General features: G+C 37.0%; 159 protein-coding genes and 1 riboswitch. Of the genes, 92 read left to right on the top strand and 67 right to left on the bottom strand.

What is annotated here, in order from left to right:
- Window positions 1–205 (bottom strand): hypothetical protein (locus tag QM491_RS13735; RefSeq protein WP_283328055.1); only part of this gene is annotated, 205 nt, incomplete at its 3' end.
- Between the two features lie 259 nt (window positions 206–464).
- On the opposite strand from QM491_RS13735, the gene QM491_RS13730 reads away from it, so the two are divergent.
- The 7 genes from QM491_RS13730 to QM491_RS13700 all read left to right on the top strand — a co-directional run bounded on the left by QM491_RS13730 (window position 465) and on the right by QM491_RS13700 (window position 8,752).
- Entirely contained in the window at window positions 465–1,247 is a 783-nt protein-coding gene (locus tag QM491_RS13730; RefSeq protein WP_283328054.1) for a hypothetical protein, read from the top strand.
- 129 nt (window positions 1,248–1,376) lie between these two features.
- Complete coding sequence (locus tag QM491_RS13725) at window positions 1,377–3,254, top strand: mucoidy inhibitor MuiA family protein (RefSeq protein ID WP_283328053.1); 1,878 nt, start codon at window positions 1,377–1,379, stop codon at window positions 3,252–3,254.
- Between the two features lie 90 nt (window positions 3,255–3,344).
- Window positions 3,345–5,228: an ABC-F family ATP-binding cassette domain-containing protein gene (locus QM491_RS13720; protein WP_283328052.1), complete on the top strand. Its 1,884-nt coding sequence runs from the start codon at window positions 3,345–3,347 to the stop codon at window positions 5,226–5,228.
- A 127-nt stretch (window positions 5,229–5,355) separates the two neighbouring features.
- A complete protein-coding gene (locus tag QM491_RS13715) occupies window positions 5,356–7,008 on the top strand; it encodes an amidohydrolase (protein ID WP_283328051.1) in 1,653 nt (550 codons plus the stop codon).
- A 171-nt stretch (window positions 7,009–7,179) separates the two neighbouring features.
- Window positions 7,180–7,800 (top strand): DedA family protein, encoded by a 621-nt coding sequence (locus QM491_RS13710; protein ID WP_283328050.1) that lies wholly within the window; start codon window positions 7,180–7,182, stop codon window positions 7,798–7,800.
- Between the two features lie 89 nt (window positions 7,801–7,889).
- Window positions 7,890–8,354, top strand: coding sequence for an NADH-quinone oxidoreductase subunit A (locus tag QM491_RS13705; RefSeq protein ID WP_283328049.1), 465 nt, complete (start codon window positions 7,890–7,892; stop codon window positions 8,352–8,354).
- A 44-nt stretch (window positions 8,355–8,398) separates the two neighbouring features.
- A complete protein-coding gene (locus tag QM491_RS13700) occupies window positions 8,399–8,752 on the top strand; it encodes a hypothetical protein (protein WP_283328048.1) in 354 nt (117 codons plus the stop codon).
- A gap of 13 nt (window positions 8,753–8,765) precedes the next feature.
- Here the strand turns inward: QM491_RS13700 and QM491_RS13695 are convergent, their stop codons facing one another.
- Window positions 8,766–9,803 carry a PorP/SprF family type IX secretion system membrane protein gene (locus QM491_RS13695; RefSeq protein ID WP_283328047.1) on the bottom strand — a complete coding sequence of 346 codons (1,038 nt, stop codon included), beginning with the start codon at window positions 9,801–9,803 and terminating at the stop codon, window positions 8,766–8,768.
- Window positions 9,804–10,167: 364 nt separating this feature from the next.
- Between QM491_RS13695 and bshC the strand changes: the two genes are divergently transcribed.
- Window positions 10,168–11,712 carry a bacillithiol biosynthesis cysteine-adding enzyme BshC gene (gene bshC, locus QM491_RS13690; protein WP_283328046.1) on the top strand — a complete coding sequence of 515 codons (1,545 nt, stop codon included), beginning with the start codon at window positions 10,168–10,170 and terminating at the stop codon, window positions 11,710–11,712.
- Between the two features lie 124 nt (window positions 11,713–11,836).
- On the opposite strand, the gene QM491_RS13685 is transcribed toward bshC, so the two are convergent.
- Together QM491_RS13685 and QM491_RS13680 are read right to left on the bottom strand one after the other, a co-directional pair.
- Window positions 11,837–12,307: an Lrp/AsnC family transcriptional regulator gene (locus QM491_RS13685; protein ID WP_095161194.1), complete on the bottom strand. Its 471-nt coding sequence runs from the start codon at window positions 12,305–12,307 to the stop codon at window positions 11,837–11,839.
- A gap of 299 nt (window positions 12,308–12,606) precedes the next feature.
- Complete coding sequence (locus QM491_RS13680) at window positions 12,607–12,891, bottom strand: TIGR03643 family protein (RefSeq protein WP_283328045.1); 285 nt, start codon at window positions 12,889–12,891, stop codon at window positions 12,607–12,609.
- A gap of 28 nt (window positions 12,892–12,919) precedes the next feature.
- On the opposite strand from QM491_RS13680, the gene QM491_RS13675 reads away from it, so the two are divergent.
- Complete coding sequence (locus QM491_RS13675; RefSeq protein ID WP_283328044.1) at window positions 12,920–13,222, top strand: hypothetical protein; 303 nt, start codon at window positions 12,920–12,922, stop codon at window positions 13,220–13,222.
- 112 nt (window positions 13,223–13,334) lie between these two features.
- On the top strand, window positions 13,335–15,020 hold the full coding sequence (locus QM491_RS13670) for a glutamine--tRNA ligase/YqeY domain fusion protein (RefSeq protein ID WP_283328043.1): 1,686 nt from the start codon (window positions 13,335–13,337) through the stop codon (window positions 15,018–15,020).
- An 85-nt stretch (window positions 15,021–15,105) separates the two neighbouring features.
- Here QM491_RS13670 and QM491_RS13665 read toward each other — a convergent pair whose 3' ends face one another.
- The 4 genes from QM491_RS13665 to rpmG all read right to left on the bottom strand — a co-directional run bounded on the left by QM491_RS13665 (window position 15,106) and on the right by rpmG (window position 17,154).
- Window positions 15,106–15,573, bottom strand: coding sequence for a hypothetical protein (locus QM491_RS13665; protein ID WP_283328042.1), 468 nt, complete (start codon window positions 15,571–15,573; stop codon window positions 15,106–15,108).
- Window positions 15,574–15,647: 74 nt separating this feature from the next.
- Window positions 15,648–16,625 (bottom strand): signal recognition particle-docking protein FtsY, encoded by a 978-nt coding sequence (ftsY, locus tag QM491_RS13660; protein WP_095161198.1) that lies wholly within the window; start codon window positions 16,623–16,625, stop codon window positions 15,648–15,650.
- Between the two features lie 150 nt (window positions 16,626–16,775).
- Window positions 16,776–16,925 carry a DUF4295 family protein gene (locus tag QM491_RS13655; protein ID WP_283328041.1) on the bottom strand — a complete coding sequence of 50 codons (150 nt, stop codon included), beginning with the start codon at window positions 16,923–16,925 and terminating at the stop codon, window positions 16,776–16,778.
- Window positions 16,926–16,971: 46 nt separating this feature from the next.
- Window positions 16,972–17,154, bottom strand: a complete 183-nt coding sequence (gene rpmG, locus QM491_RS13650) for a 50S ribosomal protein L33 (protein ID WP_095161200.1) — start codon at window positions 17,152–17,154, stop codon at window positions 16,972–16,974.
- A 274-nt stretch (window positions 17,155–17,428) separates the two neighbouring features.
- On the opposite strand from rpmG, the gene QM491_RS13645 reads away from it, so the two are divergent.
- The 3 genes from QM491_RS13645 (at window position 17,429) to QM491_RS13635 (ending at window position 19,970) form a co-directional block, all read left to right on the top strand.
- Entirely contained in the window at window positions 17,429–18,643 is a 1,215-nt protein-coding gene (locus QM491_RS13645) for an NADH-quinone oxidoreductase subunit D (protein WP_283328040.1), read from the top strand.
- 80 nt (window positions 18,644–18,723) lie between these two features.
- Window positions 18,724–19,251: an acyl-CoA thioesterase gene (locus QM491_RS13640; RefSeq protein WP_283328039.1), complete on the top strand. Its 528-nt coding sequence runs from the start codon at window positions 18,724–18,726 to the stop codon at window positions 19,249–19,251.
- A 197-nt stretch (window positions 19,252–19,448) separates the two neighbouring features.
- Window positions 19,449–19,970 (top strand): hypothetical protein, encoded by a 522-nt coding sequence (locus QM491_RS13635; RefSeq protein ID WP_283328038.1) that lies wholly within the window; start codon window positions 19,449–19,451, stop codon window positions 19,968–19,970.
- On the opposite strand, the gene QM491_RS13630 is transcribed toward QM491_RS13635, so the two are convergent.
- Both QM491_RS13630 and QM491_RS13625 read right to left on the bottom strand, forming a co-directional pair.
- Window positions 19,962–20,468 carry a hypothetical protein gene (locus QM491_RS13630; RefSeq protein ID WP_283328037.1) on the bottom strand — a complete coding sequence of 169 codons (507 nt, stop codon included), beginning with the start codon at window positions 20,466–20,468 and terminating at the stop codon, window positions 19,962–19,964. The genes QM491_RS13635 and QM491_RS13630 overlap by 9 nt on opposite strands.
- A 35-nt stretch (window positions 20,469–20,503) precedes the next feature.
- On the bottom strand, window positions 20,504–22,423 hold the full coding sequence (locus QM491_RS13625; RefSeq protein WP_283328036.1) for a RecQ family ATP-dependent DNA helicase: 1,920 nt from the start codon (window positions 22,421–22,423) through the stop codon (window positions 20,504–20,506).
- Between the two features lie 265 nt (window positions 22,424–22,688).
- Here QM491_RS13625 and dacB point away from each other — a divergent pair, with 265 nt between their 5' ends.
- Both dacB and QM491_RS13615 read left to right on the top strand, forming a co-directional pair.
- Window positions 22,689–23,993, top strand: a complete 1,305-nt coding sequence (dacB, locus tag QM491_RS13620) for a D-alanyl-D-alanine carboxypeptidase/D-alanyl-D-alanine endopeptidase (RefSeq protein ID WP_283328035.1) — start codon at window positions 22,689–22,691, stop codon at window positions 23,991–23,993.
- Between the two features lie 82 nt (window positions 23,994–24,075).
- The gene (locus QM491_RS13615) at window positions 24,076–24,873 is read left to right on the top strand and encodes an alpha/beta hydrolase (protein WP_283328034.1); all 798 of its coding nucleotides are present in this window, start codon (window positions 24,076–24,078) and stop codon (window positions 24,871–24,873) included.
- 225 nt (window positions 24,874–25,098) lie between these two features.
- Here QM491_RS13615 and fabG read toward each other — a convergent pair whose 3' ends face one another.
- The 3 genes from fabG to QM491_RS13600 all read right to left on the bottom strand — a co-directional run bounded on the left by fabG (window position 25,099) and on the right by QM491_RS13600 (window position 27,257).
- Window positions 25,099–25,836: a 3-oxoacyl-ACP reductase FabG gene (gene fabG, locus QM491_RS13610; RefSeq protein ID WP_283328033.1), complete on the bottom strand. Its 738-nt coding sequence runs from the start codon at window positions 25,834–25,836 to the stop codon at window positions 25,099–25,101.
- A gap of 210 nt (window positions 25,837–26,046) precedes the next feature.
- Window positions 26,047–26,655: a porin family protein gene (locus QM491_RS13605; protein WP_283328032.1), complete on the bottom strand. Its 609-nt coding sequence runs from the start codon at window positions 26,653–26,655 to the stop codon at window positions 26,047–26,049.
- Window positions 26,656–26,897: 242 nt separating this feature from the next.
- Entirely contained in the window at window positions 26,898–27,257 is a 360-nt protein-coding gene (locus tag QM491_RS13600; RefSeq protein WP_283328031.1) for a DUF6249 domain-containing protein, read from the bottom strand.
- Window positions 27,258–27,596: 339 nt separating this feature from the next.
- Between QM491_RS13600 and QM491_RS13595 the strand changes: the two genes are divergently transcribed.
- Window positions 27,597–28,154: a Riean_0653 family protein gene (locus tag QM491_RS13595; RefSeq protein ID WP_283328030.1), complete on the top strand. Its 558-nt coding sequence runs from the start codon at window positions 27,597–27,599 to the stop codon at window positions 28,152–28,154.
- Here QM491_RS13595 and QM491_RS13590 read toward each other — a convergent pair.
- Complete coding sequence (locus tag QM491_RS13590; protein ID WP_283328029.1) at window positions 28,151–29,035, bottom strand: DUF4349 domain-containing protein; 885 nt, start codon at window positions 29,033–29,035, stop codon at window positions 28,151–28,153. The genes QM491_RS13595 and QM491_RS13590 overlap by 4 nt on opposite strands.
- 408 nt (window positions 29,036–29,443) lie before the next feature.
- Here QM491_RS13590 and QM491_RS13585 point away from each other — a divergent pair, with 408 nt between their 5' ends.
- Window positions 29,444–29,956: a gamma carbonic anhydrase family protein gene (locus QM491_RS13585; RefSeq protein ID WP_283328028.1), complete on the top strand. Its 513-nt coding sequence runs from the start codon at window positions 29,444–29,446 to the stop codon at window positions 29,954–29,956.
- A 79-nt stretch (window positions 29,957–30,035) separates the two neighbouring features.
- Window positions 30,036–30,431: an HIT family protein gene (locus tag QM491_RS13580; protein WP_283328027.1), complete on the top strand. Its 396-nt coding sequence runs from the start codon at window positions 30,036–30,038 to the stop codon at window positions 30,429–30,431.
- A 230-nt stretch (window positions 30,432–30,661) separates the two neighbouring features.
- Here QM491_RS13580 and QM491_RS13575 read toward each other — a convergent pair whose 3' ends face one another.
- Complete coding sequence (locus QM491_RS13575; RefSeq protein WP_283328026.1) at window positions 30,662–31,687, bottom strand: NAD(P)H-dependent glycerol-3-phosphate dehydrogenase; 1,026 nt, start codon at window positions 31,685–31,687, stop codon at window positions 30,662–30,664.
- Window positions 31,688–31,818: 131 nt separating this feature from the next.
- Here QM491_RS13575 and QM491_RS13570 point away from each other — a divergent pair, with 131 nt between their 5' ends.
- Window positions 31,819–34,173 (top strand): S9 family peptidase, encoded by a 2,355-nt coding sequence (locus tag QM491_RS13570; RefSeq protein ID WP_283328025.1) that lies wholly within the window; start codon window positions 31,819–31,821, stop codon window positions 34,171–34,173.
- A 66-nt stretch (window positions 34,174–34,239) separates the two neighbouring features.
- Entirely contained in the window at window positions 34,240–34,935 is a 696-nt protein-coding gene (locus QM491_RS13565; RefSeq protein WP_283328024.1) for a DNA alkylation repair protein, read from the top strand.
- 211 nt (window positions 34,936–35,146) lie between these two features.
- Here the strand turns inward: QM491_RS13565 and QM491_RS13560 are convergent, their stop codons facing one another.
- From QM491_RS13560 to QM491_RS13550, 3 genes are all read right to left on the bottom strand, one after another.
- Window positions 35,147–36,340, bottom strand: a complete 1,194-nt coding sequence (locus tag QM491_RS13560) for a porin (RefSeq protein WP_283328023.1) — start codon at window positions 36,338–36,340, stop codon at window positions 35,147–35,149.
- A 281-nt stretch (window positions 36,341–36,621) separates the two neighbouring features.
- Window positions 36,622–37,455, bottom strand: coding sequence for a DUF2490 domain-containing protein (locus QM491_RS13555; protein WP_283328022.1), 834 nt, complete (start codon window positions 37,453–37,455; stop codon window positions 36,622–36,624).
- 103 nt (window positions 37,456–37,558) lie between these two features.
- The gene (locus QM491_RS13550; RefSeq protein ID WP_283328021.1) at window positions 37,559–39,010 is read right to left on the bottom strand and encodes an inorganic phosphate transporter; all 1,452 of its coding nucleotides are present in this window, start codon (window positions 39,008–39,010) and stop codon (window positions 37,559–37,561) included.
- Window positions 39,011–39,308: 298 nt separating this feature from the next.
- On the opposite strand from QM491_RS13550, the gene QM491_RS13545 reads away from it, so the two are divergent.
- The 3 genes from QM491_RS13545 to hemB all read left to right on the top strand — a co-directional run bounded on the left by QM491_RS13545 (window position 39,309) and on the right by hemB (window position 43,887).
- The gene (locus QM491_RS13545) at window positions 39,309–41,735 is read left to right on the top strand and encodes a TonB-dependent receptor (RefSeq protein WP_283328020.1); all 2,427 of its coding nucleotides are present in this window, start codon (window positions 39,309–39,311) and stop codon (window positions 41,733–41,735) included.
- An 11-nt stretch (window positions 41,736–41,746) separates the two neighbouring features.
- Window positions 41,747–42,700 (top strand): DUF4249 family protein, encoded by a 954-nt coding sequence (locus tag QM491_RS13540; RefSeq protein ID WP_283328019.1) that lies wholly within the window; start codon window positions 41,747–41,749, stop codon window positions 42,698–42,700.
- A gap of 218 nt (window positions 42,701–42,918) precedes the next feature.
- Entirely contained in the window at window positions 42,919–43,887 is a 969-nt protein-coding gene (hemB, locus tag QM491_RS13535) for a porphobilinogen synthase (protein WP_095161222.1), read from the top strand.
- A 360-nt stretch (window positions 43,888–44,247) separates the two neighbouring features.
- Here the strand turns inward: hemB and QM491_RS13530 are convergent, their stop codons facing one another.
- Complete coding sequence (locus tag QM491_RS13530; RefSeq protein WP_283328018.1) at window positions 44,248–44,751, bottom strand: GNAT family N-acetyltransferase; 504 nt, start codon at window positions 44,749–44,751, stop codon at window positions 44,248–44,250.
- Between the two features lie 96 nt (window positions 44,752–44,847).
- Here QM491_RS13530 and QM491_RS13525 point away from each other — a divergent pair, with 96 nt between their 5' ends.
- Window positions 44,848–45,738 carry a LysR substrate-binding domain-containing protein gene (locus QM491_RS13525; protein ID WP_283328017.1) on the top strand — a complete coding sequence of 297 codons (891 nt, stop codon included), beginning with the start codon at window positions 44,848–44,850 and terminating at the stop codon, window positions 45,736–45,738.
- Window positions 45,739–45,806: 68 nt separating this feature from the next.
- Here QM491_RS13525 and QM491_RS13520 read toward each other — a convergent pair whose 3' ends face one another.
- On the bottom strand, window positions 45,807–46,127 hold the full coding sequence (locus QM491_RS13520; protein ID WP_283328016.1) for a hypothetical protein: 321 nt from the start codon (window positions 46,125–46,127) through the stop codon (window positions 45,807–45,809).
- A gap of 213 nt (window positions 46,128–46,340) precedes the next feature.
- On the opposite strand from QM491_RS13520, the gene QM491_RS13515 reads away from it, so the two are divergent.
- Window positions 46,341–46,808, top strand: coding sequence for an Lrp/AsnC family transcriptional regulator (locus tag QM491_RS13515; RefSeq protein ID WP_283328015.1), 468 nt, complete (start codon window positions 46,341–46,343; stop codon window positions 46,806–46,808).
- 74 nt (window positions 46,809–46,882) lie between these two features.
- Here the strand turns inward: QM491_RS13515 and QM491_RS13510 are convergent, their stop codons facing one another.
- Together QM491_RS13510 and QM491_RS13505 are read right to left on the bottom strand one after the other, a co-directional pair.
- Entirely contained in the window at window positions 46,883–47,833 is a 951-nt protein-coding gene (locus tag QM491_RS13510; protein WP_283328014.1) for an MlaD family protein, read from the bottom strand.
- Window positions 47,834–47,960: 127 nt separating this feature from the next.
- Complete coding sequence (locus tag QM491_RS13505) at window positions 47,961–48,776, bottom strand: N-acetylmuramoyl-L-alanine amidase family protein (RefSeq protein WP_283328013.1); 816 nt, start codon at window positions 48,774–48,776, stop codon at window positions 47,961–47,963.
- A 140-nt stretch (window positions 48,777–48,916) separates the two neighbouring features.
- Between QM491_RS13505 and QM491_RS13500 the strand changes: the two genes are divergently transcribed.
- The gene (locus tag QM491_RS13500) at window positions 48,917–51,793 is read left to right on the top strand and encodes a putative LPS assembly protein LptD (RefSeq protein WP_283328012.1); all 2,877 of its coding nucleotides are present in this window, start codon (window positions 48,917–48,919) and stop codon (window positions 51,791–51,793) included.
- A gap of 43 nt (window positions 51,794–51,836) precedes the next feature.
- On the top strand, window positions 51,837–52,694 hold the full coding sequence (locus QM491_RS13495) for an AraC family transcriptional regulator (RefSeq protein WP_283328011.1): 858 nt from the start codon (window positions 51,837–51,839) through the stop codon (window positions 52,692–52,694).
- A gap of 10 nt (window positions 52,695–52,704) precedes the next feature.
- Here the strand turns inward: QM491_RS13495 and QM491_RS13490 are convergent, their stop codons facing one another.
- Complete coding sequence (locus QM491_RS13490; protein ID WP_283328010.1) at window positions 52,705–54,483, bottom strand: ABC transporter ATP-binding protein; 1,779 nt, start codon at window positions 54,481–54,483, stop codon at window positions 52,705–52,707.
- 536 nt (window positions 54,484–55,019) lie between these two features.
- Between QM491_RS13490 and QM491_RS13485 the strand changes: the two genes are divergently transcribed.
- Both QM491_RS13485 and QM491_RS13480 read left to right on the top strand, forming a co-directional pair.
- A complete protein-coding gene (locus QM491_RS13485; protein ID WP_283328009.1) occupies window positions 55,020–56,159 on the top strand; it encodes a 2-isopropylmalate synthase in 1,140 nt (379 codons plus the stop codon).
- 229 nt (window positions 56,160–56,388) lie between these two features.
- Window positions 56,389–58,329, top strand: coding sequence for a PEP/pyruvate-binding domain-containing protein (locus tag QM491_RS13480; protein WP_283328008.1), 1,941 nt, complete (start codon window positions 56,389–56,391; stop codon window positions 58,327–58,329).
- Window positions 58,330–58,404: 75 nt separating this feature from the next.
- Here the strand turns inward: QM491_RS13480 and aspS are convergent, their stop codons facing one another.
- Window positions 58,405–60,168 carry an aspartate--tRNA ligase gene (aspS, locus tag QM491_RS13475; RefSeq protein WP_283328007.1) on the bottom strand — a complete coding sequence of 588 codons (1,764 nt, stop codon included), beginning with the start codon at window positions 60,166–60,168 and terminating at the stop codon, window positions 58,405–58,407.
- A 367-nt stretch (window positions 60,169–60,535) separates the two neighbouring features.
- Here aspS and crtD point away from each other — a divergent pair, with 367 nt between their 5' ends.
- Together crtD and QM491_RS13465 are read left to right on the top strand one after the other, a co-directional pair.
- Window positions 60,536–62,008: a 1-hydroxycarotenoid 3,4-desaturase CrtD gene (gene crtD / locus QM491_RS13470; protein ID WP_283328006.1), complete on the top strand. Its 1,473-nt coding sequence runs from the start codon at window positions 60,536–60,538 to the stop codon at window positions 62,006–62,008.
- A gap of 95 nt (window positions 62,009–62,103) precedes the next feature.
- Entirely contained in the window at window positions 62,104–62,577 is a 474-nt protein-coding gene (locus QM491_RS13465) for a DUF4293 domain-containing protein (protein ID WP_283328005.1), read from the top strand.
- 311 nt (window positions 62,578–62,888) lie between these two features.
- On the opposite strand, the gene QM491_RS13460 is transcribed toward QM491_RS13465, so the two are convergent.
- Window positions 62,889–63,857, bottom strand: a complete 969-nt coding sequence (locus QM491_RS13460; RefSeq protein WP_283328004.1) for a KpsF/GutQ family sugar-phosphate isomerase — start codon at window positions 63,855–63,857, stop codon at window positions 62,889–62,891.
- A gap of 127 nt (window positions 63,858–63,984) precedes the next feature.
- On the opposite strand from QM491_RS13460, the gene QM491_RS13455 reads away from it, so the two are divergent.
- From QM491_RS13455 to QM491_RS13435, 5 genes are all read left to right on the top strand, one after another.
- Complete coding sequence (locus QM491_RS13455; protein ID WP_283328003.1) at window positions 63,985–66,339, top strand: RecQ family ATP-dependent DNA helicase; 2,355 nt, start codon at window positions 63,985–63,987, stop codon at window positions 66,337–66,339.
- 294 nt (window positions 66,340–66,633) lie between these two features.
- Window positions 66,634–67,917, top strand: a complete 1,284-nt coding sequence (purD, locus tag QM491_RS13450; RefSeq protein ID WP_283328002.1) for a phosphoribosylamine--glycine ligase — start codon at window positions 66,634–66,636, stop codon at window positions 67,915–67,917.
- A gap of 231 nt (window positions 67,918–68,148) precedes the next feature.
- Window positions 68,149–69,699 (top strand): regulatory iron-sulfur-containing complex subunit RicT, encoded by a 1,551-nt coding sequence (gene ricT / locus QM491_RS13445; protein WP_310589566.1) that lies wholly within the window; start codon window positions 68,149–68,151, stop codon window positions 69,697–69,699.
- A 123-nt stretch (window positions 69,700–69,822) separates the two neighbouring features.
- Window positions 69,823–70,317: a gliding motility lipoprotein GldH gene (locus tag QM491_RS13440; RefSeq protein WP_510186160.1), complete on the top strand. Its 495-nt coding sequence runs from the start codon at window positions 69,823–69,825 to the stop codon at window positions 70,315–70,317.
- A 128-nt stretch (window positions 70,318–70,445) separates the two neighbouring features.
- Window positions 70,446–71,078, top strand: a complete 633-nt coding sequence (locus QM491_RS13435; protein ID WP_283328000.1) for an LON peptidase substrate-binding domain-containing protein — start codon at window positions 70,446–70,448, stop codon at window positions 71,076–71,078.
- Between the two features lie 343 nt (window positions 71,079–71,421).
- Here QM491_RS13435 and msrA read toward each other — a convergent pair whose 3' ends face one another.
- On the bottom strand, window positions 71,422–72,084 hold the full coding sequence (gene msrA / locus QM491_RS13430) for a peptide-methionine (S)-S-oxide reductase MsrA (protein WP_283327999.1): 663 nt from the start codon (window positions 72,082–72,084) through the stop codon (window positions 71,422–71,424).
- 153 nt (window positions 72,085–72,237) lie between these two features.
- Between msrA and QM491_RS13425 the strand changes: the two genes are divergently transcribed.
- The 9 genes from QM491_RS13425 (at window position 72,238) to QM491_RS13385 (ending at window position 83,101) form a co-directional block, all read left to right on the top strand.
- Window positions 72,238–72,966, top strand: a complete 729-nt coding sequence (locus tag QM491_RS13425) for a phosphatase PAP2-related protein (protein WP_283327998.1) — start codon at window positions 72,238–72,240, stop codon at window positions 72,964–72,966.
- A gap of 45 nt (window positions 72,967–73,011) precedes the next feature.
- Window positions 73,012–74,247 (top strand): spore maturation protein, encoded by a 1,236-nt coding sequence (locus QM491_RS13420; RefSeq protein ID WP_283327997.1) that lies wholly within the window; start codon window positions 73,012–73,014, stop codon window positions 74,245–74,247.
- A gap of 325 nt (window positions 74,248–74,572) precedes the next feature.
- Window positions 74,573–75,838, top strand: coding sequence for a nucleotide sugar dehydrogenase (locus QM491_RS13415; RefSeq protein WP_374761258.1), 1,266 nt, complete (start codon window positions 74,573–74,575; stop codon window positions 75,836–75,838).
- A gap of 312 nt (window positions 75,839–76,150) precedes the next feature.
- Window positions 76,151–77,425, top strand: a complete 1,275-nt coding sequence (locus QM491_RS13410) for an oligosaccharide flippase family protein (RefSeq protein ID WP_283327995.1) — start codon at window positions 76,151–76,153, stop codon at window positions 77,423–77,425.
- Between the two features lie 36 nt (window positions 77,426–77,461).
- A complete protein-coding gene (locus QM491_RS13405; RefSeq protein ID WP_283327994.1) occupies window positions 77,462–78,634 on the top strand; it encodes an O-antigen polymerase in 1,173 nt (390 codons plus the stop codon).
- An 82-nt stretch (window positions 78,635–78,716) separates the two neighbouring features.
- Complete coding sequence (locus tag QM491_RS13400) at window positions 78,717–79,631, top strand: glycosyltransferase family 2 protein (protein WP_283327993.1); 915 nt, start codon at window positions 78,717–78,719, stop codon at window positions 79,629–79,631.
- A 40-nt stretch (window positions 79,632–79,671) separates the two neighbouring features.
- The gene (locus QM491_RS13395) at window positions 79,672–80,850 is read left to right on the top strand and encodes a glycosyltransferase (protein ID WP_283327992.1); all 1,179 of its coding nucleotides are present in this window, start codon (window positions 79,672–79,674) and stop codon (window positions 80,848–80,850) included.
- Between the two features lie 311 nt (window positions 80,851–81,161).
- Complete coding sequence (locus QM491_RS13390; protein ID WP_283327991.1) at window positions 81,162–82,562, top strand: bZIP transcription factor; 1,401 nt, start codon at window positions 81,162–81,164, stop codon at window positions 82,560–82,562.
- A 47-nt stretch (window positions 82,563–82,609) separates the two neighbouring features.
- Complete coding sequence (locus tag QM491_RS13385; RefSeq protein ID WP_283327990.1) at window positions 82,610–83,101, top strand: T9SS type A sorting domain-containing protein; 492 nt, start codon at window positions 82,610–82,612, stop codon at window positions 83,099–83,101.
- A 120-nt stretch (window positions 83,102–83,221) separates the two neighbouring features.
- Here the strand turns inward: QM491_RS13385 and QM491_RS13380 are convergent, their stop codons facing one another.
- The 3 genes from QM491_RS13380 to QM491_RS13370 all read right to left on the bottom strand — a co-directional run bounded on the left by QM491_RS13380 (window position 83,222) and on the right by QM491_RS13370 (window position 87,016).
- Window positions 83,222–84,604, bottom strand: a complete 1,383-nt coding sequence (locus QM491_RS13380) for an efflux RND transporter periplasmic adaptor subunit (protein ID WP_283327989.1) — start codon at window positions 84,602–84,604, stop codon at window positions 83,222–83,224.
- Window positions 84,605–84,698: 94 nt separating this feature from the next.
- Window positions 84,699–86,162 (bottom strand): TolC family protein, encoded by a 1,464-nt coding sequence (locus tag QM491_RS13375; protein WP_283327988.1) that lies wholly within the window; start codon window positions 86,160–86,162, stop codon window positions 84,699–84,701.
- 161 nt (window positions 86,163–86,323) lie between these two features.
- Window positions 86,324–87,016 carry a M15 family metallopeptidase gene (locus QM491_RS13370; protein ID WP_283327987.1) on the bottom strand — a complete coding sequence of 231 codons (693 nt, stop codon included), beginning with the start codon at window positions 87,014–87,016 and terminating at the stop codon, window positions 86,324–86,326.
- Between the two features lie 333 nt (window positions 87,017–87,349).
- On the opposite strand from QM491_RS13370, the gene QM491_RS13365 reads away from it, so the two are divergent.
- Both QM491_RS13365 and QM491_RS13360 read left to right on the top strand, forming a co-directional pair.
- The gene (locus QM491_RS13365) at window positions 87,350–89,113 is read left to right on the top strand and encodes an ABC transporter ATP-binding protein (RefSeq protein WP_283327986.1); all 1,764 of its coding nucleotides are present in this window, start codon (window positions 87,350–87,352) and stop codon (window positions 89,111–89,113) included.
- A 51-nt stretch (window positions 89,114–89,164) separates the two neighbouring features.
- Window positions 89,165–90,100 (top strand): hypothetical protein, encoded by a 936-nt coding sequence (locus QM491_RS13360; protein WP_283327985.1) that lies wholly within the window; start codon window positions 89,165–89,167, stop codon window positions 90,098–90,100.
- Window positions 90,101–90,367: 267 nt separating this feature from the next.
- On the opposite strand, the gene QM491_RS13355 is transcribed toward QM491_RS13360, so the two are convergent.
- The 10 genes from QM491_RS13355 to QM491_RS13310 form a co-directional block, all read right to left on the bottom strand.
- Window positions 90,368–91,030: a DUF3267 domain-containing protein gene (locus QM491_RS13355; protein WP_283327984.1), complete on the bottom strand. Its 663-nt coding sequence runs from the start codon at window positions 91,028–91,030 to the stop codon at window positions 90,368–90,370.
- A 49-nt stretch (window positions 91,031–91,079) separates the two neighbouring features.
- Complete coding sequence (gene ilvA / locus QM491_RS13350) at window positions 91,080–92,342, bottom strand: threonine ammonia-lyase (RefSeq protein ID WP_283327983.1); 1,263 nt, start codon at window positions 92,340–92,342, stop codon at window positions 91,080–91,082.
- Between the two features lie 513 nt (window positions 92,343–92,855).
- Window positions 92,856–93,899, bottom strand: coding sequence for a ketol-acid reductoisomerase (ilvC, locus tag QM491_RS13345; RefSeq protein ID WP_166549901.1), 1,044 nt, complete (start codon window positions 93,897–93,899; stop codon window positions 92,856–92,858).
- A 123-nt stretch (window positions 93,900–94,022) separates the two neighbouring features.
- Window positions 94,023–94,556 carry an acetolactate synthase small subunit gene (ilvN, locus tag QM491_RS13340; protein WP_095161261.1) on the bottom strand — a complete coding sequence of 178 codons (534 nt, stop codon included), beginning with the start codon at window positions 94,554–94,556 and terminating at the stop codon, window positions 94,023–94,025.
- A gap of 31 nt (window positions 94,557–94,587) precedes the next feature.
- Window positions 94,588–95,610: an acyltransferase family protein gene (locus QM491_RS13335; RefSeq protein WP_283327982.1), complete on the bottom strand. Its 1,023-nt coding sequence runs from the start codon at window positions 95,608–95,610 to the stop codon at window positions 94,588–94,590.
- A 113-nt stretch (window positions 95,611–95,723) separates the two neighbouring features.
- The gene (gene ilvB / locus QM491_RS13330; protein ID WP_374761257.1) at window positions 95,724–97,469 is read right to left on the bottom strand and encodes a biosynthetic-type acetolactate synthase large subunit; all 1,746 of its coding nucleotides are present in this window, start codon (window positions 97,467–97,469) and stop codon (window positions 95,724–95,726) included.
- A 68-nt stretch (window positions 97,470–97,537) separates the two neighbouring features.
- On the bottom strand, window positions 97,538–98,776 hold the full coding sequence (locus QM491_RS13325) for a hypothetical protein (protein WP_283327981.1): 1,239 nt from the start codon (window positions 98,774–98,776) through the stop codon (window positions 97,538–97,540).
- Between the two features lie 161 nt (window positions 98,777–98,937).
- On the bottom strand, window positions 98,938–100,248 hold the full coding sequence (locus QM491_RS13320; protein WP_283327980.1) for a hypothetical protein: 1,311 nt from the start codon (window positions 100,246–100,248) through the stop codon (window positions 98,938–98,940).
- A 221-nt stretch (window positions 100,249–100,469) separates the two neighbouring features.
- Entirely contained in the window at window positions 100,470–102,146 is a 1,677-nt protein-coding gene (gene ilvD / locus QM491_RS13315) for a dihydroxy-acid dehydratase (RefSeq protein ID WP_283327979.1), read from the bottom strand.
- A 512-nt stretch (window positions 102,147–102,658) separates the two neighbouring features.
- Window positions 102,659–104,185, bottom strand: coding sequence for a serine hydrolase (locus QM491_RS13310; protein WP_283327978.1), 1,527 nt, complete (start codon window positions 104,183–104,185; stop codon window positions 102,659–102,661).
- Between the two features lie 362 nt (window positions 104,186–104,547).
- Here QM491_RS13310 and QM491_RS13305 point away from each other — a divergent pair, with 362 nt between their 5' ends.
- The 5 genes from QM491_RS13305 (at window position 104,548) to QM491_RS13285 (ending at window position 110,244) form a co-directional block, all read left to right on the top strand.
- Window positions 104,548–105,078, top strand: a complete 531-nt coding sequence (locus QM491_RS13305; RefSeq protein ID WP_166549896.1) for a gluconate 2-dehydrogenase subunit 3 family protein — start codon at window positions 104,548–104,550, stop codon at window positions 105,076–105,078.
- 43 nt (window positions 105,079–105,121) lie between these two features.
- Window positions 105,122–106,843, top strand: a complete 1,722-nt coding sequence (locus QM491_RS13300) for a GMC oxidoreductase (RefSeq protein WP_283327977.1) — start codon at window positions 105,122–105,124, stop codon at window positions 106,841–106,843.
- Between the two features lie 418 nt (window positions 106,844–107,261).
- Entirely contained in the window at window positions 107,262–107,867 is a 606-nt protein-coding gene (locus tag QM491_RS13295; protein WP_283327976.1) for a gluconate 2-dehydrogenase subunit 3 family protein, read from the top strand.
- Window positions 107,868–108,038: 171 nt separating this feature from the next.
- Window positions 108,039–109,754, top strand: coding sequence for a GMC oxidoreductase (locus tag QM491_RS13290; RefSeq protein WP_283327975.1), 1,716 nt, complete (start codon window positions 108,039–108,041; stop codon window positions 109,752–109,754).
- A gap of 130 nt (window positions 109,755–109,884) precedes the next feature.
- A complete protein-coding gene (locus QM491_RS13285) occupies window positions 109,885–110,244 on the top strand; it encodes a cupin domain-containing protein (protein WP_166549892.1) in 360 nt (119 codons plus the stop codon).
- A 271-nt stretch (window positions 110,245–110,515) separates the two neighbouring features.
- Here QM491_RS13285 and QM491_RS13280 read toward each other — a convergent pair whose 3' ends face one another.
- The 4 genes from QM491_RS13280 to QM491_RS13265 all read right to left on the bottom strand — a co-directional run bounded on the left by QM491_RS13280 (window position 110,516) and on the right by QM491_RS13265 (window position 113,470).
- Entirely contained in the window at window positions 110,516–111,415 is a 900-nt protein-coding gene (locus tag QM491_RS13280) for a hydroxypyruvate isomerase family protein (protein ID WP_283327974.1), read from the bottom strand.
- Between the two features lie 187 nt (window positions 111,416–111,602).
- A complete protein-coding gene (locus QM491_RS13275; protein ID WP_283327973.1) occupies window positions 111,603–111,965 on the bottom strand; it encodes a TM2 domain-containing protein in 363 nt (120 codons plus the stop codon).
- Window positions 111,962–112,291: a DUF2752 domain-containing protein gene (locus QM491_RS13270; RefSeq protein WP_283327972.1), complete on the bottom strand. Its 330-nt coding sequence runs from the start codon at window positions 112,289–112,291 to the stop codon at window positions 111,962–111,964. Before QM491_RS13270 ends, QM491_RS13275 begins: the two co-directional genes overlap by 4 nt.
- A gap of 96 nt (window positions 112,292–112,387) precedes the next feature.
- The gene (locus QM491_RS13265; RefSeq protein ID WP_283327971.1) at window positions 112,388–113,470 is read right to left on the bottom strand and encodes a mechanosensitive ion channel family protein; all 1,083 of its coding nucleotides are present in this window, start codon (window positions 113,468–113,470) and stop codon (window positions 112,388–112,390) included.
- Between the two features lie 206 nt (window positions 113,471–113,676).
- Between QM491_RS13265 and QM491_RS13260 the strand changes: the two genes are divergently transcribed.
- The 3 genes from QM491_RS13260 to lptC all read left to right on the top strand — a co-directional run bounded on the left by QM491_RS13260 (window position 113,677) and on the right by lptC (window position 116,338).
- Window positions 113,677–114,429, top strand: a complete 753-nt coding sequence (locus QM491_RS13260) for a type III pantothenate kinase (protein WP_283327970.1) — start codon at window positions 113,677–113,679, stop codon at window positions 114,427–114,429.
- A 19-nt stretch (window positions 114,430–114,448) separates the two neighbouring features.
- Entirely contained in the window at window positions 114,449–115,720 is a 1,272-nt protein-coding gene (gene bamG / locus QM491_RS13255; RefSeq protein WP_283327969.1) for a BamG family beta-barrel-assembly machinery protein, read from the top strand.
- A 66-nt stretch (window positions 115,721–115,786) separates the two neighbouring features.
- A complete protein-coding gene (lptC, locus tag QM491_RS13250) occupies window positions 115,787–116,338 on the top strand; it encodes an LPS export ABC transporter periplasmic protein LptC (RefSeq protein WP_283327968.1) in 552 nt (183 codons plus the stop codon).
- A gap of 52 nt (window positions 116,339–116,390) precedes the next feature.
- Here the strand turns inward: lptC and QM491_RS13245 are convergent, their stop codons facing one another.
- The 6 genes from QM491_RS13245 to QM491_RS13220 all read right to left on the bottom strand — a co-directional run bounded on the left by QM491_RS13245 (window position 116,391) and on the right by QM491_RS13220 (window position 122,372).
- Window positions 116,391–117,776: a DUF4932 domain-containing protein gene (locus tag QM491_RS13245; protein WP_283327967.1), complete on the bottom strand. Its 1,386-nt coding sequence runs from the start codon at window positions 117,774–117,776 to the stop codon at window positions 116,391–116,393.
- A 195-nt stretch (window positions 117,777–117,971) separates the two neighbouring features.
- Complete coding sequence (locus QM491_RS13240) at window positions 117,972–118,385, bottom strand: c-type cytochrome (RefSeq protein WP_283327966.1); 414 nt, start codon at window positions 118,383–118,385, stop codon at window positions 117,972–117,974.
- 168 nt (window positions 118,386–118,553) lie between these two features.
- Window positions 118,554–119,213, bottom strand: a complete 660-nt coding sequence (locus QM491_RS13235) for an SCO family protein (RefSeq protein ID WP_283327965.1) — start codon at window positions 119,211–119,213, stop codon at window positions 118,554–118,556.
- Window positions 119,213–119,611 carry a hypothetical protein gene (locus QM491_RS13230; protein WP_283327964.1) on the bottom strand — a complete coding sequence of 133 codons (399 nt, stop codon included), beginning with the start codon at window positions 119,609–119,611 and terminating at the stop codon, window positions 119,213–119,215. Before QM491_RS13230 ends, QM491_RS13235 begins: the two co-directional genes overlap by 1 nt.
- 114 nt (window positions 119,612–119,725) lie before the next feature.
- A complete protein-coding gene (gene recN / locus QM491_RS13225; protein ID WP_283327963.1) occupies window positions 119,726–121,390 on the bottom strand; it encodes a DNA repair protein RecN in 1,665 nt (554 codons plus the stop codon).
- Between the two features lie 175 nt (window positions 121,391–121,565).
- A complete protein-coding gene (locus tag QM491_RS13220; RefSeq protein ID WP_283327962.1) occupies window positions 121,566–122,372 on the bottom strand; it encodes a crotonase/enoyl-CoA hydratase family protein in 807 nt (268 codons plus the stop codon).
- A gap of 248 nt (window positions 122,373–122,620) precedes the next feature.
- On the opposite strand from QM491_RS13220, the gene sucD reads away from it, so the two are divergent.
- The 8 genes from sucD (at window position 122,621) to porN (ending at window position 132,156) form a co-directional block, all read left to right on the top strand.
- Window positions 122,621–123,499 (top strand): succinate--CoA ligase subunit alpha, encoded by an 879-nt coding sequence (sucD, locus tag QM491_RS13215; RefSeq protein ID WP_283327961.1) that lies wholly within the window; start codon window positions 122,621–122,623, stop codon window positions 123,497–123,499.
- 141 nt (window positions 123,500–123,640) lie between these two features.
- Window positions 123,641–124,804, top strand: a complete 1,164-nt coding sequence (locus QM491_RS13210; protein WP_283327960.1) for a DUF4271 domain-containing protein — start codon at window positions 123,641–123,643, stop codon at window positions 124,802–124,804.
- Window positions 124,805–124,850: 46 nt separating this feature from the next.
- Window positions 124,851–125,636, top strand: a complete 786-nt coding sequence (locus tag QM491_RS13205) for a uroporphyrinogen-III synthase (protein WP_283327959.1) — start codon at window positions 124,851–124,853, stop codon at window positions 125,634–125,636.
- 321 nt (window positions 125,637–125,957) lie between these two features.
- The gene (locus QM491_RS13200; RefSeq protein WP_283327958.1) at window positions 125,958–126,932 is read left to right on the top strand and encodes a PorP/SprF family type IX secretion system membrane protein; all 975 of its coding nucleotides are present in this window, start codon (window positions 125,958–125,960) and stop codon (window positions 126,930–126,932) included.
- 329 nt (window positions 126,933–127,261) lie between these two features.
- A complete protein-coding gene (gene porK / locus QM491_RS13195; protein ID WP_283327957.1) occupies window positions 127,262–128,410 on the top strand; it encodes a T9SS ring complex lipoprotein PorK/GldK in 1,149 nt (382 codons plus the stop codon).
- Window positions 128,411–128,629: 219 nt separating this feature from the next.
- The gene (gene porL / locus QM491_RS13190; RefSeq protein WP_283327956.1) at window positions 128,630–129,427 is read left to right on the top strand and encodes a type IX secretion system motor protein PorL/GldL; all 798 of its coding nucleotides are present in this window, start codon (window positions 128,630–128,632) and stop codon (window positions 129,425–129,427) included.
- A 93-nt stretch (window positions 129,428–129,520) separates the two neighbouring features.
- Window positions 129,521–131,107: a type IX secretion system motor protein PorM/GldM gene (gene porM / locus QM491_RS13185; RefSeq protein ID WP_283327955.1), complete on the top strand. Its 1,587-nt coding sequence runs from the start codon at window positions 129,521–129,523 to the stop codon at window positions 131,105–131,107.
- A gap of 137 nt (window positions 131,108–131,244) precedes the next feature.
- Window positions 131,245–132,156 carry a type IX secretion system ring subunit PorN/GldN gene (gene porN / locus QM491_RS13180; protein ID WP_283327954.1) on the top strand — a complete coding sequence of 304 codons (912 nt, stop codon included), beginning with the start codon at window positions 131,245–131,247 and terminating at the stop codon, window positions 132,154–132,156.
- A 61-nt stretch (window positions 132,157–132,217) separates the two neighbouring features.
- Here the strand turns inward: porN and uvrC are convergent, their stop codons facing one another.
- The gene (gene uvrC, locus QM491_RS13175) at window positions 132,218–134,029 is read right to left on the bottom strand and encodes an excinuclease ABC subunit UvrC (RefSeq protein ID WP_283327953.1); all 1,812 of its coding nucleotides are present in this window, start codon (window positions 134,027–134,029) and stop codon (window positions 132,218–132,220) included.
- Between the two features lie 281 nt (window positions 134,030–134,310).
- Here uvrC and xylA point away from each other — a divergent pair, with 281 nt between their 5' ends.
- Window positions 134,311–135,642 carry a xylose isomerase gene (xylA, locus tag QM491_RS13170; RefSeq protein ID WP_283327952.1) on the top strand — a complete coding sequence of 444 codons (1,332 nt, stop codon included), beginning with the start codon at window positions 134,311–134,313 and terminating at the stop codon, window positions 135,640–135,642.
- 258 nt (window positions 135,643–135,900) lie between these two features.
- Window positions 135,901–137,061, top strand: coding sequence for a hypothetical protein (locus tag QM491_RS13165; RefSeq protein WP_283327951.1), 1,161 nt, complete (start codon window positions 135,901–135,903; stop codon window positions 137,059–137,061).
- A gap of 48 nt (window positions 137,062–137,109) precedes the next feature.
- Here the strand turns inward: QM491_RS13165 and QM491_RS13160 are convergent, their stop codons facing one another.
- Window positions 137,110–138,126 carry a GntR family transcriptional regulator gene (locus QM491_RS13160; RefSeq protein ID WP_283327950.1) on the bottom strand — a complete coding sequence of 339 codons (1,017 nt, stop codon included), beginning with the start codon at window positions 138,124–138,126 and terminating at the stop codon, window positions 137,110–137,112.
- Window positions 138,127–138,571: 445 nt separating this feature from the next.
- Between QM491_RS13160 and QM491_RS13155 the strand changes: the two genes are divergently transcribed.
- The 3 genes from QM491_RS13155 to QM491_RS13145 all read left to right on the top strand — a co-directional run bounded on the left by QM491_RS13155 (window position 138,572) and on the right by QM491_RS13145 (window position 147,268).
- Complete coding sequence (locus tag QM491_RS13155; RefSeq protein WP_283327949.1) at window positions 138,572–141,832, top strand: SusC/RagA family TonB-linked outer membrane protein; 3,261 nt, start codon at window positions 138,572–138,574, stop codon at window positions 141,830–141,832.
- A 60-nt stretch (window positions 141,833–141,892) separates the two neighbouring features.
- The gene (locus QM491_RS13150) at window positions 141,893–143,635 is read left to right on the top strand and encodes a RagB/SusD family nutrient uptake outer membrane protein (protein WP_283327948.1); all 1,743 of its coding nucleotides are present in this window, start codon (window positions 141,893–141,895) and stop codon (window positions 143,633–143,635) included.
- An 84-nt stretch (window positions 143,636–143,719) separates the two neighbouring features.
- On the top strand, window positions 143,720–147,268 hold the full coding sequence (locus QM491_RS13145) for a CRTAC1 family protein (protein WP_283327947.1): 3,549 nt from the start codon (window positions 143,720–143,722) through the stop codon (window positions 147,266–147,268).
- Between the two features lie 37 nt (window positions 147,269–147,305).
- Here the strand turns inward: QM491_RS13145 and QM491_RS13140 are convergent, their stop codons facing one another.
- Both QM491_RS13140 and QM491_RS13135 read right to left on the bottom strand, forming a co-directional pair.
- Window positions 147,306–149,633 carry a penicillin-binding protein 1A gene (locus QM491_RS13140; RefSeq protein ID WP_283327946.1) on the bottom strand — a complete coding sequence of 776 codons (2,328 nt, stop codon included), beginning with the start codon at window positions 149,631–149,633 and terminating at the stop codon, window positions 147,306–147,308.
- Between the two features lie 258 nt (window positions 149,634–149,891).
- Window positions 149,892–150,545 (bottom strand): phosphatase PAP2 family protein, encoded by a 654-nt coding sequence (locus QM491_RS13135; protein WP_283327945.1) that lies wholly within the window; start codon window positions 150,543–150,545, stop codon window positions 149,892–149,894.
- A 301-nt stretch (window positions 150,546–150,846) separates the two neighbouring features.
- On the opposite strand from QM491_RS13135, the gene QM491_RS13130 reads away from it, so the two are divergent.
- The 7 genes from QM491_RS13130 (at window position 150,847) to accC (ending at window position 156,862) form a co-directional block, all read left to right on the top strand.
- Window positions 150,847–151,491: a YceD family protein gene (locus tag QM491_RS13130; RefSeq protein WP_283327944.1), complete on the top strand. Its 645-nt coding sequence runs from the start codon at window positions 150,847–150,849 to the stop codon at window positions 151,489–151,491.
- Between the two features lie 64 nt (window positions 151,492–151,555).
- Window positions 151,556–151,750 (top strand): 50S ribosomal protein L32, encoded by a 195-nt coding sequence (rpmF, locus tag QM491_RS13125; protein WP_095161299.1) that lies wholly within the window; start codon window positions 151,556–151,558, stop codon window positions 151,748–151,750.
- 164 nt (window positions 151,751–151,914) lie between these two features.
- Complete coding sequence (gene plsX, locus QM491_RS13120) at window positions 151,915–152,856, top strand: phosphate acyltransferase PlsX (RefSeq protein ID WP_283327943.1); 942 nt, start codon at window positions 151,915–151,917, stop codon at window positions 152,854–152,856.
- Window positions 152,857–152,940: 84 nt separating this feature from the next.
- Window positions 152,941–153,930, top strand: coding sequence for a beta-ketoacyl-ACP synthase III (locus QM491_RS13115; RefSeq protein ID WP_283327942.1), 990 nt, complete (start codon window positions 152,941–152,943; stop codon window positions 153,928–153,930).
- Window positions 153,931–154,124: 194 nt separating this feature from the next.
- The gene (gene efp / locus QM491_RS13110) at window positions 154,125–154,688 is read left to right on the top strand and encodes an elongation factor P (RefSeq protein ID WP_283327941.1); all 564 of its coding nucleotides are present in this window, start codon (window positions 154,125–154,127) and stop codon (window positions 154,686–154,688) included.
- Window positions 154,689–154,911: 223 nt separating this feature from the next.
- On the top strand, window positions 154,912–155,379 hold the full coding sequence (gene accB, locus QM491_RS13105) for an acetyl-CoA carboxylase biotin carboxyl carrier protein (RefSeq protein WP_283327940.1): 468 nt from the start codon (window positions 154,912–154,914) through the stop codon (window positions 155,377–155,379).
- 139 nt (window positions 155,380–155,518) lie between these two features.
- Window positions 155,519–156,862 (top strand): acetyl-CoA carboxylase biotin carboxylase subunit, encoded by a 1,344-nt coding sequence (gene accC, locus QM491_RS13100; protein WP_166549956.1) that lies wholly within the window; start codon window positions 155,519–155,521, stop codon window positions 156,860–156,862.
- 56 nt (window positions 156,863–156,918) lie between these two features.
- Here accC and QM491_RS13095 read toward each other — a convergent pair whose 3' ends face one another.
- The 3 genes from QM491_RS13095 to QM491_RS13085 form a co-directional block, all read right to left on the bottom strand.
- On the bottom strand, window positions 156,919–157,638 hold the full coding sequence (locus QM491_RS13095; protein WP_283327939.1) for a LytR/AlgR family response regulator transcription factor: 720 nt from the start codon (window positions 157,636–157,638) through the stop codon (window positions 156,919–156,921).
- A 351-nt stretch (window positions 157,639–157,989) separates the two neighbouring features.
- Window positions 157,990–158,391, bottom strand: coding sequence for a VOC family protein (locus QM491_RS13090; protein ID WP_283327938.1), 402 nt, complete (start codon window positions 158,389–158,391; stop codon window positions 157,990–157,992).
- Window positions 158,392–158,561: 170 nt separating this feature from the next.
- Complete coding sequence (locus QM491_RS13085; protein WP_283327937.1) at window positions 158,562–159,281, bottom strand: GIN domain-containing protein; 720 nt, start codon at window positions 159,279–159,281, stop codon at window positions 158,562–158,564.
- A 218-nt stretch (window positions 159,282–159,499) separates the two neighbouring features.
- Here QM491_RS13085 and QM491_RS13080 point away from each other — a divergent pair, with 218 nt between their 5' ends.
- Entirely contained in the window at window positions 159,500–159,937 is a 438-nt protein-coding gene (locus tag QM491_RS13080) for an NUDIX domain-containing protein (protein ID WP_283327936.1), read from the top strand.
- 88 nt (window positions 159,938–160,025) lie between these two features.
- Here QM491_RS13080 and QM491_RS13075 read toward each other — a convergent pair whose 3' ends face one another.
- The gene (locus tag QM491_RS13075) at window positions 160,026–160,814 is read right to left on the bottom strand and encodes an SDR family oxidoreductase (protein ID WP_283327935.1); all 789 of its coding nucleotides are present in this window, start codon (window positions 160,812–160,814) and stop codon (window positions 160,026–160,028) included.
- Between the two features lie 240 nt (window positions 160,815–161,054).
- Between QM491_RS13075 and QM491_RS13070 the strand changes: the two genes are divergently transcribed.
- The 7 genes from QM491_RS13070 to QM491_RS13040 all read left to right on the top strand — a co-directional run bounded on the left by QM491_RS13070 (window position 161,055) and on the right by QM491_RS13040 (window position 169,909).
- On the top strand, window positions 161,055–161,771 hold the full coding sequence (locus tag QM491_RS13070; protein WP_283327934.1) for a methyltransferase domain-containing protein: 717 nt from the start codon (window positions 161,055–161,057) through the stop codon (window positions 161,769–161,771).
- Window positions 161,772–161,827: 56 nt separating this feature from the next.
- Window positions 161,828–163,240, top strand: coding sequence for a DASH family cryptochrome (locus QM491_RS13065; RefSeq protein WP_283327933.1), 1,413 nt, complete (start codon window positions 161,828–161,830; stop codon window positions 163,238–163,240).
- A gap of 312 nt (window positions 163,241–163,552) precedes the next feature.
- Complete coding sequence (locus QM491_RS13060) at window positions 163,553–164,140, top strand: LemA family protein (RefSeq protein WP_283327932.1); 588 nt, start codon at window positions 163,553–163,555, stop codon at window positions 164,138–164,140.
- Window positions 164,141–164,232: 92 nt separating this feature from the next.
- Window positions 164,233–164,658: a TPM domain-containing protein gene (locus QM491_RS13055; protein WP_283327931.1), complete on the top strand. Its 426-nt coding sequence runs from the start codon at window positions 164,233–164,235 to the stop codon at window positions 164,656–164,658.
- 29 nt (window positions 164,659–164,687) lie between these two features.
- Window positions 164,688–165,464, top strand: a complete 777-nt coding sequence (locus QM491_RS13050; protein ID WP_283327930.1) for a TPM domain-containing protein — start codon at window positions 164,688–164,690, stop codon at window positions 165,462–165,464.
- A 376-nt stretch (window positions 165,465–165,840) separates the two neighbouring features.
- Window positions 165,841–166,422, top strand: a complete 582-nt coding sequence (gene lpcA, locus QM491_RS13045; protein WP_166549973.1) for a D-sedoheptulose 7-phosphate isomerase — start codon at window positions 165,841–165,843, stop codon at window positions 166,420–166,422.
- A 448-nt stretch (window positions 166,423–166,870) separates the two neighbouring features.
- On the top strand, window positions 166,871–169,909 hold the full coding sequence (locus tag QM491_RS13040) for an AsmA family protein (protein ID WP_283327929.1): 3,039 nt from the start codon (window positions 166,871–166,873) through the stop codon (window positions 169,907–169,909).
- 49 nt (window positions 169,910–169,958) lie between these two features.
- Here QM491_RS13040 and QM491_RS13035 read toward each other — a convergent pair whose 3' ends face one another.
- From QM491_RS13035 to QM491_RS13005, 7 genes are all read right to left on the bottom strand, one after another.
- Window positions 169,959–171,035: a CHC2 zinc finger domain-containing protein gene (locus tag QM491_RS13035; protein WP_283327928.1), complete on the bottom strand. Its 1,077-nt coding sequence runs from the start codon at window positions 171,033–171,035 to the stop codon at window positions 169,959–169,961.
- Between the two features lie 135 nt (window positions 171,036–171,170).
- Window positions 171,171–171,707 carry an ATP synthase F1 subunit delta gene (gene atpH / locus QM491_RS13030; RefSeq protein WP_283327927.1) on the bottom strand — a complete coding sequence of 179 codons (537 nt, stop codon included), beginning with the start codon at window positions 171,705–171,707 and terminating at the stop codon, window positions 171,171–171,173.
- 45 nt (window positions 171,708–171,752) lie between these two features.
- Complete coding sequence (gene atpF, locus QM491_RS13025; RefSeq protein ID WP_095161319.1) at window positions 171,753–172,247, bottom strand: F0F1 ATP synthase subunit B; 495 nt, start codon at window positions 172,245–172,247, stop codon at window positions 171,753–171,755.
- Between the two features lie 230 nt (window positions 172,248–172,477).
- Entirely contained in the window at window positions 172,478–172,723 is a 246-nt protein-coding gene (gene atpE, locus QM491_RS13020; RefSeq protein ID WP_095161318.1) for an ATP synthase F0 subunit C, read from the bottom strand.
- A 368-nt stretch (window positions 172,724–173,091) separates the two neighbouring features.
- On the bottom strand, window positions 173,092–174,186 hold the full coding sequence (gene atpB, locus QM491_RS13015) for a F0F1 ATP synthase subunit A (RefSeq protein ID WP_283327926.1): 1,095 nt from the start codon (window positions 174,184–174,186) through the stop codon (window positions 173,092–173,094).
- Between the two features lie 107 nt (window positions 174,187–174,293).
- Window positions 174,294–174,656, bottom strand: coding sequence for a hypothetical protein (locus QM491_RS13010; RefSeq protein WP_283327925.1), 363 nt, complete (start codon window positions 174,654–174,656; stop codon window positions 174,294–174,296).
- Between the two features lie 200 nt (window positions 174,657–174,856).
- On the bottom strand, window positions 174,857–177,316 hold the full coding sequence (locus QM491_RS13005; RefSeq protein ID WP_283327924.1) for a TonB-dependent receptor plug domain-containing protein: 2,460 nt from the start codon (window positions 177,314–177,316) through the stop codon (window positions 174,857–174,859).
- A gap of 304 nt (window positions 177,317–177,620) precedes the next feature.
- Window positions 177,621–177,738, top strand: a riboswitch (SAM riboswitch).
- Window positions 177,739–177,852: 114 nt separating this feature from the next.
- Between QM491_RS13005 and QM491_RS13000 the strand changes: the two genes are divergently transcribed.
- Window positions 177,853–178,095, top strand: coding sequence for a hypothetical protein (locus QM491_RS13000; protein WP_283327923.1), 243 nt, complete (start codon window positions 177,853–177,855; stop codon window positions 178,093–178,095).
- Between the two features lie 128 nt (window positions 178,096–178,223).
- Window positions 178,224–179,318: a homoserine O-acetyltransferase family protein gene (locus QM491_RS12995; RefSeq protein WP_283328056.1), complete on the top strand. Its 1,095-nt coding sequence runs from the start codon at window positions 178,224–178,226 to the stop codon at window positions 179,316–179,318.
- 115 nt (window positions 179,319–179,433) lie between these two features.
- Here the strand turns inward: QM491_RS12995 and QM491_RS12990 are convergent, their stop codons facing one another.
- Both QM491_RS12990 and porW read right to left on the bottom strand, forming a co-directional pair.
- Complete coding sequence (locus tag QM491_RS12990; protein ID WP_283327922.1) at window positions 179,434–181,071, bottom strand: ArnT family glycosyltransferase; 1,638 nt, start codon at window positions 181,069–181,071, stop codon at window positions 179,434–179,436.
- Between the two features lie 117 nt (window positions 181,072–181,188).
- On the bottom strand, window positions 181,189–183,327 hold the full coding sequence (gene porW, locus QM491_RS12985) for a type IX secretion system periplasmic lipoprotein PorW/SprE (protein WP_283327921.1): 2,139 nt from the start codon (window positions 183,325–183,327) through the stop codon (window positions 181,189–181,191).
- Window positions 183,328–183,640: 313 nt separating this feature from the next.
- Between porW and QM491_RS12980 the strand changes: the two genes are divergently transcribed.
- From QM491_RS12980 to QM491_RS12960, 5 genes are all read left to right on the top strand, one after another.
- On the top strand, window positions 183,641–183,850 hold the full coding sequence (locus QM491_RS12980) for an AtpZ/AtpI family protein (RefSeq protein ID WP_095161649.1): 210 nt from the start codon (window positions 183,641–183,643) through the stop codon (window positions 183,848–183,850).
- Window positions 183,851–184,114: 264 nt separating this feature from the next.
- The gene (mrdA, locus tag QM491_RS12975; RefSeq protein WP_283327920.1) at window positions 184,115–186,154 is read left to right on the top strand and encodes a penicillin-binding protein 2; all 2,040 of its coding nucleotides are present in this window, start codon (window positions 184,115–184,117) and stop codon (window positions 186,152–186,154) included.
- 107 nt (window positions 186,155–186,261) lie between these two features.
- The gene (gene rodA, locus QM491_RS12970; protein ID WP_283327919.1) at window positions 186,262–187,551 is read left to right on the top strand and encodes a rod shape-determining protein RodA; all 1,290 of its coding nucleotides are present in this window, start codon (window positions 186,262–186,264) and stop codon (window positions 187,549–187,551) included.
- Between the two features lie 116 nt (window positions 187,552–187,667).
- Window positions 187,668–188,897 carry an MFS transporter gene (locus QM491_RS12965; RefSeq protein ID WP_283327918.1) on the top strand — a complete coding sequence of 410 codons (1,230 nt, stop codon included), beginning with the start codon at window positions 187,668–187,670 and terminating at the stop codon, window positions 188,895–188,897.
- A gap of 351 nt (window positions 188,898–189,248) precedes the next feature.
- The gene (locus tag QM491_RS12960; protein ID WP_283327917.1) at window positions 189,249–190,271 is read left to right on the top strand and encodes a hypothetical protein; all 1,023 of its coding nucleotides are present in this window, start codon (window positions 189,249–189,251) and stop codon (window positions 190,269–190,271) included.
- Window positions 190,272–190,557: 286 nt separating this feature from the next.
- On the opposite strand, the gene QM491_RS12955 is transcribed toward QM491_RS12960, so the two are convergent.
- A complete protein-coding gene (locus QM491_RS12955) occupies window positions 190,558–190,932 on the bottom strand; it encodes a DUF423 domain-containing protein (RefSeq protein ID WP_283327916.1) in 375 nt (124 codons plus the stop codon).
- Between the two features lie 757 nt (window positions 190,933–191,689).
- On the opposite strand from QM491_RS12955, the gene QM491_RS12950 reads away from it, so the two are divergent.
- Both QM491_RS12950 and QM491_RS12945 read left to right on the top strand, forming a co-directional pair.
- Window positions 191,690–192,787 carry a Nif3-like dinuclear metal center hexameric protein gene (locus QM491_RS12950; RefSeq protein ID WP_283327915.1) on the top strand — a complete coding sequence of 366 codons (1,098 nt, stop codon included), beginning with the start codon at window positions 191,690–191,692 and terminating at the stop codon, window positions 192,785–192,787.
- Between the two features lie 85 nt (window positions 192,788–192,872).
- A complete protein-coding gene (locus QM491_RS12945) occupies window positions 192,873–193,631 on the top strand; it encodes a zinc ribbon domain-containing protein (RefSeq protein WP_283327914.1) in 759 nt (252 codons plus the stop codon).
- The last annotated feature ends 182 nt before the right edge of the window (window positions 193,632–193,813 follow it).

The following is a 193,813-nucleotide window of genomic DNA, read 5'->3' as shown; positions in this document are numbered from 1 at the left end:
ACAGAGTAGTTAAGCCCAGTACCGTTGATGATACTGCAATCAAATGCGGGAAAGTAAAAAAGCTCCAAAATATTACAAAGTAGATAAGCCACTCCAAAAGAGTGGCTTTTTGCGTTTTACAAGGCTCAGTATCGTTGAGAATAATGCAAAATAAGAGCATCAAGCCGTGCGCCACAACTACATACGGGAATGTGAAAAGCTCCAAAATATTACAAACAACCCCCAAAGCCACCTCGATAGAGTGGCTTTGGGGGTTTACAAGACTCAGTACTGTTGTTGTGATGGCAAACTATGCGTAGTTACTAACTGTGGAAAAGTAAAAGCTTTAACATATTATCTCTATGCCATTTTTCTAGTTTGAGATTTAAGGAATGTAAAGTTTTTCTTTACACTTTATTTATTATAAAATATTATCTATACTTTTACTCAAAATAAATCATGTAAGTATTTTCTACCCTTAAAATATGAGAACAGCTCTTTTCTCATTGTTGCTACTATTATCTGTAGCTTCACAAATATCGTTAGCTCAAAAACGATATACTCCTCGATATAGCTATTTAGATGGCTATTCTTTAACAGCAACTGCTGGTATTCCATATATTGTTGGAGAACTTCATGGTATTCAAGATTTCCCTACCATTTATAATTTATCATTAGAAAAAGGTTTTTCTCCTAAATTATCTGGACGATTAACTGTAATGTCTGGAACAGCACAGAGTCAAAATAGTGCAGAATATCATGCCTATGCTCGAAATAATTATTGGGGAGTGTCAATAGCGCCTGTGATAAATTTAACAGCCCTATTCGCTCGAGAGCAAGAACGTCAGTTCAAATGCTATATATCGCTAGGTATAGGATTATTGCGATTTCATACTGATGTGTACAATGGGAGTCAAGAATTGAGAACTACCTCAAATAGTACCAGCCGTCATACACCTCTATTTCAACAATATGGTGCTGGGTCTGGAACTTCTGGCATATATTACACAAGAGAAGTTTTTGTCCCGTTAACCTTTTCATGTGATTACAAATTACTTCCTAGATTTTATTTGAATGCTTCATTAGGCATAAATTGGATTAGTACAGATAAATTTGATGGAACAACTCCATATAATTTAACAGACCCTTATTTTGTGGAAGGACCGAATTCATATAGCAATACGGCAAATGATGGCTGGGTAAGTCTAAGTGTTGGGATAAAATATAAATTTATTGCGCAACGATTTATCCATCAAAGAGGAATTTAGGAATTAATATTTTATTTGATAAATGGATTCTAGAATTGCCTTTGAAGATTTAATGATTATTTTTATACCTACACTGCAAATAAGTAAAACCTCAATTATACCTAAATTCTAACAATCATCACATCATCTATGATTAAGATACTTTTTATATTTCTACATGGACTATGGTTTACACCAATCTTGGCCAATCAGTCAGCCCCTTCTAGGATTGAGGCTGTTACTGTATATCCCGATGGAGCTCAAGTTATCAGAAAATCTAAAATGGATTTACCAATAGGAAAAACTGAAATAGTTTTTACAGGGCTTGGTGCAACTTTAGATGTCAAAAGCTTGCAAATAAGCGTAGATACAAGAGTGAAAATTCTGGAAATAAATCACCGATTAAATGACTCAAAAAAAGAAAAACAAGAGGAAATAAAAAAGCATGAAGATCAAAAAACAGCTATTGATGCGAAAATCAAAAATTTCAAAGCAATACTAACAGTTTATAAAAGAGAGGAAGATTTACTTGTAAAGAATCAAACCATTGGTACATCCTCAACTACTAAAGTGGAAGAATTGAAGCTTTTAGTCGATTTCCAACGACAACGTATGACTGAAGTCCTAAATAAACAATTGGAAATAGAAAGGAGCATAGAAGCTTTAGAAAGTGAAAAAAAGAGACATAATCAGGAGCTTACCGATTTGACTGAAAAACAAACAACTAATTCATCAGAAGTAGTGGCAGTAGTAGAGACTAAGGAAGCTTTATCTGACATGGTTTTCAATATCTCATATTATGTCAAAGAAGCAGGCTGGATTCCAACTTATGATGTGCGTGTCGAAAATGTACTAAAGCCTTTAAGATTAGCTTACAAAGCTTATGTGTACCAATATTCGGGGGAAGATTGGAAAGCTGTGAAGTTACGGTTTTCAACGGCTAATCCTAAGAAGAATGCTACACCTCCTGAATTGCAAAAATGGTTTTGGGGAGAAGCTAATGACTATTCGTCATATTATAATTCTGTAGAGAGTAATTCAGAAGATTTGACTGAAGTAAAAGGTTCAGTGAAAGACTTCGCAACTCAAAATGGCCTACCAGCAGTATCTATCTTGTTAGCTGGTACAAACTTTGGAACAGCTACAGATGCTAACGGAAACTATCGCTTGGCGATTCCCTTGAATTTACAAAAGAAAGGTATAGAGTTAATATATTCTTATATTGGTTATAAAACTCAACGTCAAAGAGTTTATGGTAATAAACTAGATGTTAGATTACAAGCAGAGTATAATGAATTAAATGAAGTAGTGGTGGCTGGCTATGGTAGGCAACAAAAGCAAACTATCACAGGTGGTATAGCAACAGTTGAAAGAAAAAGTAAAGATGCTCCAGTACTAACTAATATAGAAGAAAGTGAAGCTCCTACGAGCTTGAGTTTTGATGTTATTTCGCCAACAACCATTCCTTCGGATGCAGAAACTCATACCATCGACTTGAAAGAAGAAGATATTCCTGCTTTTTATGAATATAAAGTTATCCCTAAGATAGATACAGACGTTTTTTTACAAGCGAAAGTACAAGATTGGGAAAAATATAACTTGGTAGCTGGTGAGGTCAATCTTTATTTAGAGGGCACCTATGTGGGCAAAAGTGAGCTGGTATTAAAACAAAATGATTCACTTGTTTTTGCTTTAGGAAGAGATAAAAATGTAATTGCTACTCGTAAAAAACAAAAGGAATTACAGAAAAAACAATTTTTAAGTAATAGTAAAGTCGATTATGTAAGCTATGAAATTGAGTTGAAAAATACGAAAAAGTATTCTATCAATATTTTAGTAGAAGATCAATTCCCTGTAACGCGGTTGAAAGAAATAGAAATATATGATAAGCTCGCTCCTGAGGCAGGAGTTGACAATGATTCAGGAAAAATTACTTGGCGATTAAACCTCGCTGCCATGCAACAAAAGAAATTGACCTTTCAATATACTGTCAAATCCCCCAAGGGTATCACAAGTTCAACCGAATAGTTTTAGGGCCGTATCTCAACGATACGGCTTTTTTTACGTAATTTTGCACCAAATTTTGCTAAACTAGGCTTAAGCCTATTGCTCAACATAATGAATTATCTATCAGCAGAAAATATTTCTAAAAACTTTAATGAGCGTTGGCTTTTTAAAGGTATCAACTTCGGTATCCTCAAAGGCGATAAAGTAGCCCTTGTAGGCCAAAATGGCTCAGGAAAGACTACCTTGATGAATGTCTTGGCAGGGGTTATTCCTGCCGATGAAGGTACCATTAGTATTCGTAAAGGGATTACTGTGGGTTATCTTTCACAAAATCCTGTATTTAATGAATCTTTATCGGTTATGGACTCCCTTTTTGACGGAGACTCACCGACTGTACAAGCAATCAAGGCTTATGAGAATGCCATGCTACATCACAATGATGATGAGCTAACAAGAGCACTTGAGTTGATGGAAAAATACCAAGCATGGGACTATGAAAGTCGTGTAGAACAGGTTTTGGGAAAATTGGGAATTCACGACCTAGATAAGCCTATTACGTCATTGTCGGGTGGTCAACGTAAGCGTGTAGCTATGGCCAAAATTTTGATTGAGGAGCCAGATTTAATCATTATGGATGAACCGACCAACCACCTTGACTTAGAAACAATCGAGTGGTTGGAGCAAACTCTTTCTTCCCAAAATGTAACCTTGCTACTGGTAACCCACGACCGTTATTTCTTGGATAGAGTTTGTAATAATATTGTCGAGCTAGATAATGGCAAAACTTATCCTTACAAAGGGAACTATGGGTATTTCTTAGAGAAAAAAGCGGAACGTGAAGCCATGGAAGCGGCAAGTATCGATAAAGCTAAAAATTTGCTTCGTACCGAGCTTGAGTGGATGCGTCGCCAACCTAAAGCACGTGGTACGAAAGCACAATACCGTGTCGATGCTTTTTACGATTTGAAAGATAAAGCATCGCAGACTAAGGACGATTCTAAAGTACAGTTAAATGTAAAAATGGCTCGTCAAGGAAGTAAGATTTTAGAAATTGATGATTTGTCAAAAAGTTTTGGCGAACAAAAAATCGTTGCTAATTTTTCTTATGTCTTCAAGAAAAAAGATAGAATTGGTATCATTGGAAAAAACGGAGCTGGGAAATCGACATTTTTGAATATGATTACCCAAAATTTGAAGCCTGATTCTGGAAATATTACTACTGGCGAAACGGTTGTTTATGGTTACTATCAGCAAGGTGATTTAGAATATAGAGATGGGCAAAGAGTTATTGATATTGTAACCGAAATCGCCGAATATGTTACCTTAGGAAATGGACAGAGTATTACAGCAAGTCAATTTTTGACGCACTTTAAGTTTGAACCTAAAGTACAATATACGCTTGTTGAGAAGCTATCTGGGGGCGAAAAACGCCGTTTGGCTTTGATGCGAGTATTGATTAAAAATCCTAACTTCTTGATTCTAGATGAACCTACCAATGACTTGGATATTCAGACTTTGAATATTTTGGAGGACTTCTTAATGGAGTTTGGAGGGTGTTTATTATTGGTATCTCACGACCGTTACTTTATGGACAAATTGGTAGAACACCTTTTTGTATTTGAAGGAGAAGGACAAATTCGTGATTTCCCTGGTAACTATACCGATTATCGTGAATGGAAAGATGAGTTAGATAAACAAGAAGCTCAGACTAAATCGTCACCCAAGAAAGCAGAAGAACCAATTGCTCCAGTTGCTCAAGAAGCTTCTGTTGCTACTTCTGCCAAAAAGAAACTTTCTTACAAAGAACAAAAAGAGTATGATTCTTTGGAAGAAGAAATGACTAAACTAGGAAAACGAAAAACAGAGTTAACCGAAAAGCTCAATGCTGGAGGCTCATACGAAGAATTGGCTGCTTGGGCTAATGAAATAGAACAAATTACAGACCAACTTGATGAAAAAGAACTTCGTTGGCTAGAGTTATCAGAAATGATGTAGTCTTCATAATTCTTTCATTATAAAAGCATTACTATATATTCCAGTGCCACAATTTGTATTGTGGCACTTTTTTTTGTTTAACTTTATCTAAAATTATTCAAAGTCAGCAAACCTTTACTACCATTATATGAAAAAGACATTACTCACATTTACTTTTATACTATTAAACATATTGATTTTGCAGGCTCAAAAAACCTGCTTTTATAATGGAAAAGTTTATACTGTTGATGCCAAAAACTCAGTTGCAGAAGCGGTAGTTGTCGAAAATGGCAAAATACTATTTGTAGGTTCTAGTCCCGAGGCTCGTGCCGTATGGTCAGATAGCCGCACTAAGATGGTGGATTTGAAAGGAAAGCTGATGCTTCCTGGGCTTATCGATAATCACACTCATTTTGCCGATGGAGGCATGTATCTGTTGGGAGTAGATTTGAGAGGAGCCAAAACCATCGCTGAATTTAAAAGTATTTTGAAAAAGTATGTGGATAACCATCGTGGAGAGTGGATAACTTCTGGCAATTGGGATCATGAATCTTGGGAAGTAAAAGAATTACCTACCAAAGAAATGATAGATGAGTTTTCGCAGGATACCCCCATTTTTGTTGATCGCTTTGATGGGCACATGGGCTTGGCCAATTCAAAAGCCTTGGCCTTAGCGGGTATTACCAAGGATACTCCCTCTCCTGATGGAGGAGAAATAGTTAAAGATCCCAAGACTGGCGAACCGACAGGTGTGCTAAAAGACGCCGCTATGCCTTTGATTTATAAAATTATTCCAGCGGCAAATGCAGCGCAAAAAATAAAATTTGTAGAAAGAGCACTCCAAGAAGCACGAGAAAACGGTATTACTTCTGTTCATGATATTACTTTTCAACCAGATTTGATTGCCTATCAAGACTTGGAAAAAGCAGGTAAACTCACATGTCGTTTTTATACAAGATTGCCAATTAGTACTTATCAAAACTTGGTAAATACTGGTATTCAAGCAGGATTTGGTTCTGATAAAATTAAATTAGGCTCGCTCAAGGCGTATGCGGATGGTTCTTTAGGTTCTAGTACAGCTTTGATGTTTAAGCCCTATACACAAAACCCCAATACCAAAGGTTTGGCTTCAGACATTATCATTAATGGGAGCTTGACTAAATGGGCTGTAGACGCCGATAAAAACCATTTGCAGCTTTCTATTCATGCTATTGGGGATTCTGCTAATTATTTAATGTTAAAGCTTTTTGAAAAAATTACACAGGAAAATCCTAAATGGGATCGTCGTTTCCGTATAGAGCACGCACAGCATGTGAGATTTGAAGATATTCAAGCCTTTGCCAAATTGGGTGTTATTGCTTCTGTACAGCCTTATCACTGTATCGACGATGGCGTTTGGGCTGCTAAGCGTATCGGAGACCGAGTGAATTATACGCATCCATACAAGTCATTTTTAGAAGCTGGTGTAAAACTCTGTATGGGCTCAGATTGGTCAGTGGCGCCGCTCAATGCTATTTTGGGGATATATGCCGCTGTAACCCGCCAAACAGTAGATGGAGCCAATCCGATGGGTTGGATACCGAAACAGAAAATATCTGTGCAAGAGGCTATCAAAGCCTATACTATCAATAATGCGTATGCGGCTTTTGAGGAAAATGTAAAAGGAAGTATAGAAGTCGGTAAACTAGCTGATATGGTGGTACTTTCAGAGGATATTTTAACAATTCAACCTGAAAAAATAAAAAATGTACAGGTATTAATGACTATTTTTGATGGGAAAATTGTTTTCGAAAGAAAGTAAACCTCGAACATAAAAACTAGGGCATGGATTGAATATTTCCTAATGAAGTTTTAATCCATACACAACGAAAAATTGTAAAAATAAGTCTAATTTGTCGAGGCTATTGAACTAGCTAATCAATAGCAGAAACTGGATTTTAAGTGTTGTGTAGGCTTGTTGTAAGAATTATCCATGGATATAACTCAAATAATTAAATATCTCTCCGATTCAAAAGAGATTATTAATGCAGGACTCTTTGCTATTACTTTTGTAGTATATGCTGAAAATGGCCTATTTTTCGCTTTTTTTCTACCAGGCGATTACCTTCTATTTTTGACAGGTATTTTTGTAGGAAGCAAACTTTTGCTTTATCCTATTACAACTGTGATTTTATACTTGTTTTTGGCGGCAGTAATAGGCTCGCTAACGGGTTTTTTGTTTGGTAGATATTTTGGGACTACCTTAGAACATCGACCTGACACTTGGTACTTTAAAAGAAAACACTTGGATGCCACAAAGGATTTCTTTGAAAAATACGGCAGCCAAGCCTTAATTATCAGTAGATTCTTACCATATATCCGTACCTTTGCACCGATTTTGGCAGGTATTAGTAAGATGAATTATCCCAAGTATCTTTTCCTTAATATCGTTGGCGGAGCCGTTTGGGTAGTCTCGTTAGTAGGAGGGGGTTATTGGTTTGGTATCGAGTTTCCTTGGATTATCAATTATGTACATTATGTCATTTTGTTTTTCTTGGTAATCACAACTTTTACTGTTGTCAAAGGTTATTTTAATATAAGGAATAAGTCATAAAAAAGCATTGAGCCTTAGGCTTTCGGCATACCACAGATACTGTTTGTTAGTCCTAATGTGTTTCAATTGCTTTTCTAATTTGTTATAAGATGCTTAGTGAATTTGGCTATATTTTATTGTTTATTATCACTGCGATAGTGTTTACAGCAGTGATTCTTTTTGTGGCAAAACTATTAAGACCCAATCGTCCGAATGTTGAAAAGCTGACTACTTACGAGTCTGGAGAAGAACCTGATGGTAATGCCAACGTCCGTTTTAACATTCGTTTTTATGTGATTGCGTTGTTGTTTGTGCTATTTGATTTAGAATTAGTTTTCTTATTTCCGTGGGCAACGGTTTTTGGAAACGAAACGCTAAACAATTCTACAGATGGGCTGTGGGGGTGGTTTGCCATAGTCGAAATGTTTATTTTTGTAGGAATTTTAATATTAGGCTTGGCTTATGCGTGGATAAAAGGGCATTTGGATTGGGTACGCCCAGAGGTGCAAGAACCGCAATTTAAGTCGCCTGTGCCCATTAGTAAATATGAGGCAATCAATAAGAAATATTCTTAATATAAAATTTGAGTATTCACCTAATATGCTCAATCCAATTTACCATGTCTTCTCCTAAAACGGCTATTAGTTTTCATTTAAGACAAGGATATATATTGTTAATAGTGCCTTATCTGCAAGTGTCAGGTATGGCACTTTTTCCTTTTATATTGGTTCAAAAAGGCAATCCTTCCAAGATATTGGTCAATCACGAAAGAATTCATCTGCGCCAACAAGTCGAATTAGGAATTGTATTTTTTTACCTATGGTATCTGATTAATTATGGTGTGAATCGATTGAAGGGAATGACCCATAATCAGGCATATCATCAAATAATATTTGAAAGAGAAGCCTATCGAGAAGATGAGAATTTAGGATATTTGACAAAAAGAAAATGGCTTGCCTTTTTACAATATTAAGCAAGCCATCTTGTTACCATAAATTTTGAGGACAAAGGATTTTATGCCTATTATTTAGCATAACCCCAATCACAATCTCATGTGAGCCTCTAGAGCGTTGATTGATGTCAGATAAAGTAAAGTCATACGAATAACCAATATTCAAAAGAGAACTAATATTAAAGCCTACCAAACCTACAAAAGCATCTTTGTTGCGATAAGATGCACCAATCCAAAAACGATTGTCATACATAGCTTTTAGGTTTACGTCATAAGTCACAGGAGCTAAATTAACTTTTTTGACCAATACCGAAGGCATCACCGTCCAATAGTCAGTAGCATCGAATCTATAACCAGCCGAAAGAAAATAGTGAGGAAAAACGCTACCTACCCAAGAATAAGTAGAAGAGTTATCGCCAGTAGGTTTGAGGTTATAGTTTTCAAAAAGTAGTTGATTGGCAGATATCCCGATATAGTAATTCATCGAATAATACCACGCCCCTACGTTGATAGTGGGTTGAATTGCCGTAATTTTGCCACCTCCCATAATTGCAGGATCGGGATTTACTTTTACCTGTAAATTAGAAAAATCTAAAGTATATTGTGTCACCCCACCTGATGCTCCAATCGCTAATTTTGAATGCCCTGTTACAGGAATATGATAGGCATAACTTCCCAAAAGACTTATTTGTGAGCTAGGACCCATATTGTCAGATATTAGCGAAATACCTACGCCCTGATGCCCTGGCACACGTGGCTTACCACTATATTGGCGTGAGGGTGTAATAGGACGACGAATGGTTTTGCTGATGTAGGGTGTTGGACCAGTACTGGTACGGTCGGGCTTATCTAGCGCAAAATGTGCTGTTAGATAGTATGTTGTGGGTGCACCCTCAAAATTTGTCCACTGATTGCGATAGCCGACCTTTATATCGGTATAATCTTCAATACCTACCACTGCGGGGTTGATCAGATAGGTATTCATCATATATTGACTGTATTGAGGGTTTTGTTGGGCACTTAGGTTATAGCAAAATAAACTTGCTATCAAGAAAAGTATAAATTTTTGCATGACGAGGATTGCGTATGTATTAGCGTAAGGAAAAACAAGCAAATTTTGTGCCTATTCCTTTTTGAAGGACATTGGCTATGTTGCGGGCAATCGGCTTGAAGAGGGCGGTTTTTCAACAAGTGTTATACAAATATACTCAATATATATAGATCAGTAAGGACTGAAATAATTCATTTCAAGGTTTTTAATATGTTATTGGTCGATAATTTGGTGGTGTTCAGAAAAACATCAAACTTTAAAAGAACGAACTCCACAAACCTTGCGTTAGTATGAAGTTAGGTTTTGTTTTCTATCCAAGACAATACTCCATTCAATCAACCATTAGAAGATATTTATAGAAAAGCCCGATGGGGCATCGCTCATTATGCAAGTACATAGACTACCTTTAAGACAAACCAATCAATTTTCAGCGCTCTTTCTTGATTATATGGACCAAGCTTCTGCTTTGGCCGAGTATTCTGGTAACTTTCCTAATTTGGAGGGTTTTGCGAAGCAAATAGAACAAAAATCTTTTTCTGACGAAAACAGAAAAGTACTTGTAGAGGTATTAAAACAACAATACCAAAACCTAACAATTCAGCCAGATTTAGATATTCTTGCACAACCTAATACCTTTACCGTTACAACTGGACATCAGCTGAATATCTTTACAGGGCCTCTTTATGTGGTTTATAAGATGATTACGGTTATCAATTTGGCTAAATCATTGAAGAAAGCATATCCTGACTACAACTTTGTGCCTGTATATTGGATGGCTACTGAAGACCATGATTTTGCGGAAATCAACCATTTTTCGTTGTTTGGGAAAAAATACGAATGGAATACCGAACAAAAAGGAGCGGTAGGAAGAATGAATCCTAAAGAGCTTGAAGCACTAATCAATGAGTTTACTGACTGTCCAGAGGTATTTAAAAGCGCTTATCTTGAAAAAGAAACCTTAAGCGATGCTGTACGATGTTATATTCAAGAGCTATTTGGTGCAGAAGGATTGATTTGTATAGATGCAGATGACCGCCAGTTAAAGACTTTGTTCTCCCCAATTATCAAAGATGATTTATTGAATCATTCGGCTTTTGCTAAAGTACAGGCAACCTCTCATACGCTCGAAAGTTTAGGATATAAAACCCAAATTGCCCCTCGCGAAATCAACTTCTTCTATTTGTCTAACGGCGTTCGTGAGCGTATCGTAAAAGAAGAGGGTATTTATAAAGTATTGAATACAGAGCTTCAGTTTTCTGAAGAAGAAATACTTGCTTTACTCGAATCTCAACCAGAACATTTTAGTCCAAACGTAGTGTTGCGCCCTGTATATGAAGAGGTTATTTTACCAAATCTAGCCTATATCGGTGGCCCATCCGAAGTACCTTATTGGCTACAATTGAAAGGTGCTTTTGATTATTATGGTGTAACATTTCCTATCTTGATGCCACGCAATTTTGCTCTGGTTGTTAATAAGGCATCGACCAAAAAAATAGAAAAATTAGATTTATCTATCGATGAATTATTTCAAGATGAAATAACGTTACGTAAAAACTTTGTTGAAAAGCATTCGGAAAACTCTTTGAGTTTAGCAGAAGAAGGAAAGACATTTTCAGTGATTTTTGAAGAAATACTCGCCAAAGCTATCAAAATCGACAAAACTTTGGAAGGAGCTGTTAAAGGTGAGCAACAAAAGCTCTTGAATAGCCTTGACCATTTAGAAAAACGCTTGAAAAAAGCCGAAGAGCGTAATCATGAAACAGAAGTAAATCAGTTGTTGGGGCTCAAACACAAACTATTTCCTAATGGTAGTTCGCAAGAACGTGTCGAAAATCTCCTGAATTTTTCGCTTAACAATTCTGAATTTATCTCAACATTGCTCAATACCTTCGATGCACTCGATTTTAGCTATTACACGATAGTAGAGTAAGTATAAATACTGAATTGAGAGTGCTGAATGCCTACGGCTTTATACCTAAAGCGTGTAATAACAAAAAGCGCGAGCCTTTCTCGAAGGGTTCGCGCTTTTTGTATGACTGTTATGAAGAAGTTTTTCAAGGTATAGGCAACACCTTACTTTCTTTGAAAGTAGAAAGAATTACCATCGTTTGGGTGCCAGCAACTTCTTCTATTTCATTGATTTTTTCAAGCATCAACTTTTGGTATGAAGAAATATCTTTAGCAATAATTTTCAATAAAAAGTCACCCGATCCTGTTACGTGATGGCATTCGATAACCTCTGGAATATCATTGATCTGATGTACGAATGATTCAGTAACTTGTTTTTTGTGCCCTGTCAATGAAACTGTAACAAAAGTTGTAACTCCCAAGCCAACTTTATCTCTATTTAATTGAGCATGATAACTTTGAATAATGCCAGATGTTTCTAATTTTTTTACACGTTCGAGGGTAGGCGCTGGCGAAAGACCAATTTCTTTTGAAAGTTGGGCGTTAGTAATTTTGGCGTTCTGTTGAAGAATTTCCAGAACCTTATGGTCTATCTGGTCTAGTTTAATTGCACTCATCTTATTAGGAGTTTAGTATGGATAAATTTTGAATTTTTACTAGATTGCTCGACAGTACAATCTAAGCCGTTCAAAATCTTTTACTTCTGATTTGAGTCTGTTTCTCAGTAAGGAGAAGAAATAGAAAGCAAAGTTACAGACTTTCTGGTAAATTTCTAAGAAATTTTACAGAAAAGGAATTTTGTAAAATAAAATTTCTATTAAACGGTATAATCTTATTGAAAAACCTATAATATTTTGCTCAAACGAAATGAGTGTATTTGATATAGAAGCAGTTAAACGCAATTTTGTCCATAAAATTACTTTCTTTTCGAAATTTTGTTCATCGATATACTCCTTTGTAAATCACATTTAAAGCGCCCCTTTAAAATTGTACTTTTGACACGATGTTTGGTGGCTCGACCTTGTACACGCTCTCTCCACATTTTCCAAGAGGAACGTTTCATTTCTTTTCGCATTAACTCTATTACCTCTTGTTCTTTTAGTCCAAATTGCTCTAAAATGGCATCAAAAGGCGTACGATCTTCCCATGCCATCTCAATTATACGGTCTATGTCTTGTTCGCTTAATATGATTTTTTTCATGAAATTGATAATGTTAAAAAACACTTAAATGACTTGCAGAAACGCGTTGGCGTTTGAGCATATCATTCATAACTTCTCACAGGCAGAATTGTTGGCAGGAATTCATCACTCGACAGGATTATTCGAGGAATGTGATTTTTGTTTCTCCCATTTCATAAAAATGTGTAAATTCGTATTTAATACAAATTTATTCAACGGGGTATTTGTCCTTTTCAAAATGATTTGTTACAGATTTATAAAGCAAACTCAGCATGGAAGTGTAAGTAAAAAGAAAGCTTACAGAGACAAAGATTGGCAGGTTGAGGATTTCTTCAAAATTGTATATTTCTAATCTTGCCTATCGCATGATGCTTGCATCTATATCCATCAACTAAAATTACACGGTATTCTTACTAAAAATAGGTAGTCCTTTGGGGCTATCAACGTTTTGATTATTTGGTATTATGACAGAAGAAAAAGAAAAATCACAAGAGCGAATTCCCGCTAATTTTCTCGAACAAATCGTTGAGGAAGATATTACATCAGGAAAAAATGGTGGTCGTGTACACACTCGTTTCCCTCCCGAGCCTAACGGTTATTTGCACATTGGTCATGCCAAATCTATTTGCTTGAACTTTGGTTTGGCCGACAAGTTTGGTGGAAAAACAAACCTTCGCTTTGATGATACCAACCCTGTAACAGAAGATACAGAGTATGTAGAGTCTATCAAGGCTGATGTGCGTTGGTTAGGTTTTGATTGGGAAAATGAGCTATATGCTTCTGACTATTTCGACCAGTTATATGAGCTTGCAGTACAGCTAATCAAAAAAGGATTGGCGTATGTAGACGACCAAACATCTGAACAGATTGCTGCTCAAAAAGGAAATCCTAACCTTCCTGGTGAAGAAAGTCCTTATCGCTATCGTTCGGTTGAGGAAAACCTCGACTTATTTGAGCGTATGAAAAACGGTGAATTTGAAGACGGTGCCAAAGTGCTTCGTGCCAAAGTTGATATGGCGCATCCTAATATGCACATGCGTGACCCGTTGATGTACCGTATCAAAAAAGCAAAACACCACCGTACTGGCGACAAATGGTGTATTTATCCAATGTATGACTTTGCTCACGGGCAATCAGATTCGATTGAGAAAATTACTCACTCGATTTGTACTTTGGAGTTTGATGTGCACCGCCCGTTGTATGATTGGTTTATCGAAAAATTAGATACTTTCCCTTCTCATCAATACGAGTTTGCTCGCTTGAATCTTACTCATACAGTAATGAGTAAAAGACGTTTGTTGCAATTAGTGAAAGAAAAAACGGTTTCTGGCTGGGACGATCCACGTATGCCAACTCTTTCGGGTTTGCGTCGTCGTGGATATACGCCTGCTTCGATTCGTAATTTCTGTGATAAAATTGGGGTAGCCAAACGCGATAATCTCATTGATGTTGGAGTATTAGAGTTCTGTGTTCGTGAGGACTTGAACAAAGTAGCAACACGTGTAATGGCAGTGCTTGACCCAATCAAGTTAGTGATTACCAATTATGCAGAAGGACAAGTTGAAATGCTTCAGGTTGAAAATAACCCAGAAGATACCAACAGTGGTCATCGTGATGTACCATTTTGTCGTGAAGTATATATCGAACGTGAAGACTTCATGGAAGTTCCTCCAAAGAAATTCTTCCGTTTGGGACCTGGCCTAATGGTTCGCTTGAAAGGTGCATACATTGTAAAATGTGAAGATTTTGTAAAAGATGAATTCGGAAATATTACCGAAATACACTGTACTTATATTCCAGAAAGTCGCTCGGGTTCAGATACCTCTGGTATTCATGTAAAAGGAACAATTCACTGGGTGTCTGCACAGCATGCGGTACCAGCAGAGGTACGTATTTACGACCGTTTGTTGATATTGGAAGATGCTTCACAAGTAGGGGATGACTTCAAGAAATTCATTAATCCAGATTCATTAACTATCTTGGATCATGTATTAGTGGAGCCAAGCCTAAAAGAAGCTGAGTTAGGAAAGAACTATCAATTTATCCGTAAAGGGTATTATTGTTTAGACAAAGATTCTACTGAAGATAAATTAGTTTTCAATAGAACCGTTGGTTTGAAAGATGCTTGGGCAAAAGAAAAGAATAAATAATTTTAATTTTGCCAAAGAATAAATTGACAAAAAAGTGTGGATAAGTGATGTTAATAACTCACTTATCCACACTTTTTTGTTGCTATTAATAGGCTGCCTGATAGTTAATCACAAAATTGATTGGCTCGTTTTTCTCTTTTTTTACCTCAAAAGGAAAAATGTTTTCTTCGCCATCAAAGATATTTGCCCACAGACCTTTTCCCTCTTCACGTACCATGATTGAATACTTTCCTTCTGGTAATTCTAGACAAAAATCTCCATTTTTATCTGTTAACGTGCTGATAATCAGTTTGTTTTTGATATTTGAGTAAAAGCCATTGACCTGTGTTACTTGTCTGAGATTGGTAAGCTCATAAACCAATACCTCTCGTTGAATACCTTTTGGAATACGAGGAGGGCGGTCGGGCGACGGCATTTGATTGCCAGATACCCAAGTGACTTTTCCACATACCTTGTTCTGATTGTGGATAACTTTTGAGGGTGATATGGATTTATGCGTACAAGCCATTGTTGACAACATTGCAAAGAGTCCGAGGAAGAGGGTTTTTATCATAGCTATAAAAGAAAACATCCTAAACAATGTCTGTGCATTATTTAGGATGTAAACGTATCGATAATGAAGATATTTTATGCTTTACGCTTGAAAAGTGAGTTCACAAATTCCTTTTTGTTGAAAACCTGTAAGTCTTCAATTTTCTCTCCCACACCAATATACTTCACTGGAATTTTGAACTGATCTGAGATACCAATCACCACGCCACCTTTGGCTGTGCCATCCAATTTGGTAATAGCTAGTGCTGTTACATCGGTAGCTTTAGTAAATTCTTGTGCTTGGATAAAAGCATTTTGTCCAGTCGAACCATCCAATACCAAAAGTACTTCATGAGGAGCTTCTGGTAAGAACTTCTGAACAACACGCTTGATTTTTGCCAATTCATTCATCAAGTTTACTTTGTTGTGTAAGCGACCTGCTGTATCAATAATCACAACATCGGCTTGCTGTTCAACGGCTTGTTTTACAGCGTCGAATGCTACCGAAGCTGGATCGGTATTCATACCGTGGTCGATTACTGGAATACCTACACGCTGTCCCCAAAGCTTGAGTTGGTCAACCGCAGCGGCACGGAAGGTATCGCCTGCACCTAAAATAACCTTGTTGCCAGCTTTATGGAATTGTGAGGCTAATTTACCAATAGTCGTTGTTTTACCTACGCCATTGACACCTACCACCATGATTACATAAGGCTTAATGTCAGATTTTTTGAAGGCATCAGTAATATCTTCAGATTTATTTTGAGCTAATAGCTCGGCGATTTCCTCACGAAGAATTTCGTCAAGTTCGCTTGTGCTTACGAATTTATCACGAGCAACACGCTCCTCGATACGACGAATGATTTTAACAGTAGTTTCAACGCCGACGTCCGAAGAGATTAAGATTTCTTCTAATTCATCTAATACTTCATCATCGACTTTTGACTTACCGACGATAGCACGACTCAATTTCGAAAAAAGTCCTTCTTTGGTTTTTTCGAGTCCTTTGTCGAGTGATTCTTTCTCTTCAGTATTGAGTGTTTCTTTCTTTTTAAAAAAATCGAATAAACCCATTTGTTGTTATTTTTTTGGTTACTCGTTAAAAGCCTGAAATTATCTACAAGAAGAGATATAGAAGACTTTTGAAAACGTAAGACAAAAGTAAAACAAAAAAAGTCCCGATAAAGGGACTTTTCCTAAAAATCTTAATAAAAGAGCTGAATATTAAGCTTTAAGAATAGCTTGAACATCTTCTTGAAGAACGATTTCTTCTTTGAAAGAATAAGCTCCAGTAGCGGTTTTAACAGCTTTGATAACTTTAGCGTATTTTACACCACCTTCTTTTTTAAGGGTTGCAACTACCTTCTTTGCCATGTTATTATGATAAGTTAACAGTTATCTGTGAGGATAACCGAGTGAATTACTTGATTTCTTTGTGAACAGTTACTTTTTTCAAGAAAGAGTTGTATTTTTTCAACTCAATACGAGCAGTAGTGTTTTTACGGTTTTTAGTAGTGATGTAACGAGACATCCCTGGAACGCCTGAAGCTTTTTGCTCAGTACATTCTAAAATCACTTGGATTCTATTGCCTTTCTTAGCCATTGTGTTATGCTTTATGAATTTTCTGTATCTTACAAATATTTTTTATTCGTTTGATTATCAGAAAATTACAACTTGCTGATAAGTCCGAACGAATATATATTTCCCAAATAGGACTGCAAAGGTAGTAAATGTTTGAGTTTTAGACAAATATGTTTTTGAAAAAACTTATGCTTTGAAGGCGTTTTTCAAAAAATAAGATAAAAATTGACGTTTGGGGACTAAATTTGCCCCTTCGCTGTTCTCAATCTAAGATAAAATTCACGAATTTTACGGCATGAAGCAAATTCAATACCAATACGACCCTGAGCATTTTAGACACTCAGACCCCAATAAGTATAATTCCTCGAAACTCAAATCGGAAGAAATGATTTTGTCGTTGGGGCCTCAACACCCTTCGACTCACGGTGTTTTGCGTTTGGAGGTAATCTCTGATGGCGAGCTGATTGTCGATGTGGTACCGCATTTGGGGTATTTACACCGCTGTTTTGAGAAACATGCCGAGTCTTTGGCGTTTGGACAAACAATTCCATATATCGACCGCTTGGATTATTTGGCAGCGATGAACTCTGAGCATGCCTATGTAATGGGGGTCGAGAAAATGCTTGATTTGGAGGGCAAACTTCCAAAACGTATTGAATATATCCGTGTATTAGTGGCCGAACTCAACCGTTTGGCATCGCATTTTGTTGCCATAGGTACGTATGGCTTGGATATTGGGGCATATACTTCGTTTTTGTGGCTCATGCGTGACCGTGAACATATTCAGCGTTTGCTCGAATGGCTTTGTGGTGCTCGTATGCTTTACAACTATATCTGGATTGGAGGTTTGTTTTATGACTTGCCTGTGGGCTTCGAAGAGCGTTGCCTGGAGTTTATCAACTACCTCAAACCCAAAATGGTTGAGATTCGTGAGTTGATAATTGAAAACAAAATCTTTGTACAACGTACTGCCAATATTGGCGTTTTGCCTTTGGATTTGGCTATTAACTATGGTTGCACTGGACCAGTGCTTCGAGGTTCAGGATTAAAATTTGACCTCCGTCGTGTCGATGGCTATTCTGTATATCCAGAACTTGATTTTGAAATTCCAGTAGGAAAAGGAGAAATGGGAACTGTGGGAGATTGTTGGGATAGAAATTTTGTCAGAGTTCTAGAATGTGATGAATCAATCAAAATTATAGAGCAATGCTTAGTGCAGCTAATGGGCGACCATAAGCGTACTCGTGATTTTAATCCGCAAGCTATGCTACCGAAAAAAGTGCGCCCACAAGCGATGGATTTATACTTTAGAGCTGAGAATCCTAAAGGAGAACTAGGCTTTTTCTTCAGAACAGATGGGCGTTCGGATGTACCTTTGCGTGTAAAAGCAAGAGCGTGTTCGTTTCATAATTTATCGGTAGTACCTGAAATAAGTCGTGGTGCAATGTTAGCCGATTTGGTGGCTATCGTAGGCTCTGTAGACTTAGTAATGGGTGAGGTAGATAGATAGATTTTAGAGGTGAAGAGCATAAAGTTTTGAAATTCTCAACAAATATTTAATATCTCTGTCAAGACAGAGAGCAGACGGCAATGTTTAAATTAGACCCAAATAAAGAATATCCTAAAAAGTTACATTCGAAATCATTAATCCGTTTTCAGGATTGTGACCCTCTCAAGCATTTGAACAATGCTAAATACTTTGATTATTTTTTCAATGCTCGCGAAGATCATGTAGCAGAGGTTTATAACTTTGATTATAACGACTATTTCGAAAATAATCATACATCTTGGGTCGTTTATAATCATCAGATTGGCTATGTGTCGTCGGCAAGAGTTAGCGAATGGGTAACGATTATTTCATCAACAATTTATTATAACGAGGACACTCTAGTAACAGAATATGTGATGACAGACGAGCATTTGCAGGTATTAAAGGCTGTTTTGTGGACAACTTCCAAGTACATAGATGTACATACTGGAAAGAAAACGCCACATCCGCCTGAGGTAATGGAGTTTTTTGAAAAAGTATGCCTTGATGGAATTAATTTTGAGCATACTTCATTCAATGCACGTATCAAAATCATTAAGCAGGAGTTGAAAGAAGGGTGGTTTGTCTAGATAAGGAGTAATACTGCATTGCAAATGTAAAAAAATGAGTCTAAGACCAAGTCGTGAAACTAGGAATGTTAACCAAGAGCTGAAAGAAGGAAAATTTATTTAATAGAATTCATTAATTGAGCTTTTTCGGAAATTAAAAACGCAGTAACTATATCAATCAAAATAAGTCCTTTTGCTAAAAACGCTTAATTTGGATTATGAAAAAAATCTCTTTCTTATTCATTCTATTGTTGACTTTTGTAGCGAAAGGTCTCGCACAAGATCGTTTGAAAACGCTTACAGAAGAGCGTCAGGTTTTGTATAGTAAATACAAAGAATCTGAAAGCCAATCTTCGGGTATATTTGGCAATCGTACCAAAGATGATATGCAAAGTTCAATTGAGGCTTTGAAGGAGATTATGGCAAAGGATAACGAGATTTTGGACGAGCTGAATAATCTTAGCGAAAAATCAAAATCTGATTTTACAGAGCAATACAATGATTTGATTCAGCAGAATAATGAGCTTCGTGAAAAAAATCGAGAGCTTACCGAATTATCAGAACGCCATAAAGGATGGTCAAAAGAAAACCACACCATTCTGGAGTCTATAGAAGAAGAAAAGACCTTTACGTTGTCAATCTCGGCGGTTGTTGCCTTTTTGTTGATTGTTTATGTGATTAAGTTTTATACACTAAAATCAAAATACAACGAATTGAAGAAACAACAACGCTTAGAATAGTTTTTTCCACCCATAGCGAATCGCTAATAGCACAACAATAAATCCGACTACGATATAGTGAAATGGAATGTAGGTAATGGCATAAATTCGTAGTCGGTCTATAAACCACAAAATTCCTATCAGAGCGGTGAGTATAGTCATAAAGCCCGATAATCTACCTAATTCAGGAACAGCTTCGAAAGGGATTTTCCACTTGATTAGCATCAGCGTGATAGCCATCGAAACAATCGGCAAAATCTGAATAATCAAATTCATTTGCCAAATACTTTGTCGCTCAAATAAGAATAAATACACATCTAAAGTCAAGGCAAATATCCCTGGAATACCAATCATATAAGCCAATACCATATAGCTATAACGAGTCAGAACTGAAGGGCCGTTGACTGGATTAGTTTGCCATAATCCTATCAAAAATGTAATAGCAGGCACAAGTAGTAAATAATACAAAAGCAAATAAGGATTTTGACTGATACTGTCAAATAGTTGTTGTAACGTCATGGATTTGTTGGTAAGAGGAAAAGAAAAATGAAAAACTATACTGATAAATTTCCTTCCGAATCTACACTAATTTGTTGATTCTCTATCATTTCTCGCACAATTGCTTTGAAAAAATCTGCGCTGTTAGGCTGCATGATTTTGAGTAATAATTCAGGCGACATACTGCCGTTGCTCAACAAAGCTTTTACCTTTTCTTGTGTTTGAAACTTGTATTGTAACTCTTGCTGGTAAGTACCTTCTTCTCGTTTTTTCTTGATACAAACATCACAAACACCGCAAGTGGCGTCGGTATGTTCGTCGAAGTATTCCAAAAGCAGTTGCGTTCTACAGCGTTTTTGGTGCTCGATATAATGTTTTACGGCTAAGGCTTTTTGTACATCATACTCACGTCGTTGTTCAATATCCTGAACTTGCAAAGGCAATTGTTGTGCATCATATCGACCTGTCAAAAATGTGAGTTGAGGTTTATCCTTATGTTTGTCGTACTGAATAATTTCAAACTTTTCAAGATTAGATAAAAGCAATTCAACTTCAGCTTGTGGAGCCGAAAACACCTTTGAAATAGTAGCCTCCGAGATATTGAGATAACCTGTAAAAAGTTCTCCACCATACATTCTCAAAAGTAACTTGACAAAAGTATCATATTTGGGGTTTCGTAATTGAAAATCATACAGTTGACGATTATCTACCGAAAAAGTAATACGAGAGGGATGATGAACCGCTTCAGAAAGCGTAATAAACCCTTGATTTTCTAGAATTTTAAGGGCGAAATAAGTGTCGGGTGAAGGCAAATCAAATCGTTGTTGGAAAGTCGACAAGTCCAAATCATAGCATGCAAATTCGCCAGCACCTACTGCTAATTGAAAATAATTGCCCAAACACTGATATACCCTGCGAATCAACTGAATAGGAGGATATTTCTGCGCAGTATTTACTTCTAAATTTTGAATATCTACTTTATCATACAAAACGGTCGCAAAAGCCTTTTGTCCATCGCGCCCTGCACGACCAGCCTCCTGATAATAGGCTTCGAGTGTTTCGGGCAAATCTAAATGTACCACCAAACGCACATCAGGTTTATCAATTCCCATCCCAAAAGCATTGGTTGCCACCATCACACGAACTTGATTGTTAATCCATTGTTCTTGCTTTTGACTACGTTCTTGCGCACTTATTCCTGCATGATAAAAAGTAGCTGATATACCAGATTTTTGAAGAAATTGAGCCACTTCCTGCGTTTTCCGACGATTACGGACATATACAATGGCCGTTCCTGCCACTTTTTGAAGCATAGCTACCAGACGTGCTATTTTGTTTTCTTCATAAAGCGTAGAATAGGATAAATTAGCCCTGGCAAAACTCTGTTGAAACACTTGAGGGTTTTGCATGGCGAGCTTTGCCAAAATATCTGCTTTTACCTCTTTAGTTGCAGAGGCAGTCAACGCAATAGTACGAAGTGTGGGGAATAACTGTCGAAATTCGGCTATTTTCAAATAAGGAGGTCTAAAATCATATCCCCATTGCGAAATACAGTGCGCTTCGTCGATAGCTAGTAAGCATAACTTCATGGCCTTGACTCTTTCGAGAAAAAGAGAAGTCTGTAGTCTTTCTGGAGAAATATACAAAAACTTTACATCGCCATAAATACAATTATCCAGTGCAATATCTATTTGATTTCGGTGCATTCCAGCATATATCGCCACCGCCGAAATACCTCTTCTACGCAATTGTGCTACTTGGTCTTGCATCAAAGCAATCAACGGCGTTATGACCAAACACACGCCTTCCATTGCCATAGCAGGCACTTGAAAGCAGATAGATTTTCCGCCTCCTGTAGGCAACAATGCCAAGGTATCGTTACCTGCTAAGACAGACTGAATAATGTCTTCTTGTAGGGGACGAAAAGAGCTATAGCCCCAATATTGTTGAAGTATTTGATGAATCGGATATTGCATTCGTAAAAGCAGGTGTCAGATGTTGATAGTGGATAACTTCAGCAAAAGTATAGTTACCGTAGCCAAATGTCAAGTTTCGTTCGTATATCCAAGACTGTGGCAAAGACAGAAAGAAGTATCTGTTTTTTTCTTATATTTAAACTTTTGTAAAAAGTGTTATTGTTTAACTGTATTTCTATTATCGGAGCATGTTAAAATCGAGTATTCTGGATAGTATCAGAAATACTTTCATTTTCTATCTCCATTTTATTTTTAACAACAAACTATGAAAAAACGCTCAATAATAGGACTTGTGATAGGATGTGTTATTAGCTTGACAGCATGTCAGACTAGCAAGTTGAGTAGTAAAAAGTTAGGAAAGTTATTATCCGAATCTAGTACATTTTCGCAGAATCATACAGGCTTTGTTTTATACGATTTGTCAGAACAAAAGGAGGTTTTTAGTTATCAAGGAAATCGTTATTTTCAACCTGCTTCTAATACTAAAATTTTGACCTATTATGTAAGTCAGCAAACATTGGGCGACTCGCTACCTGCTTTAAAATATGCAGTCAATGCCGATTCTTTGATTATCTGGGGGACAGGTGATCCCAGTTTCTTGAGTCCAAGTATGCCAGCGTCAAAGGTGTTAAGTTTTTTGAAAAATAGTCCACAAAAAATCTATTTCTCTGCCAATAACTTTACTGGAAAACACTACGGGCCAGGCTGGGCATGGGATGACTATAACGATGATTATGCCTCAGAAATCAGCCCTTTGCCTATTCATGGCAATGTAGTCGGTTTTAAGGCAAGTGGTAATGGATTGTTGGCAAATCCAGCCTATTTTCAGGATAAAATTGTAAGCGTCAAAAGTGCTAATAATTTTGGTGTGACTCGTGTTGAATCAAGTAATACTTTTGAAATACCTCAAGGAAAAGCACCCAAGGCTAATTTTGAGCAAGAAGTACCCTTCAAAACCTCAAATACATTAACGGCTGAACTATTAGCGAGTGTTGTGGGAAAACCTGTAACGCTCATCGATGCACCTCTTCGTAGCAACGCACAAACCATGATGAGTTTGCCAGTCGATACCGTATTTGCTAGAATGCTTCACGTCAGCGATAATATGATGGCAGAGCATCTGATGCTGATGTGTGGACAAATTTTGGCAGGAGAATTGAATGTAAAAAAAGGGATAGAAAAGGCTAAAACCAATTATTTGAGTAAACTTCCTGATGTTATAACATGGGTAGATGGCTCAGGGCTTTCGAGATATAATATGATTACGCCAAGAGATTTGGTGATGGTTTTGCGCCAAATGTATCAAGAAGTGCCACAGGAAAAGTTGTTTAAAGTTCTGCCTGCTGTAGGACAATCTGGCACGCTCAAATCGCTGATGCCTAAAACAGACAAACCTTTTATTTTTGCCAAATCGGGCTCTTTTAGTAATAATTATAACCTGAGCGGATATTTGGTTACCAAACAAGGAAAGGTACTTTGCTTTTCTTTAATGAATAACAATTTTGTAAAACCAATGTCGGAGATTCGTAAAGAAGTGGTGAAAATTTTGACAGAAATTTACCAATATTGAAGCTATTTATGACTTGTGAGTTGGTATTGGATTTAACTCTCATATATACTATTAACAGGAAACTTTCTTAAGACTAACTACTATGAAAAAATGGTTTATTGTTCTTCTTGTCGTATGTTTGAGCCAAAAGCTATTCGCTCAAGAGACGCTTTATTTCAATCCGATTTATGTACCTTATGCCGATACAACCTTAGTATTTACGCCGAAGGAATATACTCGTAATCCTAATAAGCGTTTTCCTATGGTGTATCTTTTACATGAGCAAGGAGGGAACTTTAAACAATGGAGTAACTTTCTGAATGTTCAAAAATATGCAGATGCTTATGGTTTTGTCATTGTTTGTCCCGACGGCTTGAATGATTCGTGGTATATCAATAGCCCACGGAAAGCTACGAGTAAGTTTGAAGATTTTTTCTTTAAAGACTTACATACAACCATGATGGAAAAATACCGAATCGATACTGATCAAGTATTTATCACTGGCGTAGGTATGGGTGGCTTTGGAGCAATGTATTTATTTTTGAAAAAGCCTGATGTTTTCCGTTCTGTAGGTAGTTGTGCAGGTATTTTGGATATGCAAAACGAAGTAGATAATACTCGTTTGAGAACACTATTAGGCAATACAGATTTTGAAACCTTACGCAATCTATCGATTATGAGTAATATTGATAAGTTTGTGAGTACCCAAAAAGAAATCATTTTTGACTGTGGTATCGACGATCCTCAATATGAAAATACCAATTTTTTCAAAAAACGTTGCGACGAATTACGTATCCGAGCAACCTACGTATCGCAACCCGGCAAACACGATAGAAGCTATTTTCAAAAAGCTATCCGCTGGCATTTTGATTTCTTCAAAAGACTCGCAAAAGACAACTAATTGAGTGAGGAGTTTTGAGTGAGGAGTTAGGGAGGATTGGGGATTTCAGATGTTGGATTGCGGAAGTGTAATCTACTTTCTTCTAGAATATTTTGCAATATTTCCGAAAACAGCAATCCCAAATACGAAATTGTTTGACAATCAAGTACTTTTTTTGTCTAAAACTCAGGGCAACCTATTTTAGGCAAGGACAAAGGACAACTCCGCACTCAAAACTCAGCACTACTAGGAGGCTTGTCCTCCGTTTACGCCTAATACTTGACCGTTTACGAAGCTGGCTTCTTCCGAAGCAAGATATAAATAAGCGTAAGCAATATCCTTTGGGTCTCCCATACGTTTGAGTGGGATTTGGCTAATCATAGCTTTCTGGACTTCTTCGGGCATGGCCTCTGTCATTTCTGTTCTGATAAAACCTGGCGCTACGGCATTGGAGGTAATACCATGCTTTGCCAATTCCTTTGCCCAAGTTTTTACCATACCAATCAACCCTGCTTTGGCTGCAACATAATTAGTTTGTCCAAAGTTACCATGAACTCCTACTATCGAGGAGGTACAAATAATTCTTCCATATTGTTTTTCGACCATATAAGGAGCTACGGCTTTGGTACAATTAAAAACTCCGGTAAGGTTCACGTCAATGACCTGTTGCCATTCGTCATGTGACATTTTTAACAGTGTTTTGTCGCGTGTAATACCAGCATTATTGATAAGAATATCAATTTTTCCAAAGCGATCAAAAACCTCCTTTGTTGCTGATTCAATACCACTAACATCCGTTGTACTTACTTTCATAAACTCACACTGATATCCTTGAGAGCGAAGGTTTGCCGCAGTTTCTTCACCTAAGTCTAATAAGTCCCAAATAATTACGGTAGCACCTTCTCGACAGAATATCTCTGCCGCTGCTTTTCCGATACCCCTAGCGGCACCCGTTATAATAGCAACACGATTTTGTAATCTCATAAGTTAAAATAGTTTTAAGTAATTGCTTCAATTCATAGCTGATAGACAAATTAATTAAATTTTTACAAAAAAAGCCCCTTGTTTCGTAAAACAAGAGGCCTAGCCAAATATAAAGAGAATTGCGGATTGAGAATTTTAAAGAGGTTTGAAAGAGAAATATCTTAAAAAGTTTTTATCAAAGTATGGATTATAATTCAGAAAGCTAGGTATTTAGTTTTTGCCAAAGCTAAAACTCACATATACTTGAGCTGAGGTGTTTTTAATAGTAAGATAGTCAGATAAATTATTGTTATTATCTATTTGGAAATCCTTGTTGACATTGGTCAAGCCCAAGACATAACGTCCTCCTAAAGCAACTTTGTCAGAAACTTTGTATTCCAAGCCACCAGCAAGCCCTAAATCAATATCTTTGAAAAGACCGTTGTAGTTGACTGAGAAAAATCCGTTTCCAATACCAATTTTTGTATTTGTCAAATAACTTACTTGCGGACCAGCTAATAAAGAAAGTTCTTCGGTAACAGGGAATTTTAATAAAATAGGTAAAGAAAGATAGTGCATACCAATCGAGCCTACACTACCAATCTTGAAGCCTTGTTGTGAATAAATAAGTTCGGGTTGAATTCCTATTTTGTCTGAAAGCATTAAATCTTGCAATACAATACCTGCATGAAAACCCGCTTTACCATCGATTATATCAACAGGCTCTGGTGACATGATAGCATCAGAATAAGTGAACCCTCCTTTGAAGGAAATTTTTTGAGCATTAGCAAACGATACTACACTTAATACGATAGCTAGGGAAGCAAGTAGTTTTTTCATATTAGAAAAGTTAAATTTCTTGAAAGATGCGTTTAATAAATTATGTACTTATAACGGCAAAGCCTTCCGAAGGTCTCATAACAAAATGTTAATACTTGTTAAGGTTTTGTTAATGCTCAAAAAAGACTAATAAAAAAGGTCTTAGCATTATGTGCTAAGACCTTCATAATCATTTTGATACCGTTTAGAGGCTTATTTTTTGTTTTTTCAGAAAAAAATAAAAAAATCTGTGCGTATGTCGTTTATTCTTCCTTGCGTTGCTGTTTTTCATTTATCTTCATCTGGAGAAAATAAGAAGACAAAAGTCCAATTCCACCAAATACAAAAATCATAGAGAAATACGCTACTTCGTCGTTAAAGCCTAAACTTGTTTCAAGGAAATGTCCAATTAACAAGCCCAAGCCAACACCGATGGCCAACAAACCCCAACGTAGAGAATTGGCAGGATTGATATTGATAGACTTACTTGGAGGTACCATTCCTTTGGCAATCATTGCCATTTTTTCGTCGTTGTCGAATTTTCTTAAAAATACAATCATCGTAAATAAGCCTACTGTACTAACGATTGGTATTAAGAGCGCAACCATTCCTTCTGAAACCATGTCTTTATAAATGTTTTAGTTGTTAAAATCTTTTTTCGTCTCAGGCACCGTCATTGCTAGCATTTATGTCGGTGTTTGCTGATTATTTGACTATAGGATGAAGGTTTCAGAAGAAAGGTTACAGGGGGAAGGAAATTTTTTTGTGAATTTGAAAGAGGAAACAGGCACAAAGGGAGTTTTGAGTTTTGAGTGCAGAGTGCTGAGTTGTCCTTTGTCCTTGTCTAAAACTAAGGACAACTCAGCACTCTGCACTCTTCCCTTGTGCCTGATCCCTTTTAAAATAAAATTTAACCTACAAATAATATTGTTTTTTCCGAGAAAATTCTAAATTTGAGTTATATGAAAAAATTGTACTACATATACATTTGGTTGGGACTTTGCTCGCTCTGTAGTTGCGAGATAAACGACTATGTAGAACCACAAGCATTGCCCGATGCTACGCATGAGGGTTTACAAACTTTTGGGACTAAAATCAATGGAAGTTTGTGGGTGCCATTTCAGAAATATCGTAATAGCCCTAATTTTAAACCTGCGCCTGTGATTTGGGGAAAACTACAACAACAAACCTTACGGATTGCAGTAACAAATCAACAAACGCTCGAATCTATTAGCTTGATGGTAGGCGAAATACATGGTGTTGGGACTTACCGTTTTATGAGCTATTTTCCGAAAAATGCCTTGGAATTTACACCCTATGCAAGTCTATATCAGCGCTGTGCCAATGGCGATTGTTCGCAATATGTGGTTTGTAATACTTGCGAAAACAAAGTAAATATTACGTATTGTGACACGACGAGAAAGATATTTTCAGGAACGTTTGAGGTAACATTCCAAAAAAAGGATAGCCCTTTTGAGAGAGTTACCCTTTCTGATGGTCGTTTTGATATAAGAGACTAGATTGCTTTTTTCATCTTTCTAAATCCCCAGTACACTAATCCTCCCAATATTAGTAACATCCAGAATCTAGTAAAGAATAAAATTAGGTCTTGAAATAAATACCAGCCTTGATTTACGCTTTCGATTAAACTAACGCCAAAATTTGGTCTTTTAAAAGCTTCACTTTCAAGATTAGCAATCACTTCCCTATGTACTTGTGCAGGCTGATAGATATGTATATTGATGGTACTGTAGGCAACTTGGTCTTTCAACGCTAAAGTCTCTATCTGGCGAGTGTCCGCTTGCGATTGTATATTATAGAGGTTTTCGGTAGCAGGAGCCGTTTCCTTTAGGTTTGTTCCTTTCTTGATTTCCTGATTGTATTTCTTTTCAAAATGACTAAAGCGACTTTTCCGTACCTGACTTGCTAGTAATTCCAAACTAACATCGTTAGCACCAATTGATTGACTTTCCATGAACAATACATAAGGTTGTAAAGCTATTAGAGCCTCGTCAAAATATATAGTAGGTATGCGCAAGGTAATTTGATTGGAAAGCTCAAAGGTTTCATTTTTCATCAAGGAGTCTTGACTGATTGCTACATCTTGACTACTAATTACATTCGAACTCATAGTTGAGTTTGTCACAAATCCTCCCCATTTTTTGGTCAGTTCAGTAATATCATTGGTCGTTTTTTGAACATCTTTTACTCTAAAATTAAGCTGGGCTGTTCTGACAAATTGACGTTTGGCAGGCAAAGCAATGTCTCCTTCCATAGTACCCGAAGCAGAGTCTAAAGCTGCTGCTTCATACGATTCTGCTCCCGACTCTGATTTGTGCTCGGCACATGATACTAAGCCTACAGCAAGGCTTATGGTGCTAATAATGATGTACTTTTTCATAGTTGTGGAAATGGTTGTTTGGAAAAGGTGAACTGGTAGAAATATGTTAAAAACTTGATTTATTCACTTAACGTGGAGTGAGATTCTATTATTTTGAATAATTAAAAAATAATTAAAAAAATATAAATCAGTTTTTAATTATTTGGTTAATGAGTTAGCACCAAAATAAAATTTAATTGGTGTGCTTTAGGCAACAGGCACTAGACAAAGAGTTGTGCTTGTCTAATGCCTACGGCTTACAGCCTAAAGCACAAAATTATTTTCAATATTCCGAGAGTTCCTGATTTTATCAAAGCCGAAATGGGAGAGTATTAGAGATATACCTTAACTTGCGGAGGAAAGTGTAGAGATGAGATCTAGTGTGATTAGTAATTTTATTCAAAACTATTTTTACATAACAAAACAAAAATGGCACTTATTAAACCAGTAAAAGGTGTTTCGCCAGTATGGGGCGAAAATTGTTGGATTGCAGAAAATGCAACGATTGTCGGAGATGTAAAAATGGGCGACAACTGTACCATTTGGTTCAACGCTGTGGTGCGAGGCGATGTCAATGCGATTGAAATTGGGCATAACACCAATATTCAAGATGGAGCAGTAATACATTGTACCTACCAAAAGACCAAAACGATTATTGGCAATTACGTTTCGATAGCGCACAATGCTGTGGTTCATGGTTGTGTGATAGAAGACCAAGTATTGATTGGCATGGGAGCGATTGTTATGGATGGTGCCGTAATAGAATCGGGTTCAATTATTGCCGCAGGTGCAATTGTTACACAAAACACTCGCGTACCAGCAGGCTCAATTTATGCAGGTAATCCTGCCAAATTATTAAAAGAAGTATCACCATCAGCAGCGGAGGTATTTATGCGTACAGCCAATAATTATTTGATGTATGCCGAGTGGTTTAAAGAGTAAAAAAGTTTACTTATGAGAATAGGTAGATTGAAAACAGATATTATTCCTTGATTCCTAATAACCAAGAACAATTATAGAAATGGCAACTATTTTCACAAAGATTATTAATGGCGAGATTCCTTGCCACAAAATTGCTGAGGACGAAAACTATCTAGCTTTTTTAGATATCATGCCTTTGGCAGAAGGACATACTTTGGTAATTCCGAAAAGAGAGATTGATTATATTTTCGATATTGAAGACGAATTACTATCAGGCTTGATATTGTTTGCTAAAAAGATTGCACCAGCTTTATCACAAGCGTGTCCGAGTAGACGTATTGGCGTGTCGGTGATTGGCTTAGAGGTACCTCACGCACACGTGCATTTGATTCCTTTGAATAACATGAATGATATTAATTTTACTCGCGAAAAGCTCAAACCAACACAAGAAGAGCTAATAGCTACTGCCGAGAGGATTAGATCATTTTTGAAATAGCACTTTGCTTTCTTACCTTTGTTGGCGTTATCTCTAATAAATTTGCGAAAGCGTATATAGCTCCAACTAAAGCATAAAAAAGCGGTCGAAAAATGTTTTTCGACCGCTTTTTTATGCTACCGTGCTCGATATGACTTGGCTTAAGACGTAAAGTATTACGTCTCTACAGCAAGAATATTAATCTTTTTAAAAAATCACTCAACCACTCAATCATAACTCACTCAATTTTTCTACTTCAAGAAGGTTCTCAAAGTCATAATCTCGTTGGCAGGGATAGCTTTTTCGTATAAAATATTGTAAACGGCATCGATAATTGGCATCGATACATCGTATCGTTTGTTGACTTGGTGAATACTTTTTACTGCATAATAACCTTCGGCTACCATATTCATTTCGATTTGGGCTGATTTGACAGAATAACCACGTCCAATCATATTACCGAAAGTACGGTTACGAGAAAACTGCGAGTAGGCAGTTACTAGCAAGTCACCCAAATATCCAGAGCTATGAAGGTCACGATAAGGGTCGGGATAAACAATGTCTAGAAAACGTTTGATTTCTTGCATAGCATTAGAAACCATCACTGCTTGGAAGTTATCGCCATAACCTAGCCCGTGAGTAATACCACAAGCCATGGCAATAATGTTTTTGATAACAGCACAGTACTCTACGCCATACAAATCACCAATAGGATTGGCCTGAATGTAGCGACAACTCATAAGGTTGGCATAATCCTGAGCCACATGAAGATTAGGCGATGCAATAGTCAAATATGATTGTTTTTCAAGGGCAACTTCTTCGGCATGACAAGGACCTGCAATAGCAGCAAGCATATTTTGAGGAACCCCAAATACCTTTTCCATCCAGTCTGTAACCAGCATATTTTCCTCAGGAATCATTCCTTTGATGGCAGAAACAATCTTTTTACCAGCAAAATGATTACGGTTAAGGTTTTTGAGTGCATCGGGAATAAATGCCGCAGGTACAGCCAAAATCACGTATTCGACACCATTGAGGGCATCGTGCATTTTATGATAAGCACGCACCTTACGAGGATTCAAAGGTGCATCGGTTAGGTAACTAGGATTATGATTGTATTTTTTGATAAAATCCACATCCGATTTGCGTCGCAACCACCACTTGATTTTAACGTTGTTTTCCGACAAAATCTTAATAATTGCTGTAGCCCAACTGCCACCACCCAATACTGCGATTTGAGTGGGCAAATTTTTCTTAAAAGCTGGAATTTCTGTCATGGGAGTAAAGTTACATACTTCTGTGATTTTTGGAGTTATGTGATTCCGAGGTTTTTTGCTAATTTGTTATGCGTATTGGCAAAATGACTTGCCTCACAACATTTATCTCAACAATTAACGCTTCATCTTACATGAAAAAAATCTATTTATTTCTTTTTGCTTACCTCTGTTGTTCGATGGCTTTCGCCCAAAAACTGAGCATCGAAAGTATTATGCAAGACCCCAAGAATAGTATCGGGAGTTTGCCTTCCAATATTTTCTGGTCGGAAGATAGCAAAACTATTTATTTTAACTGGAATCCTGATAAAAATAAGGCAGACTCCCTGTACGGATTATTAGTTTCTGACAAAAAAATCTTCAAAGTATCTCCTAGCGTGCGCCGTGGACTGCCTGCTGCTTTTGGCGTGTATAGCAAAGACCGTTCTAAGAAAGTATTTACTCGTAATGGAGATATTTTTTTGATGGATACCCAAACACAAGCAGTACGCCAGATTACAAATACTTTGGAATATGAATCTGATGCGGAGTTTTCAGGAAAAGAAGATAAAATCATTTTTACTAAAGCCAATAACCTATTTAGCTTCAATCTGTCTAATGGTGAAATCGTCCAGCTAAGTAATTTTATTGCAGGTGCAAAAAGACCAGACGCTAAGCAGAGCGAACAAGATAAATGGTTGAAGCAAGACCAGTTATCGATGTTTGAAATTTTGAAAGAACGTGCTGATAAAAAGAAAGAAGGTGAAAAAGTTAGTAAAGCCGATTTGCCAAAACGTCCAAAGGAATTTTATCTAGATGAAAAACGTATCGATAACCTCGTTTTGAGCCCTGATGGTAACTATATTACTTTCCGATTGGTAAAATCTGCTACTGGAAGTAAATCTACGATTGTTCCAAATTATGTGACAGAATCAGGATTTACCGAGGATATTCCTGCTCGTACCAAAGTAGGGGCTCCAGCAGCGAGCTATGAGTATTTTGTCTATCAAATAGCAAAGGATACCATTCTTTCTATTCCTACCAAAGGTATTGAAGGCATTTATGACCAACCCGCTTATTTGAAAGACTATGCCGTAAAAAAAGATACTTCTAAAGCCAAGAAGCCAGAGGCGAGAATGGTACTCATGAGCGGTCCAGTATGGTCTGAAGATAGTAAATACGCTGTCACGGTGGCGCGTAGTACTGATAATAAAGACCGTTGGATTTTGAAGTTTGACCCTATTACCCTCAAATTCGAAACCATCGACCGTCAACATGACGAGGCATGGATTGGTGGGCCTAATATCGGTTTTGGTACAGGAAGCTTAGGCTTTTTAGCAGATCAAAAAACCTTGTATTTTCAGTCAGAAGCCGATGGATACTCGCATATTTACACAGTTGATTTGTCGAATAATCAAAAGAAACAATTGACAAAAGGAAAGTTTGAAGTTCAAAGTTTACAACTTTCAAAAGATAAAAATTTCTTTTATATCACTACCAATGAGGTACATCCAGGCGAGCAACATTTTTATAAAATGTCAGTTGCAGGTGGTGAGCGTACTCGTTTGACCAAACTAGCAGGTTCTAATCAAGTAGTACTTTCGCCAGATGAAACCAAATTGGCTTATTTGCATTCAGAAAGTACCAAACCTTGGGAGTTATATCTGCAAGACAACTCACCCACTGCAACGCAATTGACACAATCAACAAGTGAGCATTTTAAGGCATACAAATGGCGTGACCCACAGGTATTAACCATCAAAGCTAGAGATGGCGAAGATATTTATGCGCGCTATTATGAAGGAAAAGGCGCAAAGGGTAAAAAGCCAGCGGTAATTTTTGTACATGGTGCGGGGTATTTACAAAATGCACACAAATGGTGGAGCCAATATTTCAGAGAATATATGTTCCATAATTTCTTGGTAGACAATGGCTATGATGTATTGGATATTGATTACCGTGGTTCAGCAGGCTATGGTCGTGATTGGCGCACAGGTATTTATCGTTTTATGGGTGGCAAAGACCTTACCGACCACGTAGATGCTGCTAAATGGTTGGTAGAAAAACATGGAGTCGATGCCAAAAAAATCGGTATTTATGGCGGTTCTTATGGAGGATTTATGACATTGATGGCATTGTTTACTACTCCAGATACATTCAAAGCAGGAGCCGCTTTGCGTCCTGTAACTGATTGGGCGGCTTACAACCACCCATATACGGCTAATATTTTGAACGAGCCTCAAAAAGACTCTATTGCTTATCGCCGTAGCTCGCCGATTTATCATGCAGCAGGTTTGAAAAATAGACTATTGATTTGTCATGGTATGGTCGATGTCAACGTTCACTTCCAAGATGTAGTTCGTCTTTCACAAAGATTGATTGAGTTGAAAAAAGAAAATTGGGAGTTAGCAGCCTATCCAATGGAAGACCACGGTTTTGTAGAACCAACTTCTTGGATGGACGAATACAAGCGCATTTTTAAACTATTTGAAGAAGAGTTGAAAAAGTAATATCTATAAAAGAGAATAGGCACGCAGTTGGGTAGGTATTCTCCTTGACATAATCATAATTTAATCATGCAGGTACTTGAAAAATTAGCTTCTTTACAAAACCCTGAGAGGGCAAAATTGATGGCTCGATATTTTAAAACGGGCAAAGGTCAATATGCTGAAGGGGACACTTTCTGGGGATTGTCGAATCCGCAAGTGAGAGGAGTTGTAAAAGAGTATTACAAAAAGGTATCTATTGAGGAGGTTACTGCAATGGTCGAGCATTCGATACATGAAGTGCGTGCTTGCGGATTACTTATGTGGGTAGAGCAATTCAAGAAAGGTTCAACGATACAGCGTTCTCGTATCGTTGAACTTTATCTGAGTCATTTGGACTATATCAACAATTGGGATTTGGTCGACCTTACGGCGCATTTTATTCTAGGCCCTTGGTTGCTCGACAAAGACCGTGATATTTTGTACGAACTAGCACAACGCAATCATTTGTGGTCACAGCGAGTGGCCATTATCACCTGTTTTGCTTTCATTCGAAAAGGACAATTTACGGATGCTATTCATCTCTGCGAAGGTTTTATGACGCATCGTCATGACCTTATTCACAAAGCTACAGGGTGGATGCTTCGAGAAATAGGCAAGCGAGATGAGCTAGTATTAAAAGAGTTTTTGGATGAACACGTTTTAGCAATGCCTCGTACCATGTTGCGCTATGCCATCGAAAAGCTACCCCCAGCCGAGCGAAAAGCCTATCTTCTCGCTAAATAATAGCGAATATATAGCTTGGTTTATAAACATGAGTCATCCCGAATTTTTTGGATTGGGATTGTACTCCAAGTCTTTATCAAAAAAGCGGTCGAAAAATATTTTTTGACCGCTTTTTTGATGCTATATGTATAAGAAGGATACATGTTAAAAATAATCACTCATGCACTCAATCATCAATCACTAAATATATTTTTTCCCATAACTCCAACTGCTAGAAATTAAATTGTGCTTGCAATCTCAATAAATTACCTATTTGATGATTGTCTGGGAGGTTAGCATCTTCGTAAATTCTATTTGAAATGGTATAAGTAGCCGTAAATTCAAAATAGTTTTTTAGTTGCCATTCAGCACCAATTTCCAAGTCTTTTACCAAGTAGCTACGAGCATCGATTTCATGTTTTTTTCCTCCATTATAATATTGATACTTGATAAATGGCGTAACAAAATTATCATTGACCTTTTGTCTCCACATTACCTGAGCATAACCTCCATGTAGATTTCTCACTTCGGTCGTCATTGTTTCAGGATTAAATTCTGGTCCTTGTCCCACATTATATTCAGCTTGAAAACCCAAAGGTTGTGGATACACGACCACCGTTGCACCAACACGTCGGTCGGTAAAGTCAGAAACTGTAGCTTTATTTTTCGTGTTTTTTTCAATCACATACTTACCTGTATATGCCTGCAAACTTGTTTCTATAATTTGTCCGTTCTTCAACTGAAAAGGATAGGTAATTCTTGAAACTACATGTGGCTCGTTATTAGCTTCGGTTCTGTTGGAGTTTTGTCCATTATAAAAACCCAAAGCAAATACCCCATAATCGCCACTTCCTTTGAGTCCCGAGGAAACCAAATAAGCAAAACGTTCACGAATTTTGGCTGGTGCCCAGTAAAAAAACACGCCCAAATCACGTTCGTTAGAAACAGGACTATTGGTAGGGTCGGCTCGGTCGAGCGAAAGGCGGTTTTGAGAAGATTGCATATTTTCAAAACCATAAGGTACTTTGCTTTGTCCAAAGCGCAAACGATATTCTTTTTTGGCGTCAAGCGCCAAATCAAAATATGCATCACGGATTTGTAGGGCATGTTGGAAACTACCGCTTACATTTGAAGCAAAATCGGGCTGGACATAGATATACAATCTTTCAGATACATCACCCGAAATAATTACACGTCCACGACGGATAAAGAAACCTCCATTTTCGCCCCAAGACCTATCACATTGCTCGCATTTGAGTTTTTCGTTGGTTTCTAATAAACGATTGTAACGTACTTGTGCATAACCTCTAATCGAGATTTTTTCATACCATTTCTTTGGTGCTACTGTTTTCTCTGAACTTTGAGCCAGTGAGATAGTAACATTGCATAAAATAATAAGGTAAACAAGGACTTTTGACGTTTTCATAAAACTTGAAAATCCTACCGTAAAGACATAGCAATGCCATAGAATTGAGCTCCAGTTTTTTAATAAAACAAATGCTAATTCACCAGAATTGCTGATTTTGCCTATAATTACTTACTGTAAAACAATAAGCAACCATACACGAAAATAGATTTCGATACGGGAAGAGAATAAAATTAATTGTATGTGATTTGTGGTAAAGGAGCTATAGGTTTAGGCAACAGGCTGATAACCAGATAGCGTTATCTCTATTGCCTTACCTATAGCTTATAAAATTCAATTGCTTACTTTTTACTAAATAATTGCTCAAAATTGCTAATTGCTAAATTGAGTTGAAGAATATTATTAATCTCAACATTGTCTTTATTAGCGTTGTTGAAACGGAATACTGTTTGTTGCATATAGCCTGCTTCAAGTGCCAAAAACTTGTTGAATTTATAGCCAATACCTATTAATACACGGTTTTGATCCAATAAGTTGATGTTCGAAACCTTTTCACCTGTATTCACAAACACTTCGTCATAAGCTTGTGCATAAAGCGTTTTATCATCCATTTTAGCATGGTTGATAGGAAGTGTCATCTTTACTTGATAGCGGAAACGATTTTTGAAAGTAGCATTTGTAAAGTCTCCACCATATAAAAAGCTCTTGTCGTCGATACTTTGATTTTGTCCTAACCAACGAAACTCATAACGAAAACGGTTGTCGATACGTAAACGACCGATATTTTGAGTCAAGATAACCTGTGGTGATATACGATATTCTGAAAAGAAAGCGGAAGGAGAGCCATTGCTGAAGCGATTGGAACCAATCCAGCCAAATGGCATTAATGAAAATCTTACGTTTGGATTAAGTTGAAAATGCACCCATGGACGAAAAACGTGCTGATTAAGATTATGATAAGGGTTTCCAGTAGTAGTACTTTCATTGTAATCCCCTTGCATATCTTGGCGACGTTGTTGATTTTCCAACTGCCAAGTGAATTTTCCTGCAATTTTTCCCGAAATATTTAAGTCTGTCCAACCATTAGAAATATGATAATAACTTCTTGGACTTTGGGAAAAAGACAAAGCAGTAGCTAATAACGACAAAACTGCCGTCATGATAAACTTTTTCATAAATTTGGATTTTCTATATTGGTAGTATATGTTGAAATTCAATCTTGTACTAAAAGAGTCTCATGGTTTTCAACGACCATGAGACTCTTTTAAAAATGATGGATTAACCAATAATCCAACGGAAGAATACAAATAATGTAGCAGATAAAAGAATCGTAACAGGCAACGTTAATACCCAAGCCATTACGATGTTTTTCACTGTACCACCTTGTAAGTTTTTGATACCTTTTGAAGCTACCATCGAACCAGCGATACCCGATGAAAGTACGTGAGTAGTAGATACTGGCCATTTGTAAGCTGTTGCCAAACCGATTGTGATAGAAGCAACCAACTCAGCCGAAGCACCTTGAGCGTAAGAAAGGTGTTGCTTACCGATTTTTTCACCGATAGTTACTACAATTCTTTTCCAACCAATCATTGTACCTAAGCCTAATGACAATGCAATCATCCACATTACCCAAGCTGGAGCAAAGTCTGTTAATGATGAAAGTCCTTTGTTTGAGTTTCCGAATGAGAAGAAAGGAGCTTTTTCACCAGCAGTAGCTTTTTTCAATTCTTTTTTGTCGTCAGCGCTCAAACTTACAGCGTCACTTTCAGACAATTTTTTTGTATGCTTATTAATGGCTAAAACATCTTTACGAATCTCTAATTTTTTCTCAGTAGACAAATGGTTAATTAATGATTTGTCTGTCAAAATTGTATTCAAAGCTACAGTAGCTTTCATTACTTTCGTATAACTTTCTTTTTCTGTTGAAGAAAGTTTATTAGTATCAATTTTGGCAATAACCGTTTGAACTTTCACTACTGCACCTTGCAATTTAAAAGGGTCAACATCGGTGTTGATCGCAAAATAGCTTGGCAAGAAAGCAATCAATATCATCATTACAAGACCGATACCTTTTTGACCGTCGTTACGTCCGTGGAAGAAACTTACCAATGTACAAGTCAAAAACAAAATACCGCGAATCCACATTGGAGGAGGAGTGTCTTTTTTCGGTTCTTTGAAAATCTCTTTGTTCGCAACTGATTTTTTCAAAATGTACATAAATACAATTGCTACAGCAAAACCAAACAAAGGAGACAACAAAAGTGCCTGACCAATTTCGGTAGCTTTATCCCAGTTTACTGTTGATAAACCAGCTTTATTTTCAGGTAAAAGAGCGTATCCAACACCGATACCAATGATTGAACCAATCAATGTGTGAGAAGAAGACGCAGGAATACCGAAGTACCATGTTCCTAAGTTCCAGATAATAGCGGCACCTAACATGGCTAGGGCCGTGGCCATGGAGTGATAGACGTTGGGGTCTATAAGTAGCTCCGTGGGTAATAATCCAATGATTGACATCGTTACACCAACACCACCAGTCAACAAACCAATAAAGTTCATAAAACCAGACCATACAACGGCTTGAGTTGGCTTCAATGAGTTTGTGTAGATAACAGTCGCAACGGCGTTAGCTGTATCGTGGAAACCATTAACGAATTCAAAAGCACAGGCTAAGAATAAGCAAAGGAAAAGAAGAATGAACAAGGACGTATCTAATCCGAACATAGTTTTTGTGAATTAATTATATGATATAAGAACGTACGCGTAAAAAGGAATTTTTGAATTAGTGAATCAGGTATTTTATCGTTTTTCTTATATCTCAAGTATTATTAAGACTTTTCATATTGGTAATTATCGCACAAAAGTAAAAATACTTATTTACGTCAATGTTAAGGAATTGTTAAATTTGGTAACATTGGGATAATTGCTTGATATTTAAGATTTTGTTGTAATTTTTCCAAGTTTGGATATTACTTTGCTGATAAATATAAACTAAATACCTGTATCACCACCACGAACCTGCATGAACAAACCCATAGGATTGCTATGTCTTCTTTTGTCTACATTACTGCTGTTTGACACCTCAGTAATGGGGCAAAGTGCTTCAAAAATTACGATCAGTGGCTATATCAAAGAAGCTGGAAGCGCCGAGTTGCTCCCAGGGGTGCATGTTATGCTAAAGGGTACTCGTATTGGGACTCAAAGTAATAATTATGGTTTTTACTCCTTGAGTTTTCAGGCTCAAGACAGCATTGAGGTAGTTTATAGTTTTGTAGGCTATCAGGTTTTTTCTCAAAAAGTATATGCAAAATCAAAATCGGTTACCATCAATGTTGATTTGAAACCTAGCAATCAAGATTTGGAAGAGGTAAAAGTTGTAGCCAATAGCATTGAGCAACAAAAGCTTTCGGAGCAGGTACAGATGTCGCAGATTTCTATTCCGATTCAGCAAATCAAAGAAATACCTGCCTTTATGGGTGAAAAAGATGTGCTAAAAGTACTTCAACTGATGCCTGGCGTACAAAAAGGGTCAGAGGGCAATGCGGGTATCTATGTGCGTGGTGGTGGACCCGACCAAAACCTGCTGATTCTGGACGATGCTCCTGTGTATAATGCCTATCACTTATTTGGTTTTTTTTCGGTATTTAATGGTGATGCCCTCAAAAGCGTTGAACTAACCAAAGGTGGATTTCCTGCCCGTTTTGGTGGACGACTTTCATCGGTAATCGAAATGCAAATGAAGGAAGGGAGTAAACAAGATTATCATGTAGAAGGTGGGATTGGCTTAATTGGTGCAAGAGTAGTGGCCGAAGGCCCTATCGATAAGCAAAAACGTTCTTCATTTTTAGTTTCTGCCAGACGTACTTATCTGGACATTTTGACTCAGCCGCTTATTCCTAAAGAGCAAAAAGGAAGTCGCTATTATTTTTATGATTTCAATGCCAAATTGAATTATGATTTTGGACAAAAAAATAGACTGTTCTTAAGTGGATATTTTGGACAAGACAAACTCTATGTGAGAGATATGCAATTGCAATCTAAATTAGAATCGTCTATAGAATGGGGCAACCAAACAGCCACTATTCGTTGGAATCACCTCTATAGTGATAATCTATTCAGTAATCTCTCTTTGATTTATAGTAAATACGATTTTACGACATCAAGTTTACAGTCAAATCTCGATGCGATAGGTATCAATAATTTCAGTCTGTATTATTCTTCTGGTATCCGAGACCTTGGTGCTAAGTTTGATATTGACTTTTTGCCTAACCCTATTCATACTCTCAAAGCAGGAGCCTTAGCCACTATGCATCGTTTTACACCATCTGCCATTGAGTTACAAGACGACGTTGCTTCTCGCTACAAAGATGCCGTCGAAAATATCGATGCGCTTGAGTTAGGTATTTATCTGGAAGATAATTATAAGCCTCTCCCCAATTTACGATTCAACATAGGTTTACGCTATTCGAGTTTTAGTACTTCCGAAAAAGGATATCACAACTGGGAGCCTCGTGGGGCTATGGCATGGACGCTGCCTAAAGACTGGGCTTTGAAAGCATCATATGCCGTGATGAATCAATATATTCATTTGGTGTCAAACTCAGGTGCAAGTTTACCAACAGATTTATGGGTGCCATCTACCGATTTGATAAAACCGCAGCGCTCGCAGCAGGTAGCCTTGGGTTTTGTCAAAGATTTCCCTGAGCGACAGTTTAGTATTACGTTAGAGGGTTTCTATAAAACCATGAATCAAATCGTGGCATTGAAAGAAGGTAGCTCTTTTATTCTGAATGGAAGTATTCAACGCTTTACTCAAACCAAAACACAGGAATCTCCATGGGAAAGTAATATGACCGCAGGCAAAGGGCGTTCTTACGGAGCTGAGTTTTTATTACAGAAAAAAACAGGCAAGTTTTCAGGCTGGATAGGCTATACCTTATCTTGGATTTTTCATCAGTTTGATGAGTTAAACTTCGGGAAAGAGTTTTATCCCAAATACGATCGTCGCCATGATTTGTCATTGGTGGGTATTTACCACTTAAAACCAAATGTTACCTTGTCGGCCACTTGGGTATATGGAACAGGCAATGTATTTACGATTCCGATTTCTACTTATGAAGTTTATAGTCATATCCCAGGTTTGAATCAAACTGGCGTAAATCAATACTATAACAATGCCCGTGAAATACCTGATTATCGCGAAAGAAATAATTTTCGTGCACCACCTTATCATCGCTTAGATGTGGGGGTACAATTTCATAAAAAAATGAAAAAAGGACATACCCGTACTTGGGAGTTTGGCGTGTATAATCTTTACAATCGTAAGAATGCCTATTTCTATTCTTTCAAAAGCACCTATAATACTACAACTGACCAGACGACTAAATCTTTGGCGCAGTATGCTTTGTTTGGTATTATACCTTCTGCTACATATAGTTTCAAATTTTAATCTAACAGACCATGAAATTCTTTCAATTTTGGCAAAAAATAGTTGTGGCAATAGTGGCTCTGTTATCACTTAATTCTTGTGAAACTTTGGTCAATGATATAGCTCTTCCTTTTGAAGAAAAACTGGTATTACAAAGCTTTATTTGTCCACAAGATACGATGATTGAAATCTCTTTGACCACCAATCAACCTGTGATTGGTGTTATCAACGAAGGTGAAGACCGTTATCCTGTATTAAAGGATGCTGTGATTACGCTTTCGGACGGAACAAGAACCGTGACAGCTAAATATCAACAAATTACCTATCTCGATTATATCGAAATAGATAGCACAGGTCATTATAAAGAAAACTTTTTAACGAAAGATAGATACGTTATTTCGACCAAAGATATTCCAATAGTAGGAGGTACAACGTACACCATGATAGCCAAAGCTAAAGGGAAAGAAGTAAAATCTCAATGCACTGTACCTACTCAACGAGTGCAACGAACGGCTATTAATCCATCATTGACAACAGGTTATGACCGAAATAATAAGGCTTATCCCGCCCTTATTGTACGTGTATTAGACTTTGCAAGTACTGTCAATTACTATGCTGTGGGTGCATTTTATTATGAAAATATGAGGGTATTAGATGCTCAAAATCGCTTTGTGGTAGTTCGTCGTTTTGTCAATAGTCGCCAAGAATATATGACCGACGCTGGACAAGATGGAATGACCTTGGCTACGCAGCCTATGCTGCTCAATGCCACCAACGATTTGAATGTAGTAAGTCGAAATGTTGAAATTTATGTAGCAGTGACAGATTATCCTTATTATCAGTTTAATATCTCGGTCGATAAAGTACGTCGTAGCGGACGAAATCCATTTTCCGAACCTGTACTTACTTACACTAATGTGGAGAATGGCTTAGGCGTATTTGCTTCTTATCAACAAATTAGAACGGCTGTAACAGTAATAAAATAATGATGTGAATAGTGAATGATTAATTGTAATGTAGTCGTGAGGCATAGAACTCAAATAGTATATTTTACCAAAATAAATTTTAAAAAAGACTCCATCTCTTCTGTACAAATCACTCATTCATCCATTCACTCAATGACTAATTCCTTACCTTTGTGGCACTAAAACTTATGAACGTAGGTTTTTTCAATAAACGCTAGTATAAACGCTAGCTTGAAAGTATGCTAAGAAGACCAAGAAGAAATCGTCAGTCTTCGGCTATCCGTGCAATGGTCGAAGAAACAACAGTCTCAGTCAATGATTTGATTTATCCTATGTTTGTCATGGAAGGTCAAAATCTGACAACCGAAGTAAAATCTATGCCGGGTATTTTCCGCTACTCACTAGACAAATTGCTTGATGAATTAGCGGTAATACAAGATTTAGGTATCCGTTCTATTGCCTTGTTCCCTCAAATTCCTGAAGCGAAAAAAGATAAATATGCTACCGAAAGCCATCGCCAAGGTAATATTTATCTCGAATCAATTAATGCCATCAAAAATGCTTTTCCAGAAATCTGCATCATGTCAGACGTCGCCATGGATCCATACAGTGCAGATGGTCATGATGGTATTGTCGAAAACGGACAGATTCTCAACGATGAATCATTGGAAGTGTTGGCTAAAATGGCCGTAGCGCAAGCTGAAGCAGGTGCCGACATTGTTGGTCCATCAGATATGATGGATGGACGTATAGGATATATTCGCGAAGCATTGGACGACAAAGGCTTTATCAATGTAGGAATCATGGCTTATTCGGCCAAATATGCTTCTGCTTTTTATGGTCCGTTTAGAGATGCTTTGGATTCAGCACCTAAATTTGGAGATAAAAAAACTTACCAAATGAACCCTGCCAACATACGTGAAGCGTTAGTCGAAGCTGAGCTAGACTACTTGGAAGGAGCAGATTATTTGATGGTAAAACCAGGGTTGGCATACCTTGACGTTATCAAAACCTTGAACGATAATTTCAATATCCCAATTGCAGCCTATAACGTATCAGGCGAATATGCGATGGTAAAAGCCGCTGCTCAGAATGGTTGGTTGGACGGTACTCGCACGATGGTTGAGTGTTTGACTTCGTTGAAGCGTGCAGGTTCAAAAGTAATTTTGACCTATTTTGCCAAAGAATATGCTGAGTTAGTGAAATAATAGTGGGCTTTAGGCATTAAGCTCTATGCAGTAAGCTAAATGTTTTAATATCTTTCTTTAGAAGCCATAAACATATTTTGCCGAGCGCTTATAGCTTAATGCCGAAAGCCTGATAAGGCAATATCATTTTACTTTATTATCAACTACAAAGCCTCTCACCAGAGGTAAGAGGCTTTAGTCATTAACCTTTTCTATTATTTGATATTTTTAAGTTTTTGTCACTTCTCAGATGCAAGCATAAGCTTTTCTAAGAGATTGTTTTTTTTAACAGAAGAAAATTGCAAAGCGTACCTTGCTTATAAATTTATGTAACAGTAAAATTCTATACATTCCCAAAATCCTTTGTGCCTTCTCTTTTAATTATAAATTTTTCATGAGAATAAAGTCATTTTGTTCTTCAGAGCCTAGCACAAAACTGTGTACTCCAATCTTTTCAAAACCCCATTTAGTATAAAAAGCAATAGCTTTTGGATTATTTTCCCAAACGCCTAAGCCCATTTTTTTGAAACCTTGCTGTTTCGCAAAATCAACACAAGCCTGCATCATTACCGAGCCCAGTCCTTTGCTATGATAGCTTTTGTCGACGTAAATACGCTGTATTTCGGCTGCCTCCGAGTCCTCTAGAATGGTATCTATGGTGCGAATCTTCGCAAAAGCAACCATGGCATCTTCATCAAACCCTACCAAATATGTACTTCCCTTTTCTGATAGTTCGCTCGCCATTATCTCTGGTGTAAAATTAGTGTCCAGATATAATTGCAGATTTTCGGGCGTATTATAAATGGCATAAGTATCTATGAAGGTGCGACTGGCTAGTGCAAGGAGTGCTTCTATATGAGAAGAATTGGCTATTTGTACTTGCATGGCGTTGAGTAATGTTTTGATAGTACAAAGAAAATCTTTTGAACTTATAAGAAAAAATACTTATTTTATATCAAATAATGCTTTTTTGTTATAAGTATGGATATTCGACAATTGGAATATTTTTTGGGTGTAGCTTCTGAGTTGCACTTTTCGAAGGCTGCCGAAAAACTTTATGTGGCACAGCCAGCCTTGAGCCGACAAATTCAACAGTTGGAAAATGAATTGGATGTAGTACTTTTTGAGCGTGATAAACGAAATGTAAAACTGACACCAGCAGGTGAATATCTTCAAAATGAGGCATCAAGAATACTTTCACAGCTCGAATATGTTCGATTACGTACGCAGCTCATTCATCGAGGAGAAGAGGGTGATTTGAGAATTGCACACCCAGGGTCGGCAGTATTCTCGGTTTTGCCAACTTTATTGTCAGCACTAAAATTATACTTCCCCAAGATTCGAGGAGTGTTATCGGAAGTATTAGAGAACAAATTGTTTGAGTCATTACACAACTATCAGGTAGATGTGGGTTTTGTAAGAGAGCCTATTCCTGATAAATATTTGAATTCGAGGCTCATTTTTGAGGAATGTTTTTCATTAGTTGTGCCTCCTAATCATCCTTTGACTAAGGAAAACTTTACTGGATTGAGGCAAGTACAAAACGAATCGTTTATTTTACCTCCTAGGCATGCAGGCTCGACCTACCATGATATTTTGTTGAGAATGTGTGAGCGAGAAGGTTTTTTACCCAATATTATTCATGAATCAAACTTTGGAACTACGATTTTGAAATTGGTAGAACACAACCTCGGAGTAAGCCTATTGCCATCTTCTTATCGGATTAGTTCGCCAGTCAACGTACGATTTATTGATTTAGACCAATTACCTGAAAGGACACAGTTATCAATGGTTTGGAGAAAAGATGATACCAACCCAATTCTGCATAATTTTTTGGATACAGCCAGCTCAGTAGATTTTAGATATTATTGATGATTGGTCAAAAAATAACAGGCACAATGGAATTTTAACCTTTGTGCCTGTTATTTTAATCAAAATCATTATGCCGCAGCACGATAATAATTTGTCGGATTTCTTTGTTTACGATATATACCACACAAACTTGGCGTATCTCCTGAGCTTAAGTCCATGATTTGGATTTCGAATACAGCAGTGTTTTTTTCTAAGCTTTTTGACGCAGCTAGTAAATGATTCCAGTCAGCATTGACGACAAGGCGTAACTTACGGTACCTTGAGACTTCTTCACGATTGCTTAATTCAATGAATTGGACTTCTTCAAAATGCTTTTGAAGTGTATTCATCAGTAAATGAACGGTGAAATCGTTGTCCTGAAAGCCGAGTGTGAGAAGGTAGGTTTCCATAAGCCTATAATTGTTTATGATTACAGATAGTACTAATGCTAAGTTTTAAATATTTTCGAGTCATTTAGTACTTATTTTTGTCAAAGTTAGAAAATAAAGAATGATAGTCCAATATTTATGTCTATATTAGAATATGATTCTTTTTATGTTTGTTTTTGTAGATTATTAGTGTTTTAAGGTTGATGATTTAATCTCAAAAAAGATTTTTATTCTATGGCTTCGTTAGATAATACCGATTTAAGAATATTAAAATTGTTGCAAGAAGATGCTTTGATGACCAATAAGGAAATTGCAGCAAAGCTTAATTTGACAACAACGCCCGTACATGAGCGCATCAAGCGTCTTGAGCATGATGGAATTATTGAAAAATATACAGCCATTCTCAACAAATCTAAATTGGGAAAAGGTTTGGTTGTATTGGTGGATGTGACGCTAAAAGAACATGCAGCAGAGTTTCTGGCTCAGTTTGAGCGAGATGTATTGTTATTGCCCGAGGTAGTAGAATGTTATTGTATTTCGGGGGGAGCAGACTTTTTGCTGAAAGTACTGGTGAAAGATATGGACGAATATCGTCAGTTTATCTTACATAAATTGGCGACTTTAGCCAATATTGGAAATGCACAAAGTAGGTTTGTTGTAAACGAAATCAAAAGTCAAACGCCCGTTCCGATACAAGTCTAGTAAGTGATGAGTTTTGAGTTCAGAATACTGATAGTAGTAATTAGTATTCCGAACTCAAAACTCACAATTCATCACTACTTCACCGCTGGTGGTGGTGTTTTTTTGCCAAAAACAGATATGTTTATATAGCGTTTTGGTGCCAAGCGGAAGTCAATCAGAAGCTTGTCCAAATCAACCATTGTTTTGTTGAGGTTGGTATATAAAGAATCGTCTTTCAAAATTTTTCCAAGACTTCCTTGTCCTGCCTGAATCCCTGCCATTACTTTTTGTAATTCATCCAAAGATTTTTGAGTACTAGCCAAAGCCTGATTAATTTTGAGGGCATTGAGCGAGTCAGCCATTTTATTGAATTTGCCTAAAAGAGGTTTAAACTGCTTTTCTGTTTCTACTAAATTACCAGAAAGGGTTTTCAAGTTGCCTGTAATACCATTAAGATTTGAACGATTTTCGGCAATTGTACTATTCATAGAAGTACCAAGCGTGGTGATGGTACTATTTGAATTCTTGAGTAAGGTATTAAGAGCGGCTGAAGTAGATTGAAAGCCTACAACAACGGTTCTGAGAGTAATCAACAACGAGTCTAGGTGTGACATAGCTGGTAAAGCTTTTTCTTTTAAAACATCTGTCAAACCTGTTTCCAAAATACCTTTAAGTTTACCTCCATCTGCAAGTGCAGCCCCATTACCCATTTCAAGGCGGATGAGTTTTCCGCCCAATAAACCATCTGATGCTAACACGGCTTTTGTGCCTTGAGGTAAGATGAGGTCTTTTCTGATACTCAAAACTACAAGAATTGAATGTTGAGCATTGTTTTGAAGTTTTACGTCTTTGACAATCCCGACTTTAAGACCACTTAATGCCACTTGACTAGAAGGTACCAAGCCTTGTACGTCGTTGAAGGTAACGTAGTAGGTTTTTTCTGAGGAGAAAAAGGAAGAGCCCTTCAGAAAATTAAATCCGAGATAGAGCGCTGTAAATGAAATTATAGCTAAAATGCCGACTTTCGTTTCTTTTGATATATTCATCGATGTAAGAAATGGTAAAGAGCGTGATTTTATAAAAACCACTATTTACTAAATTAGAGTTTTCGTACAAACTCTTTAACTAGGGTATTATAAAGCAATGACAATGGAAACCCCTTTCTCCACTAGCTTAGTTTTCAATTTCTTCTTTATAGGACTTAAATGCTCTAAAAATAGATTTAGCTACCTCATCTTGACCATCTAAAGATGATAGATATTCCTCTTCGTTCGGGTTTGTTAAGAAGCCTACTTCGACCAATACACTTGGCATGGCTGTTTCCCACAAAACCAAAAAGCCCGCTTGTTTTACTCCATAACTCGTGCGGTCGCTGTATCTTTTGAACTGACGTTCGATTTTTTGAGCAAATTTAAGACTATTATTCATAAAGGCACTTTGGTAATTTGCCATCATGATATGAGCCAAAGGAGAGTTAGGGTCAAAACCGTTGTAAGTCTTTTTATAGTCTCTTTCTTGCAAAATTACAGAGTTTTCTCTTTTGGCAACATCCAAGTTTTCTCCTGTTTTATGTAACCCCATCGTATATGTTTCAGTTCCTTTGAATTTTTTGGAAGGGTGCGAATTACAATGAACAGAAATAAAAAGATTAGCTTTATTGCGATTAGCAATAGCTGATCGTTCATGTAAATTGACAAAGACATCGGTTTGGCGAGTATAATATACCTTAATGTTGGGATATTCTTCTTTGATTTTTTTGCCAAGTGCCAACACGATTTTCAAGGCAATATTTTTTTCCCTAACTCCCGAATGCCCCGAACAGCCAGGGTCTTTGCCTCCATGACCTGCATCTAGCACAATGGTGCGAATATTGGTACTTGCCGATTCAGTAGCAATAGAGTCGGGTTCAATCGCTATTTGTGGCAAACTGAAGCCAGTTAAACCACCAATCATTAGTATTAGAAGGAAACCTTTAAGAAAGTTTAACATTATTTTCAGGCTGGTTCGTTAACAAGAACGTTATATAAAGTAATTTTGTATTTTAAATCTTTTTTGAATTGATAAAATTGGAAGGCTTCAACATAATGAAAACCTTATTTCCAATAATTTACTAGAACGCGTCCTATACAATGGATAATTCCTATAGAACAGGCAAATATAATTTTTTAAGTCTTTCAAAAAAAGTCCTACTCTTAATCGGTACGATGTTAGTACTAGGTTTTGCGTATTCGGCAAATGCTCAAAGGCTCATAAAAGGTAAAGACAACAGCAAATCTACCAAAACCATTGCAACTTCTAATAAAGTTTTGCAAGGGGATACTTTGCGTAAAAACAATCTCGACTCTTTGGGAAAGAATGGTGCAAAAACTGTTCCTGATTCGCTCAAAAAGCAAGAGGAACTAGAAACCACCGTACAGTACACGGCACAGGATTCGACCATCATGGATACCGAAAAACAAATCGTGTATCTTTATGGTGATGCCAAAGTAACGTACGGAAATATTTCGTTGCAAGCAGATTTTATCAAGCTTAATTGGGAAAAGAATCAAGTGGACGCTCATGGAACTATGGATTCTACAACTAAAAAAGTAAAAGGGAAGCCTGTTTTTAAGCAAGGAAGTGATGAATACAATGCTGATGAAATCAAGTATAATTTCAAATCTAGAAAGGCACTTATTCAAGGAATTGTTACACAACAGGGAGAAGGCTATGTACAAGGGAAAAAAGTAAAAAAGGATGATGAGGACAATTTATATATCCGTAATGCAATTTATACTACCTGTAATTTGGCACAACCGCACTTCCATATCAATGCCTCTAAGATTAAAATTGTAGGAAAGAAAGAAATTGTAGCAGGACCTTTTCATATCGAGCTCAACAATATTCCATTGCCTATTGGTTTACCTTTTGGGTTTTTCCCTTATCGCCCACCACAAGAATCAGGAACTTCAGGTATTTTGATGCCTCAGTATGGAGAGGAGCCAGCAGGACGGGGATTTTACTTGCGTGACGGGGGATACTATTTTGCGCTAAGTCCTAATATCGGTTTACGTGCAACAGGTGAGCTTTATGCCAACGGTAGCTGGGGTCTTGGAGCCAATTCGCAGTATGTAAAGCGTTATCGTTATAGTGGAAACTTCAATTTGCAGTATCGTAAAGGAATTAGTTCAGATGAGTCTATTCCTAATCCTACTGTTCGTAATGACTTTTCTATTCAATGGTCACATTCACCACAAAGCAGAGGTAATTCAAGCTTTTCGGCATCGGTCAATATTGCTAGTAATAGCTACAATCAATATAATAGTTTTGTTACGTCCAACTATATTTCAAATGCCATCAACTCATCTGTACAATACTCTAAAAACTTTGGACAGACTATTCGTACAGGAGCTAGCATGAACGTATCCCAGAACACTACTACCAAAGAAGTGACCTCGGCGATTAACTATAACTTTGGTTTAAACCAAATTCAACCTTTTAAGAAAAAGAAATCGGTAACAGAAAGATTTATTGACCAGTTTCGTTTTGGTTTAGATTTTTCGGGCTCAGCTAGTATTACCAACAAAGTAGCGCTCGACAACCGTTCTTATTTGTCGCTTCCTTACACGGTATATCGCAAAACCGATTCTACAGATACCGACTATACTAAGCCTTTGGTACCAACAACTGTAAGTACCACAACCAATTTGGCTAGAGATGGAGTTATTCCATTTAATTTTTCGACTTTAGCTTCTATTTTAGAAAAAGCTCAGTTGAAAATGCAATACTCTATTCCTATTTCTTTGCCCAATATCAAACTTGGACGTTATATCAATTTAACCCCAGGAATGAGCTTGTCAGGTAATGTTTATACCAGAAAATATACCTATAAGTTCGAAGATATTAATGACTATGCCGCTACGGATTCATTGAAAAAGCTTGGAGCTGTCAGAATTGATACCACAAATGGAACTTTTGTTGATTACCAGTACGCTTTTACGATGAGTATGAACACTCGTTTGTATGGAACTGTAAACTTTAAAAACTTTGGACGTTTGGCAGGTATTCGTCACGTAATGACGCCTTCGGTTAGTGTTAGCTATACGCCAGATTTTACCGATCCTAAGTATGGATTTTATCAAGATGTAATTCTGAAAAATGGAAATACAGGAGAAAAAGATACCATCAGGATTTCGTCTTTTAACCCAACACTTACCAATATCGGAAGTAGGTCGGGTGGTATTAACTTTAGTTTGAATAATACCATAGAAGCCAAAGTAAAAGCAAAGTCTGATACAGCAGCTAAAGAATTTGAGAAAATTACGATCATCGATAACCTTTCGTTGTCAACCAATTATAACTTTTTTGCTACCAAATATAGATTAGCACCTGTATCCTTTGGTGCGACTTCGAGGGTTAAAAAATTTGATATCAATATAGGCGGTACGCTCGACCCTTATGTGTACAAAGTCAATTCTAACTATGGTACTGTTGGGGAGCAATTAGACGAGTATATGTTTACAACGGGTAAAGGATTAGCTAACCTTTCGGCATTTAATATGTCGTTAAGTAAAAGCTTTAAACCTCAAAGCAGCAAGCCCAAAACTAGCACCAATGGTACCGAAGGTCAAATGCAGCAAATCAATCGTAATATTGATTCCTATGTAGACTGGAGTGTGCCTTGGGAGTTTCAGTTTAGTTATCAATATAATTATGCCAAACGAGGCTTAGCTCCTGCCGTAACAGTAAGTGCTGTCACATTTTCTGGTAGTGTAAAATTAACTGAGAAGTGGGATTTCAAAGTGCAGTCGGGTTATGACTTTATCAATAAAGGGGTATCTCTAACCAATATCAGTATCCATCGTGATTTGCACTGTTGGGAAATGCAATTTAACTGGACACCTGCTGCCAGTCCATTATATGGCCGTGCTAGTAGTTATTCGTTTGATTTACGTGTGAAATCTTCTTTGTTACAAGAGTTGAAACTTTCACGTCGTCGTACTTTCTACGATAGAGGTGGTTTCTAAAAATATTCATTAAAGCCGTTGCATGCAACGGCTTCTTTTTCTTATGATACGGGTTCCTTCTTTCATACATGCAGGCGAGTTTCAGTCCTTAAAAATTAAGGATATGACTTTTGTAGCTTATCGAAATCAGGACCCACCGCTCAAAAATGAAGTGTTTTTTGAAGAACATGCTTTAATATTTGTACTGGAGGGCGAAAAGAAGTTTGTCACTCCCGAGCAAGATATTCGTGTCAAAAAAGGTAATGTCGTATTCATTCCTCGTGGCTATTACACCATGCAGGAGGCTATCAATAAGCAATACCGAAGTTTGGTTTTCTTTTTTAACGAAAAGCTACTCAAAGAGTTTGTGGCAGGACATTTGAGCCTTTTTCACGAAAATACCTTAGTCGAACCCGACCCGAATCAAGGCCTATTGGTATTTGGTATCAATGAAAGTTTGGAGAAATATATCGACTCGATTTTCCCTTATTTTCACCTCGAAACACAATATCTCAATCACTTCCTGAATCTAAAGCTTCAAGAGCTTTTATTGCATTTACTTGAAATTGACCCCACTGGTAAACTCAAATCAATTGTTTATAATATTTACAAAGGAGAAAAGGCTGATTTGGAGTTTTTGATGGATAGTTATTATCTCAAACCTTTGTCGATGGAGGAGCTTTCGAGACTTTCGGGAAGAAGCTTGTCGGCTTTTAAAAGAGATTTTCAAAAACGTTTTCATACTTCGCCTGCTCTTTGGCTCAAAAACAAAAGATTAGAACATGCCCGACTTTTACTAGAAAATACGGGCATGAACGTTTCGGAGATTAGTATGGAAATTGGCTACGAGAGCGTTTCTCATTTTATCAAAGCCTTCAAAGAGAAATACCACGTTACGCCAAGTCATTATAAAGAAGGATAAAGAAACTAGCCTACGAGATGCGTTGACTTTCTTTTTGATGTTTCCATAATTCTTGAAAAATAGCACTGTTTTCTAGCAAATACTCAAAACTGCCCTCATCTACGATATGTCCTTTTTCGAGGATATACACATAGTCAAACTGACTCAATAAATGCAACCTGTGTAAGGTTGATAACACGGCTTTTCCTTCAAATTCTCTAAATAATTGCTGGTAAATCAAGACCTCGGTTTTAGGGTCAACGCTACTTGTTGGTTCGTCGAGCAGTATAATTTGTGAACTACGTGCTGCCAGTACGCCGCGTGCCAAAGCCAAACGCTGTTTTTGCCCTCCCGATAGATTTACGCCCTTTTCCTGAATATTGGACTGTAAGCCATTGGGTAATTGTTTGATAACATCTGCAAATTGAGCTACTTCACAGACTTGCAAAATATCTGACTCCTCAAATGGCAAGCCGAGAGTGATATTGTATTCGATGGTATTTTCAAAAATCTCTGGTTCTTGAGGAAATAGCGTAACTGTTTCCGCCAAAATACCAATATCATTCTTGGTTTTACCATCCAAGTCGATTTGAACACCTTTTTCGGGCTCATACAAACCACGAAGTAAAGCCAATAGCGTACTTTTTCCTGAACCACTTTCGCCAATAAAAGCAATACGCTTTCCTTTATTGATTTGGATTTTGAGCTTATGTAATGCCTGAGATTTGTTTTCTAAACTGTAATTTTCTTGATGAGAAAAATTGAGATTTGAAATTGTCAGAGCATTCCAATTGATTGGAAGCGATTCGACTTCTTCTGGGCGATGGTGTTCTCGATACGCCTGCGAGATATTCCGAGCCGTTTGAACGTCGGTATTATGCTGAATAATTTGAGTATAAAGCCAAGCAACATCATGAAACACACTCGTAAAATTATTCACATAACCCAAAAGCGTAACCAAACCTCCCACCATAAAAACTTTTCCAACTTCCCAGTTTTGATACACATACCCTACCGTAATCACAACATAAATAATTCCTACAAGCATATCAGCTACAAACCACTTCCATTCGTTGATTACAACCTGTTTACGAAAAGGGGCAAATACATATTTGATTTTGTCGACTAAACTTTGTTCCATTTGTTTTTCCAAACGAAGCGTAATCACTGTAATGATGTTAGAAAGGCTATCAAAAAGCGTTGAAGATACCACGTGTTCACGTTCGTTGGTTTCGTCGAGGGCTTTGATAAAAGGTTTATCAAATTGAGCAATTACCCAAATCGTAAAAATTCCAAGAAGTACCCCAATAGTGCCGAACAGTGGAGAAAAGTAAAGCATAGCAATAAAGGAAAAGAAGAACTTGGAAAATGCGTGCAAATACATAAACCCATCTTGAAAGAAGGTTTTCAAAGCTTCATAAGCTTTACGAATACGGTTGATGGTAGCACCGCTATGATTATCCTGATGCCACTTTACAGGCAAATGCAGGGTTTGATGATAAAGCTCTTGTAAAAAATTTCGACTAAGATTAAAAGCCAAACTGCGTTCCATTACACGTGCAGTACCATGAAATGACCATTCTATAAAGCGTAATAGCAAAAAGCCCAAGCCATAAATCCATGTATCTTTGAGGACGTCTACGCCCTTGAGCTGAATCTTGTCGATAAACCAACCGTACCAAATAGGATTCAAGGAAAAAATAACATTGGCAACAATAAAAAGTGCATAAACCAGCAAGAAACGTTTTTTCTCTTGTCGAGCATATTGCCAAGCAGTTTTTAAAAGAGATATATAAGGATTGTTTGTCATGATATAAGAAGAGCATCACGTTTTATCCTTTTGTGCTTATGCTCTTTTAATTTTAAAATCTTAATAAAATACAATTTTTATTGAAAAAGTAAAGTTTCAAAAAAAGTATGAATTCTGAATGAGTTTGAGATAATAAAAAAGTTAAGAATCGAAAAAAAATCTTATTTTTACATAAAGAATAGTTTTTAGTAACAATCTTTTTAGAATTTTATTCTAAAAAGATAGCCTATTGGGTATATATAATAGAATTTTATTCTTTAAAATAATTAAAAATCCAATCTTTTTTATCCTTTCTGGCAAACTTGATTTTTGTATAGTCAATAATTTTATATAGCTTTGATATATGGAAAATAATAGCACAAATAAATCTTTTATCATCATTAAGCTCCTCGCTGATTAGTGAGATAAGGTTCTTTTGTGCAAATTGAAGCCTTTTCTCACAACCAACTGAGGAAAGGTTTTTTTTTACCCATTGCAACGACTATTTTGTAACCAAGAAACAACATTAAACAAATCATCAATCCCTTAAAAAAGTCATGAGTCAAAGAATTCAAATATTCGACACAACATTGCGTGATGGCGAGCAAGTTCCGGGCTGTCAGTTGAACACAGAAGAAAAATTGCAGGTTGCTGAACAATTGGAATTACTCGGGGTAGATATTATCGAAGCTGGTTTCCCAATTTCGTCTCCAGGTGATTTCCGTTCTGTAGAGGAGATTGCTAAACTCGTGAAGAATGCCACTGTTTGTGGTTTGACTCGTGCCAAAAAAGAGGATATTGATGCAGCCGCTGCGGCCTTAAAACATGCCAAAAGGCCACGTATCCACACGGGTATCGGTTCTTCTGATGTTCACATTCAGTACAAGTTCAACTCTACTCGTGAAAAAATCATTGAACAAGGAGTTTGGGCTGTAAAATATGCAAAGAGTTTTGTAGAGGACGTAGAGTTTTTTGCAGAAGATGCTGGTCGTGCAGACTTAGCATTTTTGGCTCAATTGACTGAAGCTGTTATTGCCGCAGGAGCTACTGTAGTAAACTTACCAGATACAACAGGTTATTTGTTGCCAAACCAAATGCACGAGCGTATTAGCTACTTATTCGAAAACGTTTCGAATATTCACCAAGCTACCATCTCAATGCACAACCACAATGACTTAGGTTTGGCTACAGCCAATACCATTGCAGGTATCCAAGCGGGTGCTCGTCAGGTAGAGGTAACAATCAATGGTATCGGCGAGAGAGCTGGTAACACTTCATTGGAAGAGATTGCGATGATTTTGAATGTACACAAAGGCTTAGATTTCGAAACTGGTATTAATCCTAAATTCTTGTACCCAACTTCATTGATGGTTTCTAACTTGATGGGTATGCCAGTACAGGCTAATAAGGCAGTAGTTGGTGCTAACGCATTTGCTCACTCGTCGGGTATTCACCAAGATGGTTTCTTGAAGCACGCACAAAACTACGAAATCATGAATCCTGAAGATGTAGGTGTTCCTTCTTCAGCAATTGTATTGACGTCTCGTTCGGGTCGTGCTGCTTTGCGTCACCGTTTGCAATTATTAGGTTTTGAGTTTGAAAAACCAGAGCTTGATAAGTTGTACACACGTTTCTTGTTGATGGCCGATGAGCGTAAACAATTAAACGACGAAGATTTGAAAGAATTAGTGGGCTAAGCTCTACTATTTTGATATAAGTATCAAAGGTCTTTATGTAAAAGAATTTTCTTTTACATAAAGACCTTTTCTTTTTGACGACCATTAGATAAGTTTTTGATTATAACTTTTAATAATTGAGTGTTCACTCAATATCTTAGCGTATATTCAAGGTGTAAATAGATTAGTACCAATAAATTTTTTACCAATAATTATACCCGATCCTAAAAATAATACAACCTTGAAGATTATGTCAAAGTCAACTTATTATGTTGTTATCTTAGTTTTGTGCTTTAGCCAAATCAGATTACAGGCTCAAGAAATTAGTAAATATAAGTTCTTAGCTTACGGAGCTTTACCAGCATGGACAGGTGTCGCTGTTGACTGGAATTCTACTGCCAAGGTATATATCTACGACCCCAAAGTAACACGAGGGCATGCTGAGTTTGTAAATAAAAAATTAGGTAGAACTATTACTTTCAAACAATTTAAGGCACTTGTATCTACTTCAAAAACACGAGAATACCTTCCTTTTTTTGTATATGATTTAAGCACAAAACCTTATGTAATAAAAGGGCAGAAATATACCTATGCTGTAAGGGTTGAAGATTATTCTTACGATGATACGCCTGCCTTGATGGCAAATGATATTATAAAGCTAACAAAACTGATATCCACTACGTATAAGCAGTTTAAAGGTAAGCCTTTGGTGGTAGTCAATACCAAAGAAAAACACATATTGAGTCAACAAGTATTAGAGCCTTTTTTCAAAAAACAACAGCTCAATACAATTGCGCCAATGACACTCATTAAGCATTTTGATGGATTTAAGATGGAGGTGCTCAATGAGGTTGTGGCAGTAGGGCGTTTGGTTTATGTCAAAAATGAAAAAGATATGACCACCTTAACCCCACAAGATATTGCAATCTTTGAGCATATTCCTGAAAGAGTACCTCCATTGGCGGGTATTATTACACTTGAGCCTCAGACGCCACTTTCACATATAAATCTTTTAGCTAAAAATCGAAAAACCTTAAATATTTCATTGACAAGTCTTTCGGCCTGGCCCGAACTTAAGGCTAATATTGGGAGTATAGTCGAAATAAATCCGAAGTTTCAAAAGCTGATTATCAAAACTGTTACAGCAGATTATGCAACTAAATTTCGAGAAAAAAATCAACCTCAAAAAGTAAATATACCTAGTCCCGAATTGACGTTTGAATCTACTATTCCGCTCAATAAACACTTTAAACAGTACCAAAAAGTTAGCTTAATAGGTGCTAAAGCCAATAATTATGCCCTGATACATGAACTGCTTGGCGAAGAATATGTTTTACCTGCTTATGCAATTGGTTTTAAGCCCTATATGGATTTATTAACACAAGGAGCTGATAAAGAAATAAACTTTTTTTTGAGTAAAAAACACACTTTAAATAAGTCTGAAAAACAAAAAGCACTAGCTAGAATTCGAAGTGTGATTACTAAAAGCACCCCAAGTGTGGCAATGCTTGAGTCTTTGCATGGGATATTGAATAAATACTATGCAGGAAAAAAAGTGAAACTTCGTAGCTCAACTAATTGCGAAGATTTGCCCCAGTTCAATGGAGCAGGTTTATATACCTCCAAAGGATTTAATGTGGCAGATAATGATAAAGTTTTAGCCGAAAAAATAACAAAGGTTTATGCTTCATTGTGGAACGATGAAGCATTTGAGGAAAGAGAATATTTTGGGATTGACCACAAAAAGGTGGCTATGGCTATTTTGGTGAGTCCAGCTTTTGTAGATGAATATGCCAATGGGGTCATTTTGGTTACGCCACATGAAAAGAGTGGAAATGTGGATGTATTAGTCAATACCCAACCATGCGAAAATGAAGTAGCAAACCCGAAGAAAAATGATAAGCCCGAGGCCTTTTTAGTAGGTCAAAATGGCGTTGTAAGCTCAATAAAAGGTCGTTCAAATATAGGAAAAGTGTTTTTGGATAATGAACAAGTTGCGACCTTACTTAAGGTACTACGAATCAATGCAATCAAAGTACATCAAGCACTGATAAATCGTCAGAAACAATCAGGCGATAATCAGTTGTATAGTACAGATATTGAGTTTAAAGTAGTAAAAAATGCTGACGGACAATATTTCTTATATTTCAAACAGGCTCGATTGCTACGTAATCATATTTTGCCAGAGTAAGGTATTTATAGCGGGAAATAAAAAACGGCAAAGAGTTAATCTTTGCCGTTTTTTATTATAACTCAAAATCAAATCCTATACGATAGTTCTGATTTTTAATTCATCCAATTGTTTCGCATCAATCGTAGATGGAGAATCAATCATTACATCACGTCCTGAGTTGTTTTTCGGGAAGGCAATAAAGTCACGAATTGAGTCAGAACCACCAAATAATGAGCAAAGACGGTCGAAACCAAATGCTAAACCACCGTGAGGAGGAGCGCCATATTCGAAGGCATCCATCAAGAAGCCAAATTGGTGTTTTGCTTCTTCGTCAGAGAATCCAAGCGTTTCAAACATTTTAGCTTGAAGATCTTTTTGGAAAATACGAATTGAACCACCACCTACTTCAACACCGTTGATAACCATATCATAAGCATTGGCACGGATTTTACCTAAATCACCTGATTTCAAGAATTCGATATCTTCTGGCTTAGGAGACGTGAATGGGTGGTGCATTGCAAACCAACGATTTTCTTCTTCGCTGTGCTCCAACAATGGGAAGTCAACAACCCAGTGTACTGAGTATTCGTTAGGATTACGCAAGCCCAAACGGTTACCCATTTCTAAACGCAATTCGTTTAATTGCTTTCTTGGTTTGTCTCCATCACCACACAAAATCAACAATAAATCGCCTGGTTGTGCATTTGCTGCTTCAATCCATTTTTTCAAATCCTCTTCCGAATAGAATTTATCTACCGAAGATTTGATTGAACCATCAGCATTGTAACGTACATAAATCAAGCCTTTTGCGCCAATTTGAGGGCGTTTTACAAAGTCTGTCAACTCATCTGCTTGCTTACGAGTGTATTCGGCACAACCTTTTGCATTGATACCAACTACTACTGATGCGGCATCGAATACTGGGAAGTTTTTACCAGAAGTTAAATCAACCTCTTCGCTTTTCAACTCATAAAACTCCATACCAAAACGAATATCTGGTTTGTCAGAACCATAATACTTCATGGCATGAGCATAAGTCATACGAGAGATTTCGTTGATTTCAAGACCTTTCAAGTTTTGGAACAATTGACGAACCAATCCTTCGAACATTTGAAGAATATCTTCTTGCTCGATAAATGACATTTCGCAGTCGATTTGAGTAAACTCAGGTTGGCGGTCTGCACGTAAGTCTTCGTCGCGGAAACATTTTACAATTTGGAAGTAACGGTCAAAGCCTGATACCATCAAAAGCTGCTTAAATGTTTGAGGAGACTGAGGCAATGCATAAAACTCACCTGGGTTCATACGTGAAGGAACCACAAAGTCACGCGCACCTTCTGGCGTAGATTTAATCAAAACAGGTGTTTCTACTTCGATAAATCCTTGCTTGTCGAGGTACGAGCGTACTTCTTGAGCCATTTTATGACGCAAAATCAAGTTCTGGCGAACAGGATTACGACGTAAATCAAGGTAACGATATTTCATACGAATATCATCGCCACCATCTGTTTCATCTTCAATTAAGAATGGAGGAAGTTTTGCAGCGTTCAAAATATTCAATTCTGTTACCTTTACTTCAATATCTCCAGTAGGTAGTTTATCATTTTTCGAAAGACGCTCAACTACAGTACCAGTCACCGAAATCACAAATTCACGTCCAAGTGAACGAGCAGTTTCGATGGCTTCTTTTGGAGTTTTACCCTCTTCTAACATCAATTGGGTAATACCATAGCGGTCACGGAGGTCAATCCAAATCATACCACCTTTGTCACGAGTACGTTGTACCCAGCCACAAAGCGTTACGATTTCGTTTACGTTAGCGATACGAAGTTCGCCGTTGTTGTGAGTTCTTAACATAAGTTTTTGATACGGACGGTATTGTCCGTCTATGTAATCTCTTATTTATGAAAAAATATGGACATGCTTGTCCGAGCTAAATAATTCGCAAAATTACAGAATTTGTAGGGTGTCACCCAAAAGAATTTAAAATCTATTTAAGGAGAATCTGTAACTTTCTTTAGGATTAGTAAAAAAAAGTCAAGATAAAAGAGCCTCTTAGTAAGTATTTGTAGGCTTGGAGAGGTTGTCTTTTTACTTGTTACCAGAAAAAATCACATCTTAAGAGAAGAAAACAAACGTATAAGCCTCAAACATTCTTACTAATCAGTAGTTTCATAAAAGAAGGGAAAGTGATATTTGAAGGAAGAATGCTAACACAAAAAGAATGAAAAAAGTCGCAATCATAGGAGCAGGTATTGCAGGAATCGCCTCGGCGATTCGCTTAGCGCATAAGGGTTATGAAGTAGAAGTTTTTGAGGCTAATGAGTATGCTGGTGGAAAACTCAGTAGTTTTGAGCAAGATGGATACCGATTTGATGCAGGCCCATCCTTGTTTACCTTGCCACATTTGGTAGAAGAACTATTCCAGTTAGTAGGAAAAAAAGCTTCTGATTTTTTTGAATATGAGCGTCTATCCACCATTTGCCATTATTTCTGGGAAGATGGAACCAGACTGAATGCATACGCTGAACCTCCCAAATTTGCTCAAGAGGTAGAAAAGGTGCTGGGTATTTCGGCGGTGAAAGTAGAACAGTTTTTGAAGGATAGTGCTTTCAAATACGAAGTATTAGATGGGTTATTCTTACAAGACTCTTTACACAAGTTATCCACATGGACTTCGAAAAAGGCCTTACGAGGATACCTCAATCTTCCTAAACTTGGCATATTCGGAACCATGAATCATGCCAATGAAAAGTATTTCCAACATCCTAAGTTGGTACAACTTTTCAATAGATATGCCACCTATAATGGTTCAGATCCATATCAAACTCCTGCGACATTGAATATTATTCCACATTTGGAATACAATGTAGGTGCTTTTTTTCCGAAAAAAGGAATGGTAGATATTACGAATGTACTTGTGAATTTAGCAAAATCATTAGGGGTAAAATTCTATTTTCAACATCGAGTAAAGGAAATCCTTACTCAAAATCAACAGGTAAAAGGGATTCGTGTTGCATCTCAGGATAGAGAAGAGCAAGAGCTATTCTTCGATAAGGTAGTTTCTAATATGGACGTTACTCATACCTATCGCAAGTTATTACCACAATCGCCACATCCTGATAAGCTACTAAATCAACCCAAATCAAGTTCGGGCGTAATTTTTTATTGGGGAGTTAAAAAGTCTTTTCCTGAGTTGGGGCTTCATAATATCCTGTTTAGTGATGATTATCGCGAAGAATTTCGAGTGATGTTTGAGGATAAAAAAATCTTCAATGACCCTACGGTATATATCAATATTAGCTCCAAACACAAGCCAGACGACGCACCAGAAGGTTGTGAAAACTGGTTTGTACTCATTAATGCACCAGCCAATGAGGGGCAAGATTGGGATAAGCTAATTCAAGACCTTCGACAACAGGTAATTCAAAAAGTTTCGAGAATACTGTCTTGTGACTTAGCTTCTTTGATAGAAACTGAGGCTATCTTAGACCCAAGAAGTATTGAGCAGAAAACATCTTCGGCACAAGGAGCTTTGTATGGAAACTCTTCTAACAACAAATATGCGGCGTTTTTGAGACATGCGAATTTTTCAAAAACCATCAAAGATTTATATTTTGTGGGAGGAAGCGTACATCCTGGCGGAGGAATTCCATTGGCTTTGTCTTCGGCCAAAATCATGGCAAAGGAACTTTGAAATACCTACTTGTTTACTTAGTTAAAGTTTCGGAACTTTGCCAAATCAAAACAAACCCTGTGGGTTTTTGAAAAACAAGATTTAGCTATAACAAAATGATTCAACGTACACAAAGTCTTTTATTGGCATTAATAGTAATTGCCATGGGAGTTGTAATTAGTAGCCCGATTTGGGAAAAAAGTAGCGCTGCACTCAATCAGAAAGTCGTATTGACAGCCAAAACTTTAGAACACACACAAGGAGCCACAACAGTAAGCTCAAGCACGATTTATATTGCAATTTTGGCAGGTATAGCTGCTGTAATTGCTATTGTTTCTCTTTCTCAATACAAGAAAAGAGTATTACAAATGTCTTTAGGAGCCTTAAACTCGGCTGTATTGGCGGGTGTACTAGGCGCAAGTTTTTATAATGTTTTTAAAGAAGGTATTCCACTTTTCGAACCAGAAAACCAAGGGAACTATGCTTTAGGTTTTTACGCTGGCGTATTTGCCTTATTAGCAAATATGATTGCCAATCGTCTAATCCGTCGCGACGAAATGCTAGTGCGCTCAGCAGATAGAATGAGATAGTTGTAAGTGAGGAGTTTAGAGGGTAGAGTGCTGAGTTGTTAGAATAAATGAACTCAAGAATATGATAAACCTTATTTGGTGATTGTCAGTAGAGATGCAATGCTTTGTGTCTCAAGCTGAGCCATATATAGTATAGTAGTATCAAAAAAGGCGGTCGAAAAACAATTTTCGACCGCCTTTTTTGATGAATGATTTGACGATAAGTCTAATTTCAAAGCTTGGAATGACTCAGATTTATTTCGAAGAAGATAACAAAAAAATCTTCTACATCCACTCTTTGCCTAGTGCCTGTTGCCTGACCCCTATCAAAATCAAACCAGTCCTTCTTTCAACAAATCATGCAAGTGGACAAAACCAATAGGTTTTTGATTTTCTAGTACGACCAAAGAAGTGATATTTTTCTCTTGCATTACTTGAAGTGCCTCTGTTGCGTACGCATCAGGTTCAATTGTTTTTGGATTAGGCGTCATAATATCTTTTGCCTCCAAACCAGTAAGAACCTCATACTTATTCAGCATTCTACGAACGTCACCATCGGTAATGATACCAGCCAAAGTACCATCTGAGTTCACAACCGCTGTAGCTCCCAAACGTTTCGAGCTAATTTCGACAATAGCATCTTTGATAGAAGTATCGAATTGAACAATCGGTAATTCGTGATTTGGATAAATATCACTTACTTTCAAATACAATTTTTTACCTAAAGCTCCTCCGGGGTGATATTTTGCAAAATCTGTACTACTAAAGCCACGACATTCCAATAGACATACAGCCAAGGCATCGCCTAGGGCAAGTGCTACAGTAGTACTAGTCGTTGGTGCCAGATTGAGTAAGTCGGCTTCTCTCTCTGCTAAAGCATGCAAAATAAAATCAGCGTTTTTCCCTAAATACGATTGAGGATTCGAAACCATCGCAATGAGTTTCACCCCTGTACGCTTAATCAGCGGCACAAGTACCTTAATTTCAGGAGTATCTCCAGATTTAGAAATACACATAACGGTATCTCCATCTTGAATCATACCAAGATCACCATGAATAGCATCGGCAGCGTGCATAAACAAAGCTGGCGTACCTGTCGAATTAAGTGTTGCAACGATTTTTTGAGCAATGATTGCAGATTTACCAATACCTGTAATCACAAAGCGACCACGACTGTTAAGTAAGTGATTTACACATGATTCAAAATCTGAATCAATTTTATCAATAATTTTTTGGATCGCTTCGGCTTCTTCCTGCAAAACTTTTTTTGCTGTTGATTGAATATTTTTTACTAATTTCAATTTTAGAAACGGTTTTTAATGACTGGTTTTGTATTAATTTTAGTGCAAAGATAAACTATTATATAAGTACAGTCTCACAACCACCAAATATCAATTTTATTCATAACCTCAAATAAGTTTGAAGACAATGAGTGTTAGTCAAGAGACCACCGACTTGTTGAAGGAAAAACTCAAAGAAACCTTCGGTTACAGCCAGTTTCGTGGCGAGCAGGAAGATATCATTAAGAATACTTTAGCAGGAAAAAATACTTTCGTAATCATGCCAACAGGGGCAGGCAAGTCATTGTGTTATCAATTACCAGCCATAGCCACTGAAGGGACTGCTATTGTTATTTCTCCATTGATTGCATTGATGAAAAACCAAGTGGATCAGATGAACGCTTTTGGTATCAATGCTCAGTTTTTGAATTCGTCGCTCAATAAGGCCGAGATGACGAAAGTAAAAAATGACGTAATCAGTGGCCAAGTGAAATTGTTGTACATTGCTCCTGAGTCTTTGACCAAAGAAGATAACCTTGCTTTCTTGAAGCAAGCCAAAATCTCTTTCGTGGCCATCGACGAAGCGCACTGTATCTCCGAATGGGGACACGATTTCCGCCCAGAATATCGCCGAATTCGTAGTATTGTCGAAAGCTTAGATAGCACTTTGCCAATTATTGCGCTCACCGCAACTGCAACACCTAAGGTGCAACAGGATATTCAGAAAAACCTGAATATGGATGATGCTACTTTGTTTAAGTCGTCTTTCAACCGCAAAAATTTGTATTACGAAATCCGTGCTAAGCGTGATGATATTGATAAGCAAATTATCAAGTTCATCAAGGTTAATCACGGTAAGGCAGGGATTATCTACTGTCTGAGTCGCAAAAAAGTTGAAGAAGTAGCCGAGGTATTAAATGTCAACGGTATCAAAGCGCTTCCTTATCATGCAGGCTTAGATAGCGATATTCGTATGGCTAACCAAGAGGCTTTCTTGAATGAGGAGGCTGAAGTAATGGTGGCGACTATTGCTTTTGGGATGGGTATCGACAAGCCCGATGTACGTTTTGTAATCCACTACGATGCACCAAAATCATTAGAAGGATACTACCAAGAAACAGGTCGTGCAGGTCGCGATGGTTTGGAAGGTATTTGTATCATGTTCTATGCAAAAGAGGACATCAATAAGCTGGATAAGTTTAACAAAGACAAAACAATCAACGAGCGCGACAATGCCCGTATGTTATTGAACGAAATGGTATCTTACTCTACTTTAGGAGTATGTCGCCGTCGTCAATTGCTTCACTATTTTGGTGAGCAGGTAGACAAAGATTGTGGTTATTGTGATAATTGTAAAAAACCAACGGCAAAGTTCAAAGTAGAACAAGAGGTGGTTTTGGCGCTACAGGCAGCTATTATGACAGGGGAGCGTTTTGACGCCCAGCATTTGGCTGATGTATTGCTTGGTCACAAAAACCAGTATGTAACAAGCTACGAGCATCATAAATTAGATATTTTTGGAAAGGGTAAAAGCTACTTCAAACTTCAAGCCGACGACGATGAGGACGAGGAAGATGAAGAAGATGAGGATGTAGAATACTCAGATGAAGAAGATGAGGATGGAAATCCGATTCCGAAGCCAAAAGCTAAAAAAGCACCAAAAGCAACTAAGAAAAAGGCTCAACAGCAAGAGCCTGTAGAACAGTGGTTGTCTGTAATTCGTCAAATTACAGTTTTGGGATACCTAGAAAAAGATATTGAAAATTATGGTATCTTAAAAGTATCTGAAAAAGGCCATGCGTTCTTAAAAGATTCTTTCCCATTAACGCTTTCAAAAGATCACGACTATGAAAACGAGCATATTGAGGAAGAAGACGAAAAAGAGTCATTAGCTGGTGGTGGCGGTTCGTACGATGCAGCATTGTTCGAATTGTTGAAAAACCTTAGAAAGAAAATTGCGAAAGACAAAAACTTGCCTCCTTACGTAATTTTCCAAGATCCTTCACTCGAAGAAATGGCCACAACGTATCCTACTACTAAGGAGGATATGGCTCAAATCAACGGTGTGGGTATGGGTAAAGTAGTGAAATTTGGTCGTCCATTTATTGACTTAATCAAAAAGTACGTAGAGGACAACGAAATTGAAACTGCTACTGAGGTAGTCGTAAAATCGACAGTAAATAAGTCAAAAATCAAAATTCATATTATCCAGCAGGTAGACCGTAAAGTAGATTTGGACATTATTGCCGAACAAAAAGAGTTGGCAATGGAAGACCTTATCGAAGAAATCGAGCATATCTGTTATTCGGGTACAAAACTCAACTTGGATTATTATATCAATCAAGTAGTTGAGCCAGACAAACAAGATGAAATTTACGATTATTTCTTGCATGCTGAAACGGATAATATAGCAGTAGCATTAGATAAATGTGGAATTGATGATATTACAGAGGAAGAGTTACGCTTGATGAGAATTAAATTCTTGAGCGAACTTGCCAACTAGACTATCAAAAAAATAAGACAAAGAGGTATTAAGAAAACCTTGTTTAAGCATTTTAGATAAACAAACTATTGTTTTGAGGAATAAAAAGTAGACAAAATTTGTTTGCAAATTATTGCTCGAAACATATCTTCAAAATCTTCCAATTAATAAGATTCTGATAGTTTTGTTAAAAATGCTGAGCTAGGATTTCATAAATGCCTCTTTGTGCGTTAATTTTGTTATCCCTTTGTACTCAATTCAATTTCAAACAAATAGTCTTATTTAAAGGCTGTTTATTTTAGATTAACCAATTCAATGAACATACTAATTTTAGGCTCGGGCGGACGTGAACACGCATTTGCTTGGAAAATCGCTCAAAGCCCCCTTTGCGAAAAATTATTCGTAGCTCCAGGTAATGCTGGTACAGCTGCTATTGCTACAAACTTGGCTGTTGGCTTCAATGATTTTGAAAAAATCGCAGAGCAAGTTTTAGAAAATCAAATCGAACTAGTAATTGTTGGTCCTGAAGAACCACTGGTAAGAGGTGTTCGTGACTATTTCCAAAGTCGCCCAGATTTACAACACGTTTTGATGGTAGGCCCAGATTCAAAAGGAGCAATGCTAGAAGGTTCGAAAGATTTTTCGAAAAACTTTATGGTAAAATATGGTATCCCTACTGCAAAATCACAAACTTTTACGAAAGATACATTAGAAGATGGACTAGCATATTTGGCTGTTCAAAAACTTCCTATAGTACTAAAAGCTGATGGATTAGCGGCGGGCAAAGGAGTAATTATTGCCCAAACATTAGAAGAAGCTCAAACATCACTTTCTGAAATGCTTGTTGATGCCAAATTTGGCGATGCTAGTAACAAAGTGGTAATTGAAGAGTTTTTGACAGGTATCGAACTTTCGGTGTTTGTTCTTACTGATGGAGAATCGTACAAGATTCTTCCTGAAGCAAAAGATTACAAACGTATCGGCGAAGCTGATACAGGATTGAATACAGGTGGTATGGGAGCTGTTTCGCCAGTGCCTTTTGCTACCGAAAAATTTATGCAATCTGTTGAAGAAAACATCGTTAAACCTACACTAACTGGCTTACAGGCAGAAGGTATTAAGTATAATGGCTTTATCTTCATCGGTTTGATGAATCACGAAGGAGAACCTATCGTGATTGAATACAACGCACGTATGGGCGACCCAGAAACAGAGGTTGTTCTACCACGTATCGAGTCTGATTTATTAACCCTCATGATAGCAACAGCTAAAGGCGAATTGGGGCAAGCAGAGTTTTCTGTGAGCAAACAACACGCCGTAACTACAGTAGTAGTAGCAGGAGGCTATCCGGGTGACTATAACAAAGGTGATGTAATTGTGGGTTACGAAAATGTGGAAGATGCCTCAATTTTCCATGCTGGTACCAAACTTGATGGAAACCTTGTAGTGACGAATGGTGGTAGAGTAATGGCTCTGACTGGAATGTCCAATACATTAGAAAGAGCTATCCAAAAATCACAGAAAGCGGCAAGTACTATCTCATTTGAAGGTAAATATTATCGTCGCGATATTGGTTTGGACGTGCTCAGATATAGTTAGTCGCTAGGTCTCTTAAAGAGCGAGAAATAACACAAAGCGAATGTATGCCTATCAGGTAAAATCGTATTTGGATTTACTTGAAAATGGAACAAATTAGCTTGTTTGTCAACTTAGCACTTTAGGAGGTCAGTGTTTCACTGAGTTTTGAGCCATAGTAAAAAAGATTTCAGGAAATATATTCCAAAGTCAAACCTTACTTATCCTCATTGTCTCGTTTACTTTTGAAGATATATGGGATGCAAATCATGTTCCACAGGTAGTTGTGGTACTCGTAATAACAATGGTGCTGTAAGTGGCTGTAAAAACAACGGTGCTTGTAGTACAGGTGGGTGTAATAAAATGAACGTATTTGACTGGTTGTCAAATATGGAAGTACCCGCATTTAGTAAGTTTAATATCATTGAGGTAAAATTTAAGGGTGGTCGTAAAGAGTATTTTCGAAATGTTAATCAAATCGAATTATACGCTGGTGACCCTGTAATTGTAGATGTACCAAACGGTCATCATCTTGGCTTCGTTTCGCTTCAAGGTGAATTAGTTCGCCTTCAAATGTTGAAAAAAAGCATCAAAGATGATGAGAATGTTCGTGTGGTTTATCGTAAAGCCAATGAGAAAGACTTAGAAAAACATGAGCAAGCAATTGCCCGTGATTTACCAACGATGTATCGTACTCGCGAGATTATCAAAGAACTTAAGTTAGACATGAAATTGTCAGACGTAGAGTTCCAATCTGATAATACCAAAGCGATATTCTATTACTCGTCCGACGACCGTGTTGACTTTCGTGAGCTTATCAAAATTTTGGCAAGTGAGTTCAAAGTCAGAGTCGAAATGAAGCAAATTTCTTTGCGTCAAGAGGCTGCACGTGTGGGAGGAATTGGCGTTTGTGGTCGTGAACTTTGTTGTTCGACGTGGTTGACAGACTTTAAAAACGTAACTACTTCGGCAGCTCGTTACCAAAATCTTTCATTGAATCCTGTAAAATTATCAGGGCAGTGTGGTCGTCTGAAATGTTGTCTCAACTATGAGCTTGAGACTTATATGGATGCACTTAAAGATATACCGACTATCGAGAAGCCTCTACAAACCTTGAAAGGCGAAGCACTTTTACAAAAAACTGACATATTCAAACGTGTCATGTGGTTTGGCTATCGTGGCGAAGAAAGTAATTGGATTCCTGTAACAGTCGATAAAGTAAGAGAGGTAGTTGAGCTAAATGAAAAAGGAATTCAACCTCAATCTTTAGACGTACTTGAGAATACTCCAGCATCTTTAGACTTAGATAAGTCTACTTCTGGGTTGAATGCTGACTTGGACAAAATGGACAAGAAATACAGCAACAATAAGAAAAAACCTCATAATAAGTCAAAGAATGATAAACACCAAGAGGTTAAATCTGAAAGAAAAGAGTACAAGCACGAGAGAAAAGATAGTCGCCTTGATGTTTCTGATAAAAAAGAAAAACCTGTAGTTGTTGAGAAAAAAACACAACAACCACAAAGCAATAATCCAAAGGGTAATAATCATAAGCATCAGACTAATCACAACAAAAACCCTCAGGCAAAGGCTCAAGTACAACCAGCCAGTAGTGCACCAAAGGTTAACCCAAGCCAAGGAAATAACCCTAATAATCCACAAGGAGGGCAGCAAGCAAAACAGGTTCAGAAGCCTCAGCAAAATAATCCTCAAGGTGCTAGTAAAAATGCGAAAGGAAATCATAATCGTCCGCCACATCAACACAAAAATGGCAAGAACGATAACAATAAACCTTCTCAAAGCTAGTTGAAAGAGTAATACCCATTTTCACAAAATCGAAGGTGAACTCATTATATAAATAAGAAAGGAGTTTGGGTGAGAAATGAAACATTTCAAATCCAACTCCTTTTTTTAATCCATCGTACTCTTATGTTCCTCAAAAGTTTGAAATCGAAAATTTTTATTGGAAGTATTTTATTGGCAATAGCCATGTCAGCTTGTGATTCAAATACTATTTTGAAAGATAATTATAACATTGCTGAGGCCAAGTGGTTTATTAAAGATACCCCTGAGTTCGAATTCAACGTCGAAGACACAACGATCGCTTATAATGTATTTTATAATGTTCGTAACAACCGTTCTTATCCGTATTATAACCTATACCTGACCCATTATTTGTCAGACAATAAAGGCAAAATTATTCATCAAAAACTAGATGAATTAGTTCTCTTTGACCCCAACACTGGCAGAAAACTAGGTGAAGGTTTAGGTGATGTATATGACCATAAAATTTTAGCATTCAAAAATTTTATATTTCCCCAAAAAGGAAAATATAAAATTCAGGTAAAACAATATATGCGCCAAAATCCACTTGCTGATATTGTTAGCGTAGGTTTTACCATCGAAAAAGCAGTCATTAAGTAATAAGGCAAAATAAAATTGCATTATTGGGCTTTCGGCAGTCGGCTATGGGCACTCGGTAAATTTAGCCTAATGCCTACTGCTAATCGCCAACAGCACTTACTCATTGGTTTTAAGTAGATACTAATCACATGCAAAAGTTTTTACCACTGTTTCCGCTTAATTTGGTGGTTTTTCCCTTGGAAGACCTTAATCTTCATATTTTTGAACCTCGTTATCGTCAGTTAATAAAAGAGGCTATTCAACAGGACTCTACCTTTGGTATTCCAGCGTTTATTGATGGTAAAATGCAAGGGTTTGGAACCGAGGTGAAGATTATGTCGGTTTATAAGGTGTATGATGATGGTAGAATGGACATCAAAACACAAGGTGTGAGAGTATTTAGAATTTTAGATTTTCAGAATCCTGTAGCTGGTAAACTATATGCAGGGGGCGAGGTAGAAGCCCTAAGAGACCCAGAAATTAGTCCTTCTGTGCTTCCAAAACTATTAGAACAAATCACTGATCTCTATTTACTTCTTGATGAAGAAAATAAATTCAATCTCCAAAAGCCACAACCTTATTCTTTCCAAGTAGCACACAAAATAGGCTTGTCGATAGAGAAAGAATATGAGTTACTCAAAATGCCAACAGAAGCCGAAAGACAGGCGTATATCTCCAAACATTTAGAAAAAGTGTTGCCAGTCTTACAAGAACTGGAAAGAACCAAGGAGCGTATTCGTATGAATGGGCATTTTAAGAACTTAGACCCACTGAATTTCTAGGAAAATTCACGGGATGAAGCATGTGTCATTCCGAATTTAGCGATTTAGCGAATGAGTGATTATGTTAAAATTTGTATTCTCGTGGTAGAGACGCAATGATTGCGTCTTATGCTGAATAAAAATCTAGTATGGTAGCATCAAAAAAGCGGTCGGAAAAATATTTTCCGACCGCTTTTTTGATGAAAACTTGGAGGATAACCCCAATCTTAAAATTCAGTATGACTCATGTTTGATACTATATTCCAGAATGATACTTCTTTAGACGCAATCATTGCGTCTCTACTTGTGAGAATAATCACTCATTCGCTCAATCACTAAATCGCTAAATTTGGAATGACTCATATTAATGCTTCAATTTATCTTTGAAGGCCTTTTTAAACTTATCTAGCTTTGGCTTAATCACAATTTGGCAATAGGGTTCATAGCCATTTTGATTAAAGTAATCTTGGTGATAATTTTCAGCTGGATAAAATTTTGTAAAGGCACTAATTTCAGTTACGATAGGATTTGGAAAAACGTGCTCGGCATTAAGTTTTTCTTTCCAATATTCTGCTAGTTGTTTTTGTTCGGCATTATGATAAAAAACTACCGAACGATACTGTGTTCCTTCATCGGCTCCTTGACGGTTTAAAGTGGTTGGGTCGTGTGTTTTCCAGAAAACTTCTAGAAGCTCTTCAAAAGTAATTTTTTGAGGATCATAAATTACCTGACAAACTTCGGCATGTCCAGTAGTACCAGTACAAACAGCACGATAGGTAGGATCAGGAACCGAGCCTCCAGAATAACCAGATACAACTTTTTCGACTCCTTCGAGGTTTTGGAATACTGCTTCAACACACCAGAAGCATCCTGCACCAAAAGTTGCGATTTCTGTTTTGCCACTTGGTTTATCTTTTTCTTTGTTCTCCATTTTAGTATTTTTCTGATTTTCAGGTTTTTGTGCACATGAAATATTTACTACTAATGTTAATATTCCAAGAACAATGGCACTAATTTTTCTTTTCATAATTGATAACATTTAAAACTTGATGTAAGTTTGCAATCTTTTTAGAGTTGTTTTGTCATCTTTCCGACAAAACGCTACAACGACTCGATAATCTTCTCATGATTTATGGATAACGATTTGTTAACACAAAAACCCAAAACAACATCTCAAGAAATGAAAAAACTTTCCTACTTTCAGGCATTTGCAAAGAGTTGGAAAGAAGGTTTTCAAACCATCGATTTTAGCGTAAAGATAATTCTAACCCTAGGGATTTTAATTATTGGTGCTACGCAGTTTCCGAGTTATTTGAACCATATCCAAAAACGACCAGGAGCCGCTCTTGAGGATTTAGTGTTGAACGCCTTGCCTTCAATAGACGTATCTGTACCCATATTTACGGTATTGTACAGTATTTTGATTTTCTCATTAATACAAAGTCTAAAAAAGGCCGAAGTGTTTTTACTTTATGCTATTACTTACGTTTGCGTGACGATTTTTCGTATGGTAACTATCACTTTAGTGCCACTCGATGCGCCCGTGGGATTAATTAATTTGGCAGACCCTTTTGCTGAAGCAGCGGTGTATGGTACGGCTTCGCCTGTAACCAAAGATTTATTCTTTTCGGGACATACTGCTACAATGGTCTTGATTTGGATTATTGTAGAAGGGCGTATTGCTAAAATCTTGGCTGGTATCGCCTGTATTTTAATCGCTTTTTTCCTACTTTTACAACATGTACATTATACGGCCGATGTGATTGCTGCATTTGCTTTTACTGTTGCTTCGTATGAATTGGCTAAAGTAATCAAACAGTGGCATTGGATTCCATTTTCGGCGGTAATGCTAACCTTGTTTGCCTTACTTTTGGCAGTATTCCGCCATGCAGCAATTATGTACCCTTAAGGCTGATACTTGTCAATAAACATATACAAATCCCAACCTGATAGAATGGCTCTTAATTACCTCTGGATTGCATTTTTTTTGATTGCCTTTATTGTGGCTTTGCTTAAGTTGATTTTCTTGGGCGACACCGAAATCTTCAAACTGATTGTCGATGGTATGTTTGACTCAGCTGAAACTTCGGTCATGAACATTGCACTTCCATTAGCTGGGGTAATGACGTTCTTTATGGGTTTGTTAAATATTGGTGAAAAGGCTGGTGCCATCAACTTTTTGGCTCGTATTGTCGGACCATTCTTTAATCGTCTTTTTCCTGAGGTTCCTAAAAATCACCCAGCGAGTGGGCAAATGATTATGAACTTCTCTGCCAATATGTTAGGGCTCGACAATGCTGCTACACCTTTTGGACTAAAAGCAATGCAGAGTTTGCAAGAGTTGAACCCAAGCAAAACCGTAGCCTCTAATGCTCAGATTATGTTTATGGTGTTGCACAGCGCAGGACCAGTTTTGATTCCTCTGAGTATTATGGCACAACGTGCGATTTATGGTGCCAAAGACGCTTCTGACATTTTTATCCCATGTTTGATTGCTACCTATGTTGCTACGGTTACAGGCTTGCTATTTGTCTCTTTCAAGCAAAAAATTAATCTGTTAGATAGAGTCATTATCACTTGGTTGGGAGGTATTACAGCTGCTATCGGGCTATTGCTTTGGTATTTATCAAGCATTCCGAAAGAACAAATCGAAATCTTTTCGAAGGTATCGAGTAATATGATTTTGTTTGGGCTCATCATTTCATTTCTTTTAGGAGCTTTACGTAAAAAAGTAGATGTATTTGACGCTTTTATCGAAGGTGCAAAAGGTGGTTTTGAGACTTCTGTTCGTATTATTCCTTATTTAGTAGCCATGTTGGTAGCTATTGGAGCATTGCGTAATTCAGGAGCTTTGACTTGGATTGTTGATGGCATGAAATACCTTTTTGCCCTAACAAATATCAATACAGACTTTACTGATGCCCTTCCCACAGCTTTGATGCATCCATTAAGTGGCGGTGGCTCAAGAGCCATGATGATTGATACGATGAAAACTTTCGGCGCTGATTCTTTTGCGGGTAGATTGGCTTGTGTGTTCCAAGGTTCGGCAGATACGATTTTTTATGTGATTGCTTTGTATTTTGGTTCTGTCAACATCAAAGAAACACGTTACACTCTTTGGGCTGGTTTAACCGCAGATTTAGCTGGAATCATCACAGCGATTCTGGTGAGTTATTTGTTTTTCCACTAAAAAAATAAATTGATTACCTTTGATTTTCACTTTTTAGTATATGTTTAAATTTTGCATTTTGTTTAAAATAAATAAATCATAGTTTGATATATTTATTTTCTGAAATCCTGTTGTTTGAGCCGTAGGCGAGTTTAGGATTTCTTGACTTTCTTTTGTTACTTTTCTTGTGTCAAGACAAGAAAAGTAAGGAGTGTCAAATGGAAATTTTGTTTCATCAAATACCAAATGAAATATTAAACATGCTCATAGGTATACAATAGACGTTCTGTTTCAGTAATTTTTTACTGACTTTTTGGTTTTTGATTTTCCATAAAATTATCTCAAAATATTGGACTTAAGTACAAGTAAAATAGCAATAATCGGTCTTGGATATGTAGGGCTTCCATTGGCTGTTGAGTTCGGGAAAAAATTTCCAGTGATAGGTTTTGATATTAATCAAAGTCGTATCGATGAACTCTCAAAAGGTTATGACCGCACACAGGAAGTAGAGACCGACAATTTACAGTCTTCTACTCTATTGAGTTTTTCGGCCAATATCAATGATTTGGTAGACTGCAATGTGTTCATTGTAACCGTACCTACGCCGATAGATCGTTTCAAAAAACCTGATTTGATTCCTTTAATTGCTGCCAGCAAAACTGTAGGAAAAGTCCTTCGCAAAGGTGATGTTGTGATTTATGAATCAACGGTATATCCAGGTTGTACGGAAGAAGATTGTGTGCCGATTTTGGAAAAAGAAAGTAGTTTGGTATTCAATCAAGACTTCTTCTGTGGCTATTCTCCAGAACGTATCAACCCAGGAGATAAGGTAAATACTTTGACCAAAATCAAAAAGGTCACTTCTGGTTCAACTCCTGAAATCGCCCAATTTGTGGATAGCCTTTATAGTTCAATCATCACAGCAGGTACTTACTTGGCGACTTCCATCAAAGTAGCAGAGGCCTCGAAAGCGATTGAAAATGCCCAGCGTGATGTCAATATCTCATTTGTGAATGAATTGGCATTGATTTTTGATAAAATGGGTATTGATACCACCGAAGTATTAGAGGCAGCAGGGACAAAATGGAACTTCCTCAAATTCAAACCAGGTTTGGTTGGTGGTCACTGTATTGGTGTAGATCCTTATTATTTACTGCATAAATCCGAAAGTTTGGGGTATTATCCTCAGGTGATTCTTTCGGGTCGTCGTGTCAATGATAATATGGGGATTTTTGTTGCTAACAAATTAGTGAAGTTATTGATTAAAAAAGGACATAAAATCGATGGTTGTAAAGTCTTGATTTTAGGAGTTACTTTTAAAGAAAACTGCCCAGATATTCGTAACTCTCGTGTCATTGATGTGTATAACGAACTAAAAGAGTTTGGTATCGATGTGGATGTATATGACCCTTGGGCCGACAAACACGAAGTTTCGGAAGAATATGGCATTCAGTTGCTCGACCAATTGGGCACTGACTACGAAGGTATCTTGCTATGTGTATCGCACAACGAGTTTGCAAGCTTAAACATTGATGCACTCAAAGGTGAAGACGCCGTGATTTATGATATTAAATCTTTCTGGGACAAATCATTCTCCGACGCGAGACTGTAGCGTATTGAGTGAATTGGTGAATTGTGATTTAGTGATTGATTTTGATGAAAATCAGTAGAGACGCAATACTTTGCGTCTTCAATAGCTATAAATATGAGTCATTCTTAATTTTTAAATTAGGGCTATTCTCAAAAAAAGCGGTCGAAAATTGTTTTCTCGACCGCTTTTTTTGATACACGGTTTTAGACGCAAATTTCGACTCTACTTCTAGCATACAAATAATAAAATAATCACTCATGCACTCAATCACAAATCACTAAATTTGGAATGACTCATGTTTTATTTTAGGCTTCTCATACATATCCTCTAACAATGAAGTTTTTTGCTACGATTCGAAATACCTTTCATGAATACCGAGGTGTTATTCGCAACTTCGTGGCGTTGGCATTTTTGCAAGCGACTAACCTATTAATTCCTCTTTTGTTAATTCCTCTTTTACTTCAACGTATTGGCTTGGCTCAATATGGAGTTGTGGCGTTGGCACAAAGTACCATGCTATATTTCTATGTCTGGGTTGATTATGGTTTTAGTCTTTCGGCTGTCAAAACCTTGAGTGAAAAGCACCGTCAAAAAGAAGATTTAGGTCAACTTTTTTATGAAGTGAGTTTATCCAAAATGATCCTTCTTATCTTAGGTTTTGGTATTTTACTGGTGATTTTACCCTTGCATCCTACCCTTGCGCATAACACGAAATTGATTCTTGGAAGCTATATAATGGTTGTAGGTCAGGCGCTATTGCCTATTTGGTTTTTTCAAGGAGTTGAAAAAATGCCTTGGGCTACTTATGCCAATTTTTGCTCAAAAATCCTTAGTGTTAGTTTGATTTATTTATGGGTATATAGGGCATCTGAAGCCATTTGGGTAAATATGATATTAGGTGGAAGCAATATCTTGATTGGAGTTATTGCCAATATTTATTTGTCAAAAAAATATCAGTTGGTATTCCAGAAACGATGGTTGAAGGGTATTCCTAGACAACTAAAAGAAGGATTTTTCTATTTTACATCCCATTTTTCGGTAAGTCTATATATGCACTCTGGCATTATCCTATTAGGGTGGTTTGTCAATGAGCAAATGCTTGGGGTCTATAGCATAGCCGAAAAAATAGCGCTTTTACTTCGCCAAGTATTGGTCATGTTTTCACAAGCTATTTATACACAACTTTGCCATATTCTCACACAAGGGTATGAAGCGATGCAGTCATTTTTGCGAAAACTATTCTTTCCTTTCTGTATTTTGGTCGGAGTAGGATGTTTGGTATGTTGGTTGGGAGCACCACTGATTAGTACGTTGGTAAAATTAGATATTTCAGAAAAAAGCCTGTTTATTCAATTGGTGAGATATATGGCTTTTATACCTGTAATTGTGTGTATCAATATCCCTTTTTATCAGCTATTACTTATCTCAGACCATGGAAAAAGTAGTACGAAGATTTTATCTTGGGGGGCTTTGGTATGTATCTTGTTAAACGTTTTGCTAATTCCTTATTTCTCGGTACTTGGTACTGCTTTAGCGCTATTAGTTACCGAAAGTATGATAAGTGTTTTAGTCATTATTAAAGCAAAGAAATACTTTTTTAGAGGGTAAGTTAGCTTACTATCCGACTGTCCAAAATTATAAATTATGACATTAGCTTTACTTTTGATATTATTGATAGGGAACAGTCTACTTTACAGAAGCCTGCTGAATCCTATCGTAATACAAACAGGGTTATGGTTGATGTATTATTTTATTTTTTGGTATAATCAAGCTTATTTTTCTGTTAATCTCGATGAGATTTCCCCCTTCATAGGGCTAAGTTGTTTGGGGTTTTCACTGGGAGGTTTGATCTGTTGGGGGCTATACCAAAAAGTAATACCCGAAATAACTATTGCTGAGCCTCTTGATGACGATACGCTTTTTGTCAAAAATCTTTCCCTCTTTTACCCAATCGTTTTACTTTCTTTGGTGCTTACTCTTCCGATGGTAGTGAAAGAGGTAGGGCAATTTTCATGGGGTGATATTCAAGAATTACGGAATACCTTAGTCGAAAATGATGGAAAACGTTTCGGACTTTACGGGTTGATTCAAACCTTGAGCTCCGTTTATTTGGTTTTGTTACTGACCCATACCTCTTTTTCTTGGCGCAATGGCATCCTAGTGGTAGTGTTTTTAGTTTATACTTACCTACTAGGCTCACGTGGACAATTGATTTTTTTTGTGGTGCCTTTGGCTTATGATTTACTTTGGAAAAACAAAATTTCGGCAGGACAAGCTATACTGGGAAGTCTCATGCTTATAAGCTTGATTGTACTTATTACGATAGGTAGAACTTCTGATTTTTCGGGGGAATCCATTATTCCTATGTTGTTGACTTATGCGGTGGCATCACTGCCCGCTCTGAGTTTGGTAAGCATCGACCCTGTTCCGTATTTTGGTTACAATACTTTTAGAGTGGTGTGGCTTTGGATAGGGCGTTTGGGTTTTAATATTCCTGTAGCACCAGTTATCTCAGAATGGATTAGTACACCACTGCCCACTAACACTTATTCATATCTCAAACCTTATTATCTGGATTTTGGTATGATAGGGGTATTTGTTATTCCTTTGTTACTGGGTTTTGGCTATAATCTGCTTTATTTTCGAGCGAAAAGGTTTCATATAACTTCCTGCTATCTTTTGGGCTTTTTGATATATGCTTTATTAATGCAACCCATCGAGGAGCAATATTTCAGATGGCTAACCAATTGGTTTTATATTGTTTTGGTAATGTTTTTTTTGAAAAAAGTAGAGATAAAATGGTTTGATACCAAGTGATTTTTGATTTAGAAAACAATAAATTTCTCTGGTTTAATAAATTCATTCACAATTCATCACTTACAATTCAGCATTCCTACTTATGACCAATCAAATAGCGGCAGTAATTGTCACTTTTCATCCATTAATTATAAATATTCAAAAGCTACTTGAGAGACTTAGGTTGCAAGTAGTAAGTGTTGTTATTGTAGATAATGGAAGTCATAATGTCAAAGAAATAGAAGAAATATTAGTCAATTATCCTCAAGTGACGCTTATTTCGCTAGCAGATAACTTTGGAATAGGCTTTGCACAAAATAAAGGAATAGTATTTGCTTTACAGAATTCAGCAATAGATGGGGTTATTTTATTTGACCACGATAGTTTGCCAGAAGAGCAAATGATTCAAAAGTTAGTAGAAGCATGGAAATCGCTGACAATCGATGGGCATCATCTTGGAGCCGTTGGTCCTATTTATCAAGACCCACGCACCTTACGTAATTATCCTATTTCGGTTTTTCGGGGATTTCGTTTGATTCATAAATATCCACAAAACAAGGATATTAAACCTATTTCTGCTTCTTTTCTTATCTCGTCAGGTTGCTTAGTTCATCGTAAGACTTTTGAGACAGCAGGGTTGATGAATGAAGACTTTTTTATTGATTATATTGATATCGAGTGGAGCTTTCGGGCTTACAATAAGGGGTACGAAATGTTTGCTATTCCGACAGCAGTTATGTGGCATCAGGTGGGTGACGACCGTCTGAAGGTTTTGGGAAGAGAAATTTCGGTTCATAGTCCTTTAAGAAGATATTATTTGGCTCGAAATTCGATACTAATGCTCAAGCAACCACATATTCATTGGCAGTATAAAGTCCGTGAGTTATTCTATACCGTATCTCGAGTTGTTGTTTATATAGCCTTAGTCCCTCAAAAAAGAAAATATCTCAAGTACATTCTTTGTGGCTGGTACGACGGTATCGTCAGTAGAGTGGGTAAGAGTAGGTTGTCTACCTAGTTTTTAAGCCATCATTTTGCCTAGTAAGTTTATGAAATTTATGTTTATTATTTCTGATGTAGGTAGTTTCAATATCTTTCTATCGGAATTATCCTTATCCATATTCGAGCATTTTCCCGATATCGAGCTACATATTATTTGCTCGGCTGAAAAAACCATAGATATACCCAATCTTTATTCTTTCAATCACCTCAATATCCATTTTCATTATTTAGGTATTCCCAGAAGCATTCGAATCAAGCATGAGTTGCTAGTGGCATGGCAGATTCGACGTTTGGTGTCAGAAATCAAACCTGATTTGGTGCATGCACATTTTACTACAGGCATATTTCCTACCATTCTTTTTCGAAAAATGGATATTCCTTATTGGGGTACTTTTCATGGATTAGGACTAAATAGTAGTTATGGCTGGAAAAAAGGACTTTTTTATTTTTTAGAAAATTTTTGTTTTCAAAAGCTTGATAAAATTTTTTTGCTCAATCAATCTGATACCGACATTGTTCAGACTGTTTATAAAAGCAAAGTTTACAAACATCAAAGTCTTGGTTTGGGCTGTAATTTAGAAAAATTTAATCCTCATAATTTTTCAGAAAATACTCGAACAAACCTACGCCAAAGCTTAGGAATTCAACAACAAAGAGTCATTGCTTTTACAGGACGATTTGTCGCCTTTAAAGGCTTTCATATTGTGGTAAAGACTTTTCTACAATTGGTACAAAGTTATCCACAGCAGTTTAAGCTATTGTTGATAGGTGGTCTCGATCCTGTGCATTCGAGCGGGCTAAGTACATCGCAATGGCAATATATTGAACAACATCCTGATATTACAATAACAGGGTTTACCTCCAAAGTAGAAGAATATTTGTCGATTTCGGACTATTTTGTATTTCCGAGTAAAAAAGAAGGTATTCCTGTATGTGTGCTCGAAGCCTTGGCGATGGGCGTACCAGTGATTGCTTCAGATAGTCGAGGTAACAATGAAATTATCGAACATTTGCATAATGGCGTTCTTATCCCTCCATCACCAGATCACGAGGAAGAAATAGTAGGTATTATTCAATCTATCGAGTTATTAGAAAAGAATACCCAACTTTATCAAGCCTTAAAAACCAACGCTTTAGTAACCCGAAGTACCTATTCTAGAGAAAACTTTATTAATGAGTCTATCACAGTTTATAAAAATAGTTTTTGTGAGTCCTCAAAATTTCAATTTCATTAAAGAAAACGTTAATTTCATCGTATTAAAATAGTAACTCATTCATCATAAATAACTTGAAGGAATTCTGGCAAGAAGATTGTTGAGAAGAATATTAATTACCTGCTAATAACCTGCTTGATGAGTCATCTCCTTTGTGGCATACCAAGTATCTTAAAACACACTCCACTATACTAACCACCCTTAAATTTGATGTATCAAACTGCCCGATTACTCTTTAGTACAGGATTTGTTTGACATAGTCTATTGAACAGTTTTAACTTGGAGAATAGTCTTTGATAAAGGCTGTACTCTTTTATTTGTCCTAAGTAAAAATGAAACGCTACTACTCTCTATTATTTGTGATACTTTGTATCACCTTTAGCTCATTTTCCCAGACCATAACGGCTCCTTATGGTCAAAGCTTGACTATTAATAATCCTCTAGATATTGCAGGAGGTAGTATTAATATCATGTCGGATAGTGCCTACAAAATCGGAGGGAAGCCCATTCTAAGTATTGCGGGTATAGCCAATGTTTTATTAGGAGATGGTGCGGGGTTTAACAATCAAGGTACAAATAATATATTCATTGGAAAAACGGCAGGTTTTCTGAATGCTTCTGGCTTTGCCAATACTTTTATTGGCGAATCGGCGGGATACTCAAACACGACTGGCAATAACAATATGTTTTTGGGAACTGCCGCAGGATTGTCTAATGCTGTGGGTTACTCCAATACCTTTATTGGTGTCAACGCTGGGCGTCGCTCTTTGGCAAATGGCAATGCCTATATCGGTACAGCAAGTGGTATCAATACAATCACTGGTAACAATAATACAGGACTGGGAACTTTGACAGGGCAAGATAATGTATCTGGTTCGCAAAATACCTTTGTAGGCTTTAGCTCTGGCAGCAAACTTATGTCGGGCGACTATAATACTTTTATTGGTGCATTGACAGGTGTGGCTTCGAGCGCGAGTAATATTACCAACGCCACGGCTATTGGTGCTAATACAGAATTGGCTATTTCTAACTCTATTGTGTTGGGAAATAATGCTAATGTTGGAATCGGTACGAATGACCCTGTTACGAGTGGTGCCAAACTGGTAGTTGTTGGTGCAGGAAATAATGCGAGTGTTTTACAATTGAGAAATATCCCAACAAGAAATACGGTTAATGGTTTGAGACAGCTTTTTGCTGATGAGTCAGGAAATCTTGTGACATTTTTGATTACACCATCTGCCAATTCGTTACCAGAAGTAAAACTCACAGCCAACAGTATCACTAATAATAACCTTTGGACAAGTAATGAGTCAGGTTTTTTAAAAAACAACAGTACTAGAGGAGTGGTGATTGGAGATGGTATTAATTCTTTGCCCGAAGGCTATAACCTATATGTCTCAGAAGGTATTTTGACGGAACAAGTAAAGGTAGCTTTGAAAAATACCGAAGATTGGGCAGATCATGTTTTTTCAAAAAAACATCATTTAATGCCTTTACAAAAAGTAGAAGATTATATCAAAAAATATCAACACTTACCCAATATTCCTTCAGCAGCAGAAATGGTCATTTCTGGCAATGATTTGCATCAAACAGATACCAAGCTTCTTGAAAAAATCGAAGAGTTAACCCTATATATGATTGAGTTGAAAAAGGAAAATCAACAAATGAAACAAGATATTGAATCGTTGAAAAAAACTCGAAAAGGAGGTTTTTCTCAAAAGATAAAACGCTAATATTTCTTTATCATATTCTTGCTATTGCCTTTTATCAGCCTAATATCATGACTAAAAACTACTTTATTGCTTTTTTTATAGGAGTTATTACAAAAGCATATCCTCAAAGTACCTCTATACAGGAAGTACAATCAGATTATATAAAGTCGAGCAAAGTAACCACTGTTCCGACACATTATCGAGCATCAAAGGCGATTGTTTTGCAATCAGGATTTAGGGCAAAAGGACAAAATAGTTTTAGTGCCAAAATTCAATATTTTCCTTTGAAAGAGGCCTTATTTACAAGTTCTCTGACAGTATCGCCTAATCCAGTACAAGATGTAGCCACTATCAGTTTTAAAATTCCACAATCGAGTACAATATCTTTAGTTGTGAGTAATGCCTCGGGGGAGCCCATTGTAGAGTTGATTCGGAATGAGTACAAAGAGGCAGGAGAGTACAGGTTAGCTCTTGAAAGTAAAGATTGGAGCTCTGGTATGTATTTATTACACCTTCAAACTACACAAGGTATAACGACATTTAAGATAGTAAAGCCATAAAAAAAGCCATCTCCGACAATCTGAGATGGCTTTTCCATAAACCCTAAACCAAACTAAATTTATCTAATAATAATCTTAGTTCATTTTTTAATCATTTCTAGAGATTCACGACTCTATCTTTTACTTCTTCTCTTTGTTATCCTTATTAGCTTCTTTTTTCTTCACTAATTCTCCATCTTTCAATTTCTTAGAAACTGTCACATAAGGACCCGAAATGATTTGTTCTCCTTCAGTTAATCCACTTAAAATTTCGATATTATCAAAATCGGAGATACCAGTGGTAACTTCTTTCAATTTAGCATGATTGTCTTTGGTCAAAACAAACACTACTTCTTTGAGCTTTTCTTTTTTAATAACTTTTGGTTCTTCAGAATTATTGCTTTCTTCTTCTGATTTTTTCTCCTGATTAGCAGCTTTAGGGTCACGAGTTGTAACTGCTGCTAGAGGTACTGACAAAACACCATTTTTGCGATCGGTAACAATCTCTACCGAAGCTGTCATCCCTGGTTTTAAAGGATAAGAGCGTTTGCCTTTAATAAGATCAGCATAAGAACTACGAAGTACTCTAATTTTTACTTCAAATTCAGTAACAGCGTCGTTAGATACCGAAGCTGCCGCCGAAGAAGTTGCCAAACCATTAGCAGAACTTGCTACTTCGTAAACAATACCTTTAAATTTACGACCTGATGCACTGTATGAGTCTACGTCAATAATTACGGTATCATTAAGACTAACACGGGTAATATCGTTTTCGTTCACATTTACACGAACTTCCATTTTATTCAAGTTGGCAATACGAAGCAACTCAGTACCAGCCATTTGAGATGTACCTACAACTCTTTCGCCAAGCTCTACGTTCAACTTTGAGATAGTACCGCTTTGCGGTGCATAAATCGTTGTTTTAGTCAAGTTGGTACGAGCTTCTTTCAAAGCCGCTTCTGAGCTTCTTACGTTAAATGCCGCAGCTTGAACGTTTGCTTTTGCCGATTCCAAATCTTGTTTTGCCACAGAATATTGTGAGCTAAATTGTTCGTAATCCGAATCAGAAATTACTTTATCATCATGTAACTTTTTGTTACGATCAAAATCAGTTTTTGCTTTTAACAAACGAGCTTCTGATTGAGATTGGATAGCTTTTGACTGCTCCAATGAAGCTTTGGCAGAGTTTACTTGTGCTTCGGCACGAGCCAATAACGATTCGTAGTTATCAGGACGTATTTTCAATAATAATTGACCTGCTATAACCGAGTCGCCTTCACTTACATAAAGACCTACAATCTCACCAGAAACATCTGGAGAAAGTTTTACTTCGATTTCAGGTTGTACTTTACCTGAAGCAGAAACACGCTCAATAATGTCTGCACGTTTAGCTTTAGATAGCTCTACTTCTGTAGCTTCTTCTTTTCCGATCCAACCATTCTTTTTCGCTAAAATCAACCCACCTACCACTACGACTGCGACAACGGCTAAAATGACCCAGATTTTATTGGATTTGTTTTTCATTGTATATAAAGTTTTGAAAGATTGATGTTAAGGTTTTTGAAAAACGATGAAACATAATAGTTTTTCAAGGTTTTACATTCAATCGAGTGTTTGGTTAAAATGTGAGCGGTTTATTTTGGTAATAGTCTAATATCTTGGTTCTGAAAATAAAGTCATACTTGGCTTGAATTTGGTTTGCTTTTGCTTTGTCCAAATTTGTTTTTTGCAAATTGTAGCTTACAAAATCAATTGCTCCTGCATTGAAACGACTTTCGGCAGCACGGAACGATTCTTCCAAAGCAGTTACTTGTACGGTCAAAGCTTCATATCTTTTAGCCGAATTTGACATATTGGTATAAGCTTGTTCGATATTCTGACGCAAAGTCAAGCGTGTTTTTTGAGCTTCCAATTCAGCATTTACTTTTTGTAATTTGGCTTGACTCACACGAGTTTTGTTCGCAAAACGGCTAAAGATTGGAATATTAGCACTCGCTCCGAAGGCATAATTAAAAGTGTTTTCTAGTTGCTTGAAATAGCCTACCGTTCCTGCTTCAACAGTACGTGGTGTATTTACAACCAACGGAATATCTTGTCCATTAAAACTAACCGTTCCTAAATTCTGCTGATTGGTACCATCAACTTTATAGATTTTTTGAGCATTGGACTGGTTGGCGCCTGTCGAAGCCGAAAGGTTGATGGTTGGTAGAAAGCCAGCTCTGGCAATTTCAATTCCCTTATCAGCACTTTTTACTCTCAAATCCGATGCCTTTACCGTTGGTTGAGTTCCTTCGGCAGTTTGATAGATTTGGTCAACTGGTGCATCATACGCTGTAGTTGATGGCGTTGGTACCGAAATTCTATCAAGATTGACTGTATTAGCAATTTCCTTGTCGTTGAGCAATTGGATTAAATTGAGTTTTGCCAAATCTAAGGTACTTTGATTGTTTACAACAGTAGTTTCTTCGTTAGCAACCTGAGCTTTTAGGTCTAGTAAGTTAGACTGTGGAAGCGAACCAGCACGTACTAATTTTTCTGTACGCTCAATCTGCAATTTGGTAATAGCCGTTTGGCTTTGTGCAATCGTAAGTTGGTCTTCAGCATTGAGGATATTCAAATAAGCCAATACCACTTGCATCGAGATATTCTCTTTCATGGCTTGCATATCCAACTGATTGGCTTTGACCAATAAATCGTTTTGAATAACCGTATTTTTGAGGAGATTGCCGTTAAAAACCGTAAGTCCAGCATTTACGCCCAAACTATTGTAGTTAATATTTCGAGCTACATAAGTGTTGGTAAATGGGTCAAGGCTTCGACCAAAGTTGAAGAATTCACTGACGGTACCATTGGCACCAGGGAGCTGGTTATTTTTAGCTTGTTGATAGTTCAACACGGCGTTCTGAAGCTGTATTTCTGATTGCTTTACAGAGATATTGTTGCGAAGTGCAATATCTACCGCCTGTTGTAGAGTGATTTTTGGGCCTTTTGAACTAGGAGCCTCTACTGCGGTTTGCGCCTGAGCCTGTGTCCCAGCGATAAGTGCAGCTCCCACTAAAAGTCTGTAAACGCCTGATTTCATATTTCGTTTGATAGTTTTGAGTATCCGCTCTTCGTTATAGCCACTAGAGTTTTTTGAATAATCAATACTACGAATGAAAAATCAAGTCATGAAGCGATTTTGGATAAGTGGTTCGTGGGTAAGGATTAGTGGTTTGTTTTCGTATAGACCCAATCTTATTTTTATTCAATTATCTGATAAATGCGTTTGGCGTCACTGCGTGCAAGTGCATTGAAATGCCACCATTCGTACTTAATAGGCATAAATCCAGCTTGTTGCATGACACTTCGCAAAAGACGGCGATTGACTACCTGTTGGGTTGTAAGTTGCTTATTTTTTAGGAAATGTTCTTCGTGGCTTGGGTAGGCTAATTTGCCAAAAAAATCAAAAGGTGTTCCCATATCCAAAGGCACGCCTCTGTTGGTAGTAATCGTTAAATCTACGGCACAGCCATAGTTATGAATCGACTTTTGGCTTGGGCTTGCCACGTAGGTTTCGCGCTGGTGTGGTGGGTATTGAGAAAGACTATTCCAAAGAATTTTTTGAATTGTAAAAGGACGCCCTCCATCATATACCAACAAACGATAATGTGGATGTTTTTTTTTCAAAATAGCATTCGCTCTTGCCAGCATTTGAGCGGGCTTTTTTTGTAAGTAGCAAGCCGTCATGCAGCCATATACATCCTTATTAACAAAATTATCAATAGTCGAATATTTGAGTAAAACCGCAATGCTGGGGTCAAGACTTTTGACATTGATCAAGCCTTGTTGTATCATTTTTTGCTCATAATCACAAGGTACAGGATTGCTCTTTTGGCTGAATGCAATACCCATCGTTAATATATGAAGTAAACACAAGGCAATGGAATGTTTCATAATTAATTGAAAAGGAAGGATAAACGTTAGTTTGTAAGGACATGAAGGACGTTTGGTATAAGTCCCTATAAAGACAGGTTTTGTTGATACGTAAAAAATATTTAGATTGATAACCTGTGAATTAAGTGCTAATGCTAATTTATAATTTTACTCAAAATTATTCTAAACCCTTTCAATATCCTAATAAGTATCATTTTTGAAGACTCTATGTATTTACAGAACTATTTTAAAAACCTTGTGGTTAACTCTTAGTCAAAGTCTACTATTGACCTAGACAAATGTACACCTTTCTATTATATTATTCTCCAACCAACAATTGCATATATCCAAATCATGAAAATACTATTACCCTATCTTAAACGATACCAAATGACGGTATGGCTAGCTTTATTGTTAGCAGTTATTAATCAAGTTTTTTCACTATTAGACCCCTTGATTTTCAGACATATTATCGACAATGTGGCCACAAAGTTTACCGAAAAGAATCATACTTTTCAGGATTTTATAGGAGCCATTTTGCCATTGCTTGGTGCTTCTGTCGGAGTTGCTTTTGTATCGAGGGTTGCCAAAAACTTTCAGGACTATTTTATCAATACCATTACCCAAAAAATTGGTGCCGAAATGTACGCCGATGGGATTCGCCACTCTCTCGAATTACCTTATGAGACTTTTGAAGACCAGCGTTCTGGTGAAACACTCGGCAAACTACAGAAGGTAAGAGTCGATGTAGAAAAGCTTATTTCGTCGGGTATCAATATCTTTTTTCAGAGCTTAGTTGCTTTAGTATTTGTAACGATTTACGCCGTTTCAGTACACTGGTCTATTGTTCCTTTATTTTTAACGATTGGACCTTTGATTGGTTGGATTAGTTCATTGCTCAGTAAAAAGGTAAAAGTAATCCAAAAATCTATTGTTCAAGAATCAACAGCTTTGGCAGGTTCTACAACGGAGTCTTTACGCAATATCGAGTTGGTAAAATCTTTGGGCTTGGCACAGCAAGAAATCAACCATCTTAATAGTACTACTCAAAAGATTTTGGGACTAGAACTCAAAAAAGTGCGCTATGTGCGTAGTATGATGTTTATTCAAGGTACAAGTGTCAATTTACTTCGTGTAGTTTTGACCTTTATCATGATGTATCTGATTTATCGTGGAGATATTACGCTTGGTCAGTTTTTCTCTTTAAATATTTACTCATTCTTTATTTTTGGTCCATTACAGGAGATGGGTAACGTGATTAATACCTATCGTGAGGCGCAAGTTTCGTTACAAAACTATGAGTCCTTATTCGATATTCCAGTGGAAGTAAAACCAGCATCTCCACAGCCTATTCCTAGTATCAAATCATTGGCATTTGATAATGTTTCGTTCAAACATCAGTCTGCATCTAAAAATGCACTTCGTGAAGTAAGCTTTGAAACAGTAGCAGGACAAACTATCGCTTTTGTAGGTCCTTCGGGTTCTGGTAAAAGTACTTTAGTAAAACTATTAGTAGGGTTATATAAGCCTCAAAACGGACAGATATTGTATAATGGTCACGATGGACGCACGATAGATTTTGATCAATTAAGAGAAAAAATAGGCTTTGTGACTCAGGATACTCAATTGTTCTCAGGTAGCATTCGTGAAAACTTGCTTTTTGTCAATCCCAAAGCTACTGATGAGGAATGTTTGGCAGTATTGAAAAAGGCAGCTTGTGAGCCACTTTTAGCTCGTGCCGACAAAGGCCTCGATACTGTAATTGGAGAAGGAGGAGTAAAAGTATCGGGAGGCGAAAAACAACGTTTGAGTATTGCCAGAGCATTATTACGTAATCCACATTTATTGATTTTTGACGAAGCAACTTCTGCGCTTGATTCTTTAACAGAAGAAGAAATTTCAGAAACGATTCGTCAGGTATCAGTTCATGGAGAGCATCTCACCATTTTGATTGCGCACCGATTAAGCACTATTATGCACGCAGATAATATCTTTGTACTCGAAAAAGGAAAAATTGTTGAATACGGCTCGCATCAAATACTATTAGAGAAAAAAGGACTCTATTATGCGATGTGGCGTCAGCAAGTAGGCGAAAAAGAAAGTATAGAAATTGAATAAAACATTTGGGGTGTCGAAATCGGCACCCTAATTTATTTGTACCCCAAATTCATGTCCAATCACATTACCCGTTATGAAGGTTTGATTGCTTCCCAAACCTTTGATAAAGTTACCAGTAAGCTACAAAAGCAATTTGTACAAAATCTTAAACGTCTTGAAGCTCTTAAAGTAGAAGTTGCCGAAGCAAAAGCCTTTGAACATGCAGTAGAAGTGCAGGTGGCTAAGGATATTGCTCCTTTACACCGAAAATACAATCAACGTTTGGGAGATATGTTGCTCATATTGGACACACATTATGGTGCCTTAACAGATGAGGAAAATTATAAATTGGGCTTTTATATTGCTACAATGGTTAGACAGCTATTGGCATCAGGCTTACAACATTTACAACCTTTGTATGACAAGTATCAAGAATATCTGATGTCAGATTCTCAAGAAATTGATATGCTTGCTGAAGAGGAGGAAGAAGAGGAGGATATTCCAGAAGAATGGAATGAGCAAGACAGTCGTATTTTTGAACAGGTAGAAGAAACCCTACCACCCATTACCAACAAAACCGCTCGTTCTATTTATATGGAATTGGTAAAGGAGTTTCACCCAGATTTGGAATCGGACGAGGAGGAAAAGCTTCGTAAAACCAAATTGATGCACTTAATTACAGAGGCTTATTCCAAAAATGACCTTTATGAGCTATTAAAGCTTAGAATGACGCTGATTACAGAACAAGAAAAGCCTCAGACGTTTGTAGAACCACAACTTAAGCGATACAATAAGATTTTGATTAAGCAGATTTTATTTCTGGAAAAAGAATTAAAAGATATTCAATTAGGAGCATATTGGCAGTTTGGTAGAGGCAATTACAAAACAATGGATATCAGTATTATCACAGAAATGAATTCTATTAAAAAGGCTACAAAGCAACTCGAATTTCACAAGCAAGTACTTAAATCAAAAGAATACGTTGTTCAGTTTTTGAGTAATTATTAATACGCTCTAGGCTATAATCCGTAGGAATTAGGCAAAAATTATATTCATGATATTGAGAAATACTTTTACTTATGGCATATAGCAATTGGGCTTTCGACTTTCAGCAATGGGCTTTCGGCAAAAATCTCCCATGAACTCAAAGAAGCTTTTTTACTTTATGCTTACAGATTATAGTCTAAAGTGTATTAATGCTGAATTAGGACTAATAGTTAGGAAAGATATCTATTAAGCCCCATGCTAAAAGCCGATAGCCCAATCCTAACATTTCTATTTTATCGATACTTTTTCATAAAAATAAGTTTCCCCTTTTCCTTCAATATCGTCATAGGTGTATATTTCCCGGTGTTTGTTACGAAGGGCATATTTTATCAACATAAAATCGCCAATACAACCCATTGTATGAAGCGCTAATAAGAGGATAGTCGTAAATTGCCAATGAGGGAAAAGAAAAACTGATACTATTAGCAGTGGAGTAATAATGGCAAAAGGCATAATGGCTAACCAGATGAGCTCTCTGAGATTTATCGCAAATTTCTGAGCATAAGCATACGCCATCATGCCTTTCCAGCTCCAACCAAAACCTATCTTTGGTGCGCCTAATATTTTAAATACTGCTCCATGAATAAGCTCATGTACGGGCAATAACAATATAAAAAATAGCAAAACTCCGCCAAACAGTGAACTTAATCCATGCCATTCACCTCGAAATGCCGCTGGAATTATACTCACTAAGCCATAACCTACTAAAGCTCCCAAAAACATCAATAAGATTAAAGGAAGATATTTTGAAAGAGGTTTATTCGTGTTTTCATCTGTTCCTGTACTCATTTCTCTTGCCAAAAACGTACCCATTTCATCAATATGAAAAGCATCTATCAATTCAAACTCAATGTTATTTTGTAATTCTTCGGGTGTTGGGCGTTGAGTCATAAGGTTGAACAAGTTATGATTTTATGATATGAAAAGGTTACAGATATGATTAAATCAAAAATGTAAACAAATCAGGTTTTTCATTGAGCAGTTGATACTGGATTTTATTTTCTTCCATACGAGTCAGAAGAGGCTCAAAATCCTCTCTGTATTTTAGTTCGATACCAAGTAATACAGGTCCTGACTCACGGTTGGTTTTCTTTTGATATTCAAAATGGGTAATATCATCGTTTTCGCCCAATACATTATTGAGGAAATTTTTCAAAGCTCCAGCACGTTGTGGAAAACGAATGATAAAATAATGTTTTAGTCCTTCGTAAAGTAAAGAACGCTCTTTTATTTCTTCGGTACGAGTAATATCATTGTTGCCTCCCGACACCAAGCATACTACATTTTTACCTTTTATTTCTTCTTTTAAAAAATCCAAAGCCGCAATCGTTAAAGCACCAGCCGGCTCAGCCACAATCGCAGATTCGTTGTATAGCTCTAAAATAGTGGTACAAACCTTACCTTCAGGAACCTCAATAATATCATCAAGGGTTTGCTTACAGATTTCGAAGGTTTTGTCACCTACACGTTTTACAGCGGCTCCATCCACAAATTTGTCGATCGTTTCCAATTCTACCACATGCCCAGCATTGATACTTACTTTCATAGATGGTGCCCCTTGTGGCTCAATCCCAATGATTTTGGTATGTGGAGAAAGTTGTTTAAATACCGTAGATGTGCCAGCCGCAACACCACCCCCACCAATAGCCAAAAGGATATAATCTATTTTGACATCGGCATCCTTAAAAATCTCCAAACCGACAGTCCCTTGTCCTGCAATTACGTCCATATCATCGAATGGATGCACATAAGTCGCATTTTGTTCTTCACAATATATTTTGGCTGCATTTGAAGCATCGTCATAGGTGTCGCCAACCAACTGAATATCGATATGCTCACGACCAAACATTTTTACGGATTTAATCTTTTGGTTCGGTGTTGTAGTAGGCATAAAAACCGTACCCTTCACCTTCATTTTATGGCAAGCATAAGCCATACCTTGAGCATGATTACCCGCACTTGCACATACAACGCCTTTGTCGAGTGCCTCTTTTGAGAGTTTAGACATTTTGTTGTAAGCTCCACGAATTTTGTAAGAACGCACAATCTGAAGGTCTTCACGCTTTAGGAAAATATTAGCCTCATAACGTTCTGACAAAATAAGGTTTTCCATCAAAGGCGTATGATATGCCACTCCACGGAGGCATTCTGCCGCATCATAGATGCTTTCGAGCGAAGGAAATTGTGCTGTTTGTGTATTCATAAAAATTGTTGATGGTAAAAGATGTTATCGGTTAACAGTATATCCGTAATTAGTATTGGTCAATAGAATCAATTTAATAAATTCTTTTACTCGATAGATTAAATGTTGGGGATAATGAGAAAACAATTTTGAGTGATGAATGGTAAATCATGAATTAGCAGTGAACGAAGTGTCTATTTCGGATATCGGATGTTGGATTTCGGAAGTGTAAGTTTCTCTATTTCCGAAATCCCAAATCTGAAAATGTTTGAAATCCTTCGCATAGTCCTAATTCATAACTCACAACTCATAATTAAGTGACTGAATTGTATATCTATGTTGTGCTTTCTGATTGTATTCCCAAAACTGATATGCTATTAATTTTCTAGCTTTTCTAAAACACAAATGAGTGAATAATAGATATAAATCCATTACTCACTCATTTTATTGTCAATTTGAGGTGAGATGATTTGATGATTAAGAGCGAAGTCGCATTTCTAATCTTCAAAATTCTCCTATTTTCAAATTAAAAAACTAGCTTCTTTCTGGACGAAGGCTACGTACAGCAGCACCAGCTTTCCACATTTCTGAGTCACGAAGCTCTTCTAATTCAGCTTCCAACTTCACGCGGTAGTCAGGTTGAGAGTTCAAAGTGATAGAACGCTCAGCTTCAGCTTGAGTTTTCACAGAGTTGTACAATTGAGCGAATACAGGCTTAGTAGCTTCTTTGAATGGTCTCCACCAGTCCAAAGCACCACGTTGAGCTGTTGTAGAGCAGTTAGCGTACATCCAGTCCATACCGTTTTCAGCTACTAATGGCATCAACGATTGAGTTAATTCTTCAACTGTTTCGTTGAATGCTTCAGATGGAGAGTGACCGTTTTCACGCAACACTTCGTACTGAGCTGCAAAAATACCTTGGATAGCACCCATCAAAGTACCACGTTCACCAGTTAAGTCAGAAGTTACTTCTTTGTAGAAGTCAGTTTCGAACAAATAACCAGAACCTACACCGATAGCCATAGCGATACATTTCTCACGAGCTTTACCAGTAGCATCTTGGTAAACAGCGAAAGAAGAGTTCAAACCTTTACCTTCTACGAACAAACGACGAAGAGAAGTACCTGAACCTTTAGGAGCTGCCAAGAATACGTCAACATCTGCAGGAGGAACGATACCAGTTTTTTCTTTGTAAGTGATACCGAATCCGTGAGAGAAATACAATGATTTTCCAGCAGTCAAATATTTCTTAACAGTTGGCCACAATTCGATTTGAGCAGCATCTGAAAGCAAGTAGCAAATGATAGTACCTTTTTCTAAAGCTTCTTCGATTTCGAACAAAGTTTCGCCTGGAACCCAACCGTCAGCTACAGCTTTGTCATAAGTTTTACCTTTGCGTTGACCAACGATTACGTTCAAGCCGTTATCTTTCATGTTCAAAGCTTGACCAGGACCTTGTACACCGTATCCAATTACAGCGATAGTTTCATTAGCCAATACTTCTCTTGCTTTTTCTAATGGGAACTCCTCACGAGTCACGATATCCTCTACCACTCCGCCAAAATTAATTTGTGCCATGATTTGATTTGTTTTTTGGAATTATGTTTTACTGAAAATTATTTACGAATTATAAACTTTAGGTATTGAATGATTGAAGTTGGAAGATACGATACTCAACACTCACAACTCAACACTCCTCACTTACACCACTTCCCAGTTTCCTTCAGGAAGATATTCTACCAAGCCTTTTTCTGTTTTACCAACAGCTACACGACCTGACTTAAGATATTCAAGAATTTCCCAGTTTTTGATGTATTCATAAAATTCTGAGATTTCTTGCTCTGTACCATTTTTCTCGATTACTACGTAATCAAGTCCCCAGTGAACAACTTTTGCATTCCAGTCAAGGTTGATTTCTTTGATGTTCAAAGGTGTTCCTCCAAGCGGTGTTGCAATTTTGAAAAGGGCGATTTCGTTAAAAACGATTTCGTGGTCAAGGTATCCAAATACTGCTAATACATCGACTACCTTACGGATTTGACGAACGAGTTTTTCAACCGCCTCGCGTGAATCATGACGGATAACAATTGTAAAACGAGATACACCTACGCGCTCGGTTTCACATACGGTCAACGATTCGATGTTCAAACGTCTACGAGTAAATATAATCGTAATACGGTTGAGCAAACCGATGGTATTGGAGGTAAAAATGGATAACGTGTATGTTGTTTTCATGAGTTATATCTAGTTAAATATGAAGTCTATTCTATACTTTGCGAGAAAGACTCATAGCTGGCTTTTCTATATTTTCATAATAGATATATGACATACCTATTGTACAAATCAAAATGCCTAATTTGTATATTAAAATGTAATAAGGCCGATGCAAGTATGGTTCTAAAATTGGCAATAAGACCAGCGTAACTGGAACGTGAATTAAGTAGAGAGAGAATGATATCTTCCCTAGAAAATCCAGTACACGCCATCTTTGTTTGACAAAAAAAATGAAACCCAATGCAAAAATACTCGCCAGTGCTATTAGAGCACTATTATCTAAATGCAAGATATTGCTAGTCCAATAGTAGTTTCCAAATAAGACAATAGCGCTGCCTATTAACATTTCTGGTAATCCTATTATTTTGACAGCATACTGAAAAGCAAAAATCCCAACCATAAATATGAGTATGTGAGAATGAAAAAGTAAACTACCCACCCACCAATAATTAAGGCCAAATATCACCAAGTAGGCCACATGTCGTACCCAGAAACGCTTATTTATTATTGCCCCAAAAAACAATCCGATATAGATATAAAACTGCAACTCGACAAATAGAGTCCAATAAACATGATTTATGAACTCCTTACCCCAAAATACATTGAGGTATCCAATGTTGAGTAATACAGTAGACCAGTCTATATCAAAAGTCTTTTGTGTGCCATAAGCTGTATATCCTATGAATTTGAGAAGCACAAATAATACAATAGATGCTACATAAGGTAGTTCAATTCGAATTATTCGTCTTTTGAATAAACTTCCAAAGTTCTGAATGTCATACTTGTTTCGATACATCGATAGCGGTATGATAAACCCAGATATAACAAAAAAAACTTGAACTCCTAAATAGCCATATCCAGATGCTTTGACTAAAAGTTTGCTTACTGGAAGTAATTTTTGGTCATAAAAGAAATGAACAAAATATACAGCCAAACAGGCAATTCCTCTTAGCATTTGTACTGAATTTACTTGACTTCTATTACTAACTTGTTTTCTTAGGCTATTAAATTTCATTACACAATTTTTCTACACTAGGAATGTATTTATTATGATTTTGTTATCAAAGATACAAATAGCCTGTGCTTTAATGAAATATGGTGTTAGTAAAAGAAGTAGGATCACTTCTTTTACTCTAAAATCACGTTTGTAACACAAGTTCCTGCTGGTACCATTGGGAACACATTTTCTTCTTTTTCACAGATAATTTCCAAAAGATATGGTTTATCTGAGTTCAATAAAGTGTCTAATGATTCCGAAAGTTGAGTACGGTCAGAAACGGTATGTCCAGCAATACCAAAGCCTTTGGCAATAGTAATAAAGTCAGGGTTTTGTAATTCAACGAAAGAATAGCGTCTGTCGAAGAATAACTGTTGCCACTGGCGTACCATCCCAAGGAAGTTATTGTTAAGAATGATAATTTTTACTGGTAAGCCACTCTGAGCAATTGTTCCCAATTCTTGAAGAGTCATTTGGAAACCACCATCACCGATGATTGCAACCACCTCACGGTCTGGAGCACCAACTTTAGCACCAAATGCCGCTGGAAGAGCAAAGCCCATCGTTCCTGCACCACCTGAAGTTACACTTGAGAATGGCTTTTTGAAACGGTAATAACGATTTGAAATCATCTGGTGTTGCCCAACGTCGGTAACTGTTACGGCCTCACCTTTTGTTTTCTCAGAAAGCATTACTACGGCTTCTCCCATTTTGATTTGGTCACCTTCATGGAAAATATCTTTCTTCGTGATTTTTTCGTATTCAATGGCATCGTATTTAGCAAACTCAGCACGCCATTCGGGGTATGAGTTTTGTTTTACTAAAGGAATCAATGCTTTTAACGCTTCTTTAGCATCACCAACAACTGGAGCATCTGCAAATACGTTTTTGTTGATTTCGGCTGGGTCAATTTCGATATGCACAACCTTTGCTTGTTTGGCATAAGTACCCAAATCGCCTGTAATACGGTCGTCAAAACGCATACCAATTGCAATAAGGACATCGCATTCGTTTGTCAGTACGTTAGCGCCATAGTTACCGTGCATACCCGGCCAGCCTACATACAACGGGTGATCGGCATCAACAGCCGACATTCCCAATAAAGTTGTAGCTACAGGAATACCAGCTTTTTCGATAAATTCCTTTAATTCGTCTTGAGCATTTGCCAATAACACACCATGGCCAGCCAATATATAAGGCTTTTTGGCAGCGTTTATTAATTTAGCCGCAGCTTCAACATGCTCTTGTTTGGGTACAGTACGAGGACGATAACTAATAACATCCACTTCTTTAGGATAGTGAAAAGGTTTCGTCATTTTGTCAGTTTGTGCTGTACGAGTAATATCAATCAATACAGGACCTGGACGACCAGCTTCTGCAATATGAAAAGCCTTGGCAATAACTTCAGGAATTTCGTCAGCATCTACTACTTGATAATTCCATTTGGTAATAGGCATAGAAATACCGATGATATCACATTCTTGAAAAGCATCGGTACCCAACAAATTTCCTTTTACCTGCCCTACGATACAAACCAATGGCGTAGAGTCTAGCATCGCATCAGCAATAGGAGTCATAAGGTTTGTAGCCCCAGGACCAGACGTAACCATGGCTACACCTGCACGGTTAGTCATACGAGCATAACCTTGTGCGGCATGCCCTGCACCTTGCTCATGGCGCACAAGAATGTGCTTGAGTCTATCTTGATAATCATAAAGCGCATCATAAGTAGGCATGATGGCGCCGCCCGGATAGCCGAAGATTGTATCAACACCTTGCTCGACTAAAGATTGCATTATGGCCTGTGCACCCGTAAGAAACTGTTCAGTTTCTTTTGCTTTGGGCTCTGAGGTCATGGTTTGTGTCTGTGCTGCCATGCGATTTTTTTAATTAAAATGTTGAACTCCGAAGAGTTAAATGCTAATTCTATGTTTTGTGGTTTTGTCTAATTTCTAGAATCAGGAAAAGTCCATTTTTCTGCTTTCCAGATTTTTAACCATTCTTGTTCAAAAACAATAGGAGCGTGGGCTTTACCTTTAGTTTTGAGTTTGAATGCTTCAAGGTTACTTTGATAAATAACTCTATTAGCTTTTATAATTGGAGTCATTTTGTAATAAGTCATGAAGCAAAAAAAACTAAAGATTGTCGCAGCCCCTAATCCAATTAAAAAGCTGAATTTTGGGTTCATCTGAATATTTGCTATCATGAGGATAATCAAACATACTGTAATTGCCGAACCTATTTTGTATCGTGGTGTTGAAATAGCTGATGCAATATCTCTATTTAGACCTACCATACAACTTGTAGCCAAGAGCGCAATAAAAAATGCTAACAAAAATAATTGTACTTGCTTCGAATGTACTTTCAATGGTATTTGCTGAGCAAAGACTAAATTGAGATTTAATAAGATTCCAATTACTAGTATCAAGAACCCTACAAAAATGGGTAATAGCGTATTCGTACTTGCTCCAATAAAGCTTCCTAAATATCCCAGTGCGCTTTTCAGTAATTGTGAATAATTGAAGGAATGGCTTTGATGAGGTAAATTATGTAAATACAAAACTGTGATAATAACCCCGAATCCAATCCAGAGAATCATCCATTTTTTTGTATTTAAAAACCATAAAATAAATACTCCCGCCGGAAATACAACCAAACCATTACCTGAAGTAAAGGTGGCAAAAATGGCCCAAACTAAAGCCCATATTAATTGCCTTGGTTGCTGAGCAACTTGTGTTAGTTTCCAAAAGCTTAAACCTAACCAAAAATATATACCTAGGTTTTGCACAGCAGCCATACCAAAAAAGGTATTTTCAAAAAACTGCATCTGAAACAACATACAACTAATTGCTAGTGCATAAAGCCATGATTGTTGTATTTGACAAAGTGCTCGATAAAAAATACTAGCAATACCTACCAATGTAAGATTACCTATAAATAATACTTTATATATATCAACAGCTCCGTTGTTTGTTGAACCCACCAACCAAAAGATTAGTCGCGTAAATACAATTCGGTGTTCATTGTGCGGAGTAAACCATAAACTTAATTGATCATTTAGCGTTTGTGCTTTTTCTAAATCGACCATTGTACACAAAACAGCAAAGTCATCTAATTGTGGACAATTAATCCCCCAAATATAAACCCATGTATAATAGAGTACGGGAGGTGTTAAGATGAACAAAAAACGCCATAATCTAATTATTGATGTTTGCTCTAATTCTCTATTGAACAGGGGCATAAAATTTAAAGTGAGCTATTTTAAAGATGCTGATGTAAGTATCTATGATAATATGACATCTGTTTTAGTCAATATGTATAGATAATTATGAAAAATTAACTAGGCTATCGATATAGACTTAAATGATGCTTTTTCATCATGTCCACTTTTATTTTGAGTATATCTGACCTATTATAGAGCATCTCTTTCACAATTGGAGCATCAAAATCCGATGCTTTTATGTGTTTTACAGCTTCAGCCAAGTTGTTATTTCTAAGATTGGCTGCTTTGAGATACCTTACTTGCTGAACTCCAAAAATCGCTACGAGAATGTAGGTTTGAAGAGTAACATAACGATTGATAACTTTTATTTTTATCCAATATCCTATATACTCAATATGTATAATCAAAGATATAATGGAACATATAGCAAACGGAAAACTTAATGTACAGTATCGTGGAGATAGCGCATGCATTATACCTAAAGAAGCTCTGCCATGTGCAACCATAAATCCAATTGATATTGCCCAAAAGCCATAAGCAAATATAGGGCTCAATTGTAACGCTTTTACTTTGTCTGTTTTGAACAAAATCCAAATAGCTGAAACAATAAATATCAATTGGACAATTGTTAACTTGATAGCTGTACTGCCAGTCGTGACAAAATTATTAGACAAAAATGTCAAAGCGTATGGTATCAATTCTACAGGATTAGTTGATTTTTCTGCTTCTGCATTAGCCAATGGATGATAATTGTAAAAATACAGAGCAATGTTGCAGACAAATACTGTAGCTACTACTAACGAATATATTACTTTAGCTTTATTGCCTTCTTCGCTAACAATCCAGATTAGCAGTATTAAAAACGGCCAAATTGTAAATCCTGAAGCGTATGAGTACAGTGAAATATGTGCCCATATCATACTTACAGTGATACTTTTCCATGAGATTTTTTTCAAGCTAATAAATGACCATAAACCAGCAATTACTGATAGATAATAATTTAGGTCAAAGCTTAAAACAATATTTTCATATTGTTTAAGCGAAAAAATCACTAGTAATATCAATATAAAACTTACACCAAATGCGTTTATCCTTTTAGGATTTAACGACTCAAAAGTGTACTTTCTTAATGTAAAATAAAAAACAAGTAGTAATGTTAGATTAAACGCAATCAACGAAAACGAATGCCATCTAGTAATAAAAAGAATGATCAAATGTATGATATGAGGGTATGGCATTCTGCATTCATTATGCGGTACCATCAAATCAGATATAACAAAACTTTTATTATATATCTTTTCTACAAAATATGAGAGTTCCCACTCATCGGCTGTAGGTATATTTGGAACATTGATATAAACATAAGTTAATAGTCCTATAAAAACTGCTAGGCTTATATAGGTGTACGTTTTCAAAGTAGAATTAAAAAGCATAAGTGTTATTATGTGGTTAATTACAAGATATCGAACTAATTATTTTCTTGGTGTAATATTAAGAGGTATAAAGCTTGCTATTATATAAGAAATAATAATTAGTTTTCTCTCGATTTAAGTTTGTTGTGTTATCGTAATAAAATATTCTTTAATCTGTGATTAGATTGATTTTTAGTATCAATACCAGTAATTACTGATATTGATACTAAAAATAATGTTAACTATAAGTCCGTTACACAGCCTTCACTTGCTGAGGCAACGTTTTTTACGTATTTGCGTAATACGCCTTGTTTGAATGGCGATTCAAGAGGTTTCCAGTCTTTACGACGTTCAGCCAATTCTTCGTCAGATACGTGTAAGTGAATGATATTATTTGCAGCATCAATTGTAATTTTATCACCATCTTTTACCAAGGCAATATTACCGCCAACTTGTGCTTCTGGTGTTACGTGACCTACTACAAAACCATGAGTACCTCCAGAAAAACGACCATCTGTAATCATGGCAACTTTATTACCCAAGCCAGCTCCCATGATAGCCGATGTTGGTTTCAACATTTCTGGCATACCAGGGCCACCCTTAGGACCTTCGTTACGGATTACTACAACTTGTCCTTCTTTGATTTCGCCTTTTGATAAGTATTCAATAACTTCTTCTTCGCGCTCACAAACCTTGGCAATACCCTCAAAGCGTTCTCCTTCTTTACCAGTAATTTTTGCTACAGCACCACCTGTTGCCAAGTTACCATATAATACTTGTAAGTGACCAGTTGGCTTGATTGGGCTTGTTAATGGTAAAATGATTTTTTGTGAATCAAAATCCAATTCAGGAACATCAGCTAAGTTTTCAGCAATTGTTTTGCCTGTTACAGTCATACAATCACCATGTAAATAGCCTTCTTTCAACAAGTATTTCATTAATGCAGGTACACCACCGATTGAAAGCATATCTTCCATATAATATTTACCAGAAGGTTTCAAGTCGGCAATTAATGGAGTACGGTCAGAAATAGCTTGAATATCTTTTAACGTAAATTCAACTTCAGCGGCGCGCGCAATTGCCAAATAGTGCAATACAGCGTTTGTTGAGCCTCCCATTGTCATTACCATCGTAAGTGCGTTTTCGAAAGCCTTGCGAGTCATAATATCTCTTGGACAAATATTTTGCTCTAATAAGTTTTTCATCGCAGCACCAATAGCCAAACACTCAGCTTTTTTGCCTTCGTGTGTAGCTGGATATGAAGACGAGTTTGGTAGCGTTAATCCCATAGCTTCCATCGAAGATGCCATCGTGTTAGCAGTGTACATACCACCACAAGCACCAGCACCTGGAATAGCGTTACGAATAACACCTTCATAATCTTCGTCAGAGATATTACCTGCGAATTTTTTACCCAATGCTTCGAATGCCGAAACAATATCTAGTTTTTGTCCTTTATACTCACCCGTACGAATTGTACCGCCATAAACCAACATACCCGGGCGGTTCAAACGAGCCAAAGCCATCATGGCTCCTGGCATGTTTTTGTCACAACCTACTACCGCAATCACGCCATCGTACCATTGTGCACCTACTACGTTTTCGATCGAATCAGCAATCAAATCACGTGATGGCAATGAGTAAGACATACCATTGTTACCGTTGGTCATACCATCAGATACACCAATTGTATGGAAAATCAATCCTACCATTCCATTCTCTTGGACACCTTTTTTCACGTGTACCGAAAGCCCATTGAGGTGCATGTTACATGTGTTTCCTTCATAACCTGTACTAGCAATACCGATTTGTGCTTTTTGCATATCTTCGCTAGTAAGACCAATTCCATAAAGCATGGCTTTGGCTGCAGGGTTGGTTACTTCTTGAGTCAGTGTTTTTGAGAATTTGTTCAGTTCCATAACTTGAAAAGATGCTTTAGACTCTGCCCGACAGGATAGAAAACACGAGCCAGAGGGTTTGTATTATTCTTCTATTTTTTGACTTATTTTAAGTTCTATATTTCTGGACAGAAAAAGACCTTTCTCGTGGTGTGAGAAAGGTCTTTTTAATTATATGCATAAAAGCCCGTCTCACACTTCACAGCAGAGAATTACGAGAACGAGAATGATATTTACAAATCCTGAAATTTTCATAAAATTTAGCGAAATTTCGCTGACATTTTTAATAGTACTTTACAAATATACAGAGGTATATTTTTTAAATGCAAGAAAATGCCAAATAAAATTTTAGTAATAAATACTTATGCCAATTTTAATTTTGGGGATTTTGATTCATTTTTAGTGGATTAAAACAGTTTTTTTCTGATTTATAGTATAAAATTCTGTTTAGATTATCACTTTTGAAATAATATTTTTATTAGAAAAAATGATTAAAATTCGTTTAGCGAAATTTCGCTGTTATTTTTGCTAAATTATTGTTTCTTCAAAAACTGGATAATTCCTGCATTTGGAAAATCAATTTGCACTTGATCGATGGTTCCTCTTAAGTTGGTCATAAACTGAATAGGTATATTATCGAGCATATCTTTTCCTAAAAAATAATCGTAGTGAAAGTGCAACAACTCCACTGTTTGGTTATGATATTTGGCCATAAGCCCTTTATCAGATTTGTAAATTTGCAAGATTCCATAAGCAGGATGCTCGTAAATTCCAGTGTAACTATCGAGGTTATGTGACATCGAAGCAAAGAGTACTCGATTGGCATTTTGTTCTTTCGCACGTTTCTCCTCAGCAAAAGTGGCATCTTCTTTTTCTTGTTTCATTCGTTGATGCCAATCTATTTCTGGAAGACTAAAAAGCATATCTACAATACTGTTTGTAACCACATTAACAAAGTAGTAGTCGGCGGCACTACTATTGGTTGTAATAAATATGCTGATATTATTATTAGGAAAAAGTGTCATTTGAGAGCGATATCCTTCTATTGAGCCATTGTGTTGAAGGCGTTGAGCTCCTCTATAAACATTTTGATTCCAGCCCATGCCATAAGTACTAAACCCCAATTCGGGGTATTTAGCTTCTGTTGGATATACTACAGTTAAAGGAGTATGATTTTCTTTTAAATTTTTACTAGAAACAATTTGTTGGTTCTCGTATTTGCCTTGTTGTAACTGCATCAAGAGCCAATGACTCATATCCTCAGCATTTGATTTTACAGCACCTGCTGGTCCTATTGCATCGACGTTACTTCCAAATCCTGCTTCAGATAGTTGGTCATTTAGTTTACGATATGATTTTGAATAATCCATAGATTTGAATAATTCAGGATATGTCAATACCGTTTGATTCATTTTGAGAGGTTTGAGAAGGCGCTCTTCTACAAATTTTTCCCAAGTCATCCCACTTACTCTTTCTATCAAAACGCCAGCTACCATATACATCAAATTGTTGTATTGATATTGTTCGTAAGGCTTTTTGCTAAGTTTGAGATGTTTGAGGCTTTTATAAATAGTCTGTCGGTCGAGCGAACTGTACAGCCAAACAAAATCATGGCGTGGTAAACCCGTGCGATGCGAAAGTAAATCTTTCACCATAACTATATGCTCTGCATCTGTGTCATTTAGCTCAAAGTCAGGTAAATAATATTTGACGGGTTTGTTCCAATCCACTTTGCCTTCATCTACCAAAATTGCCATAGCTGCGGCAGTAAAGGATTTACTACAAGACGCGATAGGAAATAAGGTCTGGGGAGTAACAAACTGTTTAGTTGTGGTATTTTTTTGTCCCAAACCCGCTGTCCACAATACCTTACCATCTTTGACGATACTGATGGCGCAACCTGGCACTTGCCATTCGGTCATCCAACCATATATCTTTCCTTGCATTTTGGCAAGCATCAAATCGGTTTCGCTGAGTTTGGTTACCTTTTGAGCATGGGTATTATGCCCTAAAAGTAACAATGATAGACTTGTAAGTGTGAGGATAAAAGTTCTTTTCATGCTTGATTATCAATTAAATTGCGTTGAAAGAGTATATTAAATTTACGAGCTACTCTTTAATTGGGCTAATATTTCAGTCATTATGTCGAATTTTTGACAGGATTAGTAGTAAAAAGTATCGAAATGATACTTTGAACCTATAAGAAAGGAGCTTTTTCTAGAAGAAATTCAATAACTTTGACTATTCGATTAAATTGTCTGTTTTAGAGAAAAAATAGATGTATTTCAAGAGTTTTTGTGCTCATGTTTAGGCTCAAAACTATCCAACAACGCACTTACCAAAGACCAAGAGCAGTTCGAGCGAGAATTGCTCGCATATACAAATCAAACTCAACTATTCAATTCATTAATTCTGTAAAACTATGAACCGTAGAGATGCACTCCAGCATGTAGCAATCCTCTTAGGAGGTGTTATATCTGCTCCAGTGATGGCTGGTGTTATGGGCGAAAAAACCTACACTGGCGAAAGCCTCAAAGTGACTTTGGACCAAGAATCCCTTTTGGCTGAGGTAGCAGACATTATTATTCCTACCACTAATACCCCAGGCGCAAAAGCTGCTGGCGTGGAGAAATTCATTGTGCGTGTAGTAAGAGATTGCTATACCAAGGAGGAACAAAAGGCATTTTATGAAGGATTATCCAAACTGGATGCTGATAGCAAAACCAAATTTGGAAAAGGCTTTGTTGATTTGGATGTAACTCAAAAGAATGAAATGGTAAAGCAAACAACGGTAGACAACAAACCATTTTTCTTGAAAATGAAAGAATTAACTGTAACAGGTTACTTTACTTCAGAAATTGGCGCTACTAAAGCTTTAGAATACTTGCCTATTCCTGGACGTTTTGAGGGTTGTGTACCTCTAAAACCTGGACAAAAAGCTTGGGCTTTGTAAAAAATTACGGTTTATCATTCCCTATTTTAACTTAATCAGAACAATGTCTTACTTAAATATAGATGCCGTAAAAGGCAATACCTACGATGCTATTGTAGTGGGTTCGGGTATTACGGGTGGCTGGGCTGCCAAAGAACTTACTGAAAAAGGCTTGCGCGTATTGATGCTCGAAAAAGGTAAAAACTTAGAGCACGTTACGGGTTACGAAAATGCCATGAAAGACCCTTGGGAATCCAAATACAATGGTCGCCTAACGGTAGAGCAAAAAGAAACTCACCCAAAATTGATGCGTGATTATCCGTACAACGAAATGACCGAAAAATACTGGTTCAACGATGCGGATTCATTATATAAAGAAGAAAAACGTTTTGACTGGTACCGTCCTAATATCGTAGGGGGTAAATCTATCATGTGGGGACGCCAATCATATCGTTTGAGTGACCTTGATTTTGAGGCAAACCTCAAAGATGGTATTGCTGTAGACTGGCCTATTCGCTACAAAGATGTAGCACCATGGTATTCTTATGTAGAAAAATTTGTAGGAATTTCAGGCGAAAAACTTGGATTGCCTCAATTGCCAGATAGCGAGTTCTTACCGCCAATGGATATGTATTGTGTGGAAAAAGAGGTAAGAAAACGTATTGAAAAAAACTACCCAGGACGTGTGATGACTATCGGACGTGTTGCCAACTTATCTAAGGCTGCTCAGGCTCAGTTGGGTGTTGGTCGTACAGGTTGTCAGTATCGCAACAAATGTTCGTTGGGCTGTCCTTATGGAGCTTATTTTAGTACGCAATCATCTACGCTACCAGCTTGTATGAAAACAGGTCGTTTGACACTTCGCCCTGATTCTATTGTAAGTGAGGTTTTGTATGACGAAAATAAAAAGAAAGCAACAGGTGTAAGAGTTATTGACTCTGTAACTATGCAAACTACCGAATACTTCGCCAAAGTTGTATTCTTGTGTGCATCGGCTTTGGGTACTACAGCTTTGATGTTAAACTCAACGTCTAACCGTTTCCAGAATGGTTTGGGTAACGATTCTGGAGAATTAGGTCATAATTTGATGGATCACCACTTCCGTGTAGGTGCGTCGGGTACATGGGAAGGCGACGAAGACACATATTACTATGGTCGTCGTGCTAATGGTATTTATGTACCTCGTTATCGCAATATAGGTAGCGACAAACGTGATTATTTACGTGGCTTTGGCTATCAAGGCGGTGGCGGTCGTGGTCGTGGAGCATGGGCAAGTAATGTATCTGAACTAAGTTTTGGTACAGATTTCAAAGAGCAAGCAAGTGGTATTGGACCATGGTCTATGGGCTTGAGTGGTTTTGGCGAAACACTTCCATATCATGAAAACCGTATGTATCTCGACAAAAACACGAAAGATAAATGGGGTATTCCTGTGGTAGTATTCGATGCAGAGTTGAAAGAAAATGAGAAGAAAATGCGTATCGATATGATGAACGACGCCAAAGAAATGCTAGAAACTGCTGGTGTCAAAAACGTGAGAACTTATGATAGAGGTTCATATTTAGGTATGGCTATCCACGAAATGGGAACAGCTAGAATGGGACGTGACCCTAAAACTTCGGTAGTAAATGGCAATAACCAATTACACGCTATCAAAAACGTATTTGTAACGGACGGAGCTTGTATGACTTCGGCTTCGTGTGTAAACCCATCGTTGACTTATATGGCATTAACAGCTCGTGCTGCTAATTTTGCTGTAAACGAATTGAAGAAGCAGAATTTGTAAAATAGGTTGTAGTAATGGTCAATAGTTGATATTCAACAGCCATATTTTTCATAAAATCCCCAATGCTGTAGCAAGCCTTGGGGATTTTTATTTGGTCTTTTTACCACATTATTTCTTTTTCTATGGTAAAAAGTATTTTCCTAAAAACAAATCACCCCTATTTTACCTCATCATAAGGGATGAAATACGATATTTCCATGGCAATTCCTTGCAAAGTATTGCCGAATATTGGTTATCTTTAAACTCGCAAAAAATAAAACTTTTCAAATAAAGTTTTGTCTTTGGCGTTGAATGGAAAAATAAAATACCTTTATTTTGTCATATAGATACAATGAGGTTTAAGAGAATACTTTCCATTGAATATTTTTGAAAGAACAAAAACTAATTTATAAATACTATATCAAAATCCCGATCTAAAATGAACAGAAGAGACGCACTCTCAAAAGTTGCCTTATTAATTGGAGGGACGCTTTCGGCACCAACCCTTTTGGCAATGAGCAGAGCAGGTGAAGCAAAAAACACTTCTATAGCGCTTGAGTCGTTTAGCCTCAATGATACGCAGCGTAAGATAGTAGCAGAAGTAGCCGAGCATATCATTCCAAGAACTACCACTCCTGGTGCAAAAGATGCAGGAGTACCAGCATTCATTGAAATGATGTTGAATGATTGTTACAAAGCACCAGAGCACAAAAGCTTCTTGGCGGGTGTATCTGATTTAGAAAAGAAAAACTTCTTAGCTCAATCAAAAGACCAACAAATTGCAACATTGAAGCAACTTGAATCAGATACTAAAGAGTTGATGAAACAATACAATGTGAAGCAAGTAAAAGTTGGCGATAACGTAGACAAAGAAAGTATGGATGCTGCATTGGGTGTTCCTTTCTGGCGTTTGATGAAAGAACTTACTTTGACGGGTTATTATACTTCTGAGCAAGGTTTGAAAGCTTCTTTCGTGTATGAGCCAATTCCTGGTAAGTTTGAGAACATCAAATTGAAGCCGGGTCAAAAAGCTTTTGCTTACTAAGAAGCGTTATTAGGCTTTAGGAAAGAAGTTGTAAGTATGAAGCAAAATAATTACTTTATGAGTAAAAATCTTGTTAAATATTTAACTTAAAGCATACAGCCTAATGCGGGTAAAATAGATTTCATTTTACCCACTTATTTAATTTCTTTCAATACTTATAGAAGACATAAAATGAATCTTAATATAGATGCAGTAAAAAACCAAACCTTCGACGCAATCGTTGTTGGTTCTGGTATTTCGGGCGGTTGGGCTGCCAAAGAATTAACAGAAAAAGGTTTGAGAGTAGCAGTACTTGAGCGTGGTCGTGAAATCAAGCATATCGAAGGTTACGAAACGGCAATGAAAGATCCTTGGGATTTTGCGCACCGTGGTCGTCCAACAAATATGGCTGCAGAAGAGTACTGGGCTAATATGCGTACTGGTTATACAGCCAACGAAGAGCACCGCTATTTGTTCGAAAACGATAAGCAAAACCCTTATATCGAGAAAAAAGGTGGTTTCGACTGGATTCGTGCCTATCACACAGGTGGTAAATCTTTGTTGTGGGGACGTCAGTCTTACCGTTGGAACAAAGCAGATTTTGAAGCTAATTTAAAAGAAGGTGTTGGGGTTGACTGGCCTATTCGTTATGAAGACCTTGCTCCTTGGTACACGTATGTAGAGAAATTTGCAGGTATTTCGGGTCAAGCAGAAGGTTTGGACGTATTACCAGATAGCCACTTCTTGCCAGCTATGCAAATGACTGCTCCTGAAACTCATTTCACAAATGCAGTAAAAAGCAAGTTAGGACGCCCTGTAACTGTAGGTCGTGTTGCTCACTTGACTAAGCCAGGCCCACAACACACTGCTGTTGGTCGTGGTTCTTGCCAATACCGTAACAAGTGTATGCGTGGTTGTCCTTATGGTGGTTACTTTAGCTCATTATCGGCTACTTTGCCAGCAGCAGCTCGTACAAAACGCTTGGTAATGGTACACAATGCCATTGTATCTGAAGTAATTTTTGACGATAAAACACAAAAAGCAAAAGGTGTTCGTGTAATTGACCAAAATACAATGGCTGTTACTGAGTACTATGCAAAAATCATCTTCTTGAACGCAGGTGCTATTCCTTCTGCTTCAATTTTGATGAACTCAAAATCTAATCGTTTCCCTACTGGTATGGGTAACGAAAGTGATCAATTAGGTCGCAACATCATGGACCACCACTTAGGAGTTGGTGCAAGTGCATCAGTAGAAGGTTTCAATGAAGATTACTTCTTCGGTAACCGTCCAAATGGTTTGTATATTCCACGTTTCCGTAACTGGGGTAAAGACAAGCGTGATTATCTTCGTGGATTTGGCTACCAAGGTGGTGCTAGCCGTGCAGGTTGGGGTCGTGGTGTTGGTATGGATGGTTTTGGGGCTTCTTTCAAAGAAGATTTAACTCACCCAGGTTCATGGTCTATTGGTTTTGGTGGTTTCGGTGAAATCCTTCCAAACGAAAGCAATCGCTTTACTTTGAGTGACCAAAAAGATAAATGGGGCTTACCAGTACTTTCATTCGAATCTGAATTTGGACAAAACGAATTGAAAATGCGTGAAGATATGATGAACGACGCTGCTGAAATGTTGGAAGCGGCTGGTTTCAAAAACATCAGTACTTACAATAGCCAATCAACTCACATTGGTTTGGGTATTCACGAAATGGGTACTGCTCGTATGGGTCGTGATCCTAAAACTTCAGTATTGAATAAACACAATCAAGTTCATGCTGTGAAAAACGTATTCGTTACAGATGGAGCAGCAATGGTTTCGGCTTCTTGCGTAAACCCATCGTTGACATATATGGCATTGACAGCACGTGCTGCTGATTTTGCTGTAAGTGAATTGAAAAAGAAAAACTTGTAAAATTTACAACGTCTATTCATATTCTTTGCAAAACGCCTCTTTTAGGGGCGTTTTGTGTTTTATAACAATACCTTCTAAGTCAAAGACGATTTATTTCACATCTTGTTAAACGTTTTTACAAAATAGTAATATGAGTTACATTCATCAAACTAAGCCATTTGTAGTGCCTACTACAGACGGCAAACTCATCGAAGAACATTTCGGAAGAGTAGCCACACAACAAGAAAATATTAGTATTGCTCGTATGATTGCTCCTTCTGGTTGGAGTGAGCCACACCAAAATCCCGCTTTCGACGAATGGACTTTAGTCAGTAAAGGTAAAAAACTGATTGAAGTCGATGGCGAAGTAATAGAGATTTCGGCAGGACAAAGTATCTTGATAACAAAGGGGAGTAGGGTCAGATATAGCAATCCTTTCGACGAGGCTTGTGAATATTGGAGCGTATGCCTTCCTGCCTTTTCAATTGATACCGTAAACAGAGAAGAATAATGCAATGTCGATTTCGGAAGTATGAGAAAATAGTCTTAAATAGAAGTTTTCAGTACAAGAATGTTGAGTGAATAATGATTTCATCAGTAGAGACGCAATACTTTGCGTCTTAAGATGTATTATTCTGAAAAAAAAGGCAGTCGAAAAACTTATTTCGACTGCCTTTTTAAAGCTAAAATTCCTATTGACAAATCTCTAGACGCAAAGTATTGCGTCTCTACTAGAAAATGTAAATTAAAATCAATCGCTCAACCACTAATTCACTCAAGATCTAGATATCACAAATCAAGATACCTTCACGCAATGAAGCGATTTTGTCGGTACGAGTTGGGATAAACTCTTGTCCTATAAAGCCTTTGTAGCCAGTATCAACAATAGCTTTCATAATGGCAGGATAGTTCAATTCTTGAGAGTCGTTGATTTCATGACGTCCTGGTACGCCACCTGTGTGATAGTGAGAGATATACTCATTATATTTTTTGATTGTTGCAATTACGTCGCCCTCCATGATTTGCATGTGATAGATGTCGTACAACAATTTGAATTTGTCAGAACCAACCATTTCACAAAGTTCCACGCCCCATTCGGTATGATCACACTGATAATCTCTGTGGTTTACTTTTGAATTCAACAATTCCATCGAAAGTGTCACATCGTGTTTTTCGGCTGTTTTGATGATTCGTTGAATCACTTTTTTAGAGTTCAACAACCCTTGTGTTTCACTGATACCATTACGATTTCCTGAAAAACATATCAAGTTTTTAATACCTGCCTTTGCTGCTTCTGGAATTAAATAGTCGTTATAATAATTGACCAAGATATCATGGTTTTTAGGGTCATTAAAGAAGCTTGTTAACCCAGTACCTTTTGGCCAGCTTCCCCAACCCATACCTGCTGTAAGATCATATTTTTTCATAATAGACCATTCTTCAGGGCCTGTCAATTCAATCGACTTCATGCCGATTTCTTTAGCAGATTTACACAAATCCTCAAAAGGAACTGACTCATAACACCAACGGCAAGCCGAGTGATTGATGCGTCCTTTGAGAGCCGAACCAATATGGTTGTCGGCAGCTTCGATGCGGTTGTTGAGGGATGATGTCAGCATGGTAGCAGTAGTCGCCGCTAGGGTTTTTTGTAATACCGAACGACGAGATATTGGGTTTTCCATAAGTACGATAATGAAAATGTTACATGGGATAAATACGAATATATGGATAATATACTCATTCCATGTTTTCCTATGAAATTTACAATATCTTTTTGATAAATGATACCTTATTGCCGAACATCTCGATTTGTCATCTAAAGGTTGAAAAGAGAAATAAGCTACCTAATAGATTTTTACTTGACAGCCATTATCTATTTTGCCAAAGCTTAATCGAAGCTAATATTTCGGCTGCAACTTGGCGGTTATACTCCAATGTCATGCTTTTATGGTTAACCAAATCGACGATTGTACCAATCATACAAAGTCCTCCTGTGAAGAAGTAAAGGATACCCATACCAATTCTATCTGTCAAAAAGCGTTGAATACCAGCGAAACCAAAGAATCCCATGATGGTGGTAATAAGTATCAAGGTTGTATCACGACGTTTGTTTTGGTACATTGCCAAAAACTGCTGTTGTTGTGGTTCGTCCAAGTCTCTGATTAAACTTTGGATAAAAAGAGCCTCCTCAGGTTCTAAGTTGGCCATCATAATTACGAAGTTGGGATTCATTTTCTTAAAAGTTTAGATGGATAAAAGTCTTCAGTTTTGTTTGAGCAAACGTTTGAGCAAAATGCTGTTTTACCAAGTTCAAAAATGCGTTTAATAAGTATTAGCAATGCAAAAGCACCAAGAGGGTGACTTTGCCAAGATAATTGCCATTCACCTCTCAACAAATAAGAAATAGAATGACCTAATCCGCAACCTGGACAATGTTCAAAACCTGCTAAAGCTAAAGGACAAACAGTAAAATGAGTACTTTCTGGACGGGAAAATACCAGCCATAAAAGACCAATTACCCAGACGATTAGCTCTATTGGTATCTTGCGCTTGTTCATGGATTAAAGTTGTGTTTTTCTTTTTAATCCACGCACATTTTCTACACCAGACACACGAAATCAGGGTAAATGGATGTTTTTAAGGATGGCAAAAAATTAGTTGATAATTCGGAAAGTAGGATAGGCTAATTGCGCCTGATGTTTTTGGACAATAACTAAAATCTGATAATTTATTTCTTCTTTTACTTCATTCAAGACCACAATACTATTGGTAGCGACATGATAGGACACTAATATATCCAGCGAATTATCGCTGATAGCATCAAAACGAGTTTTACCAGGGTCGCTATGATATACTTTTTCATGTGATTCTACCAAAGCCTGAATATCGTTCACAATGGCTTTGACTGCTTCGGTAGGCGTATCCAAACGTAGGCGTAGGACATAACGAGCACGACGATAATTTCTTTGGCTGAGATTTTCTAATGCTTGTGCCGTAATGAGGCGATTGGGTACAGTTACCAAGCTACCGTCGCCTGTACGAATGCGGGTACTTCTGAATCCAATTTTTTCCACATCGCCAGTTACTTTATCGAGCAAAATGGTATCGCCCACCAAAAAAGGTAAATCCAAGAAAATCGTAAACGAAGCAAATAGGTTTTCTAAAGTCTCACGAGCAGCCAAGGCGATTGCCAAACCCCCAATCCCCAAACCAGTAATCAGTGCTATGACGTCAATTTTGAATACTATTCCTAGCATCGAAAAAAACGTCATTAATACCAAGGCTACAATCACTAAATCTTTGGTGAATGGCACAAACTGGTCATCGAGTTTACTTTCAGTGAGTGCCGCTTTTTCTTGAAAAACAATTGCCAGAAACTTTGTGATACGAATAAGTATCCAAGAAAATGACATAATAAGCGTAAGTTGAAAGGTTTTCCAAACAAACATCAGGATACCAAATTGTTCAACTGGCGCTAAATGCCAAGCTCTAGGGACTTTGATATGATAGGACGCTAGCCATATAGCATTGAGAATAAAAAACACCTCAAGAGGCTTCCTAAGCAGTTCGATACAGGTATAGATAGGTACTTTGTCATGGCGCAAAACCCGATAAAGAACTTTACTTAAGACAATAGAGAAATACCTTTTAATCAATACTCCAAACATACAAATGCTTACAAACCAAAGAAGGTCTATCACTGTGTTTTCGAGTATAGATTGAGATAAAAAATTCATAAAGTGCTTGTTTGATAAAGATGTTTTAGATGAGGGAGTTGAGTGAAAAACATATAAATATTGTCTAAAATCAACTCTTGAGACAAATATAAATGGCAAGTTATATTTCTTGTCCTAAGATTCTCGAAAATATTAGTCATAAACGATTACCCTTGTCTCTATTTGTCAAACCCTTACCTTTGTCTTATTTTAGAAATATTACACTGATGAATTTAGCTATAGATTTAGGAAATACTTTTGCCAAAACGGGGGTATTTATCGATGGAAAACCTCAAGAGTTAAAAAAAGGCTTGAGTTACAGTGAATTGCTCGAATATGTAGATATTATTAAGCCAGAGCACATAGTTATTTCAACAGTGAGCTATTCGGAGGAGCAGTTAAAGGCTATTTTGGGGAAATACGACCCAGAACTAATCCTATTACAACCTACAACACCCATCCCTATTACCAAGCTGTATGAAACGCCCCATACCCTTGGTGCCGACCGAGTAGCCGCTGCTGTAGGAGCAACGGTATTATACCCCAATCAAAATAGTATGATTATAGATTTAGGGACTTGTAATACTTATGATTTGGTAGATGCTGAAGCTAATTTTCATGGAGGTATTATTTCACCAGGAATGGCAATGCGGTTTAAAGCAATGCACACTTTTACCCAAAGATTACCGTTAATAGAGCCCGAGGGTTTTCCAGAGTTAGTCGGAAAAAGTACCGCCAAGGCTATGCAAAGTGGTGTAATAAATGGACTTCTTGCAGAAATCGATGGTTTTATAGAACAGTACAAGGCACTTTTAACAAAAATTAACGTCATTTTATGCGGGGGAGACGCTACATTTTTTGCAAACCGCATAAAATCACCGAACTTTGTAGAACCAGCTTTAGTGTTGATTGGTCTTAACAGAATATTAGAACATAATGTCGAAATTAAAAATGCTAGCTCACCAGACAAGCTTACATAATCGTAAACGCCTGCCTGTTATGGCTAAATTAAAAATTGTCTCTCTATTGGTACTGGGTTTAGTACTCCACTCACAGTGGTCTAGCGCTCAGCAATCCAACTCTCCTTATTCTTATTTGGGTATCGGCGAGGCTGTTACAGAAGCAGGTTCTGTAAACTATATGATGGGTGGACTTGGCGTTGCCAATGCCTCTGGGTTATATATCAACAACTTAAACCCTGCCTTATTGGCTCGTAATCGTTACACTCTATTCGAAATGGGTGTCAATACGGAAGTAAAAGGTCTGCAAAGCTCCTCAAAACGTTCTAATACTACTCGTGGTACTATTGGTCCAATCTCTTTGGCGTTGCCAGTGAGCTCTCGTTGGACAATGTTGTTGGGTTTGCGCCCGTCTACCAACGTAGATTATTCTACTTTTGCTGTAAATAAGCTCGACTTGTTGGGTAAAGACAGTACAACCATTTCTTATAACGGAAGTGGTGGTCTGAACAAAGCCGTTTGGTCAAATGGCGTTAGGCTGAACAAAAATGTTTATGTAGGACTTGAAACAAGCTATACTTTTGGTGTAATTAATAATGATATTACAACACAAAACTATAGCGATGGTCAAAACTACCAAATCAAGTTGGCTGATCGTACTAACTATTCTGGTTTCATATTCAAATTGGGTGGAGCATGGCGTCCAAAAATTAGCAAAGAATATTTCCTGAATATTGCTGCTACTGCTGATTTTTCTCAAACTCTCAAAGCTAAATCGCTTCGCCAGTTTCGTACTTTTGATGCTTCGGGTATTACAGCAATCAATGCCGATACATTGACACAAACTACAGGTCATGTCACCTTGCCATCAACTTACCGCTTGGGGATTAGTTTAGAAAAACCAGGTCAGTTGAATGTATCCCTTGATTACTCAATGACAAAGTGGACAGCCTTCAGAAATATTGAAGGTAATTCAGAAAAGTTAGTAGATGCCTCAACAATTGCTTTTGGGGCAGAATATATTCCTGATTTTGAAGCTATCTCTGGTTACTTCAATCACGTAGTATATCGTGTAGGTGCTAGTTATACACAATCTCCATATACCGTAACAGGAACAGCAGGTGCTAAAGACTATAATTTCTCAGTTGGAGCTTCTTTCCCAATGCGTACGATTTCATACCTCAACGTAGCTTTTGTACATGGCAAAAGAGGTACTTTAGCAACAAATGGTATTGAAGAGGTTTATTCAAAAATTGTAGTTGGTTTCTCATTAGGTGACTTCTCTTGGTTCCGTAAACCAAAAATCGACTAATCTTATTGAGTGAGATAATTCTTTATAAATCTAAAGAATTATCAAAATACTAATTTCGATTTTGGTATGAAAACAGACAGATATAAAGTGGCAATAGGTGTTATTTTGTGCTGTACATTGACGCTGATAAGTTGTAAAAAAGAGGAGAAAATTGTGCAGAAGGGAATTTACAATGGCCCATTGTCGGAGCTGCATGGCATCAATATGGCATATACCGATTCGGCAAGAATTATGGTAAAAATGTCTACAGAAACACAATTGACCCTCCAAAATGAAGATAAAGTCTATCCTAAAGAAGTAAGGATTTTCTTTTTTGATAAATTAGGAAATAATACCACAACGCTCCGAGGCGATTCGGCAAGATTTATTCGCTCCAAAAACCTCTATCACATAATGGGGCGTGTGTTGGTAAATAACCAAATCAAAAATGAGACTTTACAAACCGATGAGATGTTTTGGAGTCCAGATACAAAGAAAGTTTACACAGATAAACCCGTTGATATCAAAACCCCTGAACAAGTCTTACACGGTGTAGGAATGGATTCAAATCAAGATTTTACCGATTATACGCTTCGTCGAGTTACAGGAGTATTAAGTGTAAAAAACTTACCCCAATAAGCAAAAAGGTCAGCACTTATCAGTGTTGACCTTTTTGCTTATTGGGGCTTTCTTATTTCAATTCTGCAATAATATCGCTTACTTTTTGTTCGTACGTTTTGTCTAAAAATTCATTGTTATACCAAAATTCAAGTTTCTCCACGATTTGGGGAAGATAGATGTATGATTTATTTTTGAGATTATCTTGATAAATCATATCTGCTTTGGTATTATCTCCAAGCAATCTAGCAATGATAACCTCATTAGCTCTATTGAAGTGCTCATAAAGACATATCTTCCATTGATTATAACCTTGTTGTGTCATCTTCTCTCTGATAGGTTCAAATAAAGATTCTTTGTCCTGTAACAAGCTTTCATCTACTTTATCAATAGCTGGATTAACAAAAGAATGACCAAACTCGTGTACACAAATATCTCGTAACGAAACAGGATTGCCATATCCTAATTCAAGAGCTGATTGTTGGTTGACTTCTTTAGGTTTGTTAAAAGAAGCGAATATATTTCCTATTGTATCAGTATTCCCCACAGCAAAACCTTGTCCAAAAGGAATCGTAAGGCTAGGATATAGTCGATAGTTTTGAACATTTTTCCCGTACAGGTGCTCCATCTCAACAATGAAACTTTCTTGGGGAATATTTTTCGCCACTTCTTGAATCATTTTTTGATAGTATGGACTGTATTTTTTCAAAAAATCTTGAAAATTAATTTCAATAGCAAATTCATTGAAGGCATTTATCAATTTTTCGGCTTCAGCTTTTGAGCTATAATGGCTTAAAAAAGGATTGTCTTCACTCACTTTTGCACTAGGGAAATTATCTAGTTGTAATAAGAAGTTGGAATTATGGAGATAAAAATCTTTATCAAAGAAGGTTTTGATGATTGCTAAGTTTTTGGAGGTTAGAAAAGGCTTGAACTCGTTGCCAATTTTAGTAGTAAGGGCATACAAATCTTTTATCTTGACTTTCTCCCCATTCATCTCGAATGTTTGGTCGTCGGGAATATCATTAAAATCGCTTAGGTTTAATAGTGTATAGCATAGACCTAATAATTCAATATTTTGATGATAGTTTACTTGTATCTTCTTTTCTACTAAAGTTGGATACAGCAATGCAAAAGAACCTTGCGCTTTCTCTCCTGATATTTTTATTACTTGAGATTTCGACAAACTAATTTTCTGATGATTGACTCTATTGGGTGTTGCCAGTATTGTATTATTTGATGAAAGTAAAATCTTTCCTTTTGAGGTATTTACTGTTGAACTCAGATATACTATTGTATGAGGTTGTTGAGAAAATTTAAGTTTTTCAACTCCAGTAAATTCATCAAAACTAGCTTTTAGGTAGTCGTTATTAAGCTGTTCACTTTTCCAGTTTTTGGTTACTGAGCATGAACTAACAATGATTGATGCAATAAGCAATAAGGATAATTTTTTAGTCATTTGAGAGAGTTGTTTTGGGTGTAATACGATTTTAGGTTACAATAATAGCTAAGTTTTAGATGGAAGTAACTATTGATTTGATAGATGTACACAGAAATTGTTGAATGGAAAATAGAATGGTTAACACTGTAAAAAATAAAAACCTCGGAAGCTTCAGTTAGGCTGCTTCCGAGGTTTTTATTAAAATCTAACATCTTATTTATCGCAGGTATCTAATACCTTCTTGACTGATTTGACATCGGTAATAGTCGTTTCGCCACCCCATTCATTATAGATATAGGTTGTGATTTCGGCTACATCTATACCCTGTAATTGTTTATTTGCGGGCATTGGCTGATGATAGGTTTTTCCGTTTACGACAATGGTATCGCTCAACCCATTTCTGATACCACAAATAATACGATTTTTATTCTTTTTCAAGAAATCAGAACCATTAATAGGAGGGTATAGCCCGGCTAATCCTTTCCCATCTACTTGATGACAGTTTTCGCAATGTGTTTTGTACAATGCTTGTCCGTCGATATAATATTGTTTGAGCTTGAGTTCTTCTTGACTTTGGCAGGCCATCATCAAGGTCGTAACAAACAAACCGAATAAGAATTTTTTCATAAGAATATACCTATATTAATATGCTTTAGGCAATAAGCCGTAAGCATTAGGCAAAAATGTATCAATAATTTCTTAAAAAATACTTTTATACTTTTAGCTTACGGCATATAGCTTAATGCCTATTGCGGGTAAAATTAATCTAATTTTGCCCATTAACTTATTTCAACACTATTTTTGTGGATATTGCTCAGCTAAAAGCACTTCAATATCTTTTATTAAATTATCAACTTTTTCAGGAACAGTTCCGTCGTAGATACCTCTGATGTGGCGGTCTTTGTCTACCAAAATAAAGGCTCCACTGTGCACAATTCCACCTGGCTGAGTGGGGTCGTCGGTAGCGGTAACCATATAGCTTTTTTGACCAAGTTCATAGATTTTCATCTTGTCGCCTGTCACCATTTGCCATTTTTTAGAATCAAGCCCTAAGTTTTGTCCAAATTCTTTCAATACACTCGGCGTGTCGTGACGAGGGTCGATGGTGTGTGACAAAATCATGAAATGTGGATTGTCTTTATATTTTTCAAAAACTCTCAACATTTGAGTTTTCATTTTAGGACAAATCGTAGGACAAGTCGTAAAGAAAAAGTCAGCCACATAAATTTTGCCTTCAACATCTTTCTGCGTAAAAACTACAGAATCTTGATTGATAAAGCTAAAGTCAGGAATCGTATGATAAACCGAATCGGTGATGCTTTTACCGTTTTCTACTCTGATTTCTACGCTTTTTTGACCAAGATAGGGGAGTTTTTTTGAGCCATCAGAACATGACCAAGCCAATAATGCTATGCCTACCATTAAAGCTTTTTGGGTTAATGAAAATAGTCGCATTATTTACTTAAAAATTGTTTGGCGTTAGTAATACTTGTATTGGTAATATCTTTTACATCATTGATTCTTTTCTTCTCGTTTTCAAGGTATTTAATAACCTCATCATTGCCTTTGCCTTTTACAGATTCGGGGTTGTATTCGGCCATCCAGTTAGACATTTTAATATCTGCTGAATCAAGCTGAATAAACAAGTCTCGTGCTTTTACTGAGTCCTTAGAAACTTTGGCAACACTATCCAGTTGGCTTTTAAGGGTCATGATTTCATCCATCTTTGGCATTACTTCATCATGTACCGCAATCACCTCATCGATGAGTTTTTTTTGTTGGTCTTCTTGTTGTGCTTTTTGACAAGAGCTTGATAAAAAAAGGAACAACACAGGAATAATAATCTTTTTCATAAGCATTTAAAATATAGCATTCTGTGAACTAGCAAAGGGTACTGTGTGATTTGATGGAATCAAACAACAAAAAAAGCGGATGTTTGTCCCTGATAAAATGACAATGGTCAGTTATTATTCTTGAAGGTGTTTTTCAAGAATTTCACGGGCATTATTCAAAATTGCTATTGAGGGATTCTGTCCACCAATCATTTGAGCAATTTCCATAATACGTTCGTCTTTAGATAACTCCTTAATTCGAGAAACGGTTCTTTCTGACGAATGGTCTTTGTACACAAAATAATGTACTGCCCCTTGAGCTGCAATCTGATGTAAGTGTGTAATAGCGATAATTTGATGACTTTTACTCATCTCACGCATCATATTCCCTACTTTGATAGACACTTCACCCGAAATACCTGTATCAATTTCATCGAAAACGATCGTTGGTAAAGCACGTTTATTGGCCAAAATATATTTGATTGCCAGCATCAAACGACTAAATTCACCACCAGAGGCTACATTTTTGAGAGGCTGTGGCTTAATGCCTTTGTTGGCAGAGAATAACAAATTTACCACATTGATTCCCGTAGGAGATGGCTTGATAAATTCATTCTCAACTTTTAGAGCAGCGTTTGGCATTCCTAAGTCTATCAAAAGGCTTGTAATTTGAGCTTCAATCGTGCTCAAGACATTTAGTCGAGACTTCGAAAGGGCTTCTGCACTTTTTTGCAAAGCCTTCTCTGCCTTTTCAACCTTGGCTTTTGCTTCGGCTAGATTTTCGTCGAGATTCAAAACCTTACCAACTTTGACTTCTAAATCGGCCTGAATTTTCAGTAAATCTGTATCTTTTTTTACTTGATGCTTTTGTAACAAGTGATAGATTGTATCTACCCTAACTTGTAGTGCGGTAATTTTTTCGTTATCAATTTCTACTTGTTCCGATTCTCCTTCTATTTCATTGGTAATATCTTTTATTTCAATCAAACAAGAATTAAGTCTTTCTCGCAATTGTCTGAAATGCTCACCATATTGACTAATAGCGTTGAGGTTGGCTAAAGTGGTTCCGAATAAAGAAATGATAGATTGCTCAGTACCATTCAGTATCTCAACAGATTGTTGAAGTTTGGACTTTACATCTTCTGCATTTTCGAGCTTATTGAGTTCAGCTTCGAGTCCCTCCAATTCATGGCCTTTTAGTTTAGCTTTTTGAAGTTCTTCTAGTAAAAAAGAATTGTAATCAAATTCCTTTTTACTGTTTTTAGCATCACTAACTAATTCATCATAAGCTTTGTAGGCTTTTTGATAATTACTAAAATCAAGTTTGTATTTTTCGAGAAGGGTATCATTTTGAGCAAAAGTATCAACTATTTGAAGTTGATATTCGGTAGCACCCAACAACAAATTATCATGTTGAGAATGCACATCCATCAATTGGGAAGCAATTCGACGGAGCGTTTCAAGATTTACAGGAGTGTCATTAATAAAAGCACGAGTTTTGCCCTGAGGCGATATTTCTCGACGAATAATGCAATGATCCTCATAATCGAGTTCTTCTTCATCAAAAAGGTTTTTGATAATAAAGCCAGAAAGGTTGAACTCACCTTCAATCACACATTTATCTTCTGGATTATAGAGGGTCTTGGTATCGGCACGATTCCCTAACAACAAGCCAATAGCTCCCAACATAATAGACTTACCCGCACCTGTCTCACCCGTGATGATGTTTAAGGCGGGATTTGGAGTCAACTCCAGGCGCTCAATCAGCGCATAGTTTTTTATCTTTAAATGAGTAAGCATCGCATTATGAAGAATCCAGAAAGGTAAAACTACCCGTCCAAAGATGATGTATCTTGATTAAGTATATAAGGTTTGGTCAAAATCTTAAGCAAACCTCTAAGCTCTTGGCTAATAACCGTAAGCTACGACGACATTTTTACAAAAATACAATCTATAATATTATCAATCGGTAAATTTAATCTTCAAATTTTGCGCTACGTTTTTGAGTTTGCGCCAAAAATGCCTCTTGCAAGTCATTGGACAATAGCATCGCTGCGTTCCAAGTAGCCATATATTCAAGGCTGTTTTTGGTCGAATGCTCCAAACTGTAGTTCAGAATATGTTTAGTTCCTCTAATAGCTACAGGCGATTTGGAAGCAATTTGTGTGGCAATTTCCCATACATATTTATCAAGTTCTTCTCTCGACTCGAATGCTTTATTAACGAGCCCTATTTGTTGAGCTTCTATACCCGAAACCGCCCTGCCAGTAAAAGCTAGCTCCCTAGCTATACTAGGATTTATGAGTTTGGGTAAACGCTGTAAAGTACCAAGATCAGCTACCATACCCATGTCAATTTCTTTTATCATAAAATAAGCGTCATTGGTACAATAGCGCATATCTGCCGCACAAATCAAGTCTACACCTGCGCCAATACACCCGCCATGAATAGCCACCAAAACAGGTTTTGTACAATTTTCGATGGCATTGATAGGTGTTTGTAGGTCGAGTATTTGTTTACGAAGCTTTTCTCTTCTTTTACCCTCGCAAGATATGGTATTTTGTGTGATTGACATCAATAATGACAAATCAATTCCCGCACAGAAATGTTTACTATCTCCTCCCGAAACAATCACTACACGGATGGTATCATCGTCATTGATTTGCTCAAAAATCAACTCTAATTCCTCCCACGATTTAGTATCTAACGCATTAGCCTTGTGGGGTCTATTGATGGTGATTTGGGCAATATGGTTTTGTATGCTGAACAGAAGTGTTTCCATGTTAAAAATAGTTTAGCCTAATATTGAAAGATTAAGATAAGAATTCTTTTGTTACAGAATGAATCTATAAAAATTTAGCAGAATTTAATTGAATATTAAAGTCTTGTATTTCAAATTGTTGTAATATTGCCCCCGAATAAAAATGAGCTAAATAATAATTACTTTTTGCTCTTTGGCATTCACCTTTTACCTTTACGAAACTTTTCTTAATAATAGGAATTTTCAATAACAGATAACGACACGAAAAAATGAGTGTACTTGTTAACAAAAACTCTAGAATAATTGTACAAGGCTTTACGGGCTCGGAAGGTACTTTCCATGCTCAGCAGATGATAGAATACGGCTCGAACGTCGTAGGTGGTGTTACTCCAGGAAAAGGTGGTACTACTCACCTTGACCGTCCGGTTTTCAATACTGTATTGGAGGCTGTTCAACAAGTAGGTGCTGACACTTCGATTATTTTTGTTCCGCCTGCATTTGCTGCAGATGCTATCATGGAATCAGCTGACGCAGGTATCAAAGTGATTATTTGTATCACTGAAGGTATTCCTACAAAGGACATGATCTACGCTAAAGAATACATCAAAGGCAAAGAAACTCGTTTGATTGGCCCTAACTGTCCAGGCGTAATGACTGCTGGAGAATGTAAGGTAGGTATCATGCCTGCATTTATTTTCTCTAAAGGTAAAATTGGTATCGTTTCAAAATCAGGTACTTTAACTTACGAAGCAGTAGATCAATTAACAAAAGCTGGCTTAGGTCAGACTACAGCTATCGGTATTGGTGGTGACCCAATCATTGGTACTACTACTAAAGAAGCTGTTGAGTTGTTGATGAATGACCCTGAAACTGAAGGTATCGTAATGATCGGTGAAATCGGTGGAGGAATGGAAGCTGAAGCTGCTCGTTGGATCAAAGAAACTGGTAACCAAAAACCAGTTGTTGGTTTCATCGCAGGTCAAACTGCTCCAAAAGGTCGTCGTATGGGTCACGCTGGTGCTATCATCGGTGGCGCTGACGATACTGCTGCTGCTAAAATGGCTATCATGGAAGAGTGTGGTATCCATGTAGTACACTCACCAGCTGACATTGGTGAAACCATGTTGAAGGCTTTAGGTTTGAAATAATTGTGAGTCGGTAGTTGGCTTTTGCTGATAGGTGATGTAATTTTGTAAAAATATTACACGGTATTGCAACAAGTTAACGATTCATATTATCAAAATACGGCAAAACCTGACAAATCGATATTTGTCAGGTTTTTGTGCTTCATGCCATTACAAGCATTCTTAGTTGGAATGCTCTTGTATTGCACAGTGTCGTCTTCGTTGGCAGGAAATGTGGGTCCAAACAGCGCCTATTATTTGGTATATGACTACCATGATGATTGGCAGGTATTTGACGAACAATATAAAGCCTATGTTCCTTACATTCGTAACGAACATAAAGATTACAACTCCTTCAGCTTATTTTTTGATTCGGAAAATTACCGAGGGTATAAGTTGTTATACTTTTCAAGTAAAGAAAACTACCTTTTTATCAACGCTTCTTTACAGCGCAAACTCCCAGTAGATCAGTGGGTGGTAATGGATGTAGATAGTTTGAAAGAGAAATATGGTAAGACTAAAGTATTTTTGACTTTCTATGGCAACAATACTAGCGTTGAAGCTATCTCTGTATTAGTAGGAAATAAGGTTTCGAAGGTAGAAAAGAGTATCCAAATCTCCGATTCTTTGCTGACAGTAATTCCTAGAGAGCTGACACCTTTTCAAGATTATTTGATACTAAGTATTTTATTTTTGGCAATATGCTATGCGTTTTTGTATAATATACAGCCAAAGGCATTTGACCGATATTTTAGTATTAGGGATTTACTTACCATTAATCTTCGAGAAGATTCCTTAGTGATAAATAAACCATTTGATTTGGCTAATTTATTATTTGTCCTTAATCTAAGCTTTACGTTATCGTTTATTATCATGTTAGTGCAAAATGAGGAAACCGATTTGTTTTCAGTAAGCACAATTTTGATGGATAGCGAAAGTTTAATGGGTTTGTTTACCAACTTTATAGAATTAGGGGTAGTTGTATTTTTTATTTTGATTGGAAAATACATGGCACTGGCTATTTTGACCAACCTTTATAGATTAGAGAACATTACCAATATTCACTTTTTTAAAGTTATTCAGGCTTCAAGTATATTTTTCTTATTGTTGGCAATAGGGTTGAGTTTTTGCTCAGTATCGTATCCCGACGTACTTCGAAATGCTCAAGAAATCCTGTTTGTACCTATTTCATTCTTTTTTATCGTAAGATTAATATTGATTTACTTTACGATAAATAAGCTGACACCGTTAAAAAATCTGTATTTATTTTCGTATCTTTGCATCGTTGAATTAATCCCCTTGATAGTAGGGATACGATTTGCCATATAATAGGCCTCAACATTTATCACCACATTAAAGTTTAACTGCATTGAGCATGAGCGAAACAACAGTAAACGCACATCCAGACAGATTAACCAAAGTATCCAGCATTTTAGTGTCACAAGCACGGCCAACTGATGAAAAGTCACCTTATTTTGAGTTGGCAAAAAGATACAATATTAAGGTAGATTTTCGTCCATTTATTGAGATACAAGGCGTTTCATTCAAAGATTTCCGTAAGCAAAAAATCAACATTCTAGACCATACGGCTATTATTTTCACGAGCCGTAATGCTGTAGATCACTTTTTCCGTATCTGCAAAGAAGCACGTATTGAGGTTCCAGCAGATATGAAGTATTTCTGTATTACAGAACAAACAGCTATTTACCTTCAGAAATATATTGTTATTCGTAAACGTAAAATTTTCTCAGGGCAAAAGACAGCAGCAGATTTATTAGAGTTGATTAAGAAGCACAAAAGTGAGAAGTTTTTATTTCCTTGCTCAGACAAACGTCGCAACGATATTCCTGAGTTTATGGGTACAAACGATTTGCATTTGACTGAAGCTGTGATGTACGAAACAGGATCATCAGACTTATCTGATTTGGAAGATGTATACTATGACATTTTAGCTTTCTTTAGTCCATCTGGAATAAAATCTTTGTTTGATAACTTCCCAGATTTTCAGCAAAACAAAACTCGTATCGCAGCATTTGGACCTACTACGGCCAAAGCTGTTACGGACGCTGGATTGATTTTGGATATTCAAGCTCCACTTCCTAATGCCCCTTCTATGTCGGGTGCACTGGAATTATACATCAAAAAAGTAAACGGCTTGTAGAAAAGTTTACTATTGAATCAACGAGGTCAGATTTGTTATGCAAGTCTGACCTCTTTTTGTTTTACCTACAACAAAAGCACTAGTTCAACCGTTTATATCTCGTGATTATGCGTAGTTAAAATTTTCCCGTAAAATCTGAAACGATTTTTGTAATAATCCTGTCTCTGAAAACAGAAATTGTAGTGAATATTTGGAAATTGTTATTAGTTTTGGGAAAGCAGAAGTTTAGGTTATGCTGAACTTCTGCAAAAACTATGTGAACGATTGCCTCTTAATCATTTGAGTACATTGATGTACGAGCATACCTAGTTCAAGAACATTATGCAGAAACAACTATTATTCATTTTGTTAGCCTTTGGATTAATTGGGATTTTCCCTGCAAGCGCACAGCAGGATGCTCAGTTAAGTCAATATATGTTTAACCCTTTATATATCAACCCCGCAGCAGCAGGGCTTGATGGGGTACTTAAATTCCAGCTACACTATCGTAATCAATGGACAGGTTATCAAACTTCGTTAGATGGTTCTGGGTCTTTGGGTACCCAAATCTTTAACGTATCTATGCCCCTCAATGGCCTTAGAAGTGGAGTAGGTTTGTCGTTTGTTAATGATAAAACCCCTTCAGGTGCAGGATATCAGGACTTAAAGCTTGCTTATTCGTTTCAATTGAAATTTTCTGATGCTAGCCTATTATCTTTAGGAGCAAGTGGAGGGTTTCATATCAAAAATTATGATAATAGCTTTCGTCCAAGGGATGAGAACGATCCAATTTTGGACGGATTAACAGGTAGAATCAGTCAAAGTAGACCTGATTTTAGTGTAGGTGCTATCTTTAAAAGCAGTAATTTTCAGATAGGAGCTAGTTTTAATCATGTGAACCAGCCTGAATATAATTTTGGAATTGCAAGTTTGTCAAACAAAGCAGTTCAGACAGTTAATATTCATGGGAATATCAATTATTATTTGAGTGAAGATATAGAAATAGTGCCAACTGCATTATTTAAAACAGACTTTAAATCGCAAGTACTAGAAGGAGGAGCTATATTGAACTACCAAGAAAAATACTGGTTTGGAGGCTCTTATCGCTTGAATGATGCTGGCATTATTATTGCTGGCATTTCATTATTACAAAATAACGCATTACGAATCGGTTATTCGTTAGATTTGACCTCAACGCGAGGAGCATCCGCCAAAGCCCCAACCTCGCATGAAATATTGCTCAGTTATTCGTTACCGGCTCCTAAACTTTTAGCAGGCAAAAAAGCGCCTGTTAGGACTCCAAGATTTAGAAAATAAGGCTCAGTTTCTTCCGAATTAGCGGAGAAGCTTAAAAAACCACAGTTTCTAATCAGATGCTTGTGAATCAAATCTCTATTGTATTAGAGTACTAGGTAAAAAATTATTAACTTTGCTTATCTCAGATAGCATACTAAATTTTTTTTTTACTCGTTTTAAGAAAAATTAACAAAGATAATTTTGCTTTCTGAGTAATTTCTGCCATTCACAATATTTTGGGCAAGAAACTTTTTCTAGTGTACCATTAGTAATAAAATCAATATCACTTACAATTTTGAGAATTATTTACCCGTTTCAAAGCAGGTATCAATCGCAAAAGTAAAATCAATATGAATTACAGTGTAATTTTCAGGAAAACTCTATTATTAATCCTACTAGCTGTTCCTGTACTATTGTTAGATAGTTGTAGTTCTTCATCTGGTAAAAAAGGTGGAAAAACTTCAAGTAGTAAAAGCAAAAGTGGAAAAGGTAGAGAAGTTGCCTCGAAAGGAAAAGGAGGTAAGAAGGGACGTAACAGCAAAAAAGACGACATTGGCATGGTCAATGGTGAAGTTGCTGCTACCGCTCGTAAAGGGTGGAAACAAACTACTCCACTAGGAATGGTACTAATTCCTTCTGGCTCTTACATGATGGGTCAAGCAGATGAAGATATCGTTTCATCATCTGTAAACTTCAACAAGCGTGTGTCTGTTGCACAATTTTTCTTGGATGATACAGAAATCAGTAACAATGAGTATCGTCAGTTTACAACTGCTATGTTGACAGACTCTATTTCTGTATTAGGCGAAGAGAAAATTATGTCAGAGTATTATCCTGATACAACTGTATGGAGTAAGGACTTTACTTATCACAATGGAGACCCTATGACAGAGTACTACTTCTCAAGCCCAGCATTTGACCTTTATCCTGTGGTAGGTGTAAGCTGGAGAGCTGCTAAGTATTTCTGCGAATGGCGTACAAAAGCACTAAATGATTATCGTACTGCTGAAGGCATGTATATTTCCCCTCGTTATAGACTTCCTTCTGAAGCAGAGTGGGAATGGGCTGCACGTGGCGGAAAAGCTTCAGCTAAATATCCTTGGGGTAACCCTTATGTAGCAAATGGAAAGGGTTGTTTGTTAGCTAACTTCAAGCCACATAGAGGTAATTATGATTCGGATGGATATGCTTATACAGCACCTGTAAATGCTTATAACCCTAATGATTATGGCTTGTACAACATGGCAGGTAACGTAGCAGAATGGTGTATTGATGCTTATTCTGATAACGCTGTAGCTATTACTTGGGATTTGAACACATTGAACGATGATAAAGATGAGCCACGTAAAGTAATTAGAGGTGGTTCATGGAAAGACGTTGCCTATTATCTTGAGACAGGTACTCGCTCTTATGAGTATGAAGATAAAAAACGTTCTTACATCGGCTTCCGTTGTGCTATGACGCACTTGGGTCGTTCGTCAGGAAAAGAATTTAGATAGAATATTTTCAAAAGGTAATCAGTTGTTTGGGCAAAGTGTGCATCAACAACTGATTACCTTTTACTTTGAAATAAAGCGTAAAGTAATATTGAAAAAAAACTACTTTTTAATCATTTTAGATTTAAGTAATACGAAAAAGACTTAGGTTTTTTTCAATTTTTAAAAACAAAACTCGAAACTGTACATTTTAAATTCCACTTTTAATCATTTTCAGATCAAATGAAGGGCTTAGAAAAAATTATTAACGTTATCGCCAGTGCTGGTGCCGCAGTAGTTATTGTTGGAGCATTGTTTAAAATCTTACACTTAGAAGGAGCCAATCAAATGCTAATGGTAGGTATGCTAACAGAGGCTGCTATCTTTATCCTTTTTGCCATCCTTTATGCTACGGCTAAGCCTGAAAGAGAATACGAATGGGAAAGAGTTTACCCTGAATTATCAAAAGATTTCCAAGGAGAATTACCAAAATCATCTTCTCGTGGTTCATTTACTGGAGGTTCTGGTTTGACTGCTAAAATGGATGAAGCATTAGCAAACGCAAAGGTTTCTCCTGAGGTGTTCGATAACTTAGGTAAAAGTCTTAAATCATTGACTGAATCTGTTTCAAAAATTGGCGAAATATCAGATGCAACTATTGCAACTACTGAATACGCTAAAAATGTAAAAGCTGCTTCTGCTTCAGTTAGCGAAATGAACAAAGCGTATGGCATTACATTAAATGCCGTTTCAGAATTGTCTACAGCTACACAAGATGCAAAAGACTACCGTGCTCAGTTCCAAAAAATCACACAAAGTATGTCTGCTCTTAATGCAGTATATGAATTGGAATTACAAGATACTAACAAGCATTTGAAGGCGATGAATACTTTCTATGGCAATCTTACTTCTGCTATGGAAAATATGTCTGATGCTAGCAAGGATACTCAACAGTTTAAGCAAGAGCTTGCTAAATTGACTAACAACCTAACTTCTTTGAACAATGTTTATGGAAGTATGTTGTCAGCTATGAAAGGCTAATAATCTGTAGCTGATTGTAATGTCAAAGAGATAGAAACGAAAGTTTCGAAAGTAGTCATTCTTAAATGTTAAAATCCTCAAGTATAATATACGATGGCAGGTTTAAAAGAAACGCCCAGACAGAAGATGATTGGGATGATGTATTTGGTGCTAACAGCCTTGCTTGCTTTGCAAGTAAGTGATGCCCTCTTACAGAAATTTGTGCTATTAAATAACAGCTTGGAAACGGCTAACCAGTCGGCAGCTGAGAAAAATAAAGGAACAATCCAAGGTATTGATTCAAAAATTAAGGAGTTACCAAACCCTGGTGCTTATGCAGATATTTCACGCAAAGCTGCTGAAGTACATAAGATTGCTGAGGCTGTAATTTCTCAAATTGAGGAAGCAAAAGCTAAAGTAATTGAGTCGGGTGGTGGTATTGACCCTGAAACTGGTCAAATCAAAAACCCTAAAGAAGAAGAAAAAGTGTATCAAATAATGGTAGGTTCTGGTAAAAAAGGCATTGCTTACCTATTAGCTTCTTCAATGGAAGATTATGTTAGCAAGCTTTCTGCTATTGCTGATAAAGGCACTGTATTTCCTGCTTTAGCTTTAGGTGCTAAGGATGATCCTATTGCATCGAGAGATGCAAATCAAAGAAATAAAGACTTTGCAGAATTAAATTTTGCTCAAACACCAGTACCTGCGGCTTTGGCAACATTGAGCCAAAAGCAAGCTGAAGTTAGACGTTATGAAAGTGAAGTTCTAGGTCAATTAGCTGCTAAAGTAGGGGCAAAAGAAGTGAAATTTGACAAAGTATTTGCTCAAGTTTCTGCTAATGCTAATACTGTTGTTGCTGGTATGGACTATGAAGCTGAGGTATTTATTGCAGCTACTTCAAGTGGTTTTACACCACGCATGAGCTTGAACGGTTCGGCACTTCCAGTGAAAGATGGTCGTGGTCAAATTAAGTTCAAAACGGCTGGTGGCGAATATGACAAAAATGGTTTAGCTCGTAAGTCATATACTGCTTCGGTATCATATATGAGTCCAACAGGTGCTAAAACAGAATCAATTACAAAAGAATATTTTGTATTGAAACCAACCTATAACATCGAAACAGCAACATTACCTGCCTTATATTTGGGTTGTGCAAACCGTTTGAGTGTTGTAAGCCCAGGTTTGGGTGCTTTATGGAATCCATCTTTTTCTGCTGATGGTGGTGAAACAATTGCTGGAGAGCGCGGTAAAGTTACCATCGTTCCAAGTGCCGCCACTGTTACTTTGAATGTAACAAACGGTGGAACGTTGTTGGGTAAAGAAACTTTCCGCGTAAGACGTGTACCAAGACCAGAAGTTAAAATCTATGGTAATGGTGGTGAAATTGATGAAAAACGTGGCGCTAGCGCAAGTGGTCTTCGTACAATCGAGGCTCGTGCCCTTGCTGATGAATCATTTAAAGCAACTAACCCTGAAGATGCTCAGTTCCGTGTATCTGAAATCTATGTAGCATTAGCTCGTGGAACGAAGAAAGTAGGAGAGGTTACAGGTAGTGGTTCTGTAAATGTTTCTAGTTTGGCATCACAAGCACAAGCAGGCGATAGATATTATATTGAAGTAAGAGGAGTACAACGTAGAAACTTTAAGGGAGCTGTAGAAAATATCCCTTATAACATGCCGAAGGTACTTCCATTGAACTAATTGCAGAATAAAATATTAGTTTGATTTCAATAAATATTGATAATCTGTCGTTTAGAATTCGAGGTTTATTGGTAAAAGCCAACCCTCTTTCCTGAAATTTGGTTGGTAATTGTAAAACTAATAGCGACTTAACTCAAATGAAGAATTTAGTAAAATACGCAAGTGTAGCCCTTATAACATTGGCAACTTGCTCGTTGGCAACAGCGCAAGAAAAAGATAACAACGGAAAAAATCCAGATTCTGTTCGTCCAATTGATGATTCAAATATCATGTGGAAGCGACGTTTGTGGAGAAGAATGGATTTGAATGAAAAACAAAATCAGCCGTTTTTCTCTAAAAATAACGAAATCACTAAATACTTGGTTGAATGGGTTCAGAGTGGTGTTTTACAACCATATAAAGACGATTCTTTGAAAAGAAAACTTTCAAAAGAGGAGTTTATGAAGAATCTCGAAATCGACGAAGATTTTAACGATGGAGCCCTTTCTGCTGAAGAAAAAGCTGCTGGTTTTGGTAACGAATCAGCTGCAACTTCAGGTGGTGGTGCAGACGATGGTTGGGGTGACCCTAAGCCAAAAGCTGGTGATAACAAAGTAGCTGGCTCAAAACCAGCACCTGTTGTAGCTACTAATGGAAACTACCGTTTTCCAAGAGAATTGACTATTCTTGAAATCAAAGAAGATGCAGTTTTTGACAAACAACGCTCAAGATTGTATTTTGATATCCAAGCAATTACAATCATTATTCCTGCAAGCAAAACTGCTGCTGGTTTTGATAAAACTGTGGCGTCGTTTCGTTATAAAGACTTAGATAAATTATTCCGTAGTAATCCAAATTGTATCTACTACAACACGCAAAACGAAGCTCAGCATAAAAATATGGCAGATGCTTTTGATTTACGTTTGTTTAGTGCTCGCCCAATTAAGTTCGGTAACCCAGAGGATAAAGACTTGGTTCAGATGTATGGTGGCGATAAAAAAGGATTGGTAATGTCTCAACAGTTAGAATACAAACTAATGGAGATGGAACATAACCTTTGGGAATACTAAAATCAAGTCGTGATATTTTGTAATAAAAAAGGAGATTCGATACGTCGAATCTCCTTTTTTATTATTCATGATTGATGATATTGAGTTGTTCTTTGAGTGATTTAGCTTTGGCTTTGCCCAATAGCGTTTCTAATTCTTCAAGAGGAGCTTCATAAATCTTGCTAACTGTTCCAAAATGTTTTAAGAGTTTGGTTGCTGTTATTTTTCCAATTCCTTCAATATTTTCGAGTTGACTAATAATAAAATTCTTACTGCGTTTGTCTCTGTGTTTGGTAATACCAAAACGGTGAGCTTCGTCCCTTAGTCGCTGTATGAGTTTCAACGACTCCGATTTTTTATCAATATAAAGAGGGATACTGTCCTCTGGAAAATAGATTTCTTCAAGTCTTTTAGCAATGCCAATAATCGGAACTTTTCCGTAAAGATTTAAAGCTTTCAGGGCATCGCACGATGCCGAAAGCTGCCCTTTTCCACCATCTACAATAATTAAATCAGGAAGGTCAGCTTCTTCTTCCAAAAGTCTTGAATAGCGACGTGTTATTACTTCATACATCGTAGCAAAATCGTTTGGCCCTACGACTGTTTTAGGGGTAAAGTGTCGATAATCTTTCTTAGAAGGAATCCCATCTTTAAAACAAACCATGGCAGATACAGGATTTGTACCCTGAATATTGGAGTTATCAAAGCATTCGATATGTCTCGGAAGAGTTTTGATCTGTAAATCATTTTTTAAGGTAAGTAAAACTCGCATTTTACGATCGCCGCCACTTTCTTCAGCAACTTGCCTATCTGCCTTTTCTTTTCTGAAGTATAAAACATTTTTAAGAGACATATCCAAAATTTTTCGCTTATCCCCAATCTGTGGAAGAGTATTTTCGACGCCTTTTAATTCGATAGCCAGTGGAATATTTGTGATAACTTCTTTAGCCTCACTCTGGTATTTATCACGCATTTCCCATACCATCATCGTCAAGATATCTTCATCTAGCTCATCTAATTTCTTTTTTACGTCCCACGTTTGAGTTTGAGTAATAAAGCCATTCGTAATTTTCATGAAATTTAGGAATGCTGTTTGCTCATCAGATACAATTGAAAACACATCAACATCCTTGATATTGGGATTGACAACTGTTGATTTGCTCTGAAATTTATCTAAAACCAAAAGCTTTTCCTTAAACTCTTGAGCTTCTTCAAAAGCAAGTTTTGAGGCTGCTGCGAGCATCATTTCTTCAAAATACCCCTTAGGTAAATTCAAATTGCCTTTAAGGATATGTTTTGCTTGGTCTATTTCAGCGATATATTCTTCCTCCTTTTGTAATCCCTCACACGGACCCTTACAGTTACCTATATGATATTCAAGACAAACCTTAAATTTGCGATTATTTATATTAGAAGGGGTAAGATTGAGGGTGCAAGTTCGGAATTTATAGAGTTGCCCAAACATTTCCAAAATCGCATACATAGCTTTTTGGTTGGCAAATGGGCCAAAAAAAGTCCCCAACTTACGGTCTACCCTTCGTGTGGTAATTACCTTAGGAAAAGGTTCGTTTGTGATACAAATAAAAGGGTACATCTTGTCGTCACGCAACAAGATATTAAACTTGGGCTGGTATTTTTTAATAAGGTTATTTTCCAGAAGTAGGGCATCAAATTCAGTATTCACAATCGTAAATTCGATTTTGCGAATTTGGCTAACAAGTCTTTTGGTTTTTCGGTCGTGCTGGTTTGATTTTACAAAATAGCTACTAACACGATTTTTAAGGTTTTTGGCTTTACCAACATAAATAACAGTTCCTTCGCTATCAAAATATCGATACACACCAGGTTCTTCTGGAACTTTGGCCAATTCGGCCTTGTAATCAAAATCACTCATAGAATTAATTCCTTTGTACAGTAACTAGAACAACAAATCTACTTAAAAAATCAACGATGAAAGAGAAATGTTTGAGAGCTCTTTTCAAAAGTAAACACAACTAAATCCATTCATCCTTAGCAATATATCCATTCGATAAGAATCGAGAATTAAATTGTTTTAAATATTTTTTGATTCAAAGATATAATTGTATTTTCGTGGTAAAATAAAATAACAGAACAGTACAGAACAGTTGGTCGTCTGTTTTGCAAAAAAGCTAACTAAAAAACAATCCCTATAAGATGGCAAACATTACATTGGGCGATAAAGAATATTTCGCTGGTATTGGTAAAATTCAATTTGAAGGTCGTGAGTCAGACAATCCTCTTGCATTCAAATGGTACGATGAAAATCGTGTGATTGCAGGTAAAACGATGAAAGAGCATTTGCGTTTTGCTGTTGCTTATTGGCATACATTCTGTGGACAAGGTGCAGATCCATTTGGTCCAGGAACACAGCAATTTCCTTGGGATATAAAAGCGGGTGCTGTTGACAGAGCAAAAGATAAAATGGATGCAGCTTTTGAATTTTTTACTAAAATCGGTGCTCCATATTACTGTTTTCATGATATTGACTTAGTTGATGAAGGAAACTCAATGAGCGAGTACGAATCAAACCTACAGTCAATCGTTGACTATGCAAAGCAAAAACAAGCAGCTTCTGGTGTAAAGTTATTGTGGGGTACTGCAAACGTGTTCTCTAACCCACGTTATATGAATGGCGCTTCTACAAACCCAGACTTCTCTGTGGTTGCACACGCTGGTACACAGGTGAAAAATGCGATTGACGCTACGATTGCCTTAAATGGTGAAAACTATGTATTCTGGGGTGGTCGTGAAGGTTATATGACCTTATTGAACACAGACATGAAACGTGAATTAGCTCACATGGGACAATTCTTAACAATTGCTCGTGACTATGCTCGTAAAAATGGATTTACTGGTAAATTCTTCATCGAACCTAAACCTTGTGAGCCAACGAAACACCAATATGACTTTGACTCAGCAACTGTAATTGGATTTTTGAAAGAATACGGTTTAGAAAATGATTTCATGTTGAACCTTGAAGTAAACCATGCTACTTTGGCTGGACACACATTCCAACACGAATTACAAGTAGCTGTAGATAATAACATGTTGGGCAGTATGGATGCCAACCGTGGTGACTACCAAAATGGCTGGGATACTGACCAATTCCCTAACAACTTAAATGAATTAACAGAATCAATGCTAATCATTTTAGAAGGAAAAGGGATTACACAAGGAGGTATTAACTTCGATGCTAAAATCCGTCGTAACTCGACTAATTTAGAAGATATTTTCTTTGCACATATTGGTGGTATGGATTCATTTGCAAGAGCTTTGGTAATTGCTGATAATATCTTGACTAAATCACCATACAAAAAAATTCGTTCAGACAGATATGCTTCTTTTGATTCAGGCAAAGGAGCAGAATACGAAGCAGGTAAATTAACATTAGAAGATTTGCGTGATATTGCTTTAGCACACGGTGAGCCAGCTCGTACAAGTGGCAAACAAGAGCTTTTGGAAAATATCATTAACCAATATATCTAAAAGTAAAAGTTCGTATTAACAGAATAATGGATATAAAAAATCCCTCTTACACTTGTGAGAGGGATTTTTTGTTTTATTTATAAAAAGTGAAAATATTTTATTAAAAATAAGAAAAATCATATATTGTGTATAATTTTATACGATTAACATTGAATAGTTATTAGTTGTGAAATATTTTTTACTTGATAAAATCTTAGAATTTTCAATGGTAAAATCTTATATAATTAGAACATCTCATTAAAATTAAAACCTAAAACAATGAAAAAACACTATTTCCTAATTGCTTTAATATTATACTGTCACTATCACCTTTTTGCTCAAAGCGTTTCTTTAGATACTCTTGTTTTGGCTTCTGGAGAAACAAAAATAGGCACACTGAAGGAAAAAGAATGGATGAAAAATCCTTCAAAAATTAAATTTATTACAACCGAGAGCAAACCCCTTGAATACTTTCCGACACAACTTAAAGGGTTTAAAGTTGGAGAATCTGGAGAACAATATGAAACACATACTGTTTCTATGGATTTGAGCATGTTGGGTAATAGTTATACATCTAATGCTGAGTCAATAATCGTAAAAGATACAACGGTATTTTTGTCAGTTTTAGTTGAAGGACAAGCTCGATTGTTATATTACATGGATAATCGCAGAAAGGAGCACTTTTATCTACAATTAAAAGGAGAGGCTAAACCAGAAGAATTGATTGAAAGAAAAGAGTATATTCTGCGAAATGGACAAAGAGTATTGGCAACAAGCAAAGATTACCTAGCGCAATTATCTGTACTTAAGAATTGTAATGAGTTAAATGACTTTTCGGGGGTAAGTTTAACAAAGAGTTCTCTAATAAAAACATTGGTAAAATATAATCAATGTGTCGGAGATGCTACTGTCAAAGTTGTTCGAGAAGACAATGAAGTCTTTGAAGTTTGGGCACAACTTGGTGTAGGTATGGGTTTTCAGAGGCAGTACGACTACAAAAAAACGCCACTAGATTTTAATAATATTCATCCAGTAATTGGTATAGGCTTGGACATGGTAATACCTCGAACAAAAAACAAATTTAGGGTTACTGTTGATGCCAATTATCACTCATTTGACGGAAATAATATTTCGTATCCCTCTGAGTCAAAATACATCAACCTAACATTGGGTCCTAAATATGACCTTCTAAATAATAAGAAAACAAGACTATATGTAACAGCAGGGTATGGAATTTATGTAAAATTATCTAATGCGCAAAAGGACAATAGTTGGGTTCGTCCAATAGATTTGAGTGGAGAATATGGAGGGTTAGGTTTTGTACACAAGAGAGTAGCTGTAGAATTAAAATATGAAAATGTAAATAACGCTTTTAATTGGTTGTATTCAACTCAGTCTGCTTATAATTTCAGTCTTTTACTTAAGTATCGTTTACTTTAATCAATAACAATAAAATGAGGCTATCTTAATTAGAGATAGCCTCATTTATTACAAACTACCACGTACAATAAGTGAACATGGGCTTGCGACTTTTCCTTTTTGTCTATTTCTTACCATTCGCCCCGCTAGTTTTCCCATCTTTTGAAAGTCATTTGAGATTGTGGTAATGCCATCTTCGCCTAAAATTTGTTTGATAGGCGTATCATCATAAGTTAATAGACCAACATCTTCTCCTAATTTTAGTCCTTTTTTATTGACATGATTCATAAAGCGTATGATATCACTTTCAAGAAAAAGGATATAAGCTTGTCCTGCTTCTATACAATCAACTTCGAGATTATCTATGATACGAGAATCTATTCCAAAATCATTTGTGAATCTTTTGAATCCTTTAGTAATACCATTTGGAGTATATTGAAATTGATTTTTACTAAGGAAAAGCGTAATAGCCTTATATTTTTTAAGAAGAGGTAGTGCTTCCTGTAAACCTGAGTAGATATTTTCTTCAAAATTTTGATACAAAACCGCATAGTCATTATCAAATTCATCTATGTCAATATCCAAAACTAAAAGCTTATCTTTTGGTATTTGTCCTACAATATGTGAAACATCCTCATTGAAGTGAGGCATTACAATATAAAAATTGTAGTTTCCAATATTATTGATTAGTACATTTTCAAATACCTTTAAATCATGATAATGAAAAAACAAATTGATAGCTACATTATCACCTAGAGCTTCTTTAAGTGAGTGAAATAGCGTTTCTTTATAGGCATTCATAGCATCGAAAAGGACAAACACGTGCATAGTTGTTTGCACGTCAGTTGACGCTACAAAATATCCCTTTCCATGTTGAGCTGCTACAATTCCACGTTCTCTTAATTCTTCATAAGCCCTAATGATAGTCATACGAGCAACACCCAATGATTGAGTAATTTCATTGATTGTAGGTAGTTGGTCACCACGTTGAAGTGAACCATTCTGAATTTTTTCAATGATATCATCAATGAGTTGTTGGTATTTGGGTTTTTGAGCGTTTGGCTCTATTTGTAAGTATTTGCCCATTTTTAAATAAATGATTCCAGTCCTAGTGCCTAAAATGGATAATAGACCAAGTTAGTCAGGAAATTGCTGATATGAAAATTTTGCTTGGTGGTGCGATTAACTTAAGTAGAATAAGTGCGACAATCGATAAAGCAATTATGTGTGGTAAAACTAATAAGTTTTTTATAAAAAAATGAAGAAATATTTGCATGAAAAAAATATTATATAGAATTTTACTTCATAGAACAGTACAGAACACGATTCGAATTGTCTTTTTTTAATATATAAGTTATCAAAACATCAATTTGAATATTCCTTTATTGTATTTTTCTTATTTTTAAACGGTTGATAAAAAAACTTTTAAAAATTCAATATTTCACGCTTAAAGAAAGGAGGACATCACAAAAAAGTAAGGACACATCACCCTAATCGTTTTCAGTTCATTATTATCCAAAAAACCAATTATATGAAAAACAAATTACTAAATTATTTCAAGCATGTATGTGTCTTGAGTATAATGCTATTGTATGCTGTTTCAACAGTAGCTCAAGACAAAAAAGTAACAGGAAAGGTTGTTGGTGTTGACAACCAAGGTATCCCAGGTGTGAGTATTGTTATCAAAGGCACACGTACGGGTACTACTTCAGATGCTAATGGTAATTTTTCCATCAATTCAAAATCTTCAAATGACGTACTCCAACTGTCAGGTATCGGCTACAAGGCTAAGGAGGTAAATTTAGCAGGTCAAACTTCAATCAATGTTACTTTAGATGAGGACATCGCAGCTTTGGAAGAAGTTGTAGTAACAGGTTACTCAAGTAGTTCAAAGAAAGAAAGTACAGGTTCGGTTGCGACGATTAAGTCTAAAGACTTGGTAATGGTACCTTCTGGAAACGTTGAACAACAATTACAAGGTAGAGCTTCTGGGGTTACGGTAATTTCAAGTGGTCAGCCTGGTGCAGCTAGCTTAGTACGTATCCACGGCTTTGGCTCATTCAGTAATAACAACCCATTGTATGTTGTTGATGGAGTTCCTGTACAGTCTACAGACTTCTTAGCTCCTGGTGACATCGAGAGTACTTCAATCCTTAAGGATGCAGCTGCAGCTTCTATCTATGGAGCAAGAGCAGCAAATGGTGTAATCGTATATACTACAAAGAAAGGTACTAAAAGAGCAAGAAGCCTTGAAGTAACTTATGATGGCTTATATGGCGTAACTGACCCAGGAAAAGGTCAAGCAATGTTGAATCCACAAGAACAAGCAGATTGGACTTGGAACGCAATTCGTAACACTGCAACTGCAAATGGTACAACTCCAGCATATAGTCATCCACAATATGGTACAGGAACGTCAGCTGTACTTCCTGATTACCTGAATGTAGGTGGTCGTTCGGGAGTAATAGGTTCTGTTGATTTGGCTTCTGAAAAATTAAAATACAATATTGATCCGACTGCAGGAGCAATTTACCAAGTCGTTAAAGCAAATAAAGCTGGGACAGACTGGTATGGTGCTATTACAAGAATGGCTCCTATTTCGAGACATAATTTGGGCTTCTCTGGAGGAACAGAAAATGGAAGATATTATTTCGGTTTATCAGCACAAGAACAAGCTGGTATTTTGATTTACAATAAATTTTCAAGATATACTTTTAGAGCAAACTCTGAGTTTGACTTAAGCAAAAAGGTTCGTATCGGAGAAAACTTACAATTTACTTATAAGTCTGTACTAGCACAAGATGGTAATGACTTATTGAACCCTACCAACAGTGGTTTGTCAACAGTAGCGGGTGAAGGTGATATCTTATCTGCGTTCCGTATGTCTCCAATTATTCCTATTTATGATGAGTTTGGTGGATATGCAGGTACTGCAGCAAAAGGATTTAACAACCCAAGAAACCCAGTTGCTTCTCGTGATGGTTCTAAAAATGATAGAAGTTATACAGCAAATGGCTTTGGTAATATCTACTTAGAATATGAGCCAATTACAAACTTAGTATTACGTTCTAGTATTGGTGGACAATATTCTAATGCCTATCAGTATGCTTATTCACGTTTGCAATACGAAAACTCTGAAAACAACGCAAGCTTTGGTTATAATGAGTCATCAGGTTATCAATTTAGCTGGACTTTCACAAATACAATTAACTACCAAAAGCAAATTGGCGATCACAAAATCAAAGCTTTAGTTGGTTATGAAGCATTGAATACTGGTTCAGGTAGAGGTATGTCAGCATCTGGTATTAATCCATTCTCGACAGATATCAATTATATCACAATGACAACAGTTTCTTCAACTGGTAAAGTTGTGAATAGTTATATTAACCCAGGTATTACGTTTGCTTCTGTGTTTGGTCAGTTGGACTATAACTTGAGTGACAAATATTATGTGTCTGGAGTTGTAAGACGTGATGGTTCTTCTCGTTTTGGTATCAATAACCGTTATGGTGTATTCCCTGCGTTCTCAGGAGCTTGGCGTGTATCAAAAGAAGACTTCATGAGAGATCTTCCTTGGATTAGCGATTTGAAAATCAAAGGTGGTTGGGGACAAATGGGTAATTCAAACTCTGTAGATCCAAATAACCAATACAGTCTTTACGCTGCAAACGTAGGTAACTCTTATTATGATATCAACGGTTCAAATACATCGGCAGTTTCTGGTTTCTATAGAAGCCGTATTGGTAACCCAAATGCTAAATGGGAAACAAACACAACTACAAACATTGGTTTTGAAAGTTCATTGTTCAGAGGTAAATGGGATTTAGCAGTTGATTTGTGGAACAGAGAGACTACTGATGCCTTGTTTAATGTGCCACTTCCAGGTGTATTGGGTAACTATGCTGCAGCTCCAGCTGTAAACGTAGGTACACTAAGCAACAAAGGTATTGATATCCAGATTATTAACCGTGGTAATATTATTAAGGATTTGAACTACGAAGTAACAGCTACGGGTTCATTCTTGGATAACAAAATCACTTCATTTGCTCCGAATATTACGTATTTGCCAGGAACTACTTATCGTGGACTAACTCCTGTTCAAAATCAGTTAAATTATCCAATGTCAGCATTCTATGGCTACAAAGTAATTGGTTTGTTTAACTCTACTTCAGAGGTAGCATCTGCACCAAAACAAACAGGAGCTGGCTTAGGTCGTTTCCGTTATGCTGATGTGAATGGAGATGGTATCATTGATGCAAATGACAGAACGTACTTAGGTAGTCCTGTTCCAGTATTTACTGGTGGTATGACAATTAGATTGACTTACAAGGCATTTGACTTCTCAACATTCATGGCAGTGTCTTTAGGCAATAAAATCGCTAACGTAAGTAAATGGTATACAGATTTCTACCCTTCATTTACTGGTGCTGCTGTTAGTGCTCGTGTTAAAAACTCTTGGACGCCAACTAATACAAATACAGATCAGCCAATTTTTGAAGGTGAATCTGGATTTAGTACAAATGGAGAGTTTAACTCATTCTATGTAGAGAATGGAAATTATTTAAGAATGCAGAATATGTCTTTAGGCTATACAATTCCTAAGAATGTATTGACAAAAATTGGTTTGAAGAGTGCTAGAGTTAGTGCTTCTGCCAGCAATATCTTCACAATTACAAGCTACAAAGGCTTAGACCCAAGTGTAGGTGGTGCAGCGGATACAAACTTTGGTATTGACATTGGTAACGTACCTATCACTAGAAGTTACAACTTGGCTCTTAGCTTAAGCTTCTAGTACTTAAAAGTACTGATTATCAAAAAAGAAATTATACAACCAATTAAAACAGGATTGATAATGAGAAAATATATAAATAGTAAAGTTTTAATATCGTCAGTATTTTTATCAACGATATTGGTAACAGCCTGTAAGGATAGTTTCTTGGAGGTACCTCCAACTGGCCAGTTAGCAAATGCTCAGTTAACATCAAAAGCAGGTATTGAAGGCTCATTGATTGGAGCTTATAGTATGTTGAACGGTAGAGGTGTCCGTTTAGCAAGTAGTGCAAACTGGGTATTTGGTAGTATTTTAGGAGGTGAAGCTAATAAAGGCACAAACTCAGGTGACTATACTGCTATCAACCCAATTCAGAGATTTGAAACTCCTCCAACAAATACTGAAATTAACGATACTTGGAGAGTGAAGTACGAAGGTATTCAGCGTTGTAACACAACTTTAGCATCGCTTGCAAAAGCTGGCTCAGACGTGACTGCTGACGATAAGAAACGTATTTCAGGTGAGGCTCGTTTCTTGAGAGGGCACTATTATTTTGAATTGAAAAAACTGTACAACAACGTTCCATATATTGATGAAACAATGGATTATGGTACAGGTATTGAAAAAGTTACAAATGCTACAGATGTTTGGCCTAAGATTGAGGCAGATTTGAAGTATGCAATGGATAACCTTCCTGAAACTCAGGCTGCTGCTGGTAGAGCTAACAAATGGGCTGCTGCTGCTTATTTAGGTAAAGCTTATTTGTTTCAAAAGAAATATACTGAAGCTAAAGCAATGTTTGACCAAGTGATTGCAAATGGTAAAACTGCTAATGGTAAAAAGTATGGCTTGGTTACTAAGTATGCTCAAATCTTTAATGCAGAAAACGATAATAACGAAGAATCAGTTTTTGCTATTCAATCGGCTGCAAATACAGGTAGCGTGAACAATGCTAACTCTGATGATGATTTGAACTACCCATATAACACTGGTTCTAGTGGTCCTGGTAACTGTTGTGGTTTCTTCCAACCAAGTTTCGAGTTGGCAAACTCTTTCCGTACAGATGCTAACGGCTTACCATTATTAGATGGTTCATATAACAGTGCTGCAAACGCTTTGAAAACGGATTTTGGTATTCAGTCATCAGCTGCATTTACTCCTGATGCTGGTAACCTTGACCCTCGTTTGGACCACTCAGTAGGTCGTCGTGGTATTCCTTATTTAGATTGGCAAGACCACCCGGGATTTGACTGGATTCGTGACCAATCTTATGCAGGTCCATACTCACCGAAGAAATATATTTATTACAAGTCTCAAGAAGGAACTTTAACAGACGGTAGCTCTTGGACTCGTGGATATGCTGCAATGAACAAGCCTCTTATTCGTTTTGCAGATGTATTGTTGATGGCTGCTGAATGCGAAATTGAAGTTGGTAGCTTAGAAACAGCTCGTAATTACGTGAATTTAGTTCGTGCTAGAGCGGCTAATCCAGCTAGCTGGGTAACTAAAAATGGTGCTCCTGCTGCTAAATACGTAATTGGTACTTACACTGCGGCTTGGACTGATAAGGCTGTTGCGCGTACTGCAGTTCGTTTTGAGCGTAAACTTGAATTATCTGGTGAAGGCCACCGTTTCTTCGACTTAGTTCGTTGGGGTATTGCTGAATCAACAATTAACGCTTACTTGAGTTATGAAGGAGCTAAATTGATTACAGCTTTGGGTAGTGCTAAATTTACAGCAAACAAAAACGAGTACTTACCAATTCCTCAAACTCAAATTGATATTCAAGGTAAAGATATCTTGAAGCAAAACCCTGGTTATTAATTTTAACCAATTGTAAATTGCTTTAATACAAAAGAGATGGTATATATTGCCATCTCTTTTTTTATAAGATTTAACTCTAATATCATGAAAAAACTATTACGACTTTGTATCTGTTTACTCCCTGTTGTTTGGCAAGTTTCGTGTACTAATGATACAGCATTGTTTACTCAACTCAATGCAGAAGACACAGGTATTACGTTCTCAAATAGAATTACAGAGAGTGATACGATGAATGTTCTTACTTTTGAATATATCAATAATGGTGGGGGCGTTGCCGTGGGCGATTTTAATAACGATAGCTTGCCTGATGTCTATTTTACAGGAAATATGGTTAGCAATAAATTATACTTGAATAAAGGTGATTTTAAGTTTGACGATGTTACTGCAAAAGCAGGCGTGGATGGGGCTAAAAAATGGTGTTCTGGGGTGGCTATTGTAGATATTAATAATGATAACAAATTAGATATTTATGTATGTGCTACAGCTAAAAAAGTGGCTTCTGAACGTGCTAATTTGTTGTATGTTAACCAAGGTGTAGATAAAAATAATGTACCTATTTTTAAAGAAATGGCACAAGAGTATGGTATTGCTGACACAACTCATACCACCAATGCTGCTTTCTTTGACTATGATAATGATGGTGACCTCGACCTTTATGTACTTGTCAACGAAATGGATGATACCCGTTTTCCGAACAAGTACCACGAAAAAATTGTAGATGGTTCTTCAAAAAGAACTGATAGACTTTATAGAAATGATTGGGATCCTGTCAAAAAACATCCAGTTTATACTGATGTGTCTAAACAGGCAGGAATTCAGATTGAGGGATATGGCTTGGGACTCAATATCACAGATATCAATCGTGATGGCTGGAAAGATATTTATGTGACCAATGACTATTTAACCAATGATTTGCTTTATATCAATAACCATGATGGCACATTTACCGACCAAGCAAGTTTGTACTTTAAACATACTTCTTACTCTGCAATGGGAAATGATGTAAGTGATATTAACAATGATGGATTGGTTGACATTATTGCATTAGATATGATGCCAGAGTCGAACTATCGTAAAAAAATGATGACTCCCGCCAATAACTATGTAACCTATCAAAATAATGAGCAATATGGTTATGGCTATCAATATCCACGAAATACCCTTCAGGTTAATTTAGGAAAAGACCCTTACTCGCATCGTCCGTTATTTAGTGAAGTAGGCTTGTTGGCTGGTGTAGCAGAAACAGATTGGAGCTGGACTCCTATGGTAACAGATTTTGACAATGATGGTCTTCGTGACATAATTATCACCAATGGCTTTCCTCGTGATATTACTGACCAGGACTTTATTGCCTATCGTGCGTCTATGTCGAGTATCATGACTCGTATGATGTTGTTGGATTCGATTCCTTCTGTCAAAATCAAAAACTTTGCTTACAAAAATAAAGGAGATTTGAAATTTGATGATGTAACAGAAGCTTGGGGTATTACACAACCTAGTTTTTCAAATGGAGCAGCCTATGCTGATTTAGATAATGATGGCGATTTGGATTACATCGTTAATAATATCAATGATTCGGCATCTGTTTTTAGAAATAATGTGATTCAACAGAAACCAAGTGAAAGCAATTACCTCAAAGTTCAGCTTAAAGGTAGCAAAGACAATGTTCAAGGATATGGCGCATGGGTTGAAATTGCGTATGCAAATGGTCAAAAACAAGTGTATGAATATACGCCATATCGTGGATATCTGTCGAGCGTAGACCCAACTGCACATTTTGGTTTGGGTAAAACACAAACTGTGACAGAGGTAAAAGTAACATGGCAAAGCGGTAAAGGACAAATTTTTAAAAATGTCAAAACTAATACAACCTTGTATGTCGACGAAGCTCAAGCTCAGGTATTGCCCGATGATAAAGAAAATGCTGTAAGCCCTTTATTAGTAGATATTACTGATGTAATCAATACAGGATATATTCATCAAGAACAAGATATTATTGATTTTAACGTCCAAAAGTTACTGCCTCATAAATTCTCACAGTTTGGGCCAGCACTGGCAGTAGGAGATGTCAATGGCGACGGATTGGATGATATTTTTGTAGGTGGTGCAAGTCAATATAAAGGACGTTTCTTGTTACAAAATGCCACAGGTAAATTTGAGGTAAAAGACTTTTTGCCGGGGCTTGAAGGAAAAGAAAAGCTCTCTGAAGATATGGGAGTATTGCTTTTTGATGCTGAAAAAGATGGAGATTTAGATTTGTACGTAGTAAGTGGAAGTTATGAATTCCCTGCGGGAGACCAAAACTACAAAGACCATTTGTTTATCAATGACGGAAAAGGACACTTTCAGTCTGCTGATCAAGCTATTCCTGCTTTACTAAAGAGTGGCTCTTGTATCAAAGCTGTGGATTATGACCGAGATGGCGATTTGGATTTGTTTATTGGGGGTAGAGTAGAGCCAGGAGCATATCCTAAGCCAGTGAATAGTTATATTCTTCGTAATGAGGCTCCACAATTGAAGTTTACAGATGTTACTGCTCAGGTAGCACCGCAATTGAATCAAATTGGTTTGATTTGTGATGCTTTATGGACAGATTATGACAATGATGGTTGGATGGATTTAGCATTGGCTGGTGAGTTTATGCCAATTACTTTCTTGAAAAACCAAAATGGTAAGTTAGTTTCATCAAAAGAAACAGGTATTGAATCCTATAAAGGTTGGTGGAATAGTCTTAGTGCAGGTGATTTTGACAATGATGGTGATATGGATTATGTGGCAGGTAACTTGGGACTAAACTCTTTGAATCGTGCTTCAGACTCGAATCCTATTACTGTTTACGCAAAAGATTTTAATAACGATGGACATTATGACGCTATTCCTACGGTATTTTACAAAGACTTGGATGGTGTTCGCAAAGAGTTTCCATTCAATACTCGTGATGATTTAGCAAAGCAGTTTATCCAAACTCGTCAACGTTTTGATTCGTATGCAAAATATGCCAAAGCTACTATCAATGAAGTCTTAAAACCTGAAGAATTGAAGGATGCTATTATCTTAAAAGCAAATTGGATGAAAACAAGCTATCTTGAAAACCAAGGAAATGGTAAGTTTAAGATAAAAGAGTTGCCTATCCAAACGCAATTTGCTCCTGTATTTGGTATGGTGGTACAAGACTTCGATCAAGATGGTAACTTGGATATACTCATAACGGGGAATGACTATTCAACGGAGTTAACTGTTGGACGTATGGACGGGTCACAGGGAAATCTTCTGAAAGGTGATGGAAAAGGAGGTTTTACAGTACTACCAATTGACCAAAGTGGTTATCGTGTAACTGGAGATGCCAAAGCATTAGTAGAGCTTCAGTCTGCAAAAGGTAGTTTATTGACTGTTACTTCTCAAAATAGAGATAAATTGAAGTTTTTCGAAAGTTCCAAACCTTATAAAGTGCTCAAGCTCGCACCAAACGAAAGTAGTGCATTGTTGACACTTAAAAATGGTAAAACTCGGAAAGTAGAAATTCCTTATGGTTCATCGTTTTTGTCACAATCAGCTCACAAACTCATAGTAGGAAGTGATGTCATAAAAGCTCAAGCAATGAATGAAAAAGGTCAGAAGAGAATGTTAAACTAAATTAAAATAGAAAAGGGGCGTAAGCCCCTTTTCTATTTTAATTCAAAAATCCATCTTCATCTTTAGGTTTTACCGTTGGCGATTGAACTTGTGTCGAATCGCTTGGAGCAGCATAACAGTTAATATCTACGCCATCTGGTTTATTGAAAGGTTCCTTCTTGTATCCTGCAATCCTGAGTGAAGGGTCAGCATATACCTTATCCATAAACATCGCATAGGCGGGCATGGCCATTTTGGCACCTTGCCCCAAACTAATACTACGGAAGTGAATACTACGGTCATCGCCACCAACCCAAACACCACCGACTAAACTTTGTGTTATGCCCATAAACCAACCATCTGAGTAGTTGGATGTAGTACCTGTTTTAGCACCTATTTCGTTACCTTGTGCGCAACTATAGCGACGCAAACCCTCAGCAGTACCTCCTGGTTCTTGCACAGCACCTTGAAGCATGTGTACCATTTTATAGGCTGTTTCTTTATTCATTACTTGCTTAGTAGTAGTTTCAAAACGGCGAAGCTCGTTCCCATTTTTATCTTCAATACTTACAATCAAAAGTGGCTCAATACGATAGCCTTCATTTACAAAAGAACAGTAAGCATCTACTTGCTCAAATATAGATACTTCACTCGCCCCTAAACATAGAGCTGGCGTTTCGTTCAAAGGACTTGTGATACCAACACGATGAGCAAATTCTGCTACCTTTTGAGGTCCTAGCTGTTTCATCAATTTTGCCGAAACTGTATTGATAGAACGAGCCATTGCTCTACGCAAAGACATACTTTGATAAGAGTATTTTCCGTCAGAGTTTTGGGGCGTCCATGATTTCATAATACCATCTTCTTGTCCGAAAGTAACTGGCTCATCAACTACATAATCACATGGAGTCACTATGTCGCTTTCGATAGCCGAAGCATATACAAAAGGCTTGAAAGTAGAACCAGGCTGGCGTTTACTTTGACGAACGTGGTCATATTTGAAATACTTGAAGTTAATACCTCCAACCCACGCTTTTACATGCCCATTATTAGGATCCATAGCCATAAAACCAGCATTCAAAATTCTTTTGTAATAATTCAAAGAATCTAACGGAGAAAGTGTAGTGTCTTTTTCACCTTGCCACGAAAATACCGTCATACGTACTGGTTTCTTGAGTACTTCCCATACTTTATCTTCGTCTCCATCCATTTCTTCCATTAATTGACGATAACGGTCAGTACGCTTCATAGCATCTTTCAAGAAGCCTTTGATTTCACGCATGTGCTCATCAACCCAAGGATTACGTCCTTTCCAGTGTTCATAAAACTTTTTTTGTTGAGCCATCATGTGCTCACGCATCGACTCCTCTGCGTATTGTTGCATACGAGAGTCGAGTGTTGTATGAATTTTTAAGCCACTGGTATAAAGATTTAATTGCTCATCATCGCCTCTACTTTGGTTGAGGTCTTCAATAATAGCAATCAGCTGTTTTTTAATAGCTTCTCTGAAGTAGGGTGCCAAACCAGTGTTATGGTTTTCAACCTTGAATTTCAAAAGTATAGCCTGATCTTGTAGTTCTTGAGCTTCTGATTCAGGAAGATACCCATACTTTACCATTTGTGCCAAAACTGTATTTCGACGAATAAGACATTTTTCTGGACGTCTTCTTGGGTCGTAAAGGTTAGGGTTTTGTAGCATTCCAACCAATGTAGCAGCTTCATTGACACTCACATTGCCCACTTCTTTACTGAAATAGGTTTTACAAGCTACTCTGATTCCATAAGCATTATTTCCAAACTCTACCTCGTTGAGGTACATTTTCATGATTTCTTGTTTGGTATATCTACTTTCTAAGCGAATTGCCAAAATCCATTCCTTTGTTTTGGCAATTATCGTACTAATTTTTGGAATACGCATCAACAGACCTTTATATTCCATGCCGTCTTCAGCAGATTCGGCACGACGAGTGTTGAATAGGTTTTTGGCTAATTGTTGGGTAATAGTACTACCACCACCTGCTGTACCAAAACTAGTCACTACACGAAATGTACTGCGTAAATCTATACCTGAGTGCTTGGCAAAACGAGCATCTTCGGTTGCCATCAAGGCATTGATAATATTGGGCGAAAGTTCTTCGAATTCTACTGGACTACGGTTTTCTCTGAAATATTTGGTTAGTTCTACACCGTCTTCCGAAATTAAAACAGAGGCTAATTGGCTTTTAGGATTTTCAAGCTCTTGGAGACTAGGCATTCCTCCAAACAACCAGAAGAAGTTATAGTTAACAGCTAGAACATATAAAACAAGTGCAATAAAACCACGAATAGACCACTTCCAGAGACTTTGGATGGTACGTTGGTATTTACCGGGTTGGAGTTTTATCATGAGTTTATAGTTATGACTTGAGTCGTTTATAGGGTTTAAAAAGTTTTGATGTAAGAGCGTTGATGTATTTGGGTATATTCAATGTTATTTCCAAAATCTGCCATCTAACATCTGCAATTAGGGAGTTTCTCTTTTACAAATTTAAAAATTTAATACATATACGCTTGATTTACCAGAAAAGTATTCGAGTCTATCATAATTATTGAGTAAATGGATAATTTTTGATACCCAAAAATATTTTAATATTTTCGGAGCATATCAATTACTACCTGTCAATAACCCTTTTCGACTTAATTGAGGATATTTATTACCAAAATATTTTTGATAGATTTCAACAGATAATATAGCACTTATTATTCCGACGACAGCCCCCCCTAATAAGTCTTCAGGAAAGTGTTGAAAAAGATATGGCCTAGAATAAGCAGCAAGGAGTGCTAATCCAAGAAAAACGGGACTCAGGGCAGATTTCTTAGAAAAAAACACCCAAAGAGTAAATACACAAAATGCACTAGTTGTATGACCTGAAGGAAAACTATTAAAGCCATGGAGTTCAACACCATTTACATATTTCCAAGGGTATGATATATCTTTAAAAAACTCACTAGGTCGTAAGGTTTGAAACGAAAACTTTAAACCTTGTGAAATAATTGTACTAATAGCAAAAGCGATAGTGCCGATTATTGCATACTTGTATCTTAATAATAGCCAAATAATAATCGTAATAGCGAAAAACCATCCTTCCCCCAACTGGGTCGCCCACCAAAAAAAAGAGTCGGTCCATAAAGTTCGATGGGTATTAATCCAAATCATTTGGTCTAACTTGGGCGTTTCTAAAACCCACACCAGACTCACAAACCACACAAGGATAAAAGGAATAAAAAAAGAGAGATTATTTTTCAAAAGATTTTTCATAACTACAAAGTTCGTAAAAATTGAGCCTCCTTCAAACTCTCTTGTTTTGATAGTAGACTAAATACTGCCAAACCTATTGGTGTAGTAAGTGGTTCATTGCCTGAGAATTAATAAAAAATCTTTTTCTCAAAAGTATTGCTTCGAATTGTTGTCATTTTCAAAAAAAGTACCTAATTTTGCAGTCTTTTCTGGATAACCTAGCTTTAGGTTAGCTTAAAAGCATGTGTGCAATACAAAATACATAGTTGTGTAGAGTATCCAAACCAAGTCTGTTTTACAGACCTTTATTTGATTAAAAGCCTTGAAAAAGAATTATTTAGCAAATTATAAGATTGATATCTTTCGCCTTGAAAACAAGCAGTATGTGCATGAGTTTGAGGGCGATAGTCAGTTTTTTGCTGAGTACGAACAAGATGAAATCGGAAAAGGAAACTTCAAAGCAAAAGTAAATTTAGACAAATCAGAAACGATGATTCAGTTACTTTATGAAATTGAAGCAGTCGTAGAATTAACTTGTGATAGAAGTCTTGAGCAGTTTGAGTACCCTATTAGCATCACAAAAAAAATGATTCTGAAGTTTGCTGATCGTACTGAAGAAGTCACGGATGAACTGATGTTAATCGACCGTCATGTACAACAGATTAATGTAGCACAAGATATATTTGACTTCATATTTCTGGAAATTCCGATTAAGAGATTGCACCCCAAATTTGAACAAGAAGAAGTAGAGGGGGACGATGAGGAAGACTGGGACGACGATGACTTGCTTTGGGAAGATGAAGAAGGAGAGTTTGTTTATACCACTGAAGGCGGAGATGACGACGACGAGGATGAAGAAGAAGAAGAATATGAAGAGGAGGAGGAAGAAAGCCCCGAAGATGACCCAGAAGCACCAATAGATCCACGTTGGGCTATATTAAAGAATTTGAAAAATAATCAAAATTAATTTTAGAGCAAGAAGCTCGTACATAAGTTAAGTAACAACGTAACAAAATAACGGAAATAAGAAAATGGCACATCCTAAACGAAGACATTCGACAACTCGCAGAGATAAGAGACGTTCACATGATTTTGCTACTCCAAAAGCAATCACTGTAGACCCAACTACTGGCGAAATTCACTTGCGTCACCGTGCACACGTATTCGAAGGTAACCTTTACTACAAAGGTAAAATGGTAGTAGAAGGTTATGCTGCACAAGCGTAATTGATACAATATTTTAGGTATTAAATAGGCTAAAGTTTCTGATTATCAGAGGTATAGCTGATAAATGTGTTTTTTAATATATAAAAAACACAAAAAAATACTGTTTTCAACTTCTTAAAATGCTATTTTTGCAGTTACCAATTTTGCGTAAACAAAAATAACCAATGAATATAGGAGTTGATGCAATGGGCGGCGACTTCGCCCCGCAAGCCATAGTTGAAGGAGCAGTATTAGCAGCTAATGAGTTGCCCGAAGGAGTGACAATCGTATTGATTGGTCAAACTGAGGCAATTCAAGCAGTTCTTGATAAACAAAATTATACGGGATCAAACATTAAAATTGTTGAGGCTAACGAAACAATTGAAATGGGTGAGCATCCTGTAAAAGCCTTACAAGCTAAACCCAATTCCAGTATCGGAGTTGGGTTTAAACTTTTAAAGACAGGTGAAATCGATTCATTTGGCTCGGCAGGTAATACTGGCGCCATGATGGTTGGGTCACTTTTCTCGATAAAAGCAATTGAGGGTGTTCAGCGTCCTGCAATCGCAGGCTTTGCACCACAGACCAACGGCAAAATGGCCGTAATGGTGGACATTGGTGCCAATGCCGATGTGAAGCCAGAAATGCTTGAGCAATTCGGTTTGTTAGGTTCTATTTATTACCAAGCAACAACAGGGGAGGAAAATCCCAAAGTAGGATTGATGAACATTGGAGAAGAAGCTGAAAAAGGTTCTGTCATTGCTCAACAAGCCCATAAACTAATGAAGGAAAATACAAAAATGAACTTCATTGGTAATATCGAAGGAAAAGATTTCTTTAAAGGAAAAGCCGATGTGATTGTAACAGATGGCTTTACTGGAAATATCCTTTTAAAAATGGGTGAATCATTATATGGTATCATGAAAGATCAAGGTGTTGAAACCAATTTCCTTGACAAAACTAATTATGAAGCCGTAGGAGGTAGTCCAATCGTTGGAGTAAATGGCAATGTTATCATTGCACATGGTGCTTCATCGGCAAAAGCTATTAAAAATATGATTCATCTTTCTACTAAAATCGTAGAATCTAAAGTTACAGAAAAGATCAAAGAAGCACTGAGTGCATAGGGAGTGCTCCTGCCAACTACCGTGTGGCGTTTGAATACACCACACATAATGCTGGTTCGCAGGGCACTATTTATATTATTGAACATGACAAAGATCATTGCAGCAATTACAGGTGTTCAGGGATATGTGCCAGAGGAAGTATTAACTAACGCTGACTTAGCAAAAATTGTTGATACCACAGATGAATGGATAATCTCCCGTACGGGTATTAAAGAACGCCGTATTTTGCGTGGCGAAGGCCAAGGTACTTCGGTTATGGGAGCTGAAGCTGTAAAAAAATTATTGGAAAAAACCAATACAAAGCCTGAAGAGGTAGATTTGTTGATTTGTGCTACAGTAACTCCTGATCATTTTTTTCCATCAACTGCAAATTTGATTTGTGATAAAGTAGGCATTTCTTTCAATGCTTCCTATGACATTGCAGCGGCTTGCTCAGGCTTTTTGAATGCCTTAGTAACGGGTGCTATGTTTATCGAATCAGGTCGCTATAAGAAAGTAATAGTAGTAGGTGCCGATAAAATGTCAGCTATTGTTGATTATACCGATCGCTCTACTTGCGTTTTGTTTGGCGATGGCGCTGGCGCTGTATTGCTTGAGCCTAGCACTGATGGTTTAGGTCTTCAGGATTTTATCTTAAAATCAGATGGATCAGGGGCTAATCACTTGATTCAGAAAGGTGGGGGTAGTGCATATCCTCCAACACATGAAACGATTGATAATAAGTGGCATCATATTCACCAAGAAGGACAAGCTGTATTTAAGTTTGCTGTAACTCGTATGGCAGATGTTTCGGCTGAAATCATGGAGCGTAATAATCTTTCGGGCGATGATGTAGCCTTTTTGGTACCGCATCAGGCTAATAAACGAATTATTGACGCTACTGCCAACCGAATGGGTGTTGGTCCTGAAAAAGTAATGCTCAATATTCATAAGTACGGAAATACCACTGCCGCTACTATTCCCCTATGTTTGTGGGACTATGAAAGTCAGCTTAAAAAAGGTGATAATCTGATCCTTGCCGCATTTGGTGGAGGCTTTACTTGGGGGAGTGTTTACCTCAAATGGGCGTACTAAAGTATCAAAACAGTAAACTTCCTAGCTAAATTTCATTAAACTGGGTAGTTTACTGTTTTTTTTTGTGCTAAGTTCAGAGAACATTTTTGTAATTTTGCACATTCAAATTTTTGTAATTATCAAATTTGTAACTATTTAGTGTTCAGAAAGCAAAATTGCTTATGGTATTTCTTGTTTTCTAAATAATTGAAAAAATGGCAACTACTGCAGACATCAGAAACGGACTAGTAATCAAATTTAACAACGATCTTTTTTCAGTTGTTGAGTTTTTACACGTAAAGCCAGGCAAAGGCCCTGCTTTTGTAAGAACAAAATTGAAATCATTGACTTCAGGTAAGGTAATCGATAACACGTTCAACTCAGGGGTAGCAATTTTCCCGGTACGTGTAGAGCGTCGTTCTTTCCAATACTTGTATGAAGAGGAGTTTGGTTATACTTTCATGGATAACGAAAACTTTGAACAAGTAACATTGAACAAAGAAATGGTTGAAGGTGCTGACCTCATGAAAGAGGGGCAATTGGTTGAAATCTTAATCAATGCTGAAACAGAACAACCTATTTCTTGCGAAATGCCTCTATTTGTGGAGCTTGTTGTTACTTATACCGAACCAGGTATTAAAGGTGACACAGCCAACTCTCCTAAAAAACCTGCTACTGTTGAAACTGGTGCAACGATTACTGTACCGTTATTCATCCAAAACGATGAGAAAATCAAGGTAGATACTCGTACTTACGAATACGTAGAACGTGTAAAATAATACCCTGCGATAAGTAATTGATTTTCAATAAAGTTTTACTCCTCAAGATTTTACTGGCTCAACTAAAAATACTTATATTTACTGTATCTTTAGTCCTGAATTTATAGGACGTTGTCCTTTTTCGGCCTTAATTTTTGTGAGATGTATTCTTGAAAACAATTACTTATCTGAAATTCCCTTATACGTAAAATTTATCAATTAGACATTGTAACACCAACCTCCAATGGAAAATAAAGAAATCCAAAAGCTATTAGATTTTATTGCTCAATCAACTCTTGATGAGGTAAACATCGAAACTTCTGAGTTGAAACTTTCAGTAAAGCGTTATGGTCAAGCACCAGTGGTACAACAAGTTGTAGCCGCTCCTGCTCCAGTGGCAGTAGCAGCAGCTCCAGTGGCGGCAGCACCAGCAGCACCTGCAACTCCAGCAGCAGCTCCAGCGGTAGCTTCTAACCGTGTGACTATCAAATCTCCAATGATTGGTACATTCTACCGTTCTTCTAGTCCAGACACTCCATCATTCGTTGAAATTGGTTCAGAGGTATCAAAAGGTAAGCCAGTTTGTATCATCGAAGCTATGAAATTATTTAACGAAATCGAATCAGAGGTATCTGGTCGTATCGTTGAGGTATTAGTAGAAAACGCAACTCCAGTTGAGTTTGATCAACCTCTTTTCGTAGTTGAACAATAAGCCACTCTTATTGAATTACCCCATCTATTTGGTTTTATTTTTCAATAAGTCAAAAACACTCAATACTATTAATTGGTTAATAGTACCAGTTAAATGCCGATAGAGATTGTTTGGTTGAGTTTATAACTAAAGCTAAAGAATGTTTAAGAAAATACTTATCGCCAACAGAGGTGAAATTGCCCTCCGTATCATTAGAACATGTAAGGAAATGGGCATCAAAACGGTAGCAATTTATTCTACTGCTGACCGTGAAAGCCTTCACGTAAAATTTGCTGACGAAGCTGTGTGTATTGGCCCACCGCCAAGCCGTCAGTCGTATTTGAACATCCCTGCGATTATTTCAGCTGCCGAAGTTACTGGCGCAGATGCAATCCACCCAGGGTATGGTTTCTTGTCAGAAAATGCTGAGTTCTCTCGTATTTGTTCTGAATATGGTATCAAATTTATTGGTGCTACTGCCGAACAAATCAATTTGATGGGTGACAAAGCTACAGCAAAAGCTACTATGAAAATCGCTGGCGTACCTGTAATTCCAGGTTCAGAAGGCTTGATTGATACCGTAGAGGATGCTAAGCGTATTGCAAAAGATATTGTTTACCCTGTTATCATCAAAGCTACGGCTGGTGGTGGTGGTCGTGGTATGCGTATCATCCGTCATGAAGACGAATTTGAAAAGCTATGGAATGATGCCAAAATGGAAGCGGCAAATGCTTTCGGTAATGATGGTATCTACATGGAAAAATATGTAGAAGAACCACGTCACATCGAAATTCAGGTGGTTGGTGACCAATTTGGTAAAGTGTGTCACCTTTCTGAACGTGATTGTTCTATTCAGCGTCGTCACCAAAAACTTTGTGAAGAAACTCCTTCACCAGCGCTTACTCCAGAACTTCGTGAGAAAATGGGTGAGGCTGCTATCAAAGGTGCTTCTGCTATTAAATATGAAGGAGCAGGTACTGTTGAGTTCTTGGTAGACAAGCATGGCGATTTCTACTTTATGGAAATGAATACTCGTATCCAAGTAGAACACCCGATTACTGAAGAGGTAACCGATTTTGACCTTATCAAAGAACAAATCAAAGTAGCTGCTGGTGTAGCAATTTCGGGTCAAAATTATACCCCAAAATTGTATGCATTAGAGTGTCGTATCAATGCTGAAGATCCAGCAAACGGCTTCCGCCCATCGCCAGGTAAAATTACAAATTTGCACTTGCCAGGTGGTCACGGAGTACGTATCGACAGCCATGTGTATGCAGGCTATACAATTCCACCAAACTATGACTCAATGATTGCGAAAGTAATTGTTTCAGGTCAGAGCCGTGAAGAGGTATTGTTGCGTATGAAGCGTGCTTTGCAAGAGTTCGTAATCGATGGTATCAAAACTACGATTCCATTCCACATTAAATTGATGGATGACGAACGCTTCAAATCAGGTCAATTTACAACTGCTTTTATGGAGAATTTTGATTTGAAAAGCTTGTAGTAATATAGCAAAATAGAATAATAAAAAGGGGCTTTGCATTTGCAAAAGCCCCTTTTTTATGAACCAGATTTTTCTTCAAAAAGTTTTTCGATTGTTTCACGATAAGATACTCCCAAAGGAATTTTTAACTTATCTAGAATTACATGTCTCGACGAAATTCCTGTTACTTTAAATCTTGGAACAAGATATGACTTATGAACACGAATAAAATTAAGAGGCTGAAGCTTTATTTGTAAATCAGAGATAGACTCACTAATCAATACAGGCTTTTCTTTACTAAAAACACGCGTATAAGCTCCTAATGCCTCGATATATTGAATATCATTCACAAAGAATTTTAAAGACTCTCTTCCTGCTTTTAAAAAGATAATTTGCTCTTCCTGAACAACTGGCTTTTGTGACGCTTTATTCTTGATATTAATAGTATCGATAGCTCTATTAACAGCTTTTAAAAATCGCTCAAAACTGAAGGGCTTGAGCAGATAATCTGTTACTCCTACGTCGAATGCTTCCATCGAATAATCGGAGTGGCTCGTAGTAAGAATAATTTGAGGAGGAGCTTCGAGTGTTTTAATCAAATCTAATCCAGAAATTTCGGGCATTTCAACATCAGAAAATAGAATATCTACCCTTCCTTGATGTAACAAAGGAATGGCTTCGATTGGATTACTAAAAACTTGAACGATTTCAAGATGTGGTAACCTTTTGATATTAGTTTCTAAAATTTTCTGAGCGATGTCATCGTCTTCTAAAATGACACATCGATAAATTGTCATGAATTAGGTGAATTATTCTTTTAAATTGGCTAAAAGATATGGTAACTTCTAGAGTTAATCTTGGGAAGGTCTTATTAATTTGGCAAAAAGCATAAAGGGATAATACCAAGAATACTTTTTGCATCGCAACTTACGTGATTTTTATTAAAAAATAAAATATAAGTAATCGGATAAAATAAATAGATGGTATATTAAAAATTACAAAATTGTATAATTGTTTGATTTTCAGTAGTATATGTTTTTTGTAATGCTAGATAATAATTCCTTATTACCTATATTAAGATTTAGTAGTAACAAGATTGCTTGTGTATTTAGTTGTAGGCTTTAAATAGATACTTGATGGTTAATATTTTAGTCTACTTTATTTTTAGGTTGAATTAAATCCCAAAGATTACCATACAAATCTTCGAAAACTGCCACTGTTCCATATAGTTCCTCTTTGGGCTCTCGAACAATATTGATATTATTTATCAATAAGTTTTGATAATCTCTCACAAAATCATCTGTATATAAAAACATAAATACACGCCCTCCTGTTTGGTTACCAACTCTACTTTTTTGCTCGTCATTGGCAGCTTTGGCCAGTAAGATTGCACATTCTTGAGCTCCTTTAGGCTTTACTAATACCCAACGTTTTTCTGGACTCATAAAGGTGTCCTCGATTAAGTCAAATTTTAATTTTTGGGTATAAAATTCAATAGCTTGATCGTAGTCATCTACCACGATAGCAATATGGGCTATGTATTGATTCATATTAGGTAGTTTTATGCAAAAGGTCAAGGTGAAAAGGTATCTTTAAATATGCTTTCCACCTCTGTTCAAAGTTAATTCAAAAGTTTTATTACTTATATCAGCAAAGAAAAAAGGCGAGAAAATCCCGCCTTCTTTAAATCGCCACAAATATATACTGTCAAATGAAGATGTTAATCGTGTCTTACTACACTTCCTTCCGAAGTTTTTGCATCTACGACGGGTGTACCTCTGAAATATACGGAACTCGCTCCTGATGCTATTACATTGAGGTAACGAGAGGCCATTACTCTTACTTTACTAGCACCTGATACATCTAAATAGACTTCCTCACTTCTCATGGCAAAACCATTTACTAATGATGAGCCAGAGATTCCTCCAGAGATTTTTTGGGTATCTCCCAATAAATCCATCGTAGAAGCACCAGAAATATCAAAGGTAAAATATTGTGCGTCGGAGTTTAGGTCTAAATAAGAAGAGCCCGAAAGATTCACATACATATCTCTTTCGTCGAAACCATATACCTTACCCGTGCTCGCGCCCGAAAGTTCAAATGAGCGTAACGAAGGCATAACAATGTCAAATGTAACTTGGTAGCGACGATTGCGATAGTTACGATAGTTGGCCATTAATACCCCATTTTTTACATAAATATCGAGGTCGTTTAAATCGTATTCGTCACCTCGAACAAAAACACTAAAGGTGTTGCCTGCTCTTACATTTACTTTGAAAGCATTTCCCATATCAATACCATCAAAATTACGAATGCGAACTTCTTGTTCGACTTCATAGCCACGAGGGTTAACATCATCTACACGAACAAAACAGCTAGTTAGGGTAAATATCATTAGACCTAACAGACTTAGGAATAGAGTTTTCTTTGAAGTTTTCATAATAACTATACATGTTTATGCCTTTTTTGAAGGCTTTTTGATTAAGAAGTTTTTCTGAGGTTCATTTGTCTTACTGACAAATCAATCGTATTTTACCCCTAGAATATTTTATACGTTAACATTTCATTAAGAAAAAAGTGGATAGAGGGTACTTTGATGGCATTAGCCAAAACATTCTCTATTCATGTCGAACCTCAATAATTTTAAACAAGTAGTTTATGAAAGTAAGGCCAAGTGTAGCGATTATCGAAAACAACCACCTACTATTGATGCGTTATGAGTATGGTAACTCCCAAGTTTACAATTTGCCTGGAGGCAACACTGACCCCGGCGAAACATTGGTAAGTACTTTGGAAAGAGAACTTCGTGAAGAATTAGGCGTTGAGATAGAAGTAGGACCTATGTTGTTATCAGGGGAGGTGATTTTGCCACAGCAAAAAACAGATGTATTGCACTGTGTATTTATCGCTCAGGTTATAGGTGGGATTCCTATATTAAATCCTTCGGAGACGAGTGCGTTAGAAATTAAATGGATTCCTCTTTCTGAGATTAACCAATTAGAAATGTACCCTAATGTTGGAGCAGAATTACAAGATGTTCTTTTTCAGAATCAACTAGGGAAATACGTCGGAAAAATAAACCAGAAGTGGCACTGATCAGTGCTGAGTTTTGAATTTTGAGTGTGGAGTTAGGTTTTCAGCCCTCACTCCGCACTCAAAATTCAAAACTCAGCACTCCCTCAGGTTATAATCCCAAGATTTTTCCACCATCAACTGGTAAACTGACCCCTGTAATATAAGAAGCTGCTGGTGAACATAGAAATGCCACTGCGGCGCCAAACTCCTCAGGTTCTCCAAATCTTTTGGCTGGTATATCTACCTGCAAAGCCTTTTCTACTTCTTCTCTAGACGCTCCTGTAGTATTCATTCTTGACTCTATAAGCGAATCCAATCTTGTTGTTTTGGTCGAACCGGGCAACACATTGTTGACTGTGATGCCGAAGGGTGCTAACTCGCCCGCTAAAGTTTTTGCCCATGATGCTACAGCCCCTCTTGTTGTGTTCGATACTCCCAAACCGCTAATTGGCTGTTTGACAGAGGTAGAAATAATGTTGATAATTCTGCCAAATCCTGCTTTTTTCATAGCAGGTACACATGCTTGTACGAGTATATGATTGCAAATCAGATGATTTGAATAGGTTTGGGTAAATTCCTCGATGGTTGCCTCTAAAATTGGACCACCTTTCGGTCCTCCTGTGTTATTTACTAGGATATGTATTTCTGGAAACTTCGCCAAATACTGTTCTATGCCTACTTTTACTTGCTCAGGATTAGAAAAATCAGCTACAAAGTAGTGATGTTTTTGCCCTTGGCTAATATCCAATTCTAGGATTACCTTCTGTAAGGAAGTTTCGTTTCGAGCAACAAGTGTTACATTTGCCCCTAATAAAGCGAGCTCTATGGCAGACGCTTTGCCCAAACCTTGTGTGCTTCCACAAACGATGGCATTTTTATGTCTTAAATCTAAATTCATTCGAGTTCTCTTTTGGGTTATAGTTTATAATACTGAAGTTAGTATTCGTAGTTTTTTCTTACAAGTACATTCATTGCTCTTTTTACAAAACAAAATTGATTAATTTATCATTATAGAATAGAGAAACATCGCATTGTATCTCCAAGAAATTTATCAAAAAGAATTCCTTTTCCATTGATTATCATTAGACAAGACCTAAAACATTAAGTCTCTACTGAAAATTCATTTACTCATAACCTTATGCCAGACTTATCATATCGAAGCAATCAGCCCGAACTCATCGATGATTTTGAGCTTGATAACGATGCTCTTCGCCAGAATTTAGAGGAATTGGCACTCATTAATCAATACCTTGGGGGAAATCAAGTTACTATTGGAGGATTACGAACCTTGTTGAACAATCATGATAAATCTCAAGCTATAGTAATTGGTGATTTGGGCTGTGGTGGTGGCGATATGTTGAAATTAATGGCGCGATGGCTTCAGCAAAAAGGATATAAAAGTAAGCTTGTTGGTATAGATGCTAACGATTTTATGATTGGTTTTGCCCAAAAAAGAACTCAGGATTTTCCTAATATTTCGTATTTGCATGAAAACGTTTTTTCAGAAAGTTTTCAACAACATAGTTTTGATATTGTGAGTATGACGCTATTTTGTCATCATTTTACCGACGAACAACTCATTCGACTTTTTCAATTACTTAAAAAACAATGCCGCTTGGGTTTTGTCATCAATGATATTCATAGACATTGGTTTGCCTACCATTCGATTGCTTGGATTACTCAACTTTTCCTTAAGTCATATCTTGTAAAACACGATGCCAAACTATCGGTCTGGCGAGCCTTCAAAAAGTCGGAAATAGTTTCATTGCTTGAAAGAGCTGGCATTCATCACTATCAGATTCGTTGGAGATGGGCTTTCCGTTGGGAAATTGTAGTAGAGACACACCAAGAATAAGTATTTCCGAAAACTAAAACCATCCTTGTCGGTTATACACTAAAAAACATTTTAAAATGAGTATTATAGTTTGGTATCGCAACGATTTAAGAGTTCATGACCACGAACCTTTGTGGAAAGCTTCACAAAAAACGACCAATGTATTTCCTGTATATATTTTTGACCCTAGGCAATTTGAAGAGCTATCATTAGGCTTCTCAAAAACAGGCTGGCTTCGTACCCAATTTTTGATAGAATCAGTTCAAAATCTTCGAAAAAATCTCCAGTCAATTAGCTCAGGTCTAATTGTTAGGGTAGGAAAGCCAGAGGAAATTCTCCCAAGATTAGCAATCGAGTTAGAGGCTGAGGCAGTGTATTGCTCAGAAGAAGTCACTTCCGAAGAAACAGCAGTAGATGCTAAAGTAGAGGAGGCCTTGCTAGCTATGGACAAATCGATATCCTTTTTTTGGACTTCAACCTTGTTTCATATTGATGATTTACCTTTCGATATTGACCAGTTGCCAGACGTTTTTACACAATTTAGAAATAGGGTAGAAAAATCGTGTAAAGTCCGCTCTTGCTTTGATACGCCTTATGCACTTTTGTTCAAAACTAATGTAAGTATTGGTACAATGCCCACAGCTGAAAGTCTGCTCGGGTACTCTTCCGATGCTACTACACATTATGTTGGTGGTGAAGATGCAGCAAATCAACGTTTGAAAGAATATATTTGGGAACAAGATTTACTCAAAGTTTACAAGGAAACACGCAACGAAATGCTTGGTATGGACTTTTCGTCAAAGTTCTCTGTTTGGCTAGCCAATGGCTGTATTTCGCCAAGGCATATTTATCAGCAAGTCCAAGAGTATGAATACCAGCGTGTCAAAAATGATTCAACGTATTGGCTGATTTTTGAGCTTCTTTGGCGTGACTACTTCCGTTTTGTTTCGATGAAATATGGCAATAGAATTTTTTCGGCAAAAGGTATCAAACAAGATCAGCACGTTCAGTGGAGTCAAAATAAGAGAATATTTGAGCTATGGAAAAACGGAGAGACAGGTATTCCTTTGATTGATGCTAATATGAAAGAACTTCTTGCTACAGGATTTATGTCAAACCGCGGACGACAAAATGTGGCTAGTTTCTTGGTAAAAGATTTAAAAATAGATTGGACTTGGGGCGCTAGTTGGTTTGAAAGCCAGCTACTCGATTATGATGTATGCTCTAACTGGGGCAACTGGAATTATGTAGCAGGCGTAGGGAATGACCCTCGCGAAAATCGCTATTTTAATATTTTGACACAAGCCACTCGTTATGATAGCCAAGGGGAATATGTGAAACATTGGTTGCCAGCATTAGCTTCGGTTCCAGCTGATAAAGTTCATTTGATTTCGGTATTGCCACCTTTAGAACAGCAAAAGTACAATGTACATATAGGCGTAAATTTCCCAAAAGCTTTGTTTGATGTAAATCGTTGGCGAAAAAAGTAGTTGATGCCCTATGCTTGATTACTCGTGTTTTTCCTAATTTTCAAATACACAGGTTACCATTCATCCATAAAAAAAGCATCTCAACTAGAAATTGTTTTGGCTAGGCTTTTTTCCAATACATTTAACAAAAAATCGAGATTAGTATGACATTAGGTTTTGGATAAAGCTTTTTTTTCCTGATATAAAATACTTAACTTGTCAAATCTAAATCAAGGCTTATATTTGGAAAGTGCCGTCTAAGTGGCATATCCAAGGGGTAACCTATCCACTCGGAGTTTATCCACAATTTTAACTTTAAAATTTACCAAGACTATGTCAAAAGGAACCATCATTGCATTAGTTGTTGCAGCAGTTTTAGTATTCTGGGGAATTGGTGTAAGAAACGGAATGGCTACAAGCGAACAAGATGTAGAAGCATCTTGGGCAAAAGTACAAACTGCTTATCAGCGCCGTGCTGACCTTATTCCAAACCTTGTAAAAACAGTACAAGGAGTAGCAAATTTTGAGAAAAGTACTTTAACAGACGTAATTAGTGCTCGTGCTAGTGCGACCCAAATCAAGCTAGATGCAAGCGATCTTTCGCCTGAAAATATGAAGAAGTTCCAAGACGCTCAAAGCCAATTGAGCGGTGCGCTTTCAAGATTAATGGCAGTAGCTGAAAACTATCCAACGTTGAAAGCAACTGAAAACTTCTCTGAACTACAAGCGCAATTGGAAGGTACAGAAAATAGAATCAAAGAAGAACGTGACCGTTTTAATGATACTGTAAAGGAATTCAACAATAAAGTGGTGACATTTCCGAACAGCTTAATTGCAGGGTTCTCTGGTTTTAGCAAAAAAGGCTATTTCGAAGCTGATGCTTCTGCTCAAAAAGCACCATCGGTAGATTTTTCTAAATAATCGTCCGAAACAGCTAAATTTAAGTGACTTCTCGACAAAGCTATTGTTGAAAAGTGCTTAAATTTAGCTGTTTTCTTTTTCCCAATATTCTTATGCTACTTTCAGAAGAACAACAAAGTATCATTGTAGATGCTATCAAAGCTGCTGAAAAAGAAACTTCAGGCGAAATCAAAGTTCATATCGAACAATTCTGTCCTGGAGATGTGCTCGAAAGAGCTAAAGCAGTATTTACTCAACTCGAACTTCATAAAACAGCTCAGCGTAATGGTGTGTTGTTTTATTTGGCTTTTACAGACCGTAAATTTGCCATTTTGGGAGATAAGGGTATTAATGATGCCGTTCCTACTAACTTTTGGCAAGACATTCGCAATTCTATGCAGTCTCATTTTGTCATGAATCAATTTGCAGCAGGTTTTGCAGAAGGTATTCAAAAAACGGGAGTTGCGCTCAAGCAATTCTTCCCTTATCAATCGGATGATATCAATGAGATTTCGGACGAAATTTCATTTGGTGATTAATCATAACATGCCATCCTATCTAATCAGTCATGTCTAGAAAAATACAACAATATTTGGCAGTTCTTATTTTGTCTTTATCGTTTTTGGTAAAAGCGATTGGTCAAGATATTCCTGCACAGCCTAACCCTCCGCTCATGGTGAGTGATTTCGTGATGAAACTCAAACCAGAAGAGCGCAACGCATTAGAACAAAAACTTAGAGGCTATCGTGATTCGACCTCCACAGAAATTTCAATTGTCATTGTAAAAAATACTGGCGAATCTGATCCATATGATTACGCCATGAAAATTGCTAAAACATGGGGAATTGGCGCCAAAAATAAGAATAACGGAGTTTTGCTTTTATGGGCTACCGAAACTCGTAAAATTCGAATCGTAACAGGTAGAGGTATCGAAGATGTTTTGCCTGATGCTATTTGTAAGAGAATCATCAATACGATTATTGTTCCAAATTTTAAGCAACAGCAATGGTATCAGGGTCTAAACGAGGCTACTGATGAAATGATTCAGCGAGCTAGTGGTGAATTCAAATCTGATGCTACCTCAGATGATGACAGTCCATTAGGCTTTTTTATCATTGTTATTCTCGTCATTGTATTTATCGTTATTTCTATCATTATTTCAAAACGTGGCGGCGGCGGTGGTCGTGGAGGCTACCGAGGTGGTGGCTGGACTCCTCCAATTATCATTACTGGCGGCTCGTCATGGGGTAATCGTAGCGGAGGTGGCGGAGGTGACAGTGGTTTTGACTTCGGCGGCTTCGGCGGTGGAGACTTCGGTGGCGGTGGCGCTGGCGGAGACTATTAAGTATGAGTGTTGAATTGTGAGTTGTGAATTAGGGTTTTAGGAAGGATTTTAAAAACCGTTTATTGGGGATATCGGATGTTGGATTTCGGAAGTATAATCTTTTTTATTTTGTAAAAGTAAAGGTATTTTTCTTAATTTCCGAAATCAGAAATCCCAAATCCGCAATTATTGGAAATCCTTCGTACAACCCTAATCCAATATCCACCATCCGAAATTTTTTCAATCCTTCGTAGACCACTCGATGGGGAATTTGTAATTTTGTACACAAAATAAAATTATGCGAGAAATGTAAATAGCCATAGGCTTACGGATATTTCTCAAAAATCCCAAATCAGTCTCCAAATTGCCATTAGGCTTCATTAAATTTTGAGAATCAGTGCTAAAAAATATCATATCACAAGAGCTTAACGAAGCTCAACTTGTTCTCCAAAAGTTTTTATCGGACGAACATAATATCCAACAAATTGAGGCCGCAGCACAATTAATGGCTGATGCTATCAAGCAAAATAATAAGATTATTTCTTGTGGAAACGGTGGTTCGCATTGCGATGCCATGCACTTTGCCGAAGAACTTTCGGGTCGCTATCGTAACGAACGCCGTTCGATGCCAGCAATCGCCATATCAGATGTTTCACATATTTCTTGCGTAGGTAATGATTATGGCTTTGAATATATTTTTTCTCGCTTTGTAGAAGGCTTGGGTAATACAGGAGATGTGCTATTGGGTATCTCTACCAGTGGCAACTCTGCCAACGTGATTCGTGCCGTAGAAGCTGCCAAAGCCAAGGGCATGAAAATCGTGATTTTATCAGGAAAAGATGGTGGAAAGCTAGCAGGGCAAGCAGATGTAGAAATCATTGTTCCACATTTTGGCTATGCTGATCGTATTCAAGAAGTACATATCAAGGTAATTCATATTCTGATTTTACTTATCGAGAAATTGGTTATTGGTGAATAGTTATCGGTTAATTGTTAGTGGTTATTCGAAAAATTTGTACGATAGCAGTCGAGGCGCAATGTTTGCGTCTAAAGAGGTAACATGCTAAGATATAGTATCAAATTTACCATTTGGGTTGGTTTCCAATTGTTTATCAAAAAAGGCGGTCGAAATTAGTTTTTCAACCGCCTTTTTTGATACACCTCTTTAGAAACAAAGCATTGCGGCTCTACAAGTAGAAATAATCACGAATTCACTAAATATCGATAGTCCATTTGCTCAATTAACTCACAATTTTTAACTTATTGTTCGTTGTAAAGTAATAGTGCTTCAATTATTTAGTGTCACTATAGGCAGAAAATTAGTCCTTTTATTCATTTTGCCTAAGGCTTATGGCTTATTGCCTAAAGTATAATCATTATTACTTACTTTGCATGTACAACGAAGTACATGTTTTTATCTAACAACTATGAAAAAGCTAAGCCTTACCCTATTGGCCGTCTTAACAGGATTGTTAGGTCTTGCCTATACCTTACCCTATTTTTTTAAGGATCAGATTCAAGCGCAAGTCAATAAAGCCATTATCAAACAAGTGAAGGGGAAAGTCTATTACTCAGACTTGAACCTCTCTTTGTTTCGTCATTTTCCCTATTTGGCTATCACTATCGAAGACTTTGGAATCGTCGGTCTTGCCCCATTTTCTCAGGATACGCTGGCTCAGGCCAAGGGTTTTGAGTTGTCGTTTGATGTAATGAGTTTAATCAAAGGACAAAAAATAATACAAAACATTCGCTTAGAGCAACCCAAGATTTACCTCAAAATCCTAAAAAATGGTCAGGCGAATTATGACATTTTTGTGCCGTCTAAAGATACAGTTAGTACTTCAGGAAAACCTTCAGAAGGGGTTCAATTACAAATCCAAAATTGGCAAATTGAAAAAGGAACAATTTTGTACAAAGACCTTCAAAAAGACTCTGAAATACTACTGACAGATATTGAACACAATGGTAGTGGCGATATCAATAAACAGATTTTTGACTTGGCCACCAATACTGAAATCAATCAGGCCTCGGTAGTTTGGGAGGGGAAAAACTATTTTAGCCAGCGTAAGCTAGCATGGCAATCATTAATTCAGGTTGATCAATCTGCCAAAAGCTATTCATTTCAAGATACTCGCATTCGTCTCAACGATTTTGAATTATCGTTTTCAGGAAAAGTTCAACAACGGGATTCTACCTACACTATGGATGTTGCATTTCAGACTCCCGAAACTAATTTTAAAAATTTGGTTTCGCTCGTTCCTATGATTTATCAAAATCAGTTTGATGCGTTGAAAGCAGAAGGTGATATTCAGTGTACTGGACAGGTGAAGGGGCTATATTCTTCTCAATCAATTCCGTCATTCCATTTGAATGTACAGGTAAAAAATGGCAGTTTCCAATATCCTTCTCTTCCAACTGGCATCAGTCAAGTTTGGGTAGATTGCGACATCAACAACGCCAGTAATCAACTTGATAGTATTCAAATTGCTCTTAATCGTTTTGATTTATTTTTTGGTAAAAACCCTATCAAAGCAAAAGCTAAAATCAAGGGGTTATCTCGTAGTATCGTTGATGCAGACCTAAAGGGTGAGTTCCAACTAGAAGAGCTCACAAAGTTATTCCCTATCGAAGGTACTCAACTAAAAGGTCGCTTTGGCGTTGACCTTCATAGTAAAGGCACGTATGACTCACTTACAGGGCAATTTCCTGTAACAAATGCTCAAATGCTTTTAGAAAATGGATATATCCTTTCAAAGCAATTTGCCAAACCCATTGAAGATATTCACTTTAAAGCAAATCTAACCAACCAAGACGGAACACTTAAAAATAGCCTATTAGCGATTCAGGAAGCAACTTTTCATGTTTTGGATGAAACCTTCCAAGCCAAAGGTTCGGTACAAGACTTTGAATCATTTAAGTGGGATATCACTGCTAAAGGCAAGCTTGATTTAACACAAATTACAAAGATTTTCCCTGTAGAAAACATGACACTCAAAGGTAAAATCGATGCAGATATTCGTACCCAAGGCAATCTCAAAGATTTGAAAGCGAAGCGATATGGTAGTTTGAATACAAATGGACAAATGGCCGTATCCAATTTTGAATACCGTTCAAAAGAATTACCACAAGGTATCAAAATCGAACAAGGACAAGCAAAGCTTTCGCCCAACAGTCTTACTATTACTCAGTCCAAAGGATATCTAGGGAGTAGTGATTTCGAGGCAACAGGTACAATGAATAACTACATGGCTTATGCGCTTACAAATGATGTATTGAAAGGAAATTTTCAGATTAAATCAAATCGTTTTAATGTCAATGAATGGATGAGTTCTGAACCCAAAGCTACCACTTCGGGTCAAGCCCCAAATCCCAATGCACATCCTAGTGTCGTGGAGGTTCCTAAAAACCTACAATTAAGTCTCAATACACAAGCCAACGAGATTATTTATGACAAAATGACCATGAATAATGCAAAAGGGGTTATCAGAATCAATAACGGTACTATTCGCCTTGAAAATACCAATTTTGATGCATTAGGAGGACGTTTTGCCACAACAGGTAGCTATGACCCAAGTGATATTGCTCATCCTAAATTTGATTTTGGGTTAAACTTGGAGAAAGTAAACTTTACTGAGGCTTATCAGCATTTAAGTGTCGTGAAATATCTTATGCCTCTAGCTCAGTTTATGGTTGGTGAGGTATCTTCTCAATTTAAAATCAATGGTGAGCTAACGCAAGATATGATGCCGAATTTTGCCACCTTAAACGGTTCAGGTTTATTGAAACTCTTGAAAGCTAGCTTACAAAATAGTCCATTAATCGAAAAGTTAGTAGCAAATACTAAGTTGACCCAATTAAAAGACCTACAATTGAACAATGCACTTATGCAGGTTCAAATCGACCAAGGCACACTAAAGATTAAACCATTTATCGTGAAGTGGAATGACTACGCAGTCAATATTGGCGGACAACACGGTATCATTGGCGATATGGATTATAAACTAGCGTTTGATATACCAAGTGGGAAAGCAGGACAAAGTTTTAATAATCTTTTTGCCCAATGGACAGGAAAAGCCTTAAATAACGTACCTAGGGTCAAATTTGATTTATCTCTAGTAGGAACACTCAAGTCACCCATTGTACGATTTGAGAACAGTAGTACTGCTCAAAATTTGAAAGATGCAGTGACTTCTGAAATTAAATCGCAAATTGATAATGCCAAAAGTCAGGCAGTGCAACAGGCGGAAGACTTACTAAAGGCAGAAAAAGAAAAGCTTTTAAAAGAAGCACAGGATAAGCTTAAAACAGGTCAAGGAGATATTCAAGCCCAAGCCAAAGCAACGGCAGATAGCTTGAAAAAAGCAGCCCTAGAAAGAGCCAAAAAGCTATTAGAAAGTCAGAAGAAAGGAGTACTTGATGGTATTTTCAAAAAAGCACAGCCAGCTAAAAAGGACTCAACGAAGTAATAAGTAATCCGAAAGCATCGTAGTGCTTTCGGATTTTTAGTTTTTCACCTTAAAAAAGATTTAACTGTTCATTACTACCCAATTTATCGGTATAATAGTCATTTACGTCTTTGTATTCGTCAGGTAATTGTTTTCGCGAACAAGTAAGTCCAAAGTGGCTAAATATCTTCTCTAGTTCATCGGCGGCTCTATGTCCAGCCTTATCATTGTCCAGATAAAAAATCACATTCGCACGCTTAAATAGTTTTGCCCAATCCTTTTTAAATACATTAGCCGTACCCAAACTCACGGCAGTTTTGCCTGCTTGCACCAATCGCATACAATCAAAAGCTCCTTCGGTAATGTACACATCTTGGTCAAGTTTAATTTTATCCAAAGTATCGGCATTGAACAAGGTAAGAGGGTGTTTGTACAAAAACTGATAACGTCCATGCCCTTCAGGTGGTGGACCTAATACGCGCCCTTGTAGATATACAATCCTACCATTTCGATAGTATGGAATAATCAAGGGGTGTGCATAGAAGATTAAGTTATTTTTATCGTTAAAAAGCCCCGATTCTTGCAAGTCTAGCGTCGAGAAACGTTGTTTGAGATACCAACTTACATTTGCATAATCTTTGACCATAAAAAGCCTAAAATCCTGAATTGTTTTATCCGTAAATCCTCTTGACTTCAAGTACTCCAAGCCTGATTTTGATAGCTCGTTGGAAGGTTGTTGCAAACAACAATCTCTAAATGCTTCATAAATCTGAGAGTGAATTTCATCTACAGGCTTTTCTTTTTCTTGTAACTTTTTTACATCTACAGTTTGTAAGGTATTCTTTGCTGGGAGAGGTTTTGTGCTTTTCTGATACTGTTGAGGCGAATATCCAGACAAATACGTCTGAGCCATCGTTTGAATCGTATCCTTAATATTCAACTGTCGAATTTCAGAAAATAGCGTAATAGAGTTACCCGTTTTGGCACAACCAAAACAGTAAAAACTATTGGTGTGAGGATACAGTACCAAAGATGGCGTATTTTCCTCATGAAAAGGGCAAACCATACGATTACGGTTTATCTCTAATCCAAGGTCTTGCGCTACCTCTAATATCGAAACCTGACTTAATTCGTCTAGAACTGACATAGTAATTGGGAATTTTGAAGAAAAACAAAAAACTTTCAGCCTTTAACAATTTTACCTCAAATATAAAAAAACGACAGCCTCCGTGAATCACAGAGGCTGTCGTTTTTGATATTAATAAGTACTTTCTTCCTAAAACTATTGAAGGAAAGATACTTTCAAGTCGTTTAATCTTGCTTTTACTGAAGTATCGATTTGACGGTCGTTGATACGAAGTACATAACCACCAATCAATTCAGGGTTCACTTTTTCAACCAGTTCAACAGTCTTTCCAGTTGCTTCAGTTACCAAACGAATAAATTCTGCTTTTTGAGCATCTGTCAAAGGAGATACCGTAGTAATCTCTGCTTTTTGGATACCTTTATAGAGAGCATATTGACGTTGGAACTCTTCAGCAATAGCAGGAAGAATTTTTTCACGGTTTTTCTTAGTGATAATTTCAAAAATCGAAAACGTTACAGGGTCAACTTTATCTTTGAAGATAGCAGTCAAAATACTTAATTTCTGTAAGTGTTTTACGATTGGGCTTTTTAAGGCTAAAACAAGTTGGCGATTTTCGTCGCAAACTTGGTCGAAGAATTTCATATCTTCATGAACTTTTTCAACTACACCTTTTTCAGCGGCCAAACCAATCAATGATTTAGCATATCGGAAAGCTACACTTTGTTCTGACATTTCTCTTTACGCTTTGAGTTGCGAGCTGTGAGGCTCATCACTGAATTAGTTTAATTTAGCATCAGATAATAAATCCGTAACCAATTTTTCTTGAGCAGAACGATCTGCTAATTGAGTACGAAGAATTTTCTCAGCAATTTCCAATGAAAGAGCAGCAGTCTCTTTCTTGATTGAAGCTACAGCACTAGCTTTTTCTTGTTCGAATGCTACGCGAGCTTTTTCGATTTCAGCGCTAGCTGCTTTTTGAGCTTCAGCTTTAGCATCAGCAATCATTTTGTCTGAAGCTTCCTTTGCAGCCTTAAGAATGCCATCACGTTCGGCACGAGCTTCAACCAATAATTTTTCGTTACCAGCTTTCAACTCAATCATTTCTTCACGAGTTTTTGCCGCCAAAGCCAAAGCACTTTCGATAGACTCTTCACGCTCATGCAAAGAAGCAATGATTGGTTTCCAAGCGAATTTTGCTAATACGAAGAACAAAAGGCCGAAAACTACCAACTGCCAAAAGATTAGACCTAAATCAGGAGTAAGTAATTCCATATTAAATAAATGTTTTTGCGATTGAAAAGCATTTCTTGTATTGTGTAATTACGAAGTGCTTTTATCAGAGTGTTACTATATGATTTGAAAAATGAATTTTCTCAAAAAACTTCGTACTATCGGCCTAATGCGTAATAGTACGAAGATAATTTTGTGCTATATCGAAGTAGAATAAGACAGAAACTAATTTTCAATCAAATGGCTACCTGATATTCTTGATTAGCTACGAATTATTTGTTAGCTACCAAGAAGCAAATAACTGCTGCGAAAAGAGCAACCGCTTCAACGAAAGCAGCTACAACCAACATCGCACCTTGGATCTTGCCAGAAGCTTCTGGTTGACGAGCGATTGATTCCATTGCACGACCACCGATGTTACCGATACCTAAACCAGCACCGATTGCTACTAGACCAGCACCGATACCAGCCAAACCTGTACCCAAAGAAACTTCAGCTAAAATTGACAAAAGTGACATGATTGTTATTTGTTTATGTAAGTGAAAAAAAATATTTACTAATTAAAAATATGAACATAAGTAATCGTGCAGAATAAGATTTAAGTTATGTGTTTAGGCACAAGGCACAGAGTGTTAAAATGTTTTTTATTACCCACAACCATGCTTTTTCCCAAAACCCACCGCCGAAAGCTGTTACCTGAAAGCCCCAAGCATAATCTTAAATTTTATTTTGCCTACTAACTTAAGTATTAATGTGCTTTAGGCTATATGCCGAAGGCATTAGGCCAAAAAACTTCTACTATAATATACGAAATGCTTTTATTCCTTTAGCTTACGCTTAGAGCATATAGCAGATAATAATTCAATTTTGACCACTAACTTAAATTTTAGTGATGTTCATCGTGGTGATGTTCTTCAACTGCCGAACCAATATAGCTTGCAGTCAACAACGTAAAGATGAATGCTTGCAAGAATGCTACTAATAATTCGATAATGTTCATGAATACGGCAAATACACTAATTACTGGTGTTACCATCCAAATTTTCAAGATGAAAATCAAACCAATAAAGCTCAACATGATGATGTGACCTGCTGTAATGTTAGCAAATAAACGAATCATCAATGATACTGGCTTTGTAAATATACCGATAATTTCTACTGGAGTTAAGATCACCAACAACAATTTCGGAACGCCAGGCATTGCAAAAATGTGTCCCCAATAAGTGCTTTTACCATTTAAGTTGGTAATCAACAACGTAAGTACTGACAATACTAATGTTACAGCAATGTTACCTGTTACGTTTGCTCCACCTGGTAATAGACCCAAAAGGTTGTTAATCCAAATAAAGAAGAACAAGGTTAACAAATACGGAAGGAATCTTCTGTAGTGTTTTTCACCGATGCTGTTTTTTACAACTTCATCACGAATAAAAATGATGATTGGCTCTAACCAAGACTGCAATCCTTTTGGAGCTTTAGTTCCTCTTTCTTTATAAGCATTACCAATACTGATAAAGATCAATAGCAACAACACTGCACTAATCAACAAAGAAGCTACGTTTTTGGTGATTGACAAATCCAAAACATGAGAACCATCTTCAGCATGCAATTTGCCGTGCTCTAAGATTAGCCCCTCATAAGCTACTGGGTTGCCATGTTCATCTTCCAGTTTGCTAGAAGAAAATACTTTTACGCCATCTTTCGTATAAGCAATTACAGGAAGGTGAACACCAACGCCATGTGCAAACTCCCATTTGTGGTCGTCAGCAATGTGGTGCATAATCATGTGACCTAAGTCAACTTTGCCATCTTCGTGTGCTTCAGCACCAGCAGCGTGTTCGGCAGTTGCCTCTACGCCATGAACTGCTACTGTTGAATCAGCCGTAGCGGAAGTTGCTGAGTGATGCTCGGATTGTGCAAATACTGAAGTAGCAAATAAAAATAAAAATGCTACAATATTTGAAAAATATAATTTTCTCATCTCGACGTGGGGGATGAACGTATAATGGTTTATGATTTTGACTTTCTTATTCGTATGCTTTACTCCACCTGAAAATCAACAACTTATACTTATTATTAACACAGGGCCTATGAAAAGTGTCGCAAGTTACGATACAAATCGTAGATTTCAAAACCTGTATAACATAAATAGAGTACAAAAAAGTTGCTAATAAATGTATATATGTCTGGAGTACCCTTATATATGAAGAATCCAATAAATACTAAACTCAAAATTAAGCGAGCGCCAATACTTCCCATGTAAAACTCAATAAAATGCTTCCGGTCATTGGCAAAACCTTGTTGCATCAATAAGTGATTGAAATAAGAAAGTGTTGCATAAAATGCAAGCATGAACCACTTATCAGCATGGATATACTCTGATAAACCAATGTATGGAGCCAAAAAGAAGATTAAACCGACCACAACAGTCAGTAGGATGATACGTAACATTGTAGGTTCTGAATTTTTGCGCAAAGATACGTAAAACCTTTATTCAGAAATGAAATAAGGGGAATAAATTACTGCAATTTATTCCCCTTTTATTGTATAAGATTATCTTATGACTTTGAGTAATCAGCTTTTAACTATGATATAAGAAAAATACGAGACACATAAGCTGATGGCAGTGAGGCGAATGCCTCTCGAATATACTACCTTACCAAATATTCATTTTGAGCTACACCAACTCGTCCTTGATTTGACATTCCTTCTAACTTGATGCTCATATTGCCCTTGGCATCGCTGTTCCAGAAGCTTGTTGTGGCTTTTCCAGAAGCATCAGTTGTGACATTCGCGTTCCAATAAAGTGTAGAGCGATAGTCGGGACGCACATGTTCTGGCTTAGCTTGGTCATATTGTGGAGCAAAAAACTCCCTAGTCATTGCATAGCCCATACGTTTTTGGATTTTTACTCCTTCAATATTAGCCTTACTCCAATCATAGTTAGCGTTGCCTCTTCTTGTAAGCACAGAAATAACCCCGTTTCCTCCTCTAACGCCAAATATGGCAGCATCTGCACCTTTCAATACATCAATACTTTCTACATCACATGGAGGGATGGTGTTAATAACATCGCTACTTACTTGCATACCATCAATTAAAAATAGGGGATCACTAGAGCTATTAATAGAACTTTGTCCACGGATGACGACTGAAAATGCTCCCAACCCTGTTTGTACTACTTGAACCCCTGGAACTCTACCTTGTAGCATTTGAAGTACACTAAACATACCTCCACAGAGCTTATCATCAACCTTAAGCGTATTGCTCGCTTGTCCATAAATTTTACGGCTATCCTCAGGTTCCTTTTTGGCTGTTACGGTTACTTCTTGTAGCATCTGCACTTTATTTGTAATCAGCTTTTTTTCTAATTCTAGGGATTCTCTTGAATATTTTAAAAATGTAGCAAAAGCATTAGGGTCAAAAATTCGCACCTCATTTGGGATTTGAAGCGGTCTTGTTTTTGGTAACGAGAGAGTTTCGTCTATCGTTAGAGTTAAATTGCGTGCACCATTAGCCTTTACTGCCTGTAGATACACATCCACACTATCTGTAAAATCCAAGTTATAAAAACCGTATCTACCCAATGAATCGACACTTGTCATAGCTATGATAGGATTTTCCTTTGGCTTTTTTAGCATTAGTGTTAGGGTAAGCTTATCGGTTACTTTACCATTGGGGCGAAGAGCTTTACCTGTAATTTCTAATCCTTGTTCAACGAAGTAATCCATTTTAGGTTTGATATCATTTAGCATCTGTTGCCAAGTAAATCGACGCCAGCCTTGAGTCATCATTAGTAAATCAAGATGCAAATGGCGATTTTCTTGTGTATTGTCAAAATAATATTGTGGTTGCTCTATCGAACCTTGTATTTGTTGATAATACTGTCCACTCAACGATTCCTTTACCTCTGAATTTAGCAATACATAAGTCAAGATATTGTCGGCATAAGGTTCACTTTTTACTTGAGATAAATCAGTAACTGCTACAGAGAAAGTTCCTTGAATGGGCTTTCCTTCAGCATCTTTCGCTTCAATATTCAAATCTACTTTTTCTCGACTTTTATATTCTGTCTTATTTGAAGAAACCTTCAATTGTAGTGTTCTATCTCCACGTTCAACAAATACTAATCTCTCACAAATAGGTAATCCATCGGGCGAAAATAAGGTGATTTGCACTACCCCGTCGTCAGGAATTTGATTTTTGGGAATATTCGCTACAAAACTTTTACTAGATTCCAAACCTTTAGCTATCATACAAACCTCTCCTCGTTGTTGAACAATGATAGGGAGTTCTTTCCCTTGTCCAGCAGGTTGGGGGCTAGCGTTTTGAATGTAGAGTCGGATTTTATCTTTATATGTAACATTGTCTACACTCATGATATAGCCACCTTTTTGAGCTTGGGGTACTTCTTGTTTTATATAGCCACCATCTGTTTTTTTTACATAAGCAGTATAAATATTATTAGCTTCAGGACGAAAATTGAAAACCCCATGTCCTAAATGCACTGAGCTAAACACTCCCACAGTATCTTTATCATTAGCCAAAACAAAACCTGAGGTTTCAACGCCTTTTCCTAACTTATTAACCACTTTGAAAGCTAATCTACTTTCTAGGTTTTCAACTAAATATCCTCCTTCTGGAAAAAAGTTGATAGACGCTACCTCATTGAGAGCCTGAGCTTTATTTTCGTTCATAGAAGACATATTGGTATTTTGCCAAACTCTTACCTCTTTTTCAAAAAATAAAGATTCTGAAAAGTTTCGCATGTAATTGGTATAGGCTCGTATGAGATAAAGGTCGGTAGCAAGGGTATCTGGCAATTGAATATCGCCTACCGAAACAGCCAAAGCTTTTAGTACTTTGTGAACTATAACTTTACCCGTAGCAGGCTGCACCAAATCTACATACAGTACTCGACTCACCGAGTCCACACCATTAGAAGAAGCATCGAACAAATAGCCTTTTAGCCACATAGTTTCACCAGCCATGTAGTATGGTTTATCCAAATGGAGATACACTTTTTCCTGAGGATACGAATAGCGATATTTAGTTAAAGTAGCTCTGAGCTTTTCATAAACAGGTTGGTCTTGTGCACGTGAAGTGTTCATAAAACACAGCAAGCTTAATAAGATAATAAAGCAATAGGTTAAATTGTTTTTCATTACAATTGGTTTGATTTAGAACAACAAAATAGTTCGAACTAGCGATTTAAAAAAAGAAAAGCGAATCTACAACGATTTCTTGATGACTGGTATTATATCTTCAAATGAAGACATTTGAAGATATAGGTATGTTTTTAGTACAAAATGGGCTATGTGAGTATAATCAATCCTTAAAACGTTTGCATTTTCGAGATTCTAGCTATTATATTTGCAACATCAAGTCAATTACTCTTCACAAAAGGTAGTAGTTGATTTATAAAGAAGAAGGGAGAGAATAGGCTCTATGAACTTCTGGCAACCTACTGATTCGTAAAGGCAAGGTGCTAATTCCTACCCAATAAATTCATCATTATTGGGAAATATAAACCAATTACGAAACTAATCCAGCTACATTTTTACATTCTGCTGTTCAGTATTCGTCAGGTTTACGATGTATCGTTTCACTGTCACAATTCATTGTGGCTTTAAGTCTGTACGTATCCATGAAAAAATTCATTCCAATTACCGTAGGCAACTATCTTGTTGTCCATGGTTATGACGAACACAATCGAGAAATTATCGAAAGTGTCGAGGTAGAAAAAGCAAGCCTAAAAATTGTAGCAGTCAACCGTATTCAGTCTTTAAGCGAAAAATATGTTTTGGTGACTGGTGCGTTCGGTCGTTTGATGTACTGGGAATACGAAGAGTCTTTTGAAGAGATTTCAACCAAACTCATGGAGAACTGATCAAGTGAACAGTTGTTGTTTTCATCATTTAGATAAATAACCAACAACTTGATTCTTTTTCTAAAACATTCAATTAACAGTTCTCGTATTGATTCTTTTTATTTTCAAAAACAGCATCTCAATTCGTGTTGAATACGTCAGTTTTTAAATATCATACTCCTTTTAAACTTGAAGCAGGGGGAGTTTTGCCAGAAGTTGAATTAGCTTATCAAGCACTTGGACAGCTCAATGCGGACTGTTCAAATGTGGTATGGGTATGTCATGCTTTTACAGGAAGCCAAGATGTTGCAGATTGGTGGCAGGGCTTGGTTGGCAAAGGCAAATTGTTTGACCCAGAACATTACTTTATAATTTGTGTAAATGTTTTGGGGTCACATTATGGAAGTACAGGTCCGCTTTCGATTAATCCCGAAACTGGCGAACCATATTATCATACTTTTCCAACTATTACGATACGTGATATAGTCAACTCATTTGATTTATTGAGAGAGCATTTGGGTATTTCAAAAATCAAAACTTGTGTTGGGGGTTCTTTGGGGGGGCAACAAGCAGTAGAATGGGCTATTTCTCAGCCTGAACTGATCGAAAACTTGATTCTAATTGCGACTAATGCTCAACATTCTCCTTGGGGAATTGCATTCAATGAGTCACAAAGAATGTCTATTGAAGTAGACCCTACTTGGACAGAAAGCCACCCTCTGGCTGGTATTAATGGCATGAAAGCCGCTCGTGCAACAGCTTTGATTTCATATCGTAACTACGAAACTTATGGTGTAACCCAAGCTCGTCGTGAGGAAGGTCTGGACAAAACCTATCGTGCGGTGACCTATCAGCGTTATCAAGGGGAAAAACTAGCCCAACGATTCAATGCTTTTTCGTACTATGTCTTATCACAAGTAATGGATTCACAAGATGTGGGTCGTGGAAGAGGTGGGGTTATCAATGCGCTTTCGCAAGTCAAAGCCAAAACCTTAGTGATGGGTATTAAATCGGATGCGCTATTTCCTATTAATGAGCAAGAATTTTTGGCTAAACATATTCCTGGCGCTACATTTCAGGCTTTGGACTCGTTATATGGCCATGATGGCTTCTTGATAGAAAATGAATTGATTACGAAAGCCATTAAAATTTGGCAGAAATTTATTAAATTGGATGTCAATCCAATGTATTCTTTCTTCAAAGCTCTTGAAGACCGTCCGAGAACATTAGTTGCTCATGATTAATGAGTTTTGAATAAAAAGTTACAAGCTAGCAATGGCTTCGAAAAAATTGTTTACTACCTGACTACATATATTTTTCTTTACCAAAAAAGCTGGCATCACTGCCAGCTTTTCCATTTTATTTTCTTTTGTAAAACAAAAATCCGTTTTCTTCTTTAATCAATCGTAGATTAGGATGTGCTTTCATCGCACTGTCTGCCGTGATTTTCATTACAAAATATGCAGGTTTGTCCAAATGAGGTTCATTTAATAAGTAGGCTTCTGTTTTAGGTTTCTGAGGTTGTTTTTGGAAATAAAATAATTGTGCATACGACTTGAATCCAATCGGCTCTACATATACATCTTTACCTTTCAATGACTCATAGAAACTAATCGCTGCACGTTGAGAATATCCTTCTATTTTACTTACCACTACAGCCGAATAACCAAACAAACATAAAGCCGTTGCGATATACAAACCTCGAATATTGCGCATACTTACCATGACTATTACCGCCACAATATACGCCAAGCCCATGTATTGTTCCCATCCGCCCCAAGTAACCTTTGCACTAAGATTTGCCACAGCAAAATCATCTTTGATATATGGAATCAATTGAGCAGCATACTGACCTACCAATGGCACTGCTGTAAGAGCAATAGCCATCACCAAACCAATAAAGAACAGTCCAAAACCTGTGAGTTTTGACCACTTCCAATTACCTGTTAATAAGTTGTTGACATGGTACGCCGCCAAATAAGACACAGGAAACCATGCCATTGATGAATAATGAACAATCTTGGTCTTGACAATCGTGAATAAAATCATGACTACCCAAAACAAATAAATCATCCATTTTCTAAAATATTCTCCTTGAGAATTGCCCGACCCTGAGGTCCCCAATGCACGAATCGCCAATACAGAAATAGGAAAACAACCTACTAATACAACCACAAAATGATAATAGAATGGCTGTTCATGTCCAGCATCTCCTGTGGTCAATAAGCGAATTTGGTACTGAATAAACTCTACAAACAAGCCCCATCCATTTTGATAGATAGATAGCCCAAACCAAATACAAGCTACTAAAAAAGCAATGGCAATAGCCGAGAAAAATGGTTTGATTGCATCTTTCAAGAAACTAGCACTAAAACCATTGACGCCCCAATACGTAAATACCGTAAGTCCCCATAACAAACCTCCTACTGGTCCTTTGGTTAGAATCGCCAATCCTACAAATAGCCCCGAAAGTAAGCCATAGGTCTGGCGTTTAGATGTATTTTGATTTGTAGAAACACTTTGCGAGAAATACCAAACCCCCAAAAAGATAAATAGGTTGAAGGTTGGGTCAATAATACCTGATTTAAAATATAAATGTGGTGTAAATGAGCCTAAATATCCTAAAGCCCACAACAATCCAAAACGTTCATTATAGAGTTTCCGTCCGATTCGATAAAACACTACAAGGGTAATAATTCCTATGATAGCATTTGGGAAACGTGCGCCAAATTCTGGTGCAAATCCAGAATTTGGGTCAAATACATTAAATGCTTTCATGGCTAATACCTGCATCCAGAAAAATAAAGGAGGCTTTTCCCAAAAAGGCATATAATTAATCTGTACAGTAGCATAGTTTCCTGTCAGAATCATTTCTCTTGCCGATTCGGCAAAGTTGATTTCGTCCCAATCAAATAAATGGGAGCTACCAATAAATGGGATAAAAAAAACTGCCCCTAGAGCAGTTATTAATATGTAGGATAAATGTCTTGTTTGCATAATAAATCGTCAATCGCAATGGTGATAACGTTTTGGCAAAAGTAAAAAAAATAATTGTTTCGTCTATACTTTCTAAAATCGATAGATGAATAATCCTCTTTCTCAAGAATGACAAAACTATGGTTTGGCATTCTTGGCTGCTGCTGCTAGATTTTCTTTTACTAAGCCTAATAATTGACTTTTGGGATAGTCTTTAACAAAGTCATTTAAAGCTTTGACATATCCATCAAAATTTTGAGTTTTAGCTAATAACAACGCTTTCAAAAAGGCTAACTTATCTTCTGTATGGCTATTGGGATACTCTTTCAAGGCTGTATCCACAAATGATAAAGCATCTGCATAATTACCTTGTTGGTAGTATTGATATGCTTCAGTGTAAAGTTTTTGAGCTTCTGTTTCTTTGTCAGAACTCAACTCTACAATATTTTCACGACTTAACATTCTTGCAAAATACGAGTCTCCAAATTTATCAAAGAGTGATTTTCTGTAGCCTGCTTTTTCGGTTGGATTATTTTCGTGTAATAAATACAAAAAGTACAGAGCCTCTGGTTCATGAATTGAATTTGGGTATTCCGAAAGTAATTGTTTGAATGTCGAAATGGATTTCTTAGGCTCATTTAAACTCAACTTAAAGATTTTCCCGACTTCAAACATTGCATCTTGTCGTTTGATTTGTGAAGTTTCAAGTGCCTTTGCACTAAATGGAATTTTGGTTTTCAGGAGTGCTTTTTCTGTCGCTAGCTCTTTATCACTTATACCTTCAATTGTATTTTTTGAAGTAGAGGTATTTTCGGTGCTTGCTGTATTAAAGCTACCAAAAGATGCGGCATCGTCGCGGCTACTTCTACGCCAATTGTCTTCCAAAGGGCGGTTTCCCCAACGATTAATAAAACTAGTACGACCTTGACTTACCAACATAGCATTAGAAAAATACCAATCTGTTTTGCCCGAAGTGGCAAATGGATCTTTAGTCACATTAGTGGAATTAGCGATTATTTCTTTTGCTTTTGCCAAATTTGCCAATTCTTGAGTTTTCTTCAATCGAATAGCTTTTTCTAAAACTTTATCCAATTCTGATGGAGTAAGCTTAGAAAGTTTTTGTAAAGAATCCTCTGTTTTGACAATGTTCATTTGCTTCACAAAATCTCCAAGTACTTGTTGTTTTTGTTTTACTTTGGCAAAGGCAGCATCAGTATTAGGTAATAAAGACAAGCAACTATCATAATACGCAAAAGCAGTTTCATACTCAGCATACTTATTATAGTACAAATCTGCCAATGTCAAATAAGTATAAGGCAACTGTTTAGTATCCTTGCTGATACTGGCAGATTTTTTCAATAATGCAATTCCTTTGGCGGTATTTCCTTGGCGCATTTCTGCCGAGGCCATAGCTTCATAAATTTTATCGGATAAATCTTTGTTCTTGCTATCTTTTAATAATTTATCAAAATTACCTTTTTGATTCATGACCAAAGCACTATTCAATGAGGCATAGAATCTTAAATCGTACGAAGGTCTGTTTTTAGCAACCTTTGTAAAACATTCACTTGATTTGGGAAATTTTTCCAATATCTCATACATCTGTCCTGCTACATAGTACAATCTGGCTTTTTGCTCATTTTTGGGAAGTAGGGGAAATGTTTCCTCCAAAATTGCTACAGAAGTAGCATATTCTTTTTTGAGTTGATGTAAATACGCTTTTGTTAAATAAAAATTAGTAGTATTATTTTTATTCAAATCTTCTTCACGCAACAATTCGGCTACTCTCAAAGCCGTTGTAAACTCCTCTTGTTCTATATAAGCTCGCATCAAGCCAATGAGCGCTGCATGACGAGCGTTATCATCTTCGGCAGTGGTGTTGACGTATTTAAAGGTCTCAATGGCATTTTTATAGTCTTCTTGTATCAAACGAGCTTGCCCAATAAGCACATAGGCGTCGTCGAGCCAACGCGAGTTTTGATGGCGCTCGGCAACCATCGAAGCCTTTTTGATAACTGCTGCAAGCTCGGTCGAAACCGTACTGGCTACTGCCGAGTCGAGAGGTAATAGTACAGGTAGTATTTGAGAATAATTGTCGTGACGGTCTTCAAAGAGCTTTTTTTCGGCCTCAAATAATTTTTGATTAGCCTGAAAAAGCGCATTGTATTTGGCATTAAGATTATGGAATCCCACGCTGATAGGCGAAGAGCTATACTGGGAGCATCCTCCTATGCACAAAAATATGGCAAGTACTAAAAGTAACAGTATTTTATTCATGTGAAGTAGCTATGCAGAAAAACTACAATGATTTGATTGATTTACCATCCAAAATACAAATATAGGTCAATTTGATGGTTCTTAAGATAAGATTCAGGGTACTCAAAACAAGACCACGAGTCAAGAACTCAGTTCTGTTTTGAATAACAAGGATTTTAACGCAAAATAACGAGATTTTATTATCAGATTCCGTGCCAATTAAGTATTTTTGTTACAGGTATATCAAACATTCGTTTTAGGATTTTTTTATTATAATTCTACGAAAAAATACCATATTATTTTCGACGTTGAACAACCTTTTTTCTTTATTTTCATGTCAAACGATTCGCCAAATTCCAACAAGTATATGCGCTATATGGGAGCAGGAAGTCAAATGCTTATAACCATTGCAAGTGGCGTACTGTTGGGTAACTGGCTTGATAAGACCTTTCATACCACCACTCCTTGGTATTCTATTGGCTGTTCATTGCTATTCATTTTTGCTGCGATTTATTTATTGATTCGTAGCCTCCCCAAAGAATAATATCATACTGCAAAATTATGTTTTGATTCTCAATGAGTTTGTTGACAAATTATTGAAAAACAGCAAATTTTGTATTTTGATTATGTTCCTTCAGATAGTTTTTTTCGTTTAAACTATAAAACAAGCTTTTACTCAAAATACAAAAACAGTAAAAGTTGGTTGGTTATTTACAGATAGGCTGGTAATAAAATTGTTTATGACCCGTCAAATTTGCCTGAAAGTAGAAAACATTTTCTATATATCCCTAAAATCATATTAAAGCCAGTGGACGAGATTAGAAAGAGATTTATTCAAGGATTCATTATCCTTATTGCCATACTTTACATTGGAAGGCTATTTTATTTACAAGTTATTGATGAGACCTATAAACTAGATGCTCAAAACAATGCTATTCGTAAAATTGTACAAGTTCCGTTTAGAGGGTTGATTTATGACCGCAACAAAAAGTTGATTGTCTATAATACTCCTGTGTATGATTTGTACATTACGCCCAAAAAAGCACATGTTCAGGATACTTTAAAATTCTGTAGACTTTTTGATATTACCCGCAGTGAGTTTGATAGCTTAACTCATTTGGCAAGAATTTACTCACCTGTACGCCCTTCTTTATTTTTACGTCAGCTTTCAAAAGAAGAATATGCTCGCGTGCAAGATGCTATGGTAGACTACCCTGGATTTTCTTTCCAGATTAGTTCTTTGCGTACTTATCAATCAAAAGGTATGGCAAATGCCTTAGGGTATGTTGGCGAAATTAGTCCAGAACGTCTTTTGAAAGAACAAGAAAAAGGTAACGAATACTACCGACAAGGAGATTATGTGGGGGTTACTGGACTTGAAAGATTTTACGAAGACGAACTGCGTGGGCAACGTGGCGAAAAATACGTAATGGTCAATAGTCGCGGCGTAGAAAAAGGAGCATTCAAAAATGGTGAGTTTGATAGAGAACCCGTAGCTGGCAAAAATTTAATTTCGTCGGTAGATATTGCCTTACAAGATTATGCTGATAGTTTGATGCAACACAAAGTAGGAAGTGTGGTGGCAATTGAGCCGTCTTCAGGCGAAATCTTAGCGATGGTGTCAGCTCCTACTTATGATCCAAGTAAACTATCGGGTAGAACTTTCTCAAAGTATTTCCAAACGCTCAATCTAGACCCATTACACCCACTCATCAACCGCCCACCAAGTGCTTATTATCGTCCTGGCTCGACTTTCAAGTTGATTCAGGCTTTGATTGGTTTGCAATTAGGAGTAATTAGTCCAAGTACAGGATTTGGTCATGCGGGTGTACCTATGAAGTGTCACTGTGGAGGTACATCTTCATCGATTCAGTTAGGTATCAAAAACTCTTGTAACCCTTATTTTTATAATGTTTTCAAAAGAATTATTTATAATAACAAGGAACAAAATCTTTTCAAAAAATCGGCTGTTGGTCTTCAACGCTGGAATGATATGGCTAGCAAGTTTGGTATTGGGCAAGAATTAGGCATTGATTTACCAAACGAAACAAAAGGAAAACTTCCGAGCGTCGAATATTACGACAAAGTGTATAAAGGTCCTCTTCGTTGGAAATTTTCTAATATCTACTCTGTAGGTATTGGAGAAGGGGAAATTGTTATTAACCCACTTAAAATGGCGAATGTTGCTGCTATCATTGCCAACAGAGGTTGGTATGTTCGTCCGCACTTAGTAAAAGGTATTAACGAAATCGGAAACATAGACAACAAATATAAAGAGCATATTTCTGCGGGTATTGACCGTCGCCATTTCGAACCCGTTATCGAAGGAATGGTTGGTGCTGTAAATGCAGGAACTGTAGCTGCTGAAGCACGCTTGAGTGATATTCAGATTTGTGGTAAAACAGGTACATCTCAAAATAAACATGGACAAGACCATGCCATCTTTATTGCTTTTGCCCCAAGAGAAAACCCTAAAATTGCCATTGCGGTATTTATCGAAAATGCTGGTTTTGGAGGAACGCACTCCGCTCCGATTGCGTCGCTTTGTATCGAAAAATACTTGAAGGGTAAAGTAGAACGCAAAGCCATGGAAACTCGATGGATGAATAAGAGCTATTTGGCCAATGTGTTGAGCGCAAAAAGTGCTTCAGCCAAACCAAATAAAGAGGTAAAAGCTACTGCTGAAAAAGATTCAACTATCGAAGACTATCAATTGCGCAACCTTAAAGAAGAGCTATTTAAACTAGATCAGGTAAATAAACCAAAAGCTCCTGCATTCAAAATTCCGATGCAGCCAGAGGCGGTTTTACCTAAAAATCAGAAAATAACATCGAAAAAAATACATTAAGAGTGAGTGATGATATAAGTACTCAGTTTGATGACCCCAAACTCTTGCTTAGCACTATACTCGAATGTCCCAAATAAATAGATTTAGCATTTCCTAAGAATAAGACCTTGAAAAGAGAAGAACAAATATCGCGAAACCTCGACTGGGTGACCGTGTTAATATATATACTTTGTGTTGTAGCTGGTTGGCTCAATATTTATGCTGCGATTTACAATCCTGAGCACCCAATTTGGATTTTTGATGATGGCTTTTTCGATACCAACTCAGGAAAACAGCTCATTTGGATAGGAACAACCGTTTTGCTCATTATTGCAATTTTAGTAATCGACCATCGTTTTTACGATACTTTTGCGTTCCCTATTTATGGCTTTTTCCTATTTATGTTGCTAGCAGTGCTTGTTGTAGGAACAGAAGTAAAAGGCTCGCACTCTTGGTTTAGGATTGGCTCTTTTCAGTTACAGCCCGCCGAGTTCTCTAAGATGGCTACCTGTCTAGCACTGGCAAAATATTTGAGTACGCCACTAACCAATCTATCCAGATTCAAAGACCAGCTCAATGTAGCAATCATCATTGCGATTCCTCCAATCTTGATTTTGGCCTCAAACGAAACTGGGGTAGCCTTGGTTTTTGCTTCATTCTTGATTCTATTGTATCGTGAAGGACTTCCAGGGATGTATCCTGCTATTTTCTTAGCGGTAGTAACCTTATTTATTTTATCTCTTATTTTTGAAGAATGGCAGATTTATATCGGCTTGGCTGTAGTATCTGCTTTGGTCGTTTGGGCAATGCCTCGTTATGAACGCAAAACCAAAAATATTTTAGCCATTTTAGGCGTTGCTTTCTGTATGGGTTTGTTTGTTACAGGAGTAGATTGGGCGATTAATAATGTACTAAAAGAACACCAGCGCAATCGTATTCGAGTATTAGTCGACCCTGATTTTGACCGCAAAAAGACAGGTTATAACGTTCGTCAGGCCAAAATTGCGATTGGCTCGGGTGGGTTGCTTGGCAAAGGATATTTGCAGGGAACGCAAACCAAATTTGACTTTGTGCCCGAACAAAGTACCGACTTCATTTTCTGTACTGTCGGCGAAGAATTCGGTTTTGTAGGGAGCTTAACTGTGGTCGGTTTATTTATTGGCTTGATGCTACGGCTTATTTATCTCGCAGACCGACAGAAATCCCGATTTGCGCGAGTCTACGGCTATGGGGTCGTTTCCATCATATTTTTCCACTTTCTCGTCAACATCGGTATGACTATCGGTTTGATGCCTGTAATTGGGATTCCACTTCCATTTTTTAGTTATGGGGGCTCTTCACTTTGGTCGTTTTCTATTTTACTATTTATTTTTCTAAAATTAGATGCCCATCGTTCGCAGATGCTTTCAAGATGGTAAAATAGCACTTCATACAAAAACTACCGATTATCTAGATAATCGGTAGTTTTTTTGTTATAGACTTTTAAAATTCTTATTTTCGGAATGAATCTTTCCTTTACATAAAACCTATCTCTATGCAGGAAACTACTATTTCTAAAAATGCCAAACTATTAATCCTTGTAGCCTCTTTGGGCTATTTTGTGGATGTATATGACCTCATTCTGTTTGGAGTAATCCGTAATGCTAGCTTGGCAAGTCTCGGACTTGATAAAGACGGGCAACTGTCAGAAGGTCTTCGCCTACTTAATATACAGATGGCTGGTATGCTTTTGGGGGGACTTATCTGGGGGATTTTGGGTGACAAACGTGGACGTAAGTCTGTCTTATTTGGCTCTATTTTGTTGTATTCCTTAGCCAATGCTTTTAATGGAATGGTACAAGATTTGACTGTATATGCTATCCTAAGGTTTTTGGCAGGAATCGGTCTTGCAGGAGAATTAGGAGCCGGAGTAACATTAGTAAACGAATCGTTACCAAAAGAAAAACGTGGGTATGGTGCCTTATTCATTGCAGGCACAGGAGCATTGGGTGCCGTAACCGCTGCCTATATAGCAAGCTTGAGTACCGACCCAGAATGGTGGCGTATGACCTATTATATAGGGGGTGCTATGGGTTTAGCATTATTGCTATTGCGTATTGGTACAATGGAATCGTCATTGTTTCAAAACATTGAAAAAAGTGCTCCTAAAGGTAATTTTCTTAGTCTATTCACCGATTCAAATAAACTCAAAAGATATATCTATTGTATTTTGATAGGACTTCCTGTTTGGTACACAGTGGGTATTCTTGTACTGGTAGCACCCGAACTCAGTAAGGCGATTGGCATTCAAGGTGAAATTAAGGCAGGTACCGTTGTGATTTTGTGTTATGCAGGACTTTCATCTGGTGATTTTTTGAGCGGACTCGTAAGTCAATTTTTACAAAGCCGTAAAAAGACTATTTATTGGTTTGTAGGTTCTAGTATTGGCTTAATGGGTATTTATTTATTAGTCCATGGACTCAGTACTACGATTTTTTATTTCCTATGTTTTGCCTTGGGCTTTTCAGGAGGATATTGGGCGGTATTTATCACCATGGCATCTGAGCAGTTTGGCACTAATATTCGGGCTACAGTAACTACGACAGTTCCAAACTTCGTTCGTGGGGCATTGATTCTTATTACATTAGGCTTTAAGTTTTTGATGGGACATGTGGGATTAATCTATGCCGCCTTGATTGTAGGTTGTATTTGCAATTTTGCAGCTCTATGGGCATCCTATATGTCAGAAGAGACATTTGATAAGGATTTAGATTTTATAGACTAGGTGTCAATGTCGAATTATGAGTGAGTGAATTGTGAGTTTTAATTATCAGCAAAATAAACTTTATTAATTATACTAAACTACGATTGTAGCTTACTAAGAAGTTTTTCTGAAGCCAATCTTACAAAGGGTAACAATATAATTCTAGCATTATTTAATGCCAGTAAATAGTCTGTTAAATTCACAATTCATCACTCTCAATTTTTCATTGAGACTTGAGCAAAAGAGGATAAAATCTATTCATGGAGGTTTTATTACTAAATAATTCAAGGAATCAATATCTATACCTTTTACCAATAAAAGACTTGATTTTAGTCTTGAAAAAGATGATGTTTACAGCCTAAATCTTGCAATATGGCACTTATTTCAAAAAAGAAACTTCCATTCAAAATCAATCTTCAGCTCAGGAAATATTTAATAAAATATGGACGTGAGATTGTCATGCCTTTACAGTATGCTGATTTGCTGAGGTTTGAGAGTTCAATTAATCTTTATGACAAATTTGGTAATGATACACTTTGGCAAACAGTGTTCTATCCACATAATGACATTGAATTTGTGTACGAAGGCTTAAAAAAAATCTATGCAGATTTACGTACCGATGGTGACGAAAAAGTTATCAAACACCTCAATGTAGATAGGATTGATTTATGTACTTATGGCAACACCCAGCCATTTCGTATTAGAATTATCAATAAAATGAATGATAACTTTGACTATTTCTATGTCAAACGTGCCGACTCCTCACGGGTATATGGCATGGAACTAGAACACCTTCTTTCGCCCAATAGAATGAGTTATTTGACATTTGAAGATACAGTTGTAGAGGAACATATTATTGGTATTCCAGGAGATTTGTTTTTTAAACAGTTGCCAAGCTACGAAGAAGTTAATTATCGTAGATTAGCCAAAGAATTTGTAAAGTTTAATGAAAGATGCTTTGTGAGACTACTGGGAGATATGCACTCATCAAATTTTATTATCGATATTACACCAGACTTTGAAGAAGTATTTTATCGTATTCGAGCTATCGATTTTGATCAGCAAAGCTACGAAGGCAAACGGTCGGTGTATATGCCTCAGTATTTTAAACAAAACTATCCTCTAGTCGAAATTGGGATGAAATATATGACTTCTGAATCGGTGCAGCAGTATCAGATTGAAGAAAGGTCACTAATTGCAGGAAGGCTAAAAGTAGAGCAGCAGCGAATGTATGAACTAATGTCAGTGATGGCAAGAGACGAAATAGCTTCTGTAGATAACACCGAATCACTGAAAAAAGAATTAGCTCGATGGTATCAATCAGATAGATTTCTTAAATGTAAAACGATGGGCGAAATCGTATGGGCAAGTTTAGAGCAAGTCTTGATTCATTAATAGGTAAAACCTAATTTAGTGAGTTGAAATTGAGTGAATGAGTGATTATTTTAAAATCTTATCCTAGCAGTAGAGACGCAATACTTTGAGTCTAAAAACAATTTTCGACCGCTTTTTTTGATAAAAAGTTGGAGAATATACCTAATTCTAAGATTTGGGATGACTCATGACTTTATTTTAAAATGATACCTCTTTAGACGCAATACATTGCGCCTCTACAAGAAAAAATCAAATTAAAAATAATCACTCATTCACTCAATCTCAATTCACTAAATTAGGAATATGCTTACTTACTTTTAGTAATTCCTAAAGCCAACAATACCCAGCCTACCATTAGGCAAGTACCACCAATCGGTGCCACTGCTCCCCACATAGTAACTCCAGTAGCACAAATCATATATAGTGCCCCAGCAAAGATAATAGTACCAACCAACAAGGCGTTGCCTGCATATCTTACAAAAGCATGTTTGAATGTTGCTGACAGTATGCCAATTGCCAACAGTCCTAGAGCTCCATACATTTGGTAACGAGCAGCTGTTTCGAATGTTTCTGTCCTACCCATAGCCTCCAAACTAGCTTTAAAAGCATGTGCGCCAAATGCTCCAAGTGCAACAGATAATGCTGCCAATACAGCTCCTATTTGTAAAAAAAACTTGTTCATATTTTATATGATTTATTGGTGTGAAATTACCATCTATAAATTAAAATACTGCACGTTTGTGTGATATTCATTCAATTCATAAATAATAAGGCTTCAATTGATACATTAGTTCATCAATTCATGGGATAATTTGTGAGTTGGTGAGCTATCAGTTGAGGACAATATTCAACATCAATATTAAATTGTAGTTTTGTAATGCAATTACATCCTTACTGAATACTCTTAAATATCTGACCGCCTAAGGACTTGCATCAAGTCTTGAAAAACTCAAGAACGATGTGATAAAGAAATAGCTTAAGTAGTTTATAAATATTTTACAATCCGTTTAAGTACTCGACTTTAATATTATCATTAATACAATATTCGTCTAAGTTCAATAATACTCAATTCTTACATTTTAAAATTATACATTTCCCAAGATATGCTCAAAATTTGAGTATATCTTGGGTTTTTTGTTAAATATCACTTTTAAAAAATCATCAAGACGTATATCTTCAATGATCAACCACTCAAAGTAATCTATTAGATTAAGATATAAATAATACAAAATTATTTATATCGAACTAAAAGAACATTCTGTAGTTTTGTACTATTACAAATTGTTTTTTAGTTAATAGTGTATTAGAGATGTCATCTCCTCAATTTTTCTTACAATACTTAATAGTAAAATGAATCTTACAGGCATTAACTGTTTGACTATAAGTTTTCAAAGGATTTCTCTAATAGTCTATTTTACTTAGCAACCAATAAAGTAAATATGACTCTCATCAAAGATATTACTAGTTATATGGAGCGTCTGGCTCCGTTGTCTTTACAAGAAAGCTATGACAATGCAGGTCTAATTGTGGGCAATCCTAGCGAAGAAGTAAAAGGGGTTTTATGCACCCTCGATTGTACAGAAGCCGTTGTAGAGGAGGCTATACAATCAGGATGTAATCTGATTATAGCGCATCATCCTATCGTTTTTAAAGGATTAAAAAAATTGAATGGCAAAAATTACGTTGAAAGAGTCGTTATCAAAGCTATTAAAAATGATATTGCTATTTATGCTTCCCATACCAACTTAGATCATGTAGTAGGAGGTGTGAATTTTAAAATTGCAGAAAAATTGCGTTTACAAAACGTAAAAATTTTACAACCGAAAAAAAATCTCCTCAAAAAGCTTGTAACCTTTGTACCAGTAGAATACGGCCAAAAGATATTGGATGCTTTGTACGAAGTAGGAGCAGGACAAATCGGCGATTACAAAAACTGTAGTTTTAGGGTAGAAGGCACTGGAACTTTTCGTCCGACTGGCGATGCTAACCCTTTTATTGGGGCATTAGGCAAAGATGAAGAGGTAAATGAATTTCGTATTGAGGTGATTTTACAAGCTCATCAAGAGCATGCAATTTTGAGCGCCTTAAAAAAAGCGCATCCTTATGAAGAGGTTGCTTATTATTTGTCTAACTTAGAGAATGATTTGGCTCAAATAGGAGCAGGAGCAATTGGTGATTTGGACGATACTGTGGAGGAAACAACGTTTTTACAATACCTCAAAAATGTAATGAATTTGTCTAACATTCGGCATACGCCACTTTTAGGGAAAAAAATCCAGAAAGTAGCCGTATGCGGAGGCGCAGGAGGCTTTTTACTCAACGATGCAATAAGACAAGGTGCCGATGTGTTTGTGACGGCTGATTATAAATATCATGAGTTTTTTGATGCAGAAAACAAGATTATCATTTGCGACATTGGACATTATGAGTCAGAAGTTTACACAAAGGAATTAATAATTAGTTATTTATCTGAAAAATTTAGTAATTTTGCGATTCTCAAAAGTCAGGTAAATACGAATCCTGTACAGTATTTTTGAACAGGCGTTAGGAGTAGAGGGTAATCATTACAACATAGAACTTAACAAATAACGTTTAACGCATAACGAATAACGTATAACGAAAATGGCAGTAGTAGCTAACGAAACAACCATTGCTCAGAAACTAGAAGCACTTCTGAAACTTCAGACCATAGATTCATCTTTAGATAGTATCAAAAAAATGCGTGGCGACTTGCCAGAAGAGGTTCGTGATTTGGAGGATGAGATTGCTGGTATCGAGACACGTATCGGAAAATTCAATCGTGAGATTGCTTCATTAGAAGATGAAATTTCGAAGAATAGAAATACGAAAAAAGAATCAGAAAAGCTTGTAAACAAATACAAAGACCAACAGATGAACGTTCGTAACAACCGTGAATACGACGCCATCTCGAAGGAAATCGAATTACAACAATTGGAAATCGAATTAGCAGACAAACGTATGCGTGAATTCGAATTCAAAATCTTAAACAAGCGCGATGATGTTTCTGAAACTGAAACTCGTCTTTTCCACCGTCAAAAAGACCTTGATGCAAAACGTAAAGAATTGGACGTTTTGATTTCAGAAAGCGAAGACGATGAGCAACGTTTGTTGAAAGATCGTGACAAAGCAGTGAAGTTCGTTGAAGAACGTTTGTTACGCCCTTACGACAAGTTGAGAATTAACTATGCAAACGGCCTTGCTGTAGTATTGGTTAAGCGTGGTGCCTGTGGCGGTTGCTTCAACGTAGTTCCTCCACAACGTCAGGCAGACATCAAAGACCACAAACGTATTATCGTATGTGAGCACTGCGGTCGTATCTTGGCGGGTGTTGAAGACGTTATTACAGCTTCAAAACGCTAGGAAATTTGCTAAAAACATATCTAAAGCCCATAACTGCTAAGTTGTGGGCTTTATTTGTTTACTTTGTCTAGTCCTGAAATAGGTTGTCATCCAACCGACTTATTAAATGGAAACAAGTTCAAAAGCGAAACAGAAGCGTAGTCAACGAGATTACAGTATGGCTTTTAAATTACAAGTTATTG

The sequence above is a fragment of the Flectobacillus longus genome, assembly GCF_030056705.1.
GTDB lineage: Bacteria > Bacteroidota > Bacteroidia > Cytophagales > Spirosomataceae > Flectobacillus > Flectobacillus longus.
This window is presented reverse-complemented; position numbering and strand designations above follow the sequence as displayed.

Bases quoted from the DNA above. Each gene is read 5' to 3' on its own strand.
- QM491_RS13730 (WP_283328054.1), top strand. From the start codon at position 465: ATGAGAACAGCTCTTTTCTCATTGTTGCTACTATTATCTGTAGCTTCA.
- QM491_RS13725 (WP_283328053.1), top strand. From the start codon at position 1,377: ATGATTAAGATACTTTTTATATTTCTACATGGACTATGGTTTACACCA.
- QM491_RS13720 (WP_283328052.1), top strand. From the start codon at position 3,345: ATGAATTATCTATCAGCAGAAAATATTTCTAAAAACTTTAATGAGCGT.
- QM491_RS13715 (WP_283328051.1), top strand. From the start codon at position 5,356: ATGAAAAAGACATTACTCACATTTACTTTTATACTATTAAACATATTG.
- QM491_RS13710 (WP_283328050.1), top strand. From the start codon at position 7,180: ATGGATATAACTCAAATAATTAAATATCTCTCCGATTCAAAAGAGATT.
- QM491_RS13705 (WP_283328049.1), top strand. From the start codon at position 7,890: ATGCTTAGTGAATTTGGCTATATTTTATTGTTTATTATCACTGCGATA.
- QM491_RS13700 (WP_283328048.1), top strand. From the start codon at position 8,399: ATGTCTTCTCCTAAAACGGCTATTAGTTTTCATTTAAGACAAGGATAT.
- QM491_RS13695 (WP_283328047.1), bottom strand. From the start codon at position 9,803: ATGCAAAAATTTATACTTTTCTTGATAGCAAGTTTATTTTGCTATAAC.
- bshC (WP_283328046.1), top strand. From the start codon at position 10,168: ATGCAAGTACATAGACTACCTTTAAGACAAACCAATCAATTTTCAGCG.
- QM491_RS13685 (WP_095161194.1), bottom strand. From the start codon at position 12,307: ATGAGTGCAATTAAACTAGACCAGATAGACCATAAGGTTCTGGAAATT.
- QM491_RS13680 (WP_283328045.1), bottom strand. From the start codon at position 12,891: ATGAAAAAAATCATATTAAGCGAACAAGACATAGACCGTATAATTGAG.
- QM491_RS13675 (WP_283328044.1), top strand. From the start codon at position 12,920: ATGACTTGCAGAAACGCGTTGGCGTTTGAGCATATCATTCATAACTTC.
- QM491_RS13670 (WP_283328043.1), top strand. From the start codon at position 13,335: ATGACAGAAGAAAAAGAAAAATCACAAGAGCGAATTCCCGCTAATTTT.
- QM491_RS13665 (WP_283328042.1), bottom strand. From the start codon at position 15,573: ATGATAAAAACCCTCTTCCTCGGACTCTTTGCAATGTTGTCAACAATG.
- ftsY (WP_095161198.1), bottom strand. From the start codon at position 16,625: ATGGGTTTATTCGATTTTTTTAAAAAGAAAGAAACACTCAATACTGAA.
- QM491_RS13655 (WP_283328041.1), bottom strand. From the start codon at position 16,925: ATGGCAAAGAAGGTAGTTGCAACCCTTAAAAAAGAAGGTGGTGTAAAA.
- rpmG (WP_095161200.1), bottom strand. From the start codon at position 17,154: ATGGCTAAGAAAGGCAATAGAATCCAAGTGATTTTAGAATGTACTGAG.
- QM491_RS13645 (WP_283328040.1), top strand. From the start codon at position 17,429: ATGAAGCAAATTCAATACCAATACGACCCTGAGCATTTTAGACACTCA.
- QM491_RS13640 (WP_283328039.1), top strand. From the start codon at position 18,724: ATGTTTAAATTAGACCCAAATAAAGAATATCCTAAAAAGTTACATTCG.
- QM491_RS13635 (WP_283328038.1), top strand. From the start codon at position 19,449: ATGAAAAAAATCTCTTTCTTATTCATTCTATTGTTGACTTTTGTAGCG.
- QM491_RS13630 (WP_283328037.1), bottom strand. From the start codon at position 20,468: ATGACGTTACAACAACTATTTGACAGTATCAGTCAAAATCCTTATTTG.
- QM491_RS13625 (WP_283328036.1), bottom strand. From the start codon at position 22,423: ATGCAATATCCGATTCATCAAATACTTCAACAATATTGGGGCTATAGC.
- dacB (WP_283328035.1), top strand. From the start codon at position 22,689: ATGAAAAAACGCTCAATAATAGGACTTGTGATAGGATGTGTTATTAGC.
- QM491_RS13615 (WP_283328034.1), top strand. From the start codon at position 24,076: ATGAAAAAATGGTTTATTGTTCTTCTTGTCGTATGTTTGAGCCAAAAG.
- fabG (WP_283328033.1), bottom strand. From the start codon at position 25,836: ATGAGATTACAAAATCGTGTTGCTATTATAACGGGTGCCGCTAGGGGT.
- QM491_RS13605 (WP_283328032.1), bottom strand. From the start codon at position 26,655: ATGAAAAAACTACTTGCTTCCCTAGCTATCGTATTAAGTGTAGTATCG.
- QM491_RS13600 (WP_283328031.1), bottom strand. From the start codon at position 27,257: ATGGTTTCAGAAGGAATGGTTGCGCTCTTAATACCAATCGTTAGTACA.
- QM491_RS13595 (WP_283328030.1), top strand. From the start codon at position 27,597: ATGAAAAAATTGTACTACATATACATTTGGTTGGGACTTTGCTCGCTC.
- QM491_RS13590 (WP_283328029.1), bottom strand. From the start codon at position 29,035: ATGAAAAAGTACATCATTATTAGCACCATAAGCCTTGCTGTAGGCTTA.
- QM491_RS13585 (WP_283328028.1), top strand. From the start codon at position 29,444: ATGGCACTTATTAAACCAGTAAAAGGTGTTTCGCCAGTATGGGGCGAA.
- QM491_RS13580 (WP_283328027.1), top strand. From the start codon at position 30,036: ATGGCAACTATTTTCACAAAGATTATTAATGGCGAGATTCCTTGCCAC.
- QM491_RS13575 (WP_283328026.1), bottom strand. From the start codon at position 31,687: ATGACAGAAATTCCAGCTTTTAAGAAAAATTTGCCCACTCAAATCGCA.
- QM491_RS13570 (WP_283328025.1), top strand. From the start codon at position 31,819: ATGAAAAAAATCTATTTATTTCTTTTTGCTTACCTCTGTTGTTCGATG.
- QM491_RS13565 (WP_283328024.1), top strand. From the start codon at position 34,240: ATGCAGGTACTTGAAAAATTAGCTTCTTTACAAAACCCTGAGAGGGCA.
- QM491_RS13560 (WP_283328023.1), bottom strand. From the start codon at position 36,340: ATGAAAACGTCAAAAGTCCTTGTTTACCTTATTATTTTATGCAATGTT.
- QM491_RS13555 (WP_283328022.1), bottom strand. From the start codon at position 37,455: ATGAAAAAGTTTATCATGACGGCAGTTTTGTCGTTATTAGCTACTGCT.
- QM491_RS13550 (WP_283328021.1), bottom strand. From the start codon at position 39,010: ATGTTCGGATTAGATACGTCCTTGTTCATTCTTCTTTTCCTTTGCTTA.
- QM491_RS13545 (WP_283328020.1), top strand. From the start codon at position 39,309: ATGAACAAACCCATAGGATTGCTATGTCTTCTTTTGTCTACATTACTG.
- QM491_RS13540 (WP_283328019.1), top strand. From the start codon at position 41,747: ATGAAATTCTTTCAATTTTGGCAAAAAATAGTTGTGGCAATAGTGGCT.
- hemB (WP_095161222.1), top strand. From the start codon at position 42,919: ATGCTAAGAAGACCAAGAAGAAATCGTCAGTCTTCGGCTATCCGTGCA.
- QM491_RS13530 (WP_283328018.1), bottom strand. From the start codon at position 44,751: ATGCAAGTACAAATAGCCAATTCTTCTCATATAGAAGCACTCCTTGCA.
- QM491_RS13525 (WP_283328017.1), top strand. From the start codon at position 44,848: ATGGATATTCGACAATTGGAATATTTTTTGGGTGTAGCTTCTGAGTTG.
- QM491_RS13520 (WP_283328016.1), bottom strand. From the start codon at position 46,127: ATGGAAACCTACCTTCTCACACTCGGCTTTCAGGACAACGATTTCACC.
- QM491_RS13515 (WP_283328015.1), top strand. From the start codon at position 46,341: ATGGCTTCGTTAGATAATACCGATTTAAGAATATTAAAATTGTTGCAA.
- QM491_RS13510 (WP_283328014.1), bottom strand. From the start codon at position 47,833: ATGAATATATCAAAAGAAACGAAAGTCGGCATTTTAGCTATAATTTCA.
- QM491_RS13505 (WP_283328013.1), bottom strand. From the start codon at position 48,776: ATGTTAAACTTTCTTAAAGGTTTCCTTCTAATACTAATGATTGGTGGT.
- QM491_RS13500 (WP_283328012.1), top strand. From the start codon at position 48,917: ATGGATAATTCCTATAGAACAGGCAAATATAATTTTTTAAGTCTTTCA.
- QM491_RS13495 (WP_283328011.1), top strand. From the start codon at position 51,837: ATGATACGGGTTCCTTCTTTCATACATGCAGGCGAGTTTCAGTCCTTA.
- QM491_RS13490 (WP_283328010.1), bottom strand. From the start codon at position 54,483: ATGACAAACAATCCTTATATATCTCTTTTAAAAACTGCTTGGCAATAT.
- QM491_RS13485 (WP_283328009.1), top strand. From the start codon at position 55,020: ATGAGTCAAAGAATTCAAATATTCGACACAACATTGCGTGATGGCGAG.
- QM491_RS13480 (WP_283328008.1), top strand. From the start codon at position 56,389: ATGTCAAAGTCAACTTATTATGTTGTTATCTTAGTTTTGTGCTTTAGC.
- aspS (WP_283328007.1), bottom strand. From the start codon at position 60,168: ATGTTAAGAACTCACAACAACGGCGAACTTCGTATCGCTAACGTAAAC.
- crtD (WP_283328006.1), top strand. From the start codon at position 60,536: ATGAAAAAAGTCGCAATCATAGGAGCAGGTATTGCAGGAATCGCCTCG.
- QM491_RS13465 (WP_283328005.1), top strand. From the start codon at position 62,104: ATGATTCAACGTACACAAAGTCTTTTATTGGCATTAATAGTAATTGCC.
- QM491_RS13455 (WP_283328003.1), top strand. From the start codon at position 63,985: ATGAGTGTTAGTCAAGAGACCACCGACTTGTTGAAGGAAAAACTCAAA.
- purD (WP_283328002.1), top strand. From the start codon at position 66,634: ATGAACATACTAATTTTAGGCTCGGGCGGACGTGAACACGCATTTGCT.
- ricT (WP_310589566.1), top strand. From the start codon at position 68,149: ATGGGATGCAAATCATGTTCCACAGGTAGTTGTGGTACTCGTAATAAC.
- QM491_RS13440 (WP_510186160.1), top strand. From the start codon at position 69,823: ATGTTCCTCAAAAGTTTGAAATCGAAAATTTTTATTGGAAGTATTTTA.
- QM491_RS13435 (WP_283328000.1), top strand. From the start codon at position 70,446: ATGCAAAAGTTTTTACCACTGTTTCCGCTTAATTTGGTGGTTTTTCCC.
- msrA (WP_283327999.1), bottom strand. From the start codon at position 72,084: ATGAAAAGAAAAATTAGTGCCATTGTTCTTGGAATATTAACATTAGTA.
- QM491_RS13425 (WP_283327998.1), top strand. From the start codon at position 72,238: ATGAAAAAACTTTCCTACTTTCAGGCATTTGCAAAGAGTTGGAAAGAA.
- QM491_RS13420 (WP_283327997.1), top strand. From the start codon at position 73,012: ATGGCTCTTAATTACCTCTGGATTGCATTTTTTTTGATTGCCTTTATT.
- QM491_RS13410 (WP_283327995.1), top strand. From the start codon at position 76,151: ATGAAGTTTTTTGCTACGATTCGAAATACCTTTCATGAATACCGAGGT.
- QM491_RS13405 (WP_283327994.1), top strand. From the start codon at position 77,462: ATGACATTAGCTTTACTTTTGATATTATTGATAGGGAACAGTCTACTT.
- QM491_RS13400 (WP_283327993.1), top strand. From the start codon at position 78,717: ATGACCAATCAAATAGCGGCAGTAATTGTCACTTTTCATCCATTAATT.
- QM491_RS13395 (WP_283327992.1), top strand. From the start codon at position 79,672: ATGTTTATTATTTCTGATGTAGGTAGTTTCAATATCTTTCTATCGGAA.
- QM491_RS13390 (WP_283327991.1), top strand. From the start codon at position 81,162: ATGAAACGCTACTACTCTCTATTATTTGTGATACTTTGTATCACCTTT.
- QM491_RS13385 (WP_283327990.1), top strand. From the start codon at position 82,610: ATGACTAAAAACTACTTTATTGCTTTTTTTATAGGAGTTATTACAAAA.
- QM491_RS13380 (WP_283327989.1), bottom strand. From the start codon at position 84,604: ATGAAAAACAAATCCAATAAAATCTGGGTCATTTTAGCCGTTGTCGCA.
- QM491_RS13375 (WP_283327988.1), bottom strand. From the start codon at position 86,162: ATGAAATCAGGCGTTTACAGACTTTTAGTGGGAGCTGCACTTATCGCT.
- QM491_RS13370 (WP_283327987.1), bottom strand. From the start codon at position 87,016: ATGAAACATTCCATTGCCTTGTGTTTACTTCATATATTAACGATGGGT.
- QM491_RS13365 (WP_283327986.1), top strand. From the start codon at position 87,350: ATGAAAATACTATTACCCTATCTTAAACGATACCAAATGACGGTATGG.
- QM491_RS13360 (WP_283327985.1), top strand. From the start codon at position 89,165: ATGTCCAATCACATTACCCGTTATGAAGGTTTGATTGCTTCCCAAACC.
- QM491_RS13355 (WP_283327984.1), bottom strand. From the start codon at position 91,030: ATGACTCAACGCCCAACACCCGAAGAATTACAAAATAACATTGAGTTT.
- ilvA (WP_283327983.1), bottom strand. From the start codon at position 92,342: ATGAATACACAAACAGCACAATTTCCTTCGCTCGAAAGCATCTATGAT.
- ilvC (WP_166549901.1), bottom strand. From the start codon at position 93,899: ATGGCACAAATTAATTTTGGCGGAGTGGTAGAGGATATCGTGACTCGT.
- ilvN (WP_095161261.1), bottom strand. From the start codon at position 94,556: ATGAAAACAACATACACGTTATCCATTTTTACCTCCAATACCATCGGT.
- QM491_RS13335 (WP_283327982.1), bottom strand. From the start codon at position 95,610: ATGAAATTTAATAGCCTAAGAAAACAAGTTAGTAATAGAAGTCAAGTA.
- ilvB (WP_374761257.1), bottom strand. From the start codon at position 97,469: ATGGCAGCACAGACACAAACCATGACCTCAGAGCCCAAAGCAAAAGAA.
- QM491_RS13320 (WP_283327980.1), bottom strand. From the start codon at position 100,248: ATGCTTTTTAATTCTACTTTGAAAACGTACACCTATATAAGCCTAGCA.
- ilvD (WP_283327979.1), bottom strand. From the start codon at position 102,146: ATGGAACTGAACAAATTCTCAAAAACACTGACTCAAGAAGTAACCAAC.
- QM491_RS13310 (WP_283327978.1), bottom strand. From the start codon at position 104,185: ATGAAAAGAACTTTTATCCTCACACTTACAAGTCTATCATTGTTACTT.
- QM491_RS13305 (WP_166549896.1), top strand. From the start codon at position 104,548: ATGAACCGTAGAGATGCACTCCAGCATGTAGCAATCCTCTTAGGAGGT.
- QM491_RS13300 (WP_283327977.1), top strand. From the start codon at position 105,122: ATGTCTTACTTAAATATAGATGCCGTAAAAGGCAATACCTACGATGCT.
- QM491_RS13295 (WP_283327976.1), top strand. From the start codon at position 107,262: ATGAACAGAAGAGACGCACTCTCAAAAGTTGCCTTATTAATTGGAGGG.
- QM491_RS13290 (WP_283327975.1), top strand. From the start codon at position 108,039: ATGAATCTTAATATAGATGCAGTAAAAAACCAAACCTTCGACGCAATC.
- QM491_RS13285 (WP_166549892.1), top strand. From the start codon at position 109,885: ATGAGTTACATTCATCAAACTAAGCCATTTGTAGTGCCTACTACAGAC.
- QM491_RS13280 (WP_283327974.1), bottom strand. From the start codon at position 111,415: ATGGAAAACCCAATATCTCGTCGTTCGGTATTACAAAAAACCCTAGCG.
- QM491_RS13275 (WP_283327973.1), bottom strand. From the start codon at position 111,965: ATGAATCCCAACTTCGTAATTATGATGGCCAACTTAGAACCTGAGGAG.
- QM491_RS13270 (WP_283327972.1), bottom strand. From the start codon at position 112,291: ATGAACAAGCGCAAGATACCAATAGAGCTAATCGTCTGGGTAATTGGT.
- QM491_RS13265 (WP_283327971.1), bottom strand. From the start codon at position 113,470: ATGAATTTTTTATCTCAATCTATACTCGAAAACACAGTGATAGACCTT.
- QM491_RS13260 (WP_283327970.1), top strand. From the start codon at position 113,677: ATGAATTTAGCTATAGATTTAGGAAATACTTTTGCCAAAACGGGGGTA.
- bamG (WP_283327969.1), top strand. From the start codon at position 114,449: ATGGCTAAATTAAAAATTGTCTCTCTATTGGTACTGGGTTTAGTACTC.
- lptC (WP_283327968.1), top strand. From the start codon at position 115,787: ATGAAAACAGACAGATATAAAGTGGCAATAGGTGTTATTTTGTGCTGT.
- QM491_RS13245 (WP_283327967.1), bottom strand. From the start codon at position 117,776: ATGACTAAAAAATTATCCTTATTGCTTATTGCATCAATCATTGTTAGT.
- QM491_RS13240 (WP_283327966.1), bottom strand. From the start codon at position 118,385: ATGAAAAAATTCTTATTCGGTTTGTTTGTTACGACCTTGATGATGGCC.
- QM491_RS13235 (WP_283327965.1), bottom strand. From the start codon at position 119,213: ATGCGACTATTTTCATTAACCCAAAAAGCTTTAATGGTAGGCATAGCA.
- QM491_RS13230 (WP_283327964.1), bottom strand. From the start codon at position 119,611: ATGAAAAAGATTATTATTCCTGTGTTGTTCCTTTTTTTATCAAGCTCT.
- recN (WP_283327963.1), bottom strand. From the start codon at position 121,390: ATGCTTACTCATTTAAAGATAAAAAACTATGCGCTGATTGAGCGCCTG.
- QM491_RS13220 (WP_283327962.1), bottom strand. From the start codon at position 122,372: ATGGAAACACTTCTGTTCAGCATACAAAACCATATTGCCCAAATCACC.
- sucD (WP_283327961.1), top strand. From the start codon at position 122,621: ATGAGTGTACTTGTTAACAAAAACTCTAGAATAATTGTACAAGGCTTT.
- QM491_RS13210 (WP_283327960.1), top strand. From the start codon at position 123,641: ATGCCATTACAAGCATTCTTAGTTGGAATGCTCTTGTATTGCACAGTG.
- QM491_RS13205 (WP_283327959.1), top strand. From the start codon at position 124,851: ATGAGCGAAACAACAGTAAACGCACATCCAGACAGATTAACCAAAGTA.
- QM491_RS13200 (WP_283327958.1), top strand. From the start codon at position 125,958: ATGCAGAAACAACTATTATTCATTTTGTTAGCCTTTGGATTAATTGGG.
- porK (WP_283327957.1), top strand. From the start codon at position 127,262: ATGAATTACAGTGTAATTTTCAGGAAAACTCTATTATTAATCCTACTA.
- porL (WP_283327956.1), top strand. From the start codon at position 128,630: ATGAAGGGCTTAGAAAAAATTATTAACGTTATCGCCAGTGCTGGTGCC.
- porM (WP_283327955.1), top strand. From the start codon at position 129,521: ATGGCAGGTTTAAAAGAAACGCCCAGACAGAAGATGATTGGGATGATG.
- porN (WP_283327954.1), top strand. From the start codon at position 131,245: ATGAAGAATTTAGTAAAATACGCAAGTGTAGCCCTTATAACATTGGCA.
- uvrC (WP_283327953.1), bottom strand. From the start codon at position 134,029: ATGAGTGATTTTGATTACAAGGCCGAATTGGCCAAAGTTCCAGAAGAA.
- xylA (WP_283327952.1), top strand. From the start codon at position 134,311: ATGGCAAACATTACATTGGGCGATAAAGAATATTTCGCTGGTATTGGT.
- QM491_RS13165 (WP_283327951.1), top strand. From the start codon at position 135,901: ATGAAAAAACACTATTTCCTAATTGCTTTAATATTATACTGTCACTAT.
- QM491_RS13160 (WP_283327950.1), bottom strand. From the start codon at position 138,126: ATGGGCAAATACTTACAAATAGAGCCAAACGCTCAAAAACCCAAATAC.
- QM491_RS13155 (WP_283327949.1), top strand. From the start codon at position 138,572: ATGAAAAACAAATTACTAAATTATTTCAAGCATGTATGTGTCTTGAGT.
- QM491_RS13150 (WP_283327948.1), top strand. From the start codon at position 141,893: ATGAGAAAATATATAAATAGTAAAGTTTTAATATCGTCAGTATTTTTA.
- QM491_RS13145 (WP_283327947.1), top strand. From the start codon at position 143,720: ATGAAAAAACTATTACGACTTTGTATCTGTTTACTCCCTGTTGTTTGG.
- QM491_RS13140 (WP_283327946.1), bottom strand. From the start codon at position 149,633: ATGATAAAACTCCAACCCGGTAAATACCAACGTACCATCCAAAGTCTC.
- QM491_RS13135 (WP_283327945.1), bottom strand. From the start codon at position 150,545: ATGAAAAATCTTTTGAAAAATAATCTCTCTTTTTTTATTCCTTTTATC.
- rpmF (WP_095161299.1), top strand. From the start codon at position 151,556: ATGGCACATCCTAAACGAAGACATTCGACAACTCGCAGAGATAAGAGA.
- plsX (WP_283327943.1), top strand. From the start codon at position 151,915: ATGAATATAGGAGTTGATGCAATGGGCGGCGACTTCGCCCCGCAAGCC.
- QM491_RS13115 (WP_283327942.1), top strand. From the start codon at position 152,941: ATGACAAAGATCATTGCAGCAATTACAGGTGTTCAGGGATATGTGCCA.
- efp (WP_283327941.1), top strand. From the start codon at position 154,125: ATGGCAACTACTGCAGACATCAGAAACGGACTAGTAATCAAATTTAAC.
- accB (WP_283327940.1), top strand. From the start codon at position 154,912: ATGGAAAATAAAGAAATCCAAAAGCTATTAGATTTTATTGCTCAATCA.
- accC (WP_166549956.1), top strand. From the start codon at position 155,519: ATGTTTAAGAAAATACTTATCGCCAACAGAGGTGAAATTGCCCTCCGT.
- QM491_RS13095 (WP_283327939.1), bottom strand. From the start codon at position 157,638: ATGACAATTTATCGATGTGTCATTTTAGAAGACGATGACATCGCTCAG.
- QM491_RS13090 (WP_283327938.1), bottom strand. From the start codon at position 158,391: ATGAATCAATACATAGCCCATATTGCTATCGTGGTAGATGACTACGAT.
- QM491_RS13085 (WP_283327937.1), bottom strand. From the start codon at position 159,281: ATGAAAACTTCAAAGAAAACTCTATTCCTAAGTCTGTTAGGTCTAATG.
- QM491_RS13080 (WP_283327936.1), top strand. From the start codon at position 159,500: ATGAAAGTAAGGCCAAGTGTAGCGATTATCGAAAACAACCACCTACTA.
- QM491_RS13075 (WP_283327935.1), bottom strand. From the start codon at position 160,814: ATGAATTTAGATTTAAGACATAAAAATGCCATCGTTTGTGGAAGCACA.
- QM491_RS13070 (WP_283327934.1), top strand. From the start codon at position 161,055: ATGCCAGACTTATCATATCGAAGCAATCAGCCCGAACTCATCGATGAT.
- QM491_RS13065 (WP_283327933.1), top strand. From the start codon at position 161,828: ATGAGTATTATAGTTTGGTATCGCAACGATTTAAGAGTTCATGACCAC.
- QM491_RS13060 (WP_283327932.1), top strand. From the start codon at position 163,553: ATGTCAAAAGGAACCATCATTGCATTAGTTGTTGCAGCAGTTTTAGTA.
- QM491_RS13055 (WP_283327931.1), top strand. From the start codon at position 164,233: ATGCTACTTTCAGAAGAACAACAAAGTATCATTGTAGATGCTATCAAA.
- QM491_RS13050 (WP_283327930.1), top strand. From the start codon at position 164,688: ATGTCTAGAAAAATACAACAATATTTGGCAGTTCTTATTTTGTCTTTA.
- QM491_RS13040 (WP_283327929.1), top strand. From the start codon at position 166,871: ATGAAAAAGCTAAGCCTTACCCTATTGGCCGTCTTAACAGGATTGTTA.
- QM491_RS13035 (WP_283327928.1), bottom strand. From the start codon at position 171,035: ATGTCAGTTCTAGACGAATTAAGTCAGGTTTCGATATTAGAGGTAGCG.
- atpH (WP_283327927.1), bottom strand. From the start codon at position 171,707: ATGTCAGAACAAAGTGTAGCTTTCCGATATGCTAAATCATTGATTGGT.
- atpF (WP_095161319.1), bottom strand. From the start codon at position 172,247: ATGGAATTACTTACTCCTGATTTAGGTCTAATCTTTTGGCAGTTGGTA.
- atpE (WP_095161318.1), bottom strand. From the start codon at position 172,723: ATGTCACTTTTGTCAATTTTAGCTGAAGTTTCTTTGGGTACAGGTTTG.
- atpB (WP_283327926.1), bottom strand. From the start codon at position 174,186: ATGAGAAAATTATATTTTTCAAATATTGTAGCATTTTTATTTTTATTT.
- QM491_RS13010 (WP_283327925.1), bottom strand. From the start codon at position 174,656: ATGTTACGTATCATCCTACTGACTGTTGTGGTCGGTTTAATCTTCTTT.
- QM491_RS13005 (WP_283327924.1), bottom strand. From the start codon at position 177,316: ATGAACACTTCACGTGCACAAGACCAACCTGTTTATGAAAAGCTCAGA.
- QM491_RS13000 (WP_283327923.1), top strand. From the start codon at position 177,853: ATGAAAAAATTCATTCCAATTACCGTAGGCAACTATCTTGTTGTCCAT.
- QM491_RS12990 (WP_283327922.1), bottom strand. From the start codon at position 181,071: ATGCAAACAAGACATTTATCCTACATATTAATAACTGCTCTAGGGGCA.
- porW (WP_283327921.1), bottom strand. From the start codon at position 183,327: ATGAATAAAATACTGTTACTTTTAGTACTTGCCATATTTTTGTGCATA.
- QM491_RS12980 (WP_095161649.1), top strand. From the start codon at position 183,641: ATGTCAAACGATTCGCCAAATTCCAACAAGTATATGCGCTATATGGGA.
- QM491_RS12965 (WP_283327918.1), top strand. From the start codon at position 187,668: ATGCAGGAAACTACTATTTCTAAAAATGCCAAACTATTAATCCTTGTA.
- QM491_RS12960 (WP_283327917.1), top strand. From the start codon at position 189,249: ATGGCACTTATTTCAAAAAAGAAACTTCCATTCAAAATCAATCTTCAG.
- QM491_RS12955 (WP_283327916.1), bottom strand. From the start codon at position 190,932: ATGAACAAGTTTTTTTTACAAATAGGAGCTGTATTGGCAGCATTATCT.
- QM491_RS12950 (WP_283327915.1), top strand. From the start codon at position 191,690: ATGACTCTCATCAAAGATATTACTAGTTATATGGAGCGTCTGGCTCCG.
- QM491_RS12945 (WP_283327914.1), top strand. From the start codon at position 192,873: ATGGCAGTAGTAGCTAACGAAACAACCATTGCTCAGAAACTAGAAGCA.